Origin of the sequence: Mycobacterium malmoense (assembly GCF_019645855.1) — a bacterium.
GTDB classification, from domain to species: Bacteria; Actinomycetota; Actinomycetes; order Mycobacteriales; family Mycobacteriaceae; genus Mycobacterium; species Mycobacterium malmoense.
On record NZ_CP080999.1, the window covers coordinates 4002443 to 4233128 of the forward strand.

At 66.3% G+C, this 230686-nt stretch carries 219 protein-coding genes, 2 tRNA genes, 5 pseudogenes and 2 riboswitches (2 of these 228 cut by a window edge); of the genes and pseudogenes, 94 read left to right on the forward strand and 132 right to left on the reverse strand.

All coding sequences use genetic code 11. The annotated features are described in order from the left end of the window. From K3U93_RS18290 to K3U93_RS18315, 8 genes are all read left to right on the forward strand, one after another. On the forward strand, positions 1–195 hold the 3' portion of the coding sequence (locus K3U93_RS18290; protein WP_139796976.1) for a PucR family transcriptional regulator. 1398 nt of this gene lie to the left of the window's left edge; only the last 195 of its 1593 coding nucleotides appear in the window; the start codon falls outside the window, past its left edge; its stop codon occupies positions 193–195. Between the two features lie 664 nt (positions 196–859). Beyond that, on the forward strand, positions 860–1663 hold the full coding sequence (gene stf0, locus K3U93_RS18295) for a trehalose 2-sulfotransferase (protein WP_071508926.1): 804 nt from the start codon (positions 860–862) through the stop codon (positions 1661–1663). Then, positions 1660–2583 carry a sulfate adenylyltransferase subunit CysD gene (gene cysD / locus K3U93_RS18300; RefSeq protein ID WP_071508925.1) on the forward strand — a complete coding sequence of 308 codons (924 nt, stop codon included), beginning with the start codon at positions 1660–1662 and terminating at the stop codon, positions 2581–2583. The genes stf0 and cysD overlap by 4 nt, the downstream gene beginning before the upstream one ends. Next, a complete protein-coding gene (gene cysC, locus K3U93_RS18305; RefSeq protein WP_071508924.1) occupies positions 2583–4466 on the forward strand; it encodes an adenylyl-sulfate kinase in 1884 nt (627 codons plus the stop codon). Before cysD ends, cysC (K3U93_RS18305) begins: the two co-directional genes overlap by 1 nt. Positions 4467–4576: 110 nt before the next feature. Next, positions 4577–4708, forward strand: a complete 132-nt coding sequence (locus tag K3U93_RS25290) for a hypothetical protein (RefSeq protein WP_254893606.1) — start codon at positions 4577–4579, stop codon at positions 4706–4708. After that, entirely contained in the window at positions 4683–5831 is a 1149-nt protein-coding gene (locus K3U93_RS18310) for a YeiH family protein (protein WP_071508923.1), read from the forward strand. The genes K3U93_RS25290 and K3U93_RS18310 overlap by 26 nt, the downstream gene beginning before the upstream one ends. A 54-nt stretch (positions 5832–5885) precedes the next feature. Then, a complete protein-coding gene (locus K3U93_RS25295; RefSeq protein ID WP_254893609.1) occupies positions 5886–6011 on the forward strand; it encodes a hypothetical protein in 126 nt (41 codons plus the stop codon). A gap of 32 nt (positions 6012–6043) precedes the next feature. Then, a complete protein-coding gene (locus K3U93_RS18315; protein WP_071508922.1) occupies positions 6044–6694 on the forward strand; it encodes a GAP family protein in 651 nt (216 codons plus the stop codon). 12 nt (positions 6695–6706) lie between these two features. Here the strand turns inward: K3U93_RS18315 and K3U93_RS18320 are convergent, their stop codons facing one another. The 6 genes from K3U93_RS18320 to K3U93_RS18345 form a co-directional block, all read right to left on the reverse strand. After that, the gene (locus K3U93_RS18320) at positions 6707–8017 is read right to left on the reverse strand and encodes a cation:proton antiporter (protein ID WP_071508921.1); all 1311 of its coding nucleotides are present in this window, start codon (positions 8015–8017) and stop codon (positions 6707–6709) included. Continuing rightward, positions 8017–9000, reverse strand: coding sequence for a hypothetical protein (locus K3U93_RS18325; protein WP_071508920.1), 984 nt, complete (start codon positions 8998–9000; stop codon positions 8017–8019). Before K3U93_RS18325 ends, K3U93_RS18320 begins: the two co-directional genes overlap by 1 nt. A gap of 142 nt (positions 9001–9142) precedes the next feature. Then, entirely contained in the window at positions 9143–10069 is a 927-nt protein-coding gene (locus K3U93_RS18330; RefSeq protein WP_230981415.1) for a sulfotransferase domain-containing protein, read from the reverse strand. Positions 10070–10749: 680 nt separating this feature from the next. Then, positions 10750–11952 (reverse strand): PPE family protein, encoded by a 1203-nt coding sequence (locus K3U93_RS18335; RefSeq protein ID WP_083010752.1) that lies wholly within the window; start codon positions 11950–11952, stop codon positions 10750–10752. A gap of 76 nt (positions 11953–12028) precedes the next feature. Then, the gene (locus tag K3U93_RS18340; protein WP_083010815.1) at positions 12029–13258 is read right to left on the reverse strand and encodes a PPE family protein; all 1230 of its coding nucleotides are present in this window, start codon (positions 13256–13258) and stop codon (positions 12029–12031) included. Between the two features lie 198 nt (positions 13259–13456). Next, complete coding sequence (locus tag K3U93_RS18345; RefSeq protein ID WP_254893607.1) at positions 13457–13780, reverse strand: PE family protein; 324 nt, start codon at positions 13778–13780, stop codon at positions 13457–13459. 938 nt (positions 13781–14718) lie between these two features. Between K3U93_RS18345 and K3U93_RS18350 the strand changes: the two genes are divergently transcribed. Beyond that, the gene (locus K3U93_RS18350) at positions 14719–16134 is read left to right on the forward strand and encodes a nitrate/nitrite transporter (RefSeq protein ID WP_083010754.1); all 1416 of its coding nucleotides are present in this window, start codon (positions 14719–14721) and stop codon (positions 16132–16134) included. A 24-nt stretch (positions 16135–16158) separates the two neighbouring features. Here K3U93_RS18350 and K3U93_RS18355 read toward each other — a convergent pair whose 3' ends face one another. The 11 genes from K3U93_RS18355 to K3U93_RS18405 all read right to left on the reverse strand — a co-directional run bounded on the left by K3U93_RS18355 (position 16159) and on the right by K3U93_RS18405 (position 28777). Further along, positions 16159–17337 (reverse strand): PPE family protein, encoded by a 1179-nt coding sequence (locus K3U93_RS18355; protein ID WP_071508640.1) that lies wholly within the window; start codon positions 17335–17337, stop codon positions 16159–16161. A gap of 78 nt (positions 17338–17415) precedes the next feature. Then, complete coding sequence (locus K3U93_RS18360) at positions 17416–18624, reverse strand: PPE family protein (protein ID WP_071508645.1); 1209 nt, start codon at positions 18622–18624, stop codon at positions 17416–17418. A gap of 929 nt (positions 18625–19553) precedes the next feature. Beyond that, positions 19554–19862 carry a DUF6955 family protein gene (locus K3U93_RS18365; RefSeq protein WP_083010755.1) on the reverse strand — a complete coding sequence of 103 codons (309 nt, stop codon included), beginning with the start codon at positions 19860–19862 and terminating at the stop codon, positions 19554–19556. After that, the gene (gene sat, locus K3U93_RS18370) at positions 19859–21124 is read right to left on the reverse strand and encodes a sulfate adenylyltransferase (RefSeq protein ID WP_071508644.1); all 1266 of its coding nucleotides are present in this window, start codon (positions 21122–21124) and stop codon (positions 19859–19861) included. The genes K3U93_RS18365 and sat overlap by 4 nt, the downstream gene beginning before the upstream one ends. Before the next feature lie 57 nt (positions 21125–21181). Continuing rightward, complete coding sequence (locus tag K3U93_RS18375; RefSeq protein ID WP_083010756.1) at positions 21182–22570, reverse strand: PPE family protein; 1389 nt, start codon at positions 22568–22570, stop codon at positions 21182–21184. 12 nt (positions 22571–22582) lie between these two features. Then, positions 22583–22972: a PE family protein gene (locus K3U93_RS18380; protein ID WP_083010757.1), complete on the reverse strand. Its 390-nt coding sequence runs from the start codon at positions 22970–22972 to the stop codon at positions 22583–22585. Continuing rightward, positions 22969–24192 carry a PPE family protein gene (locus tag K3U93_RS18385; protein WP_083010816.1) on the reverse strand — a complete coding sequence of 408 codons (1224 nt, stop codon included), beginning with the start codon at positions 24190–24192 and terminating at the stop codon, positions 22969–22971. The genes K3U93_RS18380 and K3U93_RS18385 overlap by 4 nt, the downstream gene beginning before the upstream one ends. Positions 24193–24340: 148 nt before the next feature. Further along, complete coding sequence (locus K3U93_RS18390) at positions 24341–25276, reverse strand: sulfotransferase domain-containing protein (protein ID WP_083010758.1); 936 nt, start codon at positions 25274–25276, stop codon at positions 24341–24343. Positions 25277–25332: 56 nt separating this feature from the next. Next, positions 25333–26022 carry an adenylyl-sulfate kinase gene (gene cysC / locus K3U93_RS18395; protein ID WP_083010759.1) on the reverse strand — a complete coding sequence of 230 codons (690 nt, stop codon included), beginning with the start codon at positions 26020–26022 and terminating at the stop codon, positions 25333–25335. A 444-nt stretch (positions 26023–26466) separates the two neighbouring features. Beyond that, positions 26467–27210, reverse strand: a complete 744-nt coding sequence (gene cysQ, locus K3U93_RS18400; protein WP_230981423.1) for a 3'(2'),5'-bisphosphate nucleotidase CysQ — start codon at positions 27208–27210, stop codon at positions 26467–26469. A gap of 112 nt (positions 27211–27322) precedes the next feature. Beyond that, positions 27323–28777 (reverse strand): MFS transporter, encoded by a 1455-nt coding sequence (locus K3U93_RS18405; protein ID WP_071510328.1) that lies wholly within the window; start codon positions 28775–28777, stop codon positions 27323–27325. A gap of 883 nt (positions 28778–29660) precedes the next feature. After that, a riboswitch (Fluoride riboswitch) is annotated at positions 29661–29722 on the forward strand. A 310-nt stretch (positions 29723–30032) separates the two neighbouring features. Between K3U93_RS18405 and K3U93_RS18410 the strand changes: the two genes are divergently transcribed. Then, the gene (locus K3U93_RS18410) at positions 30033–30521 is read left to right on the forward strand and encodes an inorganic diphosphatase (RefSeq protein WP_071510329.1); all 489 of its coding nucleotides are present in this window, start codon (positions 30033–30035) and stop codon (positions 30519–30521) included. Positions 30522–30569: 48 nt separating this feature from the next. On the opposite strand, the pseudogene K3U93_RS25735 reads toward K3U93_RS18410, so the two are convergent. The 4 genes and pseudogenes from K3U93_RS25735 to fdxA form a co-directional block, all read right to left on the reverse strand. Next, a pseudogene (locus tag K3U93_RS25735) lies at positions 30570–30665 on the reverse strand (hypothetical protein); the annotation flags it as partial. A 1-nt stretch (position 30666) separates the two neighbouring features. Then, a complete protein-coding gene (locus K3U93_RS18420) occupies positions 30667–33030 on the reverse strand; it encodes an APC family permease (protein WP_083010817.1) in 2364 nt (787 codons plus the stop codon). Positions 33031–33130: 100 nt separating this feature from the next. Further along, on the reverse strand, positions 33131–34252 hold the full coding sequence (gene dapC / locus K3U93_RS18425) for a succinyldiaminopimelate transaminase (protein WP_083010760.1): 1122 nt from the start codon (positions 34250–34252) through the stop codon (positions 33131–33133). Between the two features lie 8 nt (positions 34253–34260). Continuing rightward, entirely contained in the window at positions 34261–34587 is a 327-nt protein-coding gene (fdxA, locus tag K3U93_RS18430) for a ferredoxin (protein ID WP_071510331.1), read from the reverse strand. Between the two features lie 159 nt (positions 34588–34746). Between fdxA and K3U93_RS25030 the strand changes: the two are divergent. From K3U93_RS25030 to K3U93_RS18440, 3 genes and pseudogenes are all read left to right on the forward strand, one after another. Beyond that, positions 34747–34905: pseudogene (locus K3U93_RS25030) on the forward strand (PadR family transcriptional regulator); the annotation flags it as partial. A 19-nt stretch (positions 34906–34924) separates the two neighbouring features. Next, a pseudogene (locus tag K3U93_RS18435) lies at positions 34925–35179 on the forward strand (oxidoreductase); the annotation flags it as partial. 199 nt (positions 35180–35378) lie between these two features. Then, the gene (locus K3U93_RS18440; RefSeq protein ID WP_071510383.1) at positions 35379–35711 is read left to right on the forward strand and encodes a hemophore-related protein; all 333 of its coding nucleotides are present in this window, start codon (positions 35379–35381) and stop codon (positions 35709–35711) included. A gap of 71 nt (positions 35712–35782) precedes the next feature. Here K3U93_RS18440 and K3U93_RS18445 read toward each other — a convergent pair whose 3' ends face one another. Next, positions 35783–38389, reverse strand: coding sequence for a bifunctional FO biosynthesis protein CofGH (locus K3U93_RS18445; RefSeq protein WP_083010761.1), 2607 nt, complete (start codon positions 38387–38389; stop codon positions 35783–35785). Positions 38390–38624: 235 nt separating this feature from the next. On the opposite strand from K3U93_RS18445, the gene K3U93_RS18450 reads away from it, so the two are divergent. Then, complete coding sequence (locus tag K3U93_RS18450; protein WP_083010762.1) at positions 38625–39503, forward strand: PE family protein; 879 nt, start codon at positions 38625–38627, stop codon at positions 39501–39503. 9 nt (positions 39504–39512) lie between these two features. Here K3U93_RS18450 and K3U93_RS18455 read toward each other — a convergent pair whose 3' ends face one another. Beyond that, positions 39513–39974 carry a hypothetical protein gene (locus K3U93_RS18455; RefSeq protein ID WP_071510335.1) on the reverse strand — a complete coding sequence of 154 codons (462 nt, stop codon included), beginning with the start codon at positions 39972–39974 and terminating at the stop codon, positions 39513–39515. A gap of 92 nt (positions 39975–40066) precedes the next feature. After that, positions 40067–40972 (reverse strand): N-acetyl-1-D-myo-inositol-2-amino-2-deoxy-alpha-D-glucopyranoside deacetylase, encoded by a 906-nt coding sequence (gene mshB / locus K3U93_RS18460; protein ID WP_083010763.1) that lies wholly within the window; start codon positions 40970–40972, stop codon positions 40067–40069. An 82-nt stretch (positions 40973–41054) separates the two neighbouring features. Between mshB and K3U93_RS18465 the strand changes: the two genes are divergently transcribed. After that, a complete protein-coding gene (locus tag K3U93_RS18465) occupies positions 41055–41666 on the forward strand; it encodes a TetR/AcrR family transcriptional regulator (RefSeq protein WP_083010764.1) in 612 nt (203 codons plus the stop codon). Positions 41667–41827: 161 nt separating this feature from the next. Here K3U93_RS18465 and K3U93_RS25405 read toward each other — a convergent pair whose 3' ends face one another. From K3U93_RS25405 to K3U93_RS18510, 9 genes are all read right to left on the reverse strand, one after another. Beyond that, on the reverse strand, positions 41828–43588 hold the full coding sequence (locus K3U93_RS25405; RefSeq protein ID WP_139796978.1) for a PE family protein: 1761 nt from the start codon (positions 43586–43588) through the stop codon (positions 41828–41830). A 255-nt stretch (positions 43589–43843) separates the two neighbouring features. Continuing rightward, on the reverse strand, positions 43844–44992 hold the full coding sequence (locus K3U93_RS18475) for a PE family protein (protein WP_083010818.1): 1149 nt from the start codon (positions 44990–44992) through the stop codon (positions 43844–43846). A 160-nt stretch (positions 44993–45152) separates the two neighbouring features. Next, the gene (locus tag K3U93_RS18480; RefSeq protein WP_176219978.1) at positions 45153–47063 is read right to left on the reverse strand and encodes an ABC transporter family substrate-binding protein; all 1911 of its coding nucleotides are present in this window, start codon (positions 47061–47063) and stop codon (positions 45153–45155) included. Between the two features lie 94 nt (positions 47064–47157). Then, the gene (gene typA / locus K3U93_RS18485; protein ID WP_083010766.1) at positions 47158–49032 is read right to left on the reverse strand and encodes a translational GTPase TypA; all 1875 of its coding nucleotides are present in this window, start codon (positions 49030–49032) and stop codon (positions 47158–47160) included. A 118-nt stretch (positions 49033–49150) separates the two neighbouring features. After that, the gene (gene narI / locus K3U93_RS18490) at positions 49151–49882 is read right to left on the reverse strand and encodes a respiratory nitrate reductase subunit gamma (protein WP_083010767.1); all 732 of its coding nucleotides are present in this window, start codon (positions 49880–49882) and stop codon (positions 49151–49153) included. A gap of 11 nt (positions 49883–49893) precedes the next feature. Further along, entirely contained in the window at positions 49894–50580 is a 687-nt protein-coding gene (narJ, locus tag K3U93_RS18495) for a nitrate reductase molybdenum cofactor assembly chaperone (protein WP_083010768.1), read from the reverse strand. Continuing rightward, positions 50577–52265 (reverse strand): nitrate reductase subunit beta, encoded by a 1689-nt coding sequence (narH, locus tag K3U93_RS18500; protein WP_083010769.1) that lies wholly within the window; start codon positions 52263–52265, stop codon positions 50577–50579. Before narH ends, narJ begins: the two co-directional genes overlap by 4 nt. Before the next feature lie 37 nt (positions 52266–52302). Further along, complete coding sequence (locus K3U93_RS18505; RefSeq protein WP_083010770.1) at positions 52303–55983, reverse strand: nitrate reductase subunit alpha; 3681 nt, start codon at positions 55981–55983, stop codon at positions 52303–52305. Positions 55984–56419: 436 nt separating this feature from the next. Continuing rightward, complete coding sequence (locus K3U93_RS18510; RefSeq protein ID WP_083010771.1) at positions 56420–56812, reverse strand: (deoxy)nucleoside triphosphate pyrophosphohydrolase; 393 nt, start codon at positions 56810–56812, stop codon at positions 56420–56422. Between the two features lie 308 nt (positions 56813–57120). On the opposite strand from K3U93_RS18510, the gene K3U93_RS18515 reads away from it, so the two are divergent. Beyond that, the gene (locus K3U93_RS18515) at positions 57121–58569 is read left to right on the forward strand and encodes a DUF8370 family protein (RefSeq protein WP_139796980.1); all 1449 of its coding nucleotides are present in this window, start codon (positions 57121–57123) and stop codon (positions 58567–58569) included. A gap of 48 nt (positions 58570–58617) precedes the next feature. On the opposite strand, the gene K3U93_RS18520 is transcribed toward K3U93_RS18515, so the two are convergent. Beyond that, entirely contained in the window at positions 58618–58884 is a 267-nt protein-coding gene (locus tag K3U93_RS18520) for a hypothetical protein (RefSeq protein ID WP_071508821.1), read from the reverse strand. Between the two features lie 18 nt (positions 58885–58902). Then, positions 58903–59082, reverse strand: coding sequence for a hypothetical protein (locus tag K3U93_RS18525; protein ID WP_071508822.1), 180 nt, complete (start codon positions 59080–59082; stop codon positions 58903–58905). Between the two features lie 443 nt (positions 59083–59525). On the opposite strand from K3U93_RS18525, the gene K3U93_RS18530 reads away from it, so the two are divergent. From K3U93_RS18530 to K3U93_RS18540, 3 genes are all read left to right on the forward strand, one after another. Then, on the forward strand, positions 59526–59924 hold the full coding sequence (locus tag K3U93_RS18530) for a hypothetical protein (RefSeq protein ID WP_071508823.1): 399 nt from the start codon (positions 59526–59528) through the stop codon (positions 59922–59924). A 2-nt stretch (positions 59925–59926) separates the two neighbouring features. Further along, a complete protein-coding gene (locus K3U93_RS18535; protein ID WP_071508824.1) occupies positions 59927–60139 on the forward strand; it encodes a hypothetical protein in 213 nt (70 codons plus the stop codon). 255 nt (positions 60140–60394) lie between these two features. Beyond that, complete coding sequence (locus K3U93_RS18540) at positions 60395–60607, forward strand: hypothetical protein (protein WP_083010772.1); 213 nt, start codon at positions 60395–60397, stop codon at positions 60605–60607. Between the two features lie 145 nt (positions 60608–60752). Here K3U93_RS18540 and K3U93_RS18545 read toward each other — a convergent pair whose 3' ends face one another. Both K3U93_RS18545 and K3U93_RS18550 read right to left on the reverse strand, forming a co-directional pair. Continuing rightward, positions 60753–60956: a hypothetical protein gene (locus K3U93_RS18545; RefSeq protein ID WP_139796981.1), complete on the reverse strand. Its 204-nt coding sequence runs from the start codon at positions 60954–60956 to the stop codon at positions 60753–60755. A gap of 511 nt (positions 60957–61467) precedes the next feature. After that, a complete protein-coding gene (locus tag K3U93_RS18550) occupies positions 61468–62160 on the reverse strand; it encodes a phage major capsid family protein (RefSeq protein WP_071508827.1) in 693 nt (230 codons plus the stop codon). Here K3U93_RS18550 and K3U93_RS18555 point away from each other — a divergent pair. Beyond that, a complete protein-coding gene (locus K3U93_RS18555) occupies positions 62123–62812 on the forward strand; it encodes a hypothetical protein (RefSeq protein WP_176219979.1) in 690 nt (229 codons plus the stop codon). The two genes, K3U93_RS18550 and K3U93_RS18555, sit on opposite strands and share 38 nt — an antisense overlap. A gap of 54 nt (positions 62813–62866) precedes the next feature. On the opposite strand, the gene K3U93_RS18560 is transcribed toward K3U93_RS18555, so the two are convergent. The 5 genes and pseudogenes from K3U93_RS18560 to K3U93_RS25300 form a co-directional block, all read right to left on the reverse strand. Then, complete coding sequence (locus tag K3U93_RS18560; RefSeq protein WP_083010776.1) at positions 62867–63079, reverse strand: hypothetical protein; 213 nt, start codon at positions 63077–63079, stop codon at positions 62867–62869. Between the two features lie 1195 nt (positions 63080–64274). Then, positions 64275–64529, reverse strand: coding sequence for a hypothetical protein (locus K3U93_RS18565; RefSeq protein ID WP_071508831.1), 255 nt, complete (start codon positions 64527–64529; stop codon positions 64275–64277). A 128-nt stretch (positions 64530–64657) separates the two neighbouring features. Continuing rightward, the gene (locus K3U93_RS18570) at positions 64658–64897 is read right to left on the reverse strand and encodes a hypothetical protein (protein WP_071508832.1); all 240 of its coding nucleotides are present in this window, start codon (positions 64895–64897) and stop codon (positions 64658–64660) included. A 349-nt stretch (positions 64898–65246) separates the two neighbouring features. Further along, entirely contained in the window at positions 65247–65909 is a 663-nt protein-coding gene (locus K3U93_RS18575) for a tyrosine-type recombinase/integrase (RefSeq protein ID WP_254893608.1), read from the reverse strand. Further along, positions 65889–66071: pseudogene (locus K3U93_RS25300) on the reverse strand (site-specific integrase); the annotation flags it as partial. The pseudogene K3U93_RS25300 and the gene K3U93_RS18575, both read right to left, overlap by 21 nt. A 203-nt stretch (positions 66072–66274) precedes the next feature. Between K3U93_RS25300 and K3U93_RS18585 the strand changes: the two are divergent. Beyond that, positions 66275–66559: a 4a-hydroxytetrahydrobiopterin dehydratase gene (locus K3U93_RS18585; protein ID WP_083010778.1), complete on the forward strand. Its 285-nt coding sequence runs from the start codon at positions 66275–66277 to the stop codon at positions 66557–66559. On the opposite strand, the gene K3U93_RS18590 is transcribed toward K3U93_RS18585, so the two are convergent. Continuing rightward, positions 66556–67815: a mannosyltransferase gene (locus K3U93_RS18590; protein WP_083010779.1), complete on the reverse strand. Its 1260-nt coding sequence runs from the start codon at positions 67813–67815 to the stop codon at positions 66556–66558. The two genes, K3U93_RS18585 and K3U93_RS18590, sit on opposite strands and share 4 nt — an antisense overlap. A gap of 103 nt (positions 67816–67918) precedes the next feature. Here K3U93_RS18590 and K3U93_RS18595 point away from each other — a divergent pair, with 103 nt between their 5' ends. Both K3U93_RS18595 and K3U93_RS18600 read left to right on the forward strand, forming a co-directional pair. Beyond that, positions 67919–68584, forward strand: a complete 666-nt coding sequence (locus tag K3U93_RS18595) for a hypothetical protein (protein WP_083010780.1) — start codon at positions 67919–67921, stop codon at positions 68582–68584. 46 nt (positions 68585–68630) lie between these two features. After that, on the forward strand, positions 68631–69665 hold the full coding sequence (locus K3U93_RS18600; protein ID WP_083010781.1) for an Rv1157c family protein: 1035 nt from the start codon (positions 68631–68633) through the stop codon (positions 69663–69665). 104 nt (positions 69666–69769) lie between these two features. Here K3U93_RS18600 and K3U93_RS18605 read toward each other — a convergent pair whose 3' ends face one another. The 3 genes from K3U93_RS18605 to K3U93_RS18615 are packed head-to-tail and all read right to left on the reverse strand — an operon-like array spanning position 69770 to position 71079. Continuing rightward, positions 69770–69916: a DUF1059 domain-containing protein gene (locus K3U93_RS18605; RefSeq protein ID WP_071510350.1), complete on the reverse strand. Its 147-nt coding sequence runs from the start codon at positions 69914–69916 to the stop codon at positions 69770–69772. Then, complete coding sequence (locus tag K3U93_RS18610) at positions 69913–70494, reverse strand: HhH-GPD-type base excision DNA repair protein (RefSeq protein WP_071510385.1); 582 nt, start codon at positions 70492–70494, stop codon at positions 69913–69915. The genes K3U93_RS18605 and K3U93_RS18610 overlap by 4 nt, the downstream gene beginning before the upstream one ends. A gap of 9 nt (positions 70495–70503) precedes the next feature. Beyond that, positions 70504–71079 carry a TetR/AcrR family transcriptional regulator gene (locus tag K3U93_RS18615; RefSeq protein ID WP_083010782.1) on the reverse strand — a complete coding sequence of 192 codons (576 nt, stop codon included), beginning with the start codon at positions 71077–71079 and terminating at the stop codon, positions 70504–70506. Between the two features lie 110 nt (positions 71080–71189). On the opposite strand from K3U93_RS18615, the gene K3U93_RS18620 reads away from it, so the two are divergent. Further along, the gene (locus tag K3U93_RS18620) at positions 71190–71594 is read left to right on the forward strand and encodes a DUF4345 domain-containing protein (RefSeq protein WP_083010783.1); all 405 of its coding nucleotides are present in this window, start codon (positions 71190–71192) and stop codon (positions 71592–71594) included. Here the strand turns inward: K3U93_RS18620 and K3U93_RS18625 are convergent. After that, positions 71591–71767 carry a DUF5302 domain-containing protein gene (locus K3U93_RS18625; RefSeq protein WP_139796983.1) on the reverse strand — a complete coding sequence of 59 codons (177 nt, stop codon included), beginning with the start codon at positions 71765–71767 and terminating at the stop codon, positions 71591–71593. The genes K3U93_RS18620 and K3U93_RS18625 overlap by 4 nt on opposite strands. A gap of 27 nt (positions 71768–71794) precedes the next feature. After that, a complete protein-coding gene (locus K3U93_RS18630) occupies positions 71795–72238 on the reverse strand; it encodes a PPOX class F420-dependent oxidoreductase (protein ID WP_083010784.1) in 444 nt (147 codons plus the stop codon). 55 nt (positions 72239–72293) lie between these two features. On the opposite strand from K3U93_RS18630, the gene K3U93_RS18635 reads away from it, so the two are divergent. Next, entirely contained in the window at positions 72294–72815 is a 522-nt protein-coding gene (locus K3U93_RS18635) for a DUF1697 domain-containing protein (protein WP_083010785.1), read from the forward strand. A gap of 24 nt (positions 72816–72839) precedes the next feature. Here the strand turns inward: K3U93_RS18635 and K3U93_RS18640 are convergent, their stop codons facing one another. Further along, entirely contained in the window at positions 72840–73205 is a 366-nt protein-coding gene (locus K3U93_RS18640) for an Rv1152 family transcriptional regulator (protein WP_071510355.1), read from the reverse strand. A 37-nt stretch (positions 73206–73242) separates the two neighbouring features. Between K3U93_RS18640 and K3U93_RS18645 the strand changes: the two genes are divergently transcribed. After that, entirely contained in the window at positions 73243–73956 is a 714-nt protein-coding gene (locus K3U93_RS18645; protein ID WP_071510356.1) for an NAD-dependent deacylase, read from the forward strand. 96 nt (positions 73957–74052) lie between these two features. Further along, a complete protein-coding gene (locus tag K3U93_RS18650) occupies positions 74053–74913 on the forward strand; it encodes a type IV toxin-antitoxin system AbiEi family antitoxin (RefSeq protein ID WP_083010786.1) in 861 nt (286 codons plus the stop codon). 79 nt (positions 74914–74992) lie between these two features. Here the strand turns inward: K3U93_RS18650 and K3U93_RS18655 are convergent, their stop codons facing one another. Further along, positions 74993–75646, reverse strand: a complete 654-nt coding sequence (locus K3U93_RS18655; RefSeq protein ID WP_083010787.1) for a class I SAM-dependent methyltransferase — start codon at positions 75644–75646, stop codon at positions 74993–74995. A gap of 41 nt (positions 75647–75687) precedes the next feature. Then, entirely contained in the window at positions 75688–78009 is a 2322-nt protein-coding gene (locus K3U93_RS18660) for an MMPL family transporter (RefSeq protein ID WP_071510359.1), read from the reverse strand. A 294-nt stretch (positions 78010–78303) separates the two neighbouring features. On the opposite strand from K3U93_RS18660, the gene K3U93_RS25305 reads away from it, so the two are divergent. Continuing rightward, complete coding sequence (locus K3U93_RS25305) at positions 78304–78435, forward strand: hypothetical protein (protein WP_139796985.1); 132 nt, start codon at positions 78304–78306, stop codon at positions 78433–78435. 142 nt (positions 78436–78577) lie between these two features. Here K3U93_RS25305 and K3U93_RS18665 read toward each other — a convergent pair whose 3' ends face one another. Both K3U93_RS18665 and K3U93_RS18670 read right to left on the reverse strand, forming a co-directional pair. After that, a complete protein-coding gene (locus K3U93_RS18665; RefSeq protein ID WP_083010788.1) occupies positions 78578–79339 on the reverse strand; it encodes a 3-hydroxyacyl-CoA dehydrogenase in 762 nt (253 codons plus the stop codon). Positions 79340–79381: 42 nt separating this feature from the next. After that, positions 79382–80464: a CaiB/BaiF CoA transferase family protein gene (locus tag K3U93_RS18670; protein ID WP_083010789.1), complete on the reverse strand. Its 1083-nt coding sequence runs from the start codon at positions 80462–80464 to the stop codon at positions 79382–79384. 86 nt (positions 80465–80550) lie between these two features. Here K3U93_RS18670 and K3U93_RS18675 point away from each other — a divergent pair, with 86 nt between their 5' ends. Further along, positions 80551–81357, forward strand: a complete 807-nt coding sequence (locus K3U93_RS18675; protein WP_083010790.1) for an enoyl-CoA hydratase — start codon at positions 80551–80553, stop codon at positions 81355–81357. A gap of 114 nt (positions 81358–81471) precedes the next feature. Here K3U93_RS18675 and K3U93_RS18680 read toward each other — a convergent pair whose 3' ends face one another. The 3 genes from K3U93_RS18680 to K3U93_RS18690 form a co-directional block, all read right to left on the reverse strand. Continuing rightward, the gene (locus K3U93_RS18680) at positions 81472–82194 is read right to left on the reverse strand and encodes a CPBP family intramembrane glutamic endopeptidase (protein WP_083010791.1); all 723 of its coding nucleotides are present in this window, start codon (positions 82192–82194) and stop codon (positions 81472–81474) included. After that, entirely contained in the window at positions 82191–83336 is a 1146-nt protein-coding gene (locus K3U93_RS18685) for an NAD(P)H-binding protein (protein ID WP_083010792.1), read from the reverse strand. Before K3U93_RS18685 ends, K3U93_RS18680 begins: the two co-directional genes overlap by 4 nt. A gap of 195 nt (positions 83337–83531) precedes the next feature. Further along, entirely contained in the window at positions 83532–84746 is a 1215-nt protein-coding gene (locus K3U93_RS18690; RefSeq protein ID WP_083010793.1) for a hypothetical protein, read from the reverse strand. Between the two features lie 629 nt (positions 84747–85375). On the opposite strand from K3U93_RS18690, the gene K3U93_RS18695 reads away from it, so the two are divergent. From K3U93_RS18695 to K3U93_RS18705, 3 genes are read left to right on the forward strand one after another with little or no spacing between them, the layout of a single operon-like run. Then, positions 85376–86464, forward strand: coding sequence for a type III polyketide synthase (locus K3U93_RS18695; protein ID WP_139796987.1), 1089 nt, complete (start codon positions 85376–85378; stop codon positions 86462–86464). Between the two features lie 20 nt (positions 86465–86484). Then, positions 86485–86985 carry an isoprenylcysteine carboxyl methyltransferase family protein gene (locus K3U93_RS18700; RefSeq protein WP_083010795.1) on the forward strand — a complete coding sequence of 167 codons (501 nt, stop codon included), beginning with the start codon at positions 86485–86487 and terminating at the stop codon, positions 86983–86985. Further along, on the forward strand, positions 86982–87998 hold the full coding sequence (locus K3U93_RS18705) for an NAD(P)/FAD-dependent oxidoreductase (protein WP_083010796.1): 1017 nt from the start codon (positions 86982–86984) through the stop codon (positions 87996–87998). The genes K3U93_RS18700 and K3U93_RS18705 overlap by 4 nt, the downstream gene beginning before the upstream one ends. 164 nt (positions 87999–88162) lie before the next feature. On the opposite strand, the gene K3U93_RS18710 is transcribed toward K3U93_RS18705, so the two are convergent. From K3U93_RS18710 to K3U93_RS18750, 9 genes are all read right to left on the reverse strand, one after another. Further along, the gene (locus K3U93_RS18710) at positions 88163–88957 is read right to left on the reverse strand and encodes a crotonase/enoyl-CoA hydratase family protein (protein ID WP_083010797.1); all 795 of its coding nucleotides are present in this window, start codon (positions 88955–88957) and stop codon (positions 88163–88165) included. Then, positions 88954–90102 carry a thiolase family protein gene (locus K3U93_RS18715; RefSeq protein ID WP_083010798.1) on the reverse strand — a complete coding sequence of 383 codons (1149 nt, stop codon included), beginning with the start codon at positions 90100–90102 and terminating at the stop codon, positions 88954–88956. Before K3U93_RS18715 ends, K3U93_RS18710 begins: the two co-directional genes overlap by 4 nt. Before the next feature lie 149 nt (positions 90103–90251). Then, positions 90252–91454 (reverse strand): cytochrome P450, encoded by a 1203-nt coding sequence (locus K3U93_RS18720; protein ID WP_083010799.1) that lies wholly within the window; start codon positions 91452–91454, stop codon positions 90252–90254. A gap of 12 nt (positions 91455–91466) precedes the next feature. Continuing rightward, positions 91467–92951, reverse strand: a complete 1485-nt coding sequence (locus tag K3U93_RS18725; RefSeq protein ID WP_083010800.1) for an aldehyde dehydrogenase family protein — start codon at positions 92949–92951, stop codon at positions 91467–91469. A 6-nt stretch (positions 92952–92957) separates the two neighbouring features. After that, positions 92958–93845, reverse strand: coding sequence for an SDR family oxidoreductase (locus tag K3U93_RS18730; protein WP_083010819.1), 888 nt, complete (start codon positions 93843–93845; stop codon positions 92958–92960). After that, positions 93838–94962, reverse strand: coding sequence for a spirocyclase AveC family protein (locus K3U93_RS18735; RefSeq protein WP_083010801.1), 1125 nt, complete (start codon positions 94960–94962; stop codon positions 93838–93840). Before K3U93_RS18735 ends, K3U93_RS18730 begins: the two co-directional genes overlap by 8 nt. 3 nt (positions 94963–94965) lie before the next feature. Beyond that, entirely contained in the window at positions 94966–96078 is a 1113-nt protein-coding gene (locus K3U93_RS18740; RefSeq protein WP_083010820.1) for an ABC transporter substrate-binding protein, read from the reverse strand. A 110-nt stretch (positions 96079–96188) separates the two neighbouring features. Beyond that, positions 96189–96980 carry a CbbQ/NirQ/NorQ/GpvN family protein gene (locus tag K3U93_RS18745; RefSeq protein ID WP_083010802.1) on the reverse strand — a complete coding sequence of 264 codons (792 nt, stop codon included), beginning with the start codon at positions 96978–96980 and terminating at the stop codon, positions 96189–96191. Positions 96981–96994: 14 nt separating this feature from the next. Then, entirely contained in the window at positions 96995–98638 is a 1644-nt protein-coding gene (locus tag K3U93_RS18750; protein WP_176219984.1) for a nitric oxide reductase activation protein NorD, read from the reverse strand. Between the two features lie 145 nt (positions 98639–98783). Between K3U93_RS18750 and K3U93_RS18755 the strand changes: the two genes are divergently transcribed. The 5 genes from K3U93_RS18755 to K3U93_RS18775 all read left to right on the forward strand — a co-directional run bounded on the left by K3U93_RS18755 (position 98784) and on the right by K3U93_RS18775 (position 104419). Further along, positions 98784–99962 (forward strand): acyl-CoA dehydrogenase family protein, encoded by a 1179-nt coding sequence (locus K3U93_RS18755; RefSeq protein WP_083010803.1) that lies wholly within the window; start codon positions 98784–98786, stop codon positions 99960–99962. Then, positions 99959–101056 carry an acyl-CoA dehydrogenase family protein gene (locus tag K3U93_RS18760; protein WP_083010804.1) on the forward strand — a complete coding sequence of 366 codons (1098 nt, stop codon included), beginning with the start codon at positions 99959–99961 and terminating at the stop codon, positions 101054–101056. Before K3U93_RS18755 ends, K3U93_RS18760 begins: the two co-directional genes overlap by 4 nt. Further along, complete coding sequence (locus K3U93_RS18765; RefSeq protein WP_083010805.1) at positions 101053–101982, forward strand: SDR family NAD(P)-dependent oxidoreductase; 930 nt, start codon at positions 101053–101055, stop codon at positions 101980–101982. The genes K3U93_RS18760 and K3U93_RS18765 overlap by 4 nt, the downstream gene beginning before the upstream one ends. A 207-nt stretch (positions 101983–102189) precedes the next feature. After that, entirely contained in the window at positions 102190–103497 is a 1308-nt protein-coding gene (locus tag K3U93_RS18770) for a TetR/AcrR family transcriptional regulator (RefSeq protein WP_083010806.1), read from the forward strand. Between the two features lie 79 nt (positions 103498–103576). Beyond that, entirely contained in the window at positions 103577–104419 is an 843-nt protein-coding gene (locus K3U93_RS18775; RefSeq protein WP_083010807.1) for an SDR family oxidoreductase, read from the forward strand. A 136-nt stretch (positions 104420–104555) separates the two neighbouring features. Here K3U93_RS18775 and K3U93_RS18780 read toward each other — a convergent pair whose 3' ends face one another. Next, positions 104556–105776 (reverse strand): hypothetical protein, encoded by a 1221-nt coding sequence (locus K3U93_RS18780; protein ID WP_139796988.1) that lies wholly within the window; start codon positions 105774–105776, stop codon positions 104556–104558. A gap of 141 nt (positions 105777–105917) precedes the next feature. Then, on the reverse strand, positions 105918–107099 hold the full coding sequence (locus K3U93_RS18785) for a hypothetical protein (RefSeq protein WP_071508898.1): 1182 nt from the start codon (positions 107097–107099) through the stop codon (positions 105918–105920). A 778-nt stretch (positions 107100–107877) separates the two neighbouring features. Between K3U93_RS18785 and K3U93_RS18790 the strand changes: the two genes are divergently transcribed. The 9 genes from K3U93_RS18790 (at position 107878) to K3U93_RS18830 (ending at position 120374) form a co-directional block, all read left to right on the forward strand. Then, positions 107878–108528 (forward strand): SDR family oxidoreductase, encoded by a 651-nt coding sequence (locus K3U93_RS18790; protein WP_083010808.1) that lies wholly within the window; start codon positions 107878–107880, stop codon positions 108526–108528. Positions 108529–108572: 44 nt separating this feature from the next. After that, positions 108573–108793, forward strand: a riboswitch (cobalamin riboswitch). A gap of 152 nt (positions 108794–108945) precedes the next feature. Beyond that, the gene (gene metE / locus K3U93_RS18795) at positions 108946–111216 is read left to right on the forward strand and encodes a 5-methyltetrahydropteroyltriglutamate--homocysteine S-methyltransferase (RefSeq protein WP_083010822.1); all 2271 of its coding nucleotides are present in this window, start codon (positions 108946–108948) and stop codon (positions 111214–111216) included. Between the two features lie 861 nt (positions 111217–112077). Continuing rightward, a complete protein-coding gene (gjpA, locus tag K3U93_RS18800) occupies positions 112078–113259 on the forward strand; it encodes an outer membrane porin GjpA (RefSeq protein ID WP_083013000.1) in 1182 nt (393 codons plus the stop codon). 286 nt (positions 113260–113545) lie between these two features. Then, positions 113546–113845 (forward strand): PE family protein, encoded by a 300-nt coding sequence (locus K3U93_RS18805; protein ID WP_083013002.1) that lies wholly within the window; start codon positions 113546–113548, stop codon positions 113843–113845. A gap of 55 nt (positions 113846–113900) precedes the next feature. Then, positions 113901–115043 carry a PPE family protein gene (locus K3U93_RS18810; RefSeq protein ID WP_220688553.1) on the forward strand — a complete coding sequence of 381 codons (1143 nt, stop codon included), beginning with the start codon at positions 113901–113903 and terminating at the stop codon, positions 115041–115043. A 764-nt stretch (positions 115044–115807) separates the two neighbouring features. Further along, positions 115808–116860 (forward strand): hypothetical protein, encoded by a 1053-nt coding sequence (locus K3U93_RS18815; RefSeq protein ID WP_139797240.1) that lies wholly within the window; start codon positions 115808–115810, stop codon positions 116858–116860. A 218-nt stretch (positions 116861–117078) separates the two neighbouring features. Next, the gene (locus tag K3U93_RS18820) at positions 117079–117324 is read left to right on the forward strand and encodes a PE family protein (RefSeq protein ID WP_420915423.1); all 246 of its coding nucleotides are present in this window, start codon (positions 117079–117081) and stop codon (positions 117322–117324) included. A 10-nt stretch (positions 117325–117334) separates the two neighbouring features. Further along, a complete protein-coding gene (locus tag K3U93_RS18825; protein WP_176220094.1) occupies positions 117335–118516 on the forward strand; it encodes a PPE family protein in 1182 nt (393 codons plus the stop codon). 793 nt (positions 118517–119309) lie between these two features. Beyond that, entirely contained in the window at positions 119310–120374 is a 1065-nt protein-coding gene (locus K3U93_RS18830; protein WP_083012990.1) for a hypothetical protein, read from the forward strand. A 302-nt stretch (positions 120375–120676) separates the two neighbouring features. Here K3U93_RS18830 and K3U93_RS18835 read toward each other — a convergent pair whose 3' ends face one another. The 3 genes from K3U93_RS18835 to K3U93_RS18845 all read right to left on the reverse strand — a co-directional run bounded on the left by K3U93_RS18835 (position 120677) and on the right by K3U93_RS18845 (position 125732). Further along, positions 120677–122167 (reverse strand): PE-PPE domain-containing protein, encoded by a 1491-nt coding sequence (locus K3U93_RS18835; RefSeq protein ID WP_230981425.1) that lies wholly within the window; start codon positions 122165–122167, stop codon positions 120677–120679. An 82-nt stretch (positions 122168–122249) separates the two neighbouring features. Continuing rightward, entirely contained in the window at positions 122250–123431 is a 1182-nt protein-coding gene (gene gjpA, locus K3U93_RS18840; RefSeq protein WP_083012986.1) for an outer membrane porin GjpA, read from the reverse strand. A gap of 564 nt (positions 123432–123995) precedes the next feature. Then, positions 123996–125732 carry a DUF3556 domain-containing protein gene (locus K3U93_RS18845; protein ID WP_083012421.1) on the reverse strand — a complete coding sequence of 579 codons (1737 nt, stop codon included), beginning with the start codon at positions 125730–125732 and terminating at the stop codon, positions 123996–123998. A gap of 288 nt (positions 125733–126020) precedes the next feature. Between K3U93_RS18845 and K3U93_RS18850 the strand changes: the two are divergent. After that, a pseudogene (locus K3U93_RS18850) lies at positions 126021–126296 on the forward strand (FAD-dependent oxidoreductase); the annotation flags it as partial. Positions 126297–126555: 259 nt separating this feature from the next. Here K3U93_RS18850 and K3U93_RS25525 read toward each other — a convergent pair. Beyond that, positions 126556–126738 (reverse strand): excisionase family DNA-binding protein, encoded by a 183-nt coding sequence (locus K3U93_RS25525; RefSeq protein WP_350355541.1) that lies wholly within the window; start codon positions 126736–126738, stop codon positions 126556–126558. Between the two features lie 76 nt (positions 126739–126814). Continuing rightward, the gene (locus K3U93_RS18860) at positions 126815–127324 is read right to left on the reverse strand and encodes a DoxX family protein (RefSeq protein WP_071509583.1); all 510 of its coding nucleotides are present in this window, start codon (positions 127322–127324) and stop codon (positions 126815–126817) included. Positions 127325–127500: 176 nt separating this feature from the next. Between K3U93_RS18860 and K3U93_RS18865 the strand changes: the two genes are divergently transcribed. Both K3U93_RS18865 and K3U93_RS18870 read left to right on the forward strand, forming a co-directional pair. Beyond that, positions 127501–129090 (forward strand): pyruvate, phosphate dikinase, encoded by a 1590-nt coding sequence (locus K3U93_RS18865; RefSeq protein ID WP_083012418.1) that lies wholly within the window; start codon positions 127501–127503, stop codon positions 129088–129090. Further along, positions 129087–129713: a MarR family transcriptional regulator gene (locus K3U93_RS18870; protein WP_083012416.1), complete on the forward strand. Its 627-nt coding sequence runs from the start codon at positions 129087–129089 to the stop codon at positions 129711–129713. Before K3U93_RS18865 ends, K3U93_RS18870 begins: the two co-directional genes overlap by 4 nt. 39 nt (positions 129714–129752) lie before the next feature. Here the strand turns inward: K3U93_RS18870 and K3U93_RS18875 are convergent, their stop codons facing one another. Together K3U93_RS18875 and K3U93_RS18880 are read right to left on the reverse strand one after the other, a co-directional pair. After that, a complete protein-coding gene (locus tag K3U93_RS18875) occupies positions 129753–130979 on the reverse strand; it encodes a wax ester/triacylglycerol synthase domain-containing protein (protein WP_083012442.1) in 1227 nt (408 codons plus the stop codon). Positions 130980–131008: 29 nt separating this feature from the next. After that, on the reverse strand, positions 131009–131917 hold the full coding sequence (locus tag K3U93_RS18880) for an alpha/beta fold hydrolase (RefSeq protein WP_083012413.1): 909 nt from the start codon (positions 131915–131917) through the stop codon (positions 131009–131011). A gap of 286 nt (positions 131918–132203) precedes the next feature. Here K3U93_RS18880 and K3U93_RS18885 point away from each other — a divergent pair, with 286 nt between their 5' ends. The 3 genes from K3U93_RS18885 to K3U93_RS18895 all read left to right on the forward strand — a co-directional run bounded on the left by K3U93_RS18885 (position 132204) and on the right by K3U93_RS18895 (position 134916). Further along, entirely contained in the window at positions 132204–132791 is a 588-nt protein-coding gene (locus tag K3U93_RS18885; RefSeq protein WP_071509587.1) for a TetR/AcrR family transcriptional regulator, read from the forward strand. Positions 132792–132861: 70 nt separating this feature from the next. Then, entirely contained in the window at positions 132862–134028 is a 1167-nt protein-coding gene (locus K3U93_RS18890) for an amidohydrolase family protein (protein ID WP_083012411.1), read from the forward strand. Positions 134029–134052: 24 nt separating this feature from the next. Continuing rightward, the gene (locus K3U93_RS18895; RefSeq protein ID WP_083012408.1) at positions 134053–134916 is read left to right on the forward strand and encodes an alpha/beta fold hydrolase; all 864 of its coding nucleotides are present in this window, start codon (positions 134053–134055) and stop codon (positions 134914–134916) included. Between the two features lie 127 nt (positions 134917–135043). Here K3U93_RS18895 and gnd read toward each other — a convergent pair whose 3' ends face one another. Further along, positions 135044–136066, reverse strand: a complete 1023-nt coding sequence (gene gnd / locus K3U93_RS18900; RefSeq protein WP_071509590.1) for a phosphogluconate dehydrogenase (NAD(+)-dependent, decarboxylating) — start codon at positions 136064–136066, stop codon at positions 135044–135046. 287 nt (positions 136067–136353) lie between these two features. Between gnd and K3U93_RS18905 the strand changes: the two genes are divergently transcribed. Next, positions 136354–137184 carry an adenylate/guanylate cyclase domain-containing protein gene (locus K3U93_RS18905; RefSeq protein WP_083012406.1) on the forward strand — a complete coding sequence of 277 codons (831 nt, stop codon included), beginning with the start codon at positions 136354–136356 and terminating at the stop codon, positions 137182–137184. Here the strand turns inward: K3U93_RS18905 and K3U93_RS18910 are convergent. Further along, complete coding sequence (locus K3U93_RS18910) at positions 137148–137345, reverse strand: hypothetical protein (protein ID WP_071509592.1); 198 nt, start codon at positions 137343–137345, stop codon at positions 137148–137150. The two genes, K3U93_RS18905 and K3U93_RS18910, sit on opposite strands and share 37 nt — an antisense overlap. A gap of 82 nt (positions 137346–137427) precedes the next feature. On the opposite strand from K3U93_RS18910, the gene K3U93_RS18915 reads away from it, so the two are divergent. The 3 genes from K3U93_RS18915 to K3U93_RS18925 are packed head-to-tail and all read left to right on the forward strand — an operon-like array spanning position 137428 to position 139341. Further along, complete coding sequence (locus tag K3U93_RS18915) at positions 137428–138228, forward strand: SDR family oxidoreductase (protein ID WP_083012403.1); 801 nt, start codon at positions 137428–137430, stop codon at positions 138226–138228. Between the two features lie 13 nt (positions 138229–138241). Further along, positions 138242–138613, forward strand: a complete 372-nt coding sequence (locus K3U93_RS18920; RefSeq protein WP_083012401.1) for a carboxymuconolactone decarboxylase family protein — start codon at positions 138242–138244, stop codon at positions 138611–138613. A 47-nt stretch (positions 138614–138660) separates the two neighbouring features. Beyond that, a complete protein-coding gene (locus tag K3U93_RS18925; RefSeq protein ID WP_083012440.1) occupies positions 138661–139341 on the forward strand; it encodes a guanylate cyclase in 681 nt (226 codons plus the stop codon). Here K3U93_RS18925 and K3U93_RS18930 read toward each other — a convergent pair. The 3 genes from K3U93_RS18930 to K3U93_RS18940 form a co-directional block, all read right to left on the reverse strand. After that, positions 139338–139661 (reverse strand): putative quinol monooxygenase, encoded by a 324-nt coding sequence (locus K3U93_RS18930; RefSeq protein WP_083012398.1) that lies wholly within the window; start codon positions 139659–139661, stop codon positions 139338–139340. The genes K3U93_RS18925 and K3U93_RS18930 overlap by 4 nt on opposite strands. A 19-nt stretch (positions 139662–139680) precedes the next feature. Continuing rightward, positions 139681–140193, reverse strand: a complete 513-nt coding sequence (locus K3U93_RS18935; RefSeq protein WP_083012395.1) for an OsmC family protein — start codon at positions 140191–140193, stop codon at positions 139681–139683. Between the two features lie 257 nt (positions 140194–140450). Continuing rightward, positions 140451–140918, reverse strand: a complete 468-nt coding sequence (locus K3U93_RS18940; RefSeq protein ID WP_071509597.1) for a glycoside hydrolase — start codon at positions 140916–140918, stop codon at positions 140451–140453. Between the two features lie 92 nt (positions 140919–141010). Between K3U93_RS18940 and K3U93_RS18945 the strand changes: the two genes are divergently transcribed. Beyond that, a complete protein-coding gene (locus K3U93_RS18945) occupies positions 141011–141358 on the forward strand; it encodes a hypothetical protein (RefSeq protein WP_139797194.1) in 348 nt (115 codons plus the stop codon). On the opposite strand, the gene K3U93_RS18950 is transcribed toward K3U93_RS18945, so the two are convergent. The 8 genes from K3U93_RS18950 to ychF all read right to left on the reverse strand — a co-directional run bounded on the left by K3U93_RS18950 (position 141333) and on the right by ychF (position 146622). Next, positions 141333–142511 carry a hypothetical protein gene (locus K3U93_RS18950; protein ID WP_139797193.1) on the reverse strand — a complete coding sequence of 393 codons (1179 nt, stop codon included), beginning with the start codon at positions 142509–142511 and terminating at the stop codon, positions 141333–141335. The genes K3U93_RS18945 and K3U93_RS18950 overlap by 26 nt on opposite strands. Positions 142512–143022: 511 nt before the next feature. Continuing rightward, positions 143023–143412: an Mtp family mycobacterial-type pilin gene (locus tag K3U93_RS25040; protein ID WP_230981427.1), complete on the reverse strand. Its 390-nt coding sequence runs from the start codon at positions 143410–143412 to the stop codon at positions 143023–143025. A 187-nt stretch (positions 143413–143599) separates the two neighbouring features. After that, complete coding sequence (locus tag K3U93_RS18955) at positions 143600–143998, reverse strand: VOC family protein (protein WP_071509808.1); 399 nt, start codon at positions 143996–143998, stop codon at positions 143600–143602. Positions 143999–144136: 138 nt separating this feature from the next. Further along, a complete protein-coding gene (locus K3U93_RS18960; RefSeq protein ID WP_083012388.1) occupies positions 144137–144400 on the reverse strand; it encodes a type II toxin-antitoxin system RelE family toxin in 264 nt (87 codons plus the stop codon). After that, a complete protein-coding gene (locus K3U93_RS18965) occupies positions 144397–144675 on the reverse strand; it encodes a type II toxin-antitoxin system Phd/YefM family antitoxin (RefSeq protein WP_083012385.1) in 279 nt (92 codons plus the stop codon). Before K3U93_RS18965 ends, K3U93_RS18960 begins: the two co-directional genes overlap by 4 nt. Before the next feature lie 102 nt (positions 144676–144777). Continuing rightward, positions 144778–145215: a type II toxin-antitoxin system VapC family toxin gene (locus tag K3U93_RS18970; protein ID WP_083012383.1), complete on the reverse strand. Its 438-nt coding sequence runs from the start codon at positions 145213–145215 to the stop codon at positions 144778–144780. Beyond that, a complete protein-coding gene (locus tag K3U93_RS18975; RefSeq protein ID WP_071509811.1) occupies positions 145212–145451 on the reverse strand; it encodes an AbrB/MazE/SpoVT family DNA-binding domain-containing protein in 240 nt (79 codons plus the stop codon). The genes K3U93_RS18970 and K3U93_RS18975 overlap by 4 nt, the downstream gene beginning before the upstream one ends. 73 nt (positions 145452–145524) lie before the next feature. Beyond that, on the reverse strand, positions 145525–146622 hold the full coding sequence (ychF, locus tag K3U93_RS18980; protein ID WP_083012380.1) for a redox-regulated ATPase YchF: 1098 nt from the start codon (positions 146620–146622) through the stop codon (positions 145525–145527). A gap of 113 nt (positions 146623–146735) precedes the next feature. Here ychF and K3U93_RS18985 point away from each other — a divergent pair, with 113 nt between their 5' ends. Then, positions 146736–147857: a DUF6542 domain-containing protein gene (locus K3U93_RS18985; protein WP_176220073.1), complete on the forward strand. Its 1122-nt coding sequence runs from the start codon at positions 146736–146738 to the stop codon at positions 147855–147857. Between the two features lie 7 nt (positions 147858–147864). Here the strand turns inward: K3U93_RS18985 and K3U93_RS18990 are convergent, their stop codons facing one another. Further along, positions 147865–148875: a 4-hydroxy-3-methylbut-2-enyl diphosphate reductase gene (locus K3U93_RS18990; protein WP_083012435.1), complete on the reverse strand. Its 1011-nt coding sequence runs from the start codon at positions 148873–148875 to the stop codon at positions 147865–147867. A gap of 85 nt (positions 148876–148960) precedes the next feature. Between K3U93_RS18990 and K3U93_RS18995 the strand changes: the two genes are divergently transcribed. The 5 genes from K3U93_RS18995 (at position 148961) to K3U93_RS19015 (ending at position 153438) form a co-directional block, all read left to right on the forward strand. Then, on the forward strand, positions 148961–149545 hold the full coding sequence (locus tag K3U93_RS18995; RefSeq protein ID WP_083012378.1) for a lipid droplet-associated protein: 585 nt from the start codon (positions 148961–148963) through the stop codon (positions 149543–149545). After that, positions 149542–150792 (forward strand): exodeoxyribonuclease VII large subunit, encoded by a 1251-nt coding sequence (gene xseA / locus K3U93_RS19000; RefSeq protein ID WP_083012375.1) that lies wholly within the window; start codon positions 149542–149544, stop codon positions 150790–150792. Before K3U93_RS18995 ends, xseA begins: the two co-directional genes overlap by 4 nt. Then, a complete protein-coding gene (locus K3U93_RS19005; protein ID WP_071509815.1) occupies positions 150782–151030 on the forward strand; it encodes an exodeoxyribonuclease VII small subunit in 249 nt (82 codons plus the stop codon). Before xseA ends, K3U93_RS19005 begins: the two co-directional genes overlap by 11 nt. A 63-nt stretch (positions 151031–151093) precedes the next feature. Next, positions 151094–152218, forward strand: coding sequence for a 3-beta-hydroxysteroid dehydrogenase (locus K3U93_RS19010; RefSeq protein WP_083012432.1), 1125 nt, complete (start codon positions 151094–151096; stop codon positions 152216–152218). An 86-nt stretch (positions 152219–152304) separates the two neighbouring features. Next, the gene (locus K3U93_RS19015) at positions 152305–153438 is read left to right on the forward strand and encodes an AI-2E family transporter (RefSeq protein ID WP_083012373.1); all 1134 of its coding nucleotides are present in this window, start codon (positions 152305–152307) and stop codon (positions 153436–153438) included. Positions 153439–153444: 6 nt separating this feature from the next. Here the strand turns inward: K3U93_RS19015 and K3U93_RS19020 are convergent, their stop codons facing one another. From K3U93_RS19020 to K3U93_RS19030, 3 genes are read right to left on the reverse strand one after another with little or no spacing between them, the layout of a single operon-like run. Continuing rightward, the gene (locus K3U93_RS19020) at positions 153445–155001 is read right to left on the reverse strand and encodes a carboxylesterase/lipase family protein (protein ID WP_083012370.1); all 1557 of its coding nucleotides are present in this window, start codon (positions 154999–155001) and stop codon (positions 153445–153447) included. Positions 155002–155006: 5 nt separating this feature from the next. Continuing rightward, positions 155007–155804, reverse strand: a complete 798-nt coding sequence (locus K3U93_RS19025) for a dienelactone hydrolase family protein (protein WP_083012367.1) — start codon at positions 155802–155804, stop codon at positions 155007–155009. A gap of 30 nt (positions 155805–155834) precedes the next feature. Beyond that, positions 155835–156521, reverse strand: a complete 687-nt coding sequence (locus tag K3U93_RS19030; RefSeq protein WP_083012365.1) for a DUF4245 domain-containing protein — start codon at positions 156519–156521, stop codon at positions 155835–155837. 55 nt (positions 156522–156576) lie between these two features. Between K3U93_RS19030 and glpX the strand changes: the two genes are divergently transcribed. Genes glpX through K3U93_RS19045 form a run of 3 tightly spaced genes read left to right on the forward strand, consistent with a single transcriptional unit; the run spans position 156577 to position 160079 of the window. Beyond that, positions 156577–157686 (forward strand): class II fructose-bisphosphatase, encoded by a 1110-nt coding sequence (glpX, locus tag K3U93_RS19035; RefSeq protein ID WP_139797191.1) that lies wholly within the window; start codon positions 156577–156579, stop codon positions 157684–157686. Between the two features lie 31 nt (positions 157687–157717). After that, positions 157718–159136, forward strand: a complete 1419-nt coding sequence (locus K3U93_RS19040; protein ID WP_083012363.1) for a class II fumarate hydratase — start codon at positions 157718–157720, stop codon at positions 159134–159136. 13 nt (positions 159137–159149) lie between these two features. Continuing rightward, positions 159150–160079, forward strand: a complete 930-nt coding sequence (locus K3U93_RS19045) for a hypothetical protein (RefSeq protein ID WP_083012361.1) — start codon at positions 159150–159152, stop codon at positions 160077–160079. Here K3U93_RS19045 and K3U93_RS19050 read toward each other — a convergent pair. From K3U93_RS19050 to glyA, 5 genes are all read right to left on the reverse strand, one after another. Next, the gene (locus K3U93_RS19050) at positions 160069–161538 is read right to left on the reverse strand and encodes an adenylate/guanylate cyclase domain-containing protein (protein WP_083012427.1); all 1470 of its coding nucleotides are present in this window, start codon (positions 161536–161538) and stop codon (positions 160069–160071) included. The two genes, K3U93_RS19045 and K3U93_RS19050, sit on opposite strands and share 11 nt — an antisense overlap. A 108-nt stretch (positions 161539–161646) precedes the next feature. After that, positions 161647–162522: a polysaccharide deacetylase family protein gene (locus tag K3U93_RS19055; protein WP_083012359.1), complete on the reverse strand. Its 876-nt coding sequence runs from the start codon at positions 162520–162522 to the stop codon at positions 161647–161649. An 88-nt stretch (positions 162523–162610) separates the two neighbouring features. Then, a complete protein-coding gene (gene phoH2, locus K3U93_RS19060) occupies positions 162611–163912 on the reverse strand; it encodes an RNA 5'-3' helicase PhoH2 (RefSeq protein WP_083012357.1) in 1302 nt (433 codons plus the stop codon). Positions 163913–164121: 209 nt separating this feature from the next. After that, on the reverse strand, positions 164122–164946 hold the full coding sequence (locus tag K3U93_RS19065) for an acyl-ACP desaturase (RefSeq protein ID WP_071509823.1): 825 nt from the start codon (positions 164944–164946) through the stop codon (positions 164122–164124). A gap of 70 nt (positions 164947–165016) precedes the next feature. Continuing rightward, positions 165017–166297 (reverse strand): serine hydroxymethyltransferase, encoded by a 1281-nt coding sequence (gene glyA / locus K3U93_RS19070; RefSeq protein WP_083012424.1) that lies wholly within the window; start codon positions 166295–166297, stop codon positions 165017–165019. 127 nt (positions 166298–166424) lie between these two features. Between glyA and coaA the strand changes: the two genes are divergently transcribed. Next, on the forward strand, positions 166425–167363 hold the full coding sequence (gene coaA / locus K3U93_RS19075) for a type I pantothenate kinase (RefSeq protein ID WP_071509824.1): 939 nt from the start codon (positions 166425–166427) through the stop codon (positions 167361–167363). Positions 167364–167389: 26 nt separating this feature from the next. On the opposite strand, the gene K3U93_RS19080 is transcribed toward coaA, so the two are convergent. The 3 genes from K3U93_RS19080 to K3U93_RS19090 form a co-directional block, all read right to left on the reverse strand. Then, on the reverse strand, positions 167390–167803 hold the full coding sequence (locus K3U93_RS19080; RefSeq protein WP_071509825.1) for a hypothetical protein: 414 nt from the start codon (positions 167801–167803) through the stop codon (positions 167390–167392). Positions 167804–168068: 265 nt separating this feature from the next. Continuing rightward, on the reverse strand, positions 168069–169466 hold the full coding sequence (locus tag K3U93_RS19085; protein ID WP_071509826.1) for a hypothetical protein: 1398 nt from the start codon (positions 169464–169466) through the stop codon (positions 168069–168071). Between the two features lie 39 nt (positions 169467–169505). Beyond that, entirely contained in the window at positions 169506–170294 is a 789-nt protein-coding gene (locus K3U93_RS19090) for a (2Z,6E)-farnesyl diphosphate synthase (RefSeq protein WP_083012355.1), read from the reverse strand. A gap of 138 nt (positions 170295–170432) precedes the next feature. On the opposite strand from K3U93_RS19090, the gene trhA reads away from it, so the two are divergent. Next, positions 170433–171170, forward strand: a complete 738-nt coding sequence (gene trhA / locus K3U93_RS19095) for a PAQR family membrane homeostasis protein TrhA (protein WP_071509828.1) — start codon at positions 170433–170435, stop codon at positions 171168–171170. Between the two features lie 37 nt (positions 171171–171207). Here the strand turns inward: trhA and K3U93_RS19100 are convergent, their stop codons facing one another. From K3U93_RS19100 to mca, 3 genes are read right to left on the reverse strand one after another with little or no spacing between them, the layout of a single operon-like run. Continuing rightward, positions 171208–173247, reverse strand: a complete 2040-nt coding sequence (locus K3U93_RS19100) for a thioredoxin domain-containing protein (RefSeq protein ID WP_083012352.1) — start codon at positions 173245–173247, stop codon at positions 171208–171210. Then, positions 173234–173521: a hypothetical protein gene (locus tag K3U93_RS19105; protein WP_071509830.1), complete on the reverse strand. Its 288-nt coding sequence runs from the start codon at positions 173519–173521 to the stop codon at positions 173234–173236. Before K3U93_RS19105 ends, K3U93_RS19100 begins: the two co-directional genes overlap by 14 nt. Beyond that, the gene (gene mca / locus K3U93_RS19110) at positions 173518–174390 is read right to left on the reverse strand and encodes a mycothiol conjugate amidase Mca (protein ID WP_071509831.1); all 873 of its coding nucleotides are present in this window, start codon (positions 174388–174390) and stop codon (positions 173518–173520) included. The genes K3U93_RS19105 and mca overlap by 4 nt, the downstream gene beginning before the upstream one ends. Before the next feature lie 115 nt (positions 174391–174505). On the opposite strand from mca, the gene K3U93_RS19115 reads away from it, so the two are divergent. After that, a complete protein-coding gene (locus tag K3U93_RS19115) occupies positions 174506–174940 on the forward strand; it encodes a DUF4307 domain-containing protein (RefSeq protein ID WP_071509832.1) in 435 nt (144 codons plus the stop codon). 221 nt (positions 174941–175161) lie between these two features. Further along, entirely contained in the window at positions 175162–175656 is a 495-nt protein-coding gene (gene greA, locus K3U93_RS19120; RefSeq protein WP_071509833.1) for a transcription elongation factor GreA, read from the forward strand. Between the two features lie 104 nt (positions 175657–175760). Here greA and K3U93_RS19125 read toward each other — a convergent pair whose 3' ends face one another. From K3U93_RS19125 to K3U93_RS19140, 4 genes are all read right to left on the reverse strand, one after another. Then, on the reverse strand, positions 175761–176927 hold the full coding sequence (locus K3U93_RS19125; protein ID WP_083012350.1) for a cystathionine gamma-synthase: 1167 nt from the start codon (positions 176925–176927) through the stop codon (positions 175761–175763). A 47-nt stretch (positions 176928–176974) separates the two neighbouring features. After that, complete coding sequence (locus K3U93_RS19130; protein ID WP_220688554.1) at positions 176975–177586, reverse strand: RDD family protein; 612 nt, start codon at positions 177584–177586, stop codon at positions 176975–176977. 102 nt (positions 177587–177688) lie between these two features. Continuing rightward, positions 177689–179083: a cystathionine beta-synthase gene (locus K3U93_RS19135; RefSeq protein ID WP_071512404.1), complete on the reverse strand. Its 1395-nt coding sequence runs from the start codon at positions 179081–179083 to the stop codon at positions 177689–177691. A 40-nt stretch (positions 179084–179123) separates the two neighbouring features. After that, positions 179124–180191, reverse strand: a complete 1068-nt coding sequence (locus tag K3U93_RS19140; protein WP_083012640.1) for an alpha/beta hydrolase — start codon at positions 180189–180191, stop codon at positions 179124–179126. A gap of 244 nt (positions 180192–180435) precedes the next feature. Here K3U93_RS19140 and K3U93_RS19145 point away from each other — a divergent pair, with 244 nt between their 5' ends. Both K3U93_RS19145 and K3U93_RS19150 read left to right on the forward strand, forming a co-directional pair. Beyond that, positions 180436–181389, forward strand: coding sequence for an SGNH/GDSL hydrolase family protein (locus K3U93_RS19145; RefSeq protein ID WP_139797212.1), 954 nt, complete (start codon positions 180436–180438; stop codon positions 181387–181389). Between the two features lie 75 nt (positions 181390–181464). Further along, complete coding sequence (locus K3U93_RS19150) at positions 181465–182682, forward strand: acetyl-CoA C-acetyltransferase (protein ID WP_071512407.1); 1218 nt, start codon at positions 181465–181467, stop codon at positions 182680–182682. A gap of 62 nt (positions 182683–182744) precedes the next feature. Here K3U93_RS19150 and K3U93_RS19155 read toward each other — a convergent pair whose 3' ends face one another. Next, on the reverse strand, positions 182745–183590 hold the full coding sequence (locus K3U93_RS19155) for an endonuclease domain-containing protein (RefSeq protein ID WP_139797213.1): 846 nt from the start codon (positions 183588–183590) through the stop codon (positions 182745–182747). Positions 183591–183717: 127 nt separating this feature from the next. After that, positions 183718–184557: a Bax inhibitor-1/YccA family protein gene (locus tag K3U93_RS19160; RefSeq protein WP_071512456.1), complete on the reverse strand. Its 840-nt coding sequence runs from the start codon at positions 184555–184557 to the stop codon at positions 183718–183720. 227 nt (positions 184558–184784) lie between these two features. Between K3U93_RS19160 and K3U93_RS19165 the strand changes: the two genes are divergently transcribed. The 3 genes from K3U93_RS19165 to K3U93_RS19175 are packed head-to-tail and all read left to right on the forward strand — an operon-like array spanning position 184785 to position 188392. Continuing rightward, positions 184785–185822 (forward strand): enoyl-CoA hydratase/isomerase family protein, encoded by a 1038-nt coding sequence (locus K3U93_RS19165; protein ID WP_083012647.1) that lies wholly within the window; start codon positions 184785–184787, stop codon positions 185820–185822. An 11-nt stretch (positions 185823–185833) separates the two neighbouring features. Further along, positions 185834–186607: an enoyl-CoA hydratase gene (locus tag K3U93_RS19170; RefSeq protein ID WP_071512410.1), complete on the forward strand. Its 774-nt coding sequence runs from the start codon at positions 185834–185836 to the stop codon at positions 186605–186607. Between the two features lie 9 nt (positions 186608–186616). Beyond that, the gene (locus tag K3U93_RS19175) at positions 186617–188392 is read left to right on the forward strand and encodes an alpha/beta hydrolase (protein ID WP_083012649.1); all 1776 of its coding nucleotides are present in this window, start codon (positions 186617–186619) and stop codon (positions 188390–188392) included. A 14-nt stretch (positions 188393–188406) separates the two neighbouring features. Here the strand turns inward: K3U93_RS19175 and K3U93_RS19180 are convergent, their stop codons facing one another. Both K3U93_RS19180 and K3U93_RS19185 read right to left on the reverse strand, forming a co-directional pair. Next, positions 188407–188844, reverse strand: a complete 438-nt coding sequence (locus tag K3U93_RS19180; RefSeq protein WP_071512412.1) for a rhodanese-like domain-containing protein — start codon at positions 188842–188844, stop codon at positions 188407–188409. Further along, positions 188841–189440 carry a cupin domain-containing protein gene (locus K3U93_RS19185; RefSeq protein ID WP_083012652.1) on the reverse strand — a complete coding sequence of 200 codons (600 nt, stop codon included), beginning with the start codon at positions 189438–189440 and terminating at the stop codon, positions 188841–188843. Before K3U93_RS19185 ends, K3U93_RS19180 begins: the two co-directional genes overlap by 4 nt. A gap of 112 nt (positions 189441–189552) precedes the next feature. Here K3U93_RS19185 and K3U93_RS19190 point away from each other — a divergent pair, with 112 nt between their 5' ends. Beyond that, positions 189553–189996, forward strand: a complete 444-nt coding sequence (locus tag K3U93_RS19190) for a lipoprotein LpqV (RefSeq protein WP_071512413.1) — start codon at positions 189553–189555, stop codon at positions 189994–189996. A gap of 90 nt (positions 189997–190086) precedes the next feature. Beyond that, positions 190087–191121 (forward strand): patatin-like phospholipase family protein, encoded by a 1035-nt coding sequence (locus tag K3U93_RS19195; RefSeq protein WP_083012654.1) that lies wholly within the window; start codon positions 190087–190089, stop codon positions 191119–191121. A gap of 14 nt (positions 191122–191135) precedes the next feature. On the opposite strand, the gene K3U93_RS19200 is transcribed toward K3U93_RS19195, so the two are convergent. From K3U93_RS19200 to K3U93_RS19255, 12 genes are all read right to left on the reverse strand, one after another. Continuing rightward, positions 191136–192002, reverse strand: coding sequence for a patatin-like phospholipase family protein (locus tag K3U93_RS19200; RefSeq protein ID WP_083012657.1), 867 nt, complete (start codon positions 192000–192002; stop codon positions 191136–191138). 10 nt (positions 192003–192012) lie between these two features. Beyond that, complete coding sequence (locus K3U93_RS19205) at positions 192013–192879, reverse strand: class II glutamine amidotransferase (protein WP_083012659.1); 867 nt, start codon at positions 192877–192879, stop codon at positions 192013–192015. Between the two features lie 23 nt (positions 192880–192902). Next, complete coding sequence (locus tag K3U93_RS19210; RefSeq protein ID WP_083012670.1) at positions 192903–193958, reverse strand: NAD(P)H-dependent amine dehydrogenase family protein; 1056 nt, start codon at positions 193956–193958, stop codon at positions 192903–192905. 118 nt (positions 193959–194076) lie between these two features. Further along, positions 194077–195708, reverse strand: coding sequence for a long-chain fatty acid--CoA ligase (locus K3U93_RS19215; protein ID WP_083012661.1), 1632 nt, complete (start codon positions 195706–195708; stop codon positions 194077–194079). 371 nt (positions 195709–196079) lie between these two features. Beyond that, a complete protein-coding gene (locus K3U93_RS19220; RefSeq protein ID WP_083012672.1) occupies positions 196080–196823 on the reverse strand; it encodes a DUF427 domain-containing protein in 744 nt (247 codons plus the stop codon). 34 nt (positions 196824–196857) lie between these two features. Then, positions 196858–197130: a DUF6295 family protein gene (locus K3U93_RS19225; RefSeq protein ID WP_071512420.1), complete on the reverse strand. Its 273-nt coding sequence runs from the start codon at positions 197128–197130 to the stop codon at positions 196858–196860. A gap of 12 nt (positions 197131–197142) precedes the next feature. After that, positions 197143–197898 (reverse strand): dienelactone hydrolase family protein, encoded by a 756-nt coding sequence (locus K3U93_RS19230; protein ID WP_083012663.1) that lies wholly within the window; start codon positions 197896–197898, stop codon positions 197143–197145. A 154-nt stretch (positions 197899–198052) separates the two neighbouring features. Beyond that, on the reverse strand, positions 198053–198838 hold the full coding sequence (locus K3U93_RS19235; RefSeq protein ID WP_083012665.1) for a DUF3159 domain-containing protein: 786 nt from the start codon (positions 198836–198838) through the stop codon (positions 198053–198055). 167 nt (positions 198839–199005) lie between these two features. Further along, positions 199006–199239 carry a hypothetical protein gene (locus K3U93_RS19240; RefSeq protein ID WP_083012666.1) on the reverse strand — a complete coding sequence of 78 codons (234 nt, stop codon included), beginning with the start codon at positions 199237–199239 and terminating at the stop codon, positions 199006–199008. Positions 199240–199344: 105 nt separating this feature from the next. Beyond that, positions 199345–199704 carry a hypothetical protein gene (locus K3U93_RS19245; RefSeq protein WP_139797210.1) on the reverse strand — a complete coding sequence of 120 codons (360 nt, stop codon included), beginning with the start codon at positions 199702–199704 and terminating at the stop codon, positions 199345–199347. Positions 199705–199707: 3 nt separating this feature from the next. Continuing rightward, complete coding sequence (locus K3U93_RS19250; protein WP_230981428.1) at positions 199708–199980, reverse strand: hypothetical protein; 273 nt, start codon at positions 199978–199980, stop codon at positions 199708–199710. A gap of 138 nt (positions 199981–200118) precedes the next feature. Continuing rightward, positions 200119–200192 (reverse strand) — tRNA-Leu (locus K3U93_RS19255). Positions 200193–200550: 358 nt separating this feature from the next. On the opposite strand from K3U93_RS19255, the gene K3U93_RS19260 reads away from it, so the two are divergent. The 4 genes from K3U93_RS19260 to K3U93_RS19275 all read left to right on the forward strand — a co-directional run bounded on the left by K3U93_RS19260 (position 200551) and on the right by K3U93_RS19275 (position 203479). Further along, on the forward strand, positions 200551–201399 hold the full coding sequence (locus tag K3U93_RS19260; RefSeq protein ID WP_071512425.1) for a PPE family protein, SVP subgroup: 849 nt from the start codon (positions 200551–200553) through the stop codon (positions 201397–201399). A 65-nt stretch (positions 201400–201464) separates the two neighbouring features. Then, positions 201465–202688: a PPE family protein gene (locus tag K3U93_RS19265; RefSeq protein WP_071512426.1), complete on the forward strand. Its 1224-nt coding sequence runs from the start codon at positions 201465–201467 to the stop codon at positions 202686–202688. A 158-nt stretch (positions 202689–202846) separates the two neighbouring features. Continuing rightward, positions 202847–203143 (forward strand): WXG100 family type VII secretion target, encoded by a 297-nt coding sequence (locus K3U93_RS19270; protein WP_066914021.1) that lies wholly within the window; start codon positions 202847–202849, stop codon positions 203141–203143. Positions 203144–203194: 51 nt separating this feature from the next. Continuing rightward, positions 203195–203479: a WXG100 family type VII secretion target gene (locus K3U93_RS19275; RefSeq protein ID WP_071509402.1), complete on the forward strand. Its 285-nt coding sequence runs from the start codon at positions 203195–203197 to the stop codon at positions 203477–203479. An 89-nt stretch (positions 203480–203568) separates the two neighbouring features. Here the strand turns inward: K3U93_RS19275 and K3U93_RS19280 are convergent, their stop codons facing one another. Further along, the gene (locus K3U93_RS19280; RefSeq protein WP_083011532.1) at positions 203569–204939 is read right to left on the reverse strand and encodes a PPE family protein; all 1371 of its coding nucleotides are present in this window, start codon (positions 204937–204939) and stop codon (positions 203569–203571) included. A gap of 706 nt (positions 204940–205645) precedes the next feature. On the opposite strand from K3U93_RS19280, the gene K3U93_RS19285 reads away from it, so the two are divergent. The 9 genes from K3U93_RS19285 (at position 205646) to K3U93_RS19325 (ending at position 216322) form a co-directional block, all read left to right on the forward strand. After that, positions 205646–206419: a response regulator transcription factor gene (locus tag K3U93_RS19285; protein ID WP_071512428.1), complete on the forward strand. Its 774-nt coding sequence runs from the start codon at positions 205646–205648 to the stop codon at positions 206417–206419. Next, a complete protein-coding gene (locus tag K3U93_RS19290; RefSeq protein WP_071512429.1) occupies positions 206416–207945 on the forward strand; it encodes a sensor histidine kinase in 1530 nt (509 codons plus the stop codon). Before K3U93_RS19285 ends, K3U93_RS19290 begins: the two co-directional genes overlap by 4 nt. Before the next feature lie 202 nt (positions 207946–208147). Continuing rightward, positions 208148–208231, forward strand: a complete 84-nt coding sequence (locus tag K3U93_RS19295; protein WP_139797125.1) for a potassium ABC transporter ATPase — start codon at positions 208148–208150, stop codon at positions 208229–208231. Further along, positions 208228–208317 (forward strand): potassium-transporting ATPase subunit F, encoded by a 90-nt coding sequence (locus K3U93_RS19300; protein WP_139797116.1) that lies wholly within the window; start codon positions 208228–208230, stop codon positions 208315–208317. The genes K3U93_RS19295 and K3U93_RS19300 overlap by 4 nt, the downstream gene beginning before the upstream one ends. Next, positions 208317–209987 (forward strand): potassium-transporting ATPase subunit KdpA, encoded by a 1671-nt coding sequence (gene kdpA / locus K3U93_RS19305; RefSeq protein ID WP_071512431.1) that lies wholly within the window; start codon positions 208317–208319, stop codon positions 209985–209987. The genes K3U93_RS19300 and kdpA overlap by 1 nt, the downstream gene beginning before the upstream one ends. Then, entirely contained in the window at positions 209987–212131 is a 2145-nt protein-coding gene (kdpB, locus tag K3U93_RS19310; protein ID WP_083011533.1) for a potassium-transporting ATPase subunit KdpB, read from the forward strand. The genes kdpA and kdpB overlap by 1 nt, the downstream gene beginning before the upstream one ends. Position 212132: 1 nt before the next feature. Then, positions 212133–213056, forward strand: coding sequence for a potassium-transporting ATPase subunit C (locus K3U93_RS19315; protein WP_071512433.1), 924 nt, complete (start codon positions 212133–212135; stop codon positions 213054–213056). A gap of 12 nt (positions 213057–213068) precedes the next feature. Next, the gene (locus K3U93_RS19320) at positions 213069–215645 is read left to right on the forward strand and encodes a sensor histidine kinase (RefSeq protein ID WP_083011534.1); all 2577 of its coding nucleotides are present in this window, start codon (positions 213069–213071) and stop codon (positions 215643–215645) included. After that, positions 215642–216322, forward strand: a complete 681-nt coding sequence (locus tag K3U93_RS19325) for a response regulator (RefSeq protein WP_071512435.1) — start codon at positions 215642–215644, stop codon at positions 216320–216322. Before K3U93_RS19320 ends, K3U93_RS19325 begins: the two co-directional genes overlap by 4 nt. A gap of 268 nt (positions 216323–216590) precedes the next feature. Here K3U93_RS19325 and K3U93_RS19330 read toward each other — a convergent pair whose 3' ends face one another. The 8 genes from K3U93_RS19330 to mfd all read right to left on the reverse strand — a co-directional run bounded on the left by K3U93_RS19330 (position 216591) and on the right by mfd (position 226211). Further along, entirely contained in the window at positions 216591–216878 is a 288-nt protein-coding gene (locus K3U93_RS19330; RefSeq protein WP_083011535.1) for a hypothetical protein, read from the reverse strand. A 102-nt stretch (positions 216879–216980) separates the two neighbouring features. Further along, complete coding sequence (locus K3U93_RS19335) at positions 216981–217925, reverse strand: Ppx/GppA phosphatase family protein (protein WP_083011536.1); 945 nt, start codon at positions 217923–217925, stop codon at positions 216981–216983. Continuing rightward, complete coding sequence (locus K3U93_RS19340) at positions 217919–218416, reverse strand: DUF501 domain-containing protein (protein ID WP_071512437.1); 498 nt, start codon at positions 218414–218416, stop codon at positions 217919–217921. Before K3U93_RS19340 ends, K3U93_RS19335 begins: the two co-directional genes overlap by 7 nt. Continuing rightward, a complete protein-coding gene (locus tag K3U93_RS19345) occupies positions 218409–219113 on the reverse strand; it encodes an FtsB family cell division protein (RefSeq protein ID WP_083011537.1) in 705 nt (234 codons plus the stop codon). Before K3U93_RS19345 ends, K3U93_RS19340 begins: the two co-directional genes overlap by 8 nt. A gap of 11 nt (positions 219114–219124) precedes the next feature. Then, the gene (gene eno / locus K3U93_RS19350; protein WP_083011538.1) at positions 219125–220414 is read right to left on the reverse strand and encodes a phosphopyruvate hydratase; all 1290 of its coding nucleotides are present in this window, start codon (positions 220412–220414) and stop codon (positions 219125–219127) included. A gap of 87 nt (positions 220415–220501) precedes the next feature. Further along, a complete protein-coding gene (locus K3U93_RS19355) occupies positions 220502–221230 on the reverse strand; it encodes a lytic transglycosylase domain-containing protein (protein WP_139797117.1) in 729 nt (242 codons plus the stop codon). 260 nt (positions 221231–221490) lie between these two features. Further along, complete coding sequence (locus tag K3U93_RS19360) at positions 221491–222552, reverse strand: nucleoside triphosphate pyrophosphohydrolase (protein ID WP_083011539.1); 1062 nt, start codon at positions 222550–222552, stop codon at positions 221491–221493. After that, positions 222549–226211 (reverse strand): transcription-repair coupling factor, encoded by a 3663-nt coding sequence (mfd, locus tag K3U93_RS19365; protein ID WP_083011540.1) that lies wholly within the window; start codon positions 226209–226211, stop codon positions 222549–222551. Before mfd ends, K3U93_RS19360 begins: the two co-directional genes overlap by 4 nt. 118 nt (positions 226212–226329) lie before the next feature. Between mfd and lysA the strand changes: the two genes are divergently transcribed. Further along, complete coding sequence (lysA, locus tag K3U93_RS19370) at positions 226330–227670, forward strand: diaminopimelate decarboxylase (protein ID WP_071512442.1); 1341 nt, start codon at positions 226330–226332, stop codon at positions 227668–227670. A gap of 87 nt (positions 227671–227757) precedes the next feature. On the opposite strand, the gene K3U93_RS19375 is transcribed toward lysA, so the two are convergent. Next, positions 227758–228351 (reverse strand): TetR/AcrR family transcriptional regulator, encoded by a 594-nt coding sequence (locus K3U93_RS19375; protein ID WP_139797126.1) that lies wholly within the window; start codon positions 228349–228351, stop codon positions 227758–227760. A 141-nt stretch (positions 228352–228492) separates the two neighbouring features. Between K3U93_RS19375 and K3U93_RS19380 the strand changes: the two genes are divergently transcribed. From K3U93_RS19380 to K3U93_RS19390, 3 genes are all read left to right on the forward strand, one after another. After that, positions 228493–228564, forward strand: a tRNA-Gln gene (locus K3U93_RS19380). 97 nt (positions 228565–228661) lie between these two features. Next, entirely contained in the window at positions 228662–230110 is a 1449-nt protein-coding gene (glmU, locus tag K3U93_RS19385; RefSeq protein WP_071512444.1) for a bifunctional UDP-N-acetylglucosamine diphosphorylase/glucosamine-1-phosphate N-acetyltransferase GlmU, read from the forward strand. 88 nt (positions 230111–230198) lie between these two features. Continuing rightward, positions 230199–230686: the beginning of a ribose-phosphate diphosphokinase gene (locus K3U93_RS19390; RefSeq protein ID WP_071512445.1), read on the forward strand. Its footprint extends 493 nt past the window's final position; 488 of the gene's 981 nt are visible here — the first part of the coding sequence; it begins with the start codon at positions 230199–230201; its stop codon lies off the right edge, out of view.

The following is a 230686-nucleotide window of genomic DNA, read 5'->3' on the forward strand; positions in this document are numbered from 1 at the left end:
CTGGCCGAGACGCTGCGGGCCTACCTGGACAGTTTCGGTGACGTTGGCGCCGCCGCGCGGTCGCTGCAAGTGCATCCCAACACCGTCCGCTACCGGGTGCGACGGATCGAGAAGCTGTTGTCGACCTCGCTGTCCGACCCCGAAGTGCGCCTGCTGTTTTCGCTGGGATTGCGGGTGACCGAGCGCTCGGCCTAGCGGCGGAGCGGACATGAACACCTGGCCGGGTCGGGCACGCCGTGGTGGTCACATGTGTCACGTGCGTCTCGGCGTGGCAGGCACATACTTCGCTGCCCGCCTCACAGCGACACGCGTGGTCAGCTGTCGCTGCGAGGCGGGCACATCGCCTATGCCGCCCAGCGAGTTACCGATGTGACAACGGGTCGGCAAGCAGCCCGTCCCACCCGGGGCGCTGCTTGTCGTTGGGGTCGCTAGGCACTGGCGAGCACGCGATTCCTTGCAACCCAGTCGTCGATGTGGCGCATGGTCACGGGTAGCGCCTCCCCAAAAAGGCGAGGTGGTCGGAGCGGGGAATCTCCACATAGGCCGGGGATCATCGACAGTGTTGCGACTGCGGTCCGCACGGGGCCTGCGCGACCGACCGCTGCCCGACGGCGCCATCATCTGGACCTCACCCCGCGGCCCGCCCCGCATCTGCATACCGACGAAATACCATCTGCCCCAAGAGAATATCGACCACCACCCGATGACCGCGACATCATGATGCCCGGATGATGCCGAACGCAACCACCCGCCGCCCTATGAGCGGGCCGTAAACCTTCGCGCCCCACGGAATAGTTATGCTCAGCGTGAGGCTAAATCAAAGTGTTGCAGCGGATTTGCGTCCGGTTAGGCTTCCCTGGTGACAGAAAGCCCGTCGTCGTATTTGGTGCTGGCTTCCCAGCGCAGCGGCAGCACGCTGCTGGTGGAATCGCTGCGGGCGACCGGGGTGGCCGGGGAGCCCCAGGAATTCTTCCAGTATCTGCCGAGCACGAGCCAGGCCCCGCAGCCGCGGGAGTGGTTCGACGGCGTTGAAGACGAGTCGATCCTAAGCCTGCTCGACCCGCTGGACGAAGGCACGCCGGACCTCGCGCCGGCCGAAATCTGGCGCGACTACATCCGCACCGTCGGAAGAACACCGAACGGCGTGTGGGGCGGCAAGCTGATGTGGAACCAGACACCGCTGCTGTTGAACCGCGCGAAGGACCTGCCGCATCGATCCGGCGACGGTTTGCGGGCCGCGATCCGCGATGTCGTCGGCGAGGAACCGCTCCTGCTTTACGTGTACCGGCCCGATGTGGTGTCGCAGGCGGTGTCGTTCTGGCGTGCGGTGCAGACCCGGGTGTGGCGGGGCAGACCGGATCCGACCCGCGACGCGCGCGCCACCTACCACGCCGGGGCGATCGCCCACGTCGTCACCATGCTGCGCGCCCAGGAGCGCGGCTGGCGAAACTGGTTCGCCGAAGAAGACATCAAACCCATGGAGATTTCCTATCCGGTGCTGTGGCGCAACCTGACTCAGGTGGTGGGCACCATCCTCGACGAGTTGGGGCTCGACCCGCGGCTGGCGCCCCACCCGGTGCTGGAACGCCAGGCCGACCAGCGTTCCGACGAGTGGGTGGACCGCTATCGTGCGGACGCCGAGAAAGAGGGACTACCGACGTGACCGCAACCGCACCGACAGAAACGCGACGAGTCGACGAGTTGCGGCTGCTGGAAGCCGAAGCCGTGCACATCATTCGCGAGGTCGTGGCCGAGCTGGAGCGGCCGGTGCTGCTGTTTTCGGCGGGCAAGGACTCGATCGTGCTGCTTCGCTTGGCGGAGAAGGCGTTTCGGCCGCTGCCGTTGCCGTTTCCGGTGCTGCACGTCGACACGGGCCACAACTTTCCCGAGGTGATCGAGTTTCGCGATCGCAGGGTCACCGGGCACGGGCACAGGCTGATCGTCGCCTCGGTGCAGGAATCCATCGACACCGGCCGCGTGCCCGACCCCGGTCCCGGAGCTTCGCGCAACCGGGCCCAGACGCGCACGCTGCTCGACGCGCTGGAGGCCGGCGGCTTCGATGCGGCGTTCGGCGGCGCCCGCCGGGACGAGGAGCGCGCCCGCGCCAAGGAACGCATCCTGAGCTTCCGCGACGAGTTCGGCCAGTGGGATCCCCGCGCGCAGCGCCCGGAGCCCTGGTCGCTCTACAACGGCCGCATCAAGAAGGGCGAGCAGGTGCGGGTGTTCCCGCTGAGCAACTGGACCGAGCTCGACGTGTGGCGCTACATCGAGCTGGAAGACCTTGAAATACCGTCCATTTACTACGCCCACGAACGCGAGGTGTTCGAGCGCGACGGCATCCTGCTGGCGGTCTCGGAGTACGCCGGGCCGCGGACCGGCGAGACCGCCGCCGTGGAGTGGGTGCGCTACCGCACCGTCGGCGACCTGACCATCACCGGGGCGGTGCGTTCCAGGGCCACCGAGATCACCGGTGTCATCGCCGAGATCTCCGCGGCCACGGTCTCCGAGCGCGGCGAGACCCGTGCCGACGATCGCACCTCGGCCGCGGCGATGGAGGACCGCAAGCGAGAGGGTTATTTCTGATGACCGCGACCGTCACCCGTCAGCTGCTGCGCATCGCCACCGCGGGTTCGGTGGACGACGGCAAGAGCACCCTGATCGGGCGGCTGCTGCACGACACCGACAGCCTACCGCTGGACCACCTGGAAGCCGTCACCGACGAAGACGGCGTCGCCGACCTGGCGGCGCTGTCCGACGGTCTGCGGGCCGAACGCGAACAGGGCATCACGATCGACGTCGCCTACCGCTTCTTTTCCACCGACGCCCGCGGCTACATCCTGGCCGACACTCCGGGCCACGAGCGCTACACCCGCAACATGTTCACCGGCGCCTCCAACGCGCATGTGGCCATCCTGCTGGTCGACGCGCGCGCCGGGGTGCTGCGACAGACCCGCAGACACGCGCGCATCGCAAAGCTGTTGGGCATCAAGCACTTTGTCGCAACGGTGAACAAGATCGACCTCATCGACTTCGACCGGGCCAAGTTCGCCGACGTGGAAGACCAGCTGCGCCGGTTGGCGGCGCGCCTCGGCGACGTGGACATCACGGTGATCCCCATCGCGGCCAAGCACGGGGACAACGTCGTGCACCGCTCCGACCGCACGCCGTGGTACGGCGGGCCCACGCTGCTGGAGTACCTGGAAAGTGTCGAACTGGCCGCGCCGCAGGCCGAGGCGTCGCGGCTGCGGTTGCCGGTGCAGTGGGTGTCGCGGCCGACCGCCAACGTGCGTCGCCGCTACACGGGGCGGCTCGCGGCGGGAACGCTGCGCGTCGGCGATCCGGTGGTTTCGCTGCCCGCCGGCACCCGCTCGACGGTGACCGCGCTGGACACCCTCGACGACGAGCGCGCGACGGCCGTTGCGCCCCTGTCCGTTTCGATCGAGCTGGCCGACGACATCGACGTGGGCCGCGGCGACGTGCTGGTCAACGGTGCCGACGACGCGACCTGGCCGGTGCAGGCCCGAGAGCTCGACGCGACCGTGTGCTGGTTCGTCGACTCGCCGCTGCGCGCCGGCGACCGGCTGGCGCTCAAACAAACCACCAAGACGGTCCGGGCAACCGTGCAGGAGCTACACACGCGGCTGGATCCGGAAACGCTCGACGAGCTCGACAGTCCAGTCGAGTTGGCGCTCAACGACATCGGCACCGTGACCCTGCGAACCAGCTCCGTCGTCATCGCCGACACTTACGCCGACAACCGCGACAGCGGCGCGTTCATCCTGATCAACGAAACCACCAACGACACCGTCGGCGCCGGCACCATCATTGAGGCGCGGGAGGTCAAGCCGGGCACGCACCCACGCACCGACATCCGCTGGCATCCCTCGGCGCTGGACCGTGGCCACCGGTGGCGGGCCATCGGACAGGCGGGCGCGACGATCTGGTTCACCGGCCTGCCCGCGTCCGGCAAGTCGACGATCGCGGTGGCCGTGGAGCGCGCGCTCGTCGAGTCGGGGCGGGTGGCCTACCTGCTCGACGGCGACAACCTGCGCCACGGCCTGTCCGACGACCTGGGCTTTTCCCCCGGCGACCGCACCGAAAACATCAGGCGGGTAGGCCATTTGACCCGACTGCTGGCCGACGCGGGCGTGGTCGCGCTGGCGTCGCTGGTGTCGCCGCTCAAGTCCGACCGCGAGACCGCCCGCGCCCTCAACGACGCCGCCAGGCTGCCCTTCATCGAGGTGCACGTCGCCACGTCGCTGGCCGAATGCGAAAAGCGGGACCCCAAGGGCCTCTACGCGCGCGCCCGCAGCGGCGAACTCAAAGGGCTGACCGGTGTCGACGCGCCCTATGAGCCACCCGACAATCCGGACCTCGTGCTCGACACCACCGGCGCCGACATCGACGGTCTCGCCGCGCAAGTCATCGCCCTGCTCAACGAACGCAGTCCCCGCCGACAGAGCTAGGTCGACGGTCGCGACCCGCTGCGCCCGGCGACGCCACGCTTGCGATCGCTCCTAAATTCAGCGCGAGCAAATCACTTGGTCGCCGGGAGCGGCCACGCAACCATTGCGTCGTGATTGATACGGGCACACCGCAGTGGCGGGGTTGGCTTGAACGGGTCGGTGACGACTGGTTGGCGACGCTGCTGGCCGGTGTGATCGTCGCATTGGCGGTCGCCAATGCGCTCCCCAAGATCCCGTGGTGATGGCGTGAGCACCGCCAGCGTCGAACCCGACGAAAAGTCCGCTGAAGCGGCCTTCACCAGCAGCCGCGCACTCGACTACGCGCCGGGCATTCTGCTGCTGATCGCGGTGGGCGTGCTGGGCAAGTACGCCCAGATCTGGTGGAACACCCTGGCCAAACACCACCACTGGACCGTTCCCGACATCGAATATGTCTTGTGGGCCATCGTGATTGGGCTGCTCATCACCAACACCGTCGGCCTGCATCCGATATTCCGGGCGGGCGTGCTGACCTACCAATTTTGGCTCAAGGTCGGAATCGTGGCGCTGGGTTCGCGATTCGTGCTCGGCGACATAGCTAAACTCGGCGGCGTCAGCCTGGTCCAGATTCTGGTGGACATGGCGGTCGCGGGCACCATCATCCTGGTCGTCGCACGGGTATTCGGGCTATCGGGCAAGCTGGGCTCGCTGCTGGCGATAGGGACCTCGGTCTGCGGGGTGTCCGCCATCGTGGCCGCCAAGGGTGCGATCCGGGCCCGCAACGCCGACGTCAGCTACGCGATCGCGGCGATCCTGGCCTTGGGCGCGGTGGGGCTGTTCGTGTTGCCGCCGTTGGGGCATGCCATCGGCCTCACCGACTACGAATTCGGCCTGTGGGCCGGCCTGTCGGTGGACAACACGGCGGAAACCACCGCCACCGGCTACCTGTTTTCCGACCCCGCCGGCAAGATCGCCGTGCTGGTCAAGTCGACCCGCAACGCGCTCATCGGGTTCGTCGTCCTGGGTTTCGCGCTGTTTTGGGCGGCGCGCGGGCAAGCCGACGAGATCGCGCCCGGCGCAACGGCCAAGGCCGCCTTCATCTGGGAGAAATTCCCGAAATTCGTGCTCGGCTTCCTGGCGGTGTCGGCGATCGCGACCGCCGGCTGGCTGAGCAAGGGACAAACCGCCAACCTGGCCAACGTGTCGAAGTGGGCGTTCCTGTTGACCTTCGCCGGCGTCGGGCTCACCACCGACATCCGCCAAATCGCGCGCACCGGGTGGCGCCCGCTCGTCGTCGCGATCATCGGGCTCACCGTCGTCGCATCGGTCTCCCTGGGTCTCGTCCTGCTCACCTCGCGCGTGTTCCATTGGGGCCTAAGCACCTAACGGCACCGCCAAGGCCGTCCTGCGGACCAACGCCAAGGCGGTAACCTGGCGCCCATGCAAAACTCGTCCATCGTCTCCCTGCTGCGCGAACGCGCCGGCCTGCCGCCCGACGATTTAGCGTTCGGCGACACCGATCACGGGCGGGGCTGGCGGCGGGGATTCGCCCCGCTGGACGCCTGAGCGGGCCGGCGCGCCCGCACCCCACGTTTGCCATGTTGATCACCATCCTGGTGATGGCCGTCGCCGTGAGCCTCGAACCGTTCCGGATCGGCATGACGGTGCTGATGCTGAACAGGCCCAGGCCCATGCTGCAACTGCTCGCGTTCCTGTGCGGCGGTTTCGCGATGGGAACGACCGTCGGCCTGGTCGTCCTGTTCGTCCTGCGACGCCGACTGCTGGGGTCGACGTACTTCACGTTGCCCAGGGTCCAAATCTTCATCGGCGTGCTGGCGCTGTTGGTCGCGGCCGTGCTCGTCGTGAAACCCGCCGCCCCCCGCGGTGGCGGGCCGGGGAAGCTCACGACGTGGACCCGACGGCTGCTGAACGGGCATTCGTTGTGGGTCGCGGGAGTGGCCGGGCTGGGAATCGCGCTGCCGTCGGTGGATTATCTGGCCGCGCTGGCCGTCATTCTGGCGTCCGGCGCCGCGGCCATGACACAGGTCGGCGCGCTACTGGTGTTCAACGTCGTGGCCTTCGCGCTGGTGGAGATCCCGCTCCTTGCCTACCTGCTGGCGCCCCGGACGACGCGCACGTGGATGACGGCCGTGCACGACTGGATCCGGTCGCGTCGCCGCATCGAGGTGGCCGCCCTGCTGGCCGGGGTCGGCTGCGTCCTGCTCACGGTGGGCTCGGCCGCTCTGTGACGATTCGCGCGATCATCCCGTCCCCCGGCTGACGGCGCGGTCGCCGTTGTCGCGCGGCACGCGCGCGGCGTCCTGCGGCGCGTCGGATCTCAACAGCGGCCAGCCTTTACGCAGCACGTAGTCGAGCCAGGCGCCGGCGAACTGCGAGGTGAGCACGGCCGCGACCACCAGCGTGGTGTAGAACTTCGAGCTGATGATGCCGGCGTCGAACGCGACGCTGGCCAGCACGATGCCCGGGCCGCCGCGGGCGTTGGTGGTGATCCCGAGGTTGATCAGATCGAGGCCCCGGAAACCGGCGAGCCGCCCGGCGAGCGCGACCGACAACATTTTGACCACGCAGGTGCCGACGATGAAGATGGCCATCATCGGCAACGACACGCCCCGGATGAGGTCCAGCTTCAGACCGACGATCGCGAAGTAGACCGGAATGAAGAAGGCGAAGGACACCTTGCTGATCGCCCCGATGGAGTCCTCGAAGAGTCCGCGTTCGTTGTCGACGAGGGCAAAGCCGGCGAGGAACGCGGCGAACACCAGGTTGACGTCGAGCGCTCCGGCGACCGCGCAGTAGGCGAGCAACACCGCGATCGCGTAGCCGGTGGGCGAATGCCGCGCCAAAGCGTTCCAGCGAGCCTTGTTGATGCGCTTGACGGCGCGGGGGACAAGCGTAAGTCCGAGAACGAAATAAGCCACCGTCACCAGCAGGTGCAACGACATCAGCCACGGATTCAGATGCGACTTCGCCGCGATGGAGGTCGCGATCGCCAGCGCGAGCCACAGCACGATGTCCTCAAGCACGGCGACGCCGAGGATGAGGCGCGCGAAGCGCGTGTCCAGGATCTTCAGGTCGGCAAAGATTTTCGACACCACCGGCACCGAAGTGACGGCGACGCCCACCGCCAGAATGATGATCAGCGACACGCGGTTACCGTGCGGTCCGGCCAGGCTGGGACGAATGAGATGGGGCCCGAAGGTCAGCCCGAGCAAGAACGGTATGCCGGTCCCGACGACGACGAGCCAACTCACGGTCCGGCGCTCCCCCCGGCCGAACAGCTGCTGCACCTCGGCGCCGGAAACGAACATCAGCAGCAGGAGCCCGAGCCAGTAGACGAAACTGAGGATCTGGCTGTTGTGTCTGGCGGTGCCCATGAGGTGCTCGACGAACGGCAGCCGGCCCAGCAGCGCCGGGCCGAGCGCGATGCCGGCCAGGATCTCCCCCACGACCTTCGGCTGACCGAGCTTCACGAATAGATATCCCAGCAATTGGGCCAGGCCGACCAGCACAAAAAGCACGAATATGACCGCAGTCAATTGAGCGTTCGACACTAGACACTCCTCAATTTATTGGGGACGTTCCGGCCGGCGCCGCCATGGCCGAGGACCCATCGTTGGTACAGCTGGTAGGCGAGCGTCAGCGCTCCTGCCCCGATGGCGACGGAGAGGGGGTATTGGATGCTGGGCAAACCGATGACAAGCGGAAGCAGCCCGATCGCCAATGCGGGCGGCAGGTGAAGTTTCAGGAGGCGCAGCACGACGATGCCGGCGACCATTGCACAGGCGGCCGCGGTACCGCCGCTTCCGAAGAGGCTCACGGCGACCCATCCCGCGACCGACGTCAGAAAACACGCGGCGGGCAGGGCCAACGGCTTCCCCGCCCAGGGACATGTCGTGGGGTGGGCGAACATCTCGTAGGCGATGACGATCAGCGGCGGGAACAGGACCAATCGCAGTCCGGACGCCGTGGCGCCGAACGCCATCGCCGTCAAAAACGCGAAATACGGCAGGACCCATAAGTTCCCGGTCGGGAGCGTCTCGAGAATGTCGTCGATGTTCGCGGCCAAAGCCACTCCGGTCGCCGCGTACTTTCGCCGGCAATGCCGTTGCCAGGGCACGAGGATCAGCACCAACACCGCCAGGCTCAGCGCTATGGAAGCGGGGTAGAGCCAGCTTTTGATGCCCAGGAAGAGCGGCAGCGCGCCGGCCGCGATCGCCGGGGCGATATTCGACTTGAGCAGGGCCAATAGCAGCACGCATACGCAGACCACGACCAGAATGGCCGGCACCCCGAAGCGAAGCTCCCGGGTGATCGACGTGCCGACGACCGCCGCGAGGGCCGGCGTCACGATAAGCCGCCCCGGCTGACTCGCCCACTTTCCCCACGGTCGGGTCAACACGTCGTGCGAAAGCGCCGCGAGCCCGGGGAAGAACAGGTAGTCCCAGCCGTGACACTGCGCTGCCACCACGACATAAAGCACGGCTACGGCCTCCATGAGGAGGCGCTCGCGGAGTGCCAGACTTCGCTCAGCCATAGACCCTGGCGTCCTTAGCGTCATGCCGCGGGCCTTCGCTCTGGCACCGAGGCTGCGGTCGCGGTGTCGAGTCTGCGTTCACGGCTGGCTTTTTCGCCCGTCGTCGCCGTCACTACAGGCTCGGCAGCCTCGGCGCCTCAGTTCAGAGGCTTTCGCCTGTTTCGAGCCAGTGGGCGCAGTCGTTGCCGAGTTGGTCCAGGGCGGTGGTGTCGAAGCGGTGGACTTGTTGGGGGGTCAGTTCGTTGCGGTGGTCGCGTTTGAGTCCTTTGTGAAAAAACGCTTTGGCACTCGACATGTGCGCCCCGCCAAAGGGCGCCATCTTTTCCGCCCGCGCGCTCATGTACTCAAACGAGCAATGCTCGGCGATGACATCCATGCGCAGCGACGCCGCGTCGATGGAGAAAAACTCCGCCAACCGTACGATCTGAGCCCGCAGATCGTTTTTGAGCTGCTGATAATGCAACAACAACACGTTAGGCTCCTCACGCAGCGCCCACCACGACGCCATGATGTCGAGCAGATCACAACACCCATACCCGTGGGTATCGAGCCAACGATCAAAAAACTCCTGCATATCCTCCGGAATCACCAACGGGGTCGGGTCCCCCGACCACTGGGCATGAATCCGATTAATCTGCTCCATCGTCTCCGGAGAGAAGTTGTACAGATAGTTGTGCAAACTGATGCCCAGGTCCTTGCCGTTGCGCCCGACAAACACATACCGGGCCTGCGGAGCGATCGGCAGCGCATCAGCGGGCAGATGCGACTTAATCACCCGACGCACCCCCGCCACACGCTGCTGCTCGAGCACCGCCAGCATCGAGGCATGATCACCCCAACTGGAATCCAACCACGGCGAGGTATCCGATAAACCCCCCTCACTTTCCTGCCCATTATGCAAAATCTGCTGAACGATCCGCTGCGTCCACGTCGTCCCCGCCTTAAACGGATCCGCAACAACAATATCCCCCTCAACAAAACCACCCGACGCCAAAAACCCCTCCCACACCAAAGAATCAGAAAGATAATCCCTGAGTACCCTGGTGGGAGCCATTAATTGCTTATTCACAGTAAACTGCCTTTCTCTAAATGTCGCGCGTCCGAATACCCATTCGATGAACGAAAGTGCGTGCAAAGAAACCCAAAGAGAATTGCGGGACCCGGCCACGAATGACGCCCGGGGGCGTGATCCTTATCCGTGACGTCCGCGAGCCGGTTGTCCCCGCCGGAGAAGCCGATCGCGCTTGCTCGGTCCACGGGATCGACAGCGCCACCGTGGATTGCACGGCACCGAGTTGACGCTGTTGCCATACATATGCTAATTCCGGCCCGCGGACGTCATAAACGGCTATGAGCTGCGGTTTCTTGGTCAATGTCGATCCGTGTACCATCGCGCGCCGTCCTTGCGATGTCACCGATCGCCTCTCCACCTTTGTTTTACTCACCATGATTCTTAATGGCGATGATGGTGGACCAAGCTGACGACAGGCTGTGTGCTGCTTGAGTGTTTCCTGTTCCCCGCACCCGCTTCAGCGCCCCAACCGGCCCGGGCGCCCCGGCGTTATGGTTATGGCCGGGCTTCGGGCCTCCCGGCGCAACCCGCGTCGAGGACGGCTACCAGTAATGCCCGACGTGGCCCGGGATCCGGGCATCGATGCGGGCACCCTGGGTCAACTGGGTCACCAAGGCACCGAACATCAAGGGAAGCAAGGTCTTTCGACGGATGACGGGTTGGTTGAACGTGATGCGCTACCCGCCGATGGCGGGACGGGGCATTTTGAAGCGGCGATCCCGCATGCGGAATACCGCATTGCCGGTGCGACGCCCTTCGCCGTTTGCCATCGGCGCCATGCCCGCCGTCGGCGTCCCGCCCGGTGCGTTTGCCGCCCACGGCGGGAGAGCCCGGAAGCCCGCCCCCTCCGAAGCCAGCGGTTCAGCGGCAGGGTTGTCCGCCGGAGTCGCCGACGCCCAGCTCGGTGGGACCGACAAGCGGCCGATCGATGTCGCCTGGCCCACACTGACGAGCACCGGACCGCGCATGCCTGCCGAGCCCGGCCCTGTGCCGACGAGCCGCTCGGGAAGCTTGGGGGGAGTGGGCGACTTGGGTAGATGCGATTCGACATCCGATTTCGCCGCAAGGGAGTAGCTTCCGATGTTGCCCCCGGTGAAGACCCACTGCCAGAATGGCTGCGTCGGCCCGAAGATAAAAGTATTCATGTCGGTGAAGGCGGTCAGTACCGGCGCGGGCACCAACGAGTTCAACTGCGCCAACCACTCCCACGGTGAGGCGGCGCTCGGATCCGCCGTCGCGGCAAGGGCCTGGACCTGTTGCGGCAAAGCCGCCATCAGCTCGGACAGGGTTGTCTGAGCCTGTCCTGTCGTTGAGCCGGTCACGGCCTGGGCCGCCGCGGCGGATTGGCCACCGGTGTTTGTCGTTTGCGGTGGCTCACCAAACGGCGTCAGCGCGGTCGCGACCGACGAGGACGCGGCGTAACCGTACATGGCGGCGGCGTCCTGGACCCACATCTCGGCGTAGTCGGCCTCGGTGGCCGCGATCGCGGGCGTGTTCTGCCCAACGAAGTTGGTGGCAACCAGCGTCGCCAGCAGGAGCCGGTTGGCCGCGACCACCGGCGGCGGCACCGTCGCGGCGAACGCCGTCTCGAAGGCGGCCGCCGCCGCCCGAGCCTGGCCCGCGGCTTGCTCGGCCTGCGCCGCCGTCGTCGTCGCCCACGCCACATACGGCGCGGCCGCGCTGGCCATCGCGATTGCCGCACCACCCGACCACTGGCCTTGGAGCTCCGAGAGCGTCGAGGAGTAACCGGCCGCATACAACTCCAGTTGCGCGGCCAGCGCGTCCCAGGCCGACGCGGCCGCCATCATCGGTCTCGAGCCAGGACCGAAATACATTCGGCCCGAGTTGATCTCGGGCGGCAGCGCCCCGAAATCGAGCATCGGTGTTCCCTTCTTAACCGTCGCCGGCGACAAGCAGTCGCCGGGTCCTGTCCACGTTGGGGTGTGCGACTACCGGCTATCCGCCGACGTGAGGCCGGGGCATCTTGAATTTGCGAGGCGCCACACGCAGTACGTTGTTGACCGTGGGGTGCGACAACAGGCCCGCCCCCGCCGCTCCCACGGCCGCTGCCGGCACCCCGCCGAACATGTTGGCCGTCGAGCTCTGCTCCGGCGACGCCGCAGCTGCGAGCTCTACTTCCGACAACCATCGGTGGTCTTCGACGGCACTGGCCACCGGTGTTGCCGACGCCCACGCCTGGGGAACGGTCAACCCGCCGATCGCCGGCGCCCGGCCCACATTGACAACCACCGGCCGGCGACCGTCCGCCAAGCCCGCCGCCGGTATCTTCTCCTCGGTGCCGACGACCTGCGATACCGGTTTGGCGGCATGCGCTTCGACATCGCGCTTCGCCGCGTAGCCGTAGCTCCCCGCCGCCGTATAGGTACGGGCAAGGGCCGCAGCGTAATTCGTCGGGCCGCTAAGGGTGTTGAAGTTACTGAACGCCGTCATTACCGGCGCCGGAATCAACGACTCGAATTCCGTAAGCCACCCCCACGGGGTGGAAGCGGCGGTGCTCGACGACGCAGTCGTCGCAAGGGCTTGCAGCTGTTGCGGCAAAGCCGAAATCAGCTGAGACAGCATTGACTGGGCTTGGCCGGCGGCCGAGCTACCCGCGGCCTGGGACACCGCGGCGGCCTGGGTGGATTGTGCGGCGGCGCTTGTGGTTTGCGGCGGCTCGGTGAACTGTGTCAGCGTCGTCGCCGTCGACGACGACGCTGCGTAGCCGTACATCACCTGGGCGTCCTGGGCCCACATCTCAGCGTAGGCGGCCTCGGTGGCAGCGATCTGCGTCGTGTTCTGTCCGAAGGTGTTGGTGGCGACCAGGCTCGCCAACTGGGTGCGGTTGGCCGCGACCAGCGCGGGCGGCACTACCGCGGCGAACGCCGTCTCATAGGCGGCCGCCGCGGCGCGGGCCCGACTGGCCGCCTGCTCGGCGTTTGCCCCGCTGCTCGTCAGCCACACCACATACGGTGCTGCCGCGTCGGCCATGGCGACCGACGCGCTGCCGGACCAGCCCTCGCCTTGCAGCTGTGAGATCACCGACGTGTAGCCGCGCGAGACCGACTCCAACCCGCTGGCCAGCGCATCCCAGGCCGCGGCGGCCGCCATCATGGGTCCCGAGCCTGGACCCGAATACATCCTGGTCGAGTTGACCTCGGGCGGTAGCGCCCCGTAATCCAACATCAGCATTTCCCTTTCTTCAGCCGACCCCATGACGAGCGCCACGAGATGAGTCGGGCCGGGTCAAACGGCCATCCGGCAAGGACTGCCGGATCTCCGATTAGCGACGACTTCTATTGCGCTCCAGATGAATACGCACCAGGCCTATAAAGGCCTCACACGGCCGATACGTCGTTGATGCGAAATACATTGCGCCTCTTTTCAAGTGGTTGCGGCGTCGCCGCCGGGACCGGTGGTCTCCTGTGATTCGGCGTTAATTTCAAGGCTTTTCACGAACATTTCATGGGCAGCCGCGAACCGAGCGCTGACCTCTTGAAACATTGCGCCGTACGTACCGAACTGCACCGCCGTCAGCATCGACACCACATCGATCGCGGCCGGATCCACCTCTGTTGGCGGATTTGTCATAGCGGGCTTCTCGGTGCTCACGGTGGCGCCGACACCCGACTCAGCCGCGGGTGTTGCGCATTGCCTGGCCTCTCCTCGGTGAAGACCGCCGCGACGGCGGACCGACTCTGGGCCCAGAGACCTCTATCGCTACTAGGGACGAAAAATGAACGGCCACTTGACTTTCCTCTGCGTCAGATTCGACTGCACAACTGGCCAGCCGAGTATTGATCTGTTCCGCAGGGACCGTTGGCCGTCGATGACCGCAGTTGTGGTGAGCCCCACCACCATGTCTGTTGACGTGTAAAACAGATTCGCTATGAAACTGTCTACAGTCAAACTGAGGTGCAGTACTTCGACAACTGAACACGGATGGTTCACAGGAGGTTTCCAGCGGGCCGTACCCACACGTTCAGCTAGCCAATGCGGTGGTTTCGTAGTTGCTGGGCGGCGGCGTGGCTGGTTCTTACTCGACTTCGACCGGAGGCGTGAAGCCACACCCACTGGCTGGGCGTAGTGACGAAGTCTGCTGCAAATCTCCTGTGTATCAACCATGTGGCGTTGTCGAGTGCTTACACTTCGGTTTACCTGTCAAGTAATCAGCTCAAGGAAGTTTTAGGTGCGTTGACATCGCGTCAACCACTATGGCGGTGGGGCTCGCCATAACCGCTCGTCACACCATCGACGGCCAACGGTCCCTGCGGAACAGATCAATACTCGGCTGGCCAGTTGTGCGGCCATATGTGACGCAGAGGAAAAGCAAGTGGCCGTTCAACTTTCGTCGCTAGTAACGATCGCGTTCCCCGAGTCACGCGGCCGGCCACCCCGTCGGCAACGCTCCACAACCGTCGCCGAGCCGGGCGCATCGACTACGACGGCCCCTTCGGGACGGGGCCCGTGCGGGTGCAGAGCGCATCGCCCCACTTGGATACCGCGTCGGCGAAATGCCAAGAAGTCGAGTCTTTTTCGTCAGCTAATCGCTCAATTGTCGACCGGTCCAACCCAGATTGGCCCGCCTCGGCGCCGAGAGCGACTCGAGGGTAGGCCCGACATGGTCTTTGAAAGGTAAACGACACATGGCGCGGACGCAGCGTATCGCCGATTGGGATCCGGAAGACACCGTGGCCTGGGACACCGGCAACGACACCATCGCCCGTCGCAACCTGATTTGGTCGATCGTGGCCTCGCATGTCGCCTTCTCGATCTGGTACCTGTGGTCGGTCATGGTGCTGTTCATGCCGCAGTCGGTCTACGGCTTTTCGACCGGCGACAAGCTCCTGGTCGGCGCCACCGCAGCGTTGGTGGGGGCACTCATGCGCATTCCCTATGCGATGGCCAACGCCAGGTTCGGCGGCCGCAGCTGGGCGACGTTCTCGTCGCTACTGCTGCTGATCCCCACCGTGGGTGCGATCGTGTTACTGGCCCATCCCGGTTTGCCGTTGTGGCCGTATCTGGTGTGTGCCGCGTTGACCGGATTGGGTGGCGCCAACTACTCGGCGTCCCTGGCCAACGCCGAGGCCTTCTACCCGCAGCGGCTCAAGGGTTTTGCGCTGGGCCTGACCGGCGGCATCGCCAACCTTGGGTCGGCGGCCATCCAGGCGGTCGGACTTGTCGTGCTGGCCACCGTCGGCCACGAAGCGCCCTACTGGGTATGCGCGATCTACCTGGTGCTGCTGGCCATTGGCAGTCTTGGCGCAGCGCTGTTCATGGACAATTTCAAGTACCGCATCGACGCGAGTCACCTGAGATCGATCCTGGCAGTGCCTGACTCGTGGGGAATCTCGTTTCTATACCTGTGCTGTTCGGGTTCGTTCCTCGGTTTCGCGTTCGCCTTCGGTCAGGTGCTCCAACACAACTTCGTGGCCGGCGGGGAAAGCTATGGGAAGGCGTCACTGCATGCCGCGGAGATCGCCTTCATCGGGCCGTTGCTGGGATCGCTGGCGCGGATAGCCGGCGGTAAGCTGAGCGACCGGTTCGGCGGCGGTCGTGTCAGTCTGGCCTTGTTGGCCGGCATGATTTTGGGTGGGGCGTTCGTGGTCGCCGTCAGCACTCATGACGACTTTACCCGCGAGCCGCACGGCCATGAGACGTCCTTCACGATGGCCGGCTTCATCGTCGGTTTCATTTGGCTGTTCATCTTTTCCGGTGCGGGCAAGGCGTCGGTGTACAAGCTGATCCCGTCGATCTTCGAGGCGCGCGGCCGCACGCTGGACGTCGACGACGCGGAACGCCGCCACTGGGCCCGTGTCAGGTCCGGATCGTTGATCGGGTTCGCCGGCGCATTCGGTGCGCTCGGCAGCGTGGGCATCAACCTGGCCTTGCGGCAGTCCTATTCGAGCACCGGCACCGAAACACCGGCTTTCTGGATCTTTTTGGTGTGCTACATCGCCGCCGCGTTCCTGACCTGGGTGCGCTACCTGCGTCCACAGGACACACCGATACCGGCATCGGCGCCGCCACCGTCGACGGCGCAGGTGCCGGTCAAGACGTGACGTCGTTGCCTGGCGCGCCAGCGGCTATCCGCCGAAGGCGGGACGGGGCATCTTGAAACGGCGACGTCCGTTGCGCAATACAACGCTGCCCATGGACCGCGACTCCGCAGCCGGCGCTCCGCCCAATGCGCTCGTCGGCGGATCGGCATTCGCCGCCGGGACCGCCCGGAAATCGGTTCCCGACAAAGGTATTGGCCCGTCGGCAGCGCTGGCGACCGGATTCGCGGCCGCCCAGCTCTGCGGGACGGACAATTTCCCCACCGGCGCCGCATTGCCCACACTCGCAAGCACCGGGCCGCCACGAACGACTCCCGAACCCAGGGCGTCGGCTTCGGAAGTAGCCGCCTTGGCAGCAGCCTTGGCCGCCTGGAGTTGAGACAAGCGAAGCCCCGTCCCGAATTGTCCCGTCGAGAATACGGCGTAGGTCGTCGACCAGAACGGTTGTGCGGGGCTGACGACAAGGGTATCGAAATTGCTGAAGGCCGTGAGGATCGAGGAGAAGGCATCGGCGGGGGCGGGGTCTGCCGCGGAACCGTTCACGGACCCCCCCGTTGCGAGGGTTTGCAGCTGTTGCGACAGAACGGACGTCAGCTCCGGCAGGGTTACGTGAGTCTGACCCGTGGAGGTACCCGCGGCTTGGGCGACCGCGGATGCCTGGGCGGATTGGCCGCTGGCGTTCGTGGTCCGCGGTGGCTCGGGGAACGGCGTCAGCGCGGTGGCTGCCGACGAGGCCGCGGCATAGCCGTACATGGCGGCCGCGTCCTGGGCCCACATCTCGGCGTAGTCGGCCTCGGTGGCCGCGATCGCGGGCGTGTTCTGCCCAAAGAAGTTGGTGGCGACCAGTATTGCCAACTGAATGCGGTTGGCCGCGACCACCGGCGGCGGCACCGTCGTGGCGAACGCCGCGTCGAAGGCGGCCGCCGCCGCCCGAGCCTGGCCGGCGGCTTGCTCGGCCTGCGCCGCCGTCGTCGTCGCCCACGCCACATACGGCGCGCCCGCGGCGGCCATGGCGATCGACGCCTCGCCCGACCACGTCTGGCCTTGGAGCTCCGAGAGCGTCGAGGAGTAACCGGCCGCGTACAGCTCCAGCTGCGCGGCCAGCGCGTCCCAGGCCGACGCGGCCGCCATCATCGGTCCCGAGCCCGGGCCGGAATACATTCTGGCCGAATTGATCTCGGGCGGCAGCGCCCCGAAATCAAGCATCGGCGTTCCTTCCTCAAGCGTCGCCCGCGACCAACCGGCCGCGACGGTCCTGTCAGCGCAAACGGGCGCGATTACCAGCTAGCCGCCAAGGGAAGGGCGGGGCATCTTGAATTGGCGGGGCGCCACGCGCAGCACGTTGTTGACCGAGGGCCGCGACAACAGCCCGGACGTGCTCCCCATGCCCGCCGGTGGCACGCCGTTCCACATGTTCGTCGCCGGGACTTCCTGCCACGACGGGCCACCGTCGAGCTCGGACTCGGGCAACCAGTTCGGTTCGGCGACGGTGGCGGCCGCCGGATTTGTCGCCGCCCAGCTCTGCGGGACGGACAATTTCCCCACCGCCGTCGCGTTACCCGCATTCGCAAGCACCGGACCGGGCGCCCCTGCCGAACCCGCCGCGGTGCTGGCCGCCGTGGCCGCACCGCCCGCCTCCTTGATGGCATCGCCGGCCGACTGAACGTTGGATCGGAAAATCCCGGTCCCGAAACTTCCCGCCGACGTGTACGTGCGGCTAATGCCGTCGCCGAGATTTATTGGCGCGGTAAGGGTATTGAAGTTACCGAAGACCGTAAGCAACGACGACGGCACCAACGACGTGGCCGCCGATGTGGAAGAGCCCGAAGATCCCGCTGATGCAAGGGCCTGCAGCTGTTGTGGCACAGCCGATATCAGCTGCGACAGGGTCACCTGAGATTGTCCGACGGCTGGGGTAGCGGCGGCTTGGGCCACCGCGGCGGATTGGGCAGACGGCCCGGCGGCGGTGGTCGTCTGTGGCGGTTCGCCGAACTGCCTCAGGGAGGTCGCGGCCGACGACGACGCGGCGTACGTGTACATCGTAGCGGCATCCTGAGCCCACATCTCCTCGTAGGCGGCCTCGGTCTCCCCGATCATCATGGTGTTCTGCCCGAAGATGTTGGTGGCCACCAAGTTCGCCAACTGGGTACGGTTTGACGTGACAAGCGTGGGAGGCACCGTGGCGGCGAACGCCGCCTCGTAGGCCGCCGCCGCCGCCCGAGCCTGACTGGCGGCCTCTTCGGCCTGGGCTCCCGCGGTCGTCACCCATGCTACATACGGCGCGGCGGCAGTAGCCATCGCGACTGACGCAGCCCCGGACCAACTTTCGCCTTGCAACCGCGCGATCACCGAGGAGTAACCTCGTGAGACCGAATCCAACCCATTGGCGAGTACGTCCCAGGCTGCCGCGGCCGCCATCATCGGCCCCGAGCCCGGGCCCGAATATATCCTGACAGAGTTGATTTCTGGTGGCAGTGTTCCGTAATCCAGCATCAGCATTCCCCTTCATCGGCCTACTCCGCCCGGCGAACCGATATGGTGAGTCCGCCGAGCGAGTCCGACCAAGTGCCCAACCGGTGACGATCCCTGGGTCTCCGATTAGGGAACAATTTCCATTGCGCTTCAAACGAATACGCGCCTTGCTGCTAAAGCGCGTACACCAACAGCCCCACACTGCAGACCGTCATTGTGGGCTTGGCCCGTCGCACAACATCGAATAAGGCGACTGGAGAAGGCTTGCGCCGGCGAGTGTCGCCCGCAGGGCGGGCTGGCCCCGGGACCCAGGGATGTCGATCGCGAGTTTTGATGAAAATTGAACAGCCACTTGATGTTCCTCCGCGTCACATGTGGCTGCACAATTGGCCAGCCACGTACCTACCCGTTCCGCAGGGACCGTTGGCCGTCGTGCGCGACGCGCGGTTATGGCGAGCCCCACCGCCATCGTGCGTTCACATCCTGGCAACGCACCTTTTAAAGCTTCCTCGAGAGCATTTACTTGACAGTAAATCCGAATTGTGATCATTCGACAACTCAATATCGCTGATACACAGGAGATTTCCAGTAGACATCACTAGTACGTCCAGCTAACCGTGTGTCTTCATCCGTGCTTTGGGCCCAACGCCCGTGCGCCACGGTACCGCGGCGCAGCGATCCTCGCACCGGCCGTTAAGGCAGTTAAGTTTTTAAGCGCAACCAGCTTTCGCTCGCCCGCCCGACACAGCGCCGGCTTCTAGGAGGCCAGGCTCGCGAATTTCCCAGAGAGGAATTCGCGCGGCCCGACCGGCCCGACCGCCGATGTGACCCGGACCCACCGTCGGACTTGCCCACCTGAGCCCCTCTGATGAGTCAAACCGACCGGGGTACTTGAAGCATCGATCACAGCGTTTGCGGACCCGGGCCGTTTCGCCGAAACCCGTGTGCGATTACCCGTCCTTGACAAAGCGATCCGTCACCTCGGAGCCCGTCGAATGCATTTTAATGGAGAACTCCAGCAACTTGTCTTTAGCCTGCTTCGGTAGCAACTCGATGGACCCCGTGGTAGAGGAATCGTACTTCGCCGAAGGATACTGCTGCAGGATGAGATCCTTCTGTTCGTTCGTGACGGAAATCGGCAGGAGCCTCATTCCGGCAAAAGCCTCCTTTGCCAACTGGGCCATCCCGGCCTCTTCCAACGCTTTCAGTCGTTCGTCGTTGATCCATACGTTGATCTTGATGCTGGTGTTTTTGCTCATGAATCGAGTCCCTCCAATTGGTTCAGCGTGAAGATCGGAAGTCTGTCTTTCAGATACTCTTCGGTCACAAAGGGCGAACCCTGGCCATGCTTGGCGGCACACTCCATCACGACTTCGAAGACCTCGTGCCGCATGACCCTCTGCGTGGGTTTCACTTCGTCGGTCAGAATGCTCCTGATCAGGCTGCCGCTAAAGCTTTGGGCTTTCGAGTCATGCCCGCACAGCGCCGAGTTAGTGACTTCCAAGCATTCTGGGCAGTACCAGTTTTCCCGGAGGAACACCGGCTTGATGCCCAGCTCGGTTCTGTGCTGCTTGAGGAGATTCTGGGCGTCGTAGGGGTCGTAGAAGTCGCCCACGCCGGCGTGATCCCGGCCGAACATGTGATGGGTGCATCCAAGATTTGTCCTCAGGATGGCGTGGAAGATCGCCTCCCTGGGTCCGGCATAGCGCATGTCCCACAGCGTGAAAGACACCATGTGGACGCGCTCCCGGAAGTACCCACTGGTCCTCAGCGCATTCTGCGCCAGCAGTATCGCCTCGTCGATGTAGTCCCCCACCCGCTTCTGGCCGATGATCGCATTCACCAGGACGCCCGTATTCAGGTTGTCAACGGGCATGTCCTCGTTCGCGGCGAACCAGGCTTGCTTCATCAACGCCTCGTGGCCGGTGTGCGGCACATTCCTGGTCTGATGGGCGACGACGTGCTTCCAGTCCTTTTCCGTCAACGCATCCATATGTTGCTTCGGAGTCAGCCAGAAGCTTTTGAATGGCTCGTTGAAGACCGGCTCATTGATGAGCGTGATGTCACCGCCGACGAACCTATTCTGATAGCCGAGCGTTTTCTTCACCCCGGGATGTCGCGGGTCGGTCGTGCCGTACGTTTTCTCGGCCATCCGCTCGAGGTCATACTCGTATATCTCAGCAACATCGAAGATCGCCATGGGCACGCCCAGATATTCAAGGACCGCGCCGCTCCCCTCTTCCAGTCCAAGCTCCTCGATGCTCTCCGCGGACATGTCGAAGACGATCGGTATGCTCCACAGCGTCCCGTCGGGAAGCTGCATTTTGTCCAGCGTCCCGTCGACCTCTTGCCGGCCCATGAATCCCGCCAACGGCGTGAAAAATCCGTAAGAAAGGCTGATGACCTCATGCGCCATCGCCTTCGATATGGGAATGCGCGGCAGGCCTTTTATCTCGACGGCGGCGTTCTCGGTGGACACCCGTTCCACAATCAGCTTCCCGTTGTGACCTCTATAATCCATTGTCATAACCTCATTTCCGGGGAATATGTATCTTTACGGTTGAGTTCTAAACGGCTGCTAGTTGATTCGGGGTAGCGTCATGTTCGGCTCGCCGTCGGACAGGTGCACCGCGTGGATGCCGGGTTTCTTCTTCAATTTGGCGATGAGGCTCTCCAACTGTGCTGAGTCGGTGTGCCAGTGCTGCACGTTGTCCGGCTTCTCCGCCATTTCGGCGACGAGACGTTGCAGGTTCTCCGGCGACTCGCCGTCTTTGGTCGAGCCGTCTTTGAGTGGGGTGCAATGCAATCGCGCGCCGGTACCGCTGAGGGCGCGGGGCGCGGCCGCGCCCAAGGCGCTTCCGGCCATGCCCGCCACCGCCATCCCACTCAGCAGGGTCCCCTCGCTCACCGCCGCTGCCGGAACGGCATTTTCGCCCGCGCCCGAGAGCACCGCGGCAACCGTCCTGATTGCCGGGGTGGCCGTGGCCCAACTCGGCGGCACCGACATCGCTCCGACCAAGCCAGCGCGGCCGACGTTCGCCGACACCACACCGGCCGCCGAACTCGCCAGGTGTGCGCCAGAGCCGAGGCCCGTCGCCAAGACCGAGTTGGCGCCGCCGGCCCCGGATGCCAATCCGTCAAGCCACCTGGTCCCCAATACCAGCCCCATGATGGTGTTGATCAGGACGTCGTTCGCCGGCAGGATCGCCTTGGGGATCATTTCGACGTCAGCGCTGATCGAGCTCAAGCTCTGCAACCCGGCGAGGTCTTGCAAGGTTGTGAGCAGGCCCGAAACCGGATTGGACCCGGTAATGATCGTTCCGAAGCTTTGCAGCGCGGTGGGCACCGCGGCGAACAGCTGGGAGAACTGCGACTCCGTGCTCGAACCGACCGACGTGGCCAGCGTCTGCAACGCGGCCAGCAGCTGACCGAGCAACCCGCCCGGGTCGGTGGCCGACGGCGGTAGGGCAAACGGCGTTACCGTCGTGGCGGCTGCCGACTGGCCGGCATAGGTGGACATCGCGGTGGTGTCTTGCGCCCACATCTGGCCGTACCGGGCCTCGATGGCCGCGATCGCCGGGGTGTTCTGTCCGAAGACGTTGGTGGCCACCAACATTGACAGCTCACTGCGATTGGCGTCGATCACCGGCGGCGGCACCGTTGCCGCGAATGCCGTCTCATAGGCCACCGCGGCGGCCCGGGCCTGCTCGGCGGTCTGCTCGGCTTGGACGGCCGTGGCCCTCATCCACGCCATGTAGGGTGCGGCCGCGGCCGCCATCGACACCGATGACGGACCCAGCCATGTCGTTGTCAGCCCGGAGATCACCGAGGAGTACGCCGCCTGTGCCGCGTGCAGCTGGGCCGCCAATGCGTCCCAGGCCTCCGCCGCGACCAGCATCGGCTCCGATCCCGGACCGGAGTACATCCGGCCGGAGTTGACCTCCGGCGGCAACAATCCGAAATACATCCGACCGTCCTCTCAGGTGGCCGCCGACGCGTCACCGGGCTCGGCGGTCGCGTCCGAGGGGGCATTCATTGCAAGGCTTTTCACAAACATCTCGTGGGCAGCCGCGAATTGGGCGCTGACCGTATGAAACATCGCGGCATAGGTTCCGAACTGCATCGCGGTCAGCATCGACACCACATCGGTGGCCGCCGGATCCAACTCCGTTGGCGGACTTGCCATTACAGTGTCTTTGGTGTCCCGGGCCGGGCCGGCACTCACCGCATCGCCGGTGACGTCCGGCAGCGCTTTTGGCTGCGATTCCGAAGACATGCGCTCCTCATCTCTGTGGCGCAAAGTTGCTGGACTCTCGGCCAATGACACGACGACGGCCAAAGCGGGGAGGTGCGGGGCAACGGCGGTCATTGCGCGCCGCCGGGCACGATGAAAATGTTGACCGGGCCGCTGGCCTCGCCGGCCGCGCCACCCGCGGCTGAACCCGCCGATCGGGCGGCAGGGCCGCCGGTACCGGCCATCGCCCGCCCGGCCAGACTCGACAAGGCCATGTTGCCGAACAACGGTCCTTCGCCTTGCGTCGCGACACCCGCCGAGGCGCCGGAAGGGCCGCTTTCCGCCCATACCGCGGCCACCGGCTTGACCGCCGGAGCGGCCATCGCCCAGCCCTGGGGCACCGACAAACCCCCGACGAGGCCCGCGCGACCGATGCTTGCCGATGCCGCCGAACCCAGTTGGCCCCCTTGCGAACCCGCCGTAACCAACGCCGCGCCGGTGGCCGATGACGCCGTCGCCTTGCCGGCCGCGCCGGCCAAATTCGCCCCGGCCTGGGGCAACAAGTAACACTGCGCGCCCAGTAACTGGGGCACGCCGGCCACGGTGAAGTACGACAACGGGGATACCGACCCGGTTGAAAAGCCGAGGATCGTGTTCAGTGACGACGCCAGCGACGCCGGGGCCGACGGATCGGCCGCGGCCGTCGGCGCCGCAAGGCTTTGCAGCAGGGCGGGCACCACGGACGTCAGCTGCGGCAACGCCTGCGCCTGCCCGCCGGCCCCGGCGCTGGCGGCCTGGGCGACCGCGGCGGCCTGCCCCGCCGTCCCGACGGGATTGACGGTCTGCGGCGGTGCGATGAAGGGCGCTACCCGCGCGGCGGTCGCCGAGGAGCCGGCATAGCCGTACATCGCTGCCACATCCTGAGCCCACATTTCGATGTACTCGGCCTGGGTGGCCATGATCGCCGGGGTGTTTTGGCCGAAGAAATTCGTCGCGATCAGCGTCAGCAGCCGCGTGCGGTTCGCCGCGATCGCCGCGGGGGGAACCATTGCCGCAAAGGCGGTCTCATAGGCGGCGGCCGCCGCCCTGGCCTGGGCGGCGGTCTGCTCGGCCTGCCCAGCGGTGGCGCTGATCCATGCCGTGTACGGCGCGGCCGCGGCCGCCATAGTCGCCGCGGCGGAGCCCCGCCACCTCGCCGTCAATCCCGAGACCACCGAGGCGTAGGACGCCGCCGTGGAGTGCAATTCGGCGGCCACGTCGTCCCACGCCGACGCGGCGGCCAGCATCGGCCCCGATCCCGGACCGGTGTATATGCGACCGGAGTTGATCTCCGGCGGTAGCATCCCGAAATCGATTGTCATTTATGCCCTCCCGGCTTACGTCGCCCCGGTGAGCCGGTCCAGACGGCGGCCTAACCGCTCAATTCGGATCATCGCTCCACCACGTCTAGCGCTTCAGTGCTGGGGCGAAGTCCCACGGCTGACCGCGTTGCGGCGGCCATGGCTAGCCCCCTGGCGGGGTTTCGCCTGTTTCGAGCCAGTGGGCGCAGTCGTTGCCGAGTTGGTCCAGGGCGGTGGTGTCGAAGCGGTGGACTTGTTGGGGGGTCAGTTCGTTGCGGTGGTCGCGTTTGAGTCCTTTGTGAAAAAACGCTTTGGCACTCGACATGTGCGCCCCGCCAAAGGGCGCCATCTTTTCCGCCCGCGCGCTCATGTACTCAAACGAGCAATGCTCGGCGATGACATCCATGCGCAGCGACGCCGCGTCGATGGAGAAAAACTCCGCCAACCGTACGATCTGAGCCCGCAGATCGTTTTTGAGCTGCTGATAATGCAACAACAACACGTTAGGCTCCTCACGCAGCGCCCACCACGACGCCATGATGTCGAGCAGATCACAACACCCATACCCGTGGGTATCGAGCCAACGATCAAAAAACTCCTGCATATCCTCCGGAATCACCAACGGGGTCGGGTCCCCCGACCACTGGGCATGAATCCGATTAATCTGCTCCATCGTCTCCGGAGAGAAGTTGTACAGATAGTTGTGCAAACTGATGCCCAGGTCCTTGCCGTTGCGCCCGACAAACACATACCGGGCCTGCGGAGCGATCGGCAGCGCATCAGCGGGCAGATGCGACTTAATCACCCGACGCACCCCCGCCACACGCTGCTGCTCGAGCACCGCCAGCATCGAGGCATGATCACCCCAACTGGAATCCAACCACGGCGAGGTATCCGATAAACCCCCCTCACTTTCCTGCCCATTATGCAAAATCTGCTGAACGATCCGCTGCGTCCACGTCGTCCCCGCCTTAAACGGATCCGCAACAACAATATCCCCCTCAACAAAACCACCCGACGCCAAAAACCCCTCCCACACCAAAGAATCAGAAAGATAATCCCTCACGACTCTCGTCGGGCTGAGCAGTTGTTTACTCATAGCAATTCTACCTTTCGGTTAAGGTCGCCTGCGGCGAAGGTTCGGAAAGAGCACTTTTAAATGTTGGCCCTGTCACGCATGTCTTGGTACCGGCCGAGGCCGGGAATGACATCCGCCGTTTCGAGATGAGAGACCACTTCGTCCGCCAGGGACTCGGCGTCCTTGTTTCCCCCGTCGAGGGTCCATTCCGGCTTCAACGGAGGTTCATACGGGGAATCGATACCGGTAAATTCCTTGATCTTTCCGGCCCTGACTTTCGCGTAGAGGCCTTTGGGATCGCGCTTCTGGCACACTTCTATTGGCGTATCGATGAAGATTTCCATGAAATCGCCATTGGCGAGGGTGGCCCGCACTGCGTCACGGTCGCGACGATAGGGGCTGATAAACGCCGTCAATACCACAAGACCGGCCTCGCAGAACAGTTTTGCGACGGCGCCGATACGCCGGATATTCTCTTCGCGATCCTCGGCTGAAAATCCCAGGCCAAATCGCTTGGCAAAAGCCTCTCCGTGGCGCTCTTCAAGCATTTCCGGGCCGGCGTTGAGCCCATAGCGTACGTTATCGCCATCCAGCACGAAGCTCCGTACGCCTCGTTCATAGAGCCTTCGGTCCACCAGATTCGCCACCGTGCTCTTACCGGAACCGCTCAGCCCGGTAAACCAGACGACACACCCTCGATGACCGTTGAGTTTCTCCCGTTCGCCCCGGGCAACGCTGTAGTGATGCCAGGTGATATTCGCACTCATCTCAAAACCTCTTTCCGGCCACCGGGGTGCCGACATACCCCCCGCCCTCGAATGACCAATCGACCTGGCCCGTCAAGGCAATCGTGGATGCTTGTTCTATTGACAGTTTTTGCGACATCTAGTAATGCGATCGACAGCCCTGATCGTCGCTATCAGGGCTGTGTATGGTCCGATATGACCACCTCTGCCGCGGATGGGTTGCCGTAGCGACGTCGCTAACAGCCTTTCTCCGTCCTTTTTAATCATCGTGATTTTTATTCTCACCCGGCAACCTTACAAGTAGCTGTATTTTGGTTGGATACTTCCTGTTTATCGCCCACGGACCGGCATCCGAGGACCGAATCAGGACGTCTCAATAGTTATGGTTATGACCCGGCGCGCTAAAGGCACCCCTCGGCGATTCCGGCCCGGGCCGATGATCGCGCAGGGGTGCCAGTAAAGACTTTATCTAAGGCCTATGACAAAGCTGTCGTTTTTTAAACTGGGCTTGTTATAGGTCAACGATGAGCTTCGTTGTCCCAGCCGCGACGAGTTTCGATAAATGCAATCACCCGCCGCCACATCCCACTCCATGGTCGGATTCATCCGGGGATAGATGTCCGCGAGCCCTTCCGCTACCAGGCAGAATTTTAGGGAGCTGCCCGCGGCGACGCGTTCCTTTATGGGAAAATCCTTGAGGTAGCTTTCCAGCGCCGGCGACGGGTGTGACTTGCTCTCCACGACCGTCAGGCCCTTGCTTAGGTCCGGTATTGAGGAAAATATCTGGACGGGACGGCTCTTCCTCACCTGTTTCCAGCTGCCCCGCCCCTTTTCGGCGTAATAAAGTAGCTCTTTTGCCGGGACATAGATGACGCCCAGCACGGGTTCCAGATCCTCGATGAGGGCAATATTGACGGTAAACTCATCGCTGCCCCGCACAAATTCCTTGGTTCCGTCCAGCGGATCCACCAGCCAGAAACGCCGCCAAGTCTTTCTCGTTTCGTAACCCGCCGACTGGGTCTCCTCTGAAATGATCGGAATCTCCGGGTCCAAAGCCTTGAGGTGCTTGGCGATGTACTCGTTGGATTCCAAGTCGGCGGCCGTGACCGGCGATGTGTCCTTACCGTGATCGCCTTTGTCCCTAACGATATGGGCGTGCCGCCGATGCTTGAGAATGAGCTTTCCGGCTTCGACCGCCGTGGCGGTCACCTCCTCGAGGTATTGGACGGGAGAGGTGTTCCTCGCTAGTTCGCTCGTGCTGTCTTTCATAATCCTGCTGATCCCCATTCTCGGCTTGTCGACTTGAATTGCGTCGGTCGGCTCAGAAATCCGTCGCCGCCCGGCCGCCCGACGCGCTCACGGGGTCGACCGCCTCGTCCGAGGTTTGCGGCCGCAACGTCGGTATCGGTGCACCCGGCCCCTGCCGCACATAGCGCGCCCAGGCCAGCAGCGCGGCGGCGATGTAACACGCGAGGAAAATCCAGAATGCCGGCGTCTCGGTACCGGTGCTGGAATAGGACTGCCGCAGGGCCAAGTTGATCCCCACGCCGCCCAGTGCGCCGAACGCACCGGCGAATCCGATCAAAGCCGCCGACCTGACACGGGCCCAGTGGTGGCGGTCGGCTTCGCTGAGATTCATTGCGCGGCTGCGCACCTCGAAGATCGAAGGGATCAGCTTGTACACGGCCCCCTTGCCGGCGCCGGTAAAGATGAACAGCGCAATGAAGCCGACGATGTAGCCGACCATCGTAAATGCCGTCACGGGGCCACCGCGGTCGCGGGTCAGATCGTCATGGATGCTGACGCCGACCAGCAATCCCCCCGCCACGATTGCGGCCGCGAAAACGCTCAGGGTGACATGGCCGCCGCCGAAGCGGTCGCTGAACTTGCCGCCGACTATCCGCGCCAGCGATCCCACCAGCGGCCCAATGAAGGCGATCTCGGCGGCGTGCAGCGACGCCTGCCCGTAGCTTTCCCCGCCGGCCACGAAGTTGTGCTGGAGCACCTGGCCGAACGCGAACGCGAAACCGAGGAACGAGCCGGAGGCGCACAGGTAGAGAAACGAGATTCCCCACGCGTCGGGCACCGAGAGAATGGATCGCAAGTTGCCCAGTGAAATGCCGGTGCGATGCGCGACGATGTTATCCATGCACAGTGCCGCACCAACACCGCCGAGGGTCAGCAGCACCAAGTAGATCGCGCATACCCAGTACGGCGCCTCGTGTCCCGCGGTCGCCAGCACCACCAGCCCGACCGCCTGGATCGCCGCCGACCCGAGGTTGGCCAGCCCGCCGGTCAGACCCAGCGCAAAGCCCTTGAGCCGCTGCGGATATAAGCCGTCGACCTTGGCCAGCGACGCCGAATAGTTGCCGCCGCCCAACCCGGTTAACGCGGCGCACACCAGATACGGCCACAGGGGCAACCCGGGATGGGCCAACAACACGATGGCCCCGACGGTGGGGATCAGCAGCACCAACGACGAGAACGTTGTCCAGTTGCGGCCCCCGAACCAGTTGGCGGCCATCGAATACGGGATGCGCACGAGCGCACCGACCAGAGACGCGGTGGCGCCCACCAGCAGCTTGTCGCCGGTCGAAAAACCATAAACGGACTGCGGCATGAACAGCACCATGACCGACCAGAGGTACCAGACCGAGAAAGAGATGTGCACGTTCACAACCAGCCACACCAGGTTGCGACGGGCGATGGCGTCGTTGCCGTTGTGCCAGGCCACGACGTCTTCTGGATTCCAGTCGGTGATGCGCGAACGCGCCATGCGTCATTTACCTTTCACGGACGATGTTGGGGCGACCATCAAACCGCCGAAATATGTGGCGGGTCGACTTTGATTGGGCTCATTCATGGTTCATCGACAGCCGGTCGAAAGAGACTGAAGTGTTTGGTGTTTCACGTCCTGAATGCCGGCCGCCGATCCAAACCGGGAGCACGGAAGCACCCGCCAGCCCGCGGCCGGAGTCGACGACGCCGCACGGGCGCAGGCGGGACCTTGATCGTAGGTATCGACAAAGATTGAACGGCCACTTACGGTCCTCCTGCGTCACACCCGGCTCCGCAATTGGTCAGCCGGGCAATGGTCTGTTCCGCAGGGACTGTTGGCCGTCGATGCTTGACGCGCGGTTATGGCGAGCCCCACCGCCATTGTGCGCCGTCGAGCCGGCGACGCACCTTTAAAACTTTCGTGATCTTATTGCTTGACAGTCAAGCTGACTTGTGATGAACGAACAACCGGCCATGGCCGATGCACAGGAGATTTCCAGCTGATTGGAACATTACATCCAGACGCGTTCGCCTTATAACCGCGGCGAAGCGGGCAGCCCGGCCGGGTGCCGGCCGAGCGATTGCCGGGGCACGTAATGGCTCGGCGGTGGTGCCGCCAACGGCACGTATCGGTTTGAAAAACGTCGGGCGCCGAGGGCGGTTCCGAGCGCGTCCGAAGGCCACGGGTGGTGTCGATCACAACCGGCAGTGCGTTTCGACAACGCGACGGCCGCGCCATCGGTGGCCCAAAGTTATTGCCGAACAACGGTATTGGGGCAAGGTATCGATCGAGGCTTGCGGCGGTCACCCGAGGCGGTGCGCCGTCACAGTCCAACGGGATGGCCTCGCCGCGCTTGACCAAAGCCGATTTCCGTTGCTTAACTGACAGCGGCGATGGAGCCCGCCCTGAACCGCCAATACGGCTGATGGCCCCTGCGAACATAGGAGTCGTAGGTGAAGCGCGCCAACATTGGCCTGCACCCTCCGGTTGAGTTGCGCTCCGCCGTCGCTGCCGCGCGCACAGATACGATGCAGTTTACTGCGTTAACCCGGTCAGACGCCTGGGTGTTGCCTGGCAATCCTTGCCATCGATATGAAAGCTGATATAATGCCGCGCCCGAAAGGTACGCGGAAAATCGGGTGGCGCGTCCACCGCGGGCCTCGCGAGCCGGCCGCGAGCCCCCGCCTCGCCCACCCGCACACAATCCACGCAAAGACCGAATTCGGACCGCCGACAATAAAGGAGTAGTCACATGGAATTCGACGTGACCATCGAAATCCCCAAGGGAGAGCGCAACAAATACCAGAGCGACCACGACACCGGCCGCATCCGACTCGACCGCTACCTGTACACCTCGATGGGGTATCCGGCGGATTACGGCTTCATCGAAGACAGCCTCGGCGACGACGGCGACCCCCTCGATGCTCTTGTCTTGCTGCCCGAGCCGGTCTTTCCCGGTGTTGTGCTCGCCGCCCGCCCGGTGGGCATGTTCCAGATGGTCGACGAGGCCGGCGGCGACAACAAGGTGCTGTGCGTGCCGGCCGGCGATCCACGATGGGACCACATCACCGACGTCGGCGACGTGCCGTCGTTTGTCCTGGATCCCATCGAGCACTTCTTCGTGCACTACAAGGACTTAGAGCCGGGCAAGTTCGTCAAGGCCGCCGACTGGGGCAATCGGGAAGCGGCAGAAGCCGAAGTCACGCGATCCTTCGAACGATTTCGCGCCAACGGTCACTGACGCCCGTTCCCGGCGTTCTGAGAAACACTTCTGAGAAACACGGTGTCGGCCCTCGGTTCCGTACATCGCGGCCAGGCTCGCGTATTCGCTCGGATCGCCGACCGGGGTGCCGGTGCCGTGCGCCTCGACCAGACCGATCGTGGCCCTACGTTTTGCTGATATGCCCGGGCTCTCCGGATTCGGCGGCCTTCGCGGGGTCCTCGATCACGTGGTACGCCGGGTCGATCATCGATATCGCCCGGTTGCCGGCCTGGCGGGCCTTTCCGGTGATCCGCAACAGCTGGCCGGGCTGGATGTCGGCGCCGCCGTGACCGGGACGGAAGGTGACGGTCATCTCGCCGCTGCTGTCGCCGACGACGACGTGCCGGACGGTCCGCCCGCGTTCGGTGACGTCCTGGACCTCATTGACCCGTCCCTCGACGGTGGCGCGCTGCCCGGAAATCAGGCCCGCCACCATGATCACCGACGGCGGGCGCTCGGGGTGTTCGTAGGCCTCGACGTTCTGGTCTTCGCCCCGGGAGACCCAGGCCTCGAGGTTGTCGACTTCGTGCTGAACCCACTGCTCGAAGCGATCGGGGTAGGCCTCCCTGACCCGGGATTCCACGTCGTAGGGCACGATCGTCGCCGCGGCGTCCGGCATGAGGCTGACGGCCCGGGCGATCTTGTCCGCGGTCCGGTCATGCAGCAGCCGCCCCAGCAGCGGCGCAAACGTTCGGCGCGGCAGCAGCACCGTCACGTTGGTGTCCGGATGTTCGTCGCGCGTTTTCGCGACCAGCACCTGCGCGGCTCGGTTGATGCGCCGGTCCGGGCAGTCCACGACCCGCAACGGGATGCCGAGATCGAAGTGATCCCAACGCTTTCTCAGCTGTGCGGCATACGCCTCGTCGACCATGAAGTGCACCGCGGTCAGCTCGTCGGCCCGCAATCCCTTGCCATACCGCAGCGCCTCGATCACCGCCAGGTCCACCGAGTTCACGAAGAGGAAAACCCGGTGCCTGGCGTACTTGACCAACTCCGGGCGGTCGGTGCGGAACAGCTCGAGAATGGCCGCCTCGGCGCGATATTCGCGGTTGAGCCGCATCAGCGCGAACACCAACAGCGGGAAGATGACGACGACCAGCCACGCGCCCTCGGTGAATTTCGCCACCGCGAAAATGCCCACCACGATCGTCGACAGGATCGCCGCGGACAGGTTGATCGCCAGCCGGTGTCGCCATCCCGGTTCCCGATGAGTCAGATGGTGCTTGGTCATCCCGTAACCGGCCATCGAAAATCCGGTGAACACGCCGATCGCGTAGAACGGCACCAGCGCGCTCACCGAGCCGCCCGTCACCAGCAGTAACGCCACCGACAGCGCGGCGAGCGTCATGATGCCGTTTGAAAACACCAGGCGGTGACCGCGTTTCGTCAGCTGCCGCGGCAAGAAGCGGTCTTCGGCGACGAAACTGGCCAGCGCCGGGAATCCGTTGAAACTGGTGTTGGCGCCGGTGAACAAGATGGCGGCGGTCGCCGCCTGGACCAGGACGTAGAAGATGTCGCCAATTACCCCGTTGCCGAAGACCGCGCGGCCCACCTGCGACAAAACCGACGGATATTCGGTGAGATAAGGCGTGGCGTGGGTGACGTAGGCCAGGTAGGCAACACCGGCCAGCAGGAAGCCCAGGATGGCGGCCATGGCGGTAAGCACTCGACTTGCGTTGCGGCCCTGGGGTTTCCGGAAGACGTCAACCGTATTGGAGATCGCCTCGACCCCGGTAAGCGACGACCCGCCGTTGGCGAACGAACGCAGCAACACCAGGATCGTCGCGCCCATGACCAGGCCGTTGCCCTGATGGACGGGCACCGTCCCGGCCATGTGCGCGGGATCGTAAACCGGTAGGTCACCGAACACTTCGCGGATGACACCGACCACGATCGTCAGGCCGATCATGACGATGAAGGAGTACGTCGCCAACGCGAACTGCCAGCCCGCTTCCCTCAGCCCGCGCAGGTTCAAGTAGCAGATCAGGAGCACCGCGGCGATGGTGATTTCCAGGCTGTAGTGACCCAATGCGGGGATCGCCGACACCACCGCGACCGTCCCGGCCGCCGACTGCACCGCGACGGTGACCACATAGTCGATCAGCAGCGCCGCGGCGGCGATCTGCGCCACCCGGGGTCCGAAGTTCTCCCGCGCCACGATGTACGAGCCGCCCGCCCGCGTGTAGGCCATGACGACCTGCCGATACGACGCGGCGACCAGCACCAGGATCAGCAGGATGACGCCGGTGACGGGCAGCAACAACACGAACGCGGCCAGCCCGGCGTTCGGCAGCAGTTCGATCAAGATCTGCTCCGGGCCGTAGGCCGTCGACGAGATCGCGTCGGGCGAAAGTGCGCCAAGGGCAACCCGATTCGACAACTTCTCCGACGTCAGGTCCTCGGTGATCAGTGGCTTTCCCAGAAAAATGCGCTTGGCGACGTCCCCAACCGACAATGGGATGCGCAACTTGCCCGCCGAAGTTGTCACGACCACCTTCCTTACCCGAGAGTCGAACGGTTGGGAAGCGCTTGGCTGACGCCTCCCGATGCATTCTGCCGTTCGCCCCGCCCCAGGGCACGCGGCCGGGCTAGGTCAGCCGTCGGACCGCGGCGGCGATGCGCTCGTCGGTGGCGGTCAGCGCAACCCGCACGTGCCGGTCACCGCCCGGGCCGTAGAAGTCGCCGGGCGCCACCAAGATGCCGCGGGCGGCCAGCCATGCGACGCTGTCCCGGCACGGCTCGCCGCGGGTGGCCCACAGGTACAGGCCGGCCTCGGAATGGTCAATGCCAAAACCGGCCGAGCGCAGCGCCGGCAACAGGGCGGCCCGCCGCCGTTCGTAGCTCGCCCGCTGCAGCCGCTCGTGAGCGTCGTCCTCCAGGGCGGCCACCATGGCGGCCTGCACGGGCGTCGGCACCATCATCCCGGCGTGCTTGCGCACGGCCAACAACTCGGCGACCAGGCCCGGATCCCCGGCGACGAAGCCGGCCCGGTAGCCGGCCAGCGACGAGCTCTTCGACAACGAGTGGATCGCGAGCAGGCCGGTGTGGTCACCGTCGCAGACCGCGGGATGCAGCACCGACACGGGCGCTGGAGCGTCCCAGGCCAAACCCAGGTAACACTCGTCGGACGCGATGATCGCGCCCCTGTCACGCGCCCAGCCGACGACCTTGCGCAGGTGGTCGACGCCCAGGACACGCCCGGTCGGGTTGCTCGGCGAGTTCAGGTACACCAGCGCCGGGGATTGCGGCCCCACCTGGGTCAGCGAATCCGCGCGCAGCACCCGCGCCCCGGCCAGCCGGGCCCCGACGTCATACGTCGGGTACGCCAGCTCCGGCACGACGACCACGTCGTCGGGCCCCAGGCCCAACAGGGTCGGCAGCCAGGCGATGAGCTCCTTGCTGCCGATCACCGGCAACACCGCCGCCTCGGTCAGCCCGGTGATGCCGAAACGCCGGCGCAGCGCGGCCACCGCCGACTCACGCAGCCGCACGGTACCGGCGGTCGCGGGATATCCCGGCGCGGAACTCGCCGCCGCCAGCGCCTCCCGGATCAGTGGCGCGACCGGATCGACCGGGGTGCCGACGGACAGGTCGACGATTCCGTCCGGATGAGCCGCGGCCTGCGTTTTCGCGTCGGCCAGGGTGTCCCAGGGGAATTCCGGCAGGGACGCCGAGACGGGCGGCCGGGCCCCTCCGGGCTTTTGCGGCACCGGCCCGCTCAGTCGCCTTCGCCCTGCGGCTGCAGGTCCTTGACGGCTTGCGGGTCGTTCTCGGTCATGCCGACCTTGGCCGCCCCGCCGGGCGAGCCCAGCTCGTCGAAGAAATCGGCGTTGATTTGCGTGTACTGGCTCCACTGTTCGGGCACGTCGTCTTCGTAATAGATCGCTTCGACCGGGCAAACCGGTTCACAGGCACCGCAGTCGACGCATTCGTCGGGGTGGATGTACAGCATCCGCGCGCCCTCGTAGATGCAGTCGACCGGGCACTCCTCGATGCATGCCTTGTCCTTGACGTCGACGCAGGGCTGGGCGATCACGTACGTCACAGGCGTCTCCTCAAGGTCTCCTCCATGTATTGCCTGGTGTTGGGGCTGCCACCGGGCTCGCCGCGGCGATCCGGCCGCTTCAGAACAAAGCTCTCGGTTACTGATACTAGACGTTGCACATACACGTCAACCACTCGGCACGCGCGCACGGTTTCCGGGAAGGGGCAAGCCGAGCTGCCCCGCTGGATAGCCGGGCCGCTCAGCCCCACCAGGCCCGGCCGGGGAAGTGCGTTGAGCGACAACGGCACCCGCGAGCTGGCCGTCAAGCCGCGCGGCGCCGCGCATGGTGATCCGGCGGCGCCGCGCAACCAGGTCACCTGGCGCTCCAGGGGCCGTTGTGACGGGTCTGTGCCCAAATCTGCTGTCGCCGTTGGATCTTGGGTTCACCACGTTGCGCAACCGGGTGGTGATGGGCTCGATGCACACCGGGCTGGAAGACCGGGCCCGTCGCATCGACCGGCTCGCCGAGTACTTCACCGAGCGCGCCCGCGGCGGCGGCGGGCTGATCATCATCGGTGGCTGCGCACCCAACCGCAGCGGTTGGCTGCCGCCGTTCGCGTCCGAGACGGCTTTTCCGGCTCTAGCGTTCCGGCCCGGATTCCGCCGACGGTGAACCGCGCCAAATAGTCACTGACCTGCAAATAGTTACGTATAGAACTTCCTATGCGATAACGGTTGCGATGGAAGAAAGCTCGCGGGGCCTGGTAACCTCGACCGGAGACGGCAACCGTTGGGCAGATGTCGTCGCCGTTTATCGACGGTGCATTGATTGGGGAAGGTGTCCACAGATGGTGAGGCTGTCGTTAACCAAATTGGCCGCTGCCGTTGGCGGTGCGGCGTTCGCGTTGACGGCTGGCTCCGGGATCGCATCCGCAGATCCCCTGGATCCGGTTATCAACACGACGTGCAACTATGGGCAGGTTATGGCCGCGCTCAACGCGACGGACCCGGGGGCTGCCGCGCAATTGAACGGGTCGCCGATCGCGCAGAGCTACTTGCGCCAGTTCCTCGCCTCGCCGCCGCCGAAGCGCGCGCAGATGGCCGCGCAGATCCAGGCCATGCCGCAGGCCGCGCCGTACTTCAACGACGTCCTATCGGTGGCCGGCAGCTGTAACAACTACTGAGCGACCGCAAAAAGCTCGGTAGCCGCTGAGCGGTCGGCGCACTTGCCTCAAGGCCTTGCGTCCGGTGCCGCTTAGCCCAAGCCGGCCCGTGCCGGCAACGATGCCAATGGTGCATAGGTAGTGGTGCGCTGGCGCGCCGGGCGGCCGATGCCCTCGGCGATCGCGACCAGCTCGGCCACCGTCTTCGACGAGCCGTATTCTGATCCGGCCATCCGCGAGATGGTCTCCTCCATCAGCGTGCCGCCCAGGTCGTCCGCGCCACCGCGCAGCATCACCCGCGTCCGCTCGACACCAAGCTTGACCCAGCTGGTCTGGATGTGGGAAATGCGGCCGTGCAACATGATCCGCGCCAGGGCATGCACCGCCCGATTGTCGCGATGGGTGGGCCCGGGCCGGGCCGCGCCGGCCAGATACAGCGGCGAATTCTGGTGCACGAAGGGCAGCGGCACGAACTCGGTGAAACCGCCGGTGCGGTCCTGGATTTCGCGCAGCACGTTGAGGTGGGCTACCCAGTGCCGCGGGGTGTCGACGTGCCCGTACATCATCGTCGAGGACGACCGCAGGCCCACCTCGTGCGCGGTGGTCACGATCTCGATCCACAGCGACGTCGGCAACTTGCCTTTGGTGAGCACCCAGCGCACCTCGTCGTCCAGGATCTCGGCGGCGGTGCCGGGGATGGTGTCTAGGCCGGCCTCGCGCAGGCCGATCAGCCAGTCGCGAATGCTCAACCCGCTCTTGGTCACACCGTTGGCGATCTCCATCGGGGAGAACGCATGCACGTGCATCGACGGCACCCGGGCCTTGACGGCGCGCACCAGGTCGGCGTAGCCGGTGACCGGCAGCTCGGGGTCGATCCCGCCCTGCATGCACACCTCGGTGGCGCCGGCGACGTGCGCCTCCCAGGCGCGGTCGGCGACCTCCTCGGTGGACAGCGAGTAGGCGTCGGCGTCGCCCTTGCGTTGCGCGAACGCGCAGAACCGGCAGCCGGTATAGCAGATGTTGGTGAAGTTGATGTTGCGGTTCACCACGAAGGTGACGTCATCACCGACGGTGTCACGACGCAACGAATCCGCCAGTGCAGCAACGGCTTCCAGCGCAGTGCCGTCGGCCGACGCCAACGCCAGGTATTCGTCGTCGCTGCAGCCGGCGGGGTCGCGTTCCGCCGCGGCCAGCGCGGCGAGCACGTCGGTGTCGATGCGCTCGGGGGCCGCGGCGGCCAGCTCGTGCACGTGCGCCCGGATCGATTCCCAATCGCCGAAGGCGCTGTCGAGGTCGCCGCGAGTCTCGGTGTTGCGGCCCTCGGTGTCGATCGCCGCGTTGAGGTCCACCCGTCCGGAGGACTCCACGTCGTCGGGCTCCTGCCAGGGCATGCCCACCGGGTTGACGTCGCGAGCCAGCCCGGTCGCCGGATCGGCCAGCGCCACAACGTGTCCCCGCACCCGCGGGTCGATCCACGCCGCCCCGGCCTGGACGTATTTGGGCTGCGCGGTCAGCCGCTGCGCCAACTCGTAGCCGGCTTCGGCGGTCACGGCGGCCAGGTCGTCCAAAGCGGGCCAGGGCCGTTCCGGGTTGACGTGGTCGGGCGTCAGCGGCGACACGCCGCCCCAATCGTCGACCCCGGCGCCAATCAGTGCCAGGCACTCGTCGCGGGACACCAGGTTTGGCGGCGCCTGGATCCGCATGCCCGGGCCGAGCACCAGCCGCGCCACCGCCACCGTCGCCAGGTAGTCCTCGATCCCGGCGTCGGGCATGGCGGCCATCGCGGTGTGTTCCTTCGCCCGGAAGTTTTGCACGATCACTTCCTGGACATGCCCGAACTCCTTGTGCGACTTGCGAATCGCGTGCAAGGTGTCGGCGCGTTCGGGCAGCGTCTCGCCGATGCCGACCAGCAGGCCGGTGGTGAACGGAATGGACAACCGGCCCGCGTCGGTCAGGGTGCGCAGCCGCACCGCCGGGTCCTTGTCCGGGCTGCCATAGTGCGCAAGCCCTTTCGTCTCGAACAGCCGCCGCGACGTCGTCTCGAGCATCATGCCCATCGACGGCGCCACCGGCTTGAGCCGCGACATCTCCGACCAGCTCATCACGCCGGGGTTCAAGTGCGGCAGCAGCCCGGTTTCCTCCAGCACCCGGATCGCCATCGCCCGCACATAGGACAGCGTCGAGTCGTAGCCTCGCTCGCCGAGCCACTGGCGCGCCTCCGGCCAGCGACCCTCTGGCCGGTCGCCGAGGGTGAATAATGCTTCCTTGCAACCGAGTTCGGCTCCGCGGCGGGCGATGTCGAGGATCTCGTCGGGTTCCAGATACATGCCGGCACCCTGGGCCCGCAGCCTGCCCGGCACGGTGACAAAGGTGCAGTAGTGGCAATTGTCGCGGCACAGGTGGGTGACCGGGACGAACACCTTGCGCGAATACGTAATCGGCAACCGGCCGCCAGGCCCGCGCCGCCCGGCCGACTCCAGACCCGCGTCGCGCACCCGCGCCGCGCTCGCGCACAGATCGGCGAGGTCCTCGCCGCGCGCCGTCATCGCGACGGCCGCCTCGTCGACGTTCAGCGCAACCCCGTCCCGGGCCCGCCGCAGGACCCGTCGCAGTGCCGACGCCGGGGCCCTATGCGGGGCCTTGGCCGGGATGACGGGGCTGGGCAGAGCGATGGGCGCCGGAGGCTCCGGCGACCCCATTGTTAGCGGCACGTTGGTGTAACTTCCCCACGATCGAATTTCATCCGCGCGTCCCAACACTTAATCCTGGGCAACGGTGCCATATGCGCAACAGTAGCGCCCGGCCGCGGCCCGCCCACGGCCGACGCCCCCGCGTCGAAACCGCCCGCGGGTGCGTTGCTCAATGTTTGGCGACTCGCTCATCGTCGGCCCGGGATCGCGATACCATCCGTGCGTAGCTCAGGGAAGGTGCGAGATGTCTTTCGTACTCGCGGCCCCGGAGGCGCTGGTCACGGCGGCTTCGGATTTGGCCGGCATCGGGTCGTCGCTCGGCACGGCCAGCGCGGCGGCCGCGGCCCCGACCACCGGGGTGCTGGCCGCGGCCGCCGACCAAGTGTCGACACAGGTCGCCGCGCTGCTTTCCGAGCATGGGGTGGGGTATCAGCAGCTGAGCGCGGGGCTGTCGGCGTTTCACGAGCAGTTCGTGCAGACTTTGAGCGCCGGTGCGAACACGTATGCGGCGGCCGAGGCCAATGCCGCGCAGACCCTGGTGAACGCGGTGAATGCGCCGGCGGAGGCGGTCCTGGGCCAGCCACTGATCGGGGGCGGCGGCGCGGTCGGCAGCGTCTTCTCCAATGCCGTGAACCGCATCGAAAGCGCGGCGCTGGGCGGCAGCGGTGTCGCCGGGCTGCTCGGTAGCGGCTCGGGTCTTCTCGACGGCGGCCGCGCGCTCGCGAGTGCGGCCGGCGCGCTGCTTGCGCCGGCCGCCGTGACCAACGCCGCGGTGGCGCCGGCGGCGCTCACGGCCGGTTCCATCGGCGCCGCGATCGAGGGCGCCTACCTCACGATCGAGCCGTGGGTGCAGTACGGCTTCAACCTCGCTGCGTGGGCGCTGGGCTACGTGCCCTTGGTCGGCGTGTTGGCTCCGCAGATCAACTTCCTCTACTACCTGTTCGAGCCCATCGTGCAGAGCGTTCTGTTCAACACGATCGACTTCCTCGACGGGGCAGTCAGTCTCAGTCAGGGCCTGAACAACATCTGGGCGAGCACAACGGCGTCGATCAACCAGTTCATCAACACCGAGATCAACTGGGTGCACGGCTTCCTGCCGCCGCTCCCGCCCGTCACCCCGTAGCGCGGCTGGTCAGCGGTAGCGGCTGCGCCGCCACAACACCCACGCCGGCGGCGTCACTCCCAGCGCGATCAGCAGCGGGGCCCCGTAGGCCATCAGGCCCGCGCCCCCCAAGATGACGTCGTCGGCGGGACCGCCCATGCTCATCGCGGCCACCGTGAGCAGCCACGTCCACAAGGGCAACGCGGCCACCCGCGGCGACCGGGTCCATCGCCCGGCGGCCCAGACCAGTGCGGCGTTGAGCAATCCGGAGAGCAATCCACTGATGGGAAAAGGAACCGTGCCGATATAGAAGGGCAGCAGCAGCGCCCCGGCTAGCGCGGATAGAACGCCGTCGACCGCCAAGAGCGCCAAGACAACGAAACGAATCGCCGGATCTGCCACGCCGCCGTCTTCGACATGGGCGGCGCGTTGCTTGGTTTCGGTCAGGTCGGAACGCTGTCGATTTGCGACAGTATCGAACCGATAACCCACTGCAGACTGTCGAGCCGGTCCTGCCAGTGCTGCATGTTCGGGTCCATGTCCGGGTCCATGCGAATTCCTTCCGTGGCTGCCTGGTTGGCAGCCTACCGCGTCACGGCCGCAATGAAATCAAGTCCCGCGAGCAGATCTGTTTCCCAGCCGCGCTCGTCGCGCTCCCCCGCCGGGCCGGCCGCCAGGACATAGTGCTCGTCGGCGAGGATCGGCAGGGCCACGTTGTTCGACAGGGCGCAGGCCCGGCCCGTCGGGCCGACGACAACCTGGGTCGCGTGCGCGGCGAGTGCGGCCACCTTGGCGACGCGCGCCTCGGGTGCGGCCTGCACGACGGCGTCGATGTCGGAGTCCGCATACCCGAAGTCGAACCCTTCTTTCGGCGGGATCATCCACCCGGGCCGCAGGTCCTCGCCATCGAGCTCGCGCCAACCCGCCTCGAACGCGCTTGCGGCCATGACCGTCCAGTAGAACTTCGGCACCGTCCACGGCTCCCCCGGGTAGTCGGCCCCCGAACCGGCCACACCCACCGCGGCCGTCGTGACGGCGTGGGTGCGGACGTGGTCGGGGTGGCCGTAGCCGCCGCCCGGATCGTAGGTCACGACGACGTGGGGGCGCTGCTCGCGGATGATCGCGACGAGCGCGCCAACGGCCTCGCGTTCGTCGGCGTCGACGAACCTCTGGCGACGCCGCCTCGGAGTGCCGCTCATCCCCGAGTCGCGCCATCGGCCCGCGCCGCCGAGATAGCTGGGTTCGCCGACCCCCAGCGCCCGCAGCGCGGCGGTGAGCTCGCCGATGCGGTAGCCGCCGAGTTGGTCCGCGCGCTCGACCGCGAGCTCGGCCCAGCGGTCGCCGATGACCTCGCCCTCCTCGCCGAGCGTGCAGGTGACGACCCGCACCTGTGCCCCCCGGGCGGTGTAGTGCGCGATGGTGGCGCCGTTGCTGAGGCTCTCGTCGTCGGGATGTGCGTGGACGAACAGCAGCCGCGGAGTCTCAGGCATGGACGAACCCTACCCCCGTGGTCGCGCCGGCCGGTTTCGTCAGGTCTAACCGAATAGGAACGCGGACGGCTACTATCGACAAATGCCGCAGGTCCAAGCAACCCCGAAGTGCAGCCGGAGCCGCCGGCGAGGCGAGGTCCTCGAACGCGCGCTCTACGAGGCCACGCTGGCGGAGCTGGCCGAGGTGGGTTATGGCGGGCTGACGATGGAAGGGATCGCGGCGCGCGCCCACACCGGCAAGGCGGCGCTGTACCGACGCTGGGCGAGCAAGCACGACTTGGTGCACGCCGCTTTGGTTTTCGCTCTGCCGCCGGTGCCCGAGGCACGCGCCGGGTGGTCGGCCAGAGAAAATCTGCTGGCGATGTTCACCGCCCACCGTGACATCCTCGCCGGAAAGACCGCCTTTCCCGGCCTGGATGTCATCCACCAGCTCCTTCACGAACCGGAAATGCGCGCCATCTTCGCCGACGCCGTGGTGGGCCCGCGGCTCAAGCTCGTCGAATCCATCCTGCAGGCCGCCGTCGACGACGGCGATCTGGACCGGGCCATGCTCACCCCGCTGACGGCACGGGTCGGACCGGCGTTGATCAACCAGCACTTCCTACTCAACGGATCGCCGCCGAACCGGCGCGAGCTGGCACTCATCGTCGACACCGTGATCCCGCCACGAGCGGAGGCGCCGCGCGCCGGCTGACGAGCCGACCCGCGGCGCCGAAATCGACGGTAGCGCGACGCCTACCCGCACTTGCCCACGCCAACGCAGATCTCAACGCGCGGTGGGCCAGATGTCGGCGTCGCGTAACGCACACACACAGCAGTCGCGCTACATCAACACCAGAAGTTGGGCCTGACCACTTAGGCGCTCAGGAGGAGGCCGCCGAGGTCGGCGCCGAGCGCCAAGCTCTGGTCGAAGATGCCCTCGAGGCCGCCGATACCACCGTTGGTGTTGAAGGCTCCCCCGCCGCCTCCGGTCAGGAAGGCACCCGCGTCCAGCGCGGGAACCTGCGCTCCGCCCAACAGGCTGTTGACGGTTTGCTCACCGGTGAGCAAGACCAGGTTACCGACATTGAAGGCCCGGTTGAGCGCGCCGTTGAGGGCATTGGGGCCGAAGATGCTTGCCTCCCAGGCCAATTCGTTGCTCAACAGGTTCGTGTTGAAGCCCGTTTCCGCGGTGACTAGGTTGCCAAGGAAATTGATCTGGCCCGCGGCGAGCCCCTGCAACCCCGCGATCGGCGCCGCCACCAACGCCGCCCCCGTCGTAGGAAGCCCGGCGAACAGCGACCCGTTGAGCACCCCGCTCAACGATGCCTGCAACCCCGCGGCGGTGATCGCCGCGCTCAGCGCGGCCTGTAGGGATCCGTTGCCGGTCAACGCGCTCGCGACCGCGCCGATGACGTTGAGGTCGAACAAGAATTTGGTGTCCACGGCGCCCAGCAGTCCGCCGATCGCGCCGCCGCCGATAACGCCGCTCAGGGGGCCCACCAAAAGGTTGGCGCCGGTGAAGGTCGCCGGGAACGGCACACCCAACAGGCTGTCGAAGGCCGCCTCACCGGTGCCAAGCACCATGTTCCAGAAGTTGTAGGTGCTGTCGATCACGCCACCCACCGCGCCGGTACCGCCGAAGAGGGCCGTCTCCAGCGCCGCCTCCTGGCCGGTCAGTGCCGCGTTGAAGCCAAGCTCTGCGTTGAGCAAAGTGGTATTGAAGCCCGTCTCCATCGCCTGGAGCTGGGCGAAGAATGTGGCCGGCGAGCCCGCCGTCAACAGCGCCTGGAAAGGCGCAACCGCGTTTACCAGCAGGGTGGGAAGCCCGGAGAGCCCAACGGTGAGTCCGCCGGTCAGCGCAGCGTTGAGTTGGGCACTCAGCCCGGAAAGCCCTGCACTAATGCTGGCACCCAGGCTGGGGCTGATACCAAAGATGGAGCCGAAGGCAGCAAGCGCAGCGTTCAAGTTGGTCGGCAGGGCAATGCCGAAGCCGCCCGACAACGCGGCATTCAGCGACGCGCTCAGCCCCGCAAGGTCGGCGCCCAGGCTGGCCTGCAACCCCGGCAGTCCAGCACTCAAGCCGCCCGCCAAGCCAGAAAGCCCGGCGCCCAAGCTGTTTGAGAACGCAACACCCGTCTGCGCCAACGCCGACAGCCCGCCGTTCAAGTCCGCCGCCAACGCCGCACCGAGCGGCGCCAACCCCGAAAGGCCGCCGCCGAAGCCACCCGACAACGCGGCATTGAACGACGCGCTCAGCCCCGCAATGTCGGCGCTCAAGCTTGCCTCCAGCCCCGCCAGCCCAGCGCCGAAGTCCAGCCCAAACGCGGGAGCCGCGCTCGCCAGGGTCTGCACGACGTTGGCTTCGGCGGCCGCATACGTGCTCGCGCCCGAGGTCAGAGCCGAGACGAACCGCTCATGAAACATCGCCGCCTGCGCGCTGAGCTGCTGGTAGCCCGCCGCGTGCTCGGAAAACAGCGCGGCGATCTGTGCCGACACCTCATCGGCGGCAGCGGGCAACACACCCGTCGTCGCGGCCGCCGCGGCGAAGTTGGCCGAACCGATCGTGGAACCAATATTCGCCAAATCCGTTGCCGCCGTGGCGATAAAGTCCGGCGTTGCGATCAGAAAAGACACACTTACCTCCCCGGCTCAGCACAACCCTGATCGCTATATCCCCCTGGCCCGAGCGTGCGGGGTGTCGCGATGGCGGCAGCGTATCGTTATGTCGACGCGAAAACGCCTATTTGCACTAACTAAGTTTGTGGATATTCGGTCCGGTTAAACCCGCCGTTTTTTGGCCCGCGCCAATGCAAAAGCCTCGACGTTCACGTCGGCGTCGCACGCCGGCGAGAGGCCCCTACCGCGCCCCAAATCGCGCGGCCGTCACGCCTACCCGCCCAGGACGAGGCCGGCCAGGTCGGCGCCGGCCGCCAGGCTCTGATCGAAGGCGCCCACCAGGCCACCGATCGCGCCGCTGTTGAACACCTGCTGGCCACTGCCGGTGAGCAGGCTCTGGAAGAAGGCCGGCTGCGCGACTTGCGCACCCGAAAGAGTGTTGAAGGCCTGCTCGCCGGTGCCCAGCAGCAGGTTGCCGACGTTGAAGCTGCGGTTGACGACACCGTTGAGCGCGCTGTTGGTGCCGAAGACAGCCTGCTCCAACCCCAGCTCGTTGGTCAGCAGCGCATTGTTGAAACCGAATTCGCCGCCGACCAGATTGGTGTTGAAGCCGATCTGCGCCGCCTCGATTTGCTGCAAGAAATTGGCCGGCGCGCTCAGCAACGCCGCCTGCGTTTGCGCCGGCAGCACACTCAACAGCGCCTGACCGGGCTGACTGCCCAGGAGGATGCCAGCAAAGTCGGCGCCGACCACCAGGCTCTGGTCGAAGGAGCCCAGCGGGCCGCCGATCGCGCCGCTGTTGAAGACCCCGGTGGTGCTGGTGAGCAAGGTCTGGGTCAAGTTCGCCGTGACCGGCGCGCCTACCAGGCTGTTGATCGCTTGCTCACCCGTGCCCACCAGCAGGTTGCCGGCGTTGAAGCCGCGGTTGATCACACCGTTGAGAGCGCTATCGGTGCCGAAAATGGCTTGTTCGAGCCCGATTTCGTTGGTCAGCAGCCAATGGTTGAGGCCAAGTTCGCCGTTCACCAGATTGGTGTTGAAGTTGACCTCCGCCGCCTCGAGTTGCTGCAAGATGCTGGCGGGTGAGCTCGCCGCCACCGCCTGGGCCGGCGCGGCCACCTCACCCGCCAGCGTCTGCACGACATTGGCCTCGGCACTGGCATACGCGCTCGCACCGGCGGACATCGCCTGCACGAACTGTTGATGGAACTGCGCCGCCTGGGCACTGAGCGCCTGATATGCCTGACCGTGCGCGCCGAACAATGCCGCGATCCCCGCCGACACCTCATCGAGGGCGGCCGGCATAACCCCCGTTGTCGCGACGGCCGCCGCGCTGTTGGCCGAGATTATCGTCGAACCAATACCGGCCAAGTCCGTTGCCGCGGCGGACACCATCTCCGGTGCCGCGATCAGAAAAGACATCATCCACCTCCGCCCAGGGCATCACGACTGGGCGGCCCCGACCCCGTCGCACAGAATCTTAACGACGAGCGGAGCCTATCGCCACCGCCTCGCGAAAACAGACAATTCCGAAAAAAGCCGTTTTCACGGCATGTCGGGTGGCCCGCGAGCAAACACGAGCTTACGGCCCTGTTTTGATCCATTGGCCGGCGTCGCCGACGATGCCAACCGGCACCGCACCCGAGAGGCTGACGTTCTGCACGCTCGGACCGGCCGCGACGATGGTCGTGTCCTGCAGGATCGGCAGCACGGTCGACATGTTCCACAGTCGCGGCTCGACCGCGGTGATCACATCGTTGATGTTCTTGGCGCCGTTGAGGGCGGCATCGATGTTCGACTGGATGCTGCGATCGCAGATTCCGGTGAGGTTCGACGGCGCCTGCACCAGCGCGCCGGGCTCGGGCGGGCGGCTGGGCGGCGTCGGGGTCGGCGTCACGGAGGCGGTGCCCGGCCCGGCGGGCGGCGTAAGCCCGGCGGAGCCAGACGAATTAGTGGTCGGCACGGTGGAGGTCGGCACCTGCGTCGACTGCAGCGCCGGGCAGCCGTAACGCGAGGCCAGCAGCGTTGCCAGGTTTCCGCCGGCCTGATGCCAGCCGACGATCGCGTCCACCTGGTTGTTGTTCAGCGCGTCGCGATAAAGCGACACCGGGTCCAGCGCCAGCACGGCGGCGGCGATGCCCACGTTGCGCAGCTGGTCGGCGGCCGTATTGGCCACCGCGACCGAGGTCGGGTCATTCGTCGCCACCCCGATGACCAGCGACAGCTGTTGGCCGTCTTTGCTGATCCGGCCGCGGATGACCTCCGGGGGTCCGGTGCTCGCCGGTGTCGGAGCCGGCGACGCCGGTGACGCCGGTGACGCCGAGGCGTTGCTCTCGACCTGGTATCCGGATGACGCGAGCAACGCCAGCGCCGCCTGCGTCGTCATCGCGGGCGGCGCGGTCGGCTCATAGCCCGGGTCGCTCGGCGATCGGATCTGGGCCTGGTCGAGCGTGACGGTGTTGTCGCTGCCCGCACCCACGGCCGCGAGCAGGTCGACGTCGAGCAACCCCAGAATCGCCTTGCGAACCTGCGTTTCGGACAGCTTGGGCTCGTTGGCGCGCAGCGTGAGCTGCATGACCCTCGGCGTCACGATCCGGGCGGTCCGCACATCGGGGATAGCCGACAACTGCGCGAAGGCCGCCGAGCCGCCATGCACCTGGGCGACCTGGGTGTCGCCGTTGCGCACCGAGTCGGCCAGCGCGGCCGGCGCGCCGGCGCGACGGAACAGGATCAGGGCGGGTTTGGCGGGCGGCCCCCAGTAGCGGTCATTGCGGGCGATCAGGATTTCGTCGCGCTGGGGGTCGATGGTCTCCACCCGGAACTGCCCGCCCGTGACCGGCAGCGCCCGGGCCAGCCCGGCCGCGAAACCGCCCGGCACGTCCTTGACGATGTGGGCCGGCAGGATGTTGCTGAACAGCTCCTTCCAGGCCGGATACGGTTGGGAGAAGGTGACCACCGCCTGTTTGCCGCCTTCGAGCGACTGCACGCCGGTGACGAGGTCGTAGCCGGCCGGATCGACCACCCCCGGCTGGCTGACCATCTGCCGCCAGAGGTACCAGAAGTCGTCGGCCGCGATCGGGGCGTTGTCGGTCCACTGCGCCTCCGGCCGGATCTTGTAGGTCACCGTGAACGGGCTCTGGTTGGTCACCTCCGCGGACGCCAACAGGGTCGGGTCCATCTCCCAGCGCGAGCCCGTCGGCGTATTGGGATCGGGCACCGGCCGAAACGCGCTCGGCAACACCAGGGCGCTGATCGCCGCGTTCACCGGTGACAGGTCCGACAGCAGATGCGGGTTGAACCCGGCGCCGATCGAGTCGATGCCCATGATGATCTGGATTGGCCGCTGTGGCGGTGGCGGCGAGCTGTGCGGTGTGTCGGTGCTCTGCGGCGCCGGCGGCGGGTTGACCGTACAGGCCGCCAGCGCCACACCCACCAGCGAGACCACCACGCCGACCGTCACGAGGACGCGGCGGGCTCGATGCAGCACGAGCATCAGGTTATCGAGGAGCCTCGCGAACGTAACGTGGCCGCGAAAAATCGGGCCGGATTTCGCAGTGACGTTACGTTCGCGGGCGGGGGGCGCCAAGCTAACCCCGGGCCTTGGCCCGCGCCCGGCTGCGGGCCCGGGCGGTGGCATCCAGCTCGACCTTGCGGACCCGCACGATCTCGGGGGTCACCTCGACGCATTCGTCGGGCGCGCAGAACTCCATGGCCCGCTCCAGGTCGAGCTCGAGCGGCTTGGCCAACGTCTCGATGACGTCCGCGGTCGACGACCGCATGTTGGTCAGCTTCTTCTCGCGGGTGACGTTGATGTCGAGATCCTCTGGGCGCGGGTTGATTCCGACGACCATGCCCTCGTAGGTGTCCTGGCCGGGCTCGACGAAGAACTGGCCGCGATCCGCGAGCTGGAGCAACGCGAACGGAGTGATGGTGCCGGACCGGTCGGACACCAGCGACCCGGTGTGCCGGGCCCGGATCTCCCCCGCCCACGGCTTGTACCCGTCGAACACCGCGTGCCCGACGCCGGTGCCGCGGGTTTCGGTGAGGAAGTCGGTGCGCCATCCGATCAGGCCGCGGCTGGGCACCACGAAATCCATCCGCACCCAGCCGGTGGTGTGGTTGGCCATGTCGACCATGCGGCCCTTGCGCGCGGCCATCAATTGCGTGACGGCACCGACGTACTCCTCCGGGCAGTCGACGGTCATCGCCTCGAACGGCTCATGAAGCTTGCCGTCGACGGTCTTGGTCACCACCTGCGGCTTGCCCACCGTCAGCTCGAAGCCCTCCCGACGCATCTGCTCGACCAGCACGGCCAGGGCCAGCTCGCCGCGGCCCTGCACCTCCCAGGCGTCGGGCGCGCCGATGTCGACGACGCGGATGGACACGTTGCCCACCAGTTCGGCGTCGAGCCGGTTGCGGACCATGCGCGCGGTGAGCTTGTGGCCGGGCACCTTGCCGGACAGCGGCGAGGTGTTGGTGCCGATGGTCACCGAGATCGCCGGCTCGTCGACGGTAATCCTCGGCAGCGCAACGGGGTTCGCCAGATCGGCCAGGGTGTCGCCGATCATGATCTCCGGTATCCCGGCTACGGCGACGATGTCGCCGGCGACGGCCTCGTCGGTGGGGTAACGTTGCACGCCCTCGGTGGCCAGCAATTCGGTGATCTTGGCAGTAGCCGTGCCCTCCTCCCGGATCCACGCCACCTGCTGGCCCTTGCGGATGCGTCCGTTGTAGATGCGGATCAGTGCGAGCCGGCCCAGGAACGTCGACGCGTCCAGGTTGGTGACCAGGGCCTGCAGCGGCGCATCCGGGTCGCCCTTCGGCGGCGGCACATGCTTTTCCAGGACCTCGAACAGCGGGTCGAGGTTGGTGCCGTCGGGAACGTGGCCATCGGCCGGTTGCGTGGTGCTGGCCACGCCGGCACGACCGGATGCGTACAGGGTCGGCAGGCCCAGCGCGTGTTCGGCAGCCGCGGCCGCGTCGTCGTCGAGATCCGATGCGACGTCGAGCAACAGGTCGTGGCTGGCCTCCACCACCTCGGCGATGCGCGCGTCGGGCCGGTCGGTCTTGTTGACGACGAGCATCACCGGAAGGTGGGCGGCCAGCGCCTTGCGCAGCACGAACCGCGTCTGCGGCAGCGGCCCCTCAGACGCGTCGACCAGCAGCAGCACCCCGTCCACCATCGACAGCCCGCGCTCCACCTCACCGCCGAAGTCGGCGTGACCCGGGGTGTCGATCACGTTGATCACCGTGACGGTTCCATCCGGGTGATGGCGGTGCACGGCGGTGTTCTTGGCCAGAATGGTGATGCCCTTTTCCCGTTCCAGGTCGCCGGTATCCAGCACCCGTTCCTGCACTTCGCCGCGCTCGTGCAACGCGCCCGACTGCCGCAGCATGGCGTCGACCAGCGTGGTCTTGCCGTGGTCGACGTGGGCGACGATGGCGACGTTGCGGAATGGCACGTCGGTGATTCTGGCAGCGGGCGCCTGAGATAGCGAACTCAGGCCGCTCGTCCGGTGTGCGTCTGAGGCGGTCGCGTTCGGCGTGTCGTCTCCCTGGATGCACAGCGGGCGCCGAGCATTACCAGCCGCGGCGGCGCGGCGCCGAACCGATCAATTCGTGCTTATCCGCCACGTCGCGGCTGCGGTAGACGATGTAGGGCCGAAACAGGTAGGCGATCGGCGCGCTGAACGCGTGCACCAGCCGGGTGAACGGCCACAGCGCAAACAGCGCGAGGGCGATCACCACGTGGATCTGGTAGTAGAACGCGGCGTGGGCCATCAGGTCCCCCCGCGGATCGAGAATCCAGATCGACCGGAACCAGACCGACACTTTTTGCCGGTAGTCGTGCAGCTCGCCAAAGTGCGTGGCGCCCGCCAGCGTGCAGCACATCCCCGCCACCAACGCGCACACCAGCACCAGGTACATCAGCTTGTCGTTGCGGGTGGTGGCCAAAAAGACCGGTGCATGCGTGCGCCGCCGGTAGATCAGCAACCCGATGCCAATCAGGGTGGCAAAACCGGCGGGCACGCCGAGCAGCAAAGCCTGCAGGTGATAAAGGTGATCGCTCAGCCCGACCGCCCGGGTCCACGATTCCGGAACGAGCAGACCCGTGACGTGGCCCATGATGACCGCCAGGCTGCCGAAGTGGAACAGCGGGCTGCCAATCGACAGCAACTTCGACTCGTAGATCTGCGACGAACGCGTGGTCCAGCCGAACTTGTCGTAGCGGTACCGCCACCAGGTGCCGACGGCCGCGACCGCCAGCACGACGTAAGGCACGTCGTCCCAGAAGATCTCGACCAATTTCATGTGGACCAACGTCAGCCTCCCCCGGTGCGCCTCGGTGGGACGGTCAAGGTAAAGGGTTGCAGCCCAACGGATTCTGTGGGAGGACCGGCTTCCAAAAGATGGCGAGCGAGCCGCTCCGCCCGGCGCACGTCCTGGTCGGTCGCGGCCGGCAGCGTGGCGCAGACCGCCGCGATTGCGTGTTCGTAGGGCGACTTGGCGTCCGCCAGGGCGGCCCGCAGCACGTCGATCGGAACCCGGTGCTCCACCAGCAGGCGGCGCCCGGCCACGGGGTCGACGGTGGCGGCGAATTCGAGCACGACGGGCAGGTGATCCGGCGCCTCGGCCCGGGGCGGTTCGACGCCCGCGTCCCGGTAGGTGGTGGCGAACCTCAGCATCTCCCGACCGCGGTTGCGGGTGTCCCCGGCCGTCCAGTAGGTCAGGTACATCGTGGTGCGCCGGCGCATGTCGAAGATCTCGACGTAGCCTGTCGCCGCGGCCATCGGCTCGAGGGCGCGCAAGGCGGCGACCGTCTCGCCGAGCAGCGCCGCCGCGGGTTCGCCGATGTGGCCCAGCAGCTCGTCGACGATGTCCAGCCGATCAGCCAGGCCGCCCGGCCCGTCCTCGGGGTAGGCCAGCAGTAGCGATGCCGCTTGCCACACCAGTCGGTCCCGCATCGTCTTGGTGCTCGCACGTTCCCACGCGAGGGGCAGCAGCCTCATCTCTTCACCGAGTCTGACTCCGGGAACAGCCCCGCGGGTACGCCGTTGCCGTCCCAGTTGAGCAGGTTGACCCGGGAGCGACGATGCCCGCGGGCCCGCCCCGGAAGATCGCCGCCGCTTTCTGTGGTCTCGCCGCGCTGACGTTGCTTCAGCGCATGGAACGTCTCCACGGCGACAGGCATCGGGGTCCCGCTGCCCTCGCCGAACGGACCGGATTCGTACATTCCGGGCCCGCCCTCGCCCGACAACGAGCACCCCATTTCGTCCAGGTCACGGGCCTGGGGGGCGAAGGCGGTCGGAATAACATACCGCTCTTCGTATTTCGCGATCGCCAACAGCCGGTACATGGCGTAGATCTGTTCTTCGGTCATCCCGACGGCGTTCGGTATGTGGGGCCGGGTCTCCCGTCCGAGATTGATGTCGCGCATGTACGAGCGCATCGCCGCCAGGCGTCGCAACACATTCTCGACGACGCGTGTGTCGCCCGCGGTGAACAATTCGGCCAGGTATTGCATCGGGATGCGCAGCGCCTCCAGCGCGCCGAACAGGTTGCCCAGGTCCTCGCCGTCGTGTCCGTCGCGGCTGACCGCGTCGACCACCGGCGACAGCGGCGGGATGTACCAGACCATCGGCATGGTCCGGTACTCCGGGTGCAACGGCAGCGCCACCTTGTACTCGTTGATCAGCGCGTACACCGGGGAGCGCTGCGCGGCCTCGATCCACTCGTCGGAGATCCCTTCCGCACGCGCGCCGGCGACGACCGCGGGGTCGTTGGGATCCAACAGGATCCGGCGCTGCGCCTCGTAGAGGTCCGTGTCGTTTTCCACCGACGCCGCCTCCAACACCCGGTCGACGTCATAGAGCACCAGCCCGAGATAGCGCAGCCGCCCCACGCAGGTCTCCGAGCAGATGGTCGGCAGGCCGACCTCCATCCGCGGGTAGCACAACGTGCACTTCTCGGCCTTGCCGGTCTTGTGGTTGAAATACACCTTCTTGTAAGGGCATCCGGACACACACATCCGCCAGCCGCGGCAGCGGTCCTGGTCGACCAACACGATGCCGTCCTCGCTGCGCTTGTACATCGCCCCCGATGGGCACGAGGCCACGCACGAGGGGTTGAGGCAGTGCTCGCAAATCCGCGGCAGGTAGAACATGAAGGTCTCTTCGAGCTTGAGCTTGACGCTCTTATTGACGTCACTGACCTTCTTCAAGATCGGGTCCTCCGCCAGGATCTCCGGCGACCCGGCCAGGTTGTCGTCCCAGTTCGGTCCCCACGACACCTTCATCGGCTTGCCGCTGATCAGGCTTCTCGGCGCCGCCGTCGGGAAGGTGTCACCCGCCGGTGCCGTGGTCAGGTTTTCGTAGTCGTAGGTCCACGGCTCGTAGTACTCATCGATGGTGGGCAGCTTGGGGTTGGCGAAAATCCGCAGCAGCTTGCGGACGCGGCCGCCGTCGCGCAGCCGCAGCCGGCCCTTCTTGTCGCGAATCCAGCCGCCGCGCCAGCGCTCTTGGTCCTCGTAGGTGCGCGGATAGCCTTGGCCCGGACGGGTTTCCACGTTGTTGAACCACACGTACTCGGTGCCGGAGCGATTGGTCCAGGCCTGCTTGCACGTCACCGAACACGTATGGCAGCCGATGCATTTGTCGAGGTTCATCACCATCGCCAACTGCGCCATTACTTTCATCGTCTCGCTCCGCAAGCGTCGCTCGGGCCCTTCATCGTCAGTACCGCACTTCCTGACTGCGACGGCGCACCATGGTCACCTCGTCGCGTTGGTTGCCGGTCGGGCCCATGTAGTTGAACGCGAACGAATGCTGGGCGTAGCCGCCGGCGAGGTGGCTGGGCTTGATACGCACCCGGGTCAGCGCGTTGTGGTTGCCGCCGCGCTTGTCGTTGGTCTCGGTGCGCGGGGTGTCCACGGTACGTTCCTGGACATGGTAGACAAACACCACACCGTCGGGCATGCGGTGCGAGACGATCGCCCGGCACACGTAGATGCCGTTGGCGTTGACGGCTTCGACCCAATCGTTATCGCGCACTTTGATTTTCGCTGCGTCGCCGGGGCTCATCCACATCGTCGGACCGCCACGGGACAGCGACAGCATGTACAGGTTGTCCTGGTAGGTGGAGTGAAACGACCACTTCGAGTGCGGGGTGAGGTAGCGCACGGTGAGCCCGATTCCGTCGTACCCCAGCGGGGGCTGGCCGAACAGCCGCGTCATGTCCAGCGGCGGACGGAAGACCGGCAGGTGCTCGCCGAGCTCCTCGACCCAATCGTGGGCCAGGTAAAAGTGCATCCGTCCGGTGAGCGTGTGGAACGGTTTGAGGTGCTCGATGTTGATGGTGAACGGCGCGTAGCGGCGTCCGCCCGTTTCGCTGCCCGACCATTCCGGGCTGGTGATCACCGGGACCGGGCGCGCCTGGGTGTCGGCGTAGGTGATGCGGCGTTCCTCGCTGCCCTCGGCAAGATGCGCCAGCCGCTGACCCGTGCGCTTCTCCAGCTCACGGAAGCCCTCGACCGCGAGCCGGCCGTTGGTCGTTCCGGACAGCAACAGCAGTACGTCGGCCATCCGCGCGGCGGTGGTGATGGCCGGACGGCCCGCCGCCACACCGGATTTCAGCACCCCGAACTTGGCGGCCAATTCCTCGACCTCCCGGAACGGATGCACCGTGACGCCCTTGGTGGTCACCCCGAACGTGTCGACGAGCGGCCCCAGGGTCAGCCACTTGTCGTAGACGGCGGTGTAATCGCGTTCCACCACGGTCAGTTTGGGCATCGTCCGCCCCGGCACCGGGGTGGCGCCCTCGTGCAGCCAGTCTTGTTCGGTACCGTCGGGATAGGCCATTGCGTCCGGGGTGTCGTGCTGCAGCGCGGTGAGCACCACGTCGCTGCGGGTGCCCAGGTGGCTCTTGGCCATGGCGCTGAAGGCGCGGGCGACGGCGCCGAAAGCGTCGAAGTCCGAACGGGTTTCCCAGGGCGGGTCGGTGGCGGCGCTGAACGCGTGCACGTACGGGTGCATGTCGGTGCTGGACAGGTCCGCCTTCTCGTACCAGGTGGCGGCCGGCAGCACCACGTCGGACACCAACGTCGTCGAGGTTTGCCGGAAGTCGATCGACATCATCAAGTCGAGCTTGCCTTCCGGAATGTCGCCTTCGCACGTCACGTCGACGGGCCGTATCCCATCCTCCGGCGGCTCGGCCTGCACGTTGGAGTCGGTGCCCAGCAGATGACGCAAAAAATACTCGCCGCCCTTGCCCGACGAACCAATCAGGTTGGCCCGCCACACGGTAAGCACCCGCGGCCAGTTGGCGGGATCGTCGGGATCGGTCACTGCGAGCTTGAGTTTGCGCTGGCCGAGCTGCTCGGCGACGTACTCGGCGATGTCGCGGTCGGCGGCGCGCGCCTCGTCGGCGACCTCCAGGCTGGATCGGTCGAACTGCGGATAGAACGGGCTCCAACCCATCGCCACCGAGGAGGCCAGCAGGTCCATCGTGTGCTTGCCCGCAAACCTGCCCCGGCCCACCGGGCTGGCCAATTTGTCGGCCCCGTAGCCGTCATAGCGCCATTGGTCGGTGTGCGCGTACCAGTACGAGGCGCCCGGCACCTGCCGCGGCGGGCGCACCCAATCGGTGGCCATCGCCATCGTCTGGAACCCGGTGAGCGGACGCACCTTCTCCTGCCCGACGTAGTGCGCCCACCCGCCGCCGTTGCGGCCCATCGACCCGGTCAACATCAGCAGCGCCAGCACCGCCCGGTAGATCGCGTCGCCGTGGAACCACTGGCAGATCCCGCTGCCCATGATGATCATCGACCGGCCGCCGGATTCCTCTGCGCTGCGGGCGAATTCCCTGGCGACGCGGATGGCCTGCGCGGCCGACACCCCGGTGATCGACTCCTGCCATGCCGGCGTGTTCTGCTGCGTCGGATCGTCGTAGCCGGTGGGCCATTCGCCGGGCAGCCCCGGCCGCGCCACCGAGTACTGGGCGAGCATCAGGTCGAACACCGTGCACACCAGGTGTTTACCCACATGGCGAACCGGCACGCCGCGCGCCACCGTGCGGCCTTCGCCGTTCACCGTGTCGAAGCTGGGCAGGTGCACGAGCGCCGTGTCGGTCGCGTGGGCCTCCCGCACGCTGAGCGCCGGCGTCACGTTACCGAGATCGAGGTTCCACTTTCCGACGCCGTCCTCGCCGTATCGGAATCCCAGTGAACCGTGGGGCACCACAACGGAATCGGTGACCTCGTCTAATACCGCCGGCTTGAGCGCCGCATTCTCGACCGCCTCACCGATGTCGGCCGCCGTGAGGTTCTTGCCCGGCACCAGCATGTCGCCGCGCTTTTCGAGCTTGATCAGAAACGGCAGGTCGGTGTAGCGGCGCGCGAAGTCGACGAAAAACGGAACTTGCTTGTGCACATAGCATTCCGCGAGGATCACGTGGCCCATCGCCATGGCCAGCGCCCCGTCGGTACCGGCGGCGCACGGCATCCACTCGTCGGCGAACTTGGTGTTGTCGGCGTAGTCGGGGCTGACGGTCACCACCTTGGTGCCGCGGTAGCGGGCCTCCGCCATCCAGTGCGCGTCGGGGGTTCGGGTGATCGGGACGTTGGAGCCCCACATCATCAGGTACGCCGCGTCCCACCAGTCCCCGGACTCGGGCACGTCGGTCTGGTCGCCGAACACCTGCGGTGAGGCCACCGGCAGGTCGGCGTACCAGTCGTAGAACGAGGTCATGACCCCGCCGATCAGCTCGAAGAACCGCGATCCGGCGGCATACGACACCATCGACATCGCCGGGATCGGGGAGAAGCCGGCGACCCGGTCCGGGCCGTAAGTCTTGATGGTGTGCACGTGGGCCGCCGCGATCAGTTCGGTGGCTTCGGCCCAGCTGACCCGGACGAGCCCGCCCTTGCCGCGGGCCTGCTGATAGCGGCGACGGCGCCGCGGATCGGCCTGGATGTCGGCCCACGCCAGCACGGGGTCACCCAGCCGCGCTTTGGCTTCGCGGTACATCTCGATCAGCACGCCCCGGGCGTACGGATAGCGCACCCGGGTGGGCGAGTAGCTATACCAGGAGAACGACGCGCCTCGCGGGCAGCCGCGCGGCTCGTATTCGGGCCGGTCCGGGCCCACCGACGGATAGTCGGTCTGCTGCGTTTCCCAGGTGATGATCCCGTCCTTGACGTAGATCTTCCACGAACACGATCCGGTGCAGTTGACCCCGTGCGTGGACCGGACCACCTTGTCGTGGCTCCACCGGTCGCGATAGAACACGTCGCCCTCGCGGCCGCCCTGCCGGGTGACGGTGCGCAGGTCGGCTGAGAACTCGCCGGGGGTGAAGAAGCGCCCGCTGCGCTCCAGTAACTCCTCGAGCGGTCCACCAATATGAGGTGTGACAGTCAAGGGGCAAGCCTCCTACTCCGTAGCGTCGCGCCCGATGGCCGGGCCGTGTGTTCGACCCCAGTTGCGTTGTGTTCGAGAGTTTTTGGCTGCGCAGCGATCCGATCGGCGCGGGATCACCATCGGCACCCCCGCGGCCCGTGCGCAGGGCGGCAATAGACCACCAGCATAGGTCGCGGGCGCGGGGCCTACCACATTCGCCGCGCACGGCCTGTTGGCGACGGCCCGTCTGGTCAAGGTGGGGGCTTCCGCATGCAGATGCCCCGAGCCGCGGCGTGGAGACCGTGACCGCGCCGTGCGCACAACCATGGGTATCGCTACCGGCATGCAAATCCAGGTTTAGGGTTCATGAGACTGGTATATACAAGTTTGACTGTAGTAACCTTCAGCCCGCCTGTACGTCGGCTGGATAGGGACTGTGGACTCGTCGGGAGCTCGCTCAAAGCGCCCGAGTCAGGTCCTCCAGCCAGCCACGATCGGCGGGCACCCAGTCGACGTCGCGCAGCTCGGCCGCCGTCGCCCAGCGCAGCGCCCGGTGGTCACGCGGGCGTGGCTCACCGTGAATCAGCCGCACGCGATACGCCCGCAGCGTCGTCGCGTCGTCCAGCGGAATGTCGTCGCCAAGCCGATCGCCGACCGCGACGTCGCCAACCTCGAGGCCCAGCTCCTCGGCGAGCTCGCGGGCCAGCGCGTCGCGCTCGGTTTCGCCGGGCGCGACCTTGCCGCCGGGCAGTTCCCAGCGGCCGGCCAGCTCGGGCGGCCGGACACGTTGCGCCACCAAGACCCTGGAGCCGGAGATGATCGCTGCGGCGACGACGACCTGGGTCGGCATGGCCAGTGACGGTATACCGTCGGGGTATGGCTGTGTTATTTGGCGGCCAACGGTGTACCTCACCTGCCAAAACGCAGCAAACCGGCTGCCGGTGTAGCCGCTGTTATTCGCAACTAACTCATCCCGAACGGGCTATCGAAGAGATCGCCCCGGTGACTAGGCGCCGACGTGGTCAAGGTCGGCGCAGCTTCGACTCAGACAATTTAGACATTCAATTCCAACGGGAAGAGCGCATAAGGGCGCGCGATGCCCGCGTCTCCTCCTACCATTACCGCAATAAACAGTATGAGTGGCGTGGGGGAGCAAGCATGAGGGTCTCTGAACTCTATGAGCTGGGCGTCTCCCAACCATCACTCGAATTCCTAGACGTCGACATCAACACTGACACCAAAGTTTTTGTTGACCCTCATGCCTTCCGATACCTCGACACCGACTGGGCGCTTGGATGCGTTGCACTCTTGCAGGATTTCTACAACGAGCTTCTTCGCGCCGTACAAACAGAGAATTATCTGCGTGGGGAATACCTGCTCGGGCAACTCAACGAACCAAATGAAGCGCATCTCGGACTCTCGAGGCGAGAAGCTAGAGGGAAGGGCGTGGGAACCACGCTCGCCGAGGAAATATTCGATGCGCTTCTTTCTAGCGAAGCGGTAACTTCAGGCATTGTCGAGGATATCGAGGAAACTCTTTTATTTGTTGACGGAATCGGCCACGACCGAGTTTCCGACATGACAATAAATATCGTCCGTTGCCCGCTCATCGAATTCACCCAGAGTATGTGTGACCTGTACGGTATCCCAACGGTCCCAGGCCTCAACTCGGGTCCCATGTGGAACCGAATGACGCACTCATGGGAAGCGGTACATGTAACGATGCCGATGCCGAGCGGCAAGTTATTGCTGGTGCCCAAAGCCGTCGTGCGCAAGACGGGAACGTTCGACCCGGGCGAGTATTTGACACACTTCGTCCTCCCGTACCTTCAGGACAGGGAGCTCGCTAATCCGCATTCAGCACTTGTGAGGGAGAGGCGGTCGAAACGGCTGCGGGGCCAACGGTATGTCACCAAGAAGTCCATACGCCAGCGCGACGGCCAAAGGATCAAACCGTGGAACACGGAGGTCACGCATCAGAATCCCGAGATCATGCAGAGATACCGCGCCTCGCGGGCAGCGAGGAGCGAGCCGCCAAGTCACAATGAAATTGCGAACGCGACTGGGACTCCCCCGCCCAATTGGGATGAACTGCTGAACAATGTTTTGAGTATCGCATCCGGTAGAGATGACGCCGATAATTATCACTACGCAATTCAGCACCTTTTAACCGCCCTATTTTACCCCGCTCTTGATGTTCCCCAACGCGAGTTCAAAATTCACCAAGGACGTAAGCGAATCGACATCGTCTACGCAAATGTCGCAGCTACCGGATTCTTTCACTGGGTAAATAAGGTAGCTAACGTACCAGCAAGCTCTGTTGTCGTCGAATGCAAGAATTACACGGGTGCGCTATCGAATCCAGAGTTTGACCAGTTAACCGGAAGGTTCTCGCCGAGACGGGGAAGGTTGGGCCTGTTGTGCTACCGGGGGTTCGGCGACAATAAAACGAGTGTCGTCAGACATTGCCGTGATGCAGCATTGGACGATCGTGGATTTGTCATACCAATTGACGATCAGGACCTTGGCGTCCTGGTTGAGTCCCGAAAAAACGGCGAGGAAACCATCTTTGAATACTTGTACTCCCGCTACCAGGAACTGATTTAGAAGTTGATGGTGAGGTTACAGCGCTCGCCGGTAGCGGCCAGGCCGTCCCTAGCCCTTACGCCGGAACACTGTCCGTACGTTGTGGTTGTCGTAGGTGACTGTGACCGGCCTCTCCCCCTCAATCGGAGACAAGACGAAAGCGCGCTTACCCAGCGGCTTCTCCCAGTCCGGCTGATTTTCACCGGCATCGATAATCCGGGTGATCTGGAGCCAGGGGTAGTTCCCGCCGATGCATACGACATCCCCCAGGCGCAACTCCCTGGGGTAGACCTCCTCAACAGGCCACGGCGCTTCAGCAGGCGTGTACTCGGCCACGGGGCTAACGGTAGTCGCCTACTGGGCTCGCCGGTCGCGACCCTTGCCGAGTCCTCCGGCCAGGATGCGCTGCATCGCCTTCTGCACTCCGGCTGCCGTCATGTCCAGCTCCCTGGCGATGCGCCGGTAGCTGATGCCACGGCGTCTGGCTTCGTAAATCCACTTGTCTCGCTCAAGGGCGGTCATATCCTGGCGCATTCCGCCATTCTCCAGACCAATAGCAGGAATACAAGTAAGCACACCGTGCAGACCTAAGCCCACCTGACCAGGGGGTTGCCCGTAGGGGCAGCCCCTTTTTTGTGCTTACGTCAACTGGGTACGGCGGCCTCAACGCTCCGGTGAGGGAGCGGGTGCCGGGCCGGACTTTGACTTGGCCTACCCCCCTTTGAGTCTGCCGGTCACCTCTGTGGCGCTGCGCCGCCGCCACACCAGCCCCCGGCTGAAACCTCACCAGCGTGGCCGTATGCGGCCCTACGACGGCAGCCACTAGGTACCACACGGAGGGCGAGACGGCTTCCTGAGACCTCCAGAATTGGGGTCAACCCATCCTGGAAAACCCTTGTGAGCAGGCCATATGTACATATGCTTATGTGTAGCGGCCAGGGAATAAGCCCGCCGCAGAGCCCAAAAAGGAGATAGCAATGTCGAACCCACAGCCCACCGCAGCGCCAGTTGCCAACCTGGCCCTGGCACGCAAGGAGCAAGCGGCGGCGCGCAAGACGCCAGCGAAGAAAGGACCGGCCAAAGCGCCCGCCAAGCTGGCAGAGAAAAAGGCGGAGAAGAAAGCGGAAGGCACCGTTTATGTGTACGAATCCGGACCTTCTCGTGCTGGTCTGGTCAACAAGCGCAGTTTTCCGCACCAGGTTTCGGTGGCCGCAGATGTACAGGACCCACAGCACACGTCAAGGCGCTGGCAGCAAGGCGTGATCACCCGATTTTTCGTCAATGAGAAGTCGGCGCAGCGGTATAAGGAGCGCCTGGAGTCCGAGGGTTGCAACGTGCAGCTGCTGCCGGTCCGCCTTGTCAGCAAGGAGGCGTGACCATGCTTGTGGCAGCCGCCACCCAACGGGTCCTATGGCAGGGACGTAGTGGTACCGACGTCTACACGGTGATCGAGTGGCAATACGACGGCCAGACCAGCTGGGAATGCTTTGTTGCACAGGGCGGCAGACCCACGTCGCTAGGCCGGCACGGGGACATCGTGGATTGCCTGTTGCAGCTAGGCCAGCACCGGATTGGGAACGGCAATGCGTGAGTTTCGACGGAGGCCAACGGCAGCCACGGGTAATGACCGGTGGCCCAAGGATTCTGAGACGCCAGACTACATACCGGACAATTACGGCGATCATCACGGTGACGACTGGGACGAGGAGAACGGCAACTAGGGACCGGCAGAACCGAGCAGCCCACAACGGCGACTCGGTTCGTGCCATGAGGCTAATCCTTAGCGCGCTATTGAATGCCGGCCGTCGGTTAGGTAAGCATGAGTCGTCCGGGAAAGGAGACGCCGATGACCGCCGTCTACATCGAGGGTCGCCCCAAGGGGTACCAGGGCCATCCTGACCATTACGTGGTCGAGGACCGCGCCGATAACATCCTTTCTCAACACAAGCGACAGGATGAAGCTATTCGTTGGGCGCGGAACAGGGGCTACTCTCCGATCCACATCGCCCACGTCCGCCACACCGATAAAGGTAATCCCGATCACTGGCGGCCCGCCTAGAAGCGATTAGCGATGCGCCTTTGCGCCGGGACTCCCGCTCTAGCTAAGTGTTAAGTCGGTCGGCGCCATAAGTGTTAACTGCCCCGAAGCCATTCGTGCCGGATCCCAACGGTAAGTGTTAAGTCCAGCGGCGGCTTCTTAACGCTTAGACCGTGGGTTGGGTACTCAGGTGTCGTATCGGCCCGCGAATGGCGCGGCTGGCGATGACGATGGCGTCGAAGATGACTTCTTCCTCGGGAGTGAAGTCCTTGCGCTTTTCCTGCTTCATCGTGGCCCGCAGCAGTTCGAACTCGTTCATCAGGTGATCCCGGATATCCAAAAGGCGCTGGAGGGTGTCAGGTTGGCTCATGTCTCTCCCCTTGGTACGGCGCGGGCGCGGCCACCAGGTGGTTGGAGCTGGCGCTTCCATCACCAGCTCCACTGATGTCCGTGCTACCGCGCCGCCCTTGCTCAGCGTGTTGTCCGGTCCCCGACGACGATCCTGACCTGCAAATCATTTTCGCTTCTCAAAACACCGGAACATCACTGAGCAAGCTTGGTGGTGCAGGACCGCAGCCTGGACTGGGACTGCGGGGCTCGTGAATCCAGTTACCGCGAAACCCTTCATGAGCGAGCCATACGGCGTGGCCGCTTCTTGACCTCACCAGTCGGCTCTCCTGCACCAGGTCTTGTAGAGGGCGCACCCGACAGGATGGCGGGCTGCACCACGATGTCGCCCCAGCCGCCCCACCGATACGCGCGTAGGGCGTGGCTACTGACCAACTCGAAGACCTGCTCGGTGGTGATGTTCATGCGCTTGGCGCATTCCTCCACCGAGACGTAATCGTCTCCGTACGGGTCAATCGGCTTGGAGAACGGCATTAGGAACTGGCCAGACTGCATACGGCGAATGCCTGGGGCCGCAGAACGCCAATGCCATAACGGCCTTCACCACGCAGAACGTAACTGTTGGTGGAGAATTCGGCTTCGCCGTAAATGTTCATCAGCAAAACGAAATCTTCGCGGACGAAAATCTTGATCTGATTCCAGTCCGCCACAATGCCGGTGCCCTGCGGAACGCTCGGGGAGATGACGCGCTTGATCTGGTCGCTGGGACCGAAGAAGTTGTCGCTGCTGCCGTAGCCCGCCGTGTTGGGGTGCTGGAAGCCTGAACTCAGCAATCCGCCTGATGCTCCCCAACGGGTCAGGTCGATGGCCTCAGCGTCAGCGGGGTGCAACGCGATGGCGGTTGGATTCTCACCGAGCAGTTGCAACTGCGTCTGTGCGTGACGCAACGTGGTCAGCGCGTCGGTATCGAAGGCCACCGTGGTCAGGCCACTGGTGTTCAACAGTCCCAACATGTTTTCGCCGGAGCCGGAACCGCTAATGATCTGGCTCTCCAGCGCAGCGAGAACGCCTTCGTACATTTCTCGGACCAGCCACGATTGCAGTTCCGGCACATCCTGCAAATAGCGATACGGCACGGGCTGGCTCAGGTGCGCGATGACCCGGCACCGATCCTGGTGTGCTTCTAACGTGAAGACACTTGTGGGCTTGGTGGCCAGGTCCCGCAACGGGCGCAGCGTTATTCGTCCGGGCGACTTGCTGGTAGTACTCAAAGGCATTGCTCTGCTCAGCCACCACGCGATTGACCAACAAATCAATCAGGCGGACTGGCCACGGCGTTTCGACGACGTAGGGCAAAATCATGCTCGGCACGTCGATGGAGCCGGTGACCACCGCACGCTGTTCACCAAAGGTGCGAGTGATGCGATGCGCCGCTTCAGATGCCCACTGCCGCGAGAACGTCTGGGCGTCCATCCCGCGCCGCTGCGTACCGTCCATCATCGGGTGGCCAGCACCCATCCGGCGCAGGTCGTCCTTGGCGCTGGCGACGCGCTCGGTCAGCGACTTGACGTCAGCGTCCAGCTTTTCGAACCTGCGCTGCTCGCGGGTATCCAGCTCCTCGCGGCTCGTTGCACGGATACGGTCAAGCATCCGGCGCTGCTCACGCTTCAAGGAGTCGCGCTGGCCAACAAGGCTGTCGATCCACGCGCGCTGGTCATCAAAGGTGGTCATAAAGAGCCCTTTTCGAGGTGTAGCGAACTACGCGCACCGGAACGGCGCACGTTGGCAGATGAAATTGGGCTCATCCCGAGCGGCTGCAAACCGTTAGCGGCGCATCCACGCCTGGGCTTGCAGCGTCAGCATATCGCGGTCCACTGACGGGTCAAAGACCTAGCACGTCCACGTTAAACATTGCGGCTCTTGAGGTTTGACTCATTTGTCATCATCCGCGTCATCCATCACGGGTGGGCCGGAGACCTCCGACCACTTGGGCAGGCCCGCCACCCACCACTGCTCAAACGCTGGCGGCGTGACCAACTGATGCGTGATAGCCGAAAAAAGTGCTCGGTCGCGTGCCGTCTGAAGATCGGGTGCGTTGATGGCGAGGTCCATCTCGAAGGATTCTTCGTCTGGGCAGTCAGTCATATTGCGCTCCTTTGTAATCCGTAGCGGTATCCGTAAAGATTCGCGCTCATTCGGTTTCTCCCCGGCTGGCCGGTACTACCTACCGCGTACCAGGTTCTGTCCGGCCAGCGGCCAATGTGGCGGACGCAATGGCCGCTGGCAGGCTTGGCGTACGGCTGCGCCAGCGGCCCTCGTCCAGCCAAACGACCGTGTGAGTCTTTCTGCACCAGCGTGAGCCGCAGCCGAGCCGGTCGCCGCGTCTCGCGGCCTCTTCGGCTTCGGCCAATATCGGAAAGACCACCACAGTCTCCTCGGCCTCACCCTGCCGCATGCACACCACGGCGGCGCGGCATGAGGAGAGATTCGTGCGTGGGGCCTGCTCCTCGCGCAGCTCGCCTGACTGCCGCAGGATTGCGGTCACGCGCCATGTCGAAAGGCCAACCAGTTGCGCGACGGCGTCGATGGTATGGCCAGCGAGAAACAATCTGCCGACCTCGACGTGTCTCGCCCATCTCTCCTCGGTGCCGCTCAATGCTGGTCCAGCTCGGCCAACTTGGAGGCGACGGCGATAGCTCTTTTCCGTGCGCATGGCGCGCACAACGAGCCGCCGCCTCGAATGGCTGGCGCACCGCATTCACAACGGGTTCGCTTGTCGCACATCAGCCGGTGCGGTTCGCCATCGAGAACGCCGCACCGATTGCAACGCTCGGGTTTCTTCGCGGTCATGTTGCTTTCCTCCTTCCTAGCCTTGCCTGCTGTTCGGCAATGACATCGCGCAAGCGTTGGTCTTCCGCGATGTGTCGGCATTCCAGGCAGCGGCCCACGCGGCGCGAGTCGGCTAGCCACAACGTTGCGCCGCAGCCCTGACATTCGTAGGCGGTCATAAGTACTGCTCCTCGTATTCGGCATTGGCCTCGGCCTGTTGCGCGCGCTCGCATGGCTTACACAGGTTCGGGTGCCAAGCTTGGCGTCCCGGACCTTGAGCTTCACGTTCCCGGCACACCTCACACAGCTCAAAGTCGGGGGGAGACTGTCTGTTTCGGCTGTCCTCTTCGCTTGGCGCCGTACCCCCCTTCCCTAAGCCTGTCCTGTCCTGTCCCTTTCGTCAGACGATTCGTCAGACGACTCGCTTGACGGGTTGCCTTTGGGGCGAACGGGTCTCGCCTTGCCTTTGGCGCGGTTCTTCTTGTTGGCGAGCGACTGGCGCGCAATCTGGTCACGGGGTCCGTTGGTAGCCAAGGTGGTGAATGACTTGGTAATGCTCGCCGTGGTCTTCCCACCACCCGACCGACACCAACTCGTCGGCTGCCTCGGGATGATGCGCCCAGCGGCGCATCTCATCCTTGGCCAGTTGGCCATCGGTCAACATTCGGTTTGACCACAACAGCCCCTCGGTGTGCAGCCGGAAAGCCGCGTCGGTCAATGTCCAGCATTCGTCGCTGAATTCGTCACCCAGCTTCGTCCACGTCACGGGCCGTATTTCCCTTCGTGTTGCCCCGGCCCGTGTCGTACGGCTGTCGTAGACTTGCTGGGTCATCTGGTGTCATGAGCACTGAAACCGCCGCCTCGTCCAGGGCGGCGGTTTCGTCTTGTATGGGGCTAGGCAACATCGCCGTCCCGGCTGGCTTCTTCACGCAAGCGCCCAGCCTCGGCCACGAGTCGGTCGGCCTTCTTCAGCCTGCGGGCGCGGAGGGCCTTGCGGCTGAGCTGCTTCATGTAGGCCCTTTTGGCGCTTTCACCACGCTGCCGCCGTTCTTCCGCTGGCAATTCATGGTTCGGATCAAATCTGTCGGCGTGCCATTCCCAGCTGGCCGGTGAGGCCTGCTGCGGCACTGCCATTCGCGCCTGGCGATTCTGAGTGTTGGCCCACGATGTATGGCCGCCGATCGATCCAATTAGCCGAAGCTCGGCCTGTGTTAGACCCGAACAGCCAGACAGTATTCCGTTCTGATCCCCGTCTGGGGTTGTTGCCATAGCAGTAAACCTTTCGCGCACGCGAGAACGACAAATGGCTGTGCTGCTGCCATGTCTCCTCCGTCCATGCGCGAAAACGCTTACTCAGCGACTTCAGCAGGCCCGGCGCGAGTTGCGCCGCTACCTAACGGTACACCGGCCCTACCGGTATTCCTGGTATTCCGAGTCCGAATATTGTTGTGCTGTAATGCTATTCCGTAGCGCGCTGTGGTATCTATATGTCTCCAAGGCTTAATCGCCGCGCTTCGGCTACTGCGCGCTCAGCCTTCGTATGTGCCCCGTACCTGTCCAACTGCGTCCTGTCCTGCCAGCCCGCTATAGCCATCAGCGAAGTCTCAGTACCTCCGGCCATTAGCCACCGCGCCGCTGCCGTATGGCGTAGTTGATGAGGGTGAAGGTGTCCAATACCCGCCTCTTGAGCACGTTCGCGGAGCGTCATCCGTACGCCTGCCGCACTCAGAGACAAGTAGGTACGCGCGCCCAACCACAATGCCTTCGAGTCGGCGAACTTGTGAACACGCCGCGCCCGCAGGTACCGGTCTAAACTCCGCGCCGTCTGCGCACCAAATGGCGCAACGCGGCCACGCCCGTTCTTCGCCCGGCGGATCATTACCAGACCCCGGGCCATGTCAACGTCGTCCGTCGTCAGAGCAACGCACTCCCCCACCCGCATGGCCGACTCAACAAGCAACCTCACGAGTGCCTCGTCGCGCCTGCAACGCAGGCTAGTCCCCTGACATGCCTGGATGAGCGCTTTGATCTGCTCGTCGGTGAGGATAGGAGTGATCGGTATGGGTGCCTTGGGAGCGTTCAGTCCAAGTAAGGGGTCGATCGGGATCTCATGTTCATTGGCGAGCCATTTGGTGAATTGCCGGATGCCAGCCAGCCGGGCCCCCACCGTCGTCGCCGCAGCCCCGTTCTCCAGCATTTCCGCCATCCAGGCCTGCACCAGCCTGCGATCAATTCCAGGCGGATGGCCGTTTGTTTCAAGCCACCTGAGGTATACGCCAATGCTGGACAGGTAGATCTTTTTCGTAGCGCGCGACCGATTAAGGGCGGCGAGCTCAAATCTCGAAAGAGACTACGAGAGAACGAATGTCGAGTTGCTTAAGGGGGGTAATGCGCGCGGTGTTGGCCATAGTGTTAACCGTAACCAATACCCGTGTACCCCTGCCACCCTACGGCAAATAGGCGTAAAGTGGCAGGTAGCAACGTATTTGGAATAGAGAAAGGTTACGAGTTATGGCTGTGTTAACGGATGAGGAAGTAGACGCCGCACTGCCCGAGCTCAACGGATGGGAGCGCGTTGACGGCACCCTGCGCCGGTCGATCAAGTTTCCGACGTTTTTGGACGGCATCGACGCCGTGCGCCGGGTGGCCGAGCACGCCGAGAGCAAGGATCATCACCCGGATATCGATATCCGTTGGCGGACGGTGACTTTCGCGCTGGTGACGCATTCCGCGGGCGGCATCACCCAAAACGACATCGCGATGGCGCGCGATATCGACGGGATCGTTGGCGGCTAACCGTCCGCCGTGCGTCGGCCGGTGGCGGCAATCCAGATCAACGTCGCCACCGCCGCGACGATGTAGACCAGCCCGGCCCAGGCGAGATACCACGGCCGGCTTATTTGCCAGATGCTCGGTTGAGCGAAGCTCAACAACCACGGCACGCCGATGATGGTGAGCGCCAACCAGCCCCAGCCCACCCCTTGGGCGCCGGGGCGATCGCGCGGTGGCCCGTGAATCGCCCAGATCATCAGCGGCACCAGCCACACCCAGTGGTGGGTCCACGAAATCGGTGAGAGCAGCAGCCCGAACACCTCGACGACCAGCAGCTTGCCGAGCCGATCGGACCCGTCCAGTGCCCGCCAGGCCAGCAAGGCCAGCACCGCCGTGACGGCGATGGCGGCCAAGACCGGCGGACCGTCGCCGGCGTCATGGCCCAGGATCCGGGAGATGCCGCCGCGCCAGGATTGATTGAACGAGGTGGCGATTGGCCCGACCCGGTGCGCGTCGCCGAGCAGGTCGAAGAAGTAGTAGCGGGTCTGGTCGCCGACGATCAAGGCCGACAGGCCGACGGTGGCGAGGAAGACGACCGCCGAAAACACCGCCGCGGCCCACCGCCGAACGCCGACGAGATAGACGCCGGCAACGGCGGGCGTCAACTTGATTCCGGCGGCCACCCCGACCAGCAGGCCCGACAGCCACCACCGCGTCGTGTAGACCGCCCACAGCACCCCCAGCATGAGCAACACGTTGACCTGCCCGTAGTCGAACGTGCTGCGCAGCGGCTCGATCCAGACGGTGATCGCCGTCCACAACATCGCGACGCGGTGACCCGCGCCGGCCGGCACGCCGATCAAGCGCTGGCTGATCCGAACCGCGCCGTACAACGCGGCCATCGTCGCGAGCTGCCATAGGAAGGCAACCAGGCCGAACGGCAACAGGTGCAGCGGGTAGAAGACAACGGCCGCGAACGGCGGATACGTGAACGGCAGCGGGAAGTCCGGCGTCTGGTCGGCGTACACGTAGCTGTACAGGGTGCCGGGATGGTCGAGGGCGGCGGCGCCGCCAAGGTAAACGTGCAGGTCGACGAAGTTTGCGCCGTGGGGCGTTAGGTACGTCCAGGCGAGTCGCGCGGCGACGCTCACGATCAACAGCGCCGGGGCGGCCGCCTGGAGCGCACTCGCCAGCCGCCGCGTGAGGGGCGCCGCCGGGGCGGTCGGGATGGTGTCTATCCGCCCGACTTTAGCGAGCGGGCGCCCGGTCACCGCCGTCACTCGTATCCGTAACGATCGAATAAATGCCACACGTGTCACTTGAGTCACATCAGTATCAAAGTAACTTCGGCGCAGGACCTGTCATCGATAACCAGGGAGAGTCATGCCAACCATCTGGACTTACTTGCGTGCAACCGCCGTCGTGGTCGGTTCGTCCGCAGCGCTACTGACGGGCGGAATCGCCCACGCCGACCCCGTGCCGGCTCCACCCGTGCCGAACATTCCGCAACAGCTGATCAGTTCGGCGGCCAACGCGCCACAAATCCTGCAAAACCTCGCTACCGCCCTCGGCGCGACGCCCCCGGCGGCACCGGCCACCCCCGGCATCAGCTTCCCGGGGGTCCCCTCGGCCACCGCGCCGGCGTCGTCTCCGGCGGCGATTCCCTCGATTCCGGGGCTCACCCAGCCCGCGCCCGCGTCGGCCCCGGCGGCGACGCCGACCATCCCCGGGCTCACGTCGATCCCCGGGCTGACATCGCCGGCACCGGCGGCACCCACCGCCCCGGCCGCCCCTTCGATTCCGGGGCTGTCCGGCATCCCGGGGCTATCGGCGCCCGCGGCTCCCGCCGCTCCGGCCGTCCCCCAGATCCCGCAGGCGAAGGTGAACATGCCGGCGCTGCCGTCCAGCCTGCCGGTCAATATGCCCGGGCAGCTGACGTTTCCGCAGGATCTGACGGCACTGGCCGCGGGGCAGGCGCCGGCTCCGGCGGCACCGGCGCCGGCCAGCCCCGCCGGACCGGTGGCGCCGCTGCTCGCGGCCCTGCCGTGAGCGGCCTGTTAGACGCCTAATCCACTACCAACGACCGGAGGACATCGTGGCAACCACTTGGAATCTGTCCAAAGGTTTGGCCGCTGTCGTCACGGCGTCGGCTGCCGCGTTCGGGGTCTGCCCGAGCGCGGCGGCCGACCCGGCGGCACCGCAACCGACACCGCAGCCGAGCTCCGCCCAACAGCTTCCGGGCCTGCCGGCGCTCTCGCAGCTGAGCCCGATCATTCAGCAGGCGGCCAGCGATCCCACGCAGGCGACACAGCTGCTGATGGCCGCCGCTCAAGCTTTCACCCACAATTCGACGGCGCCCAACGAGTCAAAAAACGTTGCCGCGTCGGTGAATCAGTTCGTGCAGGAGCCGGGCGCGCCGGTTCCCGGCGCACCCGCCGGTGTCGCCGCCCCCGACGCCGCCCCGGCGGCGCACGTCCCGGCGGTCGGCATCGAGCCCGGCCTACAGTCGCACCTGCCGCCGGGTATCGATCCGGCGCGCGCTGCGGGTCCCGGGCCCGTTGCAGCGGCCCCTTTGGCGGCCGCTCCTTCGGCGGCCCCTTCGGCCGCGGTGCCAGGCACCGCCGAGCCCGTCGCGGCACCCGCGCCGGCTCCTGAACCGGCGGCGGCTCCTGAACCGGCCCCTGCTCCGGCTGCGGCGGCGGCCCCGAATTTCGGCCCGGACGCCCCGCCCACGCAGGACTTCATGTATCCCTCGATAGGCACCAATTGCCTTGCGGACGGAAGCAGTTCGATCGCGACGGCGCTATCGGTGGCGGGACCGGCGAAGATTCCGGCGCCCGGGCCGGGGCCCAGCCAAACCGCCTACGTGTTCACCGCCGTCGGCACCCCGGGACCCGCCGAGGTGCAGAAGCTGCCGTTGAACGTCACCTGGGTGAACCTGACCACGGGCAAGTCCGGAACCGCCACGCTCAAGCCGCGATCCGACATCAATGCCGATGGGCCGACGACGTTGACGGCAATCGTCGACACCGGCTCGGGCAGCATCATGTCGACCATCTTCGGGCAGGTCACCACCAAGGAAAAGCAGTGCCAGTTCATGCCCACGATCGGCTCCACGGTGGTGCCTTAGACCCTTCGGCGCGAGCGTGCGCAGTTGTACGCCCGTGACGGCGTGTCACCGTACAAACACGCACCTTCGCGGCCGGGCCCCGGCTAGTAGGCCGGGGGGCCCGGCTAGTAGGCCATGAACAGGATCGCGTCGCGGTCGTACTCCAGGCCCGGGTGAACGCTGGTCAGATGAGCCTGGGTCAGTTCGACCAGTTCGTCCTCGTCCTTGCCGACGATGGCTTCGCCGCAGGGACACGTTATGTGTGTCTTCACGTTGCCGCCCTTTCCTTCGCTGCTGCCTTCATCTGCTTCTTGTGTGATCGCACCTGTCCAAGCGAACGGGCGTCCACGATATCGGCGACGGACATGTGCGTGCCGGGTTTGCCGAACTCCCCGGCCGCCGCCCTCCAGCCCGTCGGCGTCACGCCGTACTGCTTGCCGAGCAACGCCAGGAAGATCTGCGCCTTCTGCTCGCCGAAACCGGGCAGCCCCTTGAGTCGCCGCAGCAGTTCCTTCCCGTCGGGCTCGCCGGCCGTCCACAACCCGGCCGCATCGCCGTCGTAGCGGTCCACGATGATCTGCGCCAGGGCCTGGACGCGCTTGGCCATCGATCCCGGAAAGCGGTGTATCGCAGGCTTTTCCAAGCACAACGCGGCGAACTTGTCCGGGTCGTGGTCGGCGATCTGGCCGGCGTCGAAGCCACCCATCCGATCGGCGATCTTCTTCGGTCCCGCGAAGGCCGTCTCCATGGGCACTTGCTGGTCGAGCAGCATGCCCACCAGCAACGCGAACGGGTTGTCGTCCAGCAGCGCGTCGGCGGCCGGATCCTGGGCAAGCTGCAGCCTCGGCACCCACACAGTCTAGATCCGCCCCGAAAGCACCGCGTTGAGGGCGTCGACGCAGATCCCCCGGAGCTCGTCGCGCGTGAAACTCTCGTCGGCGAGCCACTGCACACACAGCACCCGGACAAACGCCAACCAACTGATCACAATAGCAGAAAGCCGTTGGCGCGCACGGTAATCCGAAGTGGCGGCCTCGGTGATTCGGTCACGCAGCGCCGCAAGCTCCGCATTGATGATGCCCTGCACAACCGGGTCGGAGGCCAAAGTCTGGTTGGCTGCCAGCACGGTGTTGCGGTTGGCCAGAAAGTAGTCGAAGTGGGCGTCAAGTCCGGCGGCGATCTGGGCTTGAAGCGGAGCGCCGGGGTCGAAGCGAATGCCGTCGAGCAGCCGGTCGGCCGCGCGCCGGTACACGGACGCAAACAACGCGAGCTTGCCCGGGAAGTACCGGTACAGCAGCGCACGCGAGATGCCGGCCTCCTCGGCGACGGCATCCATGGCGACGTACTCGTACGGCCGTTCGGCGAAGACCCGTTCCGCCGCGTCCACAACGTGTTCGCGGCGCCGTTGCGGTGCGAGTCGACGTTGGCTGGCCATCCGCGAATTTTACTTGATAATCAACAACTTTCGCGCTAAGTTGACAATAATCTACTTAGCGGTCGTGGTGGGCCGGTCGCCGTGCCGGGCCCCGGGAGGAGCATGCGGATATGGCTGACGGCTCACGCGCCGGATACCTCAAGTACCTGGCCGCGGTCACCGGGGTGTCGTCGATCGCGATCGGTGGCTATCACTTCGCCTTGGGGACGGCCTCGGTTCCGGGCGCGACCGATGCCAACGCGACGGTCGACTCGCGCGAGCGGTTCTACTCGGCCATTTTCGCCGGGTACGGCATCGCCTGGGTGCAGGCGGCTCGCCGATCCCCCATTCGCGTCGGTGATGTGTGGTTACTGGCCGGCGTCATGCTTGCCGGCGGCGTCGGGCGCCTGATCTCGGTGGTCCAAAAGGGTCGGCCACATTGGTTTCAGGATGTGCTCACGGCGCTCGAATTCGCCGTTCCAGCAGTATTTTTCGGGCTTGCCAAGGCTCAGCGGCCGACTACGGCCAACGGCTAACCGCTCTTGCGACGGAATTCCCGACGGCTCTCCAAGGGGCCGTGGGCCCGCGAGTGTCTGTCGCCGCCGTCTTTGTGATCGGAACCGCCCGCCGACTTGGCCTTCTTGCGGTCGAGGGCTTCCCGGAACTTGCGCTTGGTCTCGTCCTCGTGTTGGGACTTCGATTCGGCCATGCCGGCAGCCTAGCGTGCCTCGTGGTTTTACCACTTACCCGGCGGCATGCCGTACACGTGTGAGATCGGCAGGGTCAGCAGCACCCGCCGGTCCGTGACCATCGCCCGCCGGTACTCGTCCCAGTCCGGATGTTCACCGGCGATGTTGCGATACAAGGCAATCAACGCCTCGACGGTGTCGTCGTCGGGCGCGGCCGCCGGAGGCGTCAGTTCCGCCGTGCCTTCGGCCACGGCATACGACCACCCGTCGTCGGCGTCGACCAGGATCGAAGCCCGCGGGTCGCGGCGCAGATTGCGCGTCTTGGCCCGCGGCTCGGTGATCGATACCCGCACCGCCAGTTCGCGCGGGTCGAAGTGGTAACTCACATTCGACAGTTGGGGCCGCCCGTCGCGCTTGATGGTGGCCAACACCCCGAGGGAGTTCCCGCTGATCACGGCTAATAGCTTGTCGTCGAAGACTTGGCGTCCCATGCCAAAAGCCTACGTCGCGTCACGTCGCTCCCGGCCGGCCTGGTGGAATCGGACCATGACCAAGTACGCGGCATTCCTGCGCGGCGTCAACGTCGGCGGCGTCAACCTCAAAATGGCCGAGGTGGCGGCCGCGCTGACCGGCGCCGGATTCGCCAACGTGCGCACCGTCCTGGCCAGCGGCAACGTGCTGCTGGAGTCGTCCGCCGGCGTGGCCGCGGTGCGCAAGAAGGCCGAAGCCACGTTGCGCGAGAGGTTCGGCTATGACGCGTGGGTGCTGGTGTACGACATCGACACGGTGCGCACGGTCGTCGACGCCTACCCTTTCGAACGCGAGGTCGACGGGTACCAGTCCTACGTCACGTTCGTCGCCGACGCCGCGGTGCTCGACGAGCTTGCCAGGCTCGCCGAGGGTGCCGGTCCGGCAGAGAAGATCGGCCGCGGCGAGGGCGTTGTCTACTGGCAGGTGCCCAAGGGCAGCACCTTGGACAGCACGATCGGCAAGACGATGGGCAAGCCGCGCTACAAGTCCTCGACGACGACACGTAACCTGCGCACGCTGGCCAAAGTTATTGGCTAGCGCGCCAACCGATTTCGGCCGGCCTCAATCATCGGGCACATTGGTCAGGTAGCGCATCGCGTCGGATTTGGTCAGCCCCAATGCCCGGGCCACGTCGACGTACTCTTTGGCAGCGGCCGCCATCGCGGCGTCGGTCGGATCGAAGCGGGAAATGAAAGTGCCGAAGCGCCCACGTGTTTCGACGATCGCCGCCGACTCCAGCTCACGATAGGCACGGGCCACGGTGTTCGCCGCAACGCCAAGCTGACCGGCCAGGTCACGCACCGTCGGGAGCCGGCTGCCGGGCGGCAACGCGCCGCTTCGGACTCCGTCGATGACCTGGGTCCTGAGCTGGTCGAACAATGGTTTGCCCGCCTTCACGTCGACCCGTAACCAATCCCGCAGCTCCACGCACCCAGTATCCCGCAAGCGCGGCTATGTTTGTGGAATGCGGGTAACGGTGCTCAGCGGCGCGGGGATCTCCGCGGAAAGCGGCGTACCGACTTTTCGTGACGACAAGAACGGACTGTGGGCCCGCTTCGATCCCTACGAGCTGTCCAGCACCCAAGGGTGGCGCAACAACCCCGAACGGGTCTGGGGGTGGTATCTGTGGCGCCACTACCTGGTGGCCAACGTCGAACCCAACAATGGGCATCGCGCGATCGCTGCGTGGCAGGATTACGCCGACGTCACCGTCGTCACCCAGAACGTCGACGACTTGCACGAGCGCGCCGGTAGCAGCCCGGTGCATCATCTGCACGGGAGCCTTTTCGAATTCCGTTGCGAGCGTTGCGGTATGCCCTACACCGGTGCGCTCCCCGAAATGCCGGAGCCGGCGCTGGAGGTGGAACCTCCGGTCTGCCACTGCGGCGGCCTGATCAGACCCGACATCGTGTGGTTCGGCGAGCCGCTGCCCGACGAGCCATGGCAGCGCGCGGTCGAGGCGACGCAGGCCGCCGACGTGATGGTGGTGGTGGGGACCTCGGCGATCGTCTACCCCGCGGCCGGTCTGCCGGATCTGGCGTTGTCCCGCGGCGCGGTCGTCGTCGAGGTCAACCCCGAGCCGACACCGCTTACCCCGAGCGCCACGATCAGCATCCGCGAGAGTGCAAGCCAGGCGCTGCCCGAGCTGCTGCAGCGGCTGCCCGCCCTGTTGAGATAAGTCGAGCCTGCGCACAGATCGCGGTTCGTCCACAAAGTGGCACGCTCAGCGCAGTTTCGATGTCCCGCCGTCGGCGAGGCCGGCGAGCGTGCAGCCATGACAAGCAATAAACCCTTTATCGGCAGCGAGGTGGTGAAGGCCGGGACGCTGCGCAAGCATCAGCTGCGGTCCCGCTTCCGGCCGGTGTTCCCCGACGTCTATGTACGACGCGATCTGGGGCTGACGTTGCGCGACCGTGCAGTGGCGGCCTGGCTGTGGTCGCATCGCCAAGGCGTGCTGGCGGGGTTGACCGCGGCCGCGTGGCATGGCTCGAGGTGGGTGGACGAACACCTGCCCGTCGAGTTGATCTGGTCCAACGCGCGATCGCCACGCGGCGTGCGAACCTACGATTTTAGGCTTCGCCCAGCCGAATTCCGCACTGTAATGGGCGTACCGGTAACGACGCCGCCACGCACCGCATTCGATATCGCGCGCCGGAAGCCGATGGGGACCGCGATCGCCCACTTGGACGCCCTCATGCGCGCAACCGGAGTAAAGGTCGATCAGGTCGCCGAAATGGCGGACCGGCACCGCGGCGCGCGTGGGCTCAGACAACTGGAAACGGCGCTGGATTTGGCGGACGCCGGTTCGCAGTCGCCGAAAGAGACGTGGCTGCGGCTCCTACTGATCCACGCGGGATTGCCACGGCCGAGGACCCAGATCCCGGTAATGACTGCCGACGGCGCCCAATACTACCTCGACATGGGGTGGGAGGACTTGATGGTCGCCGCCGAGTATGACGGCGAGCATCATCGCCTCGACCCCTGGCAGTACAGAAAGGACATCCGTCGCAGAGAGGCATTGGAGAGGCTGGCCTGGCTCATCGTCCGAGTGGTCGCAACGGATCGTCCCGCCGACATCATTCGTCGGGTTCGTGATGCCCGGGAGTTTCGGGCATCGAGCCTGCATCGAAACTGAAATGGCGGCATCGAGCCTGCGCACAGATCGCGCTCGGCACGCCAACGGGCGCGCTGAGCGCAGACTCGGCGTGAGGGATCTAGGGCCGGCGTGCCCGGCCCAGCACCAACTCCGACACCGGCAGCGGCGCCCAGAACGGCAGCGTCCACTCCCGCCGGGAAGTGTCCACCTCGAATCCGGCCTCGACGATGGCGAGCTCGGTATCGCGATGGGTGTGGCAGTTGCCCAGCAACCTCGGCCACAGCGTGGCGTCGGCAAGCCACTGCAACCGGCCCCGCACGCCGGCGCTGGCCACATGCTCGAGATACCGCAGCTGCCCGCCCGGCCGCAGCAACGAACACAGACGCTGCAACACCATGGCGGGGTCTTGCACCGAGCACAGCACCAGCGAGCACACCACCGCGTCGAACGGCTCCCCGCCGCTGAACGCCTCCGCGGTCTCACCGGTCACGACAACCGGGACGGGCGCCGCGGCGGCCGCGGTGCGCGCCCGGGCGGCAAGCCGCGGCTCCGGCTCCACGGCCACGACGCGCTCAACGGAATCCGGATAGAAGGCGAAGTTGGTGCCAATGCCCGCCCCGACCTCCAGCACCCGGCCCGACAAGCCGGCCAGATTCTCCCGGCGCAGGGCCCGCACCGCCTCGACTTCGTGGGCGGCGACAACGGGCCAGATCCGCGCGAAGAACGGGTTGTCGACGCTCGATGCCGACGCCTCCGCAGCCGTCGTCCCCAAGGCCCCTCCAACTGTCGCTAGGTGGTCAGCCGTGCGCCGCGCTAACCAATGTTGGTCACCGACTCCCTGATCGGGCGGCCATCGTGCCGCACCGGTTCGACGTCTCCGGCCTGTGCGGCCGGGCCCTCGCTGATGCCGAACCGCTCGTGCAGCCACACCAAAGGCTTTGGCGCCCACCAATTCCAGCGGCCCATCACATGCATGAACGCCGGAACCAGGACCATCCGCACCAGCGTCGCATCCACGAACACGGCGAGCGTGAGCCCGAGGCCGAACATCCGCATGAACGATACGTGGGCGGCGATCAGCGCGGCGAACGACATCGACATCACCAGCGCGGCCGCGGTGATCACCCGGCCCGTGCGGGCCACGCCATGTGCCACACTCTCGTCGTTGGCGGCATGGGCCTGCGCCGCGCTTGGCGTCGCCGGTCGGGCGGCCCCGGACGCCAGCCAGTACTCGCGGATCCGGGAGATCAAGAACACCTCATAGTCCATCGACAACCCAAAGGCGATGCAGAACAACAGCACCGGCATGTTGGCCACCAGCGTGCCGCTCGGGGTTGTTCCGAGCGCGCCGAGGTGGCCGTCCTGGAAGATCCACACCAGCGCGCCAAAGGCCGCGGTCAGCGACAGCACGTTGCACATCAGCGCCTTCACCGGCAGCACCACGCTGCCGGTGAGCAGGAACAGCAACACGAAGGTAATGGCGGCCATCAGCCCCAACACCAGCGGAAGTCGTTCCGTCACCGCATCGACGCTGTCGCGGTTGACCTGCGCGACACCGGCCATGTCGACGGGTCGGCCGGCGGGCCCGCGCACCTCATGCAACCGCCTGAGCTGGGTGTCGGAAGCGTGCGAAAACAGCGGCGCCGCACTGCTCACCGTCAGGAATGCGCTGCCGTCGGCCCACCCGGTAGCCGACGTCGGTGGGCCAGCCCGGAATCCACCCGCGAACGTCCCGCCGGGCGCGGACACCGCCGACACGTCGGGAACCCGGGACAGGTCCGCGGCGTACTTATCCAGATCGGCCGGGCTGAGCCCACGGGCGTTGGGGACGACGACGGGCACCGCTGTCGCGGAATCGTGCGCGAAGTCGTTGCGCAACCGGTCACCGACTTGGTGCGACGACGCCGAGTGCGGCAGCACCCGGTCGTCCGGGAAACCCCACTTCACCGAGGTGAACGGGAGTCCGAGCAGCACCAGTAGCGCGATGACGGCCGAGCCGATCGGCAGCCAGCGACGCATCACATACTTGCTCGACCGGTACCAGAACGATTCCTCGACTGGCTTGTGCACGGGATCCGGGCGGCCCAGGATCCGCCGCAAAAGCCGGCGCACGTCCAGTGAATCCAGCCGGGGACCCAGCAGCGCGATCGCGGCCGGGGTTATCACGATGGATGCGGTCGCGACGAAGGCCACGGTGGCCACGCCGGCGTAGGCGAACGACTTCAGGAAGTACATCGGGAAGGCCACCGTCGCGGACATCGACAGCGCCACCGTGACCGCGGAGAACAGCACCGTGCGGCCGGAGGTGGCCATGGTCCGGATCAGCGCCTCTTCTCGATCGCTGCCCTCGGCCAGCTCGTCGCGATACCGGCTGACGATCAGCAGCGTGTAGTCGATGGCCAGCGCCAGGCCCAATGCCGTGCTCAGGTTGAGCGCGAAGATCGACACTTCGGTGGTAAACGTCACGAGTCGCAACACCGACATCGAGCCGACGACGGCCAGTGCGCCGAGGGCCATCGGCAATGCAGCGGCCAGCAGCCCACCGAACACCCAGACCAGCACCAGGAAGCTCAGCGGGAGCGCGATCATCTCCATCACCAGAAGGTCGGCCTGGTTCTGCTTGTTGATTTGGGCGTACTGCATCGCCGACCCGCCGGCTCGGACGGTGACGCCGTCACGATCGTGGACGAACTCGTCCGACAGGGTTTGGGCGTTTGTCTGAATGTAGTTTTCGCCGCCCTTGAGGTTGACCACGATCAACCCCGACTTCCCGTCGGTGCTGACGAGATTGGCGGCGGCCGGTGGCGGCGCGGTCCAGGCCGAGGTCACGTTGTACACCAATGGCGACCGTTGCAAATCGCTGACGAGATCGGTGGCCACCTTGCGAGCCTGCTCACTGTTGGTGCCCGCGGGCGCTGTGACCAGGACCAGCATTTGCTGCCCGCTCTGCCCGAACTTGTCGGTCAGCACTTGAATGGCGCGCGCCGACTCCGAGTTCGGATCCTGGAAGCCGCCGGGAGACAGGCTCTTGGCAACGGGAAGGCCGAAGATCGCGGCGGCGATGAACACCAAGACCGCCACCCCGATGATTCGTCGTGGCGCCGCGATGGCCAGTCGCGCGATCCGTTGCAGCATGTTCGCGTCCTTCCGCCTGTGCCACGCACAGGCCCCCACCGATCCGCGGTAACGTATCTGCGCCCAACTTACAGGTGTCAAACAAGACTGTTCGCTTAATGGACGAATCCAGCCGGCCGGATGGTTCATCTCGGCTTTGGACCCAGACGACGATAAGAGCCTGGTCAGAAAAACAGGCCACTCAAAGCGCAATCGGGTGCTCGATGACCGGAAACCTTACCCGCCGGTAAATTGCCATTGTTTTCCGAATCGTGACTCAAAGATTCCTTAAAGGTGGCCCATACGCTCATGGTCATGTGGATCGACGACTCGAGTGCCGACGTCATCAAGGCTGACTTCGAGGCCCTCTACCACGGCGACGTGCTGGTGGAAGGCGAGACCTCGGAACAGCTCGAAGACTGGCACCCGCTGCCAACGGCAAGCTGACCTCCGACGATGAGCGTGCTTGCACGGCTACTCATGGCCGAACCCGCCGTCAGCCGATGGTTTCGTCGATAGCCTTCGTGTTGTTCCGACGCCGAAAGCCCCCGCTATTTGCGGGGGCTTTCGTTTAGTCTCGCCCAAGCGCTCAGCGTGGCGCCATGCGAATGGCGCCGTCCAGGCGGATGACCTCGCCGTTGAGCATCGGGTTTTCGATGATGTGCACCGCCAGTGCCCCATACTCGTCGGGGTTGCCCAGCCGCGACGGGTGCGGCACCTGCTTGCCCAGCGACACCCTGGCCTCCTCGGGCAAGGACGCCAGCAGCGGGGTGTCGAACAGGCCCGGCGCGATCGTGACCACCCGGATCAGGTGGCCGGCCAGGTCGCGGGCGACCGGCAACGTCAGGCCCACCACGCCGCCCTTGGACGCGGAGTAGGCGGCCTGACCGATCTGGCCGTCGAACGCGGCCACCGACGCGGTGTTGACGATGACGCCGCGCTCTTCGCCTTTTGGTCCGACTGGTTTCGTCTTGGCGATCCGCTCGGCGGCCAGCCGAAGCACGTTGAAGGTGCCGACCAGGTTGATGTCCACGATCTTGCGGAAGGCATCCAGCGGGAAGACGCCGTCGCGGCTCAGCACCCGGATGGCGTTTCCGGTGCCGGCGCAGTTGACCACGATGCGCAGCGGACCCATCGACTCGGCGACGTCCAGCGCCCTGGCGACGGCGGCCTCGTCGGTGACATCGGCCTGCGCGAAGCGCGCGCGGTCGCCGAGCCCGGCAACCACGTCCTCGCCCCGTAGGTCCAGCACCACCACCTGCGCGCCGGCGTCGAGCAGCCGCTTGGTGGTGGCCAGGCCCAGGCCCGACGCGCCCCCGGTGACGACGGCCACGGCGTCTCTGATCTCCATGCGAATCCTTCCCTGTTGTCCAGCCAACCAGTTGGTTGGGGACTATACCCAGTCCTCGAGCACCGCTTCGATGTCGGCCGCCGGCGCCGCCGGGCGGGGCGTGTCGGGCGCCGTGCGGGAAAACCGCGGAGCCGGCATCGGCTGCGGGCCGCCGTCGACTTCGTAGAAGGTGTGGCGCTCGGTGACGTGCGGCTCGGTGTGGACCTCGCCGAAGGCCAGCACCGGTGTCACGCAGGCGTCGGAGTCGGCGAACACCTTGGCCCAGTGGTCGCGGTCGCGACTGGCGAACTTTTCGGTCAGCACGGCCCGCAGTTCGGGCCAGCGGCTGACGTCGTTTTGTCCGGGCAGGTCGGCGCCATCCAGGCCCAGCCCGGTCAGCATGGCGGCGTAGAACTGCGGCTCGATGGCGCCGACGGCGACGTAGCGGCCGTCGGCGCACTCGTAGGTGTCGTAGTAGGGCGCGCCGCCGTCGAGCATGTTGGTGCCGCGCGTGTCGGTCCACATGCCCGTCGCCCGCATGGCCCACATCATCTGGATGAGCACGCTGGAACCGTCGACCATCGCGGCATCGATGACCTGACCCTTGCCGGAGCTCTGCCGCTCCCACAGCGCGGCCAGGATGCCGAGCAGCAAGAACATCGAGCCGCCGCCGAAGTCGCCGACCAGGTTCAGCGGCGGCACCGGCCGCTCGTTCACCCGGCCGATCGCGTGCAGGATCCCGTTGAGCGAGATGTAGTTGATGTCGTGGCCGGCCTGCTGGCTGCGCGGGCCCGTTTGGCCCCAGCCGGTCATCCGCGCGTAGATCAGCCGGTCGTTGACCTTGGCGCAGTCTTGCGGGCCAAGGCCGAGCCGCTCGGTGACGCCGGGGCGGTAACCCTCGATCAGCACGTCGGCTTTGGCGACGAGCTTGAGCACGAGTTCGCGTCCCTCATCGGACTTGAGGTTGGCCGTCACGACGCGCCGGTTGCGCATCATGGCGTCCTTGGCCGTGCCGCCGGGACTGGTTGACGGCCGATCGACGCGCACCACGTCGGCTCCCAGATCCCCCAGGATCATCGCGGCATGCGGGCCGGGCCCGATGCCGGCCAACTCGACAACACGCAGTCCCTTCAGCGGTCCAGCCACGATCCACCGACCTTTCGTCTGCCCTGACGCCCGTACCGTTCGCATCTTCGCAGCCGCCCTCGACCCCCGTCGCCTAGGGTGGGCCCATGCCGCAATCCGCCATCGACACACTGGCCCCTGTCGCGGGTCTTGCCGTGACGCTGTCCGACGGCGTGCTGTCGGTGACCATCGACCGCCCCGACAGCCTCAACTCGGTGACCACCCCGGTGCTGGCCGGCATCGCCGACGCGATGGAGCGCGCCGCCACCGATCCGCGGGTCAAGGTGGTGCGCCTTGGCGGTGCGGGTCGGGGCTTCTGCTCCGGGGCCGGCATGAGCGCCGACGACGTGGCCGGTGGCGGCCCGGGCTCCGAGATCATCGCGGAGGCCAACCGCGCCATACGGGCCATTACCGCGCTGCCGCGGCCGGTCGTTGCCGTCGTCCAGGGACCGGCGGCCGGCGTCGGCGTTTCCCTGGCCCTGGCATGCGACCTCGTATTGGCTTGTGAGAAGGCGTTTTTCATGCTTGCCTTCACGCAGGTTGGGTTGATGCCCGACGGCGGCGCGTCGGCGTTGGTCGCCGCGGCGATCGGCCGGATCCGCGCGATGCGGATGGCGCTGCTGGCCGAGCGGTTAGCGGCCGTCGACGCGTTGTCTTGGGGCCTGGTCTCCGTGGTCTATCCCGCCGAGGAATTCGAGGCCGAGGTCGACAAGGTGATCTCGAAATTGGCGGCGGGCCCGGTCGTGGCGTACGCCAAGACCAAGGATTCGATCAACGCGACCACCCTGACCGAGCTGGACTCCGCCCTGGAGCGAGAATTCCGCGGACAGTCGATCTTGCTGCGATCACACGACTTCATCGAGGGCGCAACGGCTTTCCAGCAGCGCCGCACTCCTAACTTCACCGACCGCTGAGCGGGTCAGCTCTTGGCAAGGCTGCCGTCAGCTCGGCGCCAGCGACATCTGGTAACAATCCCCGACGAACTCACGGACCAAACCACCGGACCACTAGTTTTCAAAAATGTACTGTCAAAGCCCGAACAGCGACGGCAAAACGAGCACCATCACCAGGCCCCACACGACATGGGTCAGCATGGGTGCCAGAATTCCGCCGCTCGCCCGGCGTTCCAGCGCGCATACCGTCCCCAGGATGATTGCGGCGAACCCGAGCATCAAGTTCCCGCTGGCCATGGTTGCGCAGGTGTACACGATGGTCGAAATCGCCACGGGCGCAAGGCGACCCAGCGCGGTGTAGAGCGCGCCGCGGAAGAACATCTCCTCGCCGATGGCGTTGACCATGGTGATCAGCACGATCGGCAAAAGCGATCCCTGATGGGCGAATTGCAGCACCCGGATGATCAACGCCGAGATGGCCGGAATGTCCCTGGCGATCATGCCGCCCAGCACGAAGGCGCCACCAAGCAGCAGACCGATGGTGGTGCCCGTGATGACCGGGCGTTGGTTGCGGCCACGCCAGCAGATGCCGCCCAGGTGCAACGGTCCCGAGAGGAACGCGCCGACGATCCACACGGCCGCCAGCGCCAGCGTGAGCCAGTAGAAACTCGACTCACCCGGCGTGCGTCTTAGCGAAACCCCAAGCACCGCAGCGCCGATCGCCAGCGTGATCACGACGACGACGCGTCGGCGCCGCACGACGCCGGGCGATTCATGGTGGGGCACAGCGACATTGGTGATCGCGCGATGCAACTCGGCGAAGACGCTGGCGCGGTAGGGAGTAGTCGACTGGCTCATGTCGGACGTACCTTCGCGGTCAAAGTGGACAGGATATCGAGGCCGGTTCGTAGCGCACCGGCGAGCGGTCCGGGGACGACGTTGACCAGCCGCAGGGTGGGGCGCGCAACGGACGGGGTAATCGCGCAGGCGAACCGCCGGATGCGCAGCGCATCCCCACCAGCCCACGCGGGATCGGTGTCGGCGAGATGGTGGGGGTCAGCCAGGGCGTTCACGGGCAGGGGGCGTTTGGACTGATCCGCCAGGGCCAGGGCAATGGCTTCGTCGACGGCGAGCAGCCCGCCGGGCGGGTCGGGCACCCGATCGCGCAGGCCGCTGACGGAGGCCACCATCGGATGGTCCAGCGATTCGACCAGGTCTCCCGCCAGTCCCAGAGGCACGGGCAGCGCGACCCCGGTGACCAGCGACGCCAGCGCGGTGTCGACCCTGCCGACCGGCACAGCGGCGTGCCACCTGCCGGAGATGCGCGCATATGTCTCCAGCAGCTCCCGATAGGACGTGGTGTCCGGGCCAGAAATGTCGTAGGCGCCTGCAGGCACCTGGTTGGGATCTGCCGCGGCGACCAGATAGTGCAGCACGTCGCGGATCGAGATCGGGTCGATCGGGTTCTCCATCCAGCTCGGTATCGGCATGAGCGGGAACCGATCTCCCACGTAGCGCATCATCTCGAACGACGTCGAGCCAGCGCCGATGATCATCGCCGCGCCCAGCCATACCAGTTCCGGGCCGTCCTCGACCGTCAGGGCTTCGGCCACTTCGGCCCGGCTGGCCAGGTGCTCGGACAGGGCCTCGTCGGCGGGCACGAAACCGCCCAGGTAGACGATGCGGCGCACACCGGCGTCCCTGGCCGCGGCGGCTACGTTCGCGGCCGCGGCCTTGTCGGCGTCTCGGAAGCCGCGCTGGCCGATGGCGTGCACGAGGTAATAGACGACGTCGATCGGGCCTGCGGCTTCCATCGCTGCCCGCACCGACGCGGGATCGGACGCGTCGAGGGTGACCGGCGTGATGTCGTCGAACCACCCTAAACGCTTGAGACGCTGCGGGTTTCGGGTGGCAGCGACCACCTGGTGCTGGTTTTCCAGCAGCGCCGTAACCAGCCGCGATCCCACATAGCCAGTGGCACCGGTGACCAGGATGCGCATACTCCCGACCCTAGTCCGCGTGGAGGTAGATAGCTTTCACCGAAACTCGTGCCGCTACTCGGGCCGACATTGCTCGGGTGGTCGCAGACCGCTCGGCTGAGAAGCACACCCGACAAGCGAATTGGCCCCCTTCTTGCCGAGGGGGGCCAATCGCCGTTGGCGGTCACCGGCTCGCATCGGCGACCACCACTGGACTCAGAGCATTCTGAGGAGGTTGATGATCATCGTGCCAATCTGGGTTGCGATGGTGCCCAACGTCGACGGGAGGCTCGCCAGGACCGATGGAAGGCTTTGCAGCATCGATGTCAAGGTGCCAGAGGCCTCGCCGGCAATGGTGCTGATGGCGGGAGTCAGCGAGGGCCATCCATTGGTCAGCTGATAAGCAAAATTCTGTGCTGCTGCGAGGAGGCTGCCGCCGCCAAGGATGTTCTGGGCATTGGGTGCCACGATTGAATTTGTCAGACCTGGGTCAACGTAGTGCAACAGGCCGTTGAGAAGGCCGTTAGGGGGACCGAGTGTTCCAGGAATCGCCGGATTGCTCAGCACGCCTTGGTTTAGGCCGATGCCGGCCTTTGGATACCCATTGAGAAAGGCGAACGCTGTCGCGCCGGGTATGTTTGCGACATTGCTGATCGTTCCAGCCAGGTCGCCCGCCGTCCACGAGTTATAGACGGCTTGGAGAGCCGCAGCAAAGCCCTTTTCCGTCGTCGTCGCAAGACCGGTGAGATCGCCTCCCAGGATCGTTACAGTGGTGCTGGTGAGATATTTGGTCGCGTTGGCGAAGTTTTGCGTGATGTATGCGGGGATCCCAAGCACTGAAAAAAGCGGTAATCCGACCGAGGTTGCGAACTGACCCAAGGGGTTCAGCGCTTCGAGCAAATTGTAGACGCCGTCTGTGAGATCACCCGCAGCGATCTGACCAATCCCCTGTTGGATCGCCTTCCCAAGCTGAGGGAGGAGGTTGACCATGTGCGTTGCAGCCCCTTGAAACGGCTTCACATAGTCGATTCCGTATTGGAATCCGTTTGCCGCAATCTGCTGCAACACCGGGAAAGGAACTTGCGTCCAGTTGCCGAATAGGTACTCCAAGTTGGAGCCGGCTGTGGAGAAAGTGTTAAGCCACGTCTGGAATGGTAAGGCGACATCGCTGAGAATGCCGGCGGGTACAGCTGCAGCGGTCGCTCCGCCGCTCGCCAGCGAGGCGAGGTCGTTTTCCACGCCGGCTAACAGATCGATCACGCTGTCGGCGACGCCGGTGAGGCGGATGTCGGACACGCTCACCCGGGATCGTTGTTGAGCCAGGTGAGGATCGGGAAGGCACTGAGCCATGGGACCTGCGGCGAGGACGGCGGCGCTGGCCAAGGCGACTGTGGCGGTGATGTGGGGGCGGGCTGCGAGATCCACGACCATCTCCTTAAAATCGGGTACTTCGAATTCGGATGGTCAGAAAGTAGCTGAGGACAACCTGAGTTTCGGGCGAGTTGAGGCGAGTTCGGCCAATCTCGGCCCGCAAACATCGCGTCACGCAAACTATTCGAAATAAGGTAACCAATGCTCATAAAAGTTTTGAAAGACCTGGAGTTACCCCCCCCCCCGAATTTTAGTTCAGACCGAAACTACCCGAGGGCGGCTCTTGGCATACGTTTGCCACACCCATGCGGTACGCGCAGCAAACCCCGCTATCCCAAAACGCCTAGCAAGCCTCTCACCCGCCGAGCCGCCGCCACACCAACAAGCCACACCCCCGTGACGGGCACAGCCCGACAACCCGCACAACGATTCTTATCACCCGCTACCAACCACAGCGTGAGTGCCACCGCGGCCCAACGACCACGCCGAACCAGCCGTCGTCACTAGCTGGCCGGCCAGCGGTTCGGTAAAGAGGCCATGGACCTCCGTGCTACCGCACCGGCCCGGCACCGGGGCTCACTCCGCAATCACGCTCGCATCGGGCGTCACGCAGGACCCGGCGGCGCGACCGTCGTTAACACGCGCGCGGCATGTTGAACCGAACTACCTACGGCACCGTAACCCGGTACATGGACACGATCACAGGGGGCAATCCCGTGCGCGCGGGCGTCAAAACACCGATAGTGGATCCGTCGATCGCTGCGGCTGCGGTGAAGTTTCCGCCGAACCGGTACGCCCAGGACGAGGCCATCGGGGCGTTGACCGACATCGCCGGCCCGGAGTTTCAGCGGTTCGCCCTCAGCAGCGGGGTTAAGTTTCGCAACATCGCGCTGCCGCTGTCGCGATACCCCAAGCTGAGCGGCTTCACCGAGGCAAACGATGCCTACGTCGAAATCGCGCTCGGCCTGGCCGAACAGGCGCTGCTCGCGGCGCTCGACGAAGCAAAGGTCAAGCCATCCGAGGTCGACATCGTCTTTTCGACGACCGTTACCGGGCTCGCCGTACCGACGCTGGAGGCACGGCTGGCGGCACGGATTGGGTTGCGCCAGGACGTCAAACGCGTCCCGTTGTTCGGCCTGGGCTGTGTCGCCGGCGCGGCGGGCGTGGCACGCATACACGATTACCTGCGCGCCTTCCCCGACCAGGTGGCGGCCCTGCTGGCGGTCGAACTGTGCTCGTTGACCATTCAGCGCCAGGACAATTCGGTGGCCAACCTGGTCGCCACCAGTCTTTTCGGTGACGGTGCCGCGGCCGTCATCGCGAAGGGCGCAGGCCAGGCTGCCGCGGGTCCCAGGGTGTTGGCGACCCGGAGCCGGATCTACCCCGACACCGAAGAAGTCATGGGCTGGAAGATCGGCAGTGATGGCTTTCGGATCGTCCTGTCGGCCGACGTCGCGACCGTCGCCGAGAAATATCTGGGCGACGACGTCCGCAAGTTTCTGGCCGACCATGGACTGACGCCGCGCGACGTGTCGGCCTGGATCTGCCACCCCGGCGGGCCGCGGGTGATCGAGGTCGTCGAGACCGTGTTGGATCTGCCCGGCGACGCCCTGGACCATACACGAAACTCGTTGCGCGACAACGGTAATTTGTCGTCGGTGTCGGTGCTCGATGTGCTTCGGGCCAACCTGGCCGATCCGCCACCAGCGGGTTCGATCGGGCTGATGATCGCGATGGGTCCCGCGTTCTGCTCCGAGCTTGTGCTGCTGGCTTGGTAGAGCTGGTAAAGACTATAGGCATGTATTACCTGCTGATCCTGGCGGTCGGGCTCGAACGCGTCGCGGAGCTGATCCTGTCCAAGCGAAACGCGCGATGGTCTTTTGCCCAGGGCGCCAAGGAGTTTGGCCGACCACACTACGTGGTGATGGTCATCATTCACACCGCGCTGCTGGTGGGCTGCATCGTCGAACCGTGGGCGCTGCACCGGCCGTTCATCGCCTGGCTGGGCTGGCCGATGCTGGCCGTGGTGGCGTTGAGCCAGGGGCTGCGCTGGTGGTGCATCACGACGCTGGGCCGACGGTGGAACACCCGGGTGATCGTATTGCCGGACGCGCCGTTGGTGCGGCGGGGCCCCTACCGGTGGCTGCACCACCCGAACTATGTTGCAGTGGTGGCCGAAGGATTGGCGCTGCCACTGGTACACACGGCGTGGCTGACCGCTATCGGCTTCACGCTGGCCAACGGGATCGTGCTGGGGGTGCGAATGCACGTGGAGAACTCCGCGCTGGGTTACACATGACGAGCTACGACACCGATCTGCTGATTGTCGGCGGCGGCCCGGGCGGCCTCGCCACGGCGTTACACGCTCGCAGGCATGGACTTTCAGTGATCGTGGTGGAACCGCGGGAGAGCCCGATCGACAAGGCGTGCGGCGAGGGGCTGATGCCCGGCGGGCTCGCCGAGCTGACGTCGCTGGGGGTGGACCCGGCCGGCATGCCGTTTCATGGGATCGCCTACGTGAGTGAAAATCGTCGGGCGCAGGCGCGCTTTCGCAGCGGGCCGGGACGGGGCGTGCGACGCACCACCTTGCATGCGGCGCTGGCCGCACGGGCCAAAGAGCAAGACACCGAATGGATCCCGGCACGGGTGACAACCGTCGAGCAAGACGCGCATGGCGTGACCGCCGCCGGGGTGCGCGCAAAATGGCTGGTGGCGGCCGACGGATTGCATTCGACGGTCCGGCGCGCCGTGGGAATCAATGCCACGGCCGGACGGCCGCGCCGCTATGGCGTGCGCTGGCATTACCGGGTGCCGGTGTGGTCGGAGTTCGTCGAGGTGCATTGGTCCCGTTGGGGCGAGGCCTACGTGACGCCGGTGGAACCGGACCTGGTCGGCGTGGCGATCCTGTCTCGCGGACGACCCGACCTCGCCTGGTTCCCGCGACTAGCCCGACACCTCGAGGGCGCCAGCCGCGGGCCGGCCCGCGGCTGTGGTCCGCTGCGGCAGGTGGTCTCCCGCCGGGTCGCGGGACGGGTGCTGCTGGTGGGCGACGCGGCCGGCTACGAGGATGCGCTGACCGGCGAAGGCATCAGCCTCGCGGTCAAGCAAGCGGCCGCAGCCGTCGAGGCCATCGTCAACGAGACACCGTCATCGTATGAGGCTGCGTGGCACCGGGTTACCCGCGATTACCGGCTACTCACCCGAGCGCTGGTGCTGACCAGCACGCCGCGCATGACCCGCCGTGCCATCGTGCCGGCGTGCGCGGTGTTGCCCGCCGCGTTCCGGACCGGCGTGAACATCCTGGCGCACTAACTTCTCGGCGAATTACCGCGTCGTTGTCCCTTCGGGAGTTTCAGTCGAGGTGTCCAGGTGCGCCGTGTGGATAGGTGCATCAATCCATGTCCAGCGGGAGCCTGGCCGCATAGCTGACCAGTGCTTCGAGATCCCGATCCGGTCCCCGCCCACCGGGTCAGCTATTAACGCGCCTTCCAGACCGGCTCCCGCTTCTCGGCGAACGCCAACGGCCCCTCCCTGGCGTCCTCGGATTTGATCAGGATGCGCATCTCGCGGACGGTGCGCTCCCAGCCCGGTTCGTCATCGACGATGACCCCGTCGTCGACGCCGTAGGCGATTCGCTTGCTGGCCTGCACCGACAGCGGCGCGTTGACGGTGACGCGCGCGGCCATCGCCAGGGCGGCGTCCAGCACCGAACCCTGCTTCACGACCTGGTTGATCAGGCCCCATCCATGGGCGTCAGATGCAGTCAGCGGCTCGCCAGTCAACAGCAGTTCCATCGCCACCTTGCGAGGCAGCTGATCCATGATCCGGAAGACACCACCAGCGGCGGCGATCAGCCCGCGCTTGACCTCCGGCAACCCGAACTTGGCCCGCTCGTCGGCCACCACCAGGTCGCTGGCCAGTGCCAACTCGGTGCCGCCTCCCAGCGCGGTGCCGTTGACCGCCGCGATGGTGGGCTTGTCGATGAAGTGGTGCACGTAACCGGCGAAGCCCCACTCGGGGTGGTCGGGGTGGTACAGGTTCTCCCGGCGCGCGATCGCCTTGAGATCGGCTCCGGCGCAAAACGATTTGTCGCCGGCGCCGGTGATCACCACGGCCCACACTTCCGGATCGCGTTGGGCTTCCTCCAGCGCGTCCCCGACGGCGGTGCTGACCGCGCCGTTGACCGCGTTGCGGGCCTCCGGCCGGTTGATCGTGATGACCGTGACGTTGCCGCGGCGCTCGGCCAGCGCCGCGGGCTGGCCATTGGTCACAGCAGCTCCACGATGGTCGCGTTCGCCTGGCCACCGCCCTCGCACATCGTCTGCAGGCCGTAGCGAATTCCCTTGTCCCGCATGTGATACAGCAGCGTGGTCATCAGCCGCGCGCCCGAGCCGCCGAGCGGGTGGCCGAGCGCGATCGCGCCGCCGTTGGGGTTGAGCTTCTTCTCGTCGGCGCCGATATCTTTCAGCCACGCGAGCGGGACGGGCGCGAAGGCCTCGTTGACCTCGTATGCCCCGATGTCGTCGATGCTCAGCCCCGATTTCTTCAGCACCTTCTGGGTCGCCGGGATGGGCGCGGTCAGCATGATCACCGGGTCGGCGGCGGCCAGGGTTGCGGTGTGCACCTTGGCAATTGGCTTCAGGCCCAGCTCCTTAGCCTTCTCGGCGGACATGAACAGCAGGGCGGCCGAACCGTCGGAAATCTGCGAGGAGTTGCCGGCATGGATGACGCCGTCCTCCTTGAACGCCGGCTTGAGCGATGCCATCTTTTCCATCGGCGTGCCGCGGCGGATGCCTTCGTCCTTGAGCACGACATTGCCGTCCTGGTCCTTGATGCCGACAATCTGGTCGTCGAACGCACCGGAATCCTGTGCCGTCGCGGCCTTTTCGTGCGACGCCAGCGAGAACTCGTCGAGCGCGGTGCGGTCGAACCCCCACTGCTGCGCGATCGCCTCCGCCCCGAGGCCCTGGTTGGGGATCCGGCCGTCATAGCGGTCCAGGAAGGCTTGGGGATACGGCCGCCCGCCATTGGCCAGCGACGAACCCATGGGGGTCCGCGACATCGACTCGACACCGCCGGCGACGACGACGTCGTAATGCCCGGCCACCACGCCGGCCGCGGCGAAGTGGATGGACTGCTGGCTCGACCCGCACTGGCGGTCGACGGTCACACCCGGGACGCTCTCGGGCCAGCCGGCCGTTAACAGCGCGGTGCGGCCGATGTCGAGGGCCTGCTCGCCGGCCTGCATGACGCAGCCCCAGATGACGTCGTCGACGATCCCGGGGTCGATGCCGGCCTTGTCGACCAGCCCGTTGAGGACCTGCGCGGCCAGGTCGGCCGGGTGCACCCCGGACAGCCCGCCGTTGCGTTTCCCGATCGGTGAGCGGACTGCCTCGACGATGACGGCTTCAGCCATGGTGATGTCTCCTTTGACGCTAGGGCCTGACGTCGATTGTCAACCAACGCGTTGGGAGACCGGGGGGCGGGGTGGTCGATCTCGCCGACCGTGCGCAGAATGCCAGCCGCAGCGGCGTGTCGGTGTGCAGACACGCACGCTCGCGGCGATTAGAACAGCACCGGAAGTGACGTGGGTGATCGGAACACCTGGCCGCGGATGTGCGGGTCGTTGCCGTCGGGATCCAGACGCAGGTTGGGCAACCGGTCGAACAGCAGGTTGAGCGCCACCCGCATCTCCAGCCGGGCCAGGTGCATTCCGAGACAGACGTGCACACCGTGCCCGAAGCCGATGTGCGCCCTGGCGGGACGGAAGATGTCGAAGCGATCCGGGTCGGGGTAGCGGTCCTCCTGCCGGTTGGCGGAGCCCAGCATCGGCATCACCGACGACCCGGCGGGGATGGGCACGCCCGCCAGCTCGGTGTCGCGGGTCGCCACCCGGGTGATCGTCAGCAGCGGCGGTTCCCACCGCACCGCCTCCTCGATCGCCTGCGGCAGCAGCGAGCGATCGGCGCGGACCGCGTCCAATTGATCTGGATTGCAAAGCAATCCGAACAGCATGTTGCCCAGCGAGCGGTACGTGGTTTCGACGCCGGCGGGCAGCAGCAACCGGAGGAACGAGAAGATCTCGTCGTCGGAGAGCTTCTCGCCGTCGATCTCCGCCTGCGCCAGGCCGCTGATCAGATCGTCGCGCGGTTCCGCGCGCCGCGCCGCGAGGATCGGCGTGAAGTACTCCTCTAATGCCGCCGACGCGGTGCGGCCGCGCTCCGGGTTGATGGTGAAGCTGAGCAGCGAGATCGACCAGCGCTGAAACTGTGGATAGTCCTCGCGCGGCAGACCCAGCAGGCCGGCGATGATCTGGGTCGGGTAAGGAAAGGTGAACTCCTTCACCAGATCCGCGCGGCCGCGGGCGACGAACCGGTCGATCAGCTCGTTACCGACCCTCCCGACCAGCTCGTCCTCCCACCGCGCTAACGCCTTCTGCGAGAATGCCTTTGCTACCAGCGATCGGTGGCGGCCGTGTTCCGGCTCGTCCATCCCGAGCATGACGTGGCGGCCCAGCACATCACCGAACGCGTCGATGATGATCGCCGACGAGAACGTCTCGTTGTCCCGCAGCATCTGCTGCACCTCTTCGTGGCGGTACACGATGAAGACGGGCTTGGATTCCGCGTGCGGCATGCCTGACATCTCGATGCGCTGCACGGGTTCCTCGCGCCGCAACCGGGCCAACTCCGTGTAGGGATCCCGGACATCTCCGGAGACCACGTCGTCGAAAGCCCCGAAGTCCTCGAGATCGTCAAACAGCTGCACTCGTCACTCCCCTCAGCCGGCCGGATACCCCACGGATTTGATCTCGGTGTATTGGTCGAACCCGGCTACACCGTTCTGGCGGCCCACCCCGCTGGCCTTGTACCCGCCGAACGGTGTGTCGGCGCCGTAGGGAGCGCCGCCGTTGACGCCGACGAAGCCGGCGCGCAGCCGGCGGGCCACCGCCAGCGAATGCTCCAGTGAACCCGACATCACGTTGCCGGCCAACCCGTAGGGGCTGTCGTTGGCGATCCGGACCGCGTCCTCCTCGTCGTCGAAGGGGATGACGGCCAACACCGGACCGAAGATCTCCTCCTGGGCAATCGCCATGGAGTTGTCGACGTCGACGAAAAGCGTTGGCCTGACGAAGAATCCCTTGTCGAAGCCGGTGGGCGCGTCGGGCCCGCCGACCAGGGCGGTGGCACCCTCGTCGACGCCCTTGCTGATGTAGCCGAGCACCCGCGCGCGCTGCTTGTCCGATATCACCGGGCCGCACAAGGTTCCCGGGTCCTGGGGATCGCCGCACGTGACGTTCTCGTAGATGCTCTTCAGGATCGCCACACCCTCGTCGTAGCGCGACCGCGGCAGCAGCATCCGGGTCGGGTTGGCGCAGCCCTGGCCCGCATGCATGCACGGCGCGATGCCGATGGCGCACGCCAGCCCGAAATCGGCGTCCTCCAGCACGATGGTGGCCGACTTGCCGCCCAGCTCCAAAAACAGCCGCTTCATCGTCGCGGCGCCCTTTTCCATGATCCGCTTGCCGACCGCCGTGGAGCCGGTGAACGAGATGAGGTCGACCTTTGGCGACAGCGTCAGCTCCTCGCCCACCAGATGATCCGATGCGGTGACGACGTTGACGACACCGGCTGGTATGTCGGTCTTTTCGGCGATCAGCCGGCCCAGGCGCGTGGCATTGAACGGCGTGTCCGGCGCCGGCTTGAGCACCACGGTATTGCCGGTGGCCAGCGCCTGACCGAGCTTGTTGATGGTGACCTCGAACGGGAAGTTCCACGGCACGATGGCACCGACCACCCCCACCGGCTCCCGCCACACCTTGCGGGTGGTCAGCGCCCCGGTGAGGCTGATGACCACGTCGCCCAGGTCGGTTTCCCACGGGTACTCGTCGATCAACTTGGCGGGATAGCGCAGCCCGTCGGCCAGCGGCGCATCCAACTGGGGGCCGAAGGTGATCGCCCGCGGCGCGCCGACCTCGAGGATGAGCTCCTCGCGCAGCTCTTCCCGCTCGGCGTCGATCGCCTCGTGCAGCTGCAGCAGGCAGCGCTGGCGCAACGCGCGGTTGGTCGACCAGTCGGTCTCGTCGAAGGCCCGCCGGGCGGCGTCGATGGCCCGGCGCATGTCCCCCTTCGACGCGTCGGCGATCTCCCCAAGGGTCTCCTCGGTCGCCGGGTTGATGTTGGTGAAGGTGCCGGCCTGGCCGTCGACCAGCTCGCCGTCGATCATCATCTTCGGCTCGAAGCGGACCTTTACAGCCTCAGTCATGTTTGTTCAGCTCTCTTTAGACGAGGCGCTGCTCAGAGCGCCGGGACGCGGGATGCCCATCGCCAGACGGGTCACCCTATGGAGAGCCTTACTGGAAAGCAGCCGGTTGGCAATAAGCAACATGCGGGCATCGACGCCGACGGCGTGCCGGGCAAACGGCGCGCGGTCCTCCAGTGCCTTGGCGAGGCCATTGGCGAAGCGCTCCGGTGGGCGCGCGAGCCGCATCGCGGCGCGGCCGCGCCGGTCGATCTTGCCGTGCAGCGCGGCGTACGGCCCGGCGAAGTCACGCAGGTCGGAGGTCCCCGCGTCCGTGATGATGTCGGTGTCGAACGTGCCGGCCACCACGACGGTGACGCCGAGCCCGAAGGGCGCCACCTCGCCGGCCAGCGACTCGGCCCAACGTTCCACCGCACCCTTGGCGGCCGAGTATGCCGCGATCTCGGGCATGCCCCGCACGCCGCCCTGGCTCGAGATCACCACGATGCGCCCCCGTCCCGCGGCCCGCATCGACGGCAACAGGGCCTGGGTTAGCCGCACGGGCCCGAAGACGGCGGTGGCGAACATCCGCTCCCACAACTCCATCGGCGTCTCTTCCAGCATCCCGGCGGCGGAGATGCCGGCGTTGTGCACGAGCGCGTGCGGGGCGCCGACGGCCGCCTCGATCGCCTTGGCCGCGGCCGTCACCGACGCGGAGTCGGTAAGGTCCAGCGGGACGGCGATCAATCGCGAATCGTCCACCGCTGCACCGGTCTTCGCGCGCAGCGCCGCCAGGCCGGGCTCGGGTGAGCGCATCGCAGCCACCACGCGCCAGCCCCGCCGGTACATGTACGTTGCCGAGGCGAGGCCGAGCCCGCGGGACGCGCCGGTGATGACGATGGTGCGCGGCTCATTCATGGCCGGGCGCACACCGATTCCCGTCCGCAGCGAGCTGTACGTTCGGGCGTCCGTTGGGCTGGGCGCTCATCCACGTTGACCAGATGCCGACCGAGTATGGTCCCGGCTGACCGTTGCGCTCGTAAAAGCCTTGCGGGTCATAGACTTTGGCCTCCGGGTATGGCCAGGGGCAGGCGACCGAGGTGGCGGTTCTTGTCCACTTGATGATGGCGAAGCCCGTACCGTAGCCAAAGTAGGCGAGGTTGATGAGGACGAACATCACCGCGAACATCGCGAGCTTCGGGCGGCCGGGGAGGATTCGCGCTCGCTGAGCGAGCTTCTCGGCCACCGTGCGGCCGGTGTCGTCGCGGTACAGCAGCACACCGGCTGGGATCATCACGAACGTCACCATCACGGTTTCCCAGATGAACGGGAATTGGTAAGTCTGGCCGGCGAAGACGGAGCCGAACGGAATGACTTGCGAGTAGATGTAAAAACCGGTGCGCACCAGCGTGACCTCGAGCATCGCGTCGATGATGATGCCGACGGGCAGGATGATTGCTGCCAGACTGATCAGCGGATGGCGCCAGACGAACGAGTCGACGGGCCGACGGGCCTGAATCTTGCGCAGGATCCAGATCGACGGAAAGTAGGGGCCGAGGTAGAACATGATGTAGCCGATGACCAGGAACGGCTCCACCGTCGGTGACAACGACACCAGCGGCCAGTCTTCCGGCCAGTGCCACAGTTGCGGGTTGTAGACGGCATATGGCGACCAGTTCATGATGGGGTCCTGCCAGACGATCAGCGTCGTGACGATTCCCATCAACAGAATTGGGTGACCCGGATGCCTGCGCCAGGCCACGACGTAGACCGCAATGATGATGGCCATCGAGACGATCGTGAAGATCTGGAACAGATCCAGCCAATGGTGGTAGCCGAACAGCGGTTCGACCGGTCGCGGGGCGCCGGCGACGTACGGGTTCCGAATGCGTTCGGACACAGCGCCTCTGCGCGCGTAGTACGCGACGACGGCGAACAGCGCGACGGCGACGAATATCCAGACCGGGGCCCAAACGGACCTCTTCTTTTCCGTGGTCGGGCTTGCCACGGACGGCGTTGTCTCTTTGGTGGTCATCCGTCATTCCTCACCGAAGCGGTCGACAAGATGGGAATTGATGCCGTCGGCGTCGAGCCGGCGCGCCACCAGGTAGCCGGCGCCCATCCAGGCCCGCCGGGTCCACTTTCCGAACGACACCCTGGTCCCGGGTGCGCCCGCGCCGGCCGGCAGCATCTTCACCCGCTCCAAGGCCTCCTTGACGCCGCGCGGACTCAGCGGATGGGCGTCGGCAAAGGCGTGCAGCAGCGCGTTGGCCACGTCGTGGTTCACCACCGGCACGCAGTACTGCGGGCGCCGTCCGTATTCCTCGCCGTACCGGTCGAGAAAACGCTGGCCCACACCATTGCCTTCGTCGTACTGGTCGATGCCGGTCCAGCCCAAAAACGCCTGCCACATGATCGGGTTGACCCAGGCGTTCTGGAACGCGGTGCTGGTGAACCGGGGCGGATCCCAGTTGAGTTCTGCCAGAGCAGGATTGACGAACACGATGCCGAAACCGAAGCCGCAGTGCACCAGCGCGCTCGGCTTTGCCTCGTGCAGGGTGCGGATCGCCTGGCCGATGTCCTGGGCGGTCTGCGCGACCTGCGCCTCGGCGACGATCCGAATACCCTTGCGGTGACATGCTTTTCGGAAGTTTTGCAGGTAACTTTCGCCGACCAGCGACTGCTCGACCAGGACGCCGACCTCACCGTGCCCTCCCTTGGCCAGCAAGTCCGCCCAGAAGATCGGTTCGTCGGTCATCGATCCCTGCGGAAACGCGAAGGTCCACTCCCCCAGCCAGTCATCGCTTCCGCAGACATTGATCGCCGGCACCCGGAATCGCTCCTCGATCGCTTCGCGCGTGGGCACGGCGTTCTCCGAGATGTGCGGGCCGAACACGACCAGGCATCCTTCGTCGACGAGTTCGCCGTAGGCGTCGATGACGGCCTTGACGGTGCCCTTGGGTAGCCCCTCGACCTCCCGGTAGACGATCCGCACCGGACGGTCGATCACCCGCTGATGCAGTCCGTCGTTGAACACCAGCTCGAACGGCCGGGTGAGGTCGTCGCGCATCTCCTGCGGATAACCCTCCGGCAGCAGGAAGTCGAACAGGTAGCCGATCCTGATCGGCTCCGCGGTGCTTTCGTAGGACAATCTCACCTCCCGCAAGCCCGGCGCGTCGCGGCCATCCCGATTCGTAAACCTAAAATTTGTTCTGACCCTAGCGTGACCGATGTCTCATCGTCAATCACCGCCTGAGCGCCCTAGTCGGCCAGATAGACGTCGATCATCTCCGACAGGCCGCCGGCGGCATGAGGGTCGTCGGTCAGTGGCCCGGCGATGGCGGCGCGAGCGGCCGCCGCCGGGCTCAAACCCTCGGCGATGAGCCGCCCCGCGGCGATGAGCACCCGCGTCGAAGCCACCTCGCGCAATCCGCCGTTTTCCAGCCGTCGGATCGCCTGAGCCAATCGCACCAGTTCGGCGGCAATCTCGGCGCCGATGCCGGCCTCATGCGCGACGATCTTCTCCTCGATATCGGGGGCCGGGAAGCCGAACTCGATCGCGACCATCCGTTGCCGGGTGGAGTCCTTAAGGTCCTTCAGCACACTTTGATAGCCGGGGTTGTACGACACCACCAGGCAGAATCCGGGGGCGGCTTCGAGGGTCACGCCGAGCCGTTCGAGTGGGAGCTGGCGGCGGTGGTCGGCCAGGGGATGCAGCACGACGGTGGTGTCCTGCCGGGCCTCGACGACCTCGTCGAGGTAGCAGATCGCGCCGTCGCGCACCGCCCGGGTCAGCGGGCCGTCGACCCACTCCGTTTCACCGCCCCGCAGCAGGTAGCGGCCGACGAGATCGGCGGTGGTGAGATCGTCGTGACACGCGACGGTGATCAGGGGACGTTGCAGGTCGTATGCCATGGCCTCGAGGAACCGCGTCTTCCCGCATCCGGTGGGGCCCTTGAGCAACACCGAGAGTCCTTGGCGGAAGGCCGCCTTGAACACCTGCTCCTCGTTGCCGACCGGAACGTAGAAGGGACGCAAGTCGGTATCAAGCATCACGTCCCCTTCGTCTACCTTGCCGCGCGACTCGCCGCAGCGTAGCGCGGAACAGATATTTGGCTCAACCTTCCGCGTGTTTCCGGGCGGCGGACCTCGGCCGAGCGCAGCGCCGTCCGGAACAGCGGCCCCACCACCTGGCTCAGTTGCTCCGGTCGTGCGATGGTGGCGTGGGCGGCGCTGCCGAACACCCGTTGCAGCTCTTCGGGATCGGTACCGGCACCAATCGTGAGGCAGACGCATCCGACTCCGCGTCCGCGCGCTTCGGCCAAGGCGCGGCGGGCGTCCGCCGCCCCATACGCGCGTTCGTAGCCGTGGTCGTAGGCCAGCCCGTCGGAGAGCACCACAAGCAGCCGCCGGGACGTGCCGCCGCGGCTCTCCAGCACCGCGGCGCCGTGCCGGATCGCCGCACCCAGCCTCGAGTACGCGCCGGGCACGAGGCCGCGAAGGCGCCGCGACGCAAGCGCATTGAGGTCGTCGTCAAAGCGCTTGACCGGCATCACGTGCACGCACGAGCGGCCCTGCGAATGGAAGGCGTAGAGCGCCAACCGATCCCCGAGAGCATGGAAGGAAACGGCCAACGCCGCCGCGGCGGCCCGCTGCTGTTCGTGGACCGTCTTGCCGTGTGTGCCCGGCTCGGCGACAGAGCCGGAGACGTCCAACAGCAGCAGCACGGAGAGGTCGCGCCGGCGCCGAAGGGGCGCAATGTAAACCGCTTCCTCCGGGAGCGAACCGGCCGCCGCCGCCACGCGGGCTTCGATTGCCGCGTCGATGTCGATGTCGTCGCCCTGAACCTGGCGGTGAAACCAATCGGGGCCCAGACCGAGCCGGGCGAGCGGCCGGCGCAATCCGTACCCGTCTGGGCTATCCGGAGACGGGACGCTCGTGACGGCGGGTTCCACTTCTCGCACGGTGCACCAGTTCGACCGATAGCGCCGCTCGCGAAAGTCCCACTCGGGGTAGGCGATCCCCTGACCTTCGACGGGTTGGTCGTCGACCTGACCCGCCGGCGCGGTCGACAATGCCGCTGTGGCGCCACGGATTCCCGAACGCGTCCGGTGCGTCGGCGCGTCGGCGCCGGGCTGACCACCCTCGCCGAGGCGGCGCACCGCCCGCAGCATTCGGCCCAGCAACCGGCCCAGCGCGCCCCGCCCACCTACCGGGCTGGCGAAGGCGTCCTCGCCCCCGGTGTCGTCGTCGTCTTCGAGCCATTCGGCCGTCCGCGCGTGTCGTCGGGCCGCAGCCAATACCTTTCGCGCGCGGAGGGTTCCGAAGCACTCGGGCGGATCGGGAATTGCCTGCCGGCTCGAAGCGACAGCCAAAGAGGCGGCGGGCGAATCACCGCGGCCGGCAAGGTCGCTGTCGACGAGCCCGCGCACCGGCGACGGCAGCAGGTCTTCGTTCGCCGCGAGCGCCCGGTGACCTTCCACGGCAAGGTATCGCCTGGCCAGTGCGGGGCGCCGCCTGAGCACGCGCAGCACCCCCGGCTCCAGGCTTCCGGCCGCCAACAGCGACGCCTGCACGGCCAGCGCTTCAAGCCGATGTCGCGCGGTGGCGTCGGCGTCGACAAAAACGGTGGCGCCATCCGTCCACGCCGGCTCACCGGGCTCGACGGGCGCCACCCGCAGCGTGCGGCCGGAGAGCGCCCATGCCAGCATGCCCAGTCGCGCCAAGCGATCGGGGTTGCGCTGGTCGGTTGCCAAGCGGTCCCTCTTCACGTCGGTGTCTGTTGACCAAATATCTGCTCCAACGTAAAGTCCGGCTTGGTCGGGAGTCAATCGCGCAGGGTCGAGTCAAGGAACAGTGGACTTCTCATATCCACCGGAGGCGGAACGGTTCCGCGCCGAGCTGCGTGACTGGCTGTGCGCGAACCTGACCGACGAGCTGGTGGCCGCCCGCCGGCGCTCCGCCCGCCACGACGCGGCATTCGAGTTGCTGCGCGCATGGAACCGCACCATGGCCGACGCCGGGTGGGCGGCCGTGTCCTGGCCGCGCGAATACGGCGGCCGCGGGGCGACGGTGCTGGAGCAGCTGGTCTACACCGAAGAAACCACGCGCGCCCGAGCGCCGTTGCCGCTCAACGTCATCGGCATGAACAACATCGCTCCCGCGATCATGCAATACGGCACCGAATCCCAGAAGCGCACGCTGCTCCCCCGCATGATGCGCGCCGACGACATCTGGTGCCAGGGAATGTCGGAACCCGAAGCGGGATCCGACCTCGCGGCGCTGCGCACCCGGGCGGTCCGCGATGGGTCAGGCGTCGGGGACTTCGTGGTCAACGGGCAGAAGGTCTGGACCTCGCTCGGTCATAAAGCGGACTGGTGCCAGCTGTATGTGCGCACCGATCCCGAAGCGCCGAAGCACAAGGGGATCTCCTGCCTGATCGTCGACATGGCACTGCCCGGCATCGAGGTCCGCCCGCTGGTCACGCTCAACGGCGACACCGATTTCGCCGAGATTTTCTTCCGCGACGTGCGCGTGCCCGCGGACACGTTGCTCGGTCCGCTCAACGGTGGGTGGCGGGTGGCCACCACCACGTTGAGTCACGAACGGGCAGGGGCTGCAAGGCTTTACGCCGAAATGCAGGTGCGGCTGGAGGAATTGGTGGCCGACCTCGCCGCGGCCGACGACGGAACCGCGCCCGGCGTCCTTCAAGACCCGGTGACACTGCGGCGCCTCGGCGAGATCGCGGTCCGCATCAAATATCTGGAAGTGCTCTGCCAGCGATCGATTTCGGCGACACTGCGCGGCAGCCCGGGCAATGCCGCCCTCGGATCGGCGAGCCTCGCCAAGACCGTGTGGGGTGAAATCGGGCAGGACATGGCGGCGCTGGCCTTCGACGTGCTGGGCGCCCGGAGCCCGAAGGGCCAATGGGCCGACTACCGCCTGACGTCGCGGTCGCTGACCATCGCGGGCGGGACGACGCAGATCAACAAGAACATCACCGCACACCGCGTGCTGGGATTGCCGCGCGAATGAACCTCGAACCGACCGGTGAGCAGGTGGCGCTGCGCGGCACCGTGCGGCGCTTTCTCGCTGAGAGAGCACCGATTTCGACGCATGTGCGGGCCTTGCTCGACGACCCGACCGGCACCACCGAAGACGTCTGGCGTGGCCTCGGCGACCTCGGAACCACCGGGCTGCTGGTGCCGCAGGAATTCGGCGGCGCCGGGATGACGATGGTCGAGGCCGGCATCGTCGCCGAAGAGCTCGGCGCCGCACTACACCCGGGCCCGTGGTTGTCGACCGCGGTCGCCGCGCCGCGTGCGCTGACCCGGCTCGGCGCCAACGACACGGCCGCTTCGATTTTGACCGGGATCGCCGACGGCACCACGATCGCCACGCTCGGCCCGCTGGAGTCGGATGACGCTGCCATCGCCACCGGGCGGGGCGACGAGGCTGCACTGCGGGGCGAGATCGTCATGCCCGACGCCGCCGCGGCGAACGTCTTGCTGGTGTTCGCCGAGATCCAGGGCGGCACAGGGATTTTCGCGGTAAACACCGACTCCTGCGGCGTTTCGGTGACACCCGAGCGCGGTATCGACCAGACCCGCAAGCGCTTTCGGGTCGCGCTCGATGGCTCGACCGCGCACCGGCTGGCCGCGCCGGCACCGGATGCCATCGCGGCGGTGGTCGACGACGTGCTGATCGCCACGGCCGCCGACGCGCTCGGCGCCGCGCGGGCCGTCATGGATCTGGCAGTCGAATACGCAAAGGTGAGAAAGCAATTCGGTCACGCCATCGGCTCGTTTCAGGCGATTCAGCACCTGTGCGTCGACATGTACGAGACGGTCGAGCTGGCCCGCGGCGGGGTGATCCACGCGCTGTGGGCCGCCGACAATGCCGACGCCGAGGAGCGTCACCTGTCCGCGTTGCGGGCGAAGGCGTTCGCCGGCCGGCTAGCCAGCGTGGCCGACACCGCGATCCAGGTGTTCGGCGGCATCGGCTACACGTGGGAGCACGACGCCCACCTGTACCTCAAACGCCTGCTGAGCTGGAGCACCTTTCTCGGCGCGCCCGACCGCTATCTCACCGAACTCGGTGCAAGCCTGGCGAAATGGGGACTGCCATGATCGACTTCACGGGCCAGGTCGCGATCGTCACCGGAGCGGGCCGCGGGCTTGGTCGTTTGTATGCGCTGGAGTTGGCTCGGCGCGGCGCCTCGGTGATCGTCAACGACCTGGGCGGAACGATGCACGGCGAGGGCGCCGACGCCAGCGTCGCGGATCAGGTCGTTGCCGAGATCGAAGGCGCCTGCGGCGTGGCGGTGGCGTCGCACGAGTCGGTGGCCAGCCCCGAGGGAGGTAAGGCGATCGTCGCGATGGCCGTCGAGCGCTTCGGCCGCCTCGACGCCGTCGTCAGCAATGCGGGGATTTTCAACAGCATTCCGTTCGACGAACTGTCCGTCGACGACTGGCGGCAGATGCTCGGCGTGCACCTCGACGGCGGATTTTATTTGAGCCAGCCCGCATATCGCGTGATGAAGACCCAGGGTTACGGCCGGTTCGTGTTCATCTCCTCGTCGGGAGGGATGTTCGGACAGCCGTTGGAGGCCCACTACGCGGCGGCCAAGGCCGGCCTGGTCGGACTGGCGAACGTGATCGCGATCGAGGGCGCCGAGCATGGCATCCTGGCCAACACCGTGCTCCCATTCGGGTTTTCGCGGATGGTGACCGAAACGGTGGGAGATCCGAAAACCCTTGAGGATATTGGCTTTTTGAAGGTGATCAGGCCCGAGCTGGTGGTACCGATCGTCGCCTTCCTGGCCAGCCGGTCCTGCGAGTTCACCCACCAGAACTACTCGGCCTGTGCCGGTCGTTTTGCGCGGGTGTTCGTCGGCCTCGGCCCAGGGTGGCTCGCCGACCTCGGCAGCGCCCCGACCGCCGACGACATTGCGGCTCATCTGGACGAGGTCTCGGCGACCGAGCCGTTCACCGTTCCCGCGTCGATCTTCGAGGAAGTCTTCGGCGTCTGCGCGCAGCTTGGAGTGCGCACCTAGTCGACGTCACGTGTCGGCGACCCGTTGACGAGGTGCTCGGATACGACGGCTGGAACGACTCGCGGTTTAGAATGGGCCTGTCAGCGCGTTATGCGCCGTATTTAGCGGAGGCAATCTGGTAGTCTTTAACAAAGATTTGGTTCGGCGGGAAGGACGGGTGCGCATGTCGGCACGGCCGCAATCGTCCGGAGTTGTGCGTAGTTAGCCATGGCCAAGACCGCGTCATTGGCAAGGGGACGGTCGGCGGATCACATATATTTCGCGGACGACTCGGGAACGCGCCGCACCGAGATCCTGCAGACCGCGGCGACGCTGATCGCATCCAAGGGATTGCGGACATCGTTGCAGGAGATCGCCGATGCCGCAGGCATTCTCCCGGGAAGCCTGTATCACCACTTCGACTCCAAAGAGGAGATCCTTGTCGAGCTGATCCGCCGCTATCAGAAGGATCTAAACCGCATCGGGCGGACCGCTCAGGCGAAATTGGATGAACCCAGCTCGCGACCTGCCGCCGAAAAAATCGTCAAGCTGGGATCGGCGATCGCCAACTGTGCCGTGCAACACGGGGCCGCCCTGCAGATGTCCTTCTATGAGGGGCCGAGTGCGGATCCGGAGCTCATCAAGCTGACGCAGCAGCGGCCCACCGCGATTCAGGAGGCGATGCTGCAAACGCTCCGCGCCGCCAGGTGGAGCGGTTACATCAAACCCGACATCGACCTTCCCATGTTGGCCGACCGCATCTGCCAAACGATGCTGCAGGTCGGGCTTGCCGTGATTCGCCACAAGTCGCAGCCCGACCAGGTGGCCAAGCTGATGTGTCGAATCATCTTGCAGGGGTTGGCAACCCAGCCGCCCACCGACTCAGCATTGGATCAGTCCAATGCCTTTGCAGCCGCAAACGAGGCCATCGAGACGTGGGCCGACGATGGCGAGGCCGGCCCTGACGCCGACGAGAAAGCGGCCCATGTTTTTGCGGTGGCGCGAGCGGAGTTCGGCCGCAAAGGGTACGAGGCCACCACCATCAGGGACATCGCATCGGCGGCGAGTGTTGGGACCGGAACCGTGTATCGGGTAATCGGATCCAAGGACGAACTCCTCGCCTCGATCATGGAATCCTTCGGAAGGAAGGTTGAGGCTGGCTGGGTCAGCGTCCTGAGCTCGGATGCCACGCCCATCGAGAAGCTGGACGCGCTCAGCTGGGTCAATATCAACGCACTCGATCGCTTTTCCGACGAGTTCAGGATTCAGCTTGCTTGGATGCGGCAATCGCCGCCGAACACGCCCAACCCGGGTTGGTTGTACGCGACGAGGCTTCGGCAGATGAAATCACTGCTCTCCGAAGGGATCCAGTCGGGGGAGATCACCATCAGCGCACCGTCCACGGCGATGCTGGCACGCTGCGTCATCGGCCTGCAGTGGATACCGGAGAACATTCTTCGCGCGGTGGGCACACGCGCGGCGCTGGTGCATGCCCGTGACACGGTGTTACGCGGTGTCGCAGTTCGCAGCAACTAGGGGTATTGAACCAAATAACTGTTCTACATACAGTAGGGCTGTTGGTAACTGCCTTGTGATGGCCCAGGAGAGGAAGTCTATGTCTGTCATCGATCGGTTGCGGTACGACGGCAAGCGGGCGCTCGTTGTGGGCGGCGCGACGGGCATGGGCGCCGCGGCGGCCAAGTCAGCGGCCGAGCTCGGCGCCGAGGTCGTTGTGATGGATTACGCGCCGGTGAAATATGACGTCGCCCAGGCCCTACAGGTCGACCTGCGCGATCCCGCGTCGATCGACTCCGCGCTCGAGCGGATCGACGGGCCCGTGCACGCGGTGTTCTCGGCCGCCGGAATTGCCGAGGGGCCGGACCTGATGAAGATCAACTTCATCGGCCACCGCTATCTCATCGAGCGCCTGCTCGACAAGGGCCAGCTGCCGTCCGGCTCGGCGATTTGCTTCATCTCCTCGGTCGCCGGCATGGGGTGGGAAAACGAGCTGCCCTTGCTGCAGGAGTTCCTGGCCACGCCCGACTACGCGGCGGCCCAGGACTGGGTATCGGCGCACGAGGCCGAAGGCATCATCCACTACGGCTTTTCCAAGAAGGTCGTCAACGCCTACGTGGCAACGCAGGGCTATCCCCTGCTGAAGAAGGGCATCCGGATCAACGCGATCTGCCCCGGTCCGACGGATACCCCGTTGGCTCAGGCCAACGCCGACCTGTGGCTCACCTTCGCGCAGGACTACCGCGACGAAACCGGCTCCAAAGTCCACACCCCGGAGCAGATGGGCGACGTCATGGCGTTCCTCAACAGCGCCGCCGCCTTTGGCATCAACGGGATCACGCTGCTGGTGGACTACGGGCACACGATGGCCTCGCTCACCGGGGCATACCCGCCCGGCAAACCCATCATCGACCTGATCATGGGGCGCGTCTCGCTGAGCTAGATACCCGCTACCGACACCAGCTCCCGTGCGCGACAACCAAAATCGCCAACAATCGGCCCCCTCCGCCAGATAACGTGCGGAGGGGGCCAATTGCCGTTTGGCAGTCACCGGCTCGCAACGGCGACCACCGCCGGAGTCAGAGCAGCTTGAGTAGGTTGGAAATCAACAACCCGATATTGCTTACCAGCGCTCCACCGAATTTGCCCAGTATCGATGGGAGGTTCGACAGCACCGACGGAATGCTTTGCAGCAGCGAAGTCAATTCAGCTGGAACGTTGCTCAGGTTGTTTAGCACAGGAGACAGCGATGGCCAGCCATTGACCAGCTGATTCACGAGGCTCTGGAGAGCGGCCGAGAGGCTGCCACCGGTTTCGATGTTGACCGCGCCGGGAGCAACAATCTTCCCCGCGAGTGTCGGACTAAGAGTGTTTACCACTGTATTAACTAGACCATTGTAGAGGTGAGAAAACGCGGGACTGCTGAGCAAGCCCGCACCCAGAATGCTTTGACCTGACCCGTTAAGCAGGCCGTTCACGGTTGCGCCAGGCGTATTGAGCAGACTGCTCAACGCCCCCATTGGATTCCCTGCATTCCACGCGTTGTAAGCAGCTTGAAGACTTAGACCTAGCGAAGTTTGAGCCTGGTACGGCGCGTCCAGACCGTAGAGACCAATCTGTGTCACACCAATGGTCACCGCATATTGGGTTGCAGATGCAAGGTTTTGGAGGAAGTATGCGGGGATCTCCAGAGTTTTTTCGAGTGGAAGTCCGAAGTCTTCGATTGGATTCTGGAACAGGGCCGTGTAAAGAGCATTAATTCCGCCGCTGATATTGCCCGATGTGAGGTCGCTGAGTCCGGTTCTTATGAGCGGTCCAAAATAAAACGCTAAGTAGTTAACGGCGTTAGTCGCGGCCTGTTGGTACGCCCCGACGTAGATGTTCGCGTAATCAACCCAGTTGGCCGCAACCTGCTGTAGGACTGGGAAGGGTGCCTTGCTCCACTTGCCGCTGCCGAAGATGTACTGGAGGTTGGTGCCAGCCGTCTGAAATGTGTTTACCCACGTTGCTAGGGGTAGGGGTAGCACGGCCGGGTTGATGAAGTCGGTCAGGGCGGCTGCGGGCACGGCGGCTGCGCTTGCTCCGCTGGCGAGCGAGGCGAGTTCGCTTTCCACACCGGAGAACAGATCGATGACACCGGTGGCTGCGTCGGTGAGCTGGATGTCGGACACGCTCACCTGGGGGAGCTGTTGGGCCAGGCGAAGGTCGGGTAGGTGCTGGGTGGCCGGGGCGACGGCGATGACGGCGGCGCTGGCCAGGGTGACGCCGGCGGTGATGTGGGGGCGGGCTGCGAGGTCCATGACCATCTCCTTTTGCGGATTCTGGATAATGACGAATTGAATGTAGCTGTGAAATATTGCGAACGAATCGTGACAACAAAAGGGAAGGGGGCCGATTGCCGTTTGGTGGTCACCGGCTCGCATCGGCGACCACCGCCGGAGTCACAACAACTTGAGCAGGTTGGAAATCAACAACCCGATATTGCTGGCCAACGTCGTACCGAAGCTGGACAACATCGACGGTAGATTCGACGAAACGCTTTGCAACAGGGTCGTCAATCCGGTGTTAATGCCGCTGACGGCGGTGCTCAAGGATGGCCAGCCATTGGTCAACTGAGTCACAAAGCCCTGCAATGCGGCCTGAAGACTTCCACCGGTTGCAATATTTTGGGCGTTTGGGGCCACCATCGACTCCGCCATACCCGGGGCGAGAGTCTGCAACAGGGTTTTGCTGAGGAGGGTGCCGAGCAATCCTCCCTTTCCATTAATGGCGTTGAGGAAGGCACCTACCGTTGCGCCAGGAGTGTTGAGCAGGTTGCTGATCGCTCCCACCGGATCTCCAGTACTCCATGCACTGGACGCGGCCTGAAGACTCGTTCCAAACGCAGTCTCGGCCTGGGCTAGGACTTCGATCAAATTTGTCCCAAGGACGGTTATACTCCCCGTCAGATAGCTGGTCGCGTTCGCCAGGTTCTGGGTAACGTAATCGGGGATCTCCAAAATATGTTCCAGCGGCAGCCCGATGTCTTCGAATGGGTATAAGAAGAACGCGCTATATAAAGAGGTTACCGCAGAACTTATGTTGCCGGAGGCGATCTGGTTGAACGCCTCGTATAAGAGCGGCCAAAAATTGGTAAGCTTATGGGTGCCGGTGTAGAAATTGACCGCGTTCTTCGCTGCGGTTTGCCATGTCGAGACGTACAGGTCGCCGTAGGAGAGCCAATTGGCGGCGACCTGCTGCAAGACCGGCAGCGGAAGCTGCTGGAAATTGCTGAGAGCTGTCTGCAGGTTAGCGCCCGCGTTCTGGAAGGTTTGAACCCACGTCGCTAGGGGGAGTGGTAGTGCGGCGGGGTTGATGAAGTCGGTGAGTGCCGCTGCCGGTACCGCAGCCGCGCTTGCTCCGCTTGCCAGCGATGCCAATTCGTTTTCTACGCCGGAGAGCAGGTCCACCATGCTATCGGCGGCGCCGGTGAGCTGGATGTCGGACACACTCATTGTGGGGAGGTGTTGAGCCAGGTGTGTGTCGGGTAGATGCTGGGCCATGGGACCGGCGGCGAGGATAGCGGCGCTGGCCAGGGCGACTCCAGCGGTGATGTGGGGGCGGGCTGCGAGGTCCACGACCATCTCCTTTGTACAATTCTGGATAACGACGCGTTAAACGTACCTACGGAATACATTGAGCGAATCGTGACAACGAAAGCAGCACTTAACTGTGGAGATATATATTATCGGCAAAGCCGTCAGAAATGCACAGAAATTATTACGTAAATTGGGCTAATGGCGGTGCGGGAAGGGTTTTCTGTCGCTGGCCGATACCGGGCTGTCGCAGATCTATTGGCCGAAGATCTAGGTGTGCATTGTGTGATGGTCATGGTCATGGTCGCGGTGCTTGCTGCCGTTGAGAGCAGCACTTGTACGACCAGCATGGCCTGGCCGTGTCGGCGTCGGCCGCGAAGCACTATCTCCCAGCAAAAACAAGAGCTTTCTGTACGCTCTGGTGAACAATTACATTGTCGCGGCGATAGTTATCTTGAGTGCGGGAGTAAATATGGAGTGGCGCGTTACCGAAGGGTACTTTCATATTGAACTACCATAGCGGCGGATGAGGTTCGCTGTGGCGCGCATGTACAACGGGATTACCAGGAGTTTTTCACCTTCATGAGGATTGCGGAGCCGCACGTTCCCGCGGTGATCGCTCAACACCTCTCGAAAATGCCACGAGCACAAGTTCTCCGTAGATATGTCCAGCTCACCGGCCCGTCGGACGTCGACTCCAAACCGCGGGCGCATTCCATGCCGGGTGGGCAAGGTCGTCGCCTCGCCGGGCGCCCTCACCTACGGCGAACCGCAGGTGTTCGAGGAACTATGCGAACACCGCGTCCAACCCACGTAGCGTCGGGGCATGGCACGCATCGTCGTCATCGGCGGCCACGGAAAGGTCGCGCTGCAACTAGCACGCATCCTGACCGAGCGCGGCGACGAGGTGAGTTCGGTCTTCCGCAATCCTGACCACTCCGACGACGTCGCGGCTAGCCTGTCCGAGCGTGGCCGCCCGGTTATGGCCGATATCGAGCAGCTCGACGCGAATGCGCTGGCCGATCTGCTGGCCGGGCACGACGCGGTCGTCTTCTCCGCCGGCGCGGGCGGCGGCAATCCGGCGCGAACCTACGCCGTCGACCGTGACGCCGCGATCCGGGTGATCGATGCGGCCGCGCAGGCGAACGTGCGGCGGTTCGTGATGGTGTCGTACTTCGGTGCCGGCCCGGATCATGGCGTACCGCGGGATGATCCGTTCTTCGCGTACGCGGAGGCCAAAGCGGCGGCGGATGCCCACCTACGCGCCAGCAACCTGGATTGGACGGTGCTGGGACCTGGCCGACTCACCCTCGAACCGGCGACCGGCAGGATCATCCTCGGCAAGGGAAAAGGCGAGGTTTCACGAGCCGACGTCGCGCTCGTCGTAGCCGCCGCTCTAAAGGACGACTCGACCATCCGCCGAACCATCGAATTCAACAACGGTGACGTCCCGATCGCCGCCGCGCTGACAAGCTGACCCGTCGGGTTCGGGCCATCCGACCAGCAGAGTAAAATGCAAAATACAGCTGGTCTGTCGTCGCCGCATGACGCGGCGTCGGCATCGAGCGAGACATGTTAGACATGCATCGCGAGAGGGAACCCGGTGAAAGTCCGGGACTGTCCCGCAGCGGTATGCAGGAACGACCGCCGTCACAAGCACTGGTCGACCACGACCGGGAAGCGACGGCCATTAGGAGCACCATCCGGTGCGCGCCTGCGAGTCCGAAGACCTGCCGGCTGTGCCGGGCGCGCCGCGTCCGGCGGGCTCATCGCCTCGTGGAATGGGCGTTTGGCCGTCGCCGTTGCGGTTTGTGTGCCGGAGGTGCGCACCGACAACGGGATCGGCTGCGCGTCCGCCGGCGGTGACCACCCCGCTCGATTGAAGGACGAAAACGTGACCCCTCAAGCATTTACCGCCACGGTTACCGGCTCCCCGCGCATCGGCCCCAAACGCGAACTCAAGCGTGCGACCGAGGGTTACTGGGCCGGCCGTACTAGCCGATCCGAGCTGGAGTCCGTCGCCGCGACGCTGCGCCGCGACACGTGGGCGGGCCTGGCCGCCGCCGGCCTGGACTCGGTACCGGTGAACACCTTCTCCTACTACGACCAGGTGCTCGACACGGCGGTTCTGCTCGGCGCGCTGCCGACCCGGGTGGCGAAAATCTCCGACGATCTGGACCGCTACTTCGCCGCAGCGCGCGGCAACGACGAGGTTGCGCCGCTGGAGATGACGAAGTGGTTCGACACCAACTACCACTACCTGGTTCCCGAGATCGAGCCCGCAACGAAGTTTGCCCTACACCCGGACAAGGTGCTTTCCGAGCTGAAAGAAGCTCTTGAGCAAGGGATTCCGGCCCGGCCGGTCGTTGTCGGGCCGGTCACCTTCCTGCTGCTGAGCAAGGGCGTTGACGGCGGAGGCGCGCCGATCGAGCGGCTCCAGGAGCTGGTGCCGATCTACTCCGAGCTGTTGTCGCTGCTCGCCGACAACGGCGCCCAGTGGGTGCAGTTCGACGAGCCGGCGCTGGTCACCGACATCTCCCCCGACGCGCCCGCGCTGGCCGAGGCCGTGTACAACGCGCTGGGCTCGGTGAGCAACCGACCCGCCATCTACGTCGCGACCTACTTCGGTGACCCCGGCGATTCCCTGGCCGGGCTGGCCCGCACGCCCATCGAGGCGATCGGTGTCGACCTGGTCGCCGGTGCCGACACGGCGGTGGCGGGTATTCCGGAATTGTCTACCAAGACCCTGGTGGCCGGCGTCGTGGACGGACGCAACGTCTGGCGCACCGACCTGGAATCGGCGCTGGCCAAGCTGGCGACCCTGCTGGGTTCCGCTGCCACGGTTGCGGTTTCGACGTCGTGTTCCACCATGCACGTGCCGTACTCGCTGGAGCCCGAGACCGGCCTGGACGACAACCTGCGCAGCTGGTTGGCGTTTGGGGCCGAAAAGGTGCACGAGGTCGTCGTTTTGGCGCGCGCACTGCACGAGGGCCGCGACGCGGTCGCCGAGGAGATCGCGGCGTCCAATGCCGCCGTGGCCTCGCGCAAGAGCGATCCTCGGCTGCACAACGACCGGGTCCGCGCACGGATCGACTCGATCGTCGCGTCGGGTGCGCACCGCGGCGACGCGGCGCAGCGCCGCGCCAGTCAGGACGCGCGGCTGCACCTGCCGCCGCTGCCCACCACGACGATCGGCTCCTACCCGCAGACCTCGGCGATCCGCAAGGCGCGGGCCGCGCTGCGGGCCGGAGAAATCGACGAGGCGGAATACGTGCGCAGGATGAAGAAGGAGATCGCCGACGTCATCAAGCTGCAGGAGCAGCTCGGCCTGGATGTGCTCGTGCACGGTGAGCCCGAGCGCAACGACATGGTCCAGTACTTCGCCGAGCAGCTGGAGGGTTTCTTCGCCACACAGAACGGTTGGGTGCAGTCCTACGGCAGCCGCTGCGTGCGTCCGCCGATCCTGTACGGCGACGTGTCCCGGCCTCATCCGATGACGGTCGAGTGGATCACCTATGCGCAGTCTTTGACCGACAAACCGGTGAAGGGCATGTTGACGGGGCCGGTCACGATCTTGGCGTGGTCGTTCGTCCGCGACGACCAGCCGCTGGCCGACACCGCCAACCAAGTGGCGCTGGCCATTCGCGACGAGACCGTGGATCTGCAGGCCGCGGGCATCGGGATCATCCAGGTCGACGAGCCCGCGCTGCGTGAGCTGCTGCCGCTACGTCGCGCTCAGCAGGAGGACTACTTGCGTTGGGCCGTGGGGTCTTTCCGCTTGGCCACCTCGGGCGTCGCCGACTCGACGCAGATCCACACCCACCTGTGCTACTCGGAGTTCGGTGAGGTGATCGGTGCCATCGCGGACCTGGACGCCGACGTGACGTCCATCGAGGCGGCTCGCTCACACATGGAGGTGCTCGACGACCTGAACGCTGTTGGCTTCGCCAACAGCGTGGGGCCGGGTGTCTACGACATCCACTCGCCGCGGGTGCCGAGCACTGACGAGATGGCCGAGTCGCTGCGCGCCGCGTTGAGAGCCGTTCCGCCGCAACGGTTATGGGTCAACCCCGACTGCGGGCTAAAGACCCGCAACGTCGACGAGGTGACCGCGTCCCTCCAGCACATGGTCGCCGCGGCGCAGGAAGTCCGGGCCGGGGTCTAGCTTTTCGCGCGAGCGTGACGCCACTGCGACTTTCGCTTCTTGGATTCGCAGTGGCGTCACGCTCGACGCTTTTGGTCAACGGCCAGGCCATCAATGGCCCGCCCCAACGTGGGCACTTGGTCAGCCGCCGGCGCAACAACTGATGGGCGTCGCGGGCGCACGGGTTGCGCATTTGCACCGAGGCAATAAAGCAGTCCCAACATCCGGTGTCCCCACGGGCCCGACGGATGTTCCTGAATGACAGCTATTTTCGCTACCACGCCAACGCCACCGGAGTTCGTGTTGACCCTAGTATTTGTCGGGCTGGCGGCGGGCCTCATCAGAATCGGGGCGATGCTCGGGTGGGTGTTGGTGGGCTTGCTGGGGGGTGGTGGGGGTGGGGTGTTGGGGGGTTGGGGTGGGGTATCAGGTCTTGGGGTGGCGGGGTTCCAGCAACTGTTAGGGCATCCTTAACTACCCTCGTTATTTGCGCTTTGTAACATCACGAGCAACCTACCCTAGCTAACTAGGAAATCACGGGAAACGGGCCGTCACAAACACGTCACACTTGTTTGCCCACTGTAATAAACACTGACTTTGGTCGGTCATGTGGACGAATCCGCAGGTCAAGAAACCACAAAACTTTATTCAGCACACGTCTTGTATCCGACCTTACTCTCGGGTAAGTTCTCGGGTAGCACTGTGACAGGCGTCATAGTCCCCAAACAGCAAAGGAGAACGGTGCCGCGGGAACTGGTCGGCGTGACCAGCCCTCCACGGCTCCGGGGTGAAACGCAGCCAACTAGGCGAACGCGCGCGCTTTGCCTTGACTTCCCCGCGATTGGTCAAGCCGGTAACCGGACCCGTGCCCAAGGAGATGCCATGGAACTGACCACCCGTCCCTGGATCACCGCCAGCGTCGCCCTGGCCGGAGCTAGCGTCATCGCCCTCACCCCGACGGCGCCCTGCCCACCCGAGGTCCACATCTCAGCCGTGGCGCTCACCGACAGCTTCGACTTCATCACCCCCTGGATAGACACCTTCAACAACGCCTCCAGCGACACCACAGAGCTTTTCGACCACTTCTTCCAAGCCCCCTTACCCGCGCTGCAACAAGTGCTCGTCAACCAGGCCGACTACCTGGACAGCTTCGTGCAAAACCCCGCCAACATCGGCGATGTCCTCACCCAAATCGGGGACAACCTACAAAACACGGCGCAAACCATGGTGCTCGCCGGCGCGCCCAAAGACATTGTCACCGCGACACTTCCCCACACCATGGAGGCCTACCACCTCGAGGTCTACAACCTGCTCCCGTTCGTGCTCCAAGACTTCCTGCACATCACCAACCCCACCGAACTACAAGCCATCACCGCAGTGGTGAACTTGATGTCCTCACCACCAAGCGGAGTCCTCATCGGCGCAGCCGGCCCGTTCGTTAGCCCCGTCGTCGAACTCAGCAACGACATCCAAAACATCCTCGGCGCCCTTAGCAGCACCACCCCCAATTTCGGTGCCGCACTAAGCGAACTGATCAACATCCCCGCCAGCCTCACCAACGCCTTCTTCAACGGCGCCACCCTCAACCTCTCCGCAATCTTGCCGCTACTCTCCCAATCCGGTGTCCTACCCTCCGGCATCGACTTCACCTACCTCGGCATCGCCTTCGGCGGACTACTCACCCCCGGAATCACCAACGGCGACTACCCCAACAACCTGGGCATCGGCGGCTCCCTATTCAACTCCCTAGCCTTTAGCCTCGACAAACCCCTGGCCGTCACCCTCGGCGGCGTCCCCACCGGACCCCTAGGCGCCCTAGAAAACCTCTCCCAAATCCTGGCCGACACCCTCGGCTGGAACACCACCGGCAACCCCCTAACCCAACTCAGCTTCCCCCTCATCCCCACCGACCTCACCACCATCCTCAGCACCGACCTCACCACCACACTCAACAACAACCTCACCGGACTCGCCGCCGCACTACCCACCCAACTCAGCACCACCCTGCTCACCGAACTCACCACCAACATCCCCCACCTACTACTCAGCCTCATACCGTTCTGAGTGAGGTGACGAGGATGCGGTCTAGGCGGACGTTGCAGGAGACGAAAACGCGGCTAGCGCTTTGTTGCCAAGCTACCGCTGGAGTGGCTGCCGCAATCCGTATGCCGCCGCACTTTTTAGGTGGGGGCAACCGCGGCGACTCCCGAGTTCGGTTGCCCTGTCGGCTATTCCGATGACGGATCGGATGAATGCCGTGTATCGGATCTGAAACATGTTCTGCAACAAGTAAATCGAGGTGACATTCGCCGGCAGCCAGCTTGGCGGTGGGGTTGAAGGAGGTGGGGACGTGTCATATGTGATCACGCGACCGGGGTTGTTGACGGCGGCGGCGGGGAATTTGTCGACGATCGGTGCGTCGATGGGTGCGGCGAATGCGGCGGTGGAGGGGCCAACGACACAAGTGGTTGCGCCGGCGGCTGACCAAGTGTCGGCCTTGGTGGCCACGCAGTTCGCCGCGCATGGATTGGCGTATCAGACGGTCGCGCTGATCGCTGGTCAGATTCATGAGGCATTTGCCAGCGCTTTGGCCATCGGCGGCACGGCGTATGCGGTGACCGAGGCGACCAACATCGCCGTGGCTAGCTAGGGGGGCGGTTGCGGTGTTTTTTTCGTTCTTTCCTCCGGAGGTTAATTCGGGGTTGATGTATGCCGGTCCGGGGTCGGGGCCGTTGGTGGAGGCGGCGACGGCCTGGGAGGAGCTGGCGACGGATTTGTACGCGACGGCGGCGTCGTATCAGTCGGTGATCGCGAATTTGACCAGTGGGTGGTCGGGACCTTCGGCGATGGCGATGGCTTCAGCGGCCGTTCCCTATGTGTCATGGATGAGTGCGACGGCGGCAGCGGCCGCCCAGGCCGGTGCGCAGGCCAACGCGGCGGTGGGTGCGTTTGAGGCGGCGTTTGCCATGACGGTGCCTCCGGCAGAGATTGCGGTAAATCGGGCATTGCTAGCGGCGCTGATCGCGACGAACATCTTGGGTCAAAACAGCCCGGCGATCGCGGCCCTGGAAGCCCAGTATGGGGAGATGTGGGCCCAAGACGTGGCGGCGATGAACGGCTATGCGGTGTCGGCGCAGGCGGCGGTGCAGGTGCCGGAGTTGAGTACCCCGCCGGCGATGACGAATGCGGCCAGTCCCTTGGCGGGTATCCCGGATGGGGCGAGCGTGGTGGCGGCGTTGACGGCGTTGGGGACTGAGGTGCAAACGGCGTTGGGTTCGTTGACGACGTCGGCTCCGGTCGCCGAGTTGTTGAACTTCACCGGTCTGAGTTCGTTGGTGAATGGGACCGGTTTGAGCCAGTCGTCGATCTATTCGTTAGAGGCGGGGTATTACGGGGTGATGATGGCCAGCACCCCGGCGCGGATGTTCATGAGCATGGGCAACTCGGCCAGTTCCTCGGGGATGGGATTGACCGGCAGCAGCGAGTCGTTGTTGACTAGTATCGGTCAGTTCGTTGACGGCAAGATGCAGTTGGTGGTGGGTGGGGTGACCAATCAGCTCAAGTCGTGGGGCGGCTCGATTTCGGCGCAGCTGGCCCACGCCAGCAAGATTGGGGGGCTCTCGATCCCGCCGGGCTGGTCCACGGCGGCGCAGGGAGTGGGGATGAGCCGGGCCGCGCCGGTACTACCGCCAACCAATGTGGCCAGCCCGGCGTTGTCGCAGGCCTCGGCCATGCCCCAAAGCCCGTTTGCCCAAGCACTCATGGGAGCACTGAGCGGACGCGGCCTGGGCGGCATCGCCGGCAAGATGCCCGCCAAGGTCATGCCCCGCTCACCAGCCGGCGGATAATGAAAATGCGTTGCAGTGCAACGCTCTTCACGTCGGTATCCCGTCCAGTCGAAACCCTTGGCTCAGTGCCTGCAGGCAACGCCATGGCGCGGATGTAGTGATCACTGGGCGTTAGATTCATGGGTATTTCTCGCGCCGTTCTGGCGAACCCTCCAACGGTTGGTCCGCCGGTCACGATGAACAGCAACATCCACCTCATGCCGTCACTGTGAACACCACAGCGTTGGTATGCACGCCAACTGCCGGTTGTTCGTCGCCGCCGAAAGCAACTTTGGGGTGCGCAGCTGGCGGGATTGCTAGCTGTGCGCCGAGGCGCATCGCCAAATGCCTCACGCCACGCGGTGAATGCTGGAAGCAGGTCGACGCCAGCAATCGTTAGGACGCCCTTAACTGCCCTAGTTGTTAACGTCTCAGCAAGTCGATAAGCAACAATCTGGCAAATTAGTCTGTCAATGGATTCCACCCGTGTCGATCGTGCCCTATTTGTTTGCTACTTGTAACAAAAGCTCGCGTTGTGAAGTACTGCGATTGAACTAGCAGGTCAACAGCGCTGATGTCTTATTTGGCAGGCGTCTTGCTTCTAAGTTTACTCTCAGGTAACGTCCGGCTCGCAGGTGTGACACGTGTCATAACTGGCAATCAGCAAAAGGAGATGTGCCATGGAACGGGCCCTAGGTACCGGAAAACGTGGGGGGTTGTCGAAATCGGGGTCGTCCGGTTCAGTTACTCGGATGCGGCCGTATCTGGCCGGCGGTGTTGCGCTGGTGGGGGCCAGCCTGGTCGCGGTCAACCCGATAACGTCGAACATCGCCGCTAACATTCAGGAGCGCGCCGTCCGGCTGACCAGCACGGTCACCGACGATATCGGCGATCTGACCACCAACGCCGCGACGACACTAGCCGGGTCACTCGACTTCAACGACCTCGCCAGCGCAGCGACCGCCGCGACGACCGGCCCGATCACTTCGTGGATCGACGTCTTCACCAACGCGGTGAGCAACTTCAGCCAGATCGGCCAAGACTACTTCGCTGATCCGCTGCCCGTCCTGTCGCAATTTCTGATCAACCAGTTCGGCTACGCCGGGGACCTGGCCACTGGTATTCAGGGTGTAGCAAACGCGTTATCTAACCAATTCACCACCGCGCTGCCGGAGGCATTCCACACCGCGTTCGGTGACATCACGTCTGGCGATCTTCCCGCGGCGGCCCAGACCATCAACGAGGCCCTGACCACCGTGGTGTTGGTGGCCGGGTTACCGTTGCTGGAAAGCGGCGCGTTGAATATCCCGAGTAAGATGGCGCAGAACTTCGCCAATGTAGTCACAAGTCTTACCTCGTTTGGCACACTATTGCCGCTTTTAGAGGGCGTTCTCGGCCCACCGCTCGGAACGATTGCGGCGTTCGCCGACAGCGGGCAATCGCTCATCGATGCGGTTGGCGCCGGGGATACACAAGGTGCAATTACCGCCCTCCTCGATACACCCGCCAACGTTGCGGGCGCCTTCATCAACGGATACGACGCGAGTTTCGGTACCGACTATCCGGGGCTCCTTACTCCTGAAGGCGTGACCTCCTTCGGGGTGGGGCCTGTCTATGCGCTCCTGGTGGAAATTCCCCAACAGATTGCGCAGGCGATCGGGGCGTCAGCGGCCAGTAGTTCGGCTGCGGCTGCGATGTCGCTGGACCCGTCGTCGCTGGCCACGGATCTCGCTGCGGTATTCAACCCGGCTGCTATCACCGATATTGGTTCGCTGCTGGCCACCAACCTGGCACCCAATTTGGGCGGACTGGTGGTCGACTTGCTGTCGTTGCTCTGAGTCCGGTCGTCGTGGGCATCCTTTCTGCGGTGATCTGTTGTCGCGGAAAGGATGCCACCGGCAGGACGTAGAGGTTGCAGCGAAAGCAATTGCTCGACTTGCAGTTTCAGAGTGATGCAGCTGATTTGGCGCTGACGGTCGGGTGATCGAGGTGCGATAACCCAAACCCTCAGAGCTATAGGTAATTTGTGGCTACGCAACCGGGGTTGTTGACGGCGGTGGTGAGTTTGTCGAGTGTCGGTGCGGCGAATGCGGCGGTAAAGGGGCCGACGACGCAGATGATTGCGCCGGCGGCTGACCAAGTGTCGGCCTTGGTGTCCACGCAGTTCGCCGCGCATGGGTTGACGTATCAGACGGTGGCGTTAATCGCTGGTCAGATTCATGAGGCGTTTGTCGGCGCCTTGGCCATTGATGGCACGGCGTATGCGGAGACCGAGACGGCGAATATCGCCGTGGCTAGCTAGGGGTGGTGAGGTGTTTTTTTCGTTCTTTCCTCCGGAGGTTAATTCGGGGTTGATGTATGCCGGTCCGGGGTCGGGGCCGTTGGCGGAGGCGGCGGCGGCCTGGGAGGGGTTGGCCACGGATTTGTATTCCACGGTGGCGTCGTATCAGTCGGTGATTGCGAATTTGACTAGTGGGTGGTCGGGACCTTCGGCGATGGCGATGGCTTCGGCGGCCGTTCCCTACGTGTCGTGGATGAGCACGACGGCGGCGGCAGCGGCCGAGGCGGGTGCGCAGGCCAACGCGGCAGTGGGCGCCTACGAGACGGCGTTTGTAATGACGGTGCCGCCGGCGGTGATTGCCATCAACCGGACGGTGTTGGCGGCGCTGATTGCGACGAACATCTTGGGTCAAAACAGTCCGGCGATCGCGGCCTTGGAGGCCCAGTACGCGGAGATGTGGGCCCAGGATGTGGAGGCGATGAACGGCTATGCCGTCTCGGCGCAGGCCGCGGTGCAGGTGCCGGAGTTGAGTACCCCGCCGGCGATGACGAATACGGCCAGTCCCTTGGCAAGCATCCCGGACGGAGCCAGTGTGCTGGCGGGCTTGACGGCGTTGGGGACCCAGGTGCAAACGGCATTAGGGGCCTTGACGACGTCGGCTCCGGTCGCCGAGTTGTTGAACGTCACCGGTCTGAGTTCGTTGGTGAATGGGACAGGGTTGAGCCAGTCGTCGATCTATTCCATTGAGGCTGCCTACTACGGGGTGATGATGGGCAGCACGCCGGCGCGGATGTTCATGAGCATGGGTCAATCGGCGTCGGGTTCAGCGGGATTGACCAGCAGCAGCAACGGACTGCTGGAAACCATCGGTCAGTTCGTTGACGGCAAGATGCAGTTGGTGGTGGGTGGGGTGACCAATCAGCTCAAGTCGTGGGGCGGCTCGATTTCGGCGCAGCTGGCCCACGCCAGCAAGATTGGGGGGCTCTCGATCCCGCCGGGCTGGTCCACGGCGGCGCAGGGAGTGGGGATGAGCCGGGCCGCGCCGGTACTACCGCCAACCAGCGTGGCCAGCCCGGCGATGGCGCAGGCCTCGGCCATGCCCCAAAGCCCGTTTGCCCAAGCACTCATGGGAGCACTGAGCGGACGCGGCCTGGGCGGCATCGCCGGCAAGATGCCCGCCAAGATCATGCCCCGCTCACCAGCCGGCGGATAATGTAATGCGTTGCAGTGCAACGCTCTTCACGTCGGCATCTCGCCCAGCCGAAACCCTTAGCTCAGTGGCCAGGACGTGACGAAGGCCGCGGGCAACGTCGTGCATCAGCTGCGCGGCACCTCGCCGTGATGACACTCATCGGGCTCGATACCCGTGGGCGTTTTCTTGCGTCGTTCGGGTGAGCCCTTCAATGGCCCGGCCGCCGGACCTTCGGCATCGATGCCCGGCTCCGCCGGTCACGATGAACAGCAACATCCACCTCATGCAGTCACTGTGAACACCACAACGTTGGCATGCGCACCAACCGCCGGTCGTTAACCCTCACCGAAAGCGACCCTCGGGCGCGCAGCTGGCGGGGTTGCTAGCTGTGCGCCGAGGCGCATCGCCAAGCGCCTCACGCCATTCGCTAAACGCTGGAAGCAGGTCGACGCCAGCAACCGTTAGGACGCCCTTAACTGCCCTAGTTATTGACGTCTTCGCAAGTCGATAAGCAACAACCTGGCAAATTAGCTTATCAAGGGATCTGGAGCAGGCCCAGCTGCTCATATTTGTTTGCTAATTGTAATAAAAGCTTGCGCCTTGAACTACTGTCGTTGAACTAGCAGGTCAACAGCGCTGGTGTCTTATTTGGCAGGTGTCTTGCTTCTAAGTCTACTCTCAGGTAACGTGCCGCTCGCAGGTGTGACACGTGTCATAACCGACAACCAGCAAAGGAGATACCGTGGAACGGGCTCTAGGTACCGATAAACGTGGGGGGTTGTCGAAATCGGGGTCGTCCGGTTCAGCTACTCGGATGCGGCCGTATCTGGCCGGCGGTGTTGCGCTGGTGGGGGCCAGCCTGATCGCGGTCAACCCGATAACGTCGAACATCGCCGCTAACATTCAGGAGCGCGCCGTCCGGCTGACCAGCACGGTCACCGACGATATCGGCGACCTGACCACCAACGCCGCGACGACACTAGCCGGGTCACTCGACTTCAACGACCTCGCAAGCGCAGCGACCGGCCCGATCACTTCGTGGATCAACGTCTTCACCGAGGCATATGACAACCTTCAGGTGCTTGGTGGCGAGATACAGGCCGATCCGTTGCCGGCCCTGGCGCAAGTGGTCAGCAACCAGCTCGGCTTCGCCAACACGGTGGGCAGCGACTTGTACACGATAGGCAGCGATGTCTACACGTTGCTGACCCAGACGTTGCCTCCGCAGCTCCAAACGTTGTTCAGCAGCATCGCAGCCGGGGACATCAGCGAAGGGATGCGCACCTTCACCAACAGCCTGACATTTGATCTGCTCCCGAGCGCCGAGCCGCTGCTAGGCATCTTGGCGGTTCCCGGCGAGGTGGCGCAGAATTTCGCCAACGTCCTTCAGCAACAACTGCCCGACATCGCGCTGGGCGGCTTGCTCTCCGTCTTGTCAGTGAACTACGGCGCGCTCCAGTCGACGGCCGACGCCGCCCAGTTGGTCGAGAACACGTGGAACGCCGGGCAACCACTGCAGGCGCTCATCGACGTGCTGAATGCGCCGGCCTACATCACCGGCGCCACCGTCAACGGATTCACCTCGTCGTTCGTAAACGTGAGTTATCCCGGGATACTCGGTGCATATGGCCTCGCCCAGCAGCTCCTGGTGACCATTCCGCAGGACATTGCGTCAACGCTGGCCAACGGGGCGACACCGGCCACTTGGTCCGAGAATCTGAGCGAACTGATCGCGATAATCACCGGTAGCCTGGGCGGCGGAGTGCTGAATCCCGCCGAGTTCGTCCCCGCGGCCGCCACCGATATCGGTTCGCTGCTGGCCACCAACCTGGCACCGAGTCTGAGTGGACTGGCGTTCAGCCTGTTGTCGTTACTCTGAGTCCGTCGTCGTGGGCATCCTTTCTGCGGTGATCTGTTGCCGCAGAAAGGATGCCACCGGCGTTACCGGGTATTTGCAGCGAAAATAATGCTCAACTTACAGCTTCAAAGGTATGCAGCTGATTCTGTGTGCGAAATCCTTTGGACTACAGCGAATCTCGCGACAGTACTTGCTGGGGGTGAAGGAGGCTCCTCCTTTCAGACTCGCCGTCTTCGGCGGAACCCGCGTCCGAATACTTTTAATACTCCCAAAGGGACGCGATCCGGCCGGGCCTGACTCGGCTTGCGGTTCCAACACATTCATCAGAACGGGATCAGACTCGTGAGGTCAGCGGCAATCTGTGTGGCTGCATCGAACATAACGATGAATTCCAAACCGCCCGCGATGCTGCCCAAGCCGAACAGACCCGCGATTGGCAGGCCGACGGCGTCAAGGAGGTTACCCGAGGCGAGTTCATCCACGGCCAGGGTGGCGGCATAGGCCGGCGCCGAGGTCAGCATAGTATTGATGACATCCGCGGTGGGAAGCAGTGTGGAATAAGCCGATTCGGCGATGCTGCTCATTGTGTTGGCAACATCGATCAAGCTGGGCAGCGAATGCCCCGCGCCGGCAGCGCCATCGGTCAGCGCCGCGGAGACGTTGGAGACGTCGACCACCGACGCCAATCCCCCGCCGCCGCTCGCCAGCGATCCCAGGTCGCTGATGAATTTCTGGACTCCTTCCTGGGTCCCGCTGGCCAGGGCCGAGAGCACCTCGGCCGGGTTGAGGTTGGTCGGGAATAGCCCCATCGGGGTGGGCACATTCGCCGGCCCGGCGTCCCAGCCGTTGGTGACGCTGCCGTAGCCCAGGTCGACCAGTACCCGCATATCGGGCTCCATTAGGTCGTAGATCGGCTGCCCGACCACCGGGATGCTCTCCAGCGGCTGCAACAGCGGCAGCTGCCCGTTGGGAATCATGAAATATTGTGTGGCGCCGGTGTAATCGGCAGTCACCGGGAGTTGGAACGCCGAAGCCAACTGCGCATCGGTGAGATCTGGATAAATGGTGTGCACATACTCGATGCCCAGGACGGCGTTGAGGTCCGAGAAAATATCGATCGGGTAGCGCGGGAAGTCGGCATAGCCGTCGTATTCCATGGTGTAGATAGCGGTGTCCCACGGAACGTCGGCCGGGGTCGCGCCGCTGAACGTTATTCCCAAACTCGGGATGGTCGGGTAGCTGCTAAAGACCGGGAGGTCGAAGCGTTCGAACAGACCGCCGTCGGGGAGGTTGGGGTCACCGAGCATCACGAAGGACAGCTGATCCGCGGTCGGCTGTTGCGCCAGCGGTAGGGCCAACAGATCACGCATTTCCAATGTGGAAATGGTGGCGCTCTGCGAGTAGCCGAGCACGACCAGGTTATTCCCGTCGGCGATTTGACTGTTGATCGTGCTGTTCAGAATGCTGAGGCCCTGGAGAGTCGACGGCTCCAGCTCCAGGCTTTTCACGCCGCTGTTAGGGTACAGGCCCTCTGGCGTGAACAGCGCGTTCATGACGCTCACGGGAAACTGCGGCTGGCCGTTGAAAAAGGGCGTCGTGGGATCGATGAATCGCTCGGTGATGGCATCCATGTAGCTTGGGGGAGGTATGGGCAGGCCGCTGCCGCCCATAATCCACGACTCGGTGTCCAGCAGCCTCGCTTCCACTCGCACCGTTTTCCCGCCGCTCGCCGATGTCGGCGTGACGGTTTGCGACACGCCCAGCGCGGCAACGCTAGTGATCGCCAACGGCACGATACCCAGCGAGCGCAGCATCCAATTCATCACAACAACCCCCTTTGAGGTTTTCGTAGGAGTTTGACGGGTGTTCAGTAGCATTCGGAGCATTCGGAACGACTCAGATGCCCAGGAGGCTGAGTAGTAGGTGGGGGATGTTGGTGGTGAGTTCGGTGAGCAGGGTGGTGCTGAGTTGGGTGGGTAGTGCGGCGGCGAGTCCGGTGAGGTTGTTGTTGAGTGTGGTGGTGAGGTCGGTGCTGAGGATGGTGGTGAGGTCGGTGGGAATGAGGGGGAAGCTGAGTTGGGTTAGGGGGTTGCCGGTGGTGTTCCAGCCGAGGGTGTCGGCCAGGATTTGGGAGAGGTTTTCTAGGGCGCCTAGGGGTCCGGTGGGGACGCCGCCGAGGGTGACGGCCAGGGGTTTGTCGAGGCTAAAGGCTAGGGAGTTGAATAGGGAGCCGCCGATGCCCAGGTTGTTGGGGTAGTCGCCGTTGGTGATTCCGGGGGTGAGTAGTCCGCCGAAGGCGATGCCGAGGTAGGTGAAGTCGATGCCGGAGGGTAGGACACCGGATTGGGAGAGTAGCGGCAAGATTGCGGAGAGGTTGAGGGTGGCGCCGTTGAAGAAGGCGTTGGTGAGGCTGGCGGGGATGTTGATCAGTTCGCTTAGTGCGGCACCGAAATTGGGGGTGGTGCTGCTAAGGGCGCCGAGGATGTTTTGGATGTCGTTGCTGAGTTCGACGACGGGGCTAACGAACGGGCCGGCTGCGCCGATGAGGACTCCGCTTGGTGGTGAGGACATCAAGTTCACCACTGCGGTGATGGCTTGTAGTTCGGTGGGGTTGGTGATGTGCAGGAAGTCTTGGAGCACGAACGGGAGCAGGTTGTAGACCTCGAGGTGGTAGGCCTCCATGGTGTGGGGAAGTGTCGCGGTGACAATGTCTTTGGGCGCGCCGGCGAGCACCATGGTTTGCGCCGTGTTTTGTAGGTTGTCCCCGATTTGGGTGAGGACATCGCCGATGTTGGCGGGGTTTTGCACGAAGCTGTCCAGGTAGTCGGCCTGGTTGACGAGCACTTGTTGCAGCGCGGGTAAGGGGGCTTGGAAGAAGTGGTCGAAAAGCTCTGTGGTGTCGCTGGAGGCGTTGTTGAAGGTGTCTATCCAGGGGGTGATGAAGTCGAAGCTGTCGGTGAGCGCCACGGCTGAGATGTGGACCTCGGGTGGGCAGGGCGCCGTCGGGGTGAGGGCGATGACGCTAGCTCCGGCCAGGGCGACGCTGGCGGTGATCCAGGGACGGGTGGTCAGTTCCATGGCATCTCCTTGGGCACGGGTCCGGTTACCGGCTTGACCAATCGCGGGGGAAGTCAAGGCAAAGCGCGCGCGTTCGCCTAGTTGGCTGCGTTTCACCCCGGAGCCGTGGAGGGCTGGTCACGCCGACCAGTTCCCGCGGCACCGTTCTCCTTTGCTGTTTGGGGACTATGACGCCTGTCACAGTGCTACCCGAGAACTTACCCGAGAGTAAGGTCGGATACAAGACGTGTGCTGAATAAAGTTTTGTGGTTTCTTGACCTGCGGATTCGTCCACATGACCGACCAAAGTCAGTGTTTATTACAGTGGGCAAACAAGTGTGACGTGTTTGTGACGGCCCGTTTCCCGTGATTTCCTAGTTAGCTAGGGTAGGTTGCTCGTGATGTTACAAAGCGCAAATAACGAGGGTAGTTAAGGATGCCCTAACAGTTGCTGGAACCCCGCCACCCCAAGACCTGATACCCCACCCCAACCCCCCAACACCCCACCCCCACCACCCCCCAGCAAGCCCACCAACACCCACCCGAGCATCGCCCCGGAGCGGGGATCCTATGGCGGGCTAGCTGTCACTCTGCCGTGACGTTCGACAGCACCTGAACCGGGACGTCGTCGGCCCAGGGTTGTCGGGTCACCATGTCGGTGACCCTGACGATGCCGTGCTCGAACTCACCGGTCGCCGGGTCCACCAGCCGGTAGGCCTGGGTTTGCTTGTGGATCGGCTGCGCGTCGAGCAGGACCACCCGCACCTCACCCGGCTCGAAGTGGCAGCGCTCCTGCATCGCGTTGATCAGCTGCTCGTTGTGCATGTGGCCGTCGCCGAAATTCCAGCCGAGGGCGGTGCTGCAGATCCGTTCGCCGTCGGTGATGACGTAGTCGTCCTCGTTCTGTCCCGCCATGGCGCGGTGCGCCAACGTGAACAGCGCCCGGCCGTGAGTGTTGAAGCCGCGGAACGCATATCCCATGTAGATCGGGATCTGCGCGGCTTCCGGACTGCCGTAGAACCGCTCCAGCTGGGCCTGCGGCATGCTGGCGATCGCCACGATGCCCCTGTTGATCTTGTCGTTGGCTGAGGGCTTGATGCACCACAGCGTGGTGTCCCAGTTGCCGGCGTAGTATCGCATGCCCGGCAGGAACGAGATCTTGCGCGGGAACATGTTGCCGAGCGCGACGATTCCCGCGATGACGACGAACAGAATCGCCACCGCCACTGGGTGTTTCAGGTCGCTCAGCCCCAAGCGGGCGTGCGCGACGAACAACGACAGCACGCCGAAGATCATGAAGACGTTCCACTCCAGCGGCACGCCCATCGGAATGGACACCAGGATCCCCAGGTGGAAGCAGACCATGACGAGGGCGGCCACGGCCGTCGGCCAGCCGCCGTGGCAAAAAAACAGCGGCAGGGGCACGAGCATCTCGATGGCAGTGCTCAGGTGAGCCAGCCACCGGGACAGCCGCCCGGGCCGCAGGTCGTCGGGGAACTTCTCGAAGAACCGCCGTTTCAGCCACCGGGGCCGCATCAGTGGGTTGTTGGACATCATCGTGGAGATCACGAACGGGAAGTGTTTGTTGAGTTTGGATGTCGCCGCGCCCACCCAGATCACCAGGAATACCACTTTGGCCGCGACGATCATGTCGACCCCGCCGAAGAGAAAGGTCACCGCCAGGGTGCCGTAGACCTCGCCGCGCGCCGCCAGGAAGATCACCTTGTCGCGCAACCCCAGCACGCCAAGGATTATCAGGATCAGCACGATCTTCCACGTCGGCAACAGGCCGACTTTGGTGCCCAGCTCGGGTACCGGGCCGGTGCCGTCGGAGAACAAGGTCGCGAGCGTCATCACCAGCAGCGCCGCATAAAAGAAGACGTCCACCGGCTTGCGCGCGGTGCCCTTGGTCAGCGGAACGCGATCCGGCCACGGTGGCAGCCGGATGGTGCCGAACCGCAGCCAATACAGGATCGAGCCCATCGGCGGGAAGAAGCGGTTGTTCAGCGGCCCGAAGCCGCAGCCGAGCCCGATCACCTCGAACAACATCGTGTACAGCACGACCTTCTCGAACACGATCGGCTCCGACCACCACGACGCGACGTTGGTGAACCCGTTGATGCCGGTGGTGGTCAGCGCAAACAGCCAGCCGCCGAGGACGTAGAGCAGGATTTTGACGACGTAGAACAGGTGCAGCGCGACCGGCGTGCCGAAGCCCACCTCGGCCCAGTGCCGGGCCATCGGGCGGATCTTCTCGCTGCGGGTGCCCTTGTTCCATTCGGCCATGTCGATCTGCGGCAGGTCGGGCTTGAGAAATCCCATGGTTTGACAGACTAGAACGTGTTCTAGGCCGGTGCGCTCGGGTTGGGGCAGAACTTTGCCGGCGGATTTGTCGCCGGATGCCGCGGATTGCCCGCCCGGTCGCCTCGAGTGTGAGCTGGCGGTGAGAAATCCGCGAAATCCGCGCCCTGGACGCACAGCCGAAGCCCAGATCGCACACTCGAACGGGCTTCGGCGCCCACCCATTCCACCGAACGGCCTTCACCCCCGGCCGCGCTGAATCCCCCACGAAATCCCGGTGAACATGCTCTTGACGGTGTCGCGCGGGGTGTGGATCGGTTCGGCGACAAGACCAATGCGCCTCGCGAATTCCATGAGCAGAACTGGACCGTGGAGCGGTATTCCGGTGGCGGGGTGATCAGCCACGCCCCCACCGGGGTGCTGACGGAATTCGGTTACACCCTGCGTGAGCCCTGCGGTCGCATCCATTGGGCCGGAACGGAGAGCTCGGCCGTCATGTGCGGCTGGGTTGACGGCGCGATTCGCTCCGGCGAGCGGGCCGCGGCCGAAGCGACGGCCGCGGTCGCCTCCGCAGGGACGCCATAGAGCCAGTGGTGGGCGCGTTGGGCCGCCTTTTCCTTTGTGACACCGAACTTTTGGACTAATTTTCGATCAACTTCTGTCAGGATTTCTTCCGACCACAGCGGTTCGTACAGATCAGCGTCGACTAGTCGAAGAAAATCGGCGAGCTCGTACGGTAGCAATACGCAGGCATCCAGAAGGACACGGATCTTTGGCACGGGTCAGCGTGTCTCCGTAAATCCGTTGATGTGACGATACCCGTCGTCCTCTGCGGCCTCTTCGGTCATCGCCGCCAGTGCTTCTCGTCTCTGTTGCCGGATGCGCTGCCGGTAGTCCACCAAATCTCTAACTGCACACGCCGGTGCCGCCCTGGCTTGGTGAAGGCGATTTCGCCGGACTCCAACAGCTTTACCGAAGTGGGGCGGGAGACTCCGGGCATGTCGGCCGCCTCTTGTGTGGACAGCACCGCGTCGCGGGGTTCGAGGACCTGCCCCTCGCTGAGCGCCCGGCTGACGGGGACGACGAAGGCGACGACCCGGTAGCTACCCGGCTTGCTTGGCCGGCGGACGGTAGAAGATCAGCAATTGGCCGATGGCCCCGGCCAGGCCAAGCGCCACCGACAGCACCAGGCCTTGCCAACCGTCGAGCCAGTTCTTTCCGAAAATCAGCCAATCCAGGCTGAGCCTCCCGGCGCCCAGCGTGGCCACGGCGACGGCGCTGACCGCCAGCACCAGGTTGTACTCCCAGCCTTCCTTGACGATGAAGAAGCCGTTGGGGCGATGCACGGTCCAGGCCGCGACCAGCATCAGCGAGACAAAGCCCGCAGCCGGGATCGGCGTCAGCAGCCCGGCCGCCAACCCCAATCCGGCAGATAACTCGGTGGTGGCCGCCACGGTGGCGTGAAACTTACCGGGCTTCATGCCGATGCTCTCGAACCAGCGCGCGGTGCCCGGTATCCGGCCGCCGCCGAAGAACTTGTTGTAGCCGTGCGCGGCCAATGTCACGCCCAACACCAGCCGCAGGATCAGTAACCCGACGTCATAGGCAGTCATAAGTGCAAACCTAGATCATGCGCCCGGTCCGATGACAGGAGCGGCGAGCAGCTAAGGCCAGCGATCCGTGTGGGAACATAGCGGGCGTTCCGGCGTTGGCCCGATGAGTAGCTGAACCAAGGGGGTGCACCACGGCTCGTATCGCACGAGGCAGCGGCGCCCCCGAAAACAACGCCGTGGTGGTGCTGGACGGTGAAGCGGAGCACCCGCGCGGGCTCCTGGGCAACAAGGGCTACGGCATCGAGGCGATGCGCCGGCACAATTTGCCGGTGCCGCCCGCCTTCTGCATTACCACCGAGGTGGGCCTCAGGTATCTGGCCGAACCCACCGCGACGATGGACGCGATCTGGGACGACGTGCTCGACCGGATGGGCTGGCTGGAGGCGGAGACCTCGCGCACGTTCGGGCGGGGGCCTCGTCCGCTGCTAGTCAGCGTGCGCTCGGGAGCCACGCACTCCATGCCCGGCATGATGGACACGATCCTGGACCTGGGCATGAACGATGCCGTCGAACGGGCGCTGGCTTCCCCGGCCGCCGAGCAGTTCGCCCGCGACACGCACCGGCGGTTCACCCGCATGTATCGGCGCATCGTGGGCCGCGACGAGGATGCCGGATCGCAACCCGTGCCTGCCGACCCCTACGTGCAGTTGCGCGCCGGCATCGAAGCCGTGTTCGCCTCCTGGAATTCGCCCCGCGCGGTCGCCTACCGCGACCACTACGGCCTCGACGACCGGGGCGGCACGGCGGTGGTGGTGCAGGCGATGGTCTTCGGCAACCGGGGACCCAATTCCGGTGCCGGAGCGTTCTTTTCGCGCAACCCGATAACCGGTGCCAACGAACCGTTCGGCGAATGGCTGCCCGGCGGCCAGGGTGACGACGTGGTGTCGGGACTCGTCGACGTCGAACCGATCGGGGCCCTGCGCGGTGAGCAACCGGCCGTCTACGACGAGCTGGTCGGCGCCGCCCGCATGTTGGAGCGGCTCGAATCCGACGTCCAAGAGATCGAGTTCACGGTCGAGGACGGCAAGCTGTGGCTGCTGCAAACACGGGCGGCAGAGCGCTCGGCGCGGGCGGCGGTGCGACTGGCGCTGCAACTGCGACACGAGGGGCTCATCGACGACGCGGAAACGCTGCGCCGGGTCACCCCGGCGCACGTGGAGACCCTGCTGCGACCCGCGCTGCAGGACGAAACACGCCTGGCGGCACCGCTTTTGGCCAAGGGCCTGCCGGCATGTCCCGGCGTGGCATCGGGTATGGCGTACACCGATGTCGACGAGGCGCTGGACGCCGCCGACCGGGGCGAGCGGGTGATCCTGGTGCGCGACCACACCCGGCCCGAAGACGTCCTGGGCATGCTGGCGGCACAGGGCATCGTCACCGAGGTCGGCGGGGCCGCCAGCCATGCCGCGGTCGTCAGCCGCGAACTCGGCCGGGTGGCCGTGGTGGGCTGCGGCCATGGAATCGCGGCATCGCTGGCCGGCAAGCAGATCACCGTCGACGGCTACGAGGGCGAAGTACGCGAAGGCGATCTGACCCAGTCCGCGTGGTCGGATAACGATACGCCGGAATTGCGTGAGCTGGCCGACATTGCGCGACGGATCAGCCCCTTACGGGCACACGCCGGCGGAGAGCACCCGAGGCTGGATGACGCCTCCGATGCCGCGGTGCGCGCCGCCATGGGCACCGGGTCCACCGATGTGGTTTCAGCGACCCCGCTGATGATCATGCTGACCGCGCTGCGGCTGACCGGGCAGGCCAGCCCGTGACGGAATTGGCTGTGCTGCAAGCGGTCCGGCTGAAGGGCCGGGTGACTCCTGCCGACCTGGCCGCGACGTTGAACCAGGACATTGCCGACATCACCGACATCGTCGAGCGGCTAACCGCGTCGGGCCTATTGGTCGACGGCGCGACGTTGCGGATCAGCCCGAGCGGCCGCGCCAGGCTCGAAACGTTGCTCGCCGAGGAACGCGCGGGTATCGACTCGGCCGCGCTGGCCGCCGCCTACGACGACTTCCGCGCCGTGAACGCCGATTTCAAGGCGCTGGTCACCGACTGGCAGCTCAAAGGCGGCATGAAAACCGGTCAGGCAGGCACGCCCAACGCCCACGATGACGCCGAATACGACGCCGCGGTCTTGGCCCGCCTCGACGATGTGCACGCGCGGGCGGTGTCGATCATCGAGGCGGCCGCCTCGCAGTTGCCGCGGTTTCATGCCTACTCGGCGAAATTGCTTGCGGCACTGGACAAAATCAAGAAAGGCGAAACCGCCTGGCTGGCCAGGCCGGTCATCGACTCGTACCACACCGTCTGGTTCGAGCTGCACGAGGAGCTGATCGGCGCCATCGGCCTCACCCGGGAAGAGGCGGCCAGATCCGGTGACGCCCAATAGCCGCCCGGCGCCGGCGCGGCGGGGCAATCAGGCTGCGCACTACAGCGCCGCGTTCAACAGCTCCACGTAGGCGTCGATGTCGGGCACGGCCGACGCGGCGGCGTGGACGCTGATCGCGACCGTGTCCCCGATGCCATGCACCCCGTGCGTCAGGCCCATCACCGGCGACAGCGCCGGATAGCCGGCCGTCAGCACCACAGCAGCATCCCCGAAGCTCAGATCGGCGGCTCCGCGGTTGACGCTGGACACCACCGTGTTGCCCGCCACCTGCGCCGGCCGGGCATCGGGGTCGAACCGCGAGACACCCCAGCGCAGCACCCGCGCCGGCACCGCGGCGAACGCCCGGTCGGCCGAGCGCGTAGCCGGATGCTCGAAGCGACGCCGGCCATTGGCCAGGTCGCGTGCGATCCGCTCGGCCCGAGCGTCTACGCCAAGCTCGGGGTACAGCCCGACAACGACATTTCCAAAGTGGTTATGTGACTGCGGCACACCAGGTTTGGCCATTGGCACTTCCGCGCCCAGCGATTCGGCCCTATCGCCGAGCAGACCGGACAGCGCGGTGGACACCGCTCCCAGCACCCCGACGGTGACCGTGGGGCCGCGCAGTTGCGAACGGTGCCGCACCAGCGTCCGCACCGAGCGGGCGCCGTCGGGACGGGCATTGGTGCGCTGCAGAGGCCGCGTTCCGAGCCCCGACACCAGCAGCCCGGCCCGGGTATCGCGAACCAGCCGGCGGTGGCTGCGGGCCGCATCGACGGCGCGCCACGGCAAAAAGCCCGCCGGCGGCCGCGCCACCTCGGGCACCGGCTCCGTCCGGCCGAAGAGCCAGGCCGCCATCGCCGACGCGCGAGCGCCGTCGGCCAATGCGTGCGCGACCTGCAACGCCACCACGGCGCCGGGGCCGGCGACACCCGGAATGCCAAGCACCGGCGTGAATACGTGCGCCCGCCAGGACATCCGGCGGATGTCCAGCTGATCATCGGCGAGGCCGACGACACCCGCCAGGCAGCCGCGCCAGCTGGGATCGGCCAGGCCGCGGTGAACCACCTGCTGGGGCCCGACGGCCGCCGGCACCCACCGCGGATAGGTCAGCGGGCTTCCGTCGTGGACCCGCATTCCCAGGTCCGGGCAGGCACGGGCCCGGCGGCGGACCTGCTCGACGGCGTGCCCGAGATCCGCGGGCTCGCCGTCGAATGCGTAGAGCAGAAACTGGTCACTGGGCAGCTTGGCCGACATCCAGTAGAACTGCGCGTCGACGGCCGCCATCTGGTGCATGGAAAGTCCTTGTCACGGCGTCAGCCGGGTGCGCCGATAAACGCCAGCACCAGGTCGGCGACCTTGTCCGGCTGTTCGAGCTGCAGAAAGTGGCCGGCATGCTCGACGATGGCCACTTCGCTGCCGGCCGGCAGCACCCTTTCGGCCCATCGGGTGAAAGCCGGTGTCATGCAACCGTCGTCGCGGCCATGCAAGTACAGGGTCGGCAGGATGGGCTCCTCGGTCCACAGCCGGTTCAATTCGGCATACCGCGCCGGCGGCCGGACATTGCGAATCGTGGCCCGATACGGTCCCAGCGCCGCCCGCCAGCCCTCCGGAGTGCCGATCGCGGCGTCAACGTGGCGCAGGTCCTCGTCGGCGCCGCGATAGCCCGGCGACCACCGCCGCCACAGCAGCGGCAGCACCCAGGAAGCGGAACGCTCGGGCAGCCAAGGCAATTGGAAGTAGAGGATGTACCAGCTGCGCAGCAGCTGACGCGCGAGGTGACGGGCGAGCCGGCCCCGGTCGGGGGTGCCGGCGCGCGGACGCAACGCCGCCGAGGGCGGCACCGACATGACCACCGCCTTGGCGAACGGGCTGTCGGGCATGGCGGCCAGGCCGGTGGCGGCGATCGCACCCCAGTCGTGGCCGATCACCACGTCACCGTCGGTGCCGCCCGCGGCCGAGCGCACCCGCAACGCATCGTCCATCAGCGCACCGACGTGATAACTGCCGTCGGCCGGAATCGCCGACGGCACGTATCCCCGCATGAACGGTGCGACGACCCGCCAGCCGGAGGCGGCCAGCCGAGGCGCCATCTTGCGCCACCCGTAGGCGGTGTCGGGGAAGCCGTGCAGGCACAACGCGATTGGGCCGTCGTGCGGCCCCCAGGTCAGCGCCTTCAGGTCCACACCCGGGCCCGGGATGTCGATCCAGCGTGGTTCAGGCATCGCGGGCCGCCGCCTGCAACCCAGATCTCGACCGGATCATGCCGAGCCGCTCAACGGGGATGACCCCCTCAGCATCGTCGGCCATATTCACTCCCTGTTCGGCGCGTCCGCACGGACCAACCTAACGCGTGCCCGCCCGAATCGCACCGACCGCCTCGTAAGTTCATCTAAATCCTCACTGCTCCAATAGGTTTCGATCCTCGCGGCAGGTGGACCGTGACCGACGGCGCCGAACAGCGGCAACCGGAATCAGGCGGCGGCCGGCACACCAGTTAGCGTCTAGGGTATGGCGACCTCGACACCGCCGCGCCGCTGGGCCAAGTCCGGCGCCACCCAGCGGCGCATCCTCGACGCGGCGACCGAGGTCTTCGCGACCAGGGGGTTCAGCGCGGCCACGATGGCCGACGTGGCGGCCACCTCAGGCGCCAGTATCGGCAGCATCTACCACCACTTCGGTGGCAAGAGCGAGTTGTTTCTGGCGATCTTCGAGCAAATGGCCAACGCCGTCGACAGCCGCATCGAGGCGGCGATGGAGCAAGCCGGCGAAGGAGCCAACCCGCGGCGCGTATTCAAGCTGCACGTGCGGGCCTACCTCGAGGCGATGTGGGAGAACCGGCGCCTGGCCCGGGTGCTGACGTCCAGGGACGCACCGACCGGGTTCGAGGTCGCCCGTCGCGACCGCATGCAGCGCGCCTTCCGCAGCTGGATGGCGGTGCTGGAGCTGGACAAGTCGGTTCGGGGACAACTCCTGAGGCGCGTGCTGGTGGCGACGATGGCCGAGTCGTCGCTGATGGTCGCGGCGTGCGAGAACCCCGACGATGTGCCGGCAATCACCGACGCGACGATCGAATGGGTCGGCCGGCTCACCGAGTGAGCCCAAGACGGCGCCGTCGGAAGATCGGCGCCGTTGACAGTTTTAGAATGCAATTCTAAAATTTGGCGGTATGACGGCGCCCGCCGCGCAGCACCCCGTCAAGTTGTGGGCCAACTCGGGCGACTCCCACTTCATCGAGCCTGAGGACCTGTGGCGGTCGCGGCTGCCGCGCCGGCTAGCCGAACTGGTGCCGCGCAGCGAAAGGGATCCCGACGGCCGATTCGAGACCATCCACGTCGACGGCCAGGCGTTTCGCAGGCGGCTGCCCAGCATCGCCCAACAGGAGTTCATGGCGGCCACGGTCGCCGCCGCCGGCTCCCGCGACGTCGGCAAGCGGCTCGCCGACCTGAACGCCGAAGGCATCTGGTCGGAGTTGGTGTTCCCGTCGCTGGGCATGTGGTCCGGCTCGTTTCGCACCCCGGAACTGCTGCGCGCGGCGATGCGGGCCTCCAACGACTGGTCCAAGGAAGCGATCATGGACTACTCGCCGCGGCTGATCCCCACGGCGCAGGTGTCGACCCTGGATATCGACGACGCGGTCGACGAGCTCAAACGTTGCGGCACAATGGGATTCAAGGCGGTGTTCCTTCCGGTCACGCCCCATCCGGCACAGCGCGACTACCACCGCGAGGAGTGGGAGCCGTTCTGGGCCGCGGCCGAAGACGTCGGCATGGTGATCGCCTTCCACATCGGCACCGAGCCAATCGATTTCGCCGCGGGCAGCTCGATCGGGGTGACCTACCACGGCCCGGGCGGCGCGGTGCTCAACTATGTCGAGACGTCGTTCGGCGGCCAGCGCGCGGTGGTGAAGCTCGTCGCCTCGGGCGCCCTGGATCGGCATCCGAACCTCAAGGTGCTGGTGTCGGAAGGCGGCGCCACCTGGGTGCCGTTTGTCGCCGACCGGATGGAGGAAGGCTATCGGCAGCACGCAATGGTGGTGCGGCCCAAGCTCAAACGCGGCCCGCGGGAGATCATCTATTCGCAGGTGTACGCGTCGTTCCAGCATGACTCGTCGGCGATCGCGGCGATGACCGCGATGGGTTTCGACAACGTGCTCTGGGGCAGCGACTACCCGCACATGGAAGGCACCTTCGGCCACACCCAGGAAACGCTGCATCGACTCTTCGACGGCGTCGACCAAAAGGCCAGGGACCGCATCTTGTTCGGCAGCTTCGCCGAGCTGTTCCCCGATGCGCCGCTACCGCCACCGCCCGGGGCCCACCTGGATGGTGAATAGATGGCCTAGGTAACGTCGGGATGCGTGAGCGCCGTAAGCAGCAGTCCCCAGACGGTCGAGTTTTCCGGCCACGAGGGCATCACCCTGGTCGCCGACGAGTGGAACAGCGGCTCGGCGGCGGCCGATCGGCCCACGATCCTGATGTTGCACGGCGGCGGCCAGAACAGGTTCTCCTGGAAGAACACCGGCCAAATCCTGGCCGCCGATGGGTTTCACGTCGTCGCATTGGACTCCCGGGGTCACGGTGACAGCGATCGCTCGCCTGATGCCGACTACGACGTCGAAACGTTGACCGCCGACGTCATGCACGTCCTCGATGCGATCGGCCGCCAGGTGGTGCTCATCGGTGCCAGCATGGGCGGGCTGACCGGTATCCTCGCCGCGCACCGGGCCGGCCCCGACAGGGTGACCCGACTGGTGCTCGTCGACGTGGTACCTCGGTTCGAGAAGGGCGGCAGCGCCCGCATCCGCGACTTCATGATGGGCAACATCGACGGTTTCGACTCACTCGAGGAGGCCGCCGACGCCGTCGCCGCCTATCTGCCGTACCGAACCAAGCCGCGTAGCCCGGAGGGGCTGAAAAAGAACCTGCGCCTGCGCGACGGACGCTGGTATTGGCACTGGGATCCGGCGTTCATGACCAAGCCCGGGGACGACCCCGAACTGCGCACCGAGAAATTCGAGCAGGCGGCGACGAGCCTGACGATCCCGGTCCTGTTGATCCGTGGCAAACTCTCGGACGTCGTCAGCCCCGAAGGCGTCCAGCATTTCCTGACGCAGGTGCCGCGCGCGGAGTTCGTCGAACTGTCCAACGCGGGGCACACCGCGGCCGGTGACGACAACGACGCGTTCAGCGAAGCCTTAGTGGCGTTCGTCGAGCGGACCTAATCCTCACGATCGCCACTAGTCCACATGGTGGCGACCCGCTTCACCCGGCTCCGCCGCGCTCACGATCGCCACTAGTCCACATGGTGGCGACCCGCTTCACCCGGCTCCGCCGCGCTCACGATCGCCACTAATTGGCCGGCTTCTCGGCGTGGCCGCCGAACTGCTTGCGCATCGCCGACAGCGCCTTGCTGGCGAAGTCGTCGAGCTGACGGGAGGCAAAGCGGGACTGCAGCGCGGTCGTCAGCACAGGTGTGGGGACCCCCTCGTCGATCGCCGCGATGGAGGTCCACCGGCCCTCGCCGGAGTCGGAGACCCGACCGGAGAACTCCTTCAGGTCAGGGGATTCGTGCAGCGCGATCGCGGTCAGATCCAGCAGCCAGGAGCCGATGACGCTGCCCCGACGCCAGACCTCGGCGACTTCCGGGATGTCGAAGTCGTACTGATAGAACTCGGGGTTCGACAGCGGCGCGGTTTCGGCGTCACCCGCCTGCGCGTGCTTGCCGACATCGGCATTGCGTAAGACGTTCAGCCCCTCGGCGAGCGACGCCATCATCCCGTACTCGATTCCGTTGTGCACCATCTTGACGAAGTGCCCCGCCCCGGACGGCCCGCAATGCAGGTAGCCCTTCTCCGATTGCGCGACCTCGCCGTCGCGGCCGGGGGTGCGCGGCGCCGCATCCACCCCGGGCGCGACGGTGGCGAAGATCGGCTCGGCGTGCGCGAACGCGTCGGCGTCGCCGCCGATCATCAGGCAGTAGCCGCGTTCACGGCCCCACACGCCGCCGCTGGTCCCACAGTCAAGTAAGCGGATACCTTTCTCTGACAACGTCTTTGAGTGGCGGATGTCGTCGCGATAGTAGGAGTTGCCGCCGTCGATCACGATGTCGCCGGGGTCGAGGGTCTTGGCCAGGTCCTTGATCACCCCCGAGGTGATGGTCCCGGCCGGCACCATCACCCACACCACGCGCGGGGCGGTGAGCTTCTCGGCGAGCTCCGACAACGAGGACACCCCGGTGGTCCTGTCCTCGCCGGCCATCGCCATGACGGCGTCGGGGTTGTGGTCGTACACCACGCACTCGTGCCCGTCGTTGGCCACGCGCCGAACGATATTCGCGCCCATGCGACCCAGGCCGATCATCCCCAGCTGCATCTTGTCCTGTCTCCTTAATGTCATGCGTCCGTTAACCAACCGCGCAGCCTCGGGTCCGCAGGTACCGCCGCCGGCACGGCCCGAAGCGTCATCTTGTGAGCGAGATCGCCGGCAATTCCGAAGGTCGCCAGCAATTCTGAGGGACTACTATCGCCGTCGGCTAAAACCGCACCTCCCGAAAGTCACCTATTCGGCTCCCTTGAGACTCACTACCCGCGGCCGGCCGAACTCAACACTAAACACTGCCCGTGGGCCCGACAACCTGAACACATCGCCGCCTTGCAAGGATGGCCGGCATGGGCGACGCGCTGCATATCGCGGTCTACATCCTGGCCGGGGTTGCCGCGCTCGAAGCCGGCGCGCTCGCCGTGCTGTCGAGGCTGCTTGCGCGCGGTCGCCGGGAGATCGACGAGCTGCGGCACCGAACCGATGCCCGCAATTGGCTGCTGTCGGGCGGTCGCGAGGCCGTCAAGACCGTGTGGAACACCGCCAACCTGGTGCGCAAGGAGGGCTTTGGCGCGGCCGTGCGCAGCTCGATCGAGGACCTCGCCGACTGGGCCGAGGTCGAGCGACCCGACCTGGCCCGGGTCACCCCCGACGGCCGGGTGGTGATCCTGTTCTCCGACATCGAGGGGTCCACCGCGCTGAACGAGCGGATCGGCGACCGCGCCTGGGTCAAGCTGATCGGCTCGCACGACAAGCTCATTTCAGGCCTCGTACGGCGATGGTCCGGACATGTGGTGAAGAGTCAGGGCGACGGATTCATGATCGCCTTCGCGCATGCCGAGCAGGCCGTGCGGTGCGGCATCGACGTGCAGCATGCGTTGCACCAGAATGCAAAACGTAAGCGGCACGAGGACATTCGCGTTCGGATCGGCATCCACATGGGCCGCTCGGTGCGCCGCGGCGACGATCTGTTTGGCCGCAACGTCGCCATGGCGGCCCGGGTCGCCGCGCAGGCCGTCGGCGGCCAGATCCTGGTGAGCGAACCGGTGCGAGACGCCGTTCGCGATTGCCCCGACTGTCAAGACATCTCGTTCGATGACGGCCGCGACGTCGAGCTGAAAGGCTTTTCGGGCAGCTACCGGTTGTTCGCCGTCGGGGCCGACGCCGCTTGAGACCTGTCGGTATCGGATTCGGCCAACCTCTGATGCAGACGCGCCCGGACCTCGTCGGCGGTGTACGCACGCCGCTTGCGTTGATCGCGGACCACGAGCGCGCCGCCGGCGACAACGCCGGCGACGCCGGCCAGCCCGAGCCACTTCCACATGCTGCGCATGGACACAGGGTATTCGCCACGAGGTTCCGCCATGCTCACTTGTGGTTAACTGGTGTGCCCTTCAAACGACTGCGCGCCCACCATGGACACCCTTCGCGATAAGGTCGCCGTCATCACCGGAGCGGCCAGCGGCATAGGCCGGGCCATCGCGTGCGCGCTCGCGGACCGGGGCGCTCGCGTCGTGGCCGTCGACATCGACAACGAGGGTATCCGGGCGCTGGCCGGCGAGCTGAGCGACCGAGGGGCCGCCGCATTGCCGCATCGCGCCGACGTCTCGGATCCGGCCGCATTCGACGGCATTCGGAGCGCGGCGCTGCAGCGGTTCGGCCGGGTGGACATCGTGGTCAACAATGTCGGCGTGCTGACGAACGGCCTGCCCGAAGACATTCCGGTTTCCGAGTGGCAACGCCTCCTCGACGTCAACCTGATGTCGGTGGTGCGCAGCAACGCCGCCTTCCTGCCGCTGCTGCTGGATCAGGGCAGCGGGCATGTGGTCAACACCGCCTCCTTCGCCGGGCTTTTCACGTATTCCTACGACCGGCTGCCGTACGCAGCCACCAAGGCCGCCATCGTGCAGATCAGCGAGGGGTTGGCAATCTATTTGCGGCCCAAGAACATTGGCGTCACCCTGCTGTGCCCGGGGCCGGTGCTGACCAATATCGCCGCTGCCGTACCGAGATTCGGCGACGGGGCACCGCTGCGCATCCCGGGCGATCAGTTCGAGCTGCTCGACCCCGCGACCGTCGGCGAGCTGGTCGCCGACGCGATCCTGCGCAACCGATTCTTCGTGCCCACCCACGCCGGCGTCGTCGACGAGTTACGCCGCCGCGTCGAGGACTGGGACGCCTACATCGACTACCAGATCTCCCGCGAAACCGATTGAAAGGCACACACAAATGACTGATCGCAGCACCTTGGGTCTCGATGTGTTCCGGGACATGATGCCCGGCCTGATCCCGGACGATGTCACCAGCCTTCGCGACGGCGGCGTCGCCGACGAACTCGGCAACCTGAGCATCGATCACGTTTTCGGCGCCTTGTGGACCCGCCCCGGCCTGGATCGTCGCTCCCGCAGCCTGGTGACCCTCGGCGCGCTCATCGCCCTGCGGGCCGGCGACGAGCTGAAGATCCACTTCCAGATCGCGCTGCGCAACGGGCTGACCATCGAGGAAATCGAAGAGGTGATCTATCACATGACCGGCTATGCCGGCTACCCCGCGGCGGCCACCGCGCGCAACGTCGCGCGCGGAGTACTGGCGAGCTCATAATGGCCCATAATCCCGAGGACGATGCCCGAAGCGACGAGCGGGCTTACATGCTGACCCTGGACCAAGCGCTCGACGAGACGCGCACTGGTGACCTTTGGCTGTTCCGCGGCGGCTCGGGACCCGACCGTGCCATCCAGACCTTGACCAACAGTCCGGTGAACCACGTCGGCATGACGGTGGCCATCGACGACTTGCCGCCGCTGATCTGGCATGCCGAACTGGGCGACAAGCTCGTCGACCTGTGGACCGGGACCAACCACCGCGGCGTGCAGCTCAACGACCTACGCGATGCCGTCCAGCAGTGGACGCGGCGCTACCACCAGCGCTGCTGGCTGCGTCAGCTGACGCCGCACGCCAACCGCGAACAGGAGAACGACTTGCTACGGGTGATCGCGCGGATGGATGGCACCCCGTTTCCCGCTACCGCGCGTCTCACCGGCCGGTGGATCCGCGGCCGGCTCCCGACCGCCTACGACTGGTTACGGGGAATCCCGGTCGTGGACAAGAAGGTTCGAGAGTCGACACAGCGGCGCAAAGCGCGCCAACGCGTCGGCCTGGAAACGGCGTACTGCGCGGAGACGGTGGCCATCACCTACGAGGAAATGGGATTGCTCAGCACGCAGAAGTACTCGAACTGGTTCGATCCGGGCTCGTTCTGGAGCGGTGACACGCTTCCGCTGGCGCCGGGTTATCGGCTGGGCGACGAAATCGCCATTGCGGTCGGCTAATCGACCGACATCTCCCCCATGTCGGACCAGCCTGTCGCGTCGACGGTCTGGCTGATGATCTTGGGCGTGGACCTCAGCGCCTGCGGCAGCTCTCGCATCGCCCGTTTGAAGTGATCGCTGTTGACGTGGACGCTGCCCGCGTCACCGTCGCGGAACGCCTCGACCAAGACATACTCCGCCGGGTTGTCCAGGCTGCGCGACCAGTCGAACCACAGGTTGCCCGCCTCGGCGCGAGTGGCGGCCGTAAATTCGGCGACCAGTTCCGGCCAGCGGTCGGTCCATTCGGGTTTGGTCTCGAACTTGACGACTATAAAGATCATTGCCGGTCAGGATACGCGGTCAGCCGATCTCCAGGCTCGTCGTCACCGCTGTGGCGTTTCGGGTCAAATCCAGTACCGGACAGTGCGCGTCGACCGCTTCCTGCAGTTCGCGGTAGTGCCGCGGCGACTCCGGCCCGGTCACCGTGACCACCACCCGCACCCGTTGGAAACCCGGGCGCACCGCGTCGTCGAAACCGAAGAAGCCCCGCACATCGAGATCGCCCTCGGCGTGCGCGGTGATCTCGTCGACCGCGATGCCGAGCCTCTCGGCCCAGACGCGCCAGGTCACGATCTGGCAGGACAGCAGCGACGCCAGGTAGTACTCGACCGGGTTCGGGGCTTTGCCCTCTCCGCCGAGCGCGGGCGGCTCGTCGACCTCGACTCGGCGCTGGCCGACGCTGACCGTGCTGGCGACCGCATCGTGGGCGATGGCCGCAGCCCGGAACACGACCTGGGCGTTGGCCTTGTCGGCCGCGACGGCAACGCTGTGGGCGGCGATGACGCCGCCGAGATGGGTAGTCGACGTTGTCACCTTGTGTCCCCTTACCGTCTCGCCGTCCCGGCAATGGTAAGGCGCGCGCCGCCCTGGATCGGCTCGGCCTGACTCGAATTCGTCTCTTTGCGATGTGTTAACGGTTTGCGGCCACGACCGTAAACGTGTGCTTTATGCGGCAAATTAACGTGCCGGCGTGGGTATGGCCGCAATTGGCGATCGATAAATGCGATCCATTTCGCACAATAATTTGTTGCGCGGGTCAGCTCAGTCGTTGCGCATTCGCGAACCCCGCGTCAGCCCGCCGGCGGCGCGTCCGCAGGCGGTGGCGTGGGTATTTCGGGAGCCGGAGCCACCGCGTCGACGAGGACGGCCGGTGCATCCGGCGGCGGAGGCGGAGCGCCCTCGCCGTCCGGCGGCATCGGCAGAAACATGTGATGCGTGAATCCTGGCCGGTAGGCGCCCGGACCCCCGATGTGCACACCGCCGTGTTCACCACTGGATACCGAGGTCCCATCCGGCAACGTCACCGCGGTGTGGGCGCCGTTCCACCCGATCACCAAGGCGTTGGGAGCGGTGCCGTATTGAAAGCCCCGCACCAATAAAGCGGCCTCTTCATTCCCGGTATTAAATCGATCTCCGAACACCGGCCTGTCGGTCGCCGCGTTGGCAATCCACGAGGCAAGCCCTGAACAGTCGGTCCCGGCGGGCGAATCTCCACCCACAACATAGGGCGTCCCGGAGACCTGATTGATGAGCGACATCAACGTAGCTAGAACAATCACGGGCAGCGACGCTAGCAATAAGATTCATCGGGAGCCAAAATTTGTGGTGCGCGTCACTTGTGGAGTGGAAAATGGCGTTGATCGCATTTACAGCAAAATTATTACGCCAACGCATATTTGCGGACACGAAACTGATGGTCCACATTCTCGGTCGCCCCGGCCAACTCCACGAGCCTGAGGTGGTGCCGGGGAAGTGCCGCGAGCACGATGTCAGCGCCGATCGGTACCTCGCGTCGCGCTGGCAGGACGTACCCAAGTTGGTCGACCGGTTCGTGCGCTGGCTGGTCCTGCGCAGCACCTCGGCCAGCCGCGCAATAAACGATGGCCCCTTTCTTGCGAAGGGGGCCATCGCCGTTGACGGTCACCGGCTCGCATCGGCGACCTCCAGCGGACTCAGAGCAATCCGAGGAGCTGGGTGAGCAAGGTGCCCAGGTGGCTTGCCAACGATCCGGCCATGCCAGCCAAGTAGGACGGAACATTGGCCAAAGCCGCCGGGACGCCCTGCAGGACCGACGTCAACTGGGGGCCAAGGGTGCCCAGACTGGCAGCCAGGTTCGGCCATCCATTGGTCAACGTATTCGTCAGGCCCTGTAAGCCCGCCACAAGGCTGCCGCCATGAAAGATGTCCTGTGCGCCAGGCGTGACGATCGATATCTGCAAATCCTGAAGAATGATCTGATAGATACCGGTCGACAAGACGCCGCCGACCAGCCCGGCAGTACCTGTCGGGCCGTTGAGGAGGCTGCTTGTCAACTGGCCGGGGATATCGAGCAGGTCGGTGACCGCACCCAACGTTTCCCCGGCGTTCCAGGCGTTATAAGCGGCTTGAATGCTGGCGCCAAGCGTCTTCCCCACCCCTTGGACAAGGCCGAGGACGCCGGTTAGGACGAGGCCGAGAGGAACGTATGTTGCGGTGCTGTTGACGAATTTGCCAAAATTTGTCGCCATCTGGGCCGGGATGAAAAGGATGTTCTCGAGCGGTTGCCCGATGTTCTGGAGCGGGGTACTAAAAAGCGCGTTGAGTATCAGCGGTTCTGCCGCCGTGATCTTGCCCGCTTGAAGATCCGCGATGCCCTTGAGCATCGTCGGAATAAAACTGGTGCTTGCGTTACCAAAGTAGAAGCTTGTGGCAGCATTCGCAGAAGTTTGCCAAGCATTGACATACTCAGTCCCGTACTCCAGCCAGTTAGCACCGACCTGCTGCAACACCGGAAAAGGATCCGCACTCCACAGGGTGTTCAACTTTTGGAGATTTGCTATCGATTCCGGAATGATGTTGAGCCAGGTTTGGAACGGGTTGACGACGCCGTCGAGGATACCGGCGGGCACTGCGGCTGCAGCGGCTGCTCCGCCCCCAACGAGGGAGGCCAGTTCGTCCTCCACTCCAGAAAACAGATCCATCATGGTGCTGCTGGCGTCGGTGAGGTTGATATCGGACACGTTCGCCTCGGAGCGCTGTTGGGCCGGGTGAAAATCGGGTAGGTGCTGGGTCATCATCGGTCCTGCGGTGATGACGCTGGCGGCGGCCAGGGCGACTCCAGCGGTGATGTGGGGGCGGGCTGCGATCTCCACGACCATCTCCTTAAATCTGTTATCGGATGACGATGGTCAGAACGTAGCTGAGAACGACCTGAGTTTCGGGTGGGTTGAGGCGAGATCGTCAAGTTTGTCCCACAAACATCGAGCCGCGCAAACTATGTAAAATAAGATAACCGATGTTGGAAACATCTTCGAAAAGCCAGGAGTTACCCCCCCCCCCGAATTTTAGTTCAGAGCGGAACTACCGTTGGATAACCCCAGGTATGAGTTTGCTCAACTCTGCCGGACCGAGCAGCAAACCCCTCCGATAGGTGGACACCAACACGTCTTCGCCATCGACGGGAGATCACTCCGCTCCCCGCGCAGGTCAGCATCGTGACGTCAAAAACGATCGTCATCACCGGTGCATGGCATCGCCGCCGCCCGGCGGCTACACCCGAGCGGCGGAAACGTGGTCACTCGCAAAGCACGACCCCACGGTCACCGCCTTCTCCGGCCTTTCGAAACGAAGCGCTGTTTATTCGAAAGCCGTCGCCCCGGCGAGCTAGACCGGAGTCCATATTCCGTTGTTCCAGAATCCCCAAACATTGGCAGCAGGATTCCACATCAGCTGAGCCCCGGGCGCCCACGACGGTGGAGGCGGCTGTGGCGGCGCCCACGGCGGCGGGGGTCCCCAGGGTCCCCAGCCCACCGGACCACCTTGGCCTGCCGGGCCTTGCCAGTCGTGGCAGTGATTCCAGTCCCAGTCATAGGTGTTACCCCAGCCTGGGTCCCATTGATCACCTGGGCACCAGTGATAGCTGGGCGCCGGGGCCGCCTGGGCCCAGGGGGCGGGACCGCCAGCCAGCCCGAACGCGGACAAAGCCAACCCGCCAGCCACCAGCACGCCCGTAGACCACCGAGCCCGCGGTCTTGTTTGCTTTGCAGTCGCCATCTCCCAAGAATTTCCCCAGACCGGAATCCAGGCAAGTAGCGATTCCAATTCGTCTCGAGTCAGGGAGCGGTTTTTATCCGTACCGCGACCGGCGTCCTTCCCGCCCAACTCCTACTGGCTACTTTTTCGGCTGCCTAGACGCTGAACCGGAACTCCACCGCCGCGCCGTCGGCTTCTGTCTGAATCCTCACAGCCCGAACTTGACGCGAGCCTCGTCCGTGACGGGCGTGAACAGATTGACCAAGTTCCCATCTGGGTCGCGAAACAGCAAGGCGCGATTACCCCACGGCATCGTCGTTGGTTCGGTCACCACCTCGCCGATGCTCCCACGGAGCCGCTCATACTCGGCATCCACATCGTCCACGATGAACTCAAGGATGGCCGTTCGGTTAGCCGCCGGCTCGGCCGACCCTAGTCCAAACAGGGGGACGGTTTTGTCGCTACCGACGGCAAGCGTGCCGACTGGCGTCGGGATCTCCGCGAACAGTTCGTTCCCCCAGACAGCGGTGGTTTCGGTGACCATCTCGTAGAAGGCAACCAACCGGCTGACGTCTGCTGTGATGATGCGGGTCGAAACGAATTTCATCGAGGTTCCTCCTTGAGGCTCCGCCGAATCATTGGCGGATGCGCTTGGGTGCCCACATGCTAGGCGCGCACCCCGACAGGTCCGCGTCAGTTCTTCTTCGGCTGTCCAGACGTTGCTTGGAACCGGAACTCGACCACGTCACCGGTAAACGTCACGACGATGTGCGATGTAGATGATCCGGACCACCACTCGTTCGTCGAAGATCTGGTAGATGACACGAAACTCTCCGCGCCGCGCCGAGTACCGCCCCTCCAACTGGCCGCGGAGTGGCTTGCCTACTCGTTGAGGATTCTCGGCGAGCGGGCCTCGAATGAACTCCCAGCACGCGACGGCCACTGCCTCGGGTAGGGATTCGGTCAGCGCCTTCCTGGCGGCTCCGGTCAGTTCAATGCGATAGGTCACCGAGGTAGCCGGCCGGCGGCGCGCATCTCCGCGGTCACCTCGTCCAACGTGTAGGTCTGACCGCTTTCCGCCTCGGCCGCACGGACCTCGCGCATCAGCTCCTGATCGCTGAGGATCGCCAGGGTTTCCATGATCGAGTCGAAGTCGTCCGCACTGAGAATCACGGCTGCCCGACGACCTTGCCGAGTGACCTCGATTCGCTCATGGGTGCGGACCGCCTCATCAACCAGCTTGGACAGGTTGGCCCGAACCTCGGCCAGCGGGAGCGTGGACATGTACAGAATTCTAGCGTGAGGGCGTAACGGGGACGTCTCCGCTCCTGATCAAACGGCGACTCGGCTAAACACTGCAGCGGAAGTCCACAGGATCGCCGGTAGTCACTGAGCGGGCCCAGCCGCACCGACAAGTACTTCGACGGCAACTCCGAGCGTCTCGTACGTCGACCGCGCCCGCGCATCCCGACTGACCAAGACCGCACCATGCTCACGGCCAGCCAGCGCCACGAGCCCGTCGTACGTCGCACCCCCGGCGACGCCGTTGGCCGCGAGTTCCCGGTGCGCTCCCCGCGCTGCAGTCGCCGACAGAACCAATACTTCATCGAAGTTCTCATCGATGAGCGTGACCGCATCCGCCGGCGCCACGCGCGCATCACCCGGCAACCGGGTGAGGACCGAGTACGTCTCCGCCAGGGCATGACTGCTCAGACTCAGCGACCGCCCCCGCGCCCACTCGGCGACCGCGTGATGGCGTTCGTGAGAAGCCACCAGCAACGGCACAGCGACGCTCGTGTCCACCGACAAGCGCCGACCAGTCACCGTCGAACCGAGTCGATCAGTGCGTACATCATTTCGTCAGTCACCGCTGCGTCTCCACGGGAGACGAGGCGGCCATCCGCTTCACGCTCGAGCCGCGCCGTCCGACCACCGGGCGTCACTTGCACGCCGGTCCCGTACGGCGAGATGTCTACAGTCGTACCCGGTGTCAGGCCTAGCGCGTCACGGAGGTGCTTGGGGAGCACCACACGCCCACCGGAATCGATTACGGCCTCCATGGGAAAATGCTACCAGTCAGATCCCATTTCCATGTCGGACGCTGCACCCCAAGGCGCAAACGTGGCACGGTCGCTACTTCTTCGGTTGCTGACCAGACGTTGCTTGAAACCGGAACTCGACCACGTCGCCGTCGGCCATCACGTAGTCCTTGCCCTCCATCCGGACCTTGCCGGCCGCCTTGGCCGCCGCCATGGACCCGGCGGCGATCAGGTCGTCGTAGGACACGATCTCGGCCTTGATGAAGCCCCTCTCGAAGTCGCTGTGGATCACCCCGGCGGCCCTGGGCGCGGTGTCGCCCTGGTGAATCGTCCACGCGCGCGCCTCTTTTGGGCCCGCCGTCAGGAACGTCTGCAGCGCCAGCGTGTGAAAACCCGCCCGGGCCAACGCGTCGAGACCCCGTTCGGTCTGCCCGATCGATTCGAGTAGCTCGGCGGCCGATTCGTCGTCGAGTTCGACCAGTTCGGCTTCGATGGCGGCGTCGAGGAACACCGCATCGGCGGGCGCGACGAGCCGGCGCAGCTCGGCCACCCGCGCGGCGTCGGTCAGGACGGCCTCGTCGGCGTTGAAGACATACAAAAACGGTTTGGTGGTCAGCAGATTCAGCTCCCGCAGCGGCGAGACGTCGACCCCGGCGGCGAACAGCGTCGTCCCGCCGTCCAATGTCGCCTGGGCGGCCAGTGCCGCGTCGTAGGCGGGTCTGCGTTCCTTATTGGTGCGAGCCTCCTTTTCCAGCCGCGGCAAGGCGCGCTCGAGGGTTTGCAGGTCGGCCAGGATCAATTCGGTCTCGACGACCTCGATGTCGGATTTGGGATCCACCTGTCCGGCGACGTGCGTCACGTCGTCGTCGGAAAACACCCGGACCACCTGGCAGATGGCGTCGCACTCGCGGATGTGCGCCAGGAACTTGTTGCCCAGCCCGGCCCCCTCGGACGCGCCCTTGACCAGGCCGGCGATGTCGACGAACGTGACCGGCGCCGGCACGATGCGCTCGGAATGGAAAAGCTCCGCCAGCTTGGCCAGCCGCGGATCGGGCAGCGAAACCACGCCCTCGTTGGGTTCGATCGTGGCGAACGGATAGTTGGCCGCCACCACATTGTTCCGGGTCAGCGCGTTGAACAGCGTCGACTTGCCGACGTTGGGCAGACCCACGATTCCCAGGCTCAGGCTCACGGGGATTCAAGTCTAGAGGCCGGCTGCCGTGGTTCATTCGGGCACGACGGCACACCGGGGGCTGCGGCTAGGTATATACGAGCCTTTCGGCTCATTGCCGGTACGGTCTACATGTGTCAGCGCAGCGGGCAAGGTCGGCGGTCGAGGCTAGCCACCGCTCGATTCACCCGTATATCCCGGGTGTGCCGTGGTGGGGGGCCCTGCTCATCGCCGTCACCGCGACCACCATCGGGTACGGAATCGACGCGGGGTCGGGGCACAAGGAGCTGACCCACGCCTTCGCCGGCCTCTACATAGCCGGCTGTGTGGCCGCGGTGCTGGCCGTGCGCCAAGAGGGCGTGTTCGCCGCGACCATCCAACCGCCGCTGATACTTTTCTGCGCGGTGCCGGGTGCCTACTGGCTGTTCCACGGACGCAAAATCGGCAACCTCAAAGACCTCCTGATCAACTGCGGCTATCCGCTCATCGAGCGTTTCCCGTTGATGCTGGGCACCGCCGGCGGCGTGCTGCTGATCGGTCTGATCAGGTGGTATTTCGGCATGTCACACGCGACGGCGGCGGTGGCCACCGGCAAGGACGACGCCGAGACCGCGGGGACGCCACACTCGTTCATCCGCACCATTGTCGCGACGCTCAACTCGCTTCTTCGGCTCAATCCCTCCGGGGACGACGCCGGCGAAGCGTCCGGCTCGAAGCGGACCCGCGCGACCGCCCGCGCCCCGAAGACCGGCCGAGCGGCGCGCGGCGGCAGGTCCGCCTCGCGTCCCAGCCGAACCCGACCTCCGCTGGAGGACCAGCAGGAACCCGTCGCCGAACGTTCGCGGCGGCCCGGTCACCGAGGGCAGGCACCTCCCCGCGACTTCGAGCCCGCCGACCCGCCCGGCCGGCCGCGCCGCCGCCCCAGACCGCAGGGTGATGCAGACCTGCCGCGCGAGGCCCGCCGCGATCCGCGGCACACCCGCCGTAATCCCTACGAGCGGCCGTATGAGGAACCGGTGCCCCGCGGCGGCCGCTTCGATGGCTACGACATGTACGAGCCCTACGAGCCCCGCCGCCGTCGCACCGCGCCGGGCGGGTCAAACGGCGCCAATCCGACACACCACCCGATCTCTCGGGTCCGCTACCGCGGGTCGAACCCCGCGAACGAGCCCGGCGCCGAGCCGCGCGACGAGCGCTGGAGTCGATCGCGGGCGCCCGGCCGGTCCCGCGCCGAATCCTGGGAGTACGACACCTAATCCGCGCCTAATCCGGCACGGAGCGAAGCGCCCGGATCTCCCGGGGCAACGCGAACACCAGGGTCTCCTGGGCCGTCGTCACCGGCTGCACCACGCCGTAGCCGCACTCGGCCAGCCGCTCCAGCACACCCCGCACCAGAACCTCGGGAACGGAAGCACCGGAGGTGACGCCCACCGTCGTCACACCCCCCAACCACGCCGGGTCGATATCGTCGGCCCAGTCGACCAGGTGAGCGGCCGCGGCGCCGCCGCCCAACGCCACTTCGACCAGCCGCACCGAGTTCGACGAGTTGCGCGACCCGACGACGATGACCAGCTCGCACTCGGGCGCCATCGCCTTGACCGCAACCTGCCGGTTCTGCGTCGCGTAGCAGATGTCGTCGCTGGGCGGATCCTGGAGCTTCGGGAAACGCCGCCGCAGCCGCTCGACGATGTCCATCGTCTCGTCGACCGACAGCGTGGTCTGCGACAGCCAGACCACCTTGTTCTCGTCGCGGACCGTCACGTTGTCCACCGCGGCGATCCCGTCGACCAGCTGCACGTGCTCGGGCGCCTCTCCGGCGGTGCCGATGACCTCCTCGTGGCCCTGGTGGCCGATCAGCAGGATGTCGTAGTCGTCGCGGGCGAACCGCCTGGCCTCGTTGTGCACCTTGGTCACCAACGGGCAGGTGGCATCGATGGTGTGCAAGTTGCGTTGGGCGGCAGCGGCATACACCGTCGGCGCGACGCCGTGCGCGGAAAACACCACGATGGCGCCCTCGGGAACCTCGTCGGTCTCCTGGACGAAAACCGCCCCGGCCTTTTCCAGAGTGTTGACCACGTGCCGGTTGTGCACGATCTCGTGGCGCACGTAGACCGGGGCGCCGTGCTTTTCCAGCGCGCGCTCGACCGTCTCGACGGCCCGGTCCACACCCGCGCAGTAGCCACGCGGCTCCGCCAGCAGCACCCTCTTACCGATCGGGTCGCCGGCTACCGATCCGGACGCACCGGGAATCCCCATGTCGACAGTCGGCGGCATGACATTCAGGGTACGTTCCGCCGGCCCGGCGGGCACACGGCCGGCGGGCTTGGAGTTTAGCCGCGGGTTGAGGCAGTCTTGGACCATGGCTTCTGCACCGTACGGGGTTCGGCTATTGGTCGGCGCGGCGACGGTCGCCGTCGAGGAGACGATGAGGCTGCCGAAGACGATCCTGATGTACCCGATGACGTTGGCCAGCCAGGCGGCGCACATTGTGATGCGGTTTCAGCAGAACCTGGCCGAGCTGGTGATCAAGGGCGACAGCACCCTGGAGTCCATTTTTCCGCCCAAGGACGAGAAGCCGGACTGGGCGACGTTCGACGAGGACCTGGGTGACGACGTTGAGGGCGCCACCGCCGCCTTGCCGGAGGGCGGCGAGGGCGATCGGCGGGCCGAGGGACGGTTCGCACTGTATTCGGTGACCGACGCGCCCGAAGCCGCCGAGCCGCCGACCACGCCCGCCGGCCAATCGAAGAAGTCGGTTCCCGAGCCGGCCGTGGCGGCCGAACTCGACTATGCGACGCTGACGCTGGCCCAGCTGCGGGCCAGGCTGCAGTCGCTGGGCGTCGAAGACCTCGAAGCCCTGCTGGCCTACGAGCAGGCCACCAAGTCCCGCGCACCGTTTCAGACGCTGCTCGCCAACAGGATCACCCGCGCGAACGCGAAGTGACCCGAGCGGCAAACCCCCAACCCAACTCCGCGGAGAACCCCTTTCCGGTGCGCGCGGTGGCGATCCGGGTCGCGGGCTGGATCGACAAACTCGGCACCGTGTGGGTCGAGGGGCAGCTGGCCCAGATCACCATGCGGCCCGACTCCAAGACCGTGTTCATGGTGCTGCGGGACCCGGCCGCCGACATGTCGCTGACCGTAACATGTTCGCGTGACTTGGTTTTGGATGCGCCGGTGAAACTGGCCGAAGGCACCCAGGTGGTGGTGTGCGGCAAACCCTCCTTCTACACCGGGCGTGGCACATTTTCGTTGCGGCTCAGCGAGATTCGCGCCGTCGGCGTCGGCGAGCTGTTGGCGCGCATCGACCGGCTGCGCCGGCTACTGGACGCCGAAGGGCTCTTCGACCCGCGGCTCAAGCGACCAATCCCCTTCCTGCCCAACATGATCGGACTGATCACCGGGAGGGCGAGCGCCGCCGAACGGGACGTGACGACGGTGGCCGGCGGGCGCTGGCCCGCGGTGCGTTTCGCCGTGCGCAACACCGCCGTCCAGGGGCCGAACGCGGTCGCGCAGATCGTCGAGGCGCTCTGCGAACTCGACCGCCACGTTGAAGTCGACGTGATCGTGCTGGCCCGCGGCGGCGGCAGCGTCGAGGACCTGCTGCCGTTCTCCGACGAGACCCTGTGCCGCGCCATCGCGGCCTGCCGCACGCCGGTGATCAGCGCGGTCGGCCACGAACCCGACAACCCGATCTGCGACCTGGTCGCCGACCTGCGCGCCGCCACCCCCACCGACGCGGCCAAGAAGGTGGTCCCCGACACCGCCGCCGAGCAGCGACTGATCGACGACCTGTGCCGGCGCAGCGCGCAGGCGCTGCGCAATTGGGTGTCCCGCGAACAACGCGCGCTGGCCCAGCTGCGCAGCCGGCCGGTGCTGGCCGAGCCGTTGGCGGCCCTGACGGCGCGGGCCGACGAGATTCACCGGGCCCGCTCGGCGGTCCGACGCGACATCAACCGGCTGGTCGCCGCCGAGACCGAGCGCGTCGGTCACCTGGCCGCGCGGCTGGCGACGCTGGGCCCGGCGGCCACGTTGGCCCGCGGCTACGCCGTCGTGCAGACCGTTCCCGCCGCCGGATCCCCCGCGGTGCTGCGGTCGATCGACGACGCCCCGGCGGGCACGCGGCTGCGGGTGCGGGTTGGTGACGGCGCCGTGGCGGCGATGAGCGAAGGATTGACCGATGGTGGCTAGGGACGAGGCGCAGTCGATGCAGCCTATTACGCCTATTAGTCAGCTTGGCTACGAGGCTTGCCGGGACGAGCTGATCGAAGTGGTGCGGCTCCTGGAACAGGGCGGGATGGATCTCGATGCGTCGCTGAAGCTTTGGGAAAGAGGCGAACAACTCGCCAAAAGGTGCGAGGAGCATTTAGCTGGCGCCCGCAAGCGGATCGAGGATGCGCTCGCGGCCGGCCAGGCCGACGACGGCTGACCCGCGCGCCGAGTCGCGAAAGCGATTTCGGGACTCCAGCTCGAATTGGAACACGTTTCAGTTATCCTTCCCGGCATGGGTGATGCATCACTGACAACCGAACTCGGCCGCGTCCTGGTCACCGGCGGTTCGGGGTTTGTCGGCGCCAACCTCGTGACCACCTTGCTCGACCGCGGATACCGGGTGCGTTCCTTCGACCGGGCCCCCTCACCGCTGCCGGAGCACCCGCACCTGGAGGTGCTTCAAGGTGACATCACCGACGCGGCCGTCTGCGCCAAGGCGGTGGACGGCATCGACACGGTGTTCCACACCGCCGCGATCATCGACCTGATGGGTGGCGCAGCGGTGACCGACGAATACCGCCAGCGCAGCTTCGCGGTCAACGTCGGCGGCACCCAGAACCTGGTGCACGCCGGGCAGGCGGCCGGGGTGAAGCGGTTCGTCTACACCTCGTCCAACAGCGTGGTGATGGGCGGGCAGAACATCGCCGGCGGTGACGAGACGCTGCCCTACACCGGCAGGTTCAACGACCTCTACACCGAGACCAAGGTGGTCGCCGAGCGATTCGTATTGTCCCAGAACGCATCCCCGAACGGCGAGGCAGGCATGCTGACGTGCGCGATCCGGCCCAGCGGCATCTGGGGCCGCGGCGATCAGACGATGTTCCGCAAGCTGTTCGAAAGCGTGATCGCCGGCCACGTCAAGGTGCTGATCGGCCGCAAGTCGGCCCGGCTGGATAACTCCTACGTGCACAACCTGATTCATGGTTTTCTGCTGGCCGCCGAGCATCTGGTGCCCGGCGGAACCGCGCCCGGTCAGGCGTACTTCATCAACGACGCCGAACCGGTCAACATGTTCGAGTTCGCCCGGCCGGTGGTGGAGGCCTGCGGGGAAAGCTGGCCGCGGATTCGGGTCAACGGGCCGGTGGTCCGCGCGGCGATGACCGGTTGGCAGCGGCTGCACTTCCGGTTCGGGATCCCGGCGCCGCTGCTCGAGCCGCTGGCCGTCGAGCGGCTGTATCTGGACAACTACTTCTCGGTGGACAAGGCGCGGCGCGACCTCGGCTATGAGCCTCTGTTGACCACGGAGAAGGCGATATCCGAATGCCTGCCGTACTACGTGGACATGTTCCAGCGGATGAAGGGCCAGGCCTTGGCCGCAAAACCGACAACGAGTGGGACGACGTAGCGGGGTCGCGCGGCGCGTTTGCGCGGAGGCTGACTCCGGCTAAGGTTCAGCTGAGCAGCGACGACGCGGAGGGCGGTCCGGTTCGCATGAACACCGAATTCACGCTCACCCAAAAACGCGCCCTCGCGATTCTCACGCTGATCGCTCTGCTGTTCGGCGCATATTTCTTGCGCCACTACTTCGTGCTGGTCGTGGTGGCCGCCGTCGGAGCGTATTTGTTCACGCCACTGTTCAATTGGTTCAACAGACGTCTCAGCACCGGCGTGTCGGCCGCCTGCACCCTGGTGTCGGCAGTGGTCATCGTCATCGTGCCCGTCGGACTGTTGGTGATCCTGGCGGTCGTCCAGATTTCGCGCATGGTCGACAGCATCGCCGGATGGGTCAAGGCAACGGATTTGAGCGGGCTCGGCGACAAGATCCTCCATGGAGTCAATGGCCTGCTGGCACGGGTTCCGTTCGAGCACACGACAATAACCGCGGAGACGCTTCGGAAAGCGATGGTCACGGTGGGGCGCAACGTGGGTGAATGGCTCCTGCATTTCTTGCAGGGCGCCCTCGGCGGTATCGCCGGCGCCGTCACGGCGGCCATCATTTTCCTGTATGTGTTTGTCGCGCTGCTGGTGAACCGCGAGAAGGTACGAACGCTGATCGGCCAACTGAACCCGCTCGGCGACGAAGTCACGGATCTGTATTTGAAGAAGGCCGGAGCGATGGTGCGCGGCACCGTGAGTGGCCAGTTCGTCATAGCGCTGTGCCAAGGCGTCGCCGGCGCCGCGTCCATCTACGTCGCCGGATTTCACCACGGCTTCTTCATCTTTGCGATTCTGCTGACCGCATTGTCGATCATCCCGCTCGGCGGCGGGATCGTGACGATCCCGTTCGGCATCGGAATGATCTTCTACGGCAACATCGCCGGTGGCGCGTTCGTGGTCCTGTGGCACCTCGTGGTGGTCACCAACATCGATAACTTCTTGCGCCCGATACTCGTTCCGCGTGACGCACGCCTGAACCCGGCGCTCATGTTGCTGTCGGTGTTCGCGGGCATCGCCATGTTCGGCCCCTGGGGCATCGTCATCGGTCCGGTGCTCATGATCCTCATCGTCACCACCGTGGACGTCTACCTTGCGGTGTACAAAGGCGTCGATCTCGACACGCCTGACGAACAACCCGTCCGCCGTAATTGGCTGCCACGGCGGACCGCGAAAGCGGATGGGGCCTGAGCCCGACTACCGGAAGCTCACCATCTCGCTGCCCCAGGCGGCACGGATGTCCGCGTCGGCGTCGTGCACGACGGCGTCGCTCCTGTTGATGACCAGGCAGGCGCGGTCGTTCGCCCGGTAGGGCGTCCAGTCCGGCTCGCCGGCCGGGCCCGCGGGCTTGGCGTGCGCGGCGAAGTTGGTCCACCTGGTTCGCACCCTCTTGGACACGGCCTTGGCGGTCTTGGCACCGCCGAGCTTCAATGTGGGGTCCTTGGGTGCGCCGAGATTGCCCCAGACGTAAGGCAATTCGGTGGCGTGGGCGGCGCTGACCAGCAGCAGCTTCAGCAGTGGGGTCGCGTAGTCGAACCGGTACAGGTACACCGGCGCCACCCTGCCGTGCCCCTCGGCCAGCCACACCGACGGCATCCGGAACCCGACATCGGTCGCGATGCTCAAAGACCTTGCCCTGCGGCGCAATCGGGAATACGCCGACCCGATCTGCTCCGCGGTGGGCAATTGCAGGTCGGGCTGTTCGGCGGCGATCTGGGCGAACATCGATGTGATCGCGCGGGGGGTGATCGGCATCAGCGGCGACCTCATCAACCGGAAGAGCGCCGCCTCGTGCTTGTTGGTGCCAATGATCAATGGGACGGGATGCGAGCGGCCCTCCTGCGCCAGCTTCACCGGGTAGTCGGGCACGAGATCGCCGTCGACGATCGGGACGAACGCGAGCGTGCCCGGGTTGCGGACCGGCACTTCGTCGAACACTTCCTGCGACGCGGCCAGGATCGCGGCGACCGGGGCATCGAGCAGTCGGTCCGCGTCGGGCGGGGCGATCCCCAGCTTGTCGAGGAAGCCCTTGGCGACCCGGCGGGCCCTGCCGCGGTCGTAGACCGAGGTGGCCGGTGAGCTTTGGGCGATCGCGCCGGCGAATAAGCCCTCGGCCGCCGGGGCGGCGAGCAGTGTCGTCACGATCCCGGCGCCCGCGGATTCACCGAAGAGCGTGACCCTTTGGGGATCGCCGCCGAACGCCGCGATGTTGTCGCGCACCCAGCGCAGCGCCGCCAACACGTCGTGCAGCCCGACGTTGGAATCGAAGCGTCGCCGGGCGGTGCCGAACGACGACAGGTCGAGAAAGCCCAGCGCCCCGAGTCGATAGTTGACCGTCACCACGACGACGTCGACGTCGCCGCTGACCAGCCGGTGACCGTCGTAGAGCGGCTGGCTGCTGGATCCCAGGATGTAGGCGCCGCCGTGCAGCCACACCATCACCGGTTTTCCGGCACCGGGCTCGGTGTCCGACGATGCCCAGACGTTCAGCCTCAGGCAGTCTTCGCCCTGCGGCGCCCCCAGGTCGAGGGGCATGTTGGGGAAGGCCGGTTGCGGGCAGGCCGGCCCGAAGGAGGTGACGTCGGCGACCTCGGTCCACCGCCGCGGGGGCTCCGGCAGCCGGAAACGCAGGTCACCGACGGGCGGCGCGGCGTACGGAATGCCCTTCCAAACCCTAGTGGTCCTGATGCCGCCCCCGTCGGCGCCCCGCACCGGGCCGTGGGTGGTGTCGACCACGAGATCGCCGGTCGTCATAGGCCCTAACTCAAACTCCGCGTGAGGAATTCGACCACGCGCTTGCGGGCCTCGTAGGCCGGCTGGCCGTCGACCTCACGCACCTCGTCGGTCAACACCGAGTGCGCCATCTTGCCGAAACCGCCTTCGTTACCCGGGCCCGAGTCGATCTCGATGACCTCGAACGCGTCGCCGAGCCGCTCCTTGAGCGCGGCGAACCGTTCACGGGGTGCCATCGTGTCCTCGCTGAACCGCAAGCCCATGGCGCACAGGCCGTCGTTGGCGCAGCGGTCGGCCACGGTGGCCAGCTCGGCCTCGCTCAGCCCGGGATCGGCGCGCCGGGCACGGCCCAGCGGCAGCGGCACCGACGGCTGGGAAAGCACCGGAGCCAGCACACTGTCGTCGACCGCGGCGGCCAACGCGAAACCGCCGGTGAAGCATTGGCCGATCACGCCGACGCCCTTCCCCGGCGTCGACGCGTTGAGGTTACGGGCCAGCGCGCGCAGGAACAACGACACCGGGCGGGCCTTGTTGGTGGCGAATGCCGCGAATTCCCTTGCCACACAGGCGCGTGTGATGGTAGCCGCCACGTAGCCGACGGTCCTCGGCTTGCCCGGCTCACCGAACAGCGACGGGATTACGACGGTAAAGCCGTTGTCCGCCAGGTGATTACCCAGGGCAAGCACACCGGGGTGGATGCCGGGGATCTCGGGAATCAGTACCACGCCCGGGCCGGCGCCCTTGCGGTAGACGTCGTGGGTGTGGCCGCCACCGGTGAACGGTGCCACCGACCATCCGGAAAGGTCTGCCTCGGGTGCACTCACGTTACGGGGCTCCTTGCTTCAGCGGGCCGGCTACCGGCTTGCTAAAGGCGGCTGCGATTGGGTCGCCGCCGCCAGGGTACGGAACTGATCGGCGCTTCCAGCGCCGGTGATGGCGATCTGGGTGGCGCCGGGCGGGCCGGCGAGCCGGGTGGTCCATATCGGCTCGGCGTCCGCGCCGCCTTGGCCGGCCCCGCGGTAGACGACCCATCTGGTGCCGTCGACGTCGACCGTTCCGGTCGGATACGCCGAGGGATGGATCGAGCCGACCAGTTTGTCCTCGTCGGCGTTGCTCTGGGTCAGCTGCAGATACATTCCGGTGGGAGTGATGTATCCCACGGTCGAGGTGGCAGCGTGGAGCCGCTGGCCGGTCGACGGGTCGGTTCGCCCGTTTTCGATGCCGCCGCGGCCGCCGGAATTGGGCTGCCAGCCGGCGGGCAACCGGGGCAACCGGATGGGAAACCCAAGCGCCTGGGCGTCCGCGCGCAAGGCCGCCGCCACGTCGTAGGACGGGATCGCCCCCTTGTTCGTCCCGCCCGGCTGAAACGAACACATGCCGACCAGGCCCGCCAGCACGAGGCATCCCACCACCAGCGGGATGAGCGACCAGAACATGTCACGGCCATCCTGGAGCAACCGCGGCTTGGCGGGCTTTGGAACGGGCCATGCCGCCGCGACCGGCTCCCCTACCTCGCCATTAGGGGGCGGCTCGACGGTCATCCCCCAAGTATCCCAGTTCCAGCGGACCGATGTGCTTCTGGGACAATCAGCAACCATGACAGCTGAGGGCGACCGCTCACTTGGATCCGGTTCGCGGATATCCCAGTCGACCGCCACCGCGGGCCGTGACCCAGCACAGGCGCGGCCGCGCGGCGAAGCGCCGGACCGCAACCTGGCCCTGGAATTGGTCCGGGTCACCGAGGCCGGCGCCATGGCCGCCGGGCGCTGGGTGGGCCGCGGCGACAAGGAGGGCGGCGACGGTGCGGCGGTTGACGCCATCCGCGAGCTGGTGAACTCCGTGTCGATGCGCGGCGTGGTGGTGATCGGCGAGGGCGAAAAGGACCAGGCCCCGATGCTCTACAACGGCGAGGAGGTCGGCAACGGCGACGGCCCGGAGTGCGACTTCGCGGTCGACCCGGTCGACGGCACCACGCTGATGAGCAAGGGCATGCCCAACGCCATCTCGGTGCTCGCGGTGGCCGATCGCGGCGCGATGTTCGACCCGTCGGCGGTGTTCTACATGAACAAGATCGCCGTCGGGCCCGAGGCCGCGCACGTGCTGGACATCACCGCGCCGATCGCCGAGAACATCCGGGCCGTCGCCAAGGTCAAGGCGCTGTCGGTGCGCGACATGACGGTGTGCATCCTGGACCGCCCGCGGCACGCGCAACTGATCGAGGACGTGCGGACGACCGGGGCGCGCATCCGGCTGATCACCGACGGCGACGTCGCCGGCGCCATCTCGGCGTGCCGGCCCGAGTCGGGCACCGACATGCTGGCCGGGATCGGCGGGACCCCGGAGGGCATCATCGCGGCCGCGGCGATCCGCTGCATGGGCGGCGCCATCCAGGCCACACTGGCGCCCCGCGACGAGGCCGAACGCCGCAAGGCGCTCGACGCCGGCTACGACCTCGAGCAGGTGCTGACCACCGAGGACCTGGTGTCCGGCGACAACGTCTTCTTCTGCGCCACCGGGGTCACCGAGGGCGACCTGCTCAAGGGCGTCCGTTACTACCCCGGCGGCTGCACCACCCAGTCGATCGTGATGCGCTCGAAGTCGGGCACCGTCCGGATGATCGAGGCCTATCACCGGCTCTCCAAGCTCAACGAATACTCCGCCATCGACTTCACCGGCGACAGCTCTGCCGCCTATCCCCTGCCCTGAACCACCGGAACACCTAGCGAGGACCCATTCCATGGCCCCTGATGCCGAGTACCGCATTGAGCACGACACCATGGGCGAGGTCCGCGTGCCCGCAAAGGCGTTGTGGCGCGCGCAAACCCAGCGCGCGGTGGAGAACTTTCCGATCTCGGGCCGCGGCCTGGAGCGCACCCAGATCCGCGCGTTGGGCCTGCTGAAGGGCGCCTGCGCGCAGGTGAACAAGGACCTCGGTCTGCTGGCGCCGGAGAAGGCCGACGCGATCATCGCCGCGGCCGCCGAGATCGCCGACGGCCGCCACGACGACCAGTTCCCCATCGACGTGTTCCAAACCGGTTCGGGGACAAGCTCGAACATGAACACCAACGAGGTGATCGCGTCCATCGCGGCCGCCCACAGCGTGACGGTGCACCCCAACGACGACGTCAACATGTCGCAGTCGTCCAACGACACCTTCCCGACCGCCACCCACATCGCGGCCACTGAGGCCGCGGTGCGTCACCTCATCCCGGCGCTCGAGGTGCTGCACGACGCCCTGGCGGCCAAGGCCCGCGAGTGGCGCACGGTGGTCAAGTCGGGCCGCACCCACCTGATGGATGCCGTTCCGGTGACGCTCGGACAGGAATTCAGCGGATACGCCCGCCAGATCGAGGCCGGGATCGAACGGGTCCGCGCCACGCTGCCCCGGCTGGGTGAGCTGGCGATCGGCGGCACCGCGGTGGGCACCGGCCTCAACGTCCCCGACGGCTTCGGCGCCAGGGTGGTCGAGGTGTTGGTCGCCTCCACCGGTTTAAGCGAATTACGCACGGCCGTAAATTCTTTCGAGGCGCAGGCCGCGCGCGACGGGCTGGTGGAGGCCTCCGGAGCGCTGCGCACCGTCGCGGTGTCGTTGACCAAGATCGCCAACGACATCCGCTGGATGGGTTCCGGTCCGCTGACCGGCCTGGCCGAGATCCGGCTGCCGGATCTGCAGCCGGGCAGCTCGATCATGCCGGGCAAGGTGAATCCCGTTCTGCCGGAAGCGGTTACCCAGGTCGCCGCGCAAGTGATCGGCAACGACGCGGCGATCGCCTGGGGCGGCGCGAACGGCGCGTTCGAGCTCAACGTCTACATCCCGATGATGGCCCGCAACATCCTGGAGTCGTTCACGCTGCTGACCAACGTGTCAAGGTTGTTCGCCGAGCGCTGCATCACCGGGCTGGCGGCCAATGTCGAGCACCTGCGCGAGCTGGCCGAGTCGTCGCCGTCGATCGTGACGCCGTTGAACTCGGCGATCGGCTACGAGGAGGCGGCCGCGGTGGCCAAACAGGCGCTCAAGGAGCGCAAGACCATCCGCCAGACCGTCATCGACCGCGGCCTGATCGGCGACAAGCTGTCCCTGGAAGAACTGGACCGCCGCCTCGACGTGTTGGCGATGGCCCGCGTCAATGACCAGGTCAAGCCGGAGGACCGGTGAGGGTGGTCCGACAATGACGGCTCCTCCCGGCGGTCCCTACGGTCAGGATCCCTACGGGACGAATCCCTATGGTCAGGAACCGTATTGGGGCGGGCAGCCGCCCGGCGGGGGCTACTTGTACCCGCCGCCGGGCGGCCCTGGGACGCCCTACGCGGCGGGCCCCTACCCGCCCCAGCAATACCCTTACCCCGGCCAGCAGGTCCCGCCCGGCTGGCCGCCGCCCGGGCCGTACCCGCCGCCGCGCTCGAAGGCGCCGTGGTTGGTGCTCGCCGGTCTCGCGGCGCTGGGCGTCATCGTGCTCGTGGCGATCCTGGCGATCGGCCTCAGCGGCGGGAACAAGTCGACCAAGGCCGGGCCCTCGTCTTCGCCGAGCGCCCCGACGTCGCAGCCGGGCAATTCCGAGCAGACGGCGACCGGCTGCACGCCCAACGTGTCCGGCGGCGAGAAGCCCGCCGGCGACACGATCGGCGCGGGCAAGCTGTCGTTCCCGGCCAGTGCGGCGCCGGGATGGACGGGTTTTTCGGACGACCAGACCCCGAATCTCATCGGCGCGGTGGGCGTCGGGCAAGACGTGCCCGGCGCCAACCAGTGGATGATGCAGGCGGAGGTCGCCGTCACCAACTTCGTCCCCAGCATGAATGTCGGCGCGCAGGCGTCGAAGTTGATGGACTGCGTGGCCAACGGGCCCGGCTACGCGAACGCGTCGCCTACCCTGGGCCCGACGAAGACGTCGTCGGTCACGGTCGATGGGGTCAAGGCCGCCCGGGTGGACGCCGAGGTCACGATCGCCGACACCTCACGCAACGTCAAGGGCGACTCGCTCGTCATCATCGCGGTCAACACCAAACCGGTCACCGTCTTCCTGGGCGCGACCCCGATCGGCGATACGGGTTCGGCGGGGGTCATCAACCGGGTCATCGCGGCGCTGAAGGTCAGGAAGTAGCCGAGCCCGCCGGCGCCGAGACGTGGGTGGCTTCGGAGCGCCCGCGCAGCACGGTGGAATAGCATTCGGCCCAGTGCGCCCGCTCGGCCTCATCGGCCCGGTCGACGGCCGTCGCCGAACACAGGATCCGCCGGTCGGCGGTCTTGGCAAGGTCGGCCAGGCGCGCGGCCTCGTTGACCGCGTCACCGATTACCGTGTATTCGTAGCGGTTTTCGGCACCGATGTTGCCGGCAAAGACCCGGCCCGCCGAGACGCCGATGCCGAAATCGACCGGCAGCCGGCGCAATTGGGTTCTCAGGGCGCGTGCCGTCGCCAGCGCCGCCGACGCCGGTTCGCTCGTCGGCAACGGCGCCCCGAACACGGCCAGCGCGGCGTCGCCGGCGAATTTGTTGATCAGCCCGTGGTGTTCGTCGACAGCATCGACGACGATCCGGAAAAAATCATTGAGCACCTCGGCAACCTCTTGCGGCGGGCGGCTTTCCGTGAGCTGCGTGGAACCCACCAGGTCGATGAAGAGAACCGCCGCGTCGACGACGTCCCCGGACAGCGATGCGCCGTGCTGAATGGCGCGCTGCGCGACGTCGGCCCCGACGTGGCGCCCGAACAGGTCCCGCAACCGATCCCGCTCGGCGAGCCCGCCGACCATCCGGTTGAAACCCGTTTGCAGGCGCCCGATTTGGGAACGCTCGTACACGCCAACGTAGGTTCCGATGCGGCCGTGCTCGACCTCGGCCATCGCGTCGACGACCTCGCGGATCGGATCCGAAATGGATCGTGACGTCAGGATCATCGTCGGCAGGCCGAGGAGCAGCGCGGCCAGCGACACCACCAAGATCGGCACGTCCAGCGATGCGGACTTCGCGATCAGCCACCCGTACGAGCGAAGGACGACGAGGGCCGCGATCACCCCGATGGGAAGCGCGCTGCACAAAAACCACAGCAGGACCAGCCGGGCTAACACACCCGGCACCGCCAGCCGTGGCTCGCGCCCCAGCGTGGCGGCGCCCATGATGGGGCGCAGGGTGCGTTGCGCGAGCAGCATCCCCGTGCCGGCCGCGGCCGGGCCGCCCAGCAGCACGCCGAGCAGGATGGGCAGCAGAAGCTGGGCCCCGCCACCGAGATTCAGCAGCGCGAAGATCGCCCCGGCCACGCCCCAGGCCAGCAACAGTATCGCCGACTGGCGGCCGGGGATCTTCATCGCCGCTGCCCGTTGTTCATCGGTCGGTTCGTCCCCCGCGACATACCAACTCAGCGTGGGAGCCAGGTTCAGGGCACCGGCCACCGCGACGCCGACGATGCCCAGCGCAACGAGCAACACCACCGCCGCCGTGTTCTTCTCCGCGAAGTCGGCGTTGGCCGCGATGGACGTGTGGCCGCTCAGCGGGATCAAGATCGCGGCCGCGTCGACGACGGCCAGAACGTAGGCGAGGGCGAGGGCGAACGCATATTCAATCGACAGCCTCCGGGCGGACTTTCGTTGCCCCGCCGCTCGACCACCCGATCGCGGCGGGGCCCAAGCCCGAAACCAGCCCGCCTTGATCACCCCATAAAGGTAGCCGCGGGTCTTCTAGGCCCCGTTATTTGGCCCACCCGAGTTCTGGCCCGGGATGTCGGTGATCGGGAAGTTGGGCATCGGCTTCGGCGACGGGGTGTTCGGCAGCGTCGGGATCTTGCCGGCCGGGATGTCGCGCAGTTCGTTGGCGGGTGGCCCGTTCTCCCGGCTGCCGTAGCTGCTGCCGGGCGCGCGCGGCCCCAGCAGCTCGGTGATGGTGACCATGCGGTAGCCGTTGGCCTTGAGCACCGGGATGAACTGGTAGACCAGGTCGACGGTGCTCGAGTAGGTGTCGTGGAACAACACCACCGAGCCGGGCTTGATGTAGGTCATCAGCATGTAGCGCGTGGCCGCCGTGTTGGAGTCGTTGGCCCAGTCGAAAGGGATGACATCCCAAAGGATTTCGGCCAGGCCAAGCCGGCCCGCGGTCTGGCGGACGGCCGCGCTGGACAGTCCGCCGGCGGGACGATACAGGGTCGGTGTCCGGCCGGTTGCCGCGGTGATCGCGTCGTTGGCTTTGGAGAACTGGCCGGCGATGTCCTCTGGGGGAATCGTCGCCATGTTGGGGTGTTCCCAGGTGTGGCTGCCGATCTCCATGCCGGCGTCGGCGATGCGCTTGGCTCCGGCCGGGTTGGCGGCGACCTTGTTGCCGATCAGGAAGAAGGTGGCCTTGGCGTCGTTGTCCTTCAGGATCTGCAGCAGCCGCTCGTCGAACGGACCCGGCCCGTCGTCGAACGTCAGCGCGACGCACTTGACCACCGCGCAGCTGAGGTTGTCGGCGCGCGTCACGTGACCGGTCAGGCCGCCGATCACCAGCACCGCGGCGGCCGCCACGACACCGAGAACCGTCCGCCAATAGCGCCAGGCCTGGCTGTCGGGTCGTTTCGGCATCTTGGCAGCCTACCGGCCGCGAGACTGCAACTGGCGACGCGTTTCGCGAGTGGAACTGTCCCGGAATGCAGTTTCGCGGCGGAAGGCGTCAGCGCGGTCCGGCGATTTCCTCGAGCATCTCGGTGACCAGCGCGGCGATCGGCGAGCGCTCGCTGCGCAGCAGGGTGATGTGGGCGAACAGCGGATGGCCCTTGAGCTTCTCGATCACCGCCGCGACGCCGTCGTGGCGGCCGACGCGCAGGTTGTCGCGCTGGGCGATGTCGTGGGTCAGCACCACCCGCGATCCGGTGCCCAGCCTGGACAGCACCGTCAGCAGCACGTTGCGCTCCAGCGACTGCGCCTCGTCGACGATGACGAACGAGTCGTGCAGCGAGCGGCCCCGGATGTGGGTCAGCGGCAACACTTCGAGCATGCCCCGGGACAGGACTTCCTCCAGCACCGCGGGGCTGGCCAGGCCCTCGAGCGTGTCGAAGACGGCCTGCGCCCACGGGCCCATCTTGTCGCTCTCGCTGCCGGGCAGGTAGCCCAGCTCCTGGCCGCCGACGGCGTACAGCGGCCGGAAGACCACCACCTTGCGGTGGGTCCGCCGTTCCAGCACCGCCTCGAGGCCGGCGCACAGCGCCAGCGCCGACTTGCCGGTGCCCGCCTTGCCGCCCAGCGACACGATGCCCACCGACTCGTCGAGCAGCAGATCCAGCGCGACCCGCTGCTCGGCGGAACGGCCGCGCAGCCCGAACACCTCGCGGTCACCGCGGACCAGTTGAACGCGTTTGGTTGCGTTGACCCGGCCCAGCGCGTGGGAGTTGCCGCCCAGCAGCCGAACGCCGGTGTGGCACGGCAGGTCCCGGGCCTCGGCCAGGTCGACCTCGCCGTCGGCGAACAGCGCGTCGATGTCCTCGGCCGCCGTCTCGATCTCGTGCATCCCCGACCAGCCGGAGGCCACGACGTCCTGCGCGTGGTACTCGTCGGCGGCCAGGCCCACCGCGGCGGCCTTGACCCGGAGCGGAATGTCCTTGCTGACCAAGGTGACTCGCTTACCCTCGGCGGCGAGGTTGGCGGCGCAGCTCAGGATCCGGGAGTCGTTGCTGTCGGTGCGAAAGCCCGCGGGCAGCACCGCCGGGTCGGTGTGGTTGAGTTCGACGTGCAGCGTGCCGCCTTGCGTCCCAACGGGAATGGGCTGATCTAGCCGTCCGTGCTCGAGCCGGAGGTCATCGAACAGGCGCAGCGCCTGACGGGCGAACCACCCCAGCTCGTGGTGGTGGCGTTTGGCCTCCAGCTCGCTGATCACCACCAGCGGGACCACCACCTCGTGTTCGGCGAACCGGCTGCACGCCCACGGGTCGGACAGCAGCACGGAGGTGTCGAGCACATAGGTCCGGATATCGGTCACGAAGCGCTCCTCGAGCGGGAAAGCCCGCGCGGACCCGCACGGGCATGTCGGCGGGAGCCGCGGCACCAGGACCGGGGCCGGTCCTGCCGTTGTCGTCACGAAATATGCCGCCCTGGCAGCAGAGCATCTCGCTGGCCATCGAGAACGACGCTACTCTCGTGGCCGCTCGGCCGCCGCGCAGGCGCGCCGAATATGGGCAGCCAGCTGGCTCAGCCGACGAACTGCCTCAGCGCCGGCTCGTCGGCCACTCCCCATTCGGTGATGCGGTCGGAGATCGCCTGCCGCAGCTCCGCGGGGCCGAAAATGTCCGCGTCGGCGACGCTTCGCACCTTGTCCTGGTAGGCGTCGATGTCGGCGCCGACGACCTGGAGGTCCGCCGCGCGGGCGGCGATCGCCGCGATCGTCTCGTCGCGGGTGTACTCGAGGCAGTGCGCGACGAGGTTGGCGAACAACTGCTCGTGGCGCTTTTCGTCCCTGGCGATGCGGTCGACGAGCCCGGCCAGGATGGGCTCCTCGATCTGGGCGGCCAGATTGCGGCAGAACACGGCATGGGTGCGTTCGGTGAACGCCATATACACCAGGGTCTCGACCTGCGTGTACGTGTCGGCGCGGTAGCCCTTCATCACGTGCTGGACCCGCGCCTCCTCGTTGGCGGTCGGGTCGACCTCCCGGGTCACCACCAGGTATTCCCGCAGCGCGATGGCGTGCAGGTGCTCCTCGGCGGTCCACCGGCCCAGCCAGCGGCCCCACCATTCCTCGAGAATGAAGTGCTCGACGAGCTCGCGGTGATGGCCGGCGAGGTTGTCCTTAAGCAGCAGCAGGATTTCGCAGGCGTCGGTGATGATTTTGGGCAGCGTCACCTGGGACGGGTCCCAGTCGCGTCCACCGAGGAAGGCGAAGTTCTCACCCTGGTCGAACGGGACGTAGTCGTGGGCGAACCAGAGTTCCTCGGTGTCGAGATGGCGTTTCACGTTCGCTTCGACGACCGGCTCGAGTTCCAGGGTCAGCGCGTTAGGAACAGGTTTCTGTGCCATGCAGTTACTGTAACCCGCAGACACAGGTTCTGTGAAATTGCGCGGCGCGTGGCGCGGCCGGATTGCCCGGTCAGCGGTCGACCAGCGTCCACTCCTCGAGCCCCTCGTAGAGGGGGAAGTCCCTGGCCAGCCGCGTCACCCGTTGCCGCAGCCCCGAGACGTCGGCCGCGCCTCCCGCCGCCAGCGCGGTGGCGATGATGTCGGCGACCTCGGCGAATTCGGCGTCCCCGAAACCGCGGGTCGCCAGCGCCGGTGTGCCCACCCGCAAGCCCGACGTCACCATCGGCGGCCGGGGATCGTTGGGGACGGCGTTGCGGTTGACGGTGATGCCGACCTCGTGCAGCAGGTCCTCGGCGGCCTTGCCGTCCAACGGCGAGTCGCGCAGGTCGACCAGCACCAGGTGCACGTCGGTGCCGCCGCTGACCACCGAGACGCCGGCCTCGGCAACGTCGGGCGCCAGCAGCCGGTCGGCGAGGATCCGGGCGCCGGACAGCGTGCGCCGCTGGCGGTCGGCGAATTCGGGGGTGGCGGCGATCTTGAGCGCGACGGCCTTGCCGGCGATGGCGTGCATGAGCGGTCCGCCCTGTTGGCCGGGGAACACCGCGGAGTTGATGGCCTTGGCGTACTCCTGCTTGCCCAGGATCATCCCGGAACGGGGTCCGCCGAGCGTCTTGTGCACGGTGGTGGAGACCACGTCGGCGTGCGGCACCGGCGACGGGTGCAGGCCCACGGCAACCAGCCCCGCGAAGTGCGCCATGTCGACCCAGAGCTTGGCGTCGACCTCGTCGGCGACGGACCGGAACGCCGCGAAGTCGAGGATCCGCGGGTAGGCCGACCAGCCGGCGATGATCACCTTGGGCCGGAACTCGAGCGCCTTGGCCCGCACCGCGTCCATGTCGACCAGGTGCGTCTTCGGGTCGACGCCGTAAAAGCCGGCGTGGTAGAGCTTGCCGGAGAAGTTGAGCTTCATGCCGTGGGTGAGGTGGCCGCCGTTGGCCAGGTCCAGGCCGAGCAGGTGCTCCCCCGGCGACATCAGTGCGTGCAGCACCGCGGCGTTGGCCTGGGCGCCCGAATGCGGCTGCACGTTGGCGAACTCGGCGCCGAACAGCGCCTTGGCCCGGTCGCGGGCGATGTTCTCCACGACGTCGACGTACTCGCAGCCGCCGTAGTAGCGCCGACCGGGCAAACCCTCGGCGTACTTGTTGGTCAGGACGCTGCCCTGGGCCTGTAGCACCGAGCGCGGCACGAAGTTTTCCGACGCGATCATCTCCAGGGTGTCGCGTTGCCGGCCGAGCTCCTTGTCCAGCAGCTCGGCGATGTCGGGGTCGACCTCGGCGAGCGGCGCGGACATGAAGGAGGCCGTGTCGGGGGTGGTAGCGCGGGCGTCGGGTGCGGCAGTCACGGGCGCCAGTCTATCCAGCGGCGCCTGGGGCGAGCCCAGCCGTCGGGCGCGCGCCAGTTCCTGCAACACTGGCACTATGCCGCGGCTTAGCGAGCCGAGCCCGTATGTGGAGTTCGACCGAAAGCAATGGCGTGCGCTTCGCATGTCGACGCCGCTGGCCCTCACCGAAGAGGAACTGGTCGGCCTGCGTGGCCTCGGTGAACAGATCGACCTGCTCGAAGTGGAAGAGGTGTACCTGCCGCTGGCCCGGCTGATCCACCTTCAGGTCGCCGCTCGCCAGCGGCTGTTTGCCGCCACCGCGGAATTCCTCGGCGAACCCCAACAAAACCCGGACCGTCCGGTGCCGTTCATCATCGGCGTGGCCGGCAGCGTGGCGGTCGGCAAGTCGACGACCGCCCGCGTGCTGCAGGCGCTGCTGGCCCGTTGGGATCACCACCCCCGGGTGGACCTGGTGACCACCGATGGCTTTCTCTACCCGAATGCCGAGCTGGATCGGCGAAACCTGATGCACCGCAAAGGTTTTCCGGAGAGCTATAACCGCCGGGCGCTGATGCGGTTCGTGACTTCGGTCAAATCCGGTTCCGACTACGCGTGCGCGCCGGTGTATTCGCATCTGAAATACGACGTCATCCCCGGGGCCAAGCACGTGGTCCGCCATCCCGACATCCTGATCCTGGAGGGCCTCAACGTCTTGCAGACGGGCCCGACGCTGATGGTGTCGGACCTGTTCGATTTCTCGCTGTATGTGGACGCGCGGATCGAAGACATCGAGCAGTGGTACATCTCGCGGTTCTTGTCCCTGCGCGGCACGGCGTTCGCCGACCCGGAATCGCACTTCCACCATTATTCGGCCCTCAACGACACGAAGGCCATCGCCGCCGCCCGCGAGATCTGGCGGTCGATCAACCGGCCGAATCTCGTCGAGAACATCCTGCCGACCCGTCCCCGCGCCACCCTGGTGTTGCGCAAGGACGCCGACCATTCCATCAACCGGCTCCGCCTGCGCAAGCTGTAGCGGGGCCCGGATCGCCAGGCCGGGAACTACGTCGCCAGCCGGCGCACGCCGAGGTATTGCAGCCCAGCGAACGCCGCGGTGTACACGCCGCTGGCCAGCGTCGCGCCTATACCCAGTGTGGTCATCGGCACGGCTTCGGCGGCCACGATCGCGGCCAGCGTGTACACGACGTTGGCCGCGACGACGCCGATGCCGGCGCGGCGCAGGTTCGGCAACGCCGCGAGGCTGAACACCACGAGGCCATAGAGCACGAAGAAGGCGCCCATGGCGTATTCCTGGCCGGACGCCAGACCCGTCAGCGACGAAAGCGGGTCGGCAACGAAGGCGACGGCCAGGCCGCACAGTCCCGTCAACGTGGCATCGGCACGCATGGCGAAACGCAGCAGCGAGTCGGTCGAGTCGTACAGGGGTCGGGTTCGTAGACCAGATACAGCGGTCATGTGATTACTCCTCGCGGTGGCGGATTGGGTCGAACAGGTTTGAGCGTGCCGATCACGCACTGCCATATCGACTCGTGGCACTGCCAACTACTGCCATGGACAGTTAGACCAGGGACGTCTACGGCGTATTCCCGGCATTCCCGGCATTCCCGCGCCGAACGTTTCGCGCGCTTGGCGCCGAGCCTGTAATTTTGCAGGCCGCTACTCGCACTTTCGCTGCGAAAGTACAGTTTCGGTGAATCGCGGATCGGCCTGCGAGCCTGGGTTAGATGGCGGGCTCGTTACTGGGCACCGGGACACGCCCGCGTAGGTCGGCGGCGATGAGCCGGGCCGCGGCGTTTTGCCAGTTGTGCAGCGAGCGCTGCGGGACCTCGGTCACCAACCACTGCCACGCCTGCCGTGCGGTCGGATCCAATCCCGAGGCGGTGGCGTTCTGCGCGTACGCGCGCACTCCGACGACGTAGGGGAAATACAGCGAGTTGTAGTAGCGCCACTCCTCGGTGGTCCCGAAATCGCCACCGTCGCGCGGCTTGAGACGCGCGATGCCGTCGGCGAGCACGGCCTTGAGCTCGTTGGCCCGCTCCAACGGGTGGTCGGGCGCGCCCCGCGCGGCCAGTCGCTCGCCGATCACGGGCAGCGCGGTCAGCGGGCTGGCGACCAGCTTGGTCAGGTCGCCGTAGTGGCCCAGCGCCCGGCGGGTGAGCCGAGCGAAGGTGTCGTCGTCGACGCCTTGAAGATCCCGGAGGGAATCGACCGAGCGCAGCGGCAACGCCGCCCCGGTATGCCGCAACGCGGCCCGGTCGGCCCGCAGCGCGGGCGATTTCGAGAACGCTAGGCGGTCCAGCACCCCGGCGAGCGGATCGGCCAGCACCTGCACGGTGATGGCGATCGCCAGGGTGGTGAACAGCAGCACGGTCAGCGCGGTGGGCTCGTGTCGCGTGACGGCCAGGCCGATCAGCGCCTGGCCACCGAACAGCACCGCCACCGCCATCGAGCCGGCGAACGAGCGCAGCATGTCGGCGCGCAGCGCCTGGCCCTCGTCGAAGGCGTCCCACAGGGCCACCGCCACACCCAGCAACAGCACATCGAAACCCGTGGACGCCAGCGCCAGCCAGCTCGGCAGCAGGCCAAGCGGAATGATCAGGATGGCGTTGCCCAGCGCGAAGAACAGCGTCGCCACGATGACGACTCCCAGACCGCTGCGGCCGACGGGGACCGGCTGGGCCGTGGGCCGACGAAGCGCGGCGAACATCGCGCCGAGCGTGGAAACCGAGATCACCGCGAACATCAGCACGTGACCGGCTCGCAGTGGTCCGTCGACGCTGCCGGCCATCGTCGCGCCGAGCAGGGTGAGCGCGCCGACGACACCGACCAGCAACAACTCGCCGGTGCGCGCCCGCCAGTGATCGCACGGCCGGGACAGCTCGGCGAGCACCGCGAACCACGCCACACCGGGGACCGCAACCAGATAGACCTCGAACCGGCCGAGCAGCCCGGAGTGGGTGACGCTGGCCGTGCGCACCGCGTCGAGCGCCACCACCAGCGCGAAACCACACAGCCCGAGCGCCGCCAACGCCAGCACCGGCTTGCGCGGATCGCGGGCCAGCAGGTACAACCCCAGCCAGCCGCTCAGCGCGAACACCGCCGCCGACAGCGCAGCCATGCATCCAGTGTGGCACGCGGTTCGATTCGCGCCGACCCGCTACTTGCCGTACCGGCGATGCCGTTGGCTGTAATCGCGCAGCGCGCGCAGAAAATCGACCCGGCGGAATGCCGGCCAGTGCGCCTCGGTGAACCACATCTCCGAATACGCGCTCTGCCACAGCAGAAACCCGGACAGCCGCTGCTCCCCCGAGGTGCGGATCACCAGGTCGGGGTCGGGTTGCCCTGAGGTGTACAGGTTTTCGGAGATGCCGTCGACGGTCACCGCGTCGATGAGCTCCTCGCCGGTGGCGCCGTTGGCCAGTTCTTTGCTCAACAACGCGCGCACCGCGTCGACGATCTCCCGGCGGCCCCCATAGCCCACCGCGACGTTGACGTGGAAGGGCGCGACCCCCGGCGTGGACGCCACCGCGTCGCGCAGCCGCCGGGCCGGTTCCTCGCCAAGCAACTCCAGATCGCCGACGGTTCGCACACTCCAGCGATTGGCCGGCGCGCAGATCTCCTCGACGACATCGGTGATGATCTCGATCAGTCCGGCGAGCTCGCCGGGATCGCGTTGCAGGTTTTCGGTGGAGAGCAGGTACACGGTGGTCATTTCGATGCCGGCTTCCTGACACCACCGCAGCATCTCGGCGATCTTGGCGGCACCCTTCCGGTAGCCATAGCTGACGTCGTCGTAGCCGGCGTCGCGTGCCCACCGCCGGTTACCGTCGCACAGGACCGCGATGTGGCGGGGGAGTTCGGTTTTCGAGGAGGCCAGACCCTGCCTCAGCCGCAGCTCGTAGACGCGATATAACGGCTCCTTAAGCCGCGGCGGGATGATCTCCACGAAGATCCACCCTACTGTGAGCGGCAGCAATTTCCGGCCCGCGTTTTCGGCAATCTCACTGCACGTGAGACCTCGTGTCGTGACCGTGGCCGACTACTGTTGGTCGATACCGGCCATCCGAAGCGGGCGACAGGAGACATGAGCAGCCAGACCAGCACGGCTACCCATCCGGAGCCCGAATCGCAGGGGCTCGCGGCCAATGCCGCGCAGCAGCTCGTCGAGGGCGTCGCCCGGGTACTGGCCAAGCCACGTTTCCGGGGCTGGATCCACGTGTATTCCGCGGGGATCGCCGTCGCCGCGGGTGCGTCGCTGATCGCGGTGTCGTGGGCGGTCTCGTCCACCCGTGCCGGGCTTGCGACGTTCGCCTACACCGCGGCCACCGTGGTGATGTTCACCGTCAGCGCCACCTACCACCGCGTCAACTGGAAGTCGGCGACGGCCCGGAAATGGATGAAGCGGCTTGATCATTCGATGATCTTCGTGTTCATCGCCGGCAGCTACACACCGTTCGCGCTGCTGGCGATGCCGCCCGACGCCGAGCGGATGGTGTTGTCGATCGTCTGGGGTGGGGCGCTGGCCGGGATCCTGCTGAAGATGTGCTGGCCGTCCGCGCCGCGCTGGGTGGGCGTGCCGCTGTATCTGCTATTGGGCTGGGTGGCGGTCTGGTACACCGGGACGATCCTGCACAACGCCGGCGTGGCCGCCATGGTGCTGTTATTCGTCGGCGGCGCCCTGTACAGCATCGGCGGCATTCTGTACGCGCTGCGCTGGCCCGACCCGTGGCCGGCGACGTTCGGCTACCACGAGTTCTTCCACGCCTGCACCGCGATCGCGGCGATCTGCCACTACATCGCGATGTGGTTCGTGGTGTTCTAGCCCGAGACCGCCCGCGAGAGTGCGACTGGCGACGGCCTTACTCGGGAAACGTGTCGTGGAATGCAGTTTCGCGGCAGCCCAGGGCGGCCGCCAGTTCTGGCGCCCCGGTCACCGGTAGGTCGCAGACCCGGCCGCGGCAGACGTAGGCGGCGTCGGCGCCGGCCACCCGGCCCCGGCCGACCAGCAGGGCCGACGAGTCCGGCTCGCCGCCCACGACGATCGCCCCGCCCGGCGCCAGCCGGCGCGCGTCGGCCAGCAGCGGCGACCGCGCCGGGTCGCAGGCGACCGCGATCTGCAGCGGTCCGCGGACCGCGGCTTCGGCGACGGCCAGCCAATGGCCGGCCGAGCGCGGCGCCCGTTCCAGCAGCACGGAATGCGCGTGCAGCGCCTCGTGAGCCGCCCTCAGGTACCGCTCCGCGCGGTCGCCATCGACCAGGTGCGCGGCGGTCAGCAGCGCCTCGGTGATCGACGACGCGCCCGACGGCGTCGCCCCGTCCAGCGGGTCGGCGGGCCGCAGCATCAACCGCTCGGCATCGTCGGCGGTGTCGAACCAGCGGCCGGCCCGCCGCGGGTCGGCGAAGTGCGCCAGCGCGGTGTCGAGCAGCTCGGTCGCCTTGGCCAGCCAGACCTCGTCCGCGGTGAGCTGATACAGCGCGAGCAGGCCGGTGGCCAGCATCGCGTAGTCCTCGAGGATGCCGGCGCTGTCGCCGACCACCCCGCCCAGGCTGGCACGCCGCAGCCGGCCGTCGACGACGTGTAGGTCCAGCAGCGCCTTTGCGCAACGCGTTGCGGCGCCGGCCAATTCGGGCTCTCCCAACGCCACGCTGGCCTCGGCCAGCGCGGTGATCGCCAGCCCATTCCAGGAGGTGACGACCTTGTCGTCGCGTCCGGGCTGGGCCCGGGTCAGCCGGGCCGCCAGCAGCGCGGTCCGGACGCGTTCGGCGCGTTGCGGGTCGTCCGGATCGGCGGGCAGCTGCAGCACCGAGGTCCCGTGTTCGAACGTGCCGGAATCGGTGACCGCGAAAACCTCTGCGGCCCAACGGCCGTCGTTAGCACCGAGCACGTCGGTCAGCTGCCCCGGCGTCCACACATACGTCGAGCCCTCGCGCCCGTCGGCGTCAGCGTCCAGCGACGACGTGAACATGCCGCCCTCGGCCAGCTCGTCGAGCAAAAACCCCGCGGTCTGGGCGGCGACCTTTCGGGCCAACGGATCCCCGGTACGCCGGGCCCAGTGCGCGTACACGCGCAGCAACAGCGCATTGTCGTACAGCATCTTCTCGAAATGCGGTACCACCCAGGCGTTGTCGACGCTGTAGCGGGCGAAGCCGCCCGCGAGTTGGTCATAGATGCCGCCGCGGGCCATCGCGTTACCGGTGCGCGTCACCGCGTCCAGCGCCGCCGGTGACCCGGTGCGCTCGTAGTGGCGCAGCAGCGCCTCAAGGATCGCCGACGGCGGGAATTTGGGCGCCCCGCCGAACCCGCCGCGCACCGTGTCCTGGTCGGCCAGCACCGCGGCGACGGCGTGGTCGCACAGCGCCGGCGCCACGTCCGGACCGCCGGAGGGCAGCCCAACCACCATCTCGCGCAATTCGCCGGTGATGCGGTCCGACGCCTCCTCGACCTCCCCGCGACGATCCCGCCAGGTGGCGGTGACGGCCGAAAGGAGTTGCAGGAAACTTGCTTTCGGATAGTAGGTGCCGCAGAAGAAGGGCCGGCCGTCGGGTGTGAGGAAACACGTCATCGGCCAGCCACCCTGCCCGGTGAGCGCGACGGTGGCGTTCATATACACCGCATCGATGTCCGGCCGTTCCTCCCGGTCGACCTTGATGCAGATGAATCCCGCGTTCATCGCGGCGGCCACCTCGTCGTCCTCGAACGATTCGTGGGCCATGACGTGACACCAGTGACAGGCGGCGTAACCGATGGAAAGCAGGATCGGCACATCGCGGGCGGCCGCCTCCGCCAGCGCCTGTGGCGTCCACTGCCGCCAATGCACGGGATTGTCGGCGTGCTGGCGCAAGTACGGGCTGGTGGCCAGCCCGAGCGTGTTCGTCGCCGAGGACTCAGCCGGACTCATCGCCGGACCCTGGCGCCGGTGTCGATCCGTTTGTGTGCCCGGGGTTCTCGCCGAGCGTGTCGGTGCCCTCGTCGGCGGCCTGGTCGGGCTCGGGGTGCTCGGGGTCGAACGATTCGGGCACCTTCTTCAGTTGCCGGTTCATCGACCGCAGCAGCAAGAGCGTGGCGATCAACAGCAACACGACGACCAGCAGCCCCACCGGGCTGGCCTTGCCGAAATCGGGCCCGTGGTTGTGGGGTCCGTCGGCGATCACTGCTACCAGTAAGTGGTTCACCCGTCGCTCTCGATTCCGGCGAACAGGTCGTCCTCGGGCAGCCGGACGGGGACCCGGGAGCGGGCCAACTCGAATTCCTCGGTCGGCCATAGCCGCTGCTGCCACGAGATCGGCGCGGCGAAGAATTCGGCGTTCGGGTCGATCTGAGTCGCGTGCGCCCGCAGGGCATCGTCGCGCTGGCTGAAATACGCCGAGCACTCCACCCGCGTGGTCACCCTCGACTCGAACGGGTCGTGCTCGGGATCCCAATGCTTGAGCCAATTTTCGAACGGTCCCTCTTGGCCGCGCTTGACGAACTCGTCGTGCAGCAACTGCATCCGCGCCCGCAGGAAGCCGTGGTTGTAGTACAGCTTGGACACCGTCCACGGCTCGCCGGCGTCCGGGAAGCGGGCGTAGTCGGCGGCCGCCTCGAAGGCGCCGATCGAAACCTGGTGGCAGCGAATGTGATCCGGATGCGGGTAGCCGCCGTTCTCGTCGTAGGTGGTCATCACGTGCGGCCGGAACTCGCGGACCGCGCGCACCAGCGCCTCGGTCGCCTCCTCCAGCGGCACCAGCGCAAAGCAGTCCGCAGGCAGCGGCGGCGGGGGGTCGCCCTTGGGCAAGCCGGAGTCGACGAAGCCGAGCCAGGTGTGCTCCACACCGAGGATCTCGGCGGCCTTCGCCATCTCGTCACGACGGATCTCGGCCATGTGCTCCAGCACGTCGGGCAGGTCCATCGCCGGGTTGAGGATCTCGCCGCGCTCGCCCCCGGTCAGCGTCACCACCAGGACCCGATGGCCCTCGTCGGCGTAGCGGGCGAGCGTGGCCGCACCCTTGCTGGACTCGTCGTCGGGGTGGGCGTGCACCGCCATCAACCGCAGTTCGCTCACGTGCCCCCTTGTCGGTCTGATGGTCGCCCGGTTTCGACCCTATAATTCCAGTTCCAGATCATTGCAATCCCGCCGGCTGGGGTCCGGCGGCCGACTAGTCCAGGCGTACCCAGGCATGACCGAAACTCCCGCTCCGCGCCCCGAGGCCCGCTACGGGCATTCGCGACTGTCGCGCGTGTCGCGGCGTCGCCTGATCATCGGGCTGGCCGTGCTGGTTGGCGCCGCCGGCCTCGTCGTCGCGGTCGTCGGCTACCAACGGCTCGGCACCGGCGACGTCGCGGGCTCGCTGGCCGGCTACCGGGTGATCGACGACGAGACGGCGTCGGTAACGATCAGCGTGACGCGATCCGACCCGTCGCGCCCGGTGGACTGCATCGTGCGGGTCCGGGCGATGGACGGCAGCGAGACGGGCAGACGGGAGGTGCTGGTCCCGCCGTCGGGCCAGGCCACGGTGCAGGTGACGACGACGGTGAAATCCTTCCGACCGCCGGTGATGGCCGATGTCTACGGCTGCGGCACCGACGTGCCCAGCTACCTGCGCCCGGCCTAACCGCACGACGAAGGCCGAACTGCGAATATGACGGGTCATCGACTGTTTCCGCGGTGGTAACATGGATGAATGCACGGTTCCTGGCGGGACCGTGTATTGCTGCATTAAAGGCCGTGAGCAGAAACGGAGCGCCGGTAGGCGGGGGACCCGGACACTCGCGGCAGCGGGATTCTTAAGGCTTGCGCGGATACGCGGAACGACAAAACGAGGAGCACGACGAGATGACGGATACTCAGGTGACCTGGCTGACCCAGGAGTCACATGACCGACTCAAGGCCGAGCTCGACCAGTTGATCGCGAATCGTCCGGTCATCGCCGCGGAAATCAACGACCGTCGCGAGGAGGGAGACCTCCGCGAGAACGGCGGGTACCACGCCGCCCGGGAAGAGCAGGGCCAGCAAGAGGCCCGCATCCGCCAGCTGCAGGACCTGCTGAACAACGCCAAGGTCGGCGAGGCGCCCAAGCAGTCCGGCGTCGCGCTGCCCGGTTCGGTGGTCAAGGTCTACTACAACGGCGACAAGTCGGACACCGAGACGTTTTTGATCGCCACCCGGCAGGAGGGGGTCAACGACGGCAAGCTCGAGGTGTACTCGCCGAACTCCCCGCTGGGCGGCGCCCTGATCGACGCCAAGGTGGGCGAGACCCGCAGCTACACGGTGCCCAACGGCAACACCGTCGAGGTCACGCTGGTCAGCGCGGAGCCATACCACTCCTAGCCACTCCTAGCCGGCGCGAGCAGTCCCCCGCAAGCGGGAGGTGCCCCCAACGGAATCGCATCTCAGACGCCTCGCGCGTGCGATTCCGCGTCTGCTCGCGGGAGTTAGCCGAGCGCCCGTTCGAGGTCGGCCAGCAGGTCGGCGACATCCTCGATGCCCACCGAAAGCCGCACCAGGTCGTCGGGCACTTCGAGTTGCGAACCGGCCGTCGACGCGTGCGTCATGGCGCTGGGGTGCTCGATCAGCGACTCGACCCCACCCAGCGATTCGGCCAGGATGAACACTTCGGTTCCGGCGCACAGGTCCTGGGCGGCCCGCCGGCCGCCCCGCATGCGCACCGAAATCATGCCGCCGAAGTCGCGCATCTGCCGCGCGGCGATCTCGTGCCCGGGATGGCCGGGCAGACCCGGATACAACACCGTGCTCACCGAGGGGTGTCCGGCGAGGAATTCCGCTACGGCCGAGGCGTTTTCGCTGTGTCGCTGCATCCGCAGCGCCAGGGTCTTCAGGCCGCGCATCGTCAGGTAGGCGTCGAACGGGCCCGGCACCGCGCCGGCCCCGTTCTGCAGGAAGGCGAAGGCCTCGTCCAGCTCCGGGTCGTTGGTGACCAGCGCGCCGCCCACCACATCGGAGTGGCCGCCAATGTATTTCGTGGTCGAGTGCAGCACGACATCGGCGCCCAGCGTCAACGGCTGCTGCAGCGCGGGCGACGCAAAAGTGTTGTCCACCAACACTTTTGAGGAGCTGTCCCGGCCGAGTTCGGCCAGGGCGGCGATATCGGCGATGGACAGCAGCGGGTTGGTCGGTGTCTCCACCCAAACCAGCCGGGTCCGCGGCGTGATCGCGGCGGCCACGGCGTCCAGGTCGGACAGCGCCACCGGCGTGTACTCGACGTTCCACCGGGTGAACACCTTGTCGATGAGCCGGAACGTGCCGCCATAGGCGTCGTTGGGGATCACCACGTGGTCGCCGGGCCGCAGCATTGCCCGCAGGGCACAGTCGGCGGCGGCCATCCCCGAACTGAACGCCCGCCCGAAGGCGCCCTCTTCGACGGCCGCCAGCGAGGCCTCGAGCGCGGCCCGGGTCGGGTTGCCGGTGCGCGCGTATTCGAAGCCGCCGCGCAGGCCGCCGACGCCGTCCTGGGCGAACGTGCTGCTGGCGTAGATCGGGGCGTTCACCGCCCCGGTCGCCGGATCCGGACGGTAGCCGGCGTGAATGGCTTTGGTGGCCAGCCCGGTAAACCCTCGGTGTCCCTTACGGTCCTCGCTCATCGACGATCAGCCTAACGATGCGACCTCCCGCCGATCGGATCAGCCGCTCAGGCCTGTTCGATCGGCAGGACGACCGTCGTCATGATCTTGTCGGCCAGCGTCTGCCGCTTGGCGTCCCACAGCGGGAACAGGAAACCGATGAAGCAGATGATCGCGTCGACGAAGTGCGCGAGCTGGCGGACCACGGACATCCCGAAACCGAGCGGCTTGCCGGTGACCTCACTGACCACCTTGGCCCTCATCACCGATTTGCCGAGGCTCGATCCGGTGGTGCCCTGGCGGTAGCCGTAGTCCCACACCAGGTAGGCCAACGCCAGCAGCCAGGCCAATCCGTGTGCCAATTCGCCGACCGTCGAGTACTGAGAAACGCAGTACTGGTTGACGGCGTATTGCGTGACATCGGTGACGCAAGACGACTGCTGGGTGGCCTCCAAGATCACGACGCCGATGCCGTGTATGACGACGTAGGGCAGGATGTCGATGACGAACGCCAGCACCCTGGTGATCCACGGCGTGTAGGACTCCGTCGGCAGGGTACGGATCGCCGGCCCGGGCGGCGGCGGCGCATAGCCACCCGACGACGGAGGGGGCGGAGGGTAGGAACCGCCAGGCGGCGGGGGCGGTAGGTGGGACTCGCCGGGCGGCGGTTGATCGGTCATGGGCAACCCTCCACTGCGGATTAGCTGAACCAGGCCGCATTACAGTACCCGAGTGCCGAGCGGCCGGGCGAGACCGGCGTCACGCGCGATCGGCACCCCGCGCTAACGGCGGCGCGGCCCCTCCGACAGGAAGCCCAGCAGGTCGTAGCGGGTGATGACGCCGATCGGCTTGCCCTTCTCCACCACCATCAAGGCATCCCAGTCGCGCAACGCCTTGCCGGCCGCGCTGACCAGTTCACCGGCCCCGATCATGGGCAGCGGCGGGCTCATGTGCTGGGAGACGGCGTCGGCCAATTTGGCCCGGCCCTCGAAGACGGCCGAGAGCAGTTCGCGTTCGGAAACGCTGCCGGCGACCTCTCCCGCCATCACCGGCGGCTCGGCCCCGACGACGGGCATCTGGGACACCCCGTACTCACGCAGGATGCCGATGGCGTCGCGCACCGTCTCCGACGGATGGGTGTGCACCAGGTCGGGCAGCGCGCCCGACTTGCGGCGCAGCACGTCGCCGACCGTAGATTCCTCGGTCGACCCGTCGAGCCGGCTGCGCAGGAAGCCGTACGACGACATCCACGCGTCGTTGAAGATCTTCGACATGTAGCCGCGGCCGCCGTCGGGCAGCAAGACAACCACCAACGCGTCGGGCCCGGCTTCCTCGGCGATTTTCACCGCGGCGACCACCGCCATCCCGCAGGACCCGCCGACCAGCAGCGCCTCCTCGCGGGCCAGCCGCCTGGTCATGTTGAACGAGTCGGAGTCGGACACCGCGATGATCCGGTCGGGCACCGTCGGGTCGTAGGCCGCGGGCCAGAAATCCTCGCCGACGCCCTCGACCAAGTAGGGCCGGCCGCTGCCCCCCGAATAGACGGAACCTTCCGGGTCGGCGCCGATGATGTGCACCCGCCCTCCCGATACCTCCTTGAGGTAGCGGCCCGCGCCGGTGATCGTCCCGCCGGTGCCGATGCCGGCGACGAAGTGGGTGACCTTGCCGCCGGTGTCGGCCCAGACCTCCGGGCCAGTGGTCTCGTGGTGGCTGGCCGGGCCTTCCGGGTTCGCGTACTGGTCGGGCTTCCACGCGCCGTCGATCTCCATGACGAGCCGGTTGGAGACGCTGTAGTAGCTGTCCGGGTGATCGGGCGGCACCGCTGTCGGGCACACGACGACCTCCGCGCCGTAGGCGAGCAGCACGTTGCGCTTGTCCTCGCTGACCTTGTCGGGGCAGACGAACACGCACTTGTACCCGCGATGCTGGGCAACCAGGGCCAGGCCGACGCCGGTGTTGCCCGACGTGGGTTCGACGATGGTGCCGCCGGGCCTGAGCTGCCCGCTGGCCTCGGCGGCGTCGATCATCCGCACCGCGATCCGGTCCTTCGAGCTGCCACCGGGGTTGAGGTATTCGACCTTGGCCGCCACGGTGCCGGCGCCGTCGGGGACGACGGAGTTCAACCGAACCAGCGGCGTGCCGCCGATGAGGTCACTGATGTGCTGCGCGATCCGCATGCGTTCATCGTCTCAGGCGGCATCGGGCGCCGCATACCAGCTAGCCGGTGGCTTCGCGGATGTACTCCCCGATCTGGCGCAGGGAACGGATCGCCTCCGGCACCAGCGGCGCGGCCAGCTGGAAGTCATGAACCTGACCGGGCCAGACCCGCACCTCGGCCGGCACACCGACCGCCGCCAGCCTGCTCGCCGCCAACTGCGCGTCGTGCAGCAACACCTCGGATCCGGAGACGTGGATCAGCGTCCGGGGCAGGCCGGGCTTGATGTGCTCCAAGGGCTCGTAGACCTCTTCGGGCTTGCCGTCGACTTTGTTCTTTTCGGCCGCGCTAGCAACCAACTCGACGAGCGCGTCGAACGCCTTCGCGGGGAACAGCGCGTCGGACTTGATGTTGGGATGCGCCTGCTTACATTCCTTTGCTAGCTGCAGCAGTGGCGAGATCGCTACCAGCGCCGCCGGCTCCTCGCCCTCCTCCTGCAGGCGTTGCGCCAAGGCGAGCGCGAGATACCCGCCCGCGGAGTCACCGGCCAGCACGATCTGGTCCGGCTCGTACCCGCGCTCGCGCAGCCAGCGGTAGGCGTCGTGGCAGTCGTTGAGCGCCATCCCGACCGAGTGCTTGGGCAACAGCCGGTAATTGACCACCAACACCGGCGAATCAGCAAACTTCGACAGGGCTTCGACGAGCCTGCCGTGAGAGTTTGCCCCACACGTCAGAAACGCGCCACCATGCAAGTACACGACGACGCGACGGGTGCCGTCGGCGGGCAGCACTCCAGGCGCGCGTACCAACTGCGCCGAGGCATTGCGCAAGTTCACCGTCTCGCGGACGGTGGCCGACACGGGAAGCAGCACCCGCGCCGCGACGTCGATCAGGCTCCAGGGCCAGGGCAGGTTGGGCACGTAGCTGCCGACGGCCAGCACCGGCCGGATCGTCAGTCGCGACGCCAGATTGGCTACTCGTGCAGCAACGCTGGGCCCCGATTCGAGGACCTCGACCGGTGCGCCGTCGCTGGTTGCAAATCTGCGTGCCTCAACTCTACGTGCCTTGAGGACCTCGTGTGGGCGAATGGCATTCCGGGGCGAACCGGATACCTTGCTCGGTGCGGTCATGCTCAACACTTCCTACGTCGTCGTAGTGCGAAACAGCATGTGACGAGGCAGCTAAGCGTCCGGTTAAGCCCGATTCGCCGAAGCGTTCAGCCAACCCCTTGAACTTAGCTTGACAGCCATTTTTAAGTAGAACGTTTGAAGAATCTGATTTGATACCACATTTGATTCACAACGTGACCACATTGTTCATAAGCCGTCCGCGCAAACACCGAAGCCGATCTAAACTGATTCCGTGACCATACGGGTGCCGCGTCGTTCGACGATCGCCCTGGCCACAGCGGGTGCGCTCGCCTCGACGGGTACGGCCTACCTGGGGGCGCGCAATCTGCTCGTCGGCCAGGCGACGCACGCGCGCACCGTCATCCCGAAGTCCTGGGACATCCCGCCCCGCGCCGACGGCGTGTACACCCGAGGCGGCCGTCCGGTGGCACGATGGCGGCGCGGCATGCCCGCCGACCTGCACCTGATGATCTTCGGCGACTCGACGGCCACCGGATATGGATGCGTCAACGCCGAGGAAGTACCGGGAGTGCTGATCGCGCGCGGCCTCGCCGAGCGGACCGGCAAGCTTGTCCGGCTGAGCACCAAGGCCATCGTCGGCGCCACGTCGAAGGGCCTGTGCGGCCAGGTCGACGCGATGTTTATCGCGGGACCGCCGCCGGATGCGGCGGTGATCATGGCCGGGGCCAACGACGTGACGGCGCTCAACGGCATCAGCCAGTCGGCGCAACGGCTGGCGTTGAGCGTCCGCAAATTGCGGGCTCGCAGCGCGGTAGTGGTGGTCGGCACCTGCCCCGACCTGGGGGTGATCACCGCCATCCCCCAGCCACTTCGCTCCCTGGCACACGAGCGCTGCCTTCAGCTTGCCCGCGCCCAGACCGCTGCGGTGCGGGCGGCCGGCGGTGTGCCCGTCTCGATGGCCCAACTGCTGGCACCCCAGTTCCGGGCCTCGCCCGAGCTGATGTTTTCCGCCGACGGTTACCACCCCTCCGCGACCGCGTACGCGCTGGCCGCCGAAGCGCTGCTGCTGGCGCTGTGCGACGCGCTGGGCGAAAAGGTCGAGCGCCCGGTGGCCGACCCGGCACCGTCGGCCGCGCCGGCGCTCGGTCAGCGCCACACGCGACTCAGCGTGATGTCGCGGCTGTGGCGGCGCCCGGTGCCCGCCCCGTCGTCGTCGGGCCCGATCGGTACCGACTAGATTTGTGCTAGCCCGTCGGGGTGGACACACCACGCGGCTATCCAGCGAACCCGCATCCCATTGGAGTGAACCGTCATGCCCGAAGCCGTCATCGTCTCAACCGCGCGCTCGCCGATCGGCCGCGCCATGAAGGGGTCGCTGGTCAGCATGCGGCCCGACGACCTGGCCGCGCAGATGGTGCGCGCCGCGCTGGACAAGGTGCCCGCGCTGAACCCGCACCAGATCGACGACCTCATCCTGGGCTGCGGCCTGCCCGGCGGCGAGTCCGGCTTCAACATGGGGCGCGTCGTCGCCGTCGAACTCGGCTACGACTTCCTGCCGGGCACCACGGTCAACCGGTACTGCTCGTCGTCGCTGCAGACCACGCGGATGGCCTTTCACGCGATCAAGGCCGGCGAGGGTGATGCGTTCATCTCGGCGGGCGTGGAGACCGTGTCGCGGTTCGGAAAGGGCAACTCCGATTCGTGGCCGGACACCAAGAACCCGTTGTTCGAGGAGGCCCAGGAGCGCTCCACGGCCGCCGCAGCGGGCGCCGACGAATGGCACGATCCCCGCGTTGATGGGAACATCCCCGACGTCTACATCGCGATGGGCCAGACCGCCGAGAACGTCGCCATCCTGACCGGCATCACCCGCGAGGAGCAGGACCGCTGGGGAGTGCGCAGCCAGAACCGTGCCGAGGAGGCCATCAAGAGCGGGTTCTTCGAGCGCGAGATCACCCCGGTGACCCTGCCCGATGGAAGCACCGTCAGTACCGATGATGGCCCCCGTCCGGGCACCACCTACGAGAAGGTCTCCGAGCTCAAACCGGTGTTCCGGCCCAACGGCACCGTGACCGCGGGGAACGCGTGCCCTTTGAACGACGGCGCCGCCGCGCTGGTGATCACCAGCGACACGAAGGCCAAGGAATTGGGGTTAACTCCGCTGGCGCGCATCGTGTCCACCGGGGTCAGCGGCCTGTCGCCGGAGATCATGGGTTTGGGCCCGATCGAGGCGTCCAAGAAGGCGCTGGAGAGGGCCGGCATGTCGATCAACGACATCGACCTGTACGAGATCAACGAGGCTTTCGCGGTGCAGGTGCTGGGCTCGGCCCGCGAGCTGGGCATGGACGAGGACAAGCTGAATGTCTCCGGTGGGGCGATCGCCCTGGGCCACCCGTTCGGCATGACGGGAGCACGCATCGCCACCACGCTGCTGAACAACCTGCAGACCCACGACAAGACGTTCGGTTTGGAGACGATGTGCGTCGGCGGCGGCCAGGGCATGGCGATGATCATCGAACGGCTCTCCTAATTGGCCGTTGACTCTGCGCCCACCAGGCAAAAGTGCGAGTAAAGAGCCTGGTGGACGCAGAGTCATCGCGTCAACGCGTTCCAGGCCCGCCGAACCCGGCGGATCACGTCGTAGTCCTGTTGCCCTGCCAGCACCCTGATGTGGGTCCAGCCGATCCGCTGGAGGTACTCCAGGCGCTCGACGTCTCTCACGAACCGATCGCGGCTGACCCGATGTTGCTCGCCGTCGTACTCGACGGCCAGCATGATGTCCTCCCACCCCATGTCGAGGAAGTACCGCGGATAGCCGTCGACCCCCAAGACAGGGATCTGGGTGGATGGCCGCGGGAAGCCGGCGTTGATCAACAAAAGCCGCAGCCAGGTCTCCTTCGGCGATTGGGCGCCTGCGTCGACGAGATCCAAAACCTTGTCCAGTTGGCGCAGCCCGCGGGTGTGGGGATGTCGGCCGGCGAGTTCCCTAACGTCGTTGACCTTGAAGTCGGTGGCATTAGCGAGCGCATCGAGTCGGGCGACCGCCTGACCCAGGGTTCCGCGCCTGGTGAGGTCGAAGGCCGTGCGCTCCTTGGTGGTCACACCGAGGCCGCTGAGGAGCTGAAATTCGCCGTCGAGCAACAGGTCAGCCCTGGTCTTGACACCCCTCGGCGCCCTGGCGTTGCGCCAGATCAATTCCACCAATGCGTCGGCATCGACCCACTTCGCGCCGTGCAGCGCTGATGCCGCGGCGCCCGCGACCACCGCATTCCGGCCCGACCACAGCCACGCCGCGACAATGCGTTGCCGCAGCGACGGCTGGACGCGCTTGTCCAGATAGACGTTCGGCATGATCGCGGTGTAGTAGTTGCCCAGCTCATGCCAGCTGACAATCCCCGCCGTCAGTGCCTCGCTGCCGATGAACGGCCGCTTCCCCACATCCCCCATGCGCGGGCATGGTGCCAGCGCCCACCGACACAGCCCCACCCCTTCAGGGATGACTCTGCGCCCACCAGGCAAAAGTGCGAGTAAAGAGCCTGGTCAGCGCAGAGTCATCAACGCGAAGCTAGTCGTTTTGCAGGTAACTGAGCAGGCGCAGGATCTCGATGTACAGCCAGACCAGGGTCACGGTCAGGCCCAGGGCGATGCCCCATGCCGCCTTCTCCGGCGCCCCCGCGCGGATCATCTGGTCGGCCGCGTCGAAGTCGATCAGGAAACTGAACGCCGCGATGCCGATGCACACCAGCGAGAAGATGATGCCCAGCGGTCCGGGGCTACGCAAGCCCAAGCCCTCGCCGCCGCCGACGTTGAACATCGCCAGCACGAAATTGCCGAGCATGAGGGCCAGCACGCCGAACAACGCGGCGACCACCATGCGGGTGAACTTGGGCGTGACCCGGATAGCGCCGGTCTTGTAGACGACGAGCATTCCGAAGAACACGCCGAGCGTACCCAGGATGGCCTCACCGATCAGCACGCCGGCGTTCGCGGACGACACCGTGATGTTCGCCAGGACGAAGGAGATGGCGCCGAGGAACAGTCCCTCGAGGACGGCGTAGCTCAGCACGATCGGCGCGCTGTCCTGCTTGCGGCCAAAGGTCGCGACCAGCACCAGGCCCAGGCCGCCCAGCGCACCCACGAGGGTCAGCGGCATGGCCAGCGCGACGTTCGCCGCCACCAGGAAGTAGGAGACGACGGCCGAAGTCGTCAGCACGGCCAGCGTCACGCCGGTCTTGGTGACGACGTCGTCGATGGTCAGCGGACGGGCGGCCCGGGTCTCCTGGTACGGAGCGACATAGGGATCGGCTTGATAGCCCTGCGTCTGGGCCGCGCCAGTGCCGAATTGCGCGTATCCGCCTCGCTGTTTCGGCAGCGAGCGAAATACCGGGTTACTTGTCTCCCGCACCGTCGGATCCTCTCTCATGACTGTGGCTTCGAGCTATCGAACACCTGCTCAACGATCAGCAGCCCGGTCGGGTTCCCAGCGGACCTGCCGTTTCCTGGGTATTCCCGGCCTTTGACCAACTCTGCCATTGTTGTCCGGTCAAACATAAACCTTACCCGCGGCTACCGCTTCACCAGTAACGATCTAGATTGCTGGTCGAGGGTGGGCCGGCGACGGGAGGCTGGAGCGTGACTGGGGAATCCGACGAGGTATTGACCCGCGTCGACGGTGGTATCGGCCTGATCACGCTCAACCGCCCCAAGGCGATCAACTCGCTGAATCAGCAGATGGTGGACGCGCTGAGCGCAATCCTCACCCGGTGGGAGAACGACGACGCGGTGGGGGCCGTGGTGCTGTCCGGAGCGGGCGAACGCGGGCTGTGCGCCGGCGGCGACGTGGTGGCCGTCTACCACAGTGCCCGTAAAGACGGGGTCGAGGCGCGGCGGTTCTGGCGCGACGAGTACCTGCTCAACGGGCGGATCGGCCGGTTCGGCAAGCCGTACGTGGCGTTGATGGACGGCATCGTGATGGGCGGCGGTGTCGGGGTCAGCGGCCACGCGAACACCAGGGTGGTCACCGACACCTCGAAGGTCGCGATGCCCGAGGTGGGCATCGGGTTCATCCCCGACGTCGGCGGGGCGTTTTTGCTGTCTCGCGCGCCGGGCGGGCTGGGGCTGTACGCCGCGCTGACCGGGGCGCCGTTTTCCGGCGCCGACGCCATCGCAATGGGATTCGCCGACCACTACGTGCCGCATAGCGAACTCGACGCGTTCACCGCGGCGATCGTCGCCGACGGCGTGGAGACCGCGCTGGCCCGTCATGCCGTCGAACCCCCAACGAGCCCCCTTGCCGCACAACGTGATTGGATCGACGAGTGCTTTGCCAAGGACACCGCCGAAGGCATCGTCGCCGCCCTGCGGGCACATGACGCGGGACCCGCCCGGGAGGCCGCCGACCTGATCACCACCCGCTCCCCCATCGCCGTGTCCGTGACGCTGGAAGCGGTGCGCCGCGCCGCCAAGCTGGGCACACTGGAAGACGTTCTGATTCAGGACTATCGGGTGTCGAGCGCGTCGGTGCGCTCGCACGACCTGGTGGAGGGCATCCGTGCGCAGCTCATCGACAAGGATCGCAATCCGAAGTGGTCGCCGGCGACGCTGGCCGAAATCGCCACGGCCGACGTCGAGGCGTATTTCGCGCCGGTCGACGACGACCTGAGTTTCTAGGAAGGTAAGGCATGACGTACGAAACCATCCTCGTCGAGCGCGATCAGCGGGTTGGGATCATCACGCTGAACCGGCCGCAGGCGCTCAACGCGCTCAACACCCTGGTGATGAACGAAGTCACCAGTGCAGCAACCGAATTGGACAACGATCCTGGCATCGGGGCGATCGTCATCACCGGTTCGGCCAAGGCGTTCGCGGCCGGCGCCGACATCAAGGAGATGGCCGGCCTGGCGTTTGCCGACGCGTTCGACGCCGACTTCTTCGCCGCCTGGGGCAAGCTGGCGGCCGTCCGCACCCCGACGATCGCCGCGGTGGCCGGACACGCGCTTGGCGGCGGCTGCGAGCTCGCGATGATGTGCGACCTGCTGATCGCGGCCGACACGGCGAAGTTCGGCCAGCCGGAGATCAAACTCGGTGTGCTGCCGGGCATGGGCGGGTCGCAGCGCCTGACCCGGGCCATCGGCAAGGCCAAGGCCATGGACCTCATCCTGACCGGACGCACCATCGACGCCGCCGAAGCCGAACGCAGCGGCCTGGTTTCGCGGGTGGTGCCGGCCGACGACCTGCTCACCGAGGCCAAGGCCGTCGCCACCACCATCGCGCAGATGTCGCGATCGGCGGCGCGGATGGCCAAGGAAGCCGTCAACCGCGCCTTCGAATCGACCCTGTCCGAAGGACTTCTCTACGAACGCCGCCTGTTTCATTCGACCTTCGCGACGCACGACCAGTCCGAGGGGATGGCGGCATTCATCGAGAAGCGCGCCCCCAACTTCACCCACCGCTAGGACGCTTCCATGGGCGAACCGGGCTCCGCGACGACTGCCGGCGACAAATCGACTGCCACCTCCGAGGAGTTGGAGCTGTCCTCGGGCGCCGAAGCCAAAACCGAAGCCGGCCAAGAAGTTTCGACGCCCGGCCCGGAAAAGCCCAGGCCCGAGAGGCCCTGGTGGGTTCGCCATTACACGTTCACCGGCACCGCCGCCGGCCTGGTTTTCGTGTGGTTTTCGATGACGCCGTCACTGCTGCCCCGGGGCGCGCTGTTTCAGGGGCTGGTCAGCGGGTTCTCCGGCGCCACCGGCTATGGGCTGGGCGTGTTCGGCGTCTGGCTGGTGCGGTACATGCGCGCCAAGGATTACAGCCCGCCGCCGCCGCGCTGGGCGTGGGCGGTGTTGGTGCCGGTCGGCGCGGTCGGCATGGTGCTGATGGCGATCTGGTTCCACGTCTGGCAGGACCAGGTGCGCGACCTGATGGGTGTCGAGCACCTGAAGTGGTACGACTACCCGGTGGCCGCGGGCTTGTCGCTGGTGGTGCTGTTCGCTCTCGTCGAGATCGGTCAGTTCATCCGCTGGCTGTTCACCTTTCTCGTCGGTCAGGTCGACCGGATCGCACCGTTTCGGCTTTCGGCGACCATCGTGGTGGCGCTGCTGGTGGCGCTGTCGATCACCCTGCTCAACGGCGTGGTGCTCAAGTTCGCGATGCGCACCATGAACAACACGTTCGCCTCGGTCAACAACGAGATGAATCCCGATACCGCACCGCCGAAGACGCCGCTGCGGTCCGGTGGCCCGCAGTCGCTGGTGTCCTGGGACTCGCTGGGCCACCAGGGCCGCATCTTCATCGAGGGCGGGCCCAGGGTCGACGAGCTGACCGCGTTCAACGGGGCCCCGGCCACCGAGCCGATCCGGGCCTACGCCGGGCTGAACTCCGCGGACGGCATCACCGCGGCCGCCGAACTCGCCGCGCGTGAGCTGCAGCGCGAGGGCGGGCTGCGGCGCGCCGTGATCGCGGTCGCGACGACGACCGGCACCGGCTGGATCAACGAGGCCGAAGCCTCGGCGCTGGAGTACATGTACAACGGCAACACCGCGATCGTGAGCATGCAGTATTCGTTCCTGCCGAGCTGGCTGTCCTTCCTGGTGGACAAGGAGAACGCCCGGCACGCCGGCCAGGCGCTGTTCGAGGCCGTCGACCGGCTGGTGCGCCAAATGCCCGAGGGACAACGCCCCAAGCTTGTCGTGTTCGGCGAGAGCCTGGGATCGTTCGGCGGTGAGGCGCCGTTCATGAGCCTCAACAACATCCTGGCCCGCACCGACGGAGCCTTGTTCAGCGGGCCGACGTTCAACAACACCATCTGGACCGACCTGACCTCCACCCGCGATGCCGGTTCCCCGGAGTGGTTGCCGATCTACCACGACGGCAAGAACGTCCGATTCGTCGCTCGCGCAAGCGATTTGATGCGCCCGAACGCCGCATGGGACCACCCGCGGGTGGTTTATCTGCAGCACGCCTCCGATCCGATCGCCTGGTGGAACCGCGACCTGTTGTTCGCCAAACCGGACTGGCTGCGCGAGAAACGCGGCTACGACGTGCTGCCCCAGACCCGCTGGATCCCGGTGGTGACGTTCCTGCAAGTCTCGGCCGACATGGCGGTGGCCGTAGACGTGCCGGACGGGCATGGCCACCATTACGTCGCCGACGTCGCCAACGGCTGGGCGGCGGTGCTGTCGCCGCCCGGGTGGACCCAGCAGAAAACGGACAAACTGCGGCCGTTGCTGCACGCCAACGGCTAGCGCCCAGGGCGCGGTTAGAGCCAGCGGCGACCGGCGTCGGCCAGCGGTCCCGGACGTGGGCCGGGCGAACCGCCGGCCAGCTCGTCCAGGACACCGGCGCCCGCCAGCGCGTGGTAGCCGCCGATGACGTCGGTGGCGCGGTGCAGGCCGATGTCGAGCAGCGCGGCCGCCGCCAGGCTGGACGTGTAGCCCTCCGAGCACACGATCACCCATTCGACGTCGTCGCCGACGGCCTCGGGCAGCTTGGCGTCGCTGGTCGGGTCGCAGCGCCATTCCAGGACGTTGCGTTCGATCACCAGCGCGCCCGGCAATTCGCCCTCGCGGAATCGCTGCGCCTGCGGCCGGATGTCGACGAGGATCGCCCCGCGCCGCAGCGCGTCGGGCACCTCGGCGGCCGCAAGGCGCCGATACCGGCGGCGGGCCGCTCTCAGGACAAGGTCGATGCGGCTCACTGCGGCCCTTCCGGTTGATCGGTCAGTTCGGTGCGCTGGCGGCGCAACCTGTTGCGGTCGGTGACCTCGTAGTACGACATCGCGGTCAGCGGCGGCGAGTAGGCATGCACGCTCAGGGTCGGCTGCACCGGGCCCTTGTTGATGCTCACCGGCCCAGGTACCGGCCTGGGCGCCCACACCACGTCATGCACCCAGCCCAACGGGAACCCGGCCTGATCGCCCGCATCGAGCCGGCGGCGTCGCAAACCCCGCCCGTCCCAACGGAATTCGTTCAGTGAGCCGGACAGCACGGTCAGCGCCCCCAGCGACCCGCCATGGTCGTGCAGCTCGGTGGGACGGCCGGGAACCCAGCTGATCAGCCAGATGTCCAGTTCGTCGTCGCCGTGGATGCGGGTGAACCAGCGCCGCGACTCCGGTACGCCGCCCGCGGGCAGCAGGTGGTCACAGCGTCCGCTGAGCACGTCGTCGGCGGCCCGGTCGGTGGCATGCAGGAGGTCGGGCACCCGCAGCCGAGTGGGTCCCGACGACGGGGCCGAGACGGTCAATGACCGCAGCGGCACGGGGTCAGCGACAGGCGTCGCAATGCGAAGAGGCATCGAGCAGCTCCAGGGTGAACGGATCGGGCGAGCGGCGGCGTATTACGGCCGACAACACTCGCAAAGCCCGAAGCGCTCCATCACGGCCGCCAGTGTTGCATAGATTGAATCCGTGCGCTGGTACGGTCATGGCCCGCTGTTGCGGGGCGCGGTGGTTGTTGTGGCGGGTTTGTTGGCGGTCGCGGGCTGCTCGCATGGCGCCCATCCCGGCCCGACCACGTCCTCGTCGGCGCGGCCGTCGGACATTCCCCGCGGTCCGACCTCGGCGCCGGCCGGCGCCGTGGGGCTCTCCGCCGCCGGCGTGACGACCAGGATCGACGTCCCCGCGGATTCGACCGAGGAGGAGTATTTCCAGGCCTGTCATGCCGCAAAGGTGTGGATGCAAGCGCAGCCGCCGACCGGTGGGTCGCTGATCGAGCCGTATCTGGCGATGGTTCAGGCGTCGCCGACGGGGACCGCCGGCAGCTGGAATGCCCGCTGGTCTGACCTGACGCTGGCCCGGCAGGCGGCCGTGATCACCGCCGCGCGCGCGGCCGCCAACGACGAATGCGGGTAGCGCTGCAGACCCCGGTGCAATTGGGATCACGGGTGCAAAAAAGTGCCGGCCCGGCCGCCGGGAACGCGTTCCGCCGCGCAAAATGAACGCATGCCCGATGGACCTGGCGCAGCGGTGGCGCGTCGGTCACCACCGACTCGAGTGGCGCTGGCGCTCGGCAGCGGCGGCGCCCGCGGCTACGCCCACATCGGCGTGATCGAGGCGCTGCGGGCGCGCGGCTACGACATCGTGGGCGTCGCCGGCTCATCGATGGGCGCGGTGGTCGGCGGCCTGCAAGCGGCCGGACGCCTCGACGAGTTCGCCGACTGGGCGAAGTCGTTGACGCAGCGCACCATCCTGCGGTTACTGGACCCGTCCATCAGCGCGGCCGGGGTGATGCGGGCCGAAAAGATCCTCGACGCGGTGCGCGACATCCTGGGTCCGGTCTCCATCGAGCAGCTGCCCATCCCCTACACCGCGGTCGCGACCGACCTGTTGGCCGGCAGGTCGGTGTGGTTTCAGCGCGGTCCCGTCGACGAGGCAATCCGGGCGTCCATCGCGATCCCGGGGGTGATCGCCCCGCACGAAGTCAACGGGCGGCTGCTCGCCGACGGCGGCATCCTGGATCCGCTGCCGATGGCCCCGATCGCCGCGGTCAACGCCGACCTGACCGTCGCGGTGAGCCTCAGCGGCGGCGAGGTCGGTCGCATTGGGGACAACCGCGGTGCGGAGCCCGGCGTCACCGTCGAGTGGTTGAACCGCATGATGCGCGGCACCTCGGCGCTGCTGGACCGGCCGACCGCGCGGGCCGTCCTGAGCCGGTTCGGCGGCGGGGAACCGGAAAGCTGGTCGGACGCCGAGCTCGATGGCGCCGGGGACATCGCCGAGGCGCCCGGGGTGCCGAAGCTGGGCAGCTTCGAGGTGATGAACCGGACGATCGACATCGCCCAATCCGCGCTGGCCCGTCACACGCTGGCGGCCTACCCGCCCGACCTGCTGATCGAGGTGCCGCGCTCGACGTGCCGAAGCCTGGAATTTCACCGGGCGGCGGAGGTGATCGCCGCGGGCCGGGCGCTGGCCAACCGGGCCCTGGACGGCCTCGAAGCCGAGCCGGACCGGGCGGCGCCGCCCGCGATCGAGGGCTGAGCCGCCGGGGCGTGTCAGACGCCCAGGATCCGCCCCACGGCCCGCGCTTCGCGGCGGCCCTGGTCGCGTCCGGCCATCGCCGACGCGACGCGGCAGCGCGGATCCAGCGGATTGGGCCCGAAGGCCGTCAGCGAGTCCTCGTCGGCGAACACCGCGAACGCTTTGCCGGCGAACGCCGCGATCTCGGCGGCTGGGCCGTCGCCGAACGGCGACGGCCCGTCCACACCCGAGGGCACCAGCACGACGGCCTCGTCGCAATCGCCGGCCACGGCGAGGTTCACCGAGCTGGCAACGCCGCCGTCCATGTAGCGCCGGCCCGCGATCGTCACCGGTGGCCACGCCCCCGGCACCGCGCAACTGGCCGCCACGGCGTCGACCAGCTCGACACCCGACTCCCGGTCGAAAACGACGAGTTCGCCGGTGGCGACGTCGATCGCGGTGAGCCGCAGCGCCCGGTCCGGCCAGTCGTGCGACGGCAGGCGCCGCGCGATCACCCGGCGCCGGACGGGCTCGGCAACCGTTTTGGTCGCCAGCGCGACGGCCCCGATCCGCCGCATCTGCTGTCGGGTCCTGTCCAGTGTCGTGTCGTAGGGTTCGCGCAGGGCGGCCAGGAAGAGTCCGGCGATGTCGTCGACGTCGACGCCGGAATCGATCTCGGCCGACGACTCGGCGACTTGCCGGTCGAACAGCGCCTCGAGCGTGCCGCCGCCGATCTGCGCGGCGACCGCCGAACCCGCCGAGGTCCCCACCAGCACGTCCGAATCCAGCAGCAGCCGCGCCGCCGCCGGCGACTCGTCGGCGATACCGCGCAAAATTCCTGTCTCCCAAGCGATTCCGGCTATTCCGCCGCCGGCGAGCACGAGCGCGCGTCTGGTTGCCACGTCCGGCGCCTCACACCGACGTGTGCTGCGCCTGCTGGACCTGCAGGCTCAGGTCGGCGCGGCGGAGCGGATGCGTGGGCGGGTCGGGCAACACCACACCGCGGGTGATCTGCAGCCCGGCGTCGACGTGGACCAGCTCTCCCGGCTCGAGCGGACGCCAGCGCGGGTCGTCGTCCATCGGTTCGGTGGCGAACACCACCGACGAGCGGGTGCACAGATGCTCTGACCGCGCGCGGATTCGGTGGGTGCGCAGGTCGAATTCGGTGGTTCGGTGCTCGTAGCGTCGGTCCAGGACATAGAGCTCGTGGGTCTGCGGGTAGCGCAGCGCCCACATGTCGGTGGCCGTGCTCAGCGGGATATTGACCGCGTAAATGGGCACGTTCGCCGCCAGCCACCTCATGGCGTCGACCAGCCCGGGCGCCACGTCGCCGCCCCGGGCGCGGATCGACCCGGTGATGAGGGCGAACACCCGCTCCGAATCGGTCTGGCCGAGGACCAGGTCGTCGGTGCCGAGCTCGCGCAGCCGTTCGTCGAGGACGTCGAGCCCCTCGACCACGCCGTTGTGCGCGAAGATCCGGCCGTCCTGCAAAAACGGGTGGGTGTTGCGGACGTCGAGCGACCCGGTCGTCGCATAACGAACGTGGGCGACGAAGGTCGTGCCGGTCAGCTCGTGTGCCTCGGTGGCGAATTGCGTGTCGTGCCACGCCGCGATCGGCTCCTTGTGCAGCTGCGGCAGGCCGCGCTCGTCGAAGACGCCCAGTCCCGTGCCGTCCGGGTTCCGCCGGCTTTGCTCGGAGAGGCTGTCCGGGGCGTTCAGCAGCCAAAACGTCGCGGTGCAAACGTCCGTCCCGGCGTGCAAGCCGAAAAGTCGGCACATGGTCTCGACCGTACCGGCAGTCCTCAGCGCGCCAACCAGGGCGCGGCCCGGCCGGTGATCGGCGGCAGATCGAAGAAGCTTTGGATGCCGGCCGGGGCGGCGCACGTCGCGGGGACCGCGTTGACGCAGTGGGCGGCGGTCGCGACGATCCCGGGGTTGCTCTCCAGCCCCGCCTGCACGCTTTCGGGCTGCCATCCCTTGACGGTCGCGAAGGTGTCCGGGTTGCCGCGCACCTCGATCTCGTAGCGTTCTCCAGCGGGCCCGAAAGACCAAGGCGGGTCGAGGTTTTCGGATCCCATCAGCCAGTTCACGGTGATCCGCACGACCACCGCGTCGCCGACCAGCGCCTCCCAGTGGAAGCGGCGCCCGGCGACCTGCCCGGGCTCGATCGCCCCGATCGGCGAGTCGATGGGGGCGGTCGCGACGGCCACCTCCTGCGACGACCGGACCTCGGGATCGGCGGCGAAGCCCAACCGGTCGACACAGAGCCGCACCGACTGGATGAAGCCGCCGTCGAGCAGCTTTTGCATCGGCCCGGTCAATGCGCTGTCCGGGGTTCCGCCGAAGCCCATCACGTAGCGCAGCACGTCCGGCGCGTTATAGGTGCGAAGGTCGGAAAACTCCTCGGAGCGAACGAAAGTCACGGCCGTGGACATCACCGACAACAGCAGTGGGAACAGCTCGGTGGCCGCCCCGGGCCCGATGCCGGCGCCGTGCAGCGTCGCATTGCCGGCCTGGGCGGCCACCTCGAGCGGGGCGGCTTCTTTTTCGCTCGGGTAGAACCATCCGAGCGGGCTGACGACGTTCTTGCCCGAGCGCAGCAGCGCGGCGACTTCCTCGACGTTGGGCAGCAACGGCGCGTAGATCACCGCGTCGGCGTCCAGCGCGAGCACCTCGTCGATGCTGTTGGTGGCGGTCACGCCGAGCGGCGGGGTGCCGATGATCTCGCCGACGTCCTTGCCGTTCTTGGCCTCCGAATGCACCCAGCAGCCGACGAGTTCGAGTTCGGGATGATCGAGCACGCCTTTGATCGCCGCCACGCCGACCGACCCGGTTGCCCACTGTATGACCCGCAGCATGTACACCCACTTCCTTTCTTCTCTCGCGAGACTTTCTTCTCTCGCGAGCAGACGTAGAATCGCACGCTTGCCGGCGAAGCTATGCGATTCCGCGTCTGCTCGCGGGGGATGCCGGCGCTCAGTCGCGGGCCTCGATCACCCAATAGCCGTGCTCGGCGTACCGCGACCGGATGGCTTTCTTGTCGTACTTGCCCACGCTGGTGCGGGGAATCTCGTCCACGAACGCCCACCGCTCGGGCAACCACCATCGAACCACCTTATCCGCGAGGAACATTCGCAGTTGTTCGGCGCTGACCGATGCATCTTGCTTGGCCACGATGACCGCCAGCGGTCGTTCTTGCCACCGCTCGTCGGGAACCCCGACGACCGCGGCCTCGAGCACATGGGGGTGCGCGATCAGGCAGTTCTCCAGCTCGACCGAGGAGATCCATTCACCGCCGGACTTGATCACGTCCTTGGCCCGGTCGGTCAGGGTGATGAAGCCCCGCTCGTCGATGCGGCCCACGTCGCCGGTGCGCAGCCAGCCCGAGTCGAACTTGGAGTCGTCGCGTCCCAGGTAGTACGAGCCGGCGATCCACGGACCGCGAACCTCCACCTCACCCACGGCGTCGCCGTCGTTGGGCAGCACCCGGCCGTCGTCGTCGACGATCCGCATTTCCACCCCGCACACCGGCTGGCCCTGGGTCGCGCGGAACGCCCAGTGCTGGTCCGCCGGGGTGCCCGGCGGCGGCCAGGCCATGGTGGCCATGGGCGACGTCTCCGTCATGCCCCACAGCTGCCGGATCTGGACGCCGTGTTTCTCCTCGAAGGTGCGCATCAGCGAGACCGGAACGGCCGACCCGCCGCAGACCACCAGGCGCAGCGACGACATGTCGTGGTCGGGGTGGTCCTCGAGGCGGTGCAGGACGTCGTTCCAGATGGTGGGCACCGCGCCCGCCACCGTGGGCCGCAGGTCTTCGACCATGCCGATCAGCGATCGGGCGTCGAGGTGGCGATCGGGGAGCACCAGGTCGGCGCCGGCCATCAGCGCGGCGTACGGCAACCCCCACGCGTTGGCGTGGAACATCGGCACGATCGGCAGCACGCTGTCGGTGGCCCCGACGCCGATGCCGTTGACGGTACACGCGGCCATGGTGTGCAGGAAGCTCGAACGATGGCTGTAGACAACACCTTTCGGATTGCCGGTGGTGCCGCTTGTGTAGCACATTGCGGCCGCGGAGTTCTCGTCGATGCGCGGCCACTCAAAGTCGGGGGATTCGGCGTCGATCAATTCGGCATAGCTCAGCACGGTCTTGCCCGATTCCCGCAGCGGCCCCGTCTCGCCCTCCCCGACCACGATCACCGTGTGCACGGTCTCGAGGCCGCCGAGGACGGGCGCGAGCAGCCCGGCCAGCGACACGTCGACCAGCACGACCCGGTCTTCGGCCTCGTTGGCGACGTAGGCGATCTGCTCGGGGAAGAGGCGGATGTTGAGGGTGTGCAGGACGGCGCCCATCGACGGCACCGCGAGGTAGGCCGTCAGGTGTTCGGCGTTGTTCCACATGAACGTCGCCACCCGCTGGTCGCCGGTAACGCCGAGGCGGCGCAAGGCGTTTGCCAATCGGGCGGCGTGTTGTCCCAGTTCGCGATAGGTGGTCTGCCGGTAACCGTCCCCGGTGGCGGTGGTGACCGTGCGCTCCCCGTGGACACCGCAGCCGTGCCGCATGATCGCGGTGATCGTCAACGGAAAGTCCTGCATCGTGCTGTCCATCGAGCGAATGCTATCGCCGCGCGCGGCTATGAGAAACGGGTCTCCCCGACAAGGCATGCTTACCCAACAGCCGGGCGGACACCGGTTACCGCGGCTCGGCGCGCCCGCCCCGATGCGCAACCTTGTCGATAAGGTCGATCACTGCTTACGCCGGAACCTCCTTTGCTGAGGTCCATGCGCGACGACTCTGCGCGACACTGGCGGCCGCGGATCAAGCCAGTTCGGCAGCAAAAAGGTCGCCACTCGGCGGGCGTGTTAGCGACAGATTGCGGCGAAAAACTTGCGGAGAGGCCTAATTTCACCCCAACGGCGGCACTATGGCGGCATGACCGGCAAACCCTCCGACGCAGGCCCACGCGGGTGCGCTACACCTAGCCGAATTGGGTCCGCGGTCGGGGCAATGCGGTGTCGTCGACGGTGATGTCGACCTTCTCGTTGTAGAAGGCCACCAGGCCGGCGATCTGGCCGACCGCCGGCAGCGGATAGTGATACGTCCACGCCAGGTCCGGATGCACGGTCTCGCCAACCCGCACCGACCAGTAGCCCGACGTCACCCCTTTGTACGGGCACAGCGTCTGCGTCGGACTGGGCTCCAGGTGCTCGAAGGCGACGTCGGCCGGATCGATGTAATACCTTGTGGGCAAACCGGTTTCGAACAGCAACACGGGAGATCTGGTGTCGGCCAGCAGGATTCCGTCGAGTTCGACCCCGACATGCCGGTGTGAGCGCAGCGCGTCGACCCGCGAATACGGGTTACGCGGGTGGCCGTAGATCGGCTCGTCTTCCTCGAACCACCGCAACGGATCCCATTCGAATCGCACGGCGCCCGCCACCGGGCTGTCGCCGTCGGCGTCGAACACCCGCGCCGCCGATCGGTAGGTCCGCCCGCCGCCTACCAGGGAGTGCAGCCGCGACGGACCAAACTGCACCTTCTGCGGGTGGTCCTCGTCGCGCAGGAACTCCGTGTGCACATCCGCCAGCGGCACGTAATACGCTGGGTAATACGGGATTTCCCACACGTAGCGGGCCGCGGTGGTGTCGAAGACCAGTTCGTGGCCGAGATAGCCACGCACCCGACGCGGCGCGGGTTCGATCCGTCCGCGGGTGGCGGCCATTTGCGGGTAGTCACGCTCGGCGGTCACAAGGCACCTACTGGTCCTTGGAGGCCAGCCCGGCCGGCGCGTGGGTGATCGCTTTTCGGATGGCGTCGGCCAGCGCCAGCGCGCTTTCCTCGGTGAGTTCGAGGGCGACCCGAGCCGACGGGCCCAGGTCGGGATTGATGACGTCGATGTTGACCGTGTGGCCGTAGGGCGCGTGGACCGGGTGGTCGACATACACCGTCGCGCGGCTGGCGCCGAACCACCCCGTCGCGCCCTTGCCGCTGCCGTCGACCTGCACGTGCTCGGTGAGATAGGTGCACATGGCTGCCGAAACCTAACCTTTCAGATGGGTCGCGAAGAACTCGTCGATGCGGCGCCAGCCGTCCACCGCCGCCTCCACCCGATACACCGGCCGGTCGACGGAGAAGAACGCGTGGCCCGCCCCCTCGTAGGAATGAAACTCGTGCGCCTTGCCCAGCCGGGTCAGCTCGGCGTCCAGCGCGGCCACCGCGGCCGGCGCCGGAAACTTGTCCTCGACTCCGAACAGCCCCAGCAGCGGACAGCTCAGGTTCGGCGCCAGGTGCAGGATCGGTTTCAGCGCTTTGGGCATGCCCTCGGGCCGATCCTCGACGATGAAGGCGCCGTAGCAGTCCACCGCGGCGTCGAACGGCAGCGAGCAGGCCGCCAGGAACGCATGCCGCCCGCCCGAGCAGTGCCCGATGACACCGAACTTCCCGTTCGCGCCCGGCAGGGAACGCAGGTGCTCGACCGCGCCTGCAGCATCGCCGACGAGTCGCTCGTCGGGCACCCCGCCGGCGGCCCGCGCCGCCGCGGCGGCGTCGTCGGGCGCGGCTCCCGGCGCCTCGCGCGAATACAGGTTCGGGGCCACCGCGTAATAGCCGTTGACGGCGAGGCGCCGGACGAACTCCTTGGTCTCGCGGTCATAGCCGGGCATGTGGTGGATCCACACGATTCCGCCGCGCGATCCCTCGGCGAGCGGCATCGCCCGGTAGGCCTCGATCTCGTCGCCGCCGTGGCCGGTGATGGTGATCGTTTCCGCGCGGATGGCGTCTGGACTGGGCGCGTTCATCGCGATGCTCCTTGTTTGGTTGCAACGGAATGCGGCATGTATGGGTGGGCCCCGCTGAACCCAACGTATCCGAACCATGCGATGGTCGAGCGGGGCACAGGTCAGTGATCTCGGGCCGGTCGCCCGTCGCAGCGCAGGCTGCCAGCTTCCTCGTTTAGCGCTGCTTGTCGCGCACTTTGTAGGTGGACGGCCACGACTTTCGGGACTCGTCTCCGGTCAGCGGGGTTCCCATCCCGCCGACCTTGACGTTGTAGGCCTCCTTACCGGGCCCCACCTCACGGTTGGCGTGTTCCTGGGCGAGGTAATACAGCTCATCGATCGTGGCTTCGTCGTAGGCGACGAACGAGGTTTCCCGCTCGACGTCGTCGATCCCGACGAGCATCCGGTCGGGCAGGTACCGCGACGCCAGCGCCGCCAGGCCCAACAGCGAGAACGGAATGACCCAGTAACAAACGAACGACAACGGGGTCTTCGTGTCGAGGATCGTGGCGTCTTCTCCCTGCACGACCGGCGGAATCGCCGAGGACACCGTCATGCCGGCGAACGCCGCGACCCAGATCCAGGTCAGGCGATTGACGATCCGGCTAAAAAGCTGGGTCTTGACGACGTCATCGGGCTGTTCCGTGGCGGCGGGCTCACGCACGAACGGCTGGCCGATCAGCAGGCTAACGAGCGCCACCAGGAAGATCCCGGCATTGCTCAGCGGCTGGATCCACCGCAGGTTGAACGCGTCGCCGAGCGTAAACGTCAGTACCGTCAGCACCAGAAACGTTGCGACGGCGCCGATTTGGAGCGGGCGCCATGGTTTGCCGGTGGCGTAGCCGATTGCCGACGCGGCGACGGCCATCGCCAAGGCGATCAGTGCGGCCGCGGCGAACGGGACGTTACCGACCAGCACCCAATAGACGATCCACGGCGCCAAGCCAAACAGCATGCCCACGATGGGTCAGTTTATGGGTGACGGATGGCGGTGCCGTCGGCGGCAAGGCCCGGTTGGGCTCAACACGTTTACGGCGTGCCCCAGTCGGACTCGAACCAACAGGCGCACTGCCGATATCGCCAGACGCGCCCGTAACGACTGAAAAGAGCGCTCACGCCGAGACGAAATTAGCCGCGGGTCACCGTCCATCCTTCTTCTTCAAGCGCTTCTTTGGCGACAAATTGGTTTTTGCGTACGGCAGCCTTCAACTGTAGATCGTGAAATGGCTTTCGCGTCTTGTAAAGCGCCTCTTGCCAGCTTTCGCGGTGTTCAACCATTTTCTCAACGATCAGAAATTCGATAACGTCTTCCAGCGTTGGCCGAAATCTCTTGCCGCCTAACGGGCCAACGGGCAAGTGCATCTTCGACAGCTCAAGGAATTCATCGGTTGGCCTCTGGCCTGCAAGTTCCCAGGCCTCAGATGAGGCGCATGCCTGTAAGTGCGCTTCGGGGTACCCTGGCTCCTCTTAGTGCTTATCTCGCTGGAAGTCGTAATGAAGCAATTCTTTCGACAAATTTTCATCTAATGCGAGCAACGTCATCGACTCTTTAACCAGCATGTACTGTCGGGCGTCATCTGCCTGCAAGTGCATGAAGAATCCGAGGTATATCTTCGCGCGCTTTCCGCTGATCGATAGCGGAATCCCGCACCGCAAATCTTGGTCTTGCTTAGTGATCTTATACCCGATATTCATGCCGTTCTTGACACCGGCGATAGGGTCACGGAGCACTGCATTAAGTCTAGGTCCGTCACAAACGGTGCCGTTGAGCATGTCGCTGAGAGAACCCGCGAGCCGACGCGCCTCTCCGCGTAAATCGAGCGTCAATCGTCAGAGGACAACGCCGTACAAGTCGCCTATCGCCATCCAGGCCAGTCGGGCGCGAGTCGACGCGTAGTTGCCGGTCCTGGCTTGCTCCGCTAACTCGTCGAAGGTGCATTCTGCGCGCCGCAAGGCGTTGTCGATAGCCTTCTTCAGATCATCTCGATTTGCCACCAACACATCGGCGCTTGGTTCGGCCACCGCAGTCATGTCTTTTACCTCTCCCTCGACCGCCTTGAGCCGACCCTGACGGTAGACGATGCCTCCGACAGGCTTTGCCAACCAATGTCACAGTATGCCCGCGAAGAGCCATGACGCACGAGCGGATAAGAAATTCCCTGGTCAATCGATGTGTCATAGGCAGACGCCCCGATTCTCAGGAGCACCAGGTCCGGGGCAGGGTCCTAGGTCCTTTTACCGTGCCCCCAGTCGGACTCGAACCGACACTGGACGGATTTTAAGTCCGCTGCCTCTGCCAATTGGGCTATGGGGGCCCGGCGGCGAATGTAGCGCGCGGAGCCTGGCGCCGGGACATCGCATCCCACCCAAAATCGGCCAAATTCCGAAGATGCGTGGCGGCCGGCGTCGGCGTAGGATCCGCGCGCCGCGCGCCGTCTCCCCGTTTTGCCGGCGGACGACAGATGACAGCCCTATGTCGCCCGACAGAACCCTGTTAAAACTGCCCGCGCCAGCGTTAAGAAGCCGTAAACGGCCGTCACCCTAGCCTTTTCAGTCGGGAATGTGGAGTCGTGGCTCGTTAGCCTTACGCCGACGCACAGGTGCCGTTACGCCAACACACAGGGTCGATGCCCCGCGTGGGGGTCGACGTTATTCCAACACTAGGAGCAACAGATGTCGTTCTTGACAACAATCCCTGAAGAGTTGCTGTCCGCGGCGACGCAGCTGGAGGGGATCGGCAATTCACTGACGGCGCAGAATGCCGGCGCTGCCGCACCGACGACCGCCATCGCTCCCGCAGCTGCGGACCCGGTATCGGCCCTGCAGGCATCGATCTTCTCGAGCTACGGCACGCTGTACCAGCAGATCGCCGCCGAAGCCCAGGCCATCCAACAGCAGTTCGTCAGCACCCTGGGGCTCAGCTCCGGTACCTACAGCGACACCGAGGCAGCCAACGTCGCTGCGTCGTCGCCGATCGATTCGCTGACCGGGTTCCTCAACCAAATAAGCACGTTCCTTGGCGGCCCGGGCAATAGCGTCGGCGGCAACCCATTGGGCCTGTCGAGCAACGGGGCCAACTTCCTCAGCTACGAGGGCGGGAACTGGGCCTCGGCCATGTCCGACTGCCTCGGCATGGCCGGTGGCGGCCTGATCGATTGGCCTGCCACCGACGCCGCCAGCGTGGCTGGGGCCGCGGACCTCGCCGGCACGACGACGCCGGTCGGCCCGGGCATGGGCGGCATGGGGGCCATGGCCGCCATGCCGGTCGCAAGCGCGGGCCAGGCGACCATGGTCGGCAAGTTGTCGGTGCCGCCGAGTTGGGCCGGTTCCTTTACCCCGGGTGTGAGCCCTGCCACGGCGGTCCAGACCGTGGGTTGGACCTCCGCCGCGCCACAGGCCGGTCCCGGAACCATCGTGCCTGGCATGCCCGGACTGGGCGCGGCCGCACGCAACAGCGCAGGCTTCGGCGCCCCGCGCTACGGCGTCAAGCCCATCGTCATGCCGAAGGTCAAGGCCGTTTAGGCGGACGCCCGCAGTCGTGCGTAGTTAAAGAAGCGACATTCCGACAAAAGAAACGGATACACAAAATGGTTTTGGATTTTGCAGCTTTGCCCCCCGAGGTCAACTCCGGACTCATGTACGCCGGTGCCGGTTCGGGACCGCTGATGGCGGCTGCGACCGCCTGGAGCAACCTGGCCGCCGAGTTGAGCACCACGGCGTCCTCCTGGGAGTCGATCATTGCGAACCTGACCTCCCAGCAGTGGACCGGCGCGGGGTCGGCAGCGGCGGCGGCCGCGGCCGAGCCGTATGTGGGCTGGCTGAGCACCACGGCCGCGGCCGCAGAGCAGGCGGCCACCCAGGCGTCGGCGTCGGCGGCCGCCTACGAGACGGCCTTCGCGGCGACGGTGCCACCGCCGGTGATCGCCGCGAACCGGTCGCTGCTGGCGGCGCTCGTCGCGACGAACTTCCTTGGCATCAACACCCCGGCGATCGCCGCCACGGAAGCCCAGTACGCCGAGATGTGGGTCCAAGACGCCCTCACGATGTACACCTACGCGGCTTCCTCGGCGGCCACCGGGGTCCTTCAGCCGCTGACGCCGGCGTCGCCGACCGCCAGCCCGGCCGCGGCCGCCACCCAAACCTCCGCGGTTTCGGCGGCGTTCGCGAATGCCACCGCCAACCCGGCGGCGTCGGGCTTGAGTGGGATCCTGAGCAATCTGACGTCGTTGACCTCGCAGCCGTTCGGTAGTGGTGTCTGGAGCTTTTTGCAAACCAACTTCCCCGAGGCGGCGAACCTCATCTATGCGCTCGACGGCCTTGGCGGCACCCTGTTCAGCTTCAACGGCGTTCAGCAGTTCGGTGTCACGGCGGCATGGTTCGTCGGTAACACCATCCCGACGTCGGTGTCGTTGATACACACGGTTGCCAACACGCCGGCGGCGATCGGCGGCTGGGCCGCCAGCGACGTGGCACCGGTCGCCGGTGCGGCCGGCGTGGCGGAAGGAACCATGGTGGGCGCGGTGGCGCCGACCGGCCTGGGCGGAGCGATGTCGGCGGGCCTGGGCGAGGCGTCCGCGGTCGGCGGTCTGTCGGTGCCGGCCAGCTGGTCGGCGGCGACCCCGGCGACGCTGGCTTCCTCGACCGCTCCGCTGGAAGGGTCGGGATGGACCGTCGCCTCCGAGGCGGGCGAGCCGGTCGCGGCGATGCCCGGCATGCCGGGAATGGCGGCGGCAGCCAAGGGTGCCGGCGCCTACGCCGGTCCGCGATACGGGTTCAAGCCCATCGTCATGCCCAAGCAGGTGGTTGTCTGACACGGGAAAAGGCGGATGTGTCACCCATTTGAGGCGAACAGTTGACCGTGAGGCCGTAATCTACCCGTTATGCGGCTACCGCCGCATAGGGCACAACTGACAAGGCTTCAACAAACTGAAAAACGAACTGAAAGTTCCGAGATAAGGAGAAAGGCAACATGGCAACACGTTTTATGACCGATCCGCACGAGATGCGGGCGATGGCGGGTCGTTTTGAGGTGCATGCGCAGACGGTGGAGGACGAGGCTCGCAAGATGTGGGCATCCTCGATGAACATCGCTGGCGCGGGTTGGAGCGGGCAGGCCCAGGCGACTTCGTACGACACCATGGGTCAGATGAATCAGGCGTTTCGCAACATCGTGAACATGCTGCACGGGGTGCGCGACGGGTTGATCCGCGACGCCAACAACTACGAGCAGCAAGAGCAGGCCTCCCAGCAAATCCTCGGCAGCTAGCGGCCGAAAACCGGCTGCTGTCCAACACTTTCAACTCAGGAGGACATAAACATGACCATCAATTACCAGTTCGGCGATGTGGACGCCCATGGCGCCACCATTCGTGCCCAGGCGGCTTCGTTGGAGGCCGAGCACCAGGCCATCGTTCGTGATGTGCTGGCCGCTGGGGACTTTTGGGGTGGCTCCGGGTCGGTGGCCTGCCAGGAGTTCATCACCCAGTTGGGCCGCAACTTCCAGGTGATCTACGAGCAGGCCAACGCCCACGGGCAAAAGGTGCAGACCGCCGGCAGCAACATGGCCAGCACCGACAGCGCCGTCGGCTCCAGCTGGGCCTGACACCGCAGCTTCAGGCGGGGCCGCACACCGATCGGTGTGCGGCCCCGTTGTCTGTCCAACCGTCGAATTACGTTGCGCCGCTGACCGTTCTATCCGGCCACCGGCGAACGCGGAATCAGCGAGGAGCGGAACCCGATCCGCTGAACCGTACCGTCGGACTCGCGCCCGACCATACCGCCCAAGGGCAGCTTGGAAATGCCCGCGCCGGGCGCCGACCCCGGCACCGCACCCCACCCGCCTGGCATGACGTTGGCGTCGAGAGCGGGCAGCGGCGTAACCGACGACACCGCCTCGGCCCAACTCGGTGGTACCGACAAGGTACCGAGTGCGGACGCTTGGCCGACGCCCACCGAGGCGCTTTCGCCGAGGCCGCCCACACCGCCCAGCCCTAGGCTTCCCAGACCGTCACCCAACTCCCCCGGAGCGGGAAAGCCGGAAACCCCCTCGGCGCCCAGAATCGACCCGGCGCCCGCGAAGTCCAGCGACAGGCCGTATCCGTCGAAACCGAGTCCGGCTCCGTCGGAGCCCAATCCGGCACCATCAGCACCCAGGCCGGCGGCATCGGAACCAATGCCGACCACGTCAAACAGGCCGGTCGCCCCGCTCCCGCCCAACACCGATGTCAGGCTCGACGTCAAGCCGGACACGACCCCCGCCCCGGTGCTGGCACTCTTGGTCGCGGTTTTACTGGACGCGCTGGTCAGGCTCGACAGCGCGCTGATCGGCGCGGAAGCTCCCGACGATCCCAGCGACGCCCCGGTGCCCATCGCCGCCTGCGACAGGCCCGCGCTCGACGACGATCCCGGAGTCGCCAGACCCTGCAGGGCTTGGGGCACTGAGGACATCAACTGAGTCGACATCGTCTGAACGTTGCCGCCGGCCTGGGTGCCGGCCGTTTGGGCGACGGCACCGGCTTGGCCGGCAAGCCCGCCCGGGTTGGTCGTTTGTGGCGGCGACGTGAAGGTGCTGAACATTGATGCGGAAGCCGAGGTGGCGGCGTAGTTGTACATGGTCATCGCGTCCTGGGCCCACATTTCGGCGTACTCGGCCTCGGTCGCCATGATCGCCGGCGTGTTCTGCCCGAGGAAGTTGGTCGCGATCAACGCCATGAGCTGCGCGCGGTTGGCCGCGATCAGCGGCGGCGGCACCGTCATCGCGTAGGCCGTGTCGAAGGCCGTCGCGGCGGCCGTGGCCTGGGTGGCGGCCTGCTCGCACTGCTCAGCGGTAATCGTCATCCACGACACATAGGGCGCGACCGCGGCGGCCATCGACATCGACGTCGGCCCCAGCCACGCCTCGTCGGCGAGGCTCGAGACCACCGACTGATAACCGCTGGCGGCGGTCTGCAGCTCGGCGGCCAGCGACTCCCATCCCGCGGAGGCGGCCAGCATCGTCGCCGGCCCAGGACCCGTATACATCCGGCCGGAGTTGATCTCTGGTGGCAATGCGCCAAAGTCCATCGCCTATCCCCATCTCTTGGTTGAGTTTGCTGGCCCGGTTCCACGCGACTCGCCTCGCCGTCCTCGGCGCCGCGCCACACCGGCGTCGCCGAAAACGGGCCGCAGGCCCGGGAAGGCCGCGCGCCGCCCCGACTGCCGAGGGCGACGAGGCGTGTGGCCGCACGCACGGGCGTCGCCGTCGACGCCCGTCGTCATCACCCGTTCGGAAAGACTCGAACCGGACACATTTCGGGCGACCGTTGGAGAGCCCGCGAAACCGCAGGCCTGAAAGTCGCCGACCGTCGCTGAGGTGATTTCCGATGGTGCATTCAGAACTCGCGTTAGGAAAAGCATTGAGATCTACCGTTATTCGTAACTTTACGTAACTTTGCGTTAACGAAAGGCGGGACACCGTCGTCCCGGCCGTCGTGCGTGCATATCGAGGTCCGACGGCAGTCCACTGAAGCGCGGCATCTCGTAATCAACGAAATTCATTCCCATGCCGATGGTTTGGGGAGCTACCCCTCGAAAATGGCTCAACTCCGTCAAACCAGCGACCATGCGTCCCAGTATTTTTGGGAAATGAGCTCAATATCAACGTCGCTGATGCAACACATATAAAACACATATTTGTGCCGGTCGCGGTGTGAGCTGGGGAACAGAGTTTTATTTGAGAACTCTATGAAGTCCGTGACAACCGCATGTGCGCTTGCGAGAATGTAGGAACATGACCGCAATGTCGGGACACGCGAGCAGCCAGCGACCACGCCAGGCGATCCTTGGGCAGCTGCCCCGCATCTACCGCACCGATGGCTCACCCATCCGGGTTTTGCTGGTGGACGACGAGCCGGCGCTGACCAACCTGGTGAAGATGGCGCTGCACTACGAAGGCTGGGTCGTCGACATCGCCCACAACGGGCGCGAGGCCATCGCGAAGTTCGACAGCGTCAATCCCGACGTCCTGGTCCTCGACATCATGCTTCCCGACGTGGACGGGCTGCGAATACTGCAGCGGATCCGCGAATCCGATTCCTACACCCCCACACTGTTCCTCACCGCGCGCGATTCGGTCATGGACCGGGTCACCGGCCTGACCGCGGGCGCCGACGATTACATGACCAAGCCGTTCAGCCTCGAGGAACTGGTCGCCCGACTGCGCGGGTTGCTACGCAGATCCACCCAGCAAACCCCGCCCGCCCCCGAAAGCCTGAAGGTCGGCGACCTGCGCGTCGACACCGCCAGCCGCGAGGTCATCCGCGACGGCACGCCAATATCGCTTTCTTCGACCGAGTTCGAGCTGCTTCGCTTCCTCATGCGCAATCCCCGTCGCGCGTTGAGCCGCACCGAAATCCTCGACAGGGTATGGAATTACGACTTCGCCGGGCGCACCAGCATCGTCGATCTGTACATCTCGTACCTGAGGAAGAAGATCGACTCCGGCAGGGAGCCGATGATCCACACCGTCCGCGGTGTTGGATACATGCTGCGACCGCCGGAATGACCGGAGCGCGAACCACTCCGTGGTGGCGCCCGCACTCGTTGCTCCGACAGCTGGTATTGGGCGTGTCGGCCGTCGTGACGATCGTCCTGATGGTGGTCGGCGTGGTGTCCGTCCTGAATTTGCGAACCTATGTCACCGCCATGAACGACGCCGAGGTCGCGGAATCCCTGGACGCACTGAATCATTCGTTCGCCAAGTACCACCAGGACGATGCGGAGCATCACGATAGATCGGATATCGGGCGTGCGCTTCTGGGGTTCACCGGACAGAATGCGGGCAACGTCATCGCCGTGCTCCACGACGGCCACGTGATCGGCTCGGCGATCTTTTTCGACGACGGCCCGCGACCTGCCCCGCCCGATGTCGTTGCGGCCGTCGAGGCGCAGACCTGGCAGGACGGCCTGCCGCGCACCGTGACACTGGGCGGCCTCGGTTCGTTCCGGGTGGACAGCCAAAGCGTCGACGGCACCGACGACCGCCTCCTCGTCGGGGTGTCGGTGAACTTCATCAACCGGACCGTCGGAGGCCGAATAGTCACTCTCGCAGTGTTTTTGGTTGCGGTGCTGCTGATCACGGCCGCGCTCACGGCCTGGGTGGTCAGCTACGCGCTGCGCCCGCTGCGCCGCGTCGCCGCGACCGCCGGGGAGGTCGCCGCCATGCCGCTCGTCGGCGACGACCACCGGATCGGCGCGCGGGTCCAGCCCGGTGACACCGATCCGGACAACGAAGTCGGGATCGTCGGGCATACCTTGAATCGGTTGCTGGACAACGTGGATGGCGCCCTGGCCCATCGCGCCGAATCCGATCGGCGGATGCGGCAATTCATCACCGACGCCAGCCACGAGCTGCGAACCCCGCTGGCGGCGATCCAGGGATACGCCGAACTGACCCGCCAGGACAGCTCGGCGCTGCCGCCGACCACCGAATACGCGCTGGCCCGCATCGAGTCCGAAGCGCGCCGGATGGCGCTGCTTGTCGACGAGCTGCTGCTGCTCTCGCGCCTGGGCGAGGGCGAAGACCTGCAGACCCAAGACGTCGACCTGGCCGAGCTCGTCATCAATGCGGTGAACGACGCGGCCGTCGCGGCGCCGACCCACCGCTGGGTCAAGGAGCTGCCCGAGGAACCGGTGTGGGTTCGCGGGGATCACGCCCGGCTCCACCAGCTGGTGAGCAATCTGCTCAGCAATGCCCGGCTGCACACGCCGCCCGACGTCACGGTGACCACGGGGATCACTTGCCATCCCGGCAACCCCGATGCCCCCTACGCGGAGTTGACCGTCGCCGACAATGGCCCCGGCATTGACGCGGAACTCCTTCCCCGGCTGTTCGAGCGGTTCGTCCGCGCGGACACGTCCAGGTCTTACGGTTCGGGCATCGGGCTGGGCCTGGCCATCGTGAATTCGATCGTCAAGGCACACCAAGGCTCGGTCACCGCCGAATCCGCCAATGGCAGAACGGTTTTCCGGGTTCGGCTTCCGCTGATCGAAGACCCGGCCATAGGCCGGCACGCCGCAAAGCGCCGTTGATTGGCAAACCGTTCGACGAGAGAATTCGGGCGTAAAGAAAACGTAAAGGTGCCCTGGGGCGCCGTTAGGAAAGTGTCAACCAAAGGCCCTACCGAAGCGGTCCCGTCTACTTTCAAGCTGACCTTGCCTCCGAGGGCTGCGCTGTGGCTGACCTCGATGAGGTCCTTTCGTATGCACGTGATTGGCGCCGAACGGAGACAAGATGGGCGTGTTGATATACGTCGTGCTGACGGTGGCGGTGTTCGCCGTGCTCGGCCTGGCGCAGAAGTTGGTCGAGCGGCTGTGAGCTACGAAAACGTCGTCGGCTTGGTGCTTTCCATCCTTCTCGCGCTGTTTCTCGGCTGCGCCCTGCTGTTCCCGGAGAGGTTCTAGTGAGCACCACGGCGGCGGGGCTGATCTTCCTCGCCGTTCTCGTCGCAGCACTGGTCGTGGTGCATGTGCCCTTCGGCGACTACATGTTTCGGGTGTACACGTCGGAGAAGGACCTCTACGCCGAACGGGTGATCTATCGGCTGATCGGTGTCGACGCGCGCTCGGAGCAAACCTGGGGCGCCTACGCCCGAAGCGTCTTGGCGTTTTCCTCGATCAGCATCCTCTTCCTGTTCGTGTTCCAGCTGGTGCAGGGCAAGTTGCCGTTGCACCTGCACGATCCGGCCACCCAGATGACGCCTGGGCTGGCGTGGAACACCGCGGTCAGCTTCGTCACCAACACCAACTGGCAGGCCTACTCCGGCGAATCGACGCAGGGCCATCTGGTGCAGATGGCCGGGCTGGCGGTGCAGAACTTCGTCTCGGCCGCCGTCGGCATGGCCGTGGCGGTCGCGCTGGTGCGCGGGTTTGCCCGCAGGCGCACCGGCGATCTGGGGAACTTCTGGGTCGACCTGGTGCGCGGCACGCTGCGCATCCTGCTGCCGATCGCAGTCATCAGTGCGGTCCTGCTCGTTGCGGGTGGGGCGATCCAGAACTTCCATCTGCACGACCAAATTGTCACCACCCTTAACGGCACCCAGCAGACCATCACCGGCGGCCCGGTCGCCAGCCAGGAAGTCATCAAGGAACTCGGCACCAACGGCGGCGGCTTCTACAACGGCAACTCCGCGCACCCGTTTGAGAACCCCACCGCGTGGACCAACTGGCTGGAGATCTTTCTGATCGCGGTCATTGGCTTCTCGCTGCCCCGCACGTTCGGCCGCATGGTGGGCAGCACCAAGCAGGGCTTCGCGATCGCCGCGGTCATGGCGACGTTGGCCCTGGTCAGCTCCGGCATGGCGATGTGGATGCAACTGCAGCACCACGGCACCGTGCCGACCGCCGTCAGCCGGGCGATGGAGGGAGTCGAACAGCGGTTGGGTGTCGCCGACTCGGCGGTGTTCGCCGCCGCGACCACACTTACCTCTACCGGTGCCGTCGATTCGACTCACGACTCCTACACCAGCCTCGGTGGCATGGTCGCGATGTTCAACATGCAGCTCGGGGAGGTCGCGCCCGGCGGCACCGGATCCGGTCTGTACGGCATGCTGATCCTGGCGGTGATCACCGTCTTCGTCGCCGGCCTGATGGTCGGGCGCACACCGGAATACCTCGGCAAGAAGATCAACCCCCGCGAAATCAAGCTCGCCGCAAGCTATTTCCTGGTGACGCCGCTGATCGTGCTGATCGGCACCGCGATCGCGATGGCACTGCCCGGCGAACGCGCCGGCATGCTCAACGGCGGCCCGCACGGGCTGTCCGAAGTCTTGTACGGGTTCACCTCGGCGGCCAACAACAACGGGTCGGCCTTCGCCGGACTGTCCGCCAACACCAACTGGTACAACACCGCCCTCGGGCTGGCCATGGTCTTCGGCAGGTTCCTGCCGATCGTGCTCGTGCTCGCCCTGGCCGGCTCGCTGGCCAAGCAGGGCGCCACGCCGCAATCGGCCGGCACACTGCCCACGCATCGGCCGCAGTTCGTCGGAATGGTCGCCGGGGTCACGGTGATTCTCGTCGCCCTCACTTTCCTGCCCATGCTGGCGCTCGGGCCTCTCGCCGAAGGAATCCACTGATGACCGTCACCGTCGATTCGTCTGCGCCGACGCAGCCGACCCACGCAATCCCGAAACGGGTGCAGGGCGGCCTGCTCGACCCCAAGATGCTGTGGAAGTCGGTGCCGCACGCGCTGCGCAAGCTCGACCCGCGGACCCTGTGGCGCAACCCGGTGATGTTCATCGTCGAGATCGGCGCCGCCTGGAGCACCTGGTTGGCGATCGCCAACGAAACATGGTTCGCCTGGTTGATCGTGGTCTGGCTTTGGCTGACGGTGCTTTTCGCCAACCTCGCCGAGGCGGTGGCCGAAGGGCGCGGCAAGGCCCAGGCCGAGACGCTGCGCAAAGCGAAGACCCATACCCTGGCCCGGCGGCTGAGAGACTGGAAACCCGGCGCTTCCGCCGTGGAGGAAGAGGTTGCCGCGCCGCTGCTGCAACAGGGCGACATCGTCGTGGTCGAGGCCGGGCAGGTGATACCGGGCGACGGCGACGTGGTGGAAGGCATTGCCTCGGTGGATGAATCGGCGATCACCGGCGAGTCGGCGCCGGTGATCCGCGAGTCCGGCGGTGATCGTTCGGCGGTCACCGGCGGCACCACCGTGCTGAGCGACCGGATCGTCGTGCACATCACCCAAAAGCCTGGGGAAAGCTTCATCGACCGGATGATCACGCTCGTCGAGGGCGCCAACCGGCAGAAAACCCCCAACGAGATCGCGCTGAACATCCTGCTGGCCGCGTTGACGATCATCTTCGTGTTCGCCGTCGCCACCCTGCAGCCGCTGGCGATCTATTCCAAGATGAACAATCCGGGCGTCCCAGACACCCAGGCGCTCAACGCAAGTGGCGTCACCGGAATCGTGATGGTGTCGCTACTGGTGTGCCTGATCCCCACGACGATCGGCGCGCTGCTGTCGGCCATCGGCATCGCCGGCATGGACCGGCTGGTGCAGCGCAACGTGCTGGCGATGTCGGGGCGCGCGGTGGAGGCCGCCGGCGACGTCAACACCTTGCTGCTCGACAAGACCGGCACCATCACCCTGGGCAACCGGCAGGCCTCCGCCTTCGTTCCCCTCGACGGCGTCACCCCTGAGCGGCTGGCCGACGCCGCGCAGTTGTCCAGCCTCGCCGACGAAACGCCCGAGGGGCGTTCGGTCGTCGTGTTCGCCAAGCAGCACTTCGGGCTGCGCGCACGCACGCCCGGCGAACTCACGCACGCCGAATGGGTGGCGTTTTCGGCCGCGACACGGATGTCGGGCGTCGACCTCGACGGGCACCTGCTGCGCAAGGGCGCCGCCAGCTCGGTCGCGGAATGGGTGCGCGCCCAAGGCGGTAAGGTGCCCTCCCAGCTCGGCGTGATCGTCGACGGCATCTCCGCCGGTGGCGGCACCCCGCTCGTCGTCGGGGAGCGCCTTGGCGGCAAGGCCGCCGTGCTCGGTGTCATCCACCTCAAGGACGTCGTCAAGCAGGGCATGCGCGAGCGGTTCGACGAGATGCGGCGAATGGGCATCCGGACGGTGATGATCACCGGCGATAACCCGTTGACCGCCAAGGCGATTGCCGACGAGGCCGGTGTCGACGACTTCCTCGCCGAGGCCACGCCTGAGGACAAGCTCGCGCTGATCAAGCGCGAGCAGGAAGGCGGCAAGCTGGTCGCGATGACCGGTGACGGCACCAATGACGCGCCCGCCCTGGCCCAGGCCGACGTCGGCGTGGCGATGAACACCGGCACGTCGGCCGCCAAGGAGGCCGGCAACATGGTCGACCTCGACTCCGACCCCACCAAGCTCATCGAGATCGTGGAAATCGGCAAGCAGCTGTTGATCACGCGCGGGGCGTTGACCACGTTTTCGATCGCCAACGACATCGCGAAGTACTTCGCGATCATCCCGGCAATGTTCGTCGCGCTGTTCCCCGGCCTGGATCTGATTAACGTCATGCGGCTGCACAGCCCGCAATCGGCGATCCTCTCGGCGGTGATCTTCAACGCCGTCATCATCGTCATGCTGATTCCCCTGTCGCTGCGCGGCGTCCGCTACACGCCGAGCAGCGCGTCAAAACTGTTGAGCCGCAACCTCTACATCTACGGGATTGGCGGCATCATCGCCCCGTTCATCGGGATCAAGCTAATCGACCTGATCGTCCAATTCGTCCCAGGGATGTCCTGACATGAGGTTCTCGAATTTCGTCCGCACGCACTGGGCGGCCTTGCGCGGGCTGCTGGTGCTGACCGTCATCACCGGCATCGCCTACCCGCTGTTCGTTTGGCTGGTCGCGCAGATACCGGGACTGCACGACAAGGCCGAAGGGTCGATTCTGACCGTCAACGGCAGGCCGGTCGGCAGCCGGCTGATCGGCCAGCCGTTCACCGACAAGGACGGCAACCCGCTGCCGCAGTACTTTCAGAGCCGCCCTTCGGCGGCCGGCGCCGGCTACGACCCACTGTCGTCGGGTGGGAGCAACCTTGGGCCGGAAAGCATCGTCGACACGCCCGCCGACCCGTCCCAACTGGCGGCCGGCAAGTCCGCGTCGGACGCGGGCTTCAAGCCGAGCCTGCTGACACAGGTGTGCACGCGCAGCGCGGCGGTGGCCAAGCTGGAAGGTGTCGACGGGTCGCGTCCGTTCTGCACGGGCGCCGGTGTGGGCGCGGTGCTCTCGGTGATCGGGCCCCGCGACGCCCGCGGAAACGTGCTTCGTCCCACCCGGGTGGTCAGCGTCAACGAGCCATGCCAGGCGACGCCCATGCCCTTCCTGGCCAGCTACGAGGGTGTGGGGGTCGAGTGCGCCAAGTACGGTGAGGATTACTCGATCGGCCAGATCGTGCCCATCCGCGGGGCCGCGCCCGCCGACCCGGCCGTGCCCACCGACGCGGTCACCGCCAGCGGCAGTGGCCTCGACCCGAATATCTCGCCGGCCTACGCCGACATCCAGGTCGCCAGGGTGGCCAAGGCCAGGCACGCCAGCCCCGAGCAGATCCGTGCGGTCGTGGCGCAGTGCCGCAGCGCCCGCGCCCTGGGCTTTTTCGGCGAGCCCACGGTGAACGTGCTCCAGCTCAACCTGCAACTCGACCACAGGTATCCGGTCTCGGGCTAACGCGATAGGGGCATGATGGTTGACGTGACCGACGTCGGCCTCAGGGACCACCCTCCCAAGCGCGGGGAGCTACGCATCTACCTCGGTGCCGCTCCGGGTGTCGGCAAGACGTACGCGATGCTCGGAGAGGCCCACCGGCGCTTGGAACGCGGCACCGACCTGGTGGCCGCCGTCGTCGAGACCCACGGCCGCCGGAAAACCGCTGAGCTGCTTGAGGGTATCGAGATGATCCCGCCGCGGTACATCGAATACCGCGGCAGCATGTTCCCCGAACTCGACGTGCCGGCCGTGCTGGCGCGGCATCCCCAGGTTGTCCTGGTCGACGAACTCGCCCACACCAATACGCCGGGCAGCAAGAACGAAAAACGGTGGCAGGACGTCGAGGAGCTGCTCGACGCCGGGATCACGGTGATCTCCACCGTCAACATCCAGCACCTGGAAAGCCTCAACGACGTCGTCGCCCAGATCACCGGCATCGAACAAAAGGAAACGATGCCGGACTCCATCGTGCGGGAGGCCTCGCAGGTGGAACTCATCGACATCACCCCGGAGGCGCTGCGCCGCAGGCTATCCCACGGTAACGTCTATGCCTCGGAGCGGATCGACGCGGCGCTGTCGAATTATTTTCGCCGTGGAAACCTCACGGCGCTAAGGGAATTGGCGCTATTGTGGTTGGCCGACCAGGTGGATACCGCGCTGGCCAAGTACCGCGCGGAGAACAAGATCACCGACACGTGGGAGGCGCGCGAGCGGGTCGTGGTGGCGGTCACCGGTGGCCCGGAGTCGGAGACGTTGGTACGACGCGCGTCGCGGATCGCGTCGAAGTCCAGCGCCGAGCTGATGGTGGTGCACGTCCTGCGCGGCGACGGGCTGGCCGGCCTGTCGGAACGCAGGATGACCAAGATTCGCGAGCTGGCCAATAGCCTCGACGCGTCGCTGCACACCGTGGTCGGTGACGACGTACCCACGGCACTGCTCGATTTCGCCCGCGAGATGAACGCGACCCAGCTGGTGATCGGCACCTCCCGCCGGTCGCGGTGGGCGCGCCTCTTCGAGGAGGGCATCGGCCCGACGATCGTCGAGCGGTCGGGAAAGATCGACGTGCACCTCGTCACCCACGAGGAATCCAAGCGGGGTTTCCGGGCGGCGTCGCTCGCGCCCCGCGAGCGACGCGTCATGTCGTGGCTGGCCGCCGTTGTCGTGCCGTCGGCCATCTGCGCGGTCACCGTGACGCTGCTGGACCCGTACCTGGACACCGGCGGCGAGAGCGCATTGTTCTTCGTGGGCGTGCTGCTGGTCGGGCTTTTGGGAGGCGTTGCGCCCGCGGTGCTCTCGGCGGTGCTGTCCGGGCTGCTGCTGAACTACTTTCTGATAGCCCCGCGGCACAGCTTCACCATCGCCGAACCCAACAGCGCCGTCACCGAATTGGTCCTGTTACTGATCGCGGTCGCGGTCGCGGTGCTGGTCGACGGCGCGGCCAAACGCACCTGGGAGGCCCGACGGGCCTCCCAGGAGGCCGAACTGCTGACGCTGTTCGCCGGGTCGGTGCTGCGCGGCGCCGACCTCGAGACGCTGCTGGAACGCGTGCGAGAGACCTACTCGCAACGCGCGGTCAGCATGCTGCGCGAGCCCAGCGAGGAAGAGCGCGCGGGTGGAAAGAAGAGCTATCTCGTCGCCTGCGTGGGCAAAGATCCTTGTGTGACGGTCGATTCCGCCGACACCGCGATCGAGGTCGGTGACGAAGAATTCTGGATGCTGATGGCCGGCAAGAAGCTTTCCGCGCGTGACCGCCGGGTGCTCGGCGCGGTGGCCAGGCAGGCCGCGGGTCTGATCAGGCAGCGCGAGCTGGCCGAAGAGGCCAGCCGGACCCAGGCGATCGTGCAGGCCGACGAGCTGAGGCGCTCGCTGCTCTCGGCGGTCAGCCACGACCTGCGTACGCCGCTGGCGGCGGCCAAGGTCGCGGTGTCCAGCTTGCGCGCCGAAGACGTCGCCTTCTCCCCGGAGGACACCGCCGAATTGCTGGCCACCATCGAGGAGTCCATCGATCAGCTGACCGCGCTGGTCGGAAACCTGCTCGATTCCTCGCGGCTGGCCGCCGGTGTGGTGCGCCCGGACCTGCGCCGGGTGTATCTGGAGGAAACGGTGCAACGCGCGCTGGTCAGTATCGGCAAGGGCGCCACCGGCTTTTATCGATCCGCGATCGATCGCGTCAAGGTCGACGTCGGTGACGCCGTGGTGATGGCCGACGCCGGACTGCTCGAACGGGTCTTTGCCAATCTGATCGACAACGCGCTGCGGTACGCGCCCAACTGCGTGGTTCGTGTTAACGCGGGCCGGGTGGGCGATCGCGTCCTGATCAATGTCATCGACGAAGGCCCGGGAATCCCGAAGGGCACCGAAGACCAGATCTTCGAAGCCTTCCAGCGGATGGGCGATCACGACAACACCACCGGGGTAGGTCTGGGAATGTCGGTGGCGCGCGGGTTCGTCGAGGCGATGGGCGGCACCATCGCGGCCAGCGACACTCCGGGCGGCGGACTGACCGTCATGGTGGATCTGGCCGCGCCACAACCGGTCGGCGCGCGATGACCCGGGTGTTGGTGATCGACGACGAGCCGCACATCCTGCGCGCGCTGCGAATCAACCTGTCCGTGCGGGGCTACGAGGTCACCACCGCCTCCACCGGTGCGGGCGCGCTGCGCGCCGCCGCCGAGCACAAGCCCGACGTGGTGATCCTCGACCTCGGTCTACCCGACATATCGGGCATCGAGGTGCTGGCCGGCCTGCGCGGCTGGCTCACGGCGCCGGTGATCGTGTTGTCGGCACGCACCGATTCGTCGGACAAGGTCGAGGCCCTGGACGCCGGCGCCGACGACTATGTCACGAAACCCTTTGGGATGGACGAGTTCCTGGCTCGGCTGCGCGCCGCGGTCCGCCGCAGCGCCGCGGCGTCCGAAGTGGACGAGCCGGTTGTCGAAACCGACGCGTTCACCGTCGACCTGGCCGCCAAGAAGGTCACCAAGGACGGCGTCGAGGTGCATCTCACGCCGACCGAATGGGGCATGCTCGAGGTGCTGGTGCGCAACCGCGGCAAGTTAGTCGGCCGCGAGGAACTGCTCAAGGAGGTCTGGGGACCGGCGTATGCCACCGAAACCCATTACCTGCGTGTGTATCTGGCGCAGCTGCGGCGCAAGCTCGAACACGACCCGTCACACCCCAAACATCTGCTGACCGAGTCGGGCATGGGCTACCGGTTCGAGGCGTGAGCGTGCGTCCAGGGCGCCGAGCGTGCACCCAGGGCGCGAATTTCGCCACATCGTCGCCGTGAGCGCACGCCGGAAGCCCTCAGTTCACACTCGAAAGCCCTCAGCTCACACCCGAAAGTCCTCAGTTCACACCCGAAAGTCGGGCAGGCCGGAGGTATTCGACTTTGTGCCCGCCTCACAGCGACAACGTGCAATCCTGCTGCGATACTGACTAAGTCACATCCGCCACACTGATCCCGCCCTAGAGGCGGCACTCCGTGTGCCCGCCTCACAGCGACAACTTGGCCGCCGCCCGCAACGCGAGCACGCGTTGATGTATTCGGTGCTCGGTGCCCCGCGGGATGTACCTCGGTCCGTAGCGACCTCGGCCAAGCCGGCGGACCCTGTCGCGAGCCATCTCCCAACGCAGGGCATCCGAAATGACTTTCGATGCCCTGCCGGGGACGCAAAAGCCCTGTGCAGTAAGCGCATCCATCATGTCGGCGATCGTCGCCGGTCCGTTGTGGGCGAGGTGCATCGTGAGCACGTAACGCAGCTCGATTCCGTGAAGGTTCATCGCCCCAGAGTTGCATACCGGTACGACATCGGCCCGAGTTGTCGCTATGAGGCGGGCGCGAGAGTGCCGACTCCGGCCAGGGGCCAGTGTGGCGGCTGTGACTCACTCCGCGATCGACAGCACGATGCCGTCCAGGATGTCGTGTTCGCTGACGATCAGCTCGTCGATGCCAGCCCGGGCGCGCAGCTCGCGCGCCAACTCCTCCACCACGATCGCGCCACCGCCGATCACGTCGGCGCGGCCCTCGTGCATCGGCCCCAGCGCGGCACGCTGGGATCGCGTCATGCCGATCAACCGCTCGCACACCGCCAGCAGGTCGTCGGCCCCGACCCGCGAAAGATGAATGGCCGCCGGGTCATACGTGCTCATATTGTGGGCCAGCGCCGACAGCGTGGTCATCGTTCCGGCGAGTCCGACCCAGGTCCGGGCCCCCTCGACGGGCACCACGCCCAGCGCGACGCCGAGCCGCTCGCGCACCACCCGGCGGGCCGCCTCCACCTCCGCGAGGGTCGGGGGGTCCGAATGCAGACAGCGTTCGGTCAGCCGCACGCAGCCGATGTCCGCCGAGTGGCTCGCCACCACCCGGTCACCGCCGAGCACGATCTCGGTGGAGCCACCACCCAGGTCGACGACGACGAAAGGTGCTGCGGAACAGTCCAATTCGCCGATCGCCCCGCGGAAGGACAGCTCTGCCTCCTCGGCGCCGGTGATCACCTCCGCGACCGCGCCGGGCAGTACCGCGCCCAGCACGTCGGCCGTCATCGCAAAGAAGACATCACGATTGGCGACGTCGCGGGCCGCCGACGTGGCCACCATCCGCACCCGCTCGACGCCGTGCGCGCCCAGCAGGGAAGCGTAGTCGGTGAGTGCGGCCCGGGTTCGGGCGATCGCGTCCGGGGCAAACTGACCCGTCGCGTCGACGCCCTGACCCAGCCGCACGATCCGCGTCTCGCGATGCACGTCGCGCAGCCGCCCGCCGGTTGCGTCGGCGATCAGCAGCCGAATCGAGTTGGTACCGCAGTCGATAGCGGCGAGCCGGCTCACCACTGCCCCGCCACCAGCACCGAGACCTCCAGATTTAGGCGCGGCTCGCCGGCCAGCATCGCAAGCGCCTCGTCGCCAAGCGGATTCACGCCGGGACCCTTCGCCAGCGAGTGCGCGATCAGCACGTGCAGGCACTTGACCCGGTCTGGCATGCCGCCGGCGGAAAACGTGGTCCCCAGCGGCTCGATCGCGTCGCGCTCGGCCAGATACGATTCGTGGGCTCGCCGGTACGCGGCGGCCAGTTCGGGGTCGTGCCGCAACCGCTCGGTCATCTCACGCATCAACCCCGTCGTCTCCAACCTGCTCGCGGCCGCGGTCAGCGCCGGATGCGTCAGGTAGTACAACGTCGGAAACGGCGTGCCGTCGGGAAGTTTCGGCGCGGTCTTCACCACGCCCGGTTCGCCGTTGGGACAACGGTAGGCGATCTCCAGGACGCCGCGCGGCTCACGCCCGAGCTGACGCGCGACCGCTTCCAGGTCGGCACGATCAACCACCGGGGGCCGTGGGACTCGGTGCGGCCGGGGCCGCCGGACCGGGCGCTCCGGGCGCCAACGTGTCGGGCGGGACCGGCGGGGGCACGTTGGCCGGTGGCAGGTGCGGGGCATCAGCGATGGTGTGCCACAGCGAGGTATACCAGGGATCGTTGTTGGCCGGTTTCGCCGTCTCGGCTCCCGGCTGCGGGGAAACCGCCCCCGTCGGTGGGAGCTGAACCTGGAACGGGGTGTCTCCAGGCATCACGAAGCCGAGTCGCTCGCGGGCCTGCGCCGCGATAAAGGCCGGGTCAGCGAGCTTTCCCTTCTTCTGCTCGAGGTCGGAGATCTGACGGCGCAGCGCGGCTTCGCTGGCGGCCAACTGGTCCATCTCGGTGCGCTGCGCGAAGTAGGTGCGCACCGGGCCGGCGATGGTCAACGTCAGCACGCAGACGACCGCGGCCAACACCGCCGCCCGCCGCGCGGTGAAACCCAACCGCTGGTCGGACCGCTGCTCGACGGATTCGGCGACCTGTCTTTTGATGGGCTCGACGACCCGCTCGTGCAGCGTCCGCGTCGCGTTGCGGCCGACGTGGGTCGCGGTTTGCGGGGGCTTGGGGGGCTTAGCGGTCCGCGCCGAGCGACGGCGCCGAACCGGGTCGCCGGCCTTCCCCGGACGCGATGCCGGGGAGCGCCGCTTCGGATCGGCCTTGCCTGCCAAGCTATTCCAACCTATTTCTGGTCCGGCGTGTATCGCGGGAATGCCAGATCGCCGGCGTAACGCGCGGCGTCGCCGAGCGCCTCCTCGATCCGCAGCAGCTGGTTGTACTTGGCCACGCGCTCGCTGCGCGCGGGCGCGCCGGTCTTGATCTGCCCGGTGCCGACGGCCACCGCCAGGTCGGCGATCGTGGTGTCTTCCGTCTCGCCGCTGCGATGACTCATCATCGTGCGATATCCGCTGTGGTGGGCCAGCGCGACGGCGTCGAGCGTCTCGGTCAGCGTGCCGATCTGATTCACCTTGACCAGCAACGCATTTGCCACGCCTTTCTCAATACCCTCCTCGAGGCGCTCGGGGTTGGTGACGAAGATGTCGTCGCCGACGATTTGCACCCGGTCACCGATCGACGCGGTCAGGGCCACCCAGCCATCCCAATCGTCTTCGGACAGCGGATCTTCGAGGGACACCAGCGGATAGGACCCGAGCAGGCCAGCGTAGAACTCCGCCATCTGCTCGGCGGTGCGGGTGGCGCCCTCGAAGGCGTAGCCGGTGCCGCCCGCGTAGAACTCGGTGGCCGCCGCGTCCAGGGCCAGCGCCACGTCGGCACCGGGCCGCAAACCCGCCGATTCGATGGCCCGGCTGATCAGGTCCAGTGCCGCGGTGGTGCCGGCCACGTCGGGCGCAAAACCGCCCTCGTCGCCCAGGCCCGTGCTCAGCCCCTGCTTTTTCAGCACGGATTTGAGCGCGTGGTACACCTCGGCGCCCCAGCGCAACGCCTCGGCGAAGCTGGGCGCGCCGATCGGGGCCACCATGAACTCCTGAATGTCGACGGCGGTGTCGGCGTGCGCGCCGCCGTTGAGGATGTTCATCATCGGCACCGGCAGGATGTGCGCGTTGGGCCCGCCGACGTAGCGGAACAGCGGCAGCTCGGCAGAATCGGCGGCCGCTTTGGCGACGGCCAGCGAGACACCCAGGATCGCGTTGGCGCCCAGCCGGGATTTGTCGGGGGTGCCGTCGAGGTCCACCAGGGCCTGGTCGACCAACCGCTGGTCGTCGGCGCTGAGCCCGATCACGGCCGGGGCGATCTCATCAAGGACGGCTTGCACCGCCTTTCGCACGCCTTTGCCGCCGTAACGCTCACCGCCGTCGCGCAACTCGACGGCCTCGTGCTCCCCGGTCGACGCGCCGGACGGCACCGCCGCGCGGGCAAACGTCCCGTCCATCAGGGCTATCTCGACCTCGACCGTCGGGTTACCGCGGGAATCGAGGATCTCGCGGGCCCCGACCTGCTCGATAATCGGCACTGAGTTCTCCTTGCCTAGACTTGCCTAGTAGCTGGTGCCGGCCCCGGGCCGCCTTTAGCCTAAAGCCTGAATCAGCGATACATCCTGCTACAGCGGATGACCCGCCGCGTAGGCGGTCGCCCAGTCCCGCACCGCCCGCGCGTAAACGCCGGAGTTGTTGTAAGCCCGCAGCGCGGTTATCCACCCCCGTGGCGTCGCGAGATCTTTTCCGCGCCAACACAAATAACCCGCCGCCGCAAGCGCCGCATCATCGATATTGTCCGGGCTGACAACGCCGTCGTTGTGCGCATCAACACCGTATAACCGCCAGGTCTCGGGAATGAACTGCATCGGTCCCATCGCGCGCGCCACCCCGTCGCCGTCCGTCGCGTTTTCGTCGCTGTCGACGATGCGCAGCGTGCCTCCGCTGCCGTCCAGGCGAACGCCCCGAATGGGGGGACTCACGTCCCCGTTGGGCGCCAACCTCGCGCCCCGATAGGTGCCGTGGTGGCTCTCGACCTGCCCGATGCCCGCCAGCGTGGTCCACGCAACATGGCACTTGGGGTTTTCGACCTCGGCGACCCGGGCGGCGTACGCGTAAGCCTCCAGCGCGATGACGGGGATTTCCAGTGCCGCCGACCGCTGCTCGGCCCAGCCACGCAACTGATCCGCGGGCCGGCCACTGACGTGGGTGTCCACCGGCGGCACCGGATCGCCGGGTGGTGGCGGGACGCCCTCGGGGATGAACAGGCTGAGCTGCCAGGTGCAGCTGGAGGCCAGAAGCATCGCGGTCGCGCCGATCACGGCGACCGCGCGCAACCAACGTCTCGGCGACACCATGTTGCCTTAAAGCTCCCCTAAACTCCCCTACAGAAACTTCAGCCACGTTCATCGTCCCACGCGTTTCGGGACCACCCGGTCGGTTCGGGCCCAAGCGCACCGATCCGGCGGCGGTCTCAGCTAATCCTCGATTAGCTACCAGCAGTATTGGCCAGCAAAGCCAGGACAATGCCGATCGCTCGGATTCGCAGCCTCACGGGCCAGATTACCCGGCGACAAACCATGGATCGCCGCCGCGGAAACGCCGCGAGCCCGATTCATTGCCGCCCCCGGCGCCGCTTGGAGTCCCCGCGAGACGCTTTCGACGCGACATCTGGCTCGTCATCGGCCGCATCATCAGCGCCGTCGGACGGCTCGCCCCCGGTGGCCCTCTCCGCCGCACTGGATGGCCAGTGCGCGCGCCACTCCTCCTCGCTGACCTCGCCCAGCGGGGCTACGTCGAGCTCCTCCGGTACGCCGTCCCCGCGGCGTGTGGCGGCAATCGCTTTCTCCACGCCGCGCACCGTGTCCACGAACTCCAGAGCCGCTGCGCGCAGCGCGTTTTCCGCGTCGATGTCCGCCGACACGGAGACGGACGTGATCTCGTCGGGAATCAGGTCGGCGGGCAGCCCCGCCTTCTCGACACGCTGAATTACCTTCTGCGCCAGCGCCAATGCGGGCTGGCCGGTGTGCACGTCGTCCATCACCGAAGCCCGGGGCTTTTCGGCCGCCTTGCGCTCTTCCCACTGCGCCAACTGTTCTTCGAGCGAAATCGATTGTCCTGCAAGCACTCCCGGTACACGATTGCCCAGCTTGCGGATCAGCGCGGCGGCGACGTCGTCGATGGTGAAGGGGTGCTGCGGCGCGTCCTCCGCGATGCGGGCGTGGAAGAGCACCTGCAGCAACACGTCGCCGAGTTCTTCGCGCAGCTGGTCGGCGTCGCCGCTGCGGACCGCGTCCAGCAGCTCGTAGGTTTCCTCCAGCAAAAACCTGCGCAGCGAGTCGTGGGTCTGCTCGCTTTCCCACGGTCCGGCGGTGCGCAGTTTGTCCATCATCGCGACCGCGTCGACCAGTAGTTCGCCGCGCGGCGCGTCCGGCGCCGAGATCAGCCGGGCTCCGGCCGCCAATCGAGCGATGACGGCGGGGTGGTCCGGATCGGACGACAGCAACACCGGTGCTGGGACGTCGGGGTTCCCGGAATGCACCGGCCGCGCGGCGGGCAGCGACCACGGCACCGCGACGGGCATCTCCTCGGTGTATTGCACCTCGCCGGTGAGGTGCTCGATGGCTTCCACGGGCACCAGCGATGGGCGGCGGGGGTCGAACAAGACGACAATCATCGCGCCTGTCGCTCCTCACTTGACATCGCTGCAGGTGGACTCGTTATACCAATATCCTTCCGAGGTTCACCTTGCAGTGCCGTCACCAGGTTGGCCACCATCTGGACCAACTCGACATCGCGGAGGCGTGGGGCGCCGACCCCGCCCGCCCGCGGAATCGGGACCTGGACCGTGCCCGTCGTGGCCCGGTAGTGCGCCGACGGATAGATCCGCTTGAGCCGCACCTGGGCCGAATCGAGCAGCGTCACGGGCGACAGCCGCACGGTCGCCGCCGACGGGGCCGAGACCTCGGTGATGCCGGCGCCGCGGCATAGCAGCCGCAACCGTGCCACCGCCACCAGCCGCTGGGCGGGTTCGGGCAGCGCCCCGTAGCGATCGGTGAGCTCCTCGACGACCGCGTCGACGGCCGCGTCATCGCCCGCCGCGGCCAGCCGCCGGTAGCCCTCGAGCCGGAGCCGGTCGCTGGCGATGTAGTCGGGAGGGAGATTCGCGTCGACGGGCAGGTCGATCCGCACGTCCTTGGGCTCCTCGGCGGTGGTGACGGTCTGCCCGTCGGCTGCCGCCCGATATGCTTCAACGGCCTCGCCCACCAAGCGCACGTACAGATCGAACCCGACCCCGGCGACGTGCCCGGACTGCTCGACACCCAAAACGTTGCCGGCGCCGCGAATCTCGAGGTCCTTCAGCGCGACCGCCATGCCCGCGCCCAGCTCGTTGTTCTGCGCGATGGTCGCCAACCGGTCGTAGGCCGTCTCGGTCAACGGCGTATGCGGCGGATATAAGAAGTAGGCGTATCCGCGCTCGCGGCTGCGGCCCACCCGGCCGCGCAGCTGGTGCAGCTGGGACAGCCCGAAGGTGTCGGCGCGCTCGACGATCAGCGTGTTGGCGTTGGAGATGTCCAGTCCGGTCTCCACGATCGTGGTGCAGACCAGGATGTCGTATTCGCGGTTCCAGAACCCCTGCACGGTGCGTTCCAACAGGTCCTCGGGCATCTGTCCGTGCGCGACGACGACCCGCGCCTCGGGCACCAGCTCGCGGACCCGGGCGGCGGCGGAGTCGATGGAGCTCACCCGGTTATGCACGTAGAAGGCCTGGCCGTCGCGCAGCAGCTCGCGCCTCAAAGCGGCCGCGACCTGCTTGTCGTCGTGCGGGCCGACGTAGGTCAGCACCGGGTAGCGCTCCTCGGGCGGCGTCAGGATCGTCGACATCTCGCGAATCCCGGCCAGGCTCATCTCAAGGGTGCGCGGGATGGGCGTGGCGCTCATCGTCAGCACGTCGACGTGGGTCCGCAACGCCTTGATGTGCTCCTTGTGCTCGACCCCGAACCGGTGCTCCTCGTCGACCACGACCAGGCCCAGGTCCTTCCAACGCACCCCGGTCTGCAGCAGCCGATGGGTGCCGATCACGACGTCCACCGACCCGTCGGCCAGGCCCTCGATCACGGCGCGTGACTCGGCCGGCCCGGTGAACCGGGACAGGCCCTTGATCGTCACCGGAAAGCCGGCCATCCGTTCGCTGAACGTCTGCAGGTGCTGGTCGGCCAGCAGCGTGGTGGGCACCAGCACGGCGACCTGTTTGCCGTCCTGAACCGCCTTGAACGCCGCCCGCACCGCGATCTCGGTCTTGCCGTAGCCGACGTCGCCGCAGACCACCCGGTCCATCGGGATCGGCTTTTCCATGTCGGCCTTGACCTCGGTGATCGCGGTCAGCTGGTCGACGGTCTCGGTGAAGCCGAACGCGTCCTCCATCTCGGCCTGCCAGGGGGTGTCCGGCGCGAAGGCGTGTCCCGGGCTGGCCTGCCGTTTGGCGTACAGCGACACCAGCTCGCCGGCGATCTCGCGCACCGCGCGGCGCGCCTTGGTCTTGGTGTTGGCCCAGTCGCTGCCGCCGAGCCGGCTCAGCGCCGGGGCCTGCCCGCCGACATAGCGCGACAACTGGTCCAGCGAATCCATCGGGACATATAGCCTGTCGGCCTGTTGCCCCCTTTTGCTGGACGCGTACTCGAGCACCAGGTACTCGCGTCGGGCGCCGCCCACGGTCCGCTCGACCATCTCCAGGAACCGCCCGATGCCGTGCTGGTCGTGCACCACCAGGTCGCCGGCGGTCAGCGCCAGCGGGTCGACGGTGTTGCGCCGCTTGGCCGCCAACCGCTTGCCCTCGACTGCCGTCGCCCGGTTGCCGGTCAGGTCCGTCTCGGTGATCACGACCAGGTTGGCGCCCGGCACCACGATGCCGTCGTGCAGCGGGCCCTTGAGCACACCCACGACCCCCGCCTTGGGCGCCGTGCCGGATTCCAGCATGGCCGCCGGGGTGTCGGATTCGGCCAGCCGCTCCACCACGCGATGGGCGGTCCCGGTCCCGGGCGCGACCACCGCGGCATACCCGCCGGTTGACACGTGGGCGCGCAGCATCGCGAAGATGGCTTCAATATCCTGCTGATGCCCCCGGGCCGACGGCGCCGCCCGGACGTCTAGCTCCACGGCCGACTCGTCGGACAGCTGGCTCAGGGTCCACCACGGGTGACCGGACCCGGCCGCCGCGGCCCGCACGTCGTCCAGTTCGGTGAACCCCGACCCGCCCAGCTGCTCCACGTCGATCGGCGCTTGATCCTCCCGGGTGCCCAGGGCGGCGACCGACCACGATGCCTCGAGGAATTCGCGACCGGTCTTGATCAGGTCGGCGGCCCGGCTGCGCACCTTTTCCGGGTCACACAGCAGCACCGGCGTGCCTTCAGCCAGCTGGTCGATCAACAGCGCGCGATCGTCGGGCCGCAGCACCGGCAGCAGCGCCTCCATGCCGTCGACCGGGATGCCCTCGGCCAGCTTGGCGAGCATGTCGGAGACGCTGCCGGTGACGACGTTCTCGCGCGCCGGATGCCGGGCGGCCAACCGCGCGGCCCGCTCTCGCACGTCGTCGGTGAGCAGCAGTTCGCGGCAGGCGACCGCGACGACTGTCTCCACCTCGATCTCGGGAATGGAGCGCTGATCGGCGACGGCGAACATCCGCATCTCGCTGACCTCGTCGCCCCAGAATTCCACGCGCACCGGGTGTTCGGCGGTCGGGGGGAAGATGTCGAGAATTCCGCCGCGCACGGCGAACTCGCCGCGCCGGCCGACCATGTCCACCCGGGTGTAGGCCAGCTCGACCAGCCGGGCGATCACGTCCTCGAAGGCGATCTCCTGGCCGACGCGTAGGGCGACCGGTTCCACCAGGCCCAGCCGCGGCGTCATGGGCTGCAGCAGCGAGCGCACCGACGTCACCACCACCCGTAGGCGCGGCCCCAACCGAGCATCGTCGGGATGGGCCAGCCGGCGCAGCACCATCAACCGGGTGCCGACGGTGTCGACGCCGGGTGAGAGCCGCTCGTGCGGCAGAGTTTCCCAGGAGGGGAAGGCCGCCACCGCGTCGCCGAAGACGCCCCGCAGCTCGGCGGCCAGGTCATCGGCCTCGCGCCCGGTCGCGGTGACCACGAGCAAGGGACCCAGCCGCGCCAGCGCGCCGGCGACGAACACGCGTGAGCTGGCCGGCCCGACCAGGCTCAGTTCGGCGGGTCGGGCGGTCGCGCTCTCGATCAACTGCTGGAAGGTCGGCGCGGTCAGCGCCAATTCGACGAGCCCCGCGATCGGGGTTTCTGGGCGAGCAGGCCCCGGTGCGGTCATGATGACGCCATTCTAGGGGGCCTCGAGGCGCGCCGAACTTCGTCAAAATCGCGCCCCGCGCCGTCAAGGGATTGTAAGGAAAGCGGCACCCGAGACTTCCCGCGCGCACGTTTGAGTCATGACATTGCTGGACATCCTGCCGTCCATTGGGCAGGCGGCCCCTCGGCGGTTCGATTCCTCGATCTGTCCGGTCACGACGCATTCCGACGAGGAGGGCAGGCTCTGCATCGGCAACGTAGCGCTGGCCGACATCGCCGACGAGTTCCACACCCCGACCTACGTCATCGACGAGGCCGACTTCCGCCATCGCGCCCGGCGCTACCGCAAGGCGCTGCGCGGTGTCGAGGTCGTCTACGCCGGAAAGTCACTGCTGACCACCGCGGTGGCACGGTGGGCGCGCGAAGAGGGCCTCGGCATCGACGTTTGCTCGGGTGGCGAACTGGCTACCGCCCTGGCCGGCGGGGTGGATCCGGCACGCATCGTCATGCACGGGAACGCGAAATCGCCCGACGAGTTGCGCGACGCGGTGCGTGTCGGCGTCGGCCGCATCGTGCTGGATTCGTGCATCGAGATCGCCTACCTGGCGGGCGTGGCGCGGCGGCGGCAACCGGTGCTCATCCGGGTAACCCCCGACATCGACATCCATGGACACCGCGCCGTCACAACCGGCGTCAGCGACCAGAAGTTCGGTTTCACCCTCGACGGTGACCACGCCGCCGAGGCGGCAAAGCGCGTGCTGGCGCATCCCATCCTCGACCTGGTGGGCCTGCACTGCCATATCGGCTCGCAGGTCACCGATGCCGCCCTGTACGGCGAAGCGATTCGACGAATGATCGCCGCCATGGCCGACATCCGCGCCCGGCACGGCGTCATCCTCACCGAGCTGAACATCGGCGGCGGCCACGGGATCCCCTACGTCGCCGGCGATCGGGAACTCGACCTCGACGAGCTGGCCCGCGTCATCGAGGACGCGTTGGACGAGGCGTGCGCCGCCGAGCATTTCCCCCGGCCGGCCATCGTGGTGGAACCCGGTCGCGCCATCAGCGGCCGGGCCGGTGTGACGCTGTACCGAGTCTGCTCGGTGAAGACGCAGCCGGGCGGCCGCACCTTCGTCGCCGTCGACGGCGGAATGAGCGACAACCCGCGGGTGTCGTTGTACGGCGCGCAATACACCGTGACGCTGGCGAACCGGCATCCGCTGGGAGTCAAGCAGCGCGTGACCGTGGCCGGCCGGCACTGTGAAGCGGGCGACGAGATCGCGCGCGATATCGAGCTGCCCGCCGACGTGCACCCGGGCGACCTGTTGGCGGTGGCCTGCACGGGCGCCTACCACCACAGCATGGCGTCGAACTACAACATGGTCGGCCGCCCGCCCGTGGTGGTGGTCAAGGACGGCCGGGCCCGCGCGCTGATCCGTCGCGAGACGACCGCCGACCTGCTGTCGCGCGACTGCGGTTAGACCGCGCGAATTAGCCGCCGAGCGTGACGTGACTGCGAAAAATCGCGCGATTTTTCGCAGTCACGTCACGCTCGCCAAACCAGAGCCCTACTCGTCCTGCAGCCGCGGGTCGGCCTCCAGGTGGGTCAGGCCATTCCACATCAGGTTGACCAGGTGCGCGGCGACCACTTCCTTCTTGGGCTCCCGCGTGTCGAGCCACCATTGGGCCGTCATCGACACCGAGCCCACCAGCGCCTGGGCGTACAGCGGCGCCAGGTCCGGGTCCAGGCCGCGACGGGCGAAGTCGCCGGCCAGGATGGAGGCGACCTGGCTGACGGCGTCGTTGAGCAGGCTGGAATAGGTGCCCGAGCTGATCGCCGCCGGCGAGTCGCGGATCATGATCCGGAAGCCGTCGGTGCGTTCCTCGACGTAGGTGAGCAACGCCAGCGCCACCCGCTCGACGCGCACCCGGGACCGGTTGTTGGTCAGCGACGAGGTGATGCCGTCGAGCAGCGCCGACATCTCCCGGTCGACGACCACGGCGTACAGGCCCTCCTTGCCGCCGAAATGCTCGTAGACGACCGGCTTGGACACGTTGGCCCGCAGGGCGATCTCTTCGATGGAGGTGCCCTCGTAACCGCGTTCGGCGAACAGCGAGCGCGCGATGCCGATGAGCTGCTGCCGGCGCTCGCTACCGGTCATGCGGGCGCGCGGCGCCCGCGCGTCCTTATCGGGTTTGTCCGGCTCCTTGTCCAGAACGGCCACGTCGATCAGCGTATCGGTTCGCGGCATCGAGGCCGCCCGGCATCGTCACGCTAGACTGCGGCTGGCCCGCAACTGCAATCCGTCGTGGTGTAATCGGCAGCACATCAGATTTTGGTTCTGAGAGTTCAGGTTCGAGTCCTGGCGACGGAGCGTGGCGTGGCCCCTTTTGCCTCGAGCGTGCACAAAATGCCACGCTTGACGGCGTGTCGGCGTGCCGACACGCACGCTCGCGGCAATAGGAGGGTTGATGACGGCGGTACTCGTGCTCGCGGCCGGGCCCGGCACCCGGATGCGGTCGGACACCCCGAAGGTGCTGCACACGATCGCCGGCCGCAGCATGTTGTCGCACTCCCTGCACGCGGTCGCCAAGGTGGCGCCCCGGCACCTGGTCGTGGTCCTGGGCCACGACCACCAGCGAATCGCGCCGCTGGTCGCCGGGCTGGCCGAATCAATGGGCCGCACGATCGACGTGGCGCTGCAGGATCGACCGCTGGGCACCGGCCACGCGGCCCTGTGCGGCCTGTCCGCCCTGCCCGACGACTACGCCGGCATCGTCGTCGTCACCTCGGGCGACACGCCGCTACTGGACTCCGACACCCTGGCCGGGCTGATCGCGGCCCACACCGCGGCGCCGGCCGCGGTGACGGTGCTGACCACGACGCTCGGCGATCCCGGGGGCTACGGCCGCATCCTGCGCACCCAGGACAACGAGGTGATGGCGATCGTGGAGCACGCCGACGCGACGCCCTCGCAGCGCGAGATCCGCGAGGTCAACGCCGGCGTCTACGCCTTCGACGTCGCCGCGCTGCGCTCGGCGCTGGGCCGGCTGAGCTCCGACAACGCCCAACAGGAGCTCTACCTGACCGACGCCATCGCGATCCTGCGCGGCGACGGCCAGGCCGTGCACGCGCGGCACATCGACGACAGCGCGCTGGTGGCGGGCGTCAACAACCGGGTCCAGCTGGCCGAGCTGGGCGCCGAGCTCAACCGCCGGATCGTGGCCGCCCACCAGATGGCCGGCGTGACATTCGTCGACCCCGCGACCACCTGGATCGACGTCGACGTGACGATCGGCCGCGACACCGTCATCCATCCCGGAACCCAGCTGCTGGGCCGCACCCGCGTCGGGGGTCACTGCGTCGTCGGCCCCGACACCACCCTGACCGACGTCACCGTCGGCGACGGCGCGTCGGTGGTGCGCACCCACGGTGCCTCGTCGTCGATCGGAGACGGCGCGACGGTCGGCCCCTACACGTACCTGCGACCCGGGACCGTGCTGGGCGCCGACGGCAAGCTCGGCGCGTTCGTCGAGACCAAGAACTCCACCATCGGCGCCGGCACCAAGGTCCCGCACCTGACCTACGTCGGCGACGCCGACATCGGCGAGCACAGCAACATCGGCGCGTCCAGCGTGTTCGTCAACTACGACGGCGAATCCAAGTCCCGGACCAGGATCGGCTCGCACGTGCGCACCGGGTCGGACACCATGTTCGTGGCCCCGGTGACGGTCGGCGACGGGGCCTACACCGGCGCCGGCACGGTGGTGCGCGACGACGTCCCGCCCGGGGCGCTGGCGATTTCCGCGGGACCGCAGCGCAACATCGAAGGCTGGGTCCAGCGCAAGCGGCCGGGCAGCCCGGCGGCCCGGGCGGCCGAAAAGGCACGACAAAAATCCGAACCCGAACAGACACCGTGAATTCGGTATCTGGTAACCCCGCCATATTTCCGTACCATTCGCTACGTACGATGGGGCGTTCCATTCCACATACGGCGAGGGCAGCACGGTGAGCCACGACTGGACCGATAATCGCAAAAACCTGATGCTGTTCTCGGGCCGCGCTCACCCGGAGCTGGCCGAGCAGGTAGCCAAGGAACTCGACGTCCACGTCACCGCGCAGACGGCACGGGAGTTCGCCAACGGCGAGATCTTCGTACGCTTCCACGAATCGGTGCGCGGCTGCGACGCGTTCGTCCTGCAATCGTGCCCCGCGCCGGTCAACAACTGGCTGATGGAACAGCTGATCATGATCGACGCGCTGAAACGGGGCAGCGCCAAGCGGATCACCGCCGTCATGCCGTTCTACCCCTATGCCCGCCAGGACAAGAAGCACCGCGGCCGCGAACCGATCTCGGCGCGACTGGTCGCCGACCTGCTCAAGACCGCCGGCGCCGACCGGATCGTCAGCGTCGACCTGCACACCGACCAGATCCAGGGTTTCTTCGACGGACCCGTCGACCACATGCGCGGCCAGAACCTGCTGACCGGCTACAT

Excerpts from the sequence above, each read along its gene's own strand:
- cysC (WP_071508924.1), top strand. The coding sequence starts at position 2,583 with ATGACCGCGACCGTCACCCGTCAGCTGCTGCGCATCGCCACCGCGGGT.
- K3U93_RS18310 (WP_071508923.1), top strand. The coding sequence starts at position 4,683 with ATGCGCTCCCCAAGATCCCGTGGTGATGGCGTGAGCACCGCCAGCGTC.
- K3U93_RS25295 (WP_254893609.1), top strand. The coding sequence starts at position 5,886 with ATGCAAAACTCGTCCATCGTCTCCCTGCTGCGCGAACGCGCCGGCCTG.
- K3U93_RS18315 (WP_071508922.1), top strand. The coding sequence starts at position 6,044 with ATGTTGATCACCATCCTGGTGATGGCCGTCGCCGTGAGCCTCGAACCG.
- K3U93_RS18325 (WP_071508920.1), bottom strand. The coding sequence starts at position 9,000 with ATGGCTGAGCGAAGTCTGGCACTCCGCGAGCGCCTCCTCATGGAGGCC.
- K3U93_RS18335 (WP_083010752.1), bottom strand. The coding sequence starts at position 11,952 with ATGCTCGATTTCGGGGCGCTGCCGCCCGAGATCAACTCGGGCCGAATG.
- K3U93_RS18340 (WP_083010815.1), bottom strand. The coding sequence starts at position 13,258 with ATGTTGGATTACGGGGCGCTACCGCCCGAGGTCAACTCGACCAGGATG.
- K3U93_RS18350 (WP_083010754.1), top strand. The coding sequence starts at position 14,719 with ATGGCGCGGACGCAGCGTATCGCCGATTGGGATCCGGAAGACACCGTG.
- K3U93_RS18355 (WP_071508640.1), bottom strand. The coding sequence starts at position 17,337 with ATGCTTGATTTCGGGGCGCTGCCGCCCGAGATCAATTCGGCCAGAATG.
- K3U93_RS18360 (WP_071508645.1), bottom strand. The coding sequence starts at position 18,624 with ATGCTGGATTACGGAACACTGCCACCAGAAATCAACTCTGTCAGGATA.
- K3U93_RS18365 (WP_083010755.1), bottom strand. The coding sequence starts at position 19,862 with ATGAGCAAAAACACCAGCATCAAGATCAACGTATGGATCAACGACGAA.
- sat (WP_071508644.1), bottom strand. The coding sequence starts at position 21,124 with ATGGATTATAGAGGTCACAACGGGAAGCTGATTGTGGAACGGGTGTCC.
- K3U93_RS18375 (WP_083010756.1), bottom strand. The coding sequence starts at position 22,570 with ATGTATTTCGGATTGTTGCCGCCGGAGGTCAACTCCGGCCGGATGTAC.
- K3U93_RS18380 (WP_083010757.1), bottom strand. The coding sequence starts at position 22,972 with ATGACCGCCGTTGCCCCGCACCTCCCCGCTTTGGCCGTCGTCGTGTCA.
- K3U93_RS18390 (WP_083010758.1), bottom strand. The coding sequence starts at position 25,276 with ATGAGTAAACAACTGCTCAGCCCGACGAGAGTCGTGAGGGATTATCTT.
- cysC (WP_083010759.1), bottom strand. The coding sequence starts at position 26,022 with ATGAGTGCGAATATCACCTGGCATCACTACAGCGTTGCCCGGGGCGAA.
- K3U93_RS18405 (WP_071510328.1), bottom strand. The coding sequence starts at position 28,777 with ATGGCGCGTTCGCGCATCACCGACTGGAATCCAGAAGACGTCGTGGCC.
- K3U93_RS18410 (WP_071510329.1), top strand. The coding sequence starts at position 30,033 with ATGGAATTCGACGTGACCATCGAAATCCCCAAGGGAGAGCGCAACAAA.
- K3U93_RS18445 (WP_083010761.1), bottom strand. The coding sequence starts at position 38,389 with ATGGGGTCGCCGGAGCCTCCGGCGCCCATCGCTCTGCCCAGCCCCGTC.
- K3U93_RS18450 (WP_083010762.1), top strand. The coding sequence starts at position 38,625 with ATGTCTTTCGTACTCGCGGCCCCGGAGGCGCTGGTCACGGCGGCTTCG.
- mshB (WP_083010763.1), bottom strand. The coding sequence starts at position 40,972 with ATGCCTGAGACTCCGCGGCTGCTGTTCGTCCACGCACATCCCGACGAC.
- K3U93_RS18465 (WP_083010764.1), top strand. The coding sequence starts at position 41,055 with ATGCCGCAGGTCCAAGCAACCCCGAAGTGCAGCCGGAGCCGCCGGCGA.
- K3U93_RS18475 (WP_083010818.1), bottom strand. The coding sequence starts at position 44,992 with ATGTCTTTTCTGATCGCGGCACCGGAGATGGTGTCCGCCGCGGCAACG.
- K3U93_RS18480 (WP_176219978.1), bottom strand. The coding sequence starts at position 47,063 with ATGCTCGTGCTGCATCGAGCCCGCCGCGTCCTCGTGACGGTCGGCGTG.
- narI (WP_083010767.1), bottom strand. The coding sequence starts at position 49,882 with ATGAAATTGGTCGAGATCTTCTGGGACGACGTGCCTTACGTCGTGCTG.
- narJ (WP_083010768.1), bottom strand. The coding sequence starts at position 50,580 with ATGAGGCTGCTGCCCCTCGCGTGGGAACGTGCGAGCACCAAGACGATG.
- narH (WP_083010769.1), bottom strand. The coding sequence starts at position 52,265 with ATGAAAGTAATGGCGCAGTTGGCGATGGTGATGAACCTCGACAAATGC.
- K3U93_RS18510 (WP_083010771.1), bottom strand. The coding sequence starts at position 56,812 with ATGCCGACCCAGGTCGTCGTCGCCGCAGCGATCATCTCCGGCTCCAGG.
- K3U93_RS18515 (WP_139796980.1), top strand. The coding sequence starts at position 57,121 with ATGAGGGTCTCTGAACTCTATGAGCTGGGCGTCTCCCAACCATCACTC.
- K3U93_RS18525 (WP_071508822.1), bottom strand. The coding sequence starts at position 59,082 with ATGCGCCAGGATATGACCGCCCTTGAGCGAGACAAGTGGATTTACGAA.
- K3U93_RS18530 (WP_071508823.1), top strand. The coding sequence starts at position 59,526 with ATGTCGAACCCACAGCCCACCGCAGCGCCAGTTGCCAACCTGGCCCTG.
- K3U93_RS18535 (WP_071508824.1), top strand. The coding sequence starts at position 59,927 with ATGCTTGTGGCAGCCGCCACCCAACGGGTCCTATGGCAGGGACGTAGT.
- K3U93_RS18540 (WP_083010772.1), top strand. The coding sequence starts at position 60,395 with ATGACCGCCGTCTACATCGAGGGTCGCCCCAAGGGGTACCAGGGCCAT.
- K3U93_RS18545 (WP_139796981.1), bottom strand. The coding sequence starts at position 60,956 with ATGAGCCAACCTGACACCCTCCAGCGCCTTTTGGATATCCGGGATCAC.
- K3U93_RS18560 (WP_083010776.1), bottom strand. The coding sequence starts at position 63,079 with ATGACTGACTGCCCAGACGAAGAATCCTTCGAGATGGACCTCGCCATC.
- K3U93_RS18570 (WP_071508832.1), bottom strand. The coding sequence starts at position 64,897 with ATGGCAGTGCCGCAGCAGGCCTCACCGGCCAGCTGGGAATGGCACGCC.
- K3U93_RS18585 (WP_083010778.1), top strand. The coding sequence starts at position 66,275 with ATGGCTGTGTTAACGGATGAGGAAGTAGACGCCGCACTGCCCGAGCTC.
- K3U93_RS18595 (WP_083010780.1), top strand. The coding sequence starts at position 67,919 with ATGCCAACCATCTGGACTTACTTGCGTGCAACCGCCGTCGTGGTCGGT.
- K3U93_RS18615 (WP_083010782.1), bottom strand. The coding sequence starts at position 71,079 with ATGGCCAGCCAACGTCGACTCGCACCGCAACGGCGCCGCGAACACGTT.
- K3U93_RS18620 (WP_083010783.1), top strand. The coding sequence starts at position 71,190 with ATGGCTGACGGCTCACGCGCCGGATACCTCAAGTACCTGGCCGCGGTC.
- K3U93_RS18625 (WP_139796983.1), bottom strand. The coding sequence starts at position 71,767 with ATGGCCGAATCGAAGTCCCAACACGAGGACGAGACCAAGCGCAAGTTC.
- K3U93_RS18630 (WP_083010784.1), bottom strand. The coding sequence starts at position 72,238 with ATGGGACGCCAAGTCTTCGACGACAAGCTATTAGCCGTGATCAGCGGG.
- K3U93_RS18635 (WP_083010785.1), top strand. The coding sequence starts at position 72,294 with ATGACCAAGTACGCGGCATTCCTGCGCGGCGTCAACGTCGGCGGCGTC.
- K3U93_RS18645 (WP_071510356.1), top strand. The coding sequence starts at position 73,243 with ATGCGGGTAACGGTGCTCAGCGGCGCGGGGATCTCCGCGGAAAGCGGC.
- K3U93_RS18650 (WP_083010786.1), top strand. The coding sequence starts at position 74,053 with ATGACAAGCAATAAACCCTTTATCGGCAGCGAGGTGGTGAAGGCCGGG.
- K3U93_RS18660 (WP_071510359.1), bottom strand. The coding sequence starts at position 78,009 with ATGCTGCAACGGATCGCGCGACTGGCCATCGCGGCGCCACGACGAATC.
- K3U93_RS25305 (WP_139796985.1), top strand. The coding sequence starts at position 78,304 with ATGTGGATCGACGACTCGAGTGCCGACGTCATCAAGGCTGACTTCGAG.
- K3U93_RS18665 (WP_083010788.1), bottom strand. The coding sequence starts at position 79,339 with ATGGAGATCAGAGACGCCGTGGCCGTCGTCACCGGGGGCGCGTCGGGC.
- K3U93_RS18675 (WP_083010790.1), top strand. The coding sequence starts at position 80,551 with ATGCCGCAATCCGCCATCGACACACTGGCCCCTGTCGCGGGTCTTGCC.
- K3U93_RS18680 (WP_083010791.1), bottom strand. The coding sequence starts at position 82,194 with ATGAGCCAGTCGACTACTCCCTACCGCGCCAGCGTCTTCGCCGAGTTG.
- K3U93_RS18685 (WP_083010792.1), bottom strand. The coding sequence starts at position 83,336 with ATGCGCATCCTGGTCACCGGTGCCACTGGCTATGTGGGATCGCGGCTG.
- K3U93_RS18690 (WP_083010793.1), bottom strand. The coding sequence starts at position 84,746 with ATGGTCGTGGATCTCGCAGCCCGCCCCCACATCACCGCCACAGTCGCC.
- K3U93_RS18695 (WP_139796987.1), top strand. The coding sequence starts at position 85,376 with ATGGACACGATCACAGGGGGCAATCCCGTGCGCGCGGGCGTCAAAACA.
- K3U93_RS18700 (WP_083010795.1), top strand. The coding sequence starts at position 86,485 with ATGTATTACCTGCTGATCCTGGCGGTCGGGCTCGAACGCGTCGCGGAG.
- K3U93_RS18705 (WP_083010796.1), top strand. The coding sequence starts at position 86,982 with ATGACGAGCTACGACACCGATCTGCTGATTGTCGGCGGCGGCCCGGGC.
- K3U93_RS18715 (WP_083010798.1), bottom strand. The coding sequence starts at position 90,102 with ATGGCTGAAGCCGTCATCGTCGAGGCAGTCCGCTCACCGATCGGGAAA.
- K3U93_RS18725 (WP_083010800.1), bottom strand. The coding sequence starts at position 92,951 with ATGACTGAGGCTGTAAAGGTCCGCTTCGAGCCGAAGATGATGATCGAC.
- K3U93_RS18730 (WP_083010819.1), bottom strand. The coding sequence starts at position 93,845 with ATGAATGAGCCGCGCACCATCGTCATCACCGGCGCGTCCCGCGGGCTC.
- K3U93_RS18735 (WP_083010801.1), bottom strand. The coding sequence starts at position 94,962 with ATGACCACCAAAGAGACAACGCCGTCCGTGGCAAGCCCGACCACGGAA.
- K3U93_RS18745 (WP_083010802.1), bottom strand. The coding sequence starts at position 96,980 with ATGCTTGATACCGACTTGCGTCCCTTCTACGTTCCGGTCGGCAACGAG.
- K3U93_RS18750 (WP_176219984.1), bottom strand. The coding sequence starts at position 98,638 with ATGCTGGCATGGGCGCTCTCCGGCCGCACGCTGCGGGTGGCGCCCGTC.
- K3U93_RS18760 (WP_083010804.1), top strand. The coding sequence starts at position 99,959 with ATGAACCTCGAACCGACCGGTGAGCAGGTGGCGCTGCGCGGCACCGTG.
- K3U93_RS18765 (WP_083010805.1), top strand. The coding sequence starts at position 101,053 with ATGATCGACTTCACGGGCCAGGTCGCGATCGTCACCGGAGCGGGCCGC.
- K3U93_RS18770 (WP_083010806.1), top strand. The coding sequence starts at position 102,190 with ATGGCCAAGACCGCGTCATTGGCAAGGGGACGGTCGGCGGATCACATA.
- K3U93_RS18775 (WP_083010807.1), top strand. The coding sequence starts at position 103,577 with ATGTCTGTCATCGATCGGTTGCGGTACGACGGCAAGCGGGCGCTCGTT.
- K3U93_RS18780 (WP_139796988.1), bottom strand. The coding sequence starts at position 105,776 with ATGGACCTCGCAGCCCGCCCCCACATCACCGCCGGCGTCACCCTGGCC.
- K3U93_RS18785 (WP_071508898.1), bottom strand. The coding sequence starts at position 107,099 with ATGGTCGTGGACCTCGCAGCCCGCCCCCACATCACCGCTGGAGTCGCC.
- K3U93_RS18790 (WP_083010808.1), top strand. The coding sequence starts at position 107,878 with ATGGCACGCATCGTCGTCATCGGCGGCCACGGAAAGGTCGCGCTGCAA.
- gjpA (WP_083013000.1), top strand. The coding sequence starts at position 112,078 with ATGGAACTGACCACCCGTCCCTGGATCACCGCCAGCGTCGCCCTGGCC.
- K3U93_RS18810 (WP_220688553.1), top strand. The coding sequence starts at position 113,901 with ATGTATGCCGGTCCGGGGTCGGGGCCGTTGGTGGAGGCGGCGACGGCC.
- K3U93_RS18830 (WP_083012990.1), top strand. The coding sequence starts at position 119,310 with ATGCGGCCGTATCTGGCCGGCGGTGTTGCGCTGGTGGGGGCCAGCCTG.
- K3U93_RS18835 (WP_230981425.1), bottom strand. The coding sequence starts at position 122,167 with ATGCTGCGCTCGCTGGGTATCGTGCCGTTGGCGATCACTAGCGTTGCC.
- gjpA (WP_083012986.1), bottom strand. The coding sequence starts at position 123,431 with ATGGAACTGACCACCCGTCCCTGGATCACCGCCAGCGTCGCCCTGGCC.
- K3U93_RS18845 (WP_083012421.1), bottom strand. The coding sequence starts at position 125,732 with ATGGGATTTCTCAAGCCCGACCTGCCGCAGATCGACATGGCCGAATGG.
- K3U93_RS18860 (WP_071509583.1), bottom strand. The coding sequence starts at position 127,324 with ATGACTGCCTATGACGTCGGGTTACTGATCCTGCGGCTGGTGTTGGGC.
- K3U93_RS18875 (WP_083012442.1), bottom strand. The coding sequence starts at position 130,979 with ATGGCGGCCGTCGACGCGCAGTTCTACTGGATGTCGGCCAAGCTGCCC.
- K3U93_RS18880 (WP_083012413.1), bottom strand. The coding sequence starts at position 131,917 with ATGCCTGAACCACGCTGGATCGACATCCCGGGCCCGGGTGTGGACCTG.
- K3U93_RS18885 (WP_071509587.1), top strand. The coding sequence starts at position 132,204 with ATGGCGACCTCGACACCGCCGCGCCGCTGGGCCAAGTCCGGCGCCACC.
- K3U93_RS18890 (WP_083012411.1), top strand. The coding sequence starts at position 132,862 with ATGACGGCGCCCGCCGCGCAGCACCCCGTCAAGTTGTGGGCCAACTCG.
- gnd (WP_071509590.1), bottom strand. The coding sequence starts at position 136,066 with ATGCAGCTGGGGATGATCGGCCTGGGTCGCATGGGCGCGAATATCGTT.
- K3U93_RS18905 (WP_083012406.1), top strand. The coding sequence starts at position 136,354 with ATGGCCGGCATGGGCGACGCGCTGCATATCGCGGTCTACATCCTGGCC.
- K3U93_RS18910 (WP_071509592.1), bottom strand. The coding sequence starts at position 137,345 with ATGCGCAGCATGTGGAAGTGGCTCGGGCTGGCCGGCGTCGCCGGCGTT.
- K3U93_RS18915 (WP_083012403.1), top strand. The coding sequence starts at position 137,428 with ATGGACACCCTTCGCGATAAGGTCGCCGTCATCACCGGAGCGGCCAGC.
- K3U93_RS18920 (WP_083012401.1), top strand. The coding sequence starts at position 138,242 with ATGACTGATCGCAGCACCTTGGGTCTCGATGTGTTCCGGGACATGATG.
- K3U93_RS18925 (WP_083012440.1), top strand. The coding sequence starts at position 138,661 with ATGCTGACCCTGGACCAAGCGCTCGACGAGACGCGCACTGGTGACCTT.
- K3U93_RS18930 (WP_083012398.1), bottom strand. The coding sequence starts at position 139,661 with ATGATCTTTATAGTCGTCAAGTTCGAGACCAAACCCGAATGGACCGAC.
- K3U93_RS18940 (WP_071509597.1), bottom strand. The coding sequence starts at position 140,918 with ATGTCGCTCATCAATCAGGTCTCCGGGACGCCCTATGTTGTGGGTGGA.
- K3U93_RS18945 (WP_139797194.1), top strand. The coding sequence starts at position 141,011 with ATGGCGTTGATCGCATTTACAGCAAAATTATTACGCCAACGCATATTT.
- K3U93_RS25040 (WP_230981427.1), bottom strand. The coding sequence starts at position 143,412 with ATGGCGACTGCAAAGCAAACAAGACCGCGGGCTCGGTGGTCTACGGGC.
- K3U93_RS18955 (WP_071509808.1), bottom strand. The coding sequence starts at position 143,998 with ATGAAATTCGTTTCGACCCGCATCATCACAGCAGACGTCAGCCGGTTG.
- K3U93_RS18965 (WP_083012385.1), bottom strand. The coding sequence starts at position 144,675 with ATGTCCACGCTCCCGCTGGCCGAGGTTCGGGCCAACCTGTCCAAGCTG.
- K3U93_RS18975 (WP_071509811.1), bottom strand. The coding sequence starts at position 145,451 with ATGGAGGCCGTAATCGATTCCGGTGGGCGTGTGGTGCTCCCCAAGCAC.
- K3U93_RS18990 (WP_083012435.1), bottom strand. The coding sequence starts at position 148,875 with ATGCCGCCGACTGTCGACATGGGGATTCCCGGTGCGTCCGGATCGGTA.
- K3U93_RS18995 (WP_083012378.1), top strand. The coding sequence starts at position 148,961 with ATGGCTTCTGCACCGTACGGGGTTCGGCTATTGGTCGGCGCGGCGACG.
- K3U93_RS19005 (WP_071509815.1), top strand. The coding sequence starts at position 150,782 with ATGGTGGCTAGGGACGAGGCGCAGTCGATGCAGCCTATTACGCCTATT.
- K3U93_RS19015 (WP_083012373.1), top strand. The coding sequence starts at position 152,305 with ATGAACACCGAATTCACGCTCACCCAAAAACGCGCCCTCGCGATTCTC.
- K3U93_RS19020 (WP_083012370.1), bottom strand. The coding sequence starts at position 155,001 with ATGACGACCGGCGATCTCGTGGTCGACACCACCCACGGCCCGGTGCGG.
- K3U93_RS19030 (WP_083012365.1), bottom strand. The coding sequence starts at position 156,521 with ATGACCGTCGAGCCGCCCCCTAATGGCGAGGTAGGGGAGCCGGTCGCG.
- glpX (WP_139797191.1), top strand. The coding sequence starts at position 156,577 with ATGACAGCTGAGGGCGACCGCTCACTTGGATCCGGTTCGCGGATATCC.
- K3U93_RS19040 (WP_083012363.1), top strand. The coding sequence starts at position 157,718 with ATGGCCCCTGATGCCGAGTACCGCATTGAGCACGACACCATGGGCGAG.
- K3U93_RS19045 (WP_083012361.1), top strand. The coding sequence starts at position 159,150 with ATGACGGCTCCTCCCGGCGGTCCCTACGGTCAGGATCCCTACGGGACG.
- K3U93_RS19055 (WP_083012359.1), bottom strand. The coding sequence starts at position 162,522 with ATGCCGAAACGACCCGACAGCCAGGCCTGGCGCTATTGGCGGACGGTT.
- K3U93_RS19065 (WP_071509823.1), bottom strand. The coding sequence starts at position 164,946 with ATGGCACAGAAACCTGTTCCTAACGCGCTGACCCTGGAACTCGAGCCG.
- glyA (WP_083012424.1), bottom strand. The coding sequence starts at position 166,297 with ATGTCCGCGCCGCTCGCCGAGGTCGACCCCGACATCGCCGAGCTGCTG.
- coaA (WP_071509824.1), top strand. The coding sequence starts at position 166,425 with ATGCCGCGGCTTAGCGAGCCGAGCCCGTATGTGGAGTTCGACCGAAAG.
- K3U93_RS19080 (WP_071509825.1), bottom strand. The coding sequence starts at position 167,803 with ATGACCGCTGTATCTGGTCTACGAACCCGACCCCTGTACGACTCGACC.
- K3U93_RS19085 (WP_071509826.1), bottom strand. The coding sequence starts at position 169,466 with ATGGCTGCGCTGTCGGCGGCGGTGTTCGCGCTGAGCGGCTGGCTGGGG.
- trhA (WP_071509828.1), top strand. The coding sequence starts at position 170,433 with ATGAGCAGCCAGACCAGCACGGCTACCCATCCGGAGCCCGAATCGCAG.
- K3U93_RS19100 (WP_083012352.1), bottom strand. The coding sequence starts at position 173,247 with ATGAGTCCGGCTGAGTCCTCGGCGACGAACACGCTCGGGCTGGCCACC.
- K3U93_RS19115 (WP_071509832.1), top strand. The coding sequence starts at position 174,506 with ATGACCGAAACTCCCGCTCCGCGCCCCGAGGCCCGCTACGGGCATTCG.
- greA (WP_071509833.1), top strand. The coding sequence starts at position 175,162 with ATGACGGATACTCAGGTGACCTGGCTGACCCAGGAGTCACATGACCGA.
- K3U93_RS19125 (WP_083012350.1), bottom strand. The coding sequence starts at position 176,927 with ATGAGCGAGGACCGTAAGGGACACCGAGGGTTTACCGGGCTGGCCACC.
- K3U93_RS19130 (WP_220688554.1), bottom strand. The coding sequence starts at position 177,586 with ATGACCGATCAACCGCCGCCCGGCGAGTCCCACCTACCGCCCCCGCCG.
- K3U93_RS19135 (WP_071512404.1), bottom strand. The coding sequence starts at position 179,083 with ATGCGGATCGCGCAGCACATCAGTGACCTCATCGGCGGCACGCCGCTG.
- K3U93_RS19140 (WP_083012640.1), bottom strand. The coding sequence starts at position 180,191 with ATGACCGCACCGAGCAAGGTATCCGGTTCGCCCCGGAATGCCATTCGC.
- K3U93_RS19150 (WP_071512407.1), top strand. The coding sequence starts at position 181,465 with ATGCCCGAAGCCGTCATCGTCTCAACCGCGCGCTCGCCGATCGGCCGC.
- K3U93_RS19170 (WP_071512410.1), top strand. The coding sequence starts at position 185,834 with ATGACGTACGAAACCATCCTCGTCGAGCGCGATCAGCGGGTTGGGATC.
- K3U93_RS19175 (WP_083012649.1), top strand. The coding sequence starts at position 186,617 with ATGGGCGAACCGGGCTCCGCGACGACTGCCGGCGACAAATCGACTGCC.
- K3U93_RS19185 (WP_083012652.1), bottom strand. The coding sequence starts at position 189,440 with ATGCCTCTTCGCATTGCGACGCCTGTCGCTGACCCCGTGCCGCTGCGG.
- K3U93_RS19195 (WP_083012654.1), top strand. The coding sequence starts at position 190,087 with ATGCCCGATGGACCTGGCGCAGCGGTGGCGCGTCGGTCACCACCGACT.
- K3U93_RS19205 (WP_083012659.1), bottom strand. The coding sequence starts at position 192,879 with ATGTGCCGACTTTTCGGCTTGCACGCCGGGACGGACGTTTGCACCGCG.
- K3U93_RS19210 (WP_083012670.1), bottom strand. The coding sequence starts at position 193,958 with ATGCTGCGGGTCATACAGTGGGCAACCGGGTCGGTCGGCGTGGCGGCG.
- K3U93_RS19215 (WP_083012661.1), bottom strand. The coding sequence starts at position 195,708 with ATGGACAGCACGATGCAGGACTTTCCGTTGACGATCACCGCGATCATG.
- K3U93_RS19220 (WP_083012672.1), bottom strand. The coding sequence starts at position 196,823 with ATGGCCGCCACCCGCGGACGGATCGAACCCGCGCCGCGTCGGGTGCGT.
- K3U93_RS19225 (WP_071512420.1), bottom strand. The coding sequence starts at position 197,130 with ATGTGCACCTATCTCACCGAGCACGTGCAGGTCGACGGCAGCGGCAAG.
- K3U93_RS19230 (WP_083012663.1), bottom strand. The coding sequence starts at position 197,898 with ATGAACGCGCCCAGTCCAGACGCCATCCGCGCGGAAACGATCACCATC.
- K3U93_RS19240 (WP_083012666.1), bottom strand. The coding sequence starts at position 199,239 with ATGCACTTGCCCGTTGGCCCGTTAGGCGGCAAGAGATTTCGGCCAACG.
- K3U93_RS19260 (WP_071512425.1), top strand. The coding sequence starts at position 200,551 with ATGTCGTTCTTGACAACAATCCCTGAAGAGTTGCTGTCCGCGGCGACG.
- K3U93_RS19265 (WP_071512426.1), top strand. The coding sequence starts at position 201,465 with ATGGTTTTGGATTTTGCAGCTTTGCCCCCCGAGGTCAACTCCGGACTC.
- K3U93_RS19270 (WP_066914021.1), top strand. The coding sequence starts at position 202,847 with ATGGCAACACGTTTTATGACCGATCCGCACGAGATGCGGGCGATGGCG.
- K3U93_RS19275 (WP_071509402.1), top strand. The coding sequence starts at position 203,195 with ATGACCATCAATTACCAGTTCGGCGATGTGGACGCCCATGGCGCCACC.
- K3U93_RS19280 (WP_083011532.1), bottom strand. The coding sequence starts at position 204,939 with ATGGACTTTGGCGCATTGCCACCAGAGATCAACTCCGGCCGGATGTAT.
- K3U93_RS19285 (WP_071512428.1), top strand. The coding sequence starts at position 205,646 with ATGACCGCAATGTCGGGACACGCGAGCAGCCAGCGACCACGCCAGGCG.
- K3U93_RS19290 (WP_071512429.1), top strand. The coding sequence starts at position 206,416 with ATGACCGGAGCGCGAACCACTCCGTGGTGGCGCCCGCACTCGTTGCTC.
- K3U93_RS19295 (WP_139797125.1), top strand. The coding sequence starts at position 208,148 with ATGGGCGTGTTGATATACGTCGTGCTGACGGTGGCGGTGTTCGCCGTG.
- kdpB (WP_083011533.1), top strand. The coding sequence starts at position 209,987 with ATGACCGTCACCGTCGATTCGTCTGCGCCGACGCAGCCGACCCACGCA.
- K3U93_RS19315 (WP_071512433.1), top strand. The coding sequence starts at position 212,133 with ATGAGGTTCTCGAATTTCGTCCGCACGCACTGGGCGGCCTTGCGCGGG.
- K3U93_RS19320 (WP_083011534.1), top strand. The coding sequence starts at position 213,069 with ATGATGGTTGACGTGACCGACGTCGGCCTCAGGGACCACCCTCCCAAG.
- K3U93_RS19325 (WP_071512435.1), top strand. The coding sequence starts at position 215,642 with ATGACCCGGGTGTTGGTGATCGACGACGAGCCGCACATCCTGCGCGCG.
- K3U93_RS19330 (WP_083011535.1), bottom strand. The coding sequence starts at position 216,878 with ATGAACCTTCACGGAATCGAGCTGCGTTACGTGCTCACGATGCACCTC.
- K3U93_RS19360 (WP_083011539.1), bottom strand. The coding sequence starts at position 222,552 with ATGATTGTCGTCTTGTTCGACCCCCGCCGCCCATCGCTGGTGCCCGTG.
- mfd (WP_083011540.1), bottom strand. The coding sequence starts at position 226,211 with ATGACCGCACCGGGGCCTGCTCGCCCAGAAACCCCGATCGCGGGGCTC.
- lysA (WP_071512442.1), top strand. The coding sequence starts at position 226,330 with ATGACATTGCTGGACATCCTGCCGTCCATTGGGCAGGCGGCCCCTCGG.
- K3U93_RS19375 (WP_139797126.1), bottom strand. The coding sequence starts at position 228,351 with ATGACCGGTAGCGAGCGCCGGCAGCAGCTCATCGGCATCGCGCGCTCG.
- glmU (WP_071512444.1), top strand. The coding sequence starts at position 228,662 with ATGACGGCGGTACTCGTGCTCGCGGCCGGGCCCGGCACCCGGATGCGG.